This window comes from Fictibacillus macauensis ZFHKF-1 (assembly GCF_000269865.1).
Lineage (GTDB): Bacteria > Bacillota > Bacilli > Bacillales > Fictibacillaceae > Fictibacillus_C > Fictibacillus_C macauensis.
The window spans coordinates 1-230,686 of sequence record NZ_AKKV01000020.1 but is presented as its reverse complement, the minus strand read 5'-3'; the positions used below and the strand labels follow the sequence as shown (position 1 = coordinate 230,686).

Annotated in this window: 235 protein-coding genes, 1 other RNA gene, 2 pseudogenes and 1 riboswitch (1 of these 239 cut by a window edge); of the genes and pseudogenes, 54 read left to right on the top strand and 184 right to left on the bottom strand. The window is 40.9% G+C overall.

The features are described 5' to 3' along the window. From A374_RS04140 to A374_RS19440, 5 genes are all read left to right on the top strand, one after another. Nucleotides 1–279, top strand: partial view of a TetR/AcrR family transcriptional regulator gene (locus A374_RS04140; protein ID WP_007200931.1) — the final stretch only. The gene continues 288 nt to the left of window position 1, outside the view; the window shows 279 of its 567 coding nt (coding positions 289–567); its start codon lies beyond the left edge, outside the window; it ends in the stop codon at nucleotides 277–279. An 82-nt stretch (nucleotides 280–361) separates the two neighbouring features. Further along, nucleotides 362–1,147 (top strand): enoyl-CoA hydratase, encoded by a 786-nt coding sequence (locus A374_RS04135; RefSeq protein ID WP_007200930.1) that lies wholly within the window; start codon nucleotides 362–364, stop codon nucleotides 1,145–1,147. A gap of 29 nt (nucleotides 1,148–1,176) precedes the next feature. Beyond that, nucleotides 1,177–1,596, top strand: coding sequence for an acyl-CoA thioesterase (locus tag A374_RS04130; protein ID WP_007200929.1), 420 nt, complete (start codon nucleotides 1,177–1,179; stop codon nucleotides 1,594–1,596). A gap of 32 nt (nucleotides 1,597–1,628) precedes the next feature. Beyond that, on the top strand, nucleotides 1,629–2,366 hold the full coding sequence (locus tag A374_RS04125; RefSeq protein WP_050979712.1) for an enoyl-CoA hydratase/isomerase family protein: 738 nt from the start codon (nucleotides 1,629–1,631) through the stop codon (nucleotides 2,364–2,366). 168 nt (nucleotides 2,367–2,534) lie between these two features. Then, complete coding sequence (locus A374_RS19440) at nucleotides 2,535–4,112, top strand: S8 family serine peptidase (RefSeq protein ID WP_007200927.1); 1,578 nt, start codon at nucleotides 2,535–2,537, stop codon at nucleotides 4,110–4,112. A 26-nt stretch (nucleotides 4,113–4,138) separates the two neighbouring features. Here the strand turns inward: A374_RS19440 and A374_RS04115 are convergent, their stop codons facing one another. Continuing rightward, complete coding sequence (locus A374_RS04115) at nucleotides 4,139–5,275, bottom strand: NAD(P)/FAD-dependent oxidoreductase (protein WP_007200926.1); 1,137 nt, start codon at nucleotides 5,273–5,275, stop codon at nucleotides 4,139–4,141. A gap of 127 nt (nucleotides 5,276–5,402) precedes the next feature. Between A374_RS04115 and A374_RS04110 the strand changes: the two genes are divergently transcribed. Further along, nucleotides 5,403–6,122, top strand: coding sequence for a YebC/PmpR family DNA-binding transcriptional regulator (locus A374_RS04110; protein ID WP_007200925.1), 720 nt, complete (start codon nucleotides 5,403–5,405; stop codon nucleotides 6,120–6,122). Nucleotides 6,123–6,157: 35 nt separating this feature from the next. On the opposite strand, the gene A374_RS04105 is transcribed toward A374_RS04110, so the two are convergent. Further along, nucleotides 6,158–6,670: a DoxX family protein gene (locus tag A374_RS04105; RefSeq protein ID WP_007200924.1), complete on the bottom strand. Its 513-nt coding sequence runs from the start codon at nucleotides 6,668–6,670 to the stop codon at nucleotides 6,158–6,160. Nucleotides 6,671–6,875: 205 nt separating this feature from the next. Here A374_RS04105 and A374_RS04100 point away from each other — a divergent pair, with 205 nt between their 5' ends. Further along, on the top strand, nucleotides 6,876–7,709 hold the full coding sequence (locus A374_RS04100; RefSeq protein WP_007200923.1) for an STAS domain-containing protein: 834 nt from the start codon (nucleotides 6,876–6,878) through the stop codon (nucleotides 7,707–7,709). A gap of 8 nt (nucleotides 7,710–7,717) precedes the next feature. Here A374_RS04100 and A374_RS04095 read toward each other — a convergent pair whose 3' ends face one another. Continuing rightward, the gene (locus tag A374_RS04095) at nucleotides 7,718–7,993 is read right to left on the bottom strand and encodes an HNH endonuclease (RefSeq protein ID WP_007200922.1); all 276 of its coding nucleotides are present in this window, start codon (nucleotides 7,991–7,993) and stop codon (nucleotides 7,718–7,720) included. A gap of 170 nt (nucleotides 7,994–8,163) precedes the next feature. On the opposite strand from A374_RS04095, the gene A374_RS04090 reads away from it, so the two are divergent. The 15 genes from A374_RS04090 to A374_RS04020 all read left to right on the top strand — a co-directional run bounded on the left by A374_RS04090 (nucleotide 8,164) and on the right by A374_RS04020 (nucleotide 20,847). Then, nucleotides 8,164–9,300: a stage II sporulation protein P gene (locus A374_RS04090; RefSeq protein WP_007200921.1), complete on the top strand. Its 1,137-nt coding sequence runs from the start codon at nucleotides 8,164–8,166 to the stop codon at nucleotides 9,298–9,300. 349 nt (nucleotides 9,301–9,649) lie between these two features. Next, nucleotides 9,650–10,075, top strand: a complete 426-nt coding sequence (locus A374_RS04085; RefSeq protein WP_007200920.1) for a GNAT family N-acetyltransferase — start codon at nucleotides 9,650–9,652, stop codon at nucleotides 10,073–10,075. A gap of 262 nt (nucleotides 10,076–10,337) precedes the next feature. After that, entirely contained in the window at nucleotides 10,338–10,637 is a 300-nt protein-coding gene (locus tag A374_RS04080; protein ID WP_007200919.1) for a hypothetical protein, read from the top strand. 305 nt (nucleotides 10,638–10,942) lie between these two features. Beyond that, the gene (locus A374_RS04075) at nucleotides 10,943–12,427 is read left to right on the top strand and encodes a class I adenylate-forming enzyme family protein (RefSeq protein WP_007200918.1); all 1,485 of its coding nucleotides are present in this window, start codon (nucleotides 10,943–10,945) and stop codon (nucleotides 12,425–12,427) included. An 80-nt stretch (nucleotides 12,428–12,507) separates the two neighbouring features. Further along, nucleotides 12,508–12,846, top strand: a complete 339-nt coding sequence (locus tag A374_RS04070) for a DUF1801 domain-containing protein (RefSeq protein ID WP_007200917.1) — start codon at nucleotides 12,508–12,510, stop codon at nucleotides 12,844–12,846. A 124-nt stretch (nucleotides 12,847–12,970) separates the two neighbouring features. Beyond that, nucleotides 12,971–13,837 (top strand): alpha/beta fold hydrolase, encoded by an 867-nt coding sequence (locus tag A374_RS04065; protein WP_007200916.1) that lies wholly within the window; start codon nucleotides 12,971–12,973, stop codon nucleotides 13,835–13,837. Next, the gene (locus tag A374_RS04060) at nucleotides 13,837–15,234 is read left to right on the top strand and encodes a bifunctional metallophosphatase/5'-nucleotidase (RefSeq protein WP_007200915.1); all 1,398 of its coding nucleotides are present in this window, start codon (nucleotides 13,837–13,839) and stop codon (nucleotides 15,232–15,234) included. The genes A374_RS04065 and A374_RS04060 overlap by 1 nt, the downstream gene beginning before the upstream one ends. Before the next feature lie 375 nt (nucleotides 15,235–15,609). Continuing rightward, the gene (locus A374_RS04055; RefSeq protein ID WP_007200914.1) at nucleotides 15,610–16,164 is read left to right on the top strand and encodes a DUF3841 domain-containing protein; all 555 of its coding nucleotides are present in this window, start codon (nucleotides 15,610–15,612) and stop codon (nucleotides 16,162–16,164) included. Between the two features lie 204 nt (nucleotides 16,165–16,368). Further along, nucleotides 16,369–16,629 carry a metal-sensitive transcriptional regulator gene (locus A374_RS04050; RefSeq protein ID WP_007200913.1) on the top strand — a complete coding sequence of 87 codons (261 nt, stop codon included), beginning with the start codon at nucleotides 16,369–16,371 and terminating at the stop codon, nucleotides 16,627–16,629. Nucleotides 16,630–16,753: 124 nt separating this feature from the next. After that, nucleotides 16,754–17,233 (top strand): DsrE/DsrF/DrsH-like family protein, encoded by a 480-nt coding sequence (locus A374_RS04045; protein WP_007200912.1) that lies wholly within the window; start codon nucleotides 16,754–16,756, stop codon nucleotides 17,231–17,233. Between the two features lie 18 nt (nucleotides 17,234–17,251). Then, nucleotides 17,252–17,635, top strand: a complete 384-nt coding sequence (locus A374_RS04040) for a rhodanese-like domain-containing protein (protein ID WP_007200911.1) — start codon at nucleotides 17,252–17,254, stop codon at nucleotides 17,633–17,635. A 178-nt stretch (nucleotides 17,636–17,813) separates the two neighbouring features. Further along, nucleotides 17,814–18,383, top strand: a complete 570-nt coding sequence (locus A374_RS04035) for a sulfurtransferase TusA family protein (RefSeq protein WP_007200910.1) — start codon at nucleotides 17,814–17,816, stop codon at nucleotides 18,381–18,383. A gap of 244 nt (nucleotides 18,384–18,627) precedes the next feature. Then, nucleotides 18,628–19,755, top strand: a complete 1,128-nt coding sequence (locus A374_RS04030; protein ID WP_007200909.1) for an MBL fold metallo-hydrolase — start codon at nucleotides 18,628–18,630, stop codon at nucleotides 19,753–19,755. Between the two features lie 35 nt (nucleotides 19,756–19,790). Continuing rightward, nucleotides 19,791–20,018, top strand: coding sequence for a sulfurtransferase TusA family protein (locus A374_RS04025; protein ID WP_007200908.1), 228 nt, complete (start codon nucleotides 19,791–19,793; stop codon nucleotides 20,016–20,018). A 64-nt stretch (nucleotides 20,019–20,082) separates the two neighbouring features. Beyond that, complete coding sequence (locus tag A374_RS04020) at nucleotides 20,083–20,847, top strand: sulfite exporter TauE/SafE family protein (RefSeq protein ID WP_007200907.1); 765 nt, start codon at nucleotides 20,083–20,085, stop codon at nucleotides 20,845–20,847. A gap of 221 nt (nucleotides 20,848–21,068) precedes the next feature. Here A374_RS04020 and A374_RS04015 read toward each other — a convergent pair whose 3' ends face one another. The 3 genes from A374_RS04015 to A374_RS04005 form a co-directional block, all read right to left on the bottom strand. Next, nucleotides 21,069–21,839 (bottom strand): YwqG family protein, encoded by a 771-nt coding sequence (locus A374_RS04015; RefSeq protein ID WP_007200906.1) that lies wholly within the window; start codon nucleotides 21,837–21,839, stop codon nucleotides 21,069–21,071. Between the two features lie 126 nt (nucleotides 21,840–21,965). Beyond that, on the bottom strand, nucleotides 21,966–22,646 hold the full coding sequence (locus tag A374_RS04010) for an NUDIX hydrolase (protein ID WP_007200905.1): 681 nt from the start codon (nucleotides 22,644–22,646) through the stop codon (nucleotides 21,966–21,968). Nucleotides 22,647–23,176: 530 nt separating this feature from the next. Next, nucleotides 23,177–24,244, bottom strand: a complete 1,068-nt coding sequence (locus tag A374_RS04005; protein WP_007200904.1) for an undecaprenyldiphospho-muramoylpentapeptide beta-N-acetylglucosaminyltransferase — start codon at nucleotides 24,242–24,244, stop codon at nucleotides 23,177–23,179. 192 nt (nucleotides 24,245–24,436) lie between these two features. Here A374_RS04005 and ppsA point away from each other — a divergent pair, with 192 nt between their 5' ends. Then, entirely contained in the window at nucleotides 24,437–27,052 is a 2,616-nt protein-coding gene (gene ppsA / locus A374_RS04000; protein ID WP_007200903.1) for a phosphoenolpyruvate synthase, read from the top strand. Between the two features lie 170 nt (nucleotides 27,053–27,222). Here the strand turns inward: ppsA and A374_RS03995 are convergent, their stop codons facing one another. After that, complete coding sequence (locus A374_RS03995; protein ID WP_007200902.1) at nucleotides 27,223–27,939, bottom strand: class I SAM-dependent methyltransferase; 717 nt, start codon at nucleotides 27,937–27,939, stop codon at nucleotides 27,223–27,225. A 422-nt stretch (nucleotides 27,940–28,361) separates the two neighbouring features. Beyond that, complete coding sequence (locus tag A374_RS03990; protein WP_007200901.1) at nucleotides 28,362–28,817, bottom strand: VOC family protein; 456 nt, start codon at nucleotides 28,815–28,817, stop codon at nucleotides 28,362–28,364. Nucleotides 28,818–29,286: 469 nt separating this feature from the next. Here A374_RS03990 and A374_RS03985 point away from each other — a divergent pair, with 469 nt between their 5' ends. Both A374_RS03985 and A374_RS03980 read left to right on the top strand, forming a co-directional pair. Then, complete coding sequence (locus A374_RS03985) at nucleotides 29,287–29,583, top strand: hypothetical protein (protein WP_007200900.1); 297 nt, start codon at nucleotides 29,287–29,289, stop codon at nucleotides 29,581–29,583. Between the two features lie 460 nt (nucleotides 29,584–30,043). Then, entirely contained in the window at nucleotides 30,044–30,505 is a 462-nt protein-coding gene (locus A374_RS03980; RefSeq protein WP_007200899.1) for a transposase, read from the top strand. 892 nt (nucleotides 30,506–31,397) lie between these two features. On the opposite strand, the gene A374_RS03970 is transcribed toward A374_RS03980, so the two are convergent. Then, on the bottom strand, nucleotides 31,398–32,492 hold the full coding sequence (locus A374_RS03970; protein ID WP_007200898.1) for a tyrosine-type recombinase/integrase: 1,095 nt from the start codon (nucleotides 32,490–32,492) through the stop codon (nucleotides 31,398–31,400). A gap of 117 nt (nucleotides 32,493–32,609) precedes the next feature. After that, nucleotides 32,610–32,879: a transporter substrate-binding domain-containing protein gene (locus A374_RS03965; RefSeq protein WP_007200897.1), complete on the bottom strand. Its 270-nt coding sequence runs from the start codon at nucleotides 32,877–32,879 to the stop codon at nucleotides 32,610–32,612. Between the two features lie 411 nt (nucleotides 32,880–33,290). Between A374_RS03965 and A374_RS03960 the strand changes: the two genes are divergently transcribed. From A374_RS03960 to A374_RS03940, 4 genes are all read left to right on the top strand, one after another. Beyond that, nucleotides 33,291–33,788, top strand: coding sequence for a C39 family peptidase (locus A374_RS03960; protein WP_007200896.1), 498 nt, complete (start codon nucleotides 33,291–33,293; stop codon nucleotides 33,786–33,788). Nucleotides 33,789–33,805: 17 nt separating this feature from the next. Then, complete coding sequence (locus A374_RS03955) at nucleotides 33,806–34,591, top strand: hypothetical protein (RefSeq protein WP_007200895.1); 786 nt, start codon at nucleotides 33,806–33,808, stop codon at nucleotides 34,589–34,591. 1,066 nt (nucleotides 34,592–35,657) lie between these two features. Continuing rightward, nucleotides 35,658–35,993: a PadR family transcriptional regulator gene (locus A374_RS03945; RefSeq protein ID WP_007200893.1), complete on the top strand. Its 336-nt coding sequence runs from the start codon at nucleotides 35,658–35,660 to the stop codon at nucleotides 35,991–35,993. Next, nucleotides 35,993–36,721, top strand: a complete 729-nt coding sequence (locus A374_RS03940) for a DUF2812 domain-containing protein (protein ID WP_007200892.1) — start codon at nucleotides 35,993–35,995, stop codon at nucleotides 36,719–36,721. The genes A374_RS03945 and A374_RS03940 overlap by 1 nt, the downstream gene beginning before the upstream one ends. A 124-nt stretch (nucleotides 36,722–36,845) precedes the next feature. On the opposite strand, the pseudogene A374_RS21075 reads toward A374_RS03940, so the two are convergent. The 3 genes and pseudogenes from A374_RS21075 to A374_RS03930 form a co-directional block, all read right to left on the bottom strand. Then, nucleotides 36,846–37,417, bottom strand: a pseudogene (locus A374_RS21075) (DJ-1/PfpI family protein); the annotation flags it as partial. Then, nucleotides 37,415–38,061, bottom strand: a pseudogene (locus A374_RS21070) (helix-turn-helix transcriptional regulator); the annotation flags it as partial. The pseudogenes A374_RS21075 and A374_RS21070, both read right to left, overlap by 3 nt. A 117-nt stretch (nucleotides 38,062–38,178) precedes the next feature. After that, nucleotides 38,179–39,078 (bottom strand): winged helix-turn-helix domain-containing protein, encoded by a 900-nt coding sequence (locus A374_RS03930; protein ID WP_007200889.1) that lies wholly within the window; start codon nucleotides 39,076–39,078, stop codon nucleotides 38,179–38,181. A 156-nt stretch (nucleotides 39,079–39,234) separates the two neighbouring features. On the opposite strand from A374_RS03930, the gene A374_RS03925 reads away from it, so the two are divergent. Together A374_RS03925 and A374_RS03920 are read left to right on the top strand one after the other, a co-directional pair. Continuing rightward, nucleotides 39,235–40,731 (top strand): M3 family metallopeptidase, encoded by a 1,497-nt coding sequence (locus tag A374_RS03925; protein WP_007200888.1) that lies wholly within the window; start codon nucleotides 39,235–39,237, stop codon nucleotides 40,729–40,731. 119 nt (nucleotides 40,732–40,850) lie between these two features. After that, nucleotides 40,851–41,291, top strand: a complete 441-nt coding sequence (locus A374_RS03920; protein WP_007200887.1) for an ASCH domain-containing protein — start codon at nucleotides 40,851–40,853, stop codon at nucleotides 41,289–41,291. Nucleotides 41,292–41,395: 104 nt separating this feature from the next. Here the strand turns inward: A374_RS03920 and A374_RS03915 are convergent, their stop codons facing one another. From A374_RS03915 to A374_RS03905, 3 genes are all read right to left on the bottom strand, one after another. Then, complete coding sequence (locus A374_RS03915; protein ID WP_007200886.1) at nucleotides 41,396–42,145, bottom strand: hypothetical protein; 750 nt, start codon at nucleotides 42,143–42,145, stop codon at nucleotides 41,396–41,398. 1 nt (nucleotide 42,146) lies between these two features. After that, nucleotides 42,147–42,476: a PadR family transcriptional regulator gene (locus A374_RS03910; RefSeq protein WP_007200885.1), complete on the bottom strand. Its 330-nt coding sequence runs from the start codon at nucleotides 42,474–42,476 to the stop codon at nucleotides 42,147–42,149. A 307-nt stretch (nucleotides 42,477–42,783) separates the two neighbouring features. Next, entirely contained in the window at nucleotides 42,784–43,017 is a 234-nt protein-coding gene (locus A374_RS03905) for a hypothetical protein (RefSeq protein WP_007200884.1), read from the bottom strand. Nucleotides 43,018–43,198: 181 nt separating this feature from the next. Between A374_RS03905 and A374_RS03900 the strand changes: the two genes are divergently transcribed. Beyond that, complete coding sequence (locus A374_RS03900; protein WP_007200883.1) at nucleotides 43,199–43,633, top strand: GNAT family N-acetyltransferase; 435 nt, start codon at nucleotides 43,199–43,201, stop codon at nucleotides 43,631–43,633. Nucleotides 43,634–43,748: 115 nt separating this feature from the next. After that, nucleotides 43,749–43,967, top strand: a complete 219-nt coding sequence (locus tag A374_RS03895) for a DUF6366 family protein (RefSeq protein ID WP_040340315.1) — start codon at nucleotides 43,749–43,751, stop codon at nucleotides 43,965–43,967. Between the two features lie 90 nt (nucleotides 43,968–44,057). Here A374_RS03895 and A374_RS03890 read toward each other — a convergent pair whose 3' ends face one another. The 9 genes from A374_RS03890 to A374_RS03850 all read right to left on the bottom strand — a co-directional run bounded on the left by A374_RS03890 (nucleotide 44,058) and on the right by A374_RS03850 (nucleotide 53,983). Next, nucleotides 44,058–45,104: a serine hydrolase domain-containing protein gene (locus A374_RS03890; protein WP_007200881.1), complete on the bottom strand. Its 1,047-nt coding sequence runs from the start codon at nucleotides 45,102–45,104 to the stop codon at nucleotides 44,058–44,060. Continuing rightward, complete coding sequence (locus tag A374_RS03885; protein WP_007200880.1) at nucleotides 45,097–45,663, bottom strand: MarR family winged helix-turn-helix transcriptional regulator; 567 nt, start codon at nucleotides 45,661–45,663, stop codon at nucleotides 45,097–45,099. The genes A374_RS03890 and A374_RS03885 overlap by 8 nt, the downstream gene beginning before the upstream one ends. 259 nt (nucleotides 45,664–45,922) lie before the next feature. After that, entirely contained in the window at nucleotides 45,923–47,038 is a 1,116-nt protein-coding gene (locus tag A374_RS03880; protein WP_007200879.1) for a hypothetical protein, read from the bottom strand. A 193-nt stretch (nucleotides 47,039–47,231) separates the two neighbouring features. Next, nucleotides 47,232–47,756: a DUF3841 domain-containing protein gene (locus A374_RS03875; RefSeq protein ID WP_007200878.1), complete on the bottom strand. Its 525-nt coding sequence runs from the start codon at nucleotides 47,754–47,756 to the stop codon at nucleotides 47,232–47,234. 661 nt (nucleotides 47,757–48,417) lie between these two features. Beyond that, a complete protein-coding gene (locus A374_RS03870) occupies nucleotides 48,418–49,017 on the bottom strand; it encodes a TasA family protein (RefSeq protein WP_007200877.1) in 600 nt (199 codons plus the stop codon). Between the two features lie 69 nt (nucleotides 49,018–49,086). Next, a complete protein-coding gene (locus A374_RS03865; RefSeq protein WP_007200876.1) occupies nucleotides 49,087–50,736 on the bottom strand; it encodes a M4 family metallopeptidase in 1,650 nt (549 codons plus the stop codon). 370 nt (nucleotides 50,737–51,106) lie between these two features. After that, nucleotides 51,107–52,153: a polysaccharide pyruvyl transferase family protein gene (locus tag A374_RS03860; RefSeq protein ID WP_007200875.1), complete on the bottom strand. Its 1,047-nt coding sequence runs from the start codon at nucleotides 52,151–52,153 to the stop codon at nucleotides 51,107–51,109. A 10-nt stretch (nucleotides 52,154–52,163) separates the two neighbouring features. Next, complete coding sequence (locus A374_RS03855; protein WP_007200874.1) at nucleotides 52,164–53,285, bottom strand: glycosyltransferase; 1,122 nt, start codon at nucleotides 53,283–53,285, stop codon at nucleotides 52,164–52,166. Then, on the bottom strand, nucleotides 53,285–53,983 hold the full coding sequence (locus tag A374_RS03850) for a glycosyltransferase family 2 protein (protein WP_007200873.1): 699 nt from the start codon (nucleotides 53,981–53,983) through the stop codon (nucleotides 53,285–53,287). Before A374_RS03850 ends, A374_RS03855 begins: the two co-directional genes overlap by 1 nt. A gap of 193 nt (nucleotides 53,984–54,176) precedes the next feature. On the opposite strand from A374_RS03850, the gene A374_RS03845 reads away from it, so the two are divergent. Both A374_RS03845 and A374_RS03840 read left to right on the top strand, forming a co-directional pair. Next, entirely contained in the window at nucleotides 54,177–54,428 is a 252-nt protein-coding gene (locus tag A374_RS03845) for a hypothetical protein (protein ID WP_007200872.1), read from the top strand. Beyond that, nucleotides 54,428–54,640 carry a hypothetical protein gene (locus A374_RS03840; RefSeq protein WP_007200871.1) on the top strand — a complete coding sequence of 71 codons (213 nt, stop codon included), beginning with the start codon at nucleotides 54,428–54,430 and terminating at the stop codon, nucleotides 54,638–54,640. Before A374_RS03845 ends, A374_RS03840 begins: the two co-directional genes overlap by 1 nt. Before the next feature lie 49 nt (nucleotides 54,641–54,689). Here the strand turns inward: A374_RS03840 and A374_RS03835 are convergent, their stop codons facing one another. Both A374_RS03835 and A374_RS03830 read right to left on the bottom strand, forming a co-directional pair. Next, nucleotides 54,690–55,289 carry a TasA family protein gene (locus tag A374_RS03835; RefSeq protein WP_007200870.1) on the bottom strand — a complete coding sequence of 200 codons (600 nt, stop codon included), beginning with the start codon at nucleotides 55,287–55,289 and terminating at the stop codon, nucleotides 54,690–54,692. A 76-nt stretch (nucleotides 55,290–55,365) separates the two neighbouring features. Further along, nucleotides 55,366–57,027 carry a M4 family metallopeptidase gene (locus A374_RS03830; RefSeq protein WP_007200869.1) on the bottom strand — a complete coding sequence of 554 codons (1,662 nt, stop codon included), beginning with the start codon at nucleotides 57,025–57,027 and terminating at the stop codon, nucleotides 55,366–55,368. A gap of 450 nt (nucleotides 57,028–57,477) precedes the next feature. Between A374_RS03830 and A374_RS03825 the strand changes: the two genes are divergently transcribed. From A374_RS03825 to A374_RS03815, 3 genes are all read left to right on the top strand, one after another. Then, complete coding sequence (locus tag A374_RS03825) at nucleotides 57,478–57,873, top strand: hypothetical protein (protein ID WP_007200868.1); 396 nt, start codon at nucleotides 57,478–57,480, stop codon at nucleotides 57,871–57,873. 97 nt (nucleotides 57,874–57,970) lie between these two features. Further along, complete coding sequence (locus tag A374_RS03820) at nucleotides 57,971–58,414, top strand: hypothetical protein (protein ID WP_238535147.1); 444 nt, start codon at nucleotides 57,971–57,973, stop codon at nucleotides 58,412–58,414. Nucleotides 58,415–58,647: 233 nt separating this feature from the next. After that, nucleotides 58,648–59,856, top strand: coding sequence for an MFS transporter (locus tag A374_RS03815; RefSeq protein ID WP_156793124.1), 1,209 nt, complete (start codon nucleotides 58,648–58,650; stop codon nucleotides 59,854–59,856). Between the two features lie 68 nt (nucleotides 59,857–59,924). Here the strand turns inward: A374_RS03815 and A374_RS03810 are convergent, their stop codons facing one another. The 11 genes from A374_RS03810 to A374_RS03760 form a co-directional block, all read right to left on the bottom strand. Then, nucleotides 59,925–61,148 (bottom strand): MFS transporter, encoded by a 1,224-nt coding sequence (locus tag A374_RS03810; RefSeq protein ID WP_007200865.1) that lies wholly within the window; start codon nucleotides 61,146–61,148, stop codon nucleotides 59,925–59,927. A gap of 615 nt (nucleotides 61,149–61,763) precedes the next feature. Further along, nucleotides 61,764–63,017, bottom strand: coding sequence for a M20 family metallo-hydrolase (locus A374_RS03805; protein ID WP_040340312.1), 1,254 nt, complete (start codon nucleotides 63,015–63,017; stop codon nucleotides 61,764–61,766). Between the two features lie 77 nt (nucleotides 63,018–63,094). Continuing rightward, nucleotides 63,095–63,313: a hypothetical protein gene (locus tag A374_RS03800; RefSeq protein WP_007200863.1), complete on the bottom strand. Its 219-nt coding sequence runs from the start codon at nucleotides 63,311–63,313 to the stop codon at nucleotides 63,095–63,097. 18 nt (nucleotides 63,314–63,331) lie between these two features. Beyond that, complete coding sequence (hydA, locus tag A374_RS03795; protein ID WP_007200862.1) at nucleotides 63,332–64,747, bottom strand: dihydropyrimidinase; 1,416 nt, start codon at nucleotides 64,745–64,747, stop codon at nucleotides 63,332–63,334. 14 nt (nucleotides 64,748–64,761) lie between these two features. After that, complete coding sequence (gene preA / locus A374_RS03790; protein WP_007200861.1) at nucleotides 64,762–66,030, bottom strand: NAD-dependent dihydropyrimidine dehydrogenase subunit PreA; 1,269 nt, start codon at nucleotides 66,028–66,030, stop codon at nucleotides 64,762–64,764. 19 nt (nucleotides 66,031–66,049) lie between these two features. Further along, on the bottom strand, nucleotides 66,050–67,417 hold the full coding sequence (locus A374_RS03785) for an NAD(P)-dependent oxidoreductase (RefSeq protein ID WP_007200860.1): 1,368 nt from the start codon (nucleotides 67,415–67,417) through the stop codon (nucleotides 66,050–66,052). Nucleotides 67,418–67,719: 302 nt separating this feature from the next. Continuing rightward, entirely contained in the window at nucleotides 67,720–68,610 is an 891-nt protein-coding gene (locus A374_RS03780; protein WP_007200859.1) for a nitrilase-related carbon-nitrogen hydrolase, read from the bottom strand. 175 nt (nucleotides 68,611–68,785) lie between these two features. Beyond that, entirely contained in the window at nucleotides 68,786–70,129 is a 1,344-nt protein-coding gene (locus tag A374_RS03775) for an aspartate aminotransferase family protein (protein ID WP_007200858.1), read from the bottom strand. A gap of 17 nt (nucleotides 70,130–70,146) precedes the next feature. After that, nucleotides 70,147–71,607 (bottom strand): CoA-acylating methylmalonate-semialdehyde dehydrogenase, encoded by a 1,461-nt coding sequence (locus tag A374_RS03770; RefSeq protein ID WP_007200857.1) that lies wholly within the window; start codon nucleotides 71,605–71,607, stop codon nucleotides 70,147–70,149. A 139-nt stretch (nucleotides 71,608–71,746) separates the two neighbouring features. Further along, the gene (locus A374_RS03765; RefSeq protein WP_007200856.1) at nucleotides 71,747–73,237 is read right to left on the bottom strand and encodes a PucR family transcriptional regulator; all 1,491 of its coding nucleotides are present in this window, start codon (nucleotides 73,235–73,237) and stop codon (nucleotides 71,747–71,749) included. 108 nt (nucleotides 73,238–73,345) lie between these two features. After that, a complete protein-coding gene (locus A374_RS03760) occupies nucleotides 73,346–73,654 on the bottom strand; it encodes a DUF4870 domain-containing protein (protein WP_007200855.1) in 309 nt (102 codons plus the stop codon). Nucleotides 73,655–74,193: 539 nt separating this feature from the next. Between A374_RS03760 and A374_RS03750 the strand changes: the two genes are divergently transcribed. After that, on the top strand, nucleotides 74,194–76,242 hold the full coding sequence (locus A374_RS03750; protein WP_007200853.1) for a molybdopterin-dependent oxidoreductase: 2,049 nt from the start codon (nucleotides 74,194–74,196) through the stop codon (nucleotides 76,240–76,242). 417 nt (nucleotides 76,243–76,659) lie between these two features. Here A374_RS03750 and splB read toward each other — a convergent pair whose 3' ends face one another. The 15 genes from splB to A374_RS03675 form a co-directional block, all read right to left on the bottom strand. Then, nucleotides 76,660–77,685 carry a spore photoproduct lyase gene (gene splB / locus A374_RS03745; RefSeq protein ID WP_007200852.1) on the bottom strand — a complete coding sequence of 342 codons (1,026 nt, stop codon included), beginning with the start codon at nucleotides 77,683–77,685 and terminating at the stop codon, nucleotides 76,660–76,662. Next, entirely contained in the window at nucleotides 77,682–77,921 is a 240-nt protein-coding gene (locus A374_RS03740) for a transcriptional regulator SplA domain-containing protein (RefSeq protein WP_007200851.1), read from the bottom strand. Before A374_RS03740 ends, splB begins: the two co-directional genes overlap by 4 nt. 110 nt (nucleotides 77,922–78,031) lie before the next feature. Beyond that, nucleotides 78,032–78,532, bottom strand: coding sequence for a metal-dependent hydrolase (locus A374_RS03735; protein ID WP_007200850.1), 501 nt, complete (start codon nucleotides 78,530–78,532; stop codon nucleotides 78,032–78,034). Nucleotides 78,533–78,577: 45 nt separating this feature from the next. Continuing rightward, entirely contained in the window at nucleotides 78,578–81,010 is a 2,433-nt protein-coding gene (gene parC, locus A374_RS03730) for a DNA topoisomerase IV subunit A (protein WP_007200849.1), read from the bottom strand. Between the two features lie 3 nt (nucleotides 81,011–81,013). After that, entirely contained in the window at nucleotides 81,014–82,993 is a 1,980-nt protein-coding gene (parE, locus tag A374_RS03725; protein WP_040340294.1) for a DNA topoisomerase IV subunit B, read from the bottom strand. 177 nt (nucleotides 82,994–83,170) lie between these two features. Continuing rightward, the gene (locus A374_RS03720; protein ID WP_007200847.1) at nucleotides 83,171–83,587 is read right to left on the bottom strand and encodes a CoA-binding protein; all 417 of its coding nucleotides are present in this window, start codon (nucleotides 83,585–83,587) and stop codon (nucleotides 83,171–83,173) included. A gap of 127 nt (nucleotides 83,588–83,714) precedes the next feature. Continuing rightward, nucleotides 83,715–85,232 carry a carboxypeptidase M32 gene (locus A374_RS03715; RefSeq protein WP_007200846.1) on the bottom strand — a complete coding sequence of 506 codons (1,518 nt, stop codon included), beginning with the start codon at nucleotides 85,230–85,232 and terminating at the stop codon, nucleotides 83,715–83,717. Between the two features lie 149 nt (nucleotides 85,233–85,381). Then, nucleotides 85,382–85,588, bottom strand: coding sequence for a hypothetical protein (locus tag A374_RS03710; RefSeq protein ID WP_007200845.1), 207 nt, complete (start codon nucleotides 85,586–85,588; stop codon nucleotides 85,382–85,384). Nucleotides 85,589–85,747: 159 nt separating this feature from the next. Further along, a complete protein-coding gene (locus A374_RS03705) occupies nucleotides 85,748–86,887 on the bottom strand; it encodes a THUMP domain-containing class I SAM-dependent RNA methyltransferase (protein ID WP_007200844.1) in 1,140 nt (379 codons plus the stop codon). Nucleotides 86,888–86,973: 86 nt separating this feature from the next. After that, an RNA gene (gene rnpB / locus A374_RS19815) (RNase P RNA component class B) lies at nucleotides 86,974–87,365 on the bottom strand. Between the two features lie 82 nt (nucleotides 87,366–87,447). After that, entirely contained in the window at nucleotides 87,448–87,759 is a 312-nt protein-coding gene (gene gpsB / locus A374_RS03695) for a cell division regulator GpsB (protein WP_007200842.1), read from the bottom strand. Nucleotides 87,760–87,851: 92 nt separating this feature from the next. Further along, complete coding sequence (locus A374_RS03690) at nucleotides 87,852–88,424, bottom strand: SLOG family protein (RefSeq protein WP_007200841.1); 573 nt, start codon at nucleotides 88,422–88,424, stop codon at nucleotides 87,852–87,854. Between the two features lie 471 nt (nucleotides 88,425–88,895). Next, nucleotides 88,896–90,152 (bottom strand): ribonuclease H-like domain-containing protein, encoded by a 1,257-nt coding sequence (locus tag A374_RS03685; RefSeq protein WP_007200840.1) that lies wholly within the window; start codon nucleotides 90,150–90,152, stop codon nucleotides 88,896–88,898. A 19-nt stretch (nucleotides 90,153–90,171) separates the two neighbouring features. Further along, nucleotides 90,172–92,421 (bottom strand): DEAD/DEAH box helicase, encoded by a 2,250-nt coding sequence (locus tag A374_RS03680; RefSeq protein WP_007200839.1) that lies wholly within the window; start codon nucleotides 92,419–92,421, stop codon nucleotides 90,172–90,174. Between the two features lie 106 nt (nucleotides 92,422–92,527). Beyond that, a complete protein-coding gene (locus tag A374_RS03675) occupies nucleotides 92,528–94,567 on the bottom strand; it encodes a thioredoxin domain-containing protein (RefSeq protein WP_007200838.1) in 2,040 nt (679 codons plus the stop codon). A 179-nt stretch (nucleotides 94,568–94,746) separates the two neighbouring features. Between A374_RS03675 and A374_RS03670 the strand changes: the two genes are divergently transcribed. After that, nucleotides 94,747–95,802 (top strand): glycosyltransferase family 2 protein, encoded by a 1,056-nt coding sequence (locus tag A374_RS03670; protein ID WP_007200837.1) that lies wholly within the window; start codon nucleotides 94,747–94,749, stop codon nucleotides 95,800–95,802. 68 nt (nucleotides 95,803–95,870) lie between these two features. Here A374_RS03670 and A374_RS03665 read toward each other — a convergent pair whose 3' ends face one another. From A374_RS03665 to A374_RS03655, 3 genes are all read right to left on the bottom strand, one after another. Continuing rightward, a complete protein-coding gene (locus A374_RS03665; protein ID WP_007200836.1) occupies nucleotides 95,871–98,198 on the bottom strand; it encodes an ABC transporter permease in 2,328 nt (775 codons plus the stop codon). A gap of 4 nt (nucleotides 98,199–98,202) precedes the next feature. Then, nucleotides 98,203–98,907, bottom strand: coding sequence for an ABC transporter ATP-binding protein (locus A374_RS03660; RefSeq protein WP_007200835.1), 705 nt, complete (start codon nucleotides 98,905–98,907; stop codon nucleotides 98,203–98,205). A gap of 138 nt (nucleotides 98,908–99,045) precedes the next feature. Continuing rightward, a complete protein-coding gene (locus A374_RS03655; protein ID WP_007200834.1) occupies nucleotides 99,046–99,642 on the bottom strand; it encodes a DUF6143 family protein in 597 nt (198 codons plus the stop codon). Nucleotides 99,643–100,026: 384 nt separating this feature from the next. On the opposite strand from A374_RS03655, the gene A374_RS03650 reads away from it, so the two are divergent. Continuing rightward, nucleotides 100,027–101,424 carry a peptide MFS transporter gene (locus A374_RS03650; RefSeq protein WP_007200833.1) on the top strand — a complete coding sequence of 466 codons (1,398 nt, stop codon included), beginning with the start codon at nucleotides 100,027–100,029 and terminating at the stop codon, nucleotides 101,422–101,424. Between the two features lie 31 nt (nucleotides 101,425–101,455). On the opposite strand, the gene A374_RS03645 is transcribed toward A374_RS03650, so the two are convergent. The 6 genes from A374_RS03645 to A374_RS03620 all read right to left on the bottom strand — a co-directional run bounded on the left by A374_RS03645 (nucleotide 101,456) and on the right by A374_RS03620 (nucleotide 105,480). Next, a complete protein-coding gene (locus tag A374_RS03645) occupies nucleotides 101,456–101,653 on the bottom strand; it encodes a hypothetical protein (RefSeq protein WP_007200832.1) in 198 nt (65 codons plus the stop codon). Nucleotides 101,654–101,729: 76 nt separating this feature from the next. Next, nucleotides 101,730–102,647: an oxygen-dependent tRNA uridine(34) hydroxylase TrhO gene (gene trhO, locus A374_RS03640; protein ID WP_007200831.1), complete on the bottom strand. Its 918-nt coding sequence runs from the start codon at nucleotides 102,645–102,647 to the stop codon at nucleotides 101,730–101,732. A gap of 31 nt (nucleotides 102,648–102,678) precedes the next feature. Continuing rightward, nucleotides 102,679–103,887, bottom strand: a complete 1,209-nt coding sequence (locus tag A374_RS03635; protein ID WP_007200830.1) for a DEAD/DEAH box helicase — start codon at nucleotides 103,885–103,887, stop codon at nucleotides 102,679–102,681. 7 nt (nucleotides 103,888–103,894) lie between these two features. Then, nucleotides 103,895–104,416, bottom strand: a complete 522-nt coding sequence (locus A374_RS03630; protein ID WP_007200829.1) for a hypothetical protein — start codon at nucleotides 104,414–104,416, stop codon at nucleotides 103,895–103,897. Between the two features lie 116 nt (nucleotides 104,417–104,532). Then, complete coding sequence (locus A374_RS03625; RefSeq protein ID WP_007200828.1) at nucleotides 104,533–104,901, bottom strand: YppE family protein; 369 nt, start codon at nucleotides 104,899–104,901, stop codon at nucleotides 104,533–104,535. A 57-nt stretch (nucleotides 104,902–104,958) separates the two neighbouring features. Further along, nucleotides 104,959–105,480, bottom strand: a complete 522-nt coding sequence (locus A374_RS03620; protein WP_007200827.1) for a MerR family transcriptional regulator — start codon at nucleotides 105,478–105,480, stop codon at nucleotides 104,959–104,961. A gap of 189 nt (nucleotides 105,481–105,669) precedes the next feature. Here A374_RS03620 and A374_RS21255 point away from each other — a divergent pair, with 189 nt between their 5' ends. After that, entirely contained in the window at nucleotides 105,670–105,798 is a 129-nt protein-coding gene (locus tag A374_RS21255) for a hypothetical protein (RefSeq protein WP_274517043.1), read from the top strand. A gap of 64 nt (nucleotides 105,799–105,862) precedes the next feature. Here A374_RS21255 and A374_RS03615 read toward each other — a convergent pair whose 3' ends face one another. Continuing rightward, nucleotides 105,863–106,810, bottom strand: a complete 948-nt coding sequence (locus tag A374_RS03615) for a DUF2515 family protein (RefSeq protein WP_007200826.1) — start codon at nucleotides 106,808–106,810, stop codon at nucleotides 105,863–105,865. Nucleotides 106,811–106,916: 106 nt separating this feature from the next. Between A374_RS03615 and A374_RS03610 the strand changes: the two genes are divergently transcribed. The 3 genes from A374_RS03610 to A374_RS03600 all read left to right on the top strand — a co-directional run bounded on the left by A374_RS03610 (nucleotide 106,917) and on the right by A374_RS03600 (nucleotide 110,478). Further along, nucleotides 106,917–107,162, top strand: coding sequence for a glutaredoxin family protein (locus A374_RS03610; protein ID WP_007200825.1), 246 nt, complete (start codon nucleotides 106,917–106,919; stop codon nucleotides 107,160–107,162). A gap of 83 nt (nucleotides 107,163–107,245) precedes the next feature. Continuing rightward, nucleotides 107,246–107,854, top strand: a complete 609-nt coding sequence (gene recU / locus A374_RS03605) for a Holliday junction resolvase RecU (RefSeq protein ID WP_007200824.1) — start codon at nucleotides 107,246–107,248, stop codon at nucleotides 107,852–107,854. A gap of 95 nt (nucleotides 107,855–107,949) precedes the next feature. Next, nucleotides 107,950–110,478, top strand: a complete 2,529-nt coding sequence (locus A374_RS03600) for a transglycosylase domain-containing protein (protein WP_007200823.1) — start codon at nucleotides 107,950–107,952, stop codon at nucleotides 110,476–110,478. 66 nt (nucleotides 110,479–110,544) lie between these two features. Here A374_RS03600 and A374_RS03595 read toward each other — a convergent pair whose 3' ends face one another. The 18 genes from A374_RS03595 to A374_RS03515 form a co-directional block, all read right to left on the bottom strand. Then, nucleotides 110,545–111,030, bottom strand: a complete 486-nt coding sequence (locus A374_RS03595; RefSeq protein WP_007200822.1) for a YpoC family protein — start codon at nucleotides 111,028–111,030, stop codon at nucleotides 110,545–110,547. Next, nucleotides 111,017–111,691 (bottom strand): endonuclease III, encoded by a 675-nt coding sequence (gene nth / locus A374_RS03590; RefSeq protein WP_007200821.1) that lies wholly within the window; start codon nucleotides 111,689–111,691, stop codon nucleotides 111,017–111,019. The genes A374_RS03595 and nth overlap by 14 nt, the downstream gene beginning before the upstream one ends. 23 nt (nucleotides 111,692–111,714) lie before the next feature. After that, nucleotides 111,715–112,428: a DnaD domain-containing protein gene (locus tag A374_RS03585; RefSeq protein WP_007200820.1), complete on the bottom strand. Its 714-nt coding sequence runs from the start codon at nucleotides 112,426–112,428 to the stop codon at nucleotides 111,715–111,717. 112 nt (nucleotides 112,429–112,540) lie between these two features. Then, a complete protein-coding gene (gene asnS, locus A374_RS03580) occupies nucleotides 112,541–113,833 on the bottom strand; it encodes an asparagine--tRNA ligase (RefSeq protein WP_007200819.1) in 1,293 nt (430 codons plus the stop codon). A gap of 54 nt (nucleotides 113,834–113,887) precedes the next feature. Further along, nucleotides 113,888–115,072, bottom strand: coding sequence for a pyridoxal phosphate-dependent aminotransferase (locus A374_RS03575; protein ID WP_007200818.1), 1,185 nt, complete (start codon nucleotides 115,070–115,072; stop codon nucleotides 113,888–113,890). 16 nt (nucleotides 115,073–115,088) lie between these two features. Then, entirely contained in the window at nucleotides 115,089–115,571 is a 483-nt protein-coding gene (locus A374_RS03570) for a cell wall elongation regulator TseB-like domain-containing protein (RefSeq protein WP_007200817.1), read from the bottom strand. 11 nt (nucleotides 115,572–115,582) lie between these two features. After that, nucleotides 115,583–115,753 carry a YpmA family protein gene (locus A374_RS19810; protein ID WP_007200816.1) on the bottom strand — a complete coding sequence of 57 codons (171 nt, stop codon included), beginning with the start codon at nucleotides 115,751–115,753 and terminating at the stop codon, nucleotides 115,583–115,585. A gap of 114 nt (nucleotides 115,754–115,867) precedes the next feature. After that, nucleotides 115,868–118,678 carry an ATP-dependent DNA helicase DinG gene (gene dinG, locus A374_RS03565; RefSeq protein WP_007200815.1) on the bottom strand — a complete coding sequence of 937 codons (2,811 nt, stop codon included), beginning with the start codon at nucleotides 118,676–118,678 and terminating at the stop codon, nucleotides 115,868–115,870. 70 nt (nucleotides 118,679–118,748) lie between these two features. Next, nucleotides 118,749–119,132 carry an aspartate 1-decarboxylase gene (gene panD / locus A374_RS03560; protein WP_007200814.1) on the bottom strand — a complete coding sequence of 128 codons (384 nt, stop codon included), beginning with the start codon at nucleotides 119,130–119,132 and terminating at the stop codon, nucleotides 118,749–118,751. After that, nucleotides 119,125–120,000 (bottom strand): pantoate--beta-alanine ligase, encoded by an 876-nt coding sequence (gene panC / locus A374_RS03555; protein WP_007200813.1) that lies wholly within the window; start codon nucleotides 119,998–120,000, stop codon nucleotides 119,125–119,127. Before panC ends, panD begins: the two co-directional genes overlap by 8 nt. A gap of 1 nt (nucleotide 120,001) precedes the next feature. After that, a complete protein-coding gene (gene panB, locus A374_RS03550) occupies nucleotides 120,002–120,838 on the bottom strand; it encodes a 3-methyl-2-oxobutanoate hydroxymethyltransferase (RefSeq protein WP_007200812.1) in 837 nt (278 codons plus the stop codon). Nucleotides 120,839–121,007: 169 nt separating this feature from the next. Further along, entirely contained in the window at nucleotides 121,008–122,009 is a 1,002-nt protein-coding gene (locus tag A374_RS03545) for a biotin--[acetyl-CoA-carboxylase] ligase (RefSeq protein ID WP_007200811.1), read from the bottom strand. Further along, nucleotides 121,979–123,172: a CCA tRNA nucleotidyltransferase gene (locus A374_RS03540; RefSeq protein WP_007200810.1), complete on the bottom strand. Its 1,194-nt coding sequence runs from the start codon at nucleotides 123,170–123,172 to the stop codon at nucleotides 121,979–121,981. Before A374_RS03540 ends, A374_RS03545 begins: the two co-directional genes overlap by 31 nt. A gap of 3 nt (nucleotides 123,173–123,175) precedes the next feature. Next, nucleotides 123,176–124,303: an N-acetyl-alpha-D-glucosaminyl L-malate synthase BshA gene (gene bshA / locus A374_RS03535; RefSeq protein WP_007200809.1), complete on the bottom strand. Its 1,128-nt coding sequence runs from the start codon at nucleotides 124,301–124,303 to the stop codon at nucleotides 123,176–123,178. Between the two features lie 11 nt (nucleotides 124,304–124,314). Continuing rightward, a complete protein-coding gene (gene bshB1 / locus A374_RS03530) occupies nucleotides 124,315–125,010 on the bottom strand; it encodes a bacillithiol biosynthesis deacetylase BshB1 (protein ID WP_007200808.1) in 696 nt (231 codons plus the stop codon). Beyond that, nucleotides 125,003–125,419: a methylglyoxal synthase gene (locus A374_RS03525; protein WP_007200807.1), complete on the bottom strand. Its 417-nt coding sequence runs from the start codon at nucleotides 125,417–125,419 to the stop codon at nucleotides 125,003–125,005. Before A374_RS03525 ends, bshB1 begins: the two co-directional genes overlap by 8 nt. Nucleotides 125,420–125,432: 13 nt before the next feature. Beyond that, nucleotides 125,433–126,236 carry a 4-hydroxy-tetrahydrodipicolinate reductase gene (gene dapB, locus A374_RS03520; protein ID WP_007200806.1) on the bottom strand — a complete coding sequence of 268 codons (804 nt, stop codon included), beginning with the start codon at nucleotides 126,234–126,236 and terminating at the stop codon, nucleotides 125,433–125,435. Beyond that, entirely contained in the window at nucleotides 126,229–126,573 is a 345-nt protein-coding gene (locus tag A374_RS03515; RefSeq protein WP_007200805.1) for a nucleotide pyrophosphohydrolase, read from the bottom strand. Before A374_RS03515 ends, dapB begins: the two co-directional genes overlap by 8 nt. Nucleotides 126,574–126,713: 140 nt before the next feature. Here A374_RS03515 and A374_RS03510 point away from each other — a divergent pair, with 140 nt between their 5' ends. Then, nucleotides 126,714–127,589: a YitT family protein gene (locus tag A374_RS03510; protein ID WP_007200804.1), complete on the top strand. Its 876-nt coding sequence runs from the start codon at nucleotides 126,714–126,716 to the stop codon at nucleotides 127,587–127,589. A gap of 60 nt (nucleotides 127,590–127,649) precedes the next feature. Here the strand turns inward: A374_RS03510 and A374_RS03505 are convergent, their stop codons facing one another. The 34 genes from A374_RS03505 to A374_RS03340 form a co-directional block, all read right to left on the bottom strand. Beyond that, nucleotides 127,650–128,333 (bottom strand): zinc metallopeptidase, encoded by a 684-nt coding sequence (locus tag A374_RS03505; protein ID WP_007200803.1) that lies wholly within the window; start codon nucleotides 128,331–128,333, stop codon nucleotides 127,650–127,652. Nucleotides 128,334–128,404: 71 nt separating this feature from the next. Further along, nucleotides 128,405–129,196 carry a sporulation protein YpjB gene (locus A374_RS03500; RefSeq protein WP_007200802.1) on the bottom strand — a complete coding sequence of 264 codons (792 nt, stop codon included), beginning with the start codon at nucleotides 129,194–129,196 and terminating at the stop codon, nucleotides 128,405–128,407. Nucleotides 129,197–129,255: 59 nt separating this feature from the next. After that, nucleotides 129,256–129,831 carry a lipoprotein heptaprenylglyceryl N-acetyltransferase LhaT gene (lhaT, locus tag A374_RS03495; protein ID WP_007200801.1) on the bottom strand — a complete coding sequence of 192 codons (576 nt, stop codon included), beginning with the start codon at nucleotides 129,829–129,831 and terminating at the stop codon, nucleotides 129,256–129,258. A gap of 165 nt (nucleotides 129,832–129,996) precedes the next feature. Next, nucleotides 129,997–130,755, bottom strand: coding sequence for a menaquinol-cytochrome c reductase cytochrome b/c subunit (locus A374_RS03490; RefSeq protein WP_007200800.1), 759 nt, complete (start codon nucleotides 130,753–130,755; stop codon nucleotides 129,997–129,999). Nucleotides 130,756–130,827: 72 nt separating this feature from the next. After that, nucleotides 130,828–131,499, bottom strand: coding sequence for a menaquinol-cytochrome c reductase cytochrome b subunit (gene qcrB, locus A374_RS03485; protein ID WP_007200799.1), 672 nt, complete (start codon nucleotides 131,497–131,499; stop codon nucleotides 130,828–130,830). Between the two features lie 3 nt (nucleotides 131,500–131,502). Then, nucleotides 131,503–132,006, bottom strand: a complete 504-nt coding sequence (locus A374_RS03480; RefSeq protein ID WP_040340293.1) for a Rieske (2Fe-2S) protein — start codon at nucleotides 132,004–132,006, stop codon at nucleotides 131,503–131,505. 125 nt (nucleotides 132,007–132,131) lie between these two features. Continuing rightward, nucleotides 132,132–132,599: a YpiF family protein gene (locus A374_RS03475; protein ID WP_007200797.1), complete on the bottom strand. Its 468-nt coding sequence runs from the start codon at nucleotides 132,597–132,599 to the stop codon at nucleotides 132,132–132,134. A 206-nt stretch (nucleotides 132,600–132,805) separates the two neighbouring features. Further along, entirely contained in the window at nucleotides 132,806–133,342 is a 537-nt protein-coding gene (locus tag A374_RS03470) for a ReoY family proteolytic degradation factor (RefSeq protein WP_007200796.1), read from the bottom strand. Nucleotides 133,343–133,451: 109 nt separating this feature from the next. After that, entirely contained in the window at nucleotides 133,452–134,753 is a 1,302-nt protein-coding gene (locus A374_RS03465) for a tetratricopeptide repeat protein (protein WP_486599174.1), read from the bottom strand. A gap of 288 nt (nucleotides 134,754–135,041) precedes the next feature. Further along, nucleotides 135,042–135,374, bottom strand: a complete 333-nt coding sequence (locus A374_RS20955) for a hypothetical protein (RefSeq protein WP_193760831.1) — start codon at nucleotides 135,372–135,374, stop codon at nucleotides 135,042–135,044. 96 nt (nucleotides 135,375–135,470) lie between these two features. Then, complete coding sequence (hisC, locus tag A374_RS03455) at nucleotides 135,471–136,568, bottom strand: histidinol-phosphate transaminase (RefSeq protein ID WP_007200793.1); 1,098 nt, start codon at nucleotides 136,566–136,568, stop codon at nucleotides 135,471–135,473. Between the two features lie 36 nt (nucleotides 136,569–136,604). After that, entirely contained in the window at nucleotides 136,605–137,405 is an 801-nt protein-coding gene (gene trpA, locus A374_RS03450; protein WP_007200792.1) for a tryptophan synthase subunit alpha, read from the bottom strand. Further along, on the bottom strand, nucleotides 137,402–138,601 hold the full coding sequence (trpB, locus tag A374_RS03445) for a tryptophan synthase subunit beta (RefSeq protein ID WP_007200791.1): 1,200 nt from the start codon (nucleotides 138,599–138,601) through the stop codon (nucleotides 137,402–137,404). Before trpB ends, trpA begins: the two co-directional genes overlap by 4 nt. After that, nucleotides 138,582–139,238, bottom strand: a complete 657-nt coding sequence (locus tag A374_RS03440; protein WP_007200790.1) for a phosphoribosylanthranilate isomerase — start codon at nucleotides 139,236–139,238, stop codon at nucleotides 138,582–138,584. Before A374_RS03440 ends, trpB begins: the two co-directional genes overlap by 20 nt. Continuing rightward, nucleotides 139,231–139,986, bottom strand: coding sequence for an indole-3-glycerol phosphate synthase TrpC (trpC, locus tag A374_RS03435; RefSeq protein WP_040340304.1), 756 nt, complete (start codon nucleotides 139,984–139,986; stop codon nucleotides 139,231–139,233). The genes A374_RS03440 and trpC overlap by 8 nt, the downstream gene beginning before the upstream one ends. Next, nucleotides 139,967–141,007: an anthranilate phosphoribosyltransferase gene (trpD, locus tag A374_RS03430; protein ID WP_007200788.1), complete on the bottom strand. Its 1,041-nt coding sequence runs from the start codon at nucleotides 141,005–141,007 to the stop codon at nucleotides 139,967–139,969. Before trpD ends, trpC begins: the two co-directional genes overlap by 20 nt. A 291-nt stretch (nucleotides 141,008–141,298) precedes the next feature. Further along, the gene (locus A374_RS03425; protein ID WP_007200787.1) at nucleotides 141,299–142,072 is read right to left on the bottom strand and encodes a CheR family methyltransferase; all 774 of its coding nucleotides are present in this window, start codon (nucleotides 142,070–142,072) and stop codon (nucleotides 141,299–141,301) included. A 120-nt stretch (nucleotides 142,073–142,192) separates the two neighbouring features. Next, nucleotides 142,193–142,615 (bottom strand): nucleoside-diphosphate kinase, encoded by a 423-nt coding sequence (ndk, locus tag A374_RS03420; protein WP_007200786.1) that lies wholly within the window; start codon nucleotides 142,613–142,615, stop codon nucleotides 142,193–142,195. Nucleotides 142,616–142,720: 105 nt separating this feature from the next. Next, entirely contained in the window at nucleotides 142,721–143,686 is a 966-nt protein-coding gene (hepT, locus tag A374_RS03415) for a heptaprenyl diphosphate synthase component II (protein WP_040340292.1), read from the bottom strand. Between the two features lie 8 nt (nucleotides 143,687–143,694). Next, nucleotides 143,695–144,546 carry a menaquinone biosynthesis protein gene (locus A374_RS03410; protein ID WP_007200784.1) on the bottom strand — a complete coding sequence of 284 codons (852 nt, stop codon included), beginning with the start codon at nucleotides 144,544–144,546 and terminating at the stop codon, nucleotides 143,695–143,697. A 24-nt stretch (nucleotides 144,547–144,570) separates the two neighbouring features. Beyond that, nucleotides 144,571–145,434 (bottom strand): UbiA-like polyprenyltransferase, encoded by an 864-nt coding sequence (locus A374_RS03405; RefSeq protein WP_007200783.1) that lies wholly within the window; start codon nucleotides 145,432–145,434, stop codon nucleotides 144,571–144,573. A 23-nt stretch (nucleotides 145,435–145,457) separates the two neighbouring features. Then, a complete protein-coding gene (locus A374_RS03400) occupies nucleotides 145,458–146,156 on the bottom strand; it encodes a demethylmenaquinone methyltransferase (protein ID WP_007200782.1) in 699 nt (232 codons plus the stop codon). A gap of 3 nt (nucleotides 146,157–146,159) precedes the next feature. Next, nucleotides 146,160–146,870: a heptaprenyl diphosphate synthase component 1 gene (locus A374_RS03395; protein ID WP_083841931.1), complete on the bottom strand. Its 711-nt coding sequence runs from the start codon at nucleotides 146,868–146,870 to the stop codon at nucleotides 146,160–146,162. Between the two features lie 104 nt (nucleotides 146,871–146,974). After that, complete coding sequence (gene mtrB, locus A374_RS03390) at nucleotides 146,975–147,199, bottom strand: trp RNA-binding attenuation protein MtrB (RefSeq protein WP_007200780.1); 225 nt, start codon at nucleotides 147,197–147,199, stop codon at nucleotides 146,975–146,977. 14 nt (nucleotides 147,200–147,213) lie between these two features. Then, the gene (gene folE, locus A374_RS03385; protein WP_007200779.1) at nucleotides 147,214–147,780 is read right to left on the bottom strand and encodes a GTP cyclohydrolase I FolE; all 567 of its coding nucleotides are present in this window, start codon (nucleotides 147,778–147,780) and stop codon (nucleotides 147,214–147,216) included. Between the two features lie 269 nt (nucleotides 147,781–148,049). Further along, nucleotides 148,050–148,322 carry an HU family DNA-binding protein gene (locus A374_RS03380; protein WP_007200778.1) on the bottom strand — a complete coding sequence of 91 codons (273 nt, stop codon included), beginning with the start codon at nucleotides 148,320–148,322 and terminating at the stop codon, nucleotides 148,050–148,052. A 263-nt stretch (nucleotides 148,323–148,585) separates the two neighbouring features. After that, nucleotides 148,586–150,064 carry a stage IV sporulation protein A gene (spoIVA, locus tag A374_RS03375; RefSeq protein WP_007200777.1) on the bottom strand — a complete coding sequence of 493 codons (1,479 nt, stop codon included), beginning with the start codon at nucleotides 150,062–150,064 and terminating at the stop codon, nucleotides 148,586–148,588. Nucleotides 150,065–150,321: 257 nt separating this feature from the next. Further along, nucleotides 150,322–151,047, bottom strand: coding sequence for a hypothetical protein (locus A374_RS03370; RefSeq protein WP_007200776.1), 726 nt, complete (start codon nucleotides 151,045–151,047; stop codon nucleotides 150,322–150,324). Nucleotides 151,048–151,065: 18 nt separating this feature from the next. Continuing rightward, the gene (locus tag A374_RS03365; protein ID WP_007200775.1) at nucleotides 151,066–151,263 is read right to left on the bottom strand and encodes a DUF2768 domain-containing protein; all 198 of its coding nucleotides are present in this window, start codon (nucleotides 151,261–151,263) and stop codon (nucleotides 151,066–151,068) included. A gap of 880 nt (nucleotides 151,264–152,143) precedes the next feature. Beyond that, nucleotides 152,144–152,407 (bottom strand): stage VI sporulation protein F, encoded by a 264-nt coding sequence (locus tag A374_RS03360; protein ID WP_007200774.1) that lies wholly within the window; start codon nucleotides 152,405–152,407, stop codon nucleotides 152,144–152,146. A gap of 87 nt (nucleotides 152,408–152,494) precedes the next feature. Further along, the gene (locus A374_RS03355; RefSeq protein ID WP_007200773.1) at nucleotides 152,495–153,529 is read right to left on the bottom strand and encodes an NAD(P)H-dependent glycerol-3-phosphate dehydrogenase; all 1,035 of its coding nucleotides are present in this window, start codon (nucleotides 153,527–153,529) and stop codon (nucleotides 152,495–152,497) included. Nucleotides 153,530–153,545: 16 nt separating this feature from the next. Then, a complete protein-coding gene (gene plsY, locus A374_RS03350) occupies nucleotides 153,546–154,133 on the bottom strand; it encodes a glycerol-3-phosphate 1-O-acyltransferase PlsY (protein WP_007200772.1) in 588 nt (195 codons plus the stop codon). A 9-nt stretch (nucleotides 154,134–154,142) separates the two neighbouring features. Beyond that, nucleotides 154,143–155,456, bottom strand: coding sequence for a ribosome biogenesis GTPase Der (gene der / locus A374_RS03345; RefSeq protein WP_007200771.1), 1,314 nt, complete (start codon nucleotides 155,454–155,456; stop codon nucleotides 154,143–154,145). Between the two features lie 119 nt (nucleotides 155,457–155,575). Next, nucleotides 155,576–156,190: a YphA family membrane protein gene (locus tag A374_RS03340; protein WP_007200770.1), complete on the bottom strand. Its 615-nt coding sequence runs from the start codon at nucleotides 156,188–156,190 to the stop codon at nucleotides 155,576–155,578. Nucleotides 156,191–156,273: 83 nt separating this feature from the next. Here A374_RS03340 and A374_RS19805 point away from each other — a divergent pair, with 83 nt between their 5' ends. Next, complete coding sequence (locus A374_RS19805) at nucleotides 156,274–156,411, top strand: YpzI family protein (protein ID WP_007200769.1); 138 nt, start codon at nucleotides 156,274–156,276, stop codon at nucleotides 156,409–156,411. Nucleotides 156,412–156,459: 48 nt separating this feature from the next. Here the strand turns inward: A374_RS19805 and rpsA are convergent, their stop codons facing one another. From rpsA to A374_RS03275, 13 genes are all read right to left on the bottom strand, one after another. Next, on the bottom strand, nucleotides 156,460–157,605 hold the full coding sequence (gene rpsA / locus A374_RS03335; protein ID WP_007200768.1) for a 30S ribosomal protein S1: 1,146 nt from the start codon (nucleotides 157,603–157,605) through the stop codon (nucleotides 156,460–156,462). Nucleotides 157,606–157,630: 25 nt separating this feature from the next. Further along, nucleotides 157,631–158,224: a lysophospholipid acyltransferase family protein gene (locus A374_RS03330; RefSeq protein WP_040340291.1), complete on the bottom strand. Its 594-nt coding sequence runs from the start codon at nucleotides 158,222–158,224 to the stop codon at nucleotides 157,631–157,633. A 4-nt stretch (nucleotides 158,225–158,228) separates the two neighbouring features. Beyond that, nucleotides 158,229–158,900: a (d)CMP kinase gene (cmk, locus tag A374_RS03325; protein ID WP_007200766.1), complete on the bottom strand. Its 672-nt coding sequence runs from the start codon at nucleotides 158,898–158,900 to the stop codon at nucleotides 158,229–158,231. A 223-nt stretch (nucleotides 158,901–159,123) separates the two neighbouring features. Then, complete coding sequence (gene ypeB / locus A374_RS03320) at nucleotides 159,124–160,473, bottom strand: germination protein YpeB (protein WP_007200765.1); 1,350 nt, start codon at nucleotides 160,471–160,473, stop codon at nucleotides 159,124–159,126. 12 nt (nucleotides 160,474–160,485) lie between these two features. Next, nucleotides 160,486–161,292, bottom strand: coding sequence for a spore cortex-lytic enzyme (sleB, locus tag A374_RS03315; protein ID WP_007200764.1), 807 nt, complete (start codon nucleotides 161,290–161,292; stop codon nucleotides 160,486–160,488). 136 nt (nucleotides 161,293–161,428) lie between these two features. Next, a complete protein-coding gene (gene prsW / locus A374_RS03310; RefSeq protein WP_007200763.1) occupies nucleotides 161,429–162,106 on the bottom strand; it encodes a glutamic-type intramembrane protease PrsW in 678 nt (225 codons plus the stop codon). A 26-nt stretch (nucleotides 162,107–162,132) separates the two neighbouring features. Beyond that, nucleotides 162,133–163,098: an asparaginase gene (locus A374_RS03305; RefSeq protein ID WP_040340290.1), complete on the bottom strand. Its 966-nt coding sequence runs from the start codon at nucleotides 163,096–163,098 to the stop codon at nucleotides 162,133–162,135. Between the two features lie 107 nt (nucleotides 163,099–163,205). Continuing rightward, nucleotides 163,206–164,174, bottom strand: coding sequence for a YpdA family putative bacillithiol disulfide reductase (locus A374_RS03300; protein WP_007200761.1), 969 nt, complete (start codon nucleotides 164,172–164,174; stop codon nucleotides 163,206–163,208). A 162-nt stretch (nucleotides 164,175–164,336) separates the two neighbouring features. Beyond that, nucleotides 164,337–165,617 (bottom strand): Glu/Leu/Phe/Val family dehydrogenase, encoded by a 1,281-nt coding sequence (locus tag A374_RS03295; protein ID WP_007200760.1) that lies wholly within the window; start codon nucleotides 165,615–165,617, stop codon nucleotides 164,337–164,339. A 187-nt stretch (nucleotides 165,618–165,804) separates the two neighbouring features. Then, nucleotides 165,805–166,725 carry a D-alanine--D-alanine ligase family protein gene (locus A374_RS03290; RefSeq protein WP_007200759.1) on the bottom strand — a complete coding sequence of 307 codons (921 nt, stop codon included), beginning with the start codon at nucleotides 166,723–166,725 and terminating at the stop codon, nucleotides 165,805–165,807. A gap of 159 nt (nucleotides 166,726–166,884) precedes the next feature. Continuing rightward, nucleotides 166,885–167,475, bottom strand: coding sequence for a genetic competence negative regulator (locus A374_RS03285; RefSeq protein WP_007200758.1), 591 nt, complete (start codon nucleotides 167,473–167,475; stop codon nucleotides 166,885–166,887). 89 nt (nucleotides 167,476–167,564) lie between these two features. Further along, nucleotides 167,565–168,485, bottom strand: coding sequence for a MerR family transcriptional regulator (locus A374_RS03280; RefSeq protein ID WP_007200757.1), 921 nt, complete (start codon nucleotides 168,483–168,485; stop codon nucleotides 167,565–167,567). A gap of 173 nt (nucleotides 168,486–168,658) precedes the next feature. Next, the gene (locus A374_RS03275) at nucleotides 168,659–169,291 is read right to left on the bottom strand and encodes a CBS domain-containing protein (protein ID WP_007200756.1); all 633 of its coding nucleotides are present in this window, start codon (nucleotides 169,289–169,291) and stop codon (nucleotides 168,659–168,661) included. A 148-nt stretch (nucleotides 169,292–169,439) separates the two neighbouring features. Here A374_RS03275 and A374_RS03270 point away from each other — a divergent pair, with 148 nt between their 5' ends. After that, nucleotides 169,440–169,658, top strand: coding sequence for a hypothetical protein (locus A374_RS03270; RefSeq protein WP_007200755.1), 219 nt, complete (start codon nucleotides 169,440–169,442; stop codon nucleotides 169,656–169,658). Between the two features lie 2 nt (nucleotides 169,659–169,660). Here A374_RS03270 and A374_RS03265 read toward each other — a convergent pair whose 3' ends face one another. The 5 genes from A374_RS03265 to A374_RS03245 form a co-directional block, all read right to left on the bottom strand. Further along, nucleotides 169,661–170,113: a DUF2663 family protein gene (locus tag A374_RS03265; RefSeq protein WP_007200754.1), complete on the bottom strand. Its 453-nt coding sequence runs from the start codon at nucleotides 170,111–170,113 to the stop codon at nucleotides 169,661–169,663. 122 nt (nucleotides 170,114–170,235) lie between these two features. Continuing rightward, complete coding sequence (locus tag A374_RS03260; RefSeq protein ID WP_007200753.1) at nucleotides 170,236–170,484, bottom strand: hypothetical protein; 249 nt, start codon at nucleotides 170,482–170,484, stop codon at nucleotides 170,236–170,238. A gap of 133 nt (nucleotides 170,485–170,617) precedes the next feature. Beyond that, entirely contained in the window at nucleotides 170,618–171,223 is a 606-nt protein-coding gene (locus A374_RS03255; protein WP_007200752.1) for a CPBP family intramembrane glutamic endopeptidase, read from the bottom strand. Beyond that, complete coding sequence (locus tag A374_RS03250; RefSeq protein ID WP_007200751.1) at nucleotides 171,180–172,727, bottom strand: RecQ family ATP-dependent DNA helicase; 1,548 nt, start codon at nucleotides 172,725–172,727, stop codon at nucleotides 171,180–171,182. The genes A374_RS03255 and A374_RS03250 overlap by 44 nt, the downstream gene beginning before the upstream one ends. 1 nt (nucleotide 172,728) lies before the next feature. Further along, nucleotides 172,729–173,775, bottom strand: coding sequence for a YpbB family protein (locus A374_RS03245; RefSeq protein ID WP_007200750.1), 1,047 nt, complete (start codon nucleotides 173,773–173,775; stop codon nucleotides 172,729–172,731). A gap of 202 nt (nucleotides 173,776–173,977) precedes the next feature. On the opposite strand from A374_RS03245, the gene A374_RS03240 reads away from it, so the two are divergent. Both A374_RS03240 and serA read left to right on the top strand, forming a co-directional pair. After that, on the top strand, nucleotides 173,978–174,226 hold the full coding sequence (locus A374_RS03240) for a ferredoxin (protein WP_007200749.1): 249 nt from the start codon (nucleotides 173,978–173,980) through the stop codon (nucleotides 174,224–174,226). 242 nt (nucleotides 174,227–174,468) lie between these two features. After that, nucleotides 174,469–176,034 (top strand): phosphoglycerate dehydrogenase, encoded by a 1,566-nt coding sequence (serA, locus tag A374_RS03235; protein WP_007200748.1) that lies wholly within the window; start codon nucleotides 174,469–174,471, stop codon nucleotides 176,032–176,034. Between the two features lie 155 nt (nucleotides 176,035–176,189). On the opposite strand, the gene A374_RS03230 is transcribed toward serA, so the two are convergent. From A374_RS03230 to galE, 9 genes are all read right to left on the bottom strand, one after another. Further along, the gene (locus A374_RS03230; protein ID WP_007200747.1) at nucleotides 176,190–176,999 is read right to left on the bottom strand and encodes a histidinol-phosphatase; all 810 of its coding nucleotides are present in this window, start codon (nucleotides 176,997–176,999) and stop codon (nucleotides 176,190–176,192) included. A 14-nt stretch (nucleotides 177,000–177,013) separates the two neighbouring features. Then, on the bottom strand, nucleotides 177,014–177,187 hold the full coding sequence (locus A374_RS20460; RefSeq protein WP_156793121.1) for a hypothetical protein: 174 nt from the start codon (nucleotides 177,185–177,187) through the stop codon (nucleotides 177,014–177,016). 122 nt (nucleotides 177,188–177,309) lie between these two features. Beyond that, on the bottom strand, nucleotides 177,310–179,097 hold the full coding sequence (locus tag A374_RS03225) for an ATP-binding protein (RefSeq protein WP_007200746.1): 1,788 nt from the start codon (nucleotides 179,095–179,097) through the stop codon (nucleotides 177,310–177,312). Next, entirely contained in the window at nucleotides 179,094–179,813 is a 720-nt protein-coding gene (locus A374_RS03220; RefSeq protein WP_007200745.1) for a response regulator transcription factor, read from the bottom strand. Before A374_RS03220 ends, A374_RS03225 begins: the two co-directional genes overlap by 4 nt. Before the next feature lie 114 nt (nucleotides 179,814–179,927). Further along, nucleotides 179,928–181,115, bottom strand: a complete 1,188-nt coding sequence (ccsB, locus tag A374_RS03215) for a c-type cytochrome biogenesis protein CcsB (RefSeq protein ID WP_007200744.1) — start codon at nucleotides 181,113–181,115, stop codon at nucleotides 179,928–179,930. Nucleotides 181,116–181,192: 77 nt separating this feature from the next. Continuing rightward, nucleotides 181,193–182,791, bottom strand: coding sequence for a cytochrome c biogenesis protein ResB (resB, locus tag A374_RS03210; RefSeq protein ID WP_007200743.1), 1,599 nt, complete (start codon nucleotides 182,789–182,791; stop codon nucleotides 181,193–181,195). Between the two features lie 15 nt (nucleotides 182,792–182,806). Further along, on the bottom strand, nucleotides 182,807–183,340 hold the full coding sequence (gene resA, locus A374_RS03205; protein WP_007200742.1) for a thiol-disulfide oxidoreductase ResA: 534 nt from the start codon (nucleotides 183,338–183,340) through the stop codon (nucleotides 182,807–182,809). Nucleotides 183,341–183,394: 54 nt separating this feature from the next. Then, nucleotides 183,395–184,144, bottom strand: coding sequence for a pseudouridine synthase (locus A374_RS03200; RefSeq protein ID WP_007200741.1), 750 nt, complete (start codon nucleotides 184,142–184,144; stop codon nucleotides 183,395–183,397). A 144-nt stretch (nucleotides 184,145–184,288) separates the two neighbouring features. Beyond that, nucleotides 184,289–185,335 (bottom strand): UDP-glucose 4-epimerase GalE, encoded by a 1,047-nt coding sequence (gene galE / locus A374_RS03195; protein WP_007200740.1) that lies wholly within the window; start codon nucleotides 185,333–185,335, stop codon nucleotides 184,289–184,291. A 329-nt stretch (nucleotides 185,336–185,664) separates the two neighbouring features. Here galE and A374_RS03190 point away from each other — a divergent pair, with 329 nt between their 5' ends. Beyond that, entirely contained in the window at nucleotides 185,665–187,704 is a 2,040-nt protein-coding gene (locus A374_RS03190; protein ID WP_007200739.1) for a right-handed parallel beta-helix repeat-containing protein, read from the top strand. Nucleotides 187,705–187,740: 36 nt separating this feature from the next. Here the strand turns inward: A374_RS03190 and A374_RS03185 are convergent, their stop codons facing one another. The 30 genes from A374_RS03185 to A374_RS03040 form a co-directional block, all read right to left on the bottom strand. Then, nucleotides 187,741–188,811: an acyltransferase family protein gene (locus A374_RS03185; RefSeq protein ID WP_007200738.1), complete on the bottom strand. Its 1,071-nt coding sequence runs from the start codon at nucleotides 188,809–188,811 to the stop codon at nucleotides 187,741–187,743. 23 nt (nucleotides 188,812–188,834) lie between these two features. Next, the gene (locus tag A374_RS03180; RefSeq protein WP_007200737.1) at nucleotides 188,835–190,382 is read right to left on the bottom strand and encodes a lipopolysaccharide biosynthesis protein; all 1,548 of its coding nucleotides are present in this window, start codon (nucleotides 190,380–190,382) and stop codon (nucleotides 188,835–188,837) included. Next, nucleotides 190,379–191,524, bottom strand: coding sequence for a glycosyltransferase (locus A374_RS03175; protein ID WP_007200736.1), 1,146 nt, complete (start codon nucleotides 191,522–191,524; stop codon nucleotides 190,379–190,381). Before A374_RS03175 ends, A374_RS03180 begins: the two co-directional genes overlap by 4 nt. Nucleotides 191,525–191,575: 51 nt before the next feature. Beyond that, nucleotides 191,576–192,772, bottom strand: a complete 1,197-nt coding sequence (locus tag A374_RS03170; RefSeq protein ID WP_007200735.1) for a glycosyltransferase — start codon at nucleotides 192,770–192,772, stop codon at nucleotides 191,576–191,578. A gap of 7 nt (nucleotides 192,773–192,779) precedes the next feature. Beyond that, nucleotides 192,780–193,970 (bottom strand): glycosyltransferase, encoded by a 1,191-nt coding sequence (locus A374_RS03165; RefSeq protein WP_007200734.1) that lies wholly within the window; start codon nucleotides 193,968–193,970, stop codon nucleotides 192,780–192,782. A 56-nt stretch (nucleotides 193,971–194,026) separates the two neighbouring features. After that, entirely contained in the window at nucleotides 194,027–195,187 is a 1,161-nt protein-coding gene (locus A374_RS03160) for a DegT/DnrJ/EryC1/StrS family aminotransferase (RefSeq protein ID WP_007200733.1), read from the bottom strand. Nucleotides 195,188–195,190: 3 nt separating this feature from the next. After that, entirely contained in the window at nucleotides 195,191–195,817 is a 627-nt protein-coding gene (locus tag A374_RS03155) for an acetyltransferase (protein ID WP_007200732.1), read from the bottom strand. Then, complete coding sequence (locus A374_RS03150) at nucleotides 195,814–196,431, bottom strand: sugar transferase (RefSeq protein ID WP_007200731.1); 618 nt, start codon at nucleotides 196,429–196,431, stop codon at nucleotides 195,814–195,816. The genes A374_RS03155 and A374_RS03150 overlap by 4 nt, the downstream gene beginning before the upstream one ends. A gap of 151 nt (nucleotides 196,432–196,582) precedes the next feature. Continuing rightward, nucleotides 196,583–197,773 carry a glycosyltransferase gene (locus tag A374_RS03145; RefSeq protein WP_007200730.1) on the bottom strand — a complete coding sequence of 397 codons (1,191 nt, stop codon included), beginning with the start codon at nucleotides 197,771–197,773 and terminating at the stop codon, nucleotides 196,583–196,585. Beyond that, nucleotides 197,770–198,906 carry a glycosyltransferase family 1 protein gene (locus A374_RS03140; protein ID WP_007200729.1) on the bottom strand — a complete coding sequence of 379 codons (1,137 nt, stop codon included), beginning with the start codon at nucleotides 198,904–198,906 and terminating at the stop codon, nucleotides 197,770–197,772. Before A374_RS03140 ends, A374_RS03145 begins: the two co-directional genes overlap by 4 nt. Before the next feature lie 13 nt (nucleotides 198,907–198,919). Continuing rightward, on the bottom strand, nucleotides 198,920–199,990 hold the full coding sequence (locus A374_RS03135) for an EpsG family protein (RefSeq protein ID WP_007200728.1): 1,071 nt from the start codon (nucleotides 199,988–199,990) through the stop codon (nucleotides 198,920–198,922). A gap of 30 nt (nucleotides 199,991–200,020) precedes the next feature. Further along, nucleotides 200,021–200,908, bottom strand: a complete 888-nt coding sequence (locus A374_RS03130; RefSeq protein WP_007200727.1) for a glycosyltransferase family 2 protein — start codon at nucleotides 200,906–200,908, stop codon at nucleotides 200,021–200,023. A 4-nt stretch (nucleotides 200,909–200,912) separates the two neighbouring features. Next, nucleotides 200,913–202,022 carry a glycosyltransferase family 1 protein gene (locus A374_RS03125; RefSeq protein ID WP_007200726.1) on the bottom strand — a complete coding sequence of 370 codons (1,110 nt, stop codon included), beginning with the start codon at nucleotides 202,020–202,022 and terminating at the stop codon, nucleotides 200,913–200,915. Continuing rightward, nucleotides 202,007–203,152, bottom strand: a complete 1,146-nt coding sequence (locus A374_RS03120; RefSeq protein ID WP_007200725.1) for a glycosyltransferase family 4 protein — start codon at nucleotides 203,150–203,152, stop codon at nucleotides 202,007–202,009. Before A374_RS03120 ends, A374_RS03125 begins: the two co-directional genes overlap by 16 nt. Beyond that, nucleotides 203,149–204,036, bottom strand: coding sequence for a UTP--glucose-1-phosphate uridylyltransferase GalU (galU, locus tag A374_RS03115; RefSeq protein WP_007200724.1), 888 nt, complete (start codon nucleotides 204,034–204,036; stop codon nucleotides 203,149–203,151). The genes A374_RS03120 and galU overlap by 4 nt, the downstream gene beginning before the upstream one ends. A 17-nt stretch (nucleotides 204,037–204,053) precedes the next feature. After that, a complete protein-coding gene (locus A374_RS03110) occupies nucleotides 204,054–205,880 on the bottom strand; it encodes a polysaccharide biosynthesis protein (RefSeq protein WP_007200723.1) in 1,827 nt (608 codons plus the stop codon). Between the two features lie 296 nt (nucleotides 205,881–206,176). Further along, nucleotides 206,177–206,827: a CpsD/CapB family tyrosine-protein kinase gene (locus A374_RS03105; protein ID WP_007200722.1), complete on the bottom strand. Its 651-nt coding sequence runs from the start codon at nucleotides 206,825–206,827 to the stop codon at nucleotides 206,177–206,179. A gap of 26 nt (nucleotides 206,828–206,853) precedes the next feature. Further along, nucleotides 206,854–207,489, bottom strand: coding sequence for a YveK family protein (locus A374_RS03100; RefSeq protein ID WP_007200721.1), 636 nt, complete (start codon nucleotides 207,487–207,489; stop codon nucleotides 206,854–206,856). Between the two features lie 191 nt (nucleotides 207,490–207,680). Continuing rightward, on the bottom strand, nucleotides 207,681–209,471 hold the full coding sequence (locus tag A374_RS03095; RefSeq protein ID WP_007200720.1) for an ABC transporter ATP-binding protein: 1,791 nt from the start codon (nucleotides 209,469–209,471) through the stop codon (nucleotides 207,681–207,683). Between the two features lie 13 nt (nucleotides 209,472–209,484). Beyond that, nucleotides 209,485–210,645 (bottom strand): nucleotidyltransferase domain-containing protein, encoded by a 1,161-nt coding sequence (locus A374_RS03090; protein ID WP_007200719.1) that lies wholly within the window; start codon nucleotides 210,643–210,645, stop codon nucleotides 209,485–209,487. Between the two features lie 10 nt (nucleotides 210,646–210,655). Continuing rightward, nucleotides 210,656–211,093, bottom strand: a complete 438-nt coding sequence (locus A374_RS03085; protein ID WP_007200718.1) for a lasso peptide biosynthesis B2 protein — start codon at nucleotides 211,091–211,093, stop codon at nucleotides 210,656–210,658. 17 nt (nucleotides 211,094–211,110) lie between these two features. Further along, the gene (locus tag A374_RS03080) at nucleotides 211,111–211,389 is read right to left on the bottom strand and encodes a lasso peptide biosynthesis PqqD family chaperone (RefSeq protein WP_007200717.1); all 279 of its coding nucleotides are present in this window, start codon (nucleotides 211,387–211,389) and stop codon (nucleotides 211,111–211,113) included. Further along, on the bottom strand, nucleotides 211,386–212,303 hold the full coding sequence (locus tag A374_RS03075; protein WP_007200716.1) for a phosphoenolpyruvate carboxykinase (ATP): 918 nt from the start codon (nucleotides 212,301–212,303) through the stop codon (nucleotides 211,386–211,388). The genes A374_RS03080 and A374_RS03075 overlap by 4 nt, the downstream gene beginning before the upstream one ends. Nucleotides 212,304–212,388: 85 nt before the next feature. After that, complete coding sequence (locus tag A374_RS20455; protein ID WP_007200715.1) at nucleotides 212,389–212,514, bottom strand: paeninodin family lasso peptide; 126 nt, start codon at nucleotides 212,512–212,514, stop codon at nucleotides 212,389–212,391. 14 nt (nucleotides 212,515–212,528) lie between these two features. After that, on the bottom strand, nucleotides 212,529–214,469 hold the full coding sequence (locus A374_RS03065; RefSeq protein WP_007200714.1) for an asparagine synthase-related protein: 1,941 nt from the start codon (nucleotides 214,467–214,469) through the stop codon (nucleotides 212,529–212,531). Nucleotides 214,470–214,825: 356 nt separating this feature from the next. After that, nucleotides 214,826–215,356 carry a spore maturation protein gene (locus tag A374_RS03060; protein ID WP_007200713.1) on the bottom strand — a complete coding sequence of 177 codons (531 nt, stop codon included), beginning with the start codon at nucleotides 215,354–215,356 and terminating at the stop codon, nucleotides 214,826–214,828. Nucleotide 215,357: 1 nt separating this feature from the next. Next, on the bottom strand, nucleotides 215,358–215,951 hold the full coding sequence (locus tag A374_RS03055; protein ID WP_007200712.1) for a nucleoside recognition domain-containing protein: 594 nt from the start codon (nucleotides 215,949–215,951) through the stop codon (nucleotides 215,358–215,360). Further along, on the bottom strand, nucleotides 215,944–217,122 hold the full coding sequence (locus tag A374_RS21250; RefSeq protein WP_007200711.1) for a D-alanyl-D-alanine carboxypeptidase family protein: 1,179 nt from the start codon (nucleotides 217,120–217,122) through the stop codon (nucleotides 215,944–215,946). Before A374_RS21250 ends, A374_RS03055 begins: the two co-directional genes overlap by 8 nt. Before the next feature lie 61 nt (nucleotides 217,123–217,183). Next, nucleotides 217,184–217,738 carry an isoprenylcysteine carboxyl methyltransferase family protein gene (locus tag A374_RS03045; protein WP_007200710.1) on the bottom strand — a complete coding sequence of 185 codons (555 nt, stop codon included), beginning with the start codon at nucleotides 217,736–217,738 and terminating at the stop codon, nucleotides 217,184–217,186. 15 nt (nucleotides 217,739–217,753) lie between these two features. Further along, nucleotides 217,754–218,842 (bottom strand): type III polyketide synthase, encoded by a 1,089-nt coding sequence (locus tag A374_RS03040; RefSeq protein WP_007200709.1) that lies wholly within the window; start codon nucleotides 218,840–218,842, stop codon nucleotides 217,754–217,756. A gap of 115 nt (nucleotides 218,843–218,957) precedes the next feature. On the opposite strand from A374_RS03040, the gene A374_RS03035 reads away from it, so the two are divergent. Both A374_RS03035 and A374_RS03030 read left to right on the top strand, forming a co-directional pair. Continuing rightward, on the top strand, nucleotides 218,958–219,476 hold the full coding sequence (locus A374_RS03035; protein WP_007200708.1) for a hypothetical protein: 519 nt from the start codon (nucleotides 218,958–218,960) through the stop codon (nucleotides 219,474–219,476). A gap of 126 nt (nucleotides 219,477–219,602) precedes the next feature. Next, nucleotides 219,603–220,079 (top strand): DUF6143 family protein, encoded by a 477-nt coding sequence (locus A374_RS03030; RefSeq protein WP_007200707.1) that lies wholly within the window; start codon nucleotides 219,603–219,605, stop codon nucleotides 220,077–220,079. Nucleotides 220,080–220,131: 52 nt separating this feature from the next. Here A374_RS03030 and scpB read toward each other — a convergent pair whose 3' ends face one another. Both scpB and A374_RS03020 read right to left on the bottom strand, forming a co-directional pair. Further along, complete coding sequence (gene scpB / locus A374_RS03025) at nucleotides 220,132–220,716, bottom strand: SMC-Scp complex subunit ScpB (RefSeq protein WP_007200706.1); 585 nt, start codon at nucleotides 220,714–220,716, stop codon at nucleotides 220,132–220,134. A 2-nt stretch (nucleotides 220,717–220,718) separates the two neighbouring features. After that, complete coding sequence (locus A374_RS03020) at nucleotides 220,719–221,465, bottom strand: segregation/condensation protein A (protein WP_007200705.1); 747 nt, start codon at nucleotides 221,463–221,465, stop codon at nucleotides 220,719–220,721. A 93-nt stretch (nucleotides 221,466–221,558) separates the two neighbouring features. Here A374_RS03020 and A374_RS03015 point away from each other — a divergent pair, with 93 nt between their 5' ends. Next, nucleotides 221,559–222,059 (top strand): DUF309 domain-containing protein, encoded by a 501-nt coding sequence (locus tag A374_RS03015; RefSeq protein WP_338009610.1) that lies wholly within the window; start codon nucleotides 221,559–221,561, stop codon nucleotides 222,057–222,059. A 43-nt stretch (nucleotides 222,060–222,102) separates the two neighbouring features. Here A374_RS03015 and A374_RS03010 read toward each other — a convergent pair whose 3' ends face one another. From A374_RS03010 to ltrA, 10 genes are all read right to left on the bottom strand, one after another. Continuing rightward, the gene (locus tag A374_RS03010) at nucleotides 222,103–222,540 is read right to left on the bottom strand and encodes a peptidylprolyl isomerase (protein ID WP_007200703.1); all 438 of its coding nucleotides are present in this window, start codon (nucleotides 222,538–222,540) and stop codon (nucleotides 222,103–222,105) included. Nucleotides 222,541–222,657: 117 nt separating this feature from the next. Beyond that, nucleotides 222,658–223,977: a diaminopimelate decarboxylase gene (gene lysA, locus A374_RS03005; protein WP_007200702.1), complete on the bottom strand. Its 1,320-nt coding sequence runs from the start codon at nucleotides 223,975–223,977 to the stop codon at nucleotides 222,658–222,660. A 117-nt stretch (nucleotides 223,978–224,094) separates the two neighbouring features. After that, a riboswitch (Lysine riboswitch) is annotated at nucleotides 224,095–224,274 on the bottom strand. 65 nt (nucleotides 224,275–224,339) lie between these two features. Then, nucleotides 224,340–225,818 (bottom strand): spore germination protein, encoded by a 1,479-nt coding sequence (locus A374_RS03000; protein WP_007200701.1) that lies wholly within the window; start codon nucleotides 225,816–225,818, stop codon nucleotides 224,340–224,342. Then, nucleotides 225,781–226,374 carry a stage V sporulation protein SpoVABEA gene (gene spoVAEA, locus A374_RS02995; RefSeq protein WP_007200700.1) on the bottom strand — a complete coding sequence of 198 codons (594 nt, stop codon included), beginning with the start codon at nucleotides 226,372–226,374 and terminating at the stop codon, nucleotides 225,781–225,783. The genes A374_RS03000 and spoVAEA overlap by 38 nt, the downstream gene beginning before the upstream one ends. Before the next feature lie 6 nt (nucleotides 226,375–226,380). Next, on the bottom strand, nucleotides 226,381–226,731 hold the full coding sequence (gene spoVAE, locus A374_RS02990; RefSeq protein WP_007200699.1) for a stage V sporulation protein AE: 351 nt from the start codon (nucleotides 226,729–226,731) through the stop codon (nucleotides 226,381–226,383). After that, a complete protein-coding gene (gene spoVAD, locus A374_RS02985; protein WP_007200698.1) occupies nucleotides 226,731–227,750 on the bottom strand; it encodes a stage V sporulation protein AD in 1,020 nt (339 codons plus the stop codon). The genes spoVAE and spoVAD overlap by 1 nt, the downstream gene beginning before the upstream one ends. 14 nt (nucleotides 227,751–227,764) lie before the next feature. Then, complete coding sequence (gene spoVAC / locus A374_RS02980; protein ID WP_007200697.1) at nucleotides 227,765–228,220, bottom strand: stage V sporulation protein AC; 456 nt, start codon at nucleotides 228,218–228,220, stop codon at nucleotides 227,765–227,767. 20 nt (nucleotides 228,221–228,240) lie between these two features. Beyond that, nucleotides 228,241–228,660, bottom strand: coding sequence for a stage V sporulation protein AB (locus tag A374_RS02975; RefSeq protein WP_007200696.1), 420 nt, complete (start codon nucleotides 228,658–228,660; stop codon nucleotides 228,241–228,243). After that, nucleotides 228,653–229,288, bottom strand: coding sequence for a stage V sporulation protein AA (locus A374_RS02970; RefSeq protein ID WP_007200695.1), 636 nt, complete (start codon nucleotides 229,286–229,288; stop codon nucleotides 228,653–228,655). Before A374_RS02970 ends, A374_RS02975 begins: the two co-directional genes overlap by 8 nt. A gap of 171 nt (nucleotides 229,289–229,459) precedes the next feature. Continuing rightward, nucleotides 229,460–230,686, bottom strand: a 1,227-nt coding sequence (gene ltrA / locus A374_RS02965; protein WP_007200694.1) for a group II intron reverse transcriptase/maturase, incomplete at its 5' end; no start/stop codon positions are given.

The following is a 230,686-nucleotide window of genomic DNA, read 5'->3' as shown; positions in this document are numbered from 1 at the left end:
AAGATTTTCTTTCGAGAGCTTAGTCATTTAAATGAAGAACGATTGGCACTCATTCTTCCAAAAAGAGAAGCATTTCGTGAAAACATTGAACAATTGCTTCAGCAAGGAATTGATGCGAAAGAATTTCGCGCGGATTTAGATATTGCCATTGTTACATTCGGTATTTTAGGAATGGGAAATTGGAGTTATCAGTGGTACCGCCCAGATGGTCGTCTTTCACAGCACGAAGTAGCTCATCATTTTGCCAATATGATTTTACATGGAATTTCAAACCACTAGTGTAGCAGATGCTGATCCGTTGATGATGTATGAGAAAGTGCAGCAAACTACAAGTGATGGAATTTGAAAGGGGATCAAGTGAATGGAGAACTTTAACTATTTATCTGTTGAAAAAGAAGGTAACTTAGGGATCATTACCATTGCAAACCCACCATTAAACGTACTAAGTAAGGCTGTATTTCATGAATTAGAAGACGCTTTTAAAGCGCTCGAAAACGATGAGCAAACCATTGCGGTTTTGTTAACAGGTGAAGGTAATAAAGCATTTGTTGCAGGAGCGGATATTAAAGAATTTCCAGAGATGATGGGTAATGTGAATATGAAATCCAACGTGATGGAAATTCACCATATTTTAAATTATATTGATGCTTTTGCGAAACCAACGATTGCTGTTTTAAATGGTATGACCTTTGGTGGCGGTTGTGAGCTGGCATTAACGTGTGATTTGCGCGTTGCAGAAGAGCATAGCATGATTGGTTTACCCGAAATTACGCTAGGTTTATTTCCAGGAGGCGGCGGCACCCAACGTTTACCACGTTTAGTTGGGGAAGCGCGCGCTAAAGAAATCATGTTTACCGGTGAACCAGTGACAGCTGCCGAAGCCTATCGCATCGGATTAGTAAATGCTACCGCCAAAACAGGCGAAGGATTAGCCGCAGCGAAAACCCTTGCTAGTAAAATGACGCGCTATTCTTTGCAATCGCTTACACGTATTAAAAAGGCCGTTGATGAAGGGCTAAATGTTTCTTTACAAGAAGGCATTGCTAAAGAAGCGGACTTGTTTGAAGAAATTTTTCAAACGAATGATATTAAAGAAGGTGTGCAAGCCTTTATTGAAAAAAGAAAGCCGGCGTTTACGCATAAATAAACCACTACAGCGAGAGAGGAAGATTCTTCATGCATGAAGATATGTTACGCGTTCGCTTTAGCGAAACAGATATGCTCGGTCATGTAAACAATACAAGTTACTTTATTTACTTTGAAGAAGCGCGTATTCGTTATATTGAAGCGCTTGGATTTACGGTAGATCCAACAGAATGGAACTTTATTCTTGCGTCTTCAAAGTGCGATTTTTTACAGCAAGCCTATTTTAATGATGCGTTAAAAGTGCGTACGTTTGCTTCGAAGGTGGGGACGAAAAGCATGCAGTTAGAGCATGAGATCTTTTCAGTGGAAAATGAAGCATTAGTGGCGAAAGGCTATTCTGTTCTTGTGTTTTTTGAAGTGAAAAAGCAACAAACAGCTCCGATTCCGGAATCGTTAAAACAAGCATTAGAAGCTGATATGCTGGCTCAAAAAGAGGAGGAAGTCTCGTGACGCATTTATTAAAAGAAACAGTAGGTCCAGTCATGTTCCTTACGCTAAATCGTCCGGAAAGTTTAAATGCGTTTAGTGAAGAAATGGTGTCGCTTCTAAAAGCAGGATTACACGAAGCCGATGCGTCTTCAGAGATTAAAGTGATTGTTCTAAAAGGCGCCGGTCGTTCATTTGGGGCCGGTGGCGATATTAAGAGCATGGCAATGGCGACCCCTGACCATGTTTATGAGCATCTCGGTCATTTCAATGAATGCATTCTTGCCATTAAGGCGATTGAAAAGCCCGTCATCGCTGTTGTTCATGGTTTTGCTGCTGGCGCGGCTTTTAATCTAGCGCTAGCGTGTGATTTCATTTTAGCGAGTGAAACGAGTCAATTTGCACTCAGTTTCTCTCAAGTTGGTTTGATTTCTGATGGTGGCGGTACATATTTCTTACCTAAATTACTAGGACCGCATTTAGCAAAACAGTTTTTATTTAGTGCAGAGCCGATTCCTGCGCAACGCTTGTATGATGCGGGTGTGATTAGCTCCCTTGTACCTCAGGAACAACTAGAAGAAACAGCGACGGCATATGCTATGAAACTCGCTCATGGGCCAACGCTAGCTTACGGAAAAATGAAAAAACTGATCGATGCATCCTATCATACATCGCTTGAAGATGCACTAGAGCAAGAGCGTCTGACGCAAAAGATGATGGCGATGACAAGTGATCATAAGGAAGGCATTACCGCCTTTGCAGAAAAAAGAAAACCAGCATTTGTTGGTAAATAAAATTGAAAGAGCTAGAGCTAAGGGAGGATGTCCTTTAGCTCTTTTTTTATGTAGAAAACGTAAAGCACGTTTAAAAATAAGGTAAAAAATAGAATAAATAGATGATATATCCTGTTTTTGCCTTTATACTAGAATGTAAGACTAATAAGTAGAAAGGTTGTGGTTTCTATGAAAGTAAGCCAACTCGTTATGAGTGTCACCCTTGCTTCAACGTTAGCTGTTGGAGGTCTTTACAGCAGTGAGCACATCGTCCGCGCAGCCGATGCTCCTACTATGAAAGTAACTGCTTCGCTTCAACCTCACCTTTTTAAAAAGGCAACCAAATCGATTGACATGGACCTTGTCGCTGATCGCGAAATTATTGTCAAAGTAAAAAAAGGGAAGCACGTGTCATTCAAGCGATATGGTGTAAAAGAACAAAGCCACTCACCGGAATTAAATAAAATTGGCATTCGCATCGTTCGCGTTTCTAAGCATAAAAATTACGAAAAAACGCTCCGAGCTTTGCAAAAGGATCGTGCTGTTGTGTATGCAGAGCCTAACTATATAAGAAGAGCAAGTGAAGAAACCCAACCGAACGATCCACTCTATAAAGACCAGTATGCTCTTTCACAAATCAAGTGGTCGCCAACGCTCGTCCCGGAGTCAATGAGTCCTGTTACGGTTGCCGTTATTGATTGTGGAGTGGATGGAAGTCATCCAGAACTTGCTGGAAAAGTGCTTGAAGGAAAGGATTTTATCGGGACAAAATTAAGCAATGCCCATGGTACGCGTGTTTCAGGCGTAATCGCAGCTACATATAATAATAAATTAGGAATTAGTGGAATGAATAATAATGTTCGTATTTTACCTGTCCGAATTGGTGAAGCTTATACGTTTGAAACAGCGGAAGTAGCAGCTGGCATTATGTATGCCGCGGATCATGGCGCAAACATTATCAATATGAGTTTTGCCGAACGGAAAATGAACGAAACAGAATACGATGCGATCCTTTATGCGTATCAAAAGGGAATTACGCTTATCGCAGCAAGTGGGAACTACGCAGATCGTCCGGTAGAATATCCGGCCGCTTATCCTGAGGTCATTGCTGTCGCTGCAACGCAGAAGGGCAGCGAGCTGTCTGAGGCGACGACGAAAGGGAAGGAAATCGATTTAGCCGCCCCTGGTAAGAAAATTCTCTTAACAACAATGGGTGGTGGCTATGCAACTTCATCAGGAACTTCCTATTCCTCACCGACCGTTGCTGGTCTTGCGTCCATGCTTCTATCAAAACAACAGCAACTAACGCCTAGTGAAGTAGAATACTTAATGGAAAAAGGTGCTTATACGCCCGCTGCGTATCAAACGAGCACTGGATTAACACCAACGTACGGATATGGCGAAATTAACGTACCTGATACAATGAATGCCCAATTACCATCCCTTTCGGATGATGTCCCTTCGTCTCCGGAGCAAGCCCAAGAATTAACGTTAGGTCGTCCTTTCCGTAATAAATTTGATCTTCCGAATGATCGAGATGTATATCGCTTGGATGTACCGAAACGAAAAACAGTGAAGATTGAAGTGTTTCCAGTCCCAGGAATGGATCCGGTGCTTGAAATAGATGGAATAACCTATCAAGCATCAGGTAGTAATGAAAGCGAAGTCGCAGAGATTTCATTAGAGGCAGGCAAGCATACAATCACCGTCAAAGAAAACAACGGTCATTGGTCAGAGAAAAAATACATGATTGTAGCTAGTAAATAAATAACAAAAGAAGAAGCCTGGCGCTTTTAGGCGCTCGGCTTCTTCTTTTGTGTAATCGCTGGTGTTAACGAATACGGAGAAAGATCAAGATCGGGTGTTTCATCAAGCGCCAGTCGTGCCAGTTGTTCACCAATATAAGGCCCCATCGTAAGGCCAGATGCACCTAAACCGTTCCCAGCAAGCAAGCCCTCAATGCCGTCTACGTTTCCGAACATGGGTAAAAAGCCTGGCATAAATGGTCGAAAGCCTGTGCGACTTTCGATAAAGGTCGCTTGTTCTAATCCAGGAGCAATGGTTAAAGCTTTTGTAAACACTTCATGTAAGCCGCCCACAGTGGTCGCTGTATTGTGTAGGGAAACGTCATTTTCATGTGTGGCTCCCGCTACGAGACGACCGTTTGCAAAAGCAAGCAAATATTGATCCCCTGGGGGCATAATGACTGGCCATTGGTCGGTTGCTTCATCCGTATGAAAATGAGCAATTTGCGCTTTTTGATACGTGACATCAAGGTCTAATCCTAGTGGGGTGAAAAGAGAGCGAGACCACGCACCAGCACATACGATTACAGTCTCTGCTTCTAACGTCGTATGATCTACGGTTACCCCGCGTACGCGCTCGTTTTCAACGATTAAATGAGCTTCACCTTGAATAAAAGTAGCGCCATTTTTTTGAGCAGCTCTCAACAAAGACTGCTGCAGTGCGCGCCCATCTACGCGCGCTGCACCACTCACAAAAACGGCTGGAAGCTCACTCGCTAGCAGTGGAAATTTTACTTGCGCTTCTTGTCCACTTAAGCGGGTAACCTCCCCGATGAGGGGCGCTTCTTCGCGGCGATGGGTTGCCCGTTCGGCGGCAAGATCAGCTTTATTTTCTAGAGGCGATAAATGCAAGGCCCCCACTTGTTCATAACCGGTATCATGCTCGCCGTCCTTTTGTAGCTGGTTCATGAGCGAAGGATAAAAAGCCGCTCCATTGCGAGCAAGCGTATACCATGCTTTGTTACGACGTTGCGACAGCCACGGACAAATAATACCAGCAGCAGCCGCTGTTGCTCCGCCAGGCTTTGTGGCATCAATCACCGTAACGTCTGCTCCTTTTTTGACAAGCTGATAAGCGGTGGAAGCCCCGAGAATCCCTGCACCAATAACAATTACTTTTTTCATAAACGAACCGTCCTTTATTGTATACTTCTATCCCTTAGTATACATGAATTCCTCGCTGTAGAGAAAACAGGTCACTTTATGTATAATAGAATGGAGAAAACGTAGTCGGAAAGAGAGTGAACCATTCATGGGACGTAAGTGGAACAATATTAAAGAGAAAAAAGCTTCAAAAGATGCGAACACGAGTCGCGTCTATGCAAAATTTGGTCGCGAAATTTATGTAGCGGCGAAGCAAGGAGAGCCTGATCCTGAATCAAATCAAGCGTTAAAAGTCGTATTGGAACGTGCTAAAACGTATAGCGTACCAAAACATATTATTGATCGTGCAATCGAGAAAGCAAAAGGCGGTTCAGACGAAACGTACGACGAGCTGCGTTATGAAGGGTTTGGACCAAGTGGTGCGATGATTATTGTTGATGCCTTAACGAATAATGTCAATCGGACGGCGGCAGATGTACGTGCTGCCTTCACAAAAAATGGCGGCAACATGGGCGTTTCAGGCTCGGTTGCGTATATGTTTGATTCGGTAGCTGTATTTGGAATCGAAGGGCGTTCAGAAGATGACGTACTAGAGTTATTAATGGAAGCAGAAGTTGACGTAAAAGACGTACAAGCGGAAGATGAGCAAGTCATTGTTTATGCGGAGCCTGATCAATACCACGCGGTTCAAGAAGCATTTAAACAAGCAGGCATTACGGAATTTACCATAGCGGAGCTAACGATGCTTGCCCAAAATGACGTGCAGTTAGATGCCGATGCGATGGGTACGTTTGAAAAATTAATCGATGCCATTGAAGATGTAGAAGATGTACAGCAAGTGTATCACAATGTAGATATGGGTGAATAAACAAGAGGGTGTCAATGGACACCCTCTTTCTCTATTTATAGCGCTGGATTATTTCGATTCATTGTAGGTTCTTTTGAAGTACGATGCGATATAAGCGGCAGTACCCAGCGGTCTAAGCCGATTCGACTTGCATTAATTCCTGCTGTTAATAGAAACAGAGAGAGAAGGACCATTTGTGGGTTGACACTCGTTGTTCCCGAAAAGAGGTAACTAAAGTTCATCGTTAACGCCATCACAACAGAAAACGATGTGAATAGTCCAAGAATTAAGGCTATCCCAACGAGGAATTCTCCCCACGCAACAAGGAAATTAAAAATAGGAACATGAGGGATAATAACGTTTTCAAGCACTGATCCCCACCATGGTTGAACAGCTGGATGATCACCGGCTGTTTGCTTGAGTGCTCCTTGCAAAAAACCTGTAGCATCAAATGGCCCATTGGCGATTTTTTTCCAGCCAGCCATTAGCCATTGATAACCAATATACAAGCGTATAACTGTGAGTAGGACTGAAGCAACCGAATTTGTTCTTAAGAATTGACGTAACATTGCACTTTCCTCCTAAATTTAGTGATAACGATTATCATTATCGAATAAAAATAGGACTTTATCAATATGCCAAAAGGTGTGTATATAAAAGTATTTTTCATAGGTCGATTGCTTCACATCGTGACAAAGAATGCTAGAAATGTTTGGCGAGGGGATTGTAGACCTGTTATGATAGAGGAAGACTGAGTAGAAATAAGGGGATATTATGGTTACAATCAACGAACAACTCTATCACTATATGCTTCAACATCTCACATGTATTACGGATGAGTGGCTAGCGAAACGAAGACAGGTGGCAGGCTCTATTTATTCGAGTGATGCTCATGTTGATACGGAAGCTTTGTTACGAAAACAAAATCAGATGACAAATGAAACCATTGCAACGCTTTTAATAGAAGATTATGCTATTTTTAAAGAAAAAAAAGACCAGTGGGCCATTGAAGTAGCCCAAAGTCGCATGAATAGCGGCACACCGATTTATGAAGTTTTATATGCTCTTCAAGACGCGCGTGAAGTATTTTGGACATACATAGAGAAGTTTAGTAAAAAAGAACATCAAAAGGTAACGATTGAGCATGTGCTTGAATGGGGACGACTTATTCATAAGGGATTTGATGATCTGTGTGGGGCATTTGCGCAACATTACTATTATATTGTGAAGCAACGGTTAAATGATCAACAACAATTGATTCATGAACTAAGTGCACCGATTATTCCAATCTCGGAAACACGGGCAATTCTTCCATTGATTGGAGATATCGATACCGTTCGTGCGAAAATGATCGTGGAAAACATACCGCATGACTGTATGGAGCTTGGCGTCACCCAGTTATTTATTGATTTATCGGGGGTAGCGATTATTGATACAATGGTCGCTCAACAGCTTTTTCAATTAACGAGTGTCCTTACGTTACTCGGAATTTCTGCTGTCATTACGGGGATTCGTCCTGAAATTGCACAAACATCGGTTCACCTTGGTCTTGATTTTTCGATCGTATCTACGTATAGTACGCTAAAACGAGCGCTCACTGATTTGTAAGAAAGCGCTTAGCGTTTTCTTTTTTTCGTAGCAACAAGTTTCGTTGCGGGTTGCTTTTTAATCCAAGCGAGATAGGCGGCCATCCGTTCATCCTTACGTAACGCTTCAAGTGTGAACAAGGAGTGCTGCAGTTCTTTATTGCTATAAAGCGCATGAATTTGTTTATGGCAAGGAATACATAAATGGGCGGTGTCTAAATGGGCACCGCCCATTTCTTTAGGAATTAAATGATGTACGGTCGTTTGCACAGGTTCACGCAAGCACAATTCACAGCGCTTTTGCATAGGTTACACGTCCTTTCTCTTGTTGGATGTTTATCTATAGAATCTTATCTATAGAATCGCCCAAATGCTAGAAAAACATGCTCTTTTTATTTCTAGTGAATAAACTCTCTCATTTGTGAATAGAGATTAGTAGAGAAGAAACGATACCTCTACAGACAAGGGGAGAGTCTATGAAACCTACTAAGAAGAGTAAAGGGATTCTTACGTTAATTCGTATCGGTTGGTTAGCCGGTTTGCTTTTTTTTGTTGCGATTGTCGTATCAACGGGTGAATTTAAATTTTCTGTTTCCTCTTCACTCGTCAAAAAATGGTTTCAAGATTTTTCAACAGAAGCCATGATTTACAGTATGGGGATGGAAAATCCATATTACACTCAGGTGTTGCCAAAAGAAAGTAAGCCGCCTTCGCTGTCTTCCGTTATGCTACAATTAGCTACCAATTTGCGGACAGGCGATCCACGAAGCTTGCTTGGAACAGAGCTACCGGGCTTCGCCATTTATGATTCTGAAATTTACATTGCCGGAAAAGGGACCAATTATTCCACCTTGCCGATTGATGAAACTTTACCTTTACAAGAAGTGTTAAAACCTAATGAACCAAAAGACCCAGCCAACAATGAACAAGAAGAAAGTAAACCACCGGCAGCTATTAAAACGAAAGGACGCGTTGTTTATATTTATCATTCGCATAGCTTTGAATCCTTTCGTCCTTTGCTGAAAGACGGGAAGTTTACGAGTAGTAATGAGAAAACGAATATTATTGCAGTTGGAGATTATTTAAAAAAAAGTCTAGAAGCGAATGGAATTGGTGTGGAGCATGACGCTTCAAACATTGCAGAAAAGCTTTCCAAACGCGGCTGGTCCACTACAAAATCCTATGCGATGTCACGAGAAGATGTAACAACCGCTATGAAAAACAATGCTTCGCTATCTTACTTAATAGACATGCATCGTGATTCACAGCCACGAACATTAACGACGACTTCGATTCAAAATAAAGAGTACGCTCGTCTCTTTTTCATCGTTGGTCGTGAAAACCCAGATTATGAAAAAAATCTTCAACTTGCTCAAGAGCTGCATAAACGCTTAAATAAAAAATACCCGCATATTAGTCGCGGTGTGCTTATAAAAAATCGCACTCAAGGAAATGGCGTATACAATCAAGACTTATCAGAAAAGGCAATGCTCGTAGAAATGGGCGGAATTGATAATGATGCCGCTGAATTGCACCGCACAGCCGATGCCTTTGCAGAAGTCTTTAGTGGTTATTTTTGGCAAGCAGATAAAGTAAATGGAGAAGTGAAATAGCTAGGAAGGAAGGTGATTGCGGAATCACCTTCCTATCCGGTTTTGCTGTTATCGTCTTTTTTGGATGGAAATGGATTGCTAGCTAGCAGCGGGTTTAGTGCCGGCTGTTTTCTTGCTTTTTTCATACATTACGTATTTTCTAACAGTGGCACATTTTTTATTTGAGAACATATGAATCACTGCGGATTTATTTATAAATAGACGCAACGGATATTCGTTTCCCTTTGCTTGTTAGGCAGTGCGTTTTTTACACACCGTCGTTTTAAGTAAACAAGGATCGAGGCTTCATAAATGTGATAGGATAGCAGAAGGTACTTATTTTTTTTAGGAGAGAGAAAGGCGGGATCCCATGAAAGCAATCTTGGTGGAAACGGCTGAACAACGAGAAGCGGTCTTTGCGATCAGAGAAGCAGTCTTTGTAAAAGAGCAAGGCGTTGCAGCGGATTTAGAGTTTGATGAGTATGAAGAGGTCGCTGAGCACTGGCTCATTACACAAAACGATCAGCCGGTAGGCTGTGGTCGTTTACGTATTGTGAATAATCAAGGTAAATTAGAACGCATTTGTGTACAAAAAGAGGCACGTGGCCAGCATGTTGGTCAGTTTATTGTACGTACATTAGAGCGTTCTGCTCAAGAAAAAGGAGTAGAAAGTGCTTATTTACATGGTCAAACACAAGCGGAAGGATTTTATCATTCGCTTGGTTATGAAACATGCTCAGCTGTTTTTTTAGAAGATGCGATTCCGCATGTGATCATGAAAAAAAAGTTCGTTTAAGTAGTACATAGATACTGATGATTGATCATCCGTATCTATGATGGAAGAGGACTGCAAGGAATAGAGCTTTTGTCAAAGCAAATGCAGAAATAAGATTTTGTTGAAACAGACCAAGTACACTTTTGGTCTGTTTGCTGTTGAAAAAAATTATCGTTTATATAAAACTTTTCTACTTAATATATTCAGAAAATTTTACAAAAGAAAATAAAAACAGTTTGCATCCCGTATAATAAGGAAAACAACGAAGGGAGGAACAGCACGCATGAAGCCGCTAACCATTATATACATGCTCATTATGGGTCCATTAGCTGGTATTTTCGTTGTATGCTCTTATTTATCTTATAGTACAGCTCGCTATCTTGCGATTGATTTTCGGTATAAAGACTATTTGTTTTTTTCCTCACAACCGTATTCGCGTTCTCATTTATCATTTTTTGACTATGTTCTCTATGCGTTTAAAACATCGTATTATCCAGCCGTGGCCTGTCTTTGTTTCCTACTCGTTCTTTTGTTAGGTTACGGTGTTTATCGTCATCTACGGCAGCCTAAAGTCAGTTTTTAACTACAAGCCCTATCGACACGTCGATAGGGTTATTCTTCTGTTATTAATTCCTCATAACAGATCTAGAGAACGAACAAAGCGCTATCCTTTTATACGAGGGCTACGAAGTGTCCTACTACTTGGCATAGCGGTCTTTCGCCTACCACTGTCTCTTCAATTGAGTCTCCAGTATACAATGATTTCGCTGCTAAACGGCGTGAAGAACGCGAAAAACTAGAAAAAAATGTATTTATCGCTAAAGGATTATGCAGTGAAATGTCAAATGTCATGTATGAGGGAAAAATCATTGAGAAGGTGAGGTTCTAATGATGGCAACTCTTCACGGATGGCTTGAACGAAATGCACGTAAATATGTGAACAAGGAAGCACTCGTAACCGATCATGTGCGTGTTTCCTATGAAGAATGGAATCAAACATGCAATCAACTCGCCCATCTTTTGCTAACGTATGGTGTGAGTTATGGCGATCATGTGGGAATCATTGCAGATACGAATGAACATTTTGTTTACGCCTATTTTTCGCTATTAAAAATTGGAGCGGTTGCTGTGCCGATTTCTTGCCACTTAACTACGGAGGAAACAATCTCTCTTCTCGATCAGTTTGATGTTCGCTTTTTATTGTGTGAAGATAGAGTTTATACCTCACTGCAACGTTCTAGTGTTACGTTGCCTGCGACATTCTATTCTATTGAAGATTTGTTATTGCGGGCCCATGTATTTTCAGATGAAAATTTGGAGCTTACGATTTCTAATCAAACGACATGCGCCATAATGGTTACCGAAGATAAAAGTGAATGCCTAAACGGAGTAGTCGTAACACATGAGCAAGTGATGGCGGTTGCCACTAGCTTTGCCTATGAATTTCAGGTTACGTCTGCTGATTCTGTCCTCTCCACGATGCCGCTCTCTCATAGCACCTCCTTGCATTGTTTTTTCTTAGCCGGTTTGTATGCTGGGAGCTCACATCATCTTCATCCTTTTTCACCAGCACGTTTTGTACAGGTCATTCAGGAGGAACAGCCAACGATCACTTACGCAGATCTTAGGTGTTATTCTGAAATGGCCCATCATTACGACGCTGACGCTTTACCGGATCGCTTTCCATCTATTAATATTTTTGCTTATGGTGGAGGAAGGATGACAACGTCCACTTATGAAAAAATAAGGCGCCTATTTCCAGTAGAAAGGCTTTATCACGTATATGGTGTAACGGAAATGGGTGCCAATGGGACGATTTTGCGACCGTATGAACATGCTGAGAAGATGGGAAGTATCGGGAGAGAAGCCGTTATTTCTATGGAAATGACTGTAGTGAATGATGAAGGAAAAGAAACACGAGCTCATGAGTACGGTGAACTTATGTTACGAGGCGATAGTATGAGTACGTATTATAAAGAGATATTCCCATTTTCGTTTGAAAAGCCATGGTTTGCAACCGGAGAAATTGGCTATCGAGACGAAGATGATTATGTTTTTATCGTCGATCGTAAAAAAAACGTGATTACGCTGAATGGAATGGATGTGTACCCACGAGAAATTGAAGAAGTCCTTGCCGCGCATCCTCATATTGTTGCCGCTTCCGTCGTTAGTATTTCTCATAATGAAAAGGACAACAAGCTAAAAGCTGTGCTTGTTACAAAAGAAGGGATCACGGTCACACAACAAGCGATGCAGACATATGTTTCCACCTATTTAGCGCCCCATCAACAGCCTAGCATCTTCCGCTTTGTCGCTGCTTTACCGAGAAATGAGAATGGGGAAGTGTTAAAGGCGTTTGTAAAAGAGCTGTAAGTGATTGCGTCACAAAAAAAGGAATGGTCACAGCAATGGCGAAGAAAGGGATAGAGTCAAAGAAGGAGGCGTATGTACTTATGAGTCAAGAAGTGGCGACATTTATAAAAGATTTAAAGCCAGAATGGAAAGTAGAGCTGTGTCAGAAGTTACGACAAGTTGTCTTTGAAAGCATTCCAGAGGCACAAGAACGCATTCAATATAAAAAGCCTCACTTTTTAAAAAATGGTCAGTATGCGGCGGTCATTTCTCCCTCCAAAGATGCTATTGCTTTTATGATTATGAACGCCAAAGAGCTTGACGTTCCAAAAGAATTCGAAGGACCGGCGGAACGTAAATGGTTAAAAATCCGAGAAGGTGACAAGCCAGATTACGACATGCTTGCTCAACTTCTACGACAAGCAAGTCACAATTTGTAGCACCATCTATTCAGAAGTGTTCGCCTAACGCCAGGCAATGCTTCTTTTTTCTTGATTCACTAGAACTTTCATTACCTTACAAATATTGCTACACTAAGTAGGAATCTATAAATGAGGTGGATGAATGAAGAAGGCATTACTACTAACAAGTGTATCATTACTATCATTAACGAGTTGTTCGGATTCCTCTAAAGACTTATCAAACGTAAAAAATGTTGTAGAACAACGACTGCATACCGAAGATCAAATGATGGAAATTGACGGGCAGAGTATTTATTTTAAAAAAATCGGGCAAAAGAAACCGCCATTGCTCATGATTCATGGGTACGGTGGTTCATCAGATGGGTTTCAGAAAATTTACCCAGGTCTTTCGCAATCTTTTACGATTATCGCGGTTGATGTTTTAGGATTTGGGCGTTCGTCTAAGCCGCTGAATTTTTATTACTCTTTTCCGAATCAAGCCAATTTGTATTATAAATTAATGCGCAAGCTTGGCTACAAACAATTTACTTTATTAGGTCATTCAATGGGCGGAGAAATTGCTTTAAATGCTACCTATTTGTATCCACATGCGATTAAAAAGCTTATTTTAACCGATGCAACAGGGGCAGAATCACTAACGAAAGGAGCAAGTAGTCCAAAGCCGCAATTGGATAGTTCGCTCGCTTCTGTCGGTCGGCCGACACCTTATAAAGAAGAGGCGGTGAAAAATAACAGAAAGGATGAGGCGCATTTAAAAGAGTTACACCAACAGTGGCCAAGACGGTTACGCATTGCAGCGGCTGAAATGAAGACACCAACGCTCATTATATGGGGACGAAAAGATAAAAGCGTGCCTTACCAAGATGGCGAAACGTTTCATGAATTGCTACCGAATAGTACGCTGCGTATTATAGAGAATGGCGAACATGCTCCGTTTCGTCAAGAACCCGAAGAATATTTAGATCAAGTGCAACAATTTTTAAAACTGCCTAAGAAGGAGCGTTCATAATGAAGTGTCGGATTCTACATACAAATGATATTCATAGTAACTTTCAGGCATTTGCGCAAGCAGCGACCGTCATTAAAGAACATCGTAAAGGTGACACTCTCCTTCTCGACGGTGGGGATTTTGCAGACTTTAGAAGCATTGAATTGCAAGGAACAGATGGGTGTGCCGCTGTTGAATTGTTAGATGCTCTAGGCTATGACGCGCTTACGATTGGTAACAATGAATGCTTCGGAAAACTAGATCGTTTACAAAAGATGGCGAATGCAGGAAAGGTTACGTTTTTAAGTAATAATATACACAATTTAGATCATACACCGGTTACAGGGGTCTTGCCAGCGACAATAAGAACAATTAATGGGATTCGTTTTTTACTTACAGGGTCATCGCCCGATCAAGGCCCGTTTAATGAGGGTCTCGGAATTACGATTACCTGTTACAAGGAAGCGCTTAAAAAGGTACTCGCCACGTATCGTGAGTTGTATGATGTCTGTATCGTTTTAAATCATATTGGGACGCAGGCAGATCATGAACTTGCGCGTGAGATTGAAGGCATCGATCTTATCCTCAGTGCCCATGATCACCAATTATATGAGACACCACGTATGGAAAATGGCGTGATGATTCATAGCGCTGGTGCTTTTGGTCAACATGTCGGCCTAATCGACATAGAGGTAACTACTAGCGGTGTCGTTTTGCTTCATAGTGCTACGATCTCAACCGCAACGGCTAAAAAGGATGAACAGATTCTCGCGGTGTTAGCGGCAAATAAGAAGAAAGCAATCACTCGCCTTCAGAAGCCGCTCAGTCAACTAGCGCAGCCACTCTGGCATGATATGATGGAAGAAAATCCGATGACGAATCTACTAGCTGATGGCTTGCGAGATTTATTGAACTGTGAGTTTAGCATCATAGGTAGCGGATTAGTAAATGGCGGCTGTTTTGATACCATAACGATGAAGAAACTAATAGAAATTTGCCCGTCTCCGCTAAATCCAACGCGTGTAACCATTCAAGGAAAACAGTTAAAAGAAGCACTAGCAGCGACACTTGAGCCTACGAAATGTTTACAAGAAGCACGTGCACCGGGCTTTCGCGGTATTTACGCAGGGCGGTTGCATATATCAGGTGGTTGTGTTCGTCATAATGGAACAGAACTCCTTTCCTTTACAATCGGAGGAGAGGAAGTGAAAGACGAGCAGTGGTATGAGGTGGCAACATCAGATCATACCGAGCGTTGTCCGGTCTATACAATGCTCCATCACTACAAAAATCCTACATATTGTGCAGAAGAACTAAAAGACGTATTGCGTATGTATGCAACACAAGAGAAGTGGGTTAAAAAGGCCTATGAGCATCGCTTTGTTTTAAGTGAACAGGAAGTGGTTGCTTCCTCCTAATAGAAAGCGAGACCTAGAGAAATAATCTCCAAGGTCTCGCTTTTTTTAGCGTGCTTTTACATTAACAGGGGATGCGCCCCTGTCTGTACGAATCACAAAGTGAAGCTGGATGACATCTTTTTCCTTTGTATAAGTGACGGTTACTACGTTACTTGGCTTACTAAGTTCTTTTCTCAGAAGTACAGTCGACGTCACCAAGATTTCGATCTGTAAGTGCTTTTGCCTTCAACTCGTTTCTCCTCACATAAAATATAGTGAACAAAAGCCATCAGTAAGTACGTGTGAATTTGGACAGTAGAAATCGTGTCACATGATAAGAAATCGTCATAGTAATAATAACAGCAGTTGTTACTGCTAAAGGGAAGGGGAGAGCGGATGATTGTTTATCATGTGATGTCTTTTTCTATGTATGATAAAATGCGAACGTCAGGAATGTGTACAGGCAATGCCTCATACGTTTATGAACCATATAAAGTGCATTATGAGTGGATGATGAAGCAGTTGCAACTGAATCATCCATCCTATGATGGTGTCACACCACCTATCTGGGTATGGCAACGACAACCGTCACGCAATGAGTTGTTTTTAAAGCCACCAGGTAAGAAATCGGTTATCTTAAAGTTAGAAATTCCTGAAGAACACATCTTATTTTCTTGTTTTGATGCGTGGCATTTTCCTTTAAGTGATGAACCTGTGCTTTTGACACAAGAAGAATATGAAGACTATACTACCAACGAATGGTCCACAGAACAAATTCAAGCAACGTGGCCAAGAATCTTTGATCTTGAAAAGATGACGGATCCTAGTAGAGAGCGTCAATTTCCTAGCGATTGGATTCAAGGGGTCACACCATTTATTACAATGGATATGGTAAAAAAAGTATATCGGTTTATTCCCAAGCAATATCCACGGTATATGAAAAAGAAATAAAGGGTCAAAAGGGCGTTTATTTAATAGACGTTCTTTTGTTTACATAATCTGATTACGTACAACTAAACAAGGGGTTTATACATAGTTTGTTTGATTTGACTCTATACCCTAGGTAGTATAATATACGTAATAAATAGCAATCCTTTTGTTATGTAGTTCACACACATGAGATGTATACGATGTATGAAGGGGAGGATGTCAAAGATGGAATATAATCAACAAACAAAAAACCGTTTACGCCGTATTGAAGGACAAATAAAAGGTGTACTAAGTATGATTGAACAAGATAAGGATTGTAAAGAAGTGGTCATGCAATTGTCTGCTGCTCGAAGTGCTATTGATCGTGTAATGGGTGTCATCGTAAGTGCTAATTTGGAACATTGTGTGCGTGAAAGCATGGCAAATGGGGAAGATACCGAAAAATTAGTGCAAGAAGCAGTCAACTTATTAGTGAAAAGCCGGTAAAAAAATTCCTCACCCAAACAAAAGGGTTGACGGATTTTTTTATTTAACTTATTATACCCTTACCGGTATATGTATCTATTTTTTTAAAATAAAATATACCCCACTGGGTATTAGGAGGGTGAATATGACTACACAAAAATCAACGAATATCATTTTATTTAGCGGAGACTACGATAAGGCAATGGCCGCTTACATTATTGCCAACGGAGCAGCGGCGTATGATCATAAAGTAACGATTTTTCATACGTTTTGGGGGTTAAATGCACTGAGAAAAGACGAACACGTAGCAGTGAAAAAAGGATTCTTAGAGAAAATGTTCAGTAAAATGATGCCTCGCGGTGCTGATCAAATGACATTATCAAAAATGAACATGGCAGGTATGGGTCCTAAAATGATTAAAAAAGTGATGAAGAAACATAATGCGCTAAGTTTGCCACAATTGATTGAAATGGCTCAAGATCAAGAGATTCATCTCGTAGCATGTACGATGACAATGGATTTGCTTGGTTTAAAAAAAGAAGAGCTATTGGACACAGTTGAATTGGCCGGTGTTGCTGCATACCTTGCCGGTGCCGAAGAAGGGAACGTGAATTTATTTATTTGATGAAAGGAGGTGAAGAGGATGATCCCCAATACAATCGTAACGCTCGTAGTAATTGGTGCGCTATTCCTATTTTTATATTTTCGCTTTTTTTCAAGTAAAGGAATTTCTCAGATTTCGACGAGGCAACTTCAATCGATAGTAGAAAGCTCATCTAACCATCAATACATTGATGTTCGTAGTGTAAGTGAATATCAACGAGGACATATTCGGGAGTTTAAAAATCTACCACTTGATACTTTAACAACAAAAATGGCCACCCTTGCTAAAAATCAGCCAATATACGTTCTATGTCAAAGTGGCATGCGCAGTATGAAGGCAAGTCAGCAATTAAAAAAATCCGGTTTCACAACCATTGTGAATGTTAAAGGTGGCATGAATAAGTGGAGAGGATCAACACAATGAGTTGGTATGAAATGAATTCTCCTTTATTTAGTAAGTGATGAAGGGAAGACAAGAAGAGACGCTAAACGCGACTTTGGAGGATGTAGTTAGTTAGCATTTCATGCAAAGATACAGCGAGCCATTGACTCATTTTTTTACAAATCAATATACCCGCCCGGGTATAAAGGAGGAACGATGTATGAAAGCAGATAGTGTAGTAGATGCCAAAGGATTGGCATGTCCGATGCCGATTGTTAAAACAAAAAAGAAAATGAAGGAGGTAGATGAAGGACATATTTTAGAAATTTTAGCTACAGATAAAGGTTCAACCGCTGATTTAAAAGCATGGGCGAAGAGCACAGGTCATGAGTATTTAGGTTTAGAGTCACAAGGGGAAGTTCTTCACCATTTTTTACGAAAAGGTGGTGCGTCTTCTGAACAAAAAGGGCAGCAGATTCCGGTACAACCATTAGAACAGTTTCAACATATGGTGCTAACAAATGCGTTAGACGGCCTTATTCTCGATGTACGAGAAGAGGATGAATATAAAGCGGGACACATTCCAGGCGCCCTTCACATTGCGCTTGATAAGATTGAAAGTCGGGCAGTCGAGCTATCAAAGACTCAACCAATCTATCTTATTTGTCACTCGGGAAGAAGAAGTGAAGTAGCAGGTCAGCAATTGAAGGATCAAGGGTTTACGAAATTATGGAATGTGGTTCCGGGAATGATGCATTATGCCGGTGTCATAGAGAAAAAAGGAGAATAAGTAACGTCCAACGCATCGCAGTAAATAAGAGGGAACTGGACTACATCTGAACCGTAGAATTTTTGAATACGTGAAGTATCTAAAGGAAATAAATGCAATGTGCTTGCTATTGAAAACACCGTGGACTATAGATCATAGCGGACTTACGAAAAAGAATTGGTTTAAAGGAACGAAGCGGTGTATTTCTTGATTGGTAAAGATGTCCATGTTGGTATTGATATAACGAACGAAAGGAATTGAAAAAATGACTGTAAAAGCGCTGGCTTCAGGAGAAGTAACGAAAAAAATACTACATCAAGAAAACGTCTTTGTGCTAGATGTTAGAAACGAACGTGATTTTAAGGATTGGAAAATAGAAGGAGCAAGCATAACCCATCATAATGTTCCTTATTTTGAATTACTTGATGGTGTGGAGGACCTCTTGCCTATTTTGCCAAATGATCAGGAAGTACTTGTTGTATGTGCGAAAGAGGGCTCATCTGTCATGGTAGCTGATATGTTGAGTGAGGCAGGGCGTGATGTTGCTTATTTAAAAGGAGGCATGAAAGCTTGGAGTGAACATTTAGAGCCCGTTAAAATTGGCAATGTGACGGGTGGAGGTGAACTTTATCAATTTGTTCGCATGGGCAAAGGATGTTTATCGTACATGTTACTATCTCAAGGCGAAGCCGCTCTATTTGATGCGACGCGCATAATTGATGTGTATATAGACTTTGCTCAACAAAAAAAGGCAACGATTACGCATGTATTTGATACACATTTACATGCTGATCATATTTCAGGCGGTAGAGCGATTGCTGAGAAAGTAAATGCTACGTATCATTTACCGCCAAAGGATGCAACAGATGTACTCTTTAACTACGAACCATTAGTAGAAGGACAAACGTATACTATTGGTTCAACTACGATTGCAATTCAGCCATTATATTCACCGGGTCATACGCTTGGATCCACTTCTTTTATCATTGAAAACACCTATTTGTTATCAGGTGATATTTTATTTATTGACTCCATTGGCCGTCCGGATTTAGCGGGAAAGGCTGAGGACTGGGTCGGTGATTTGCGAGAGACATTATATGAGCGATATAAAGCGTTAGCACCCTCCCTCATTGTTTTGCCAGCTCATTTTATGATTATGGAAGAAATGAACGAAGATGGTTCCATTCAAAAGCCACTTGGCCAATTATTTAAAGAGAATCACGGACTACAAGTGGAGAATGAATTGACTTTCAGACAAATGGTTACTAACCATTTACCTCCTCAACCAAATGCCTATCAAGACATTCGGGAAACAAATATGGGAAAACAGCAACCTGACGAAGAACAACAACGAACGATGGAAATTGGTCCAAACCGTTGTGCAGTTCGCTAAAAAACGATAACGAGACGAAAAGGAGACATTTGAAAATGAAAGCAGATCTTGTGTTAAATGCAAAAGGACTAGCATGTCCAATGCCGATTGTCAAAACGAAGAAAGCCATTCATACACTTGAACCAGGTCAAGTATTAGAAGTACAAGCAACAGATCAGGGTGCTAAAAATGATCTAACTGCGTGGTGTAAATCGACAGGAAACGAATTAGTTGATTTTACGAACCAAGGTGATGTGCTTGTATTTTGGATTAAAAAAAGCTAAGGACAAAGGGGTATCTTTAAGGGATACCCTTTTCTAATAAATAGAGGGGAGGGAGGGGAATTTCATGGTTATTTTATTGACTCTTTTTATACTAGGTTTTATGGGGTCCTTTTTATCTGGAATGGTTGGAATTGGGGGCTCCGTTATTAGTTATCCTATGCTTTTATATATTCCACCATTATTAGGCGTGGGTGCTCTTACGGCGCACGAAGTAACGGGAGCGGGAGCGGTTCAGGTGCTCTTTGCAACTTTTGGTGGGATGCTAGCCTATCGAAAGAGCGGCTATTTACACAAATCACTAATTGGGTATATGGGATCTTCTATCGTAGTCGGAAGTTTACTTGGTAGTTATAGCTCAAATCAATTTTCAGAGCAAACTCTTACGTTGGTTTATGGCATTCTAGCTCTTATTGCTGTTATGCTCATGTTTACACCAAAAAGAGAGGCGCTAGAAAGTGGAAAGGTCACATTTCACAGGGGTGGGGCTATATTCTTTTCATTTGTGATTGGTTTGGTAGCTGGTGTACTAGGTGCTGGTGGCGCATTTATTCTTGTACCTGTTATGCTCGCTGTATTAAAAATCCCTACAAAAACGACGATTGCAACTTCTTTAGCAATTACTTTTCTTTCATCAATCGGTTCTACTATTGGAAAATTGGTAACGCATCAAGTACCATATATACCGGCGATTGTATTAATGATTGTTAGTCTAATTGCGTCGCCAATTGGAGCTAAAGTAGGCCAACGTTTACAAGCAAAGTGGTTACAGAGGATGTTGGCAACTTTTATAATAATAACGGCTATTAAAATTTGGTGGAGTTTAGTTTGAGGAAGAAAATCGAATGCAGAGGGAAGAGAAGCGCGTTTTCATATCACCTGAATTGAATAAGAAAAAGACGTCCGAATGAATCGGACGTCTCTGCGTAATGCGGCGAGAGACAGCACTCCACATTTGTGCTTTGCCTAAAAGGCGCGTCAATCTCGTCTTATGCATCTAAGCTCATCGCATCCTTACTATACCATGATGCGTTCTATTGGGCAAGCAGATTTTTAATAACAGTCCCAATTGTATAGCACGTTTGTAAAATTAAGTGCTTGCAGGTCGGAGGCGCTTATAAAAAAATTACCAACGCCCATATCGCCCCAGCATATGCCATCAATTGAATCCATCTGAAAGAGCAGGACATCATACGATCCTTCTGGCAAATACGTGCGAGGATCTTCTTGCGTAAAAAAAGCATAACCGCCTATTTTATGGCCGTCATTACCTAGGACGTCCATCATATCCTCTTCTTCGTCATCATTCATTTCTGGTATCAGAGACTGAAAACGATAATCGCCATTAGAGATTGCTTCTTCTTCTACATGAGCAAGAAGGCAATATTCCTTATAAAGAGGGGAGCTATAATCCTCATGTGTCTCATGTATCGTTTGTATGTAAGAAAAATCAGTCACCCGTTTGGAGTCATCCTCAATTATTTCAGGATGATACAGTACACGGAAATTAGCTTGATTGGTAGGTTCTTCGAAGTCTATTCCATAGACTTCATCTGTCATGGATATATAAAATTGCAACATTCCTTGTTGTGGAAAAGGAGTAAGCGGTGGCAATTCGCTAAAGTTAAGTTGTGCAAGTAAATGGAGCGGGTTTCCGCTTGCATCAAGTGGATGGTCTATATTAAGCGGAAGGTAAGGATCTCCTCCGAATTTACTACTGTAAATGGAAGGTTTCTTCTCAGTTACCGTTAAAGAAATATAAGGAACAATTGTTTTTTCAAATGCTGTACGATAGGTTTCAAGCGATGGCGGAATTTCTAACATAAACGTTCACTCCTTTCGTATATTCTTAAGTCTAAGGATATTTTTGTAAAACAACAACGGTCTTTTTCCTTAATTTGTGAAATTTTATTCAATAAAAGATATTTAGTTTACATAATGATATTATGTTTAATTAATAGATGAAAGAGACGTTTTTTTCTTACGTGATTTCTGTAAAAGGAGCGTATGGACCATTCTCATGGACTCATCTTGTGGCACCCATAATGAGCTTGTTCTGTCTACAGGTGACTGCTTCTTTTCAATGAGTGTACAACCATGGTTAAGGGCGTGCGCAATGGTTATGCCTTGCTCAAGATATGGCCATTTTTGAAGCGGGCATTCTAGTAAAGCGTGTACATCATCATTTGGAGAGAGTCGAGGGGCAGACGTTGTAGCTTTGAACATGACATAAAAAGTATAAGGCCCTACGGGTAAGCCGAGTTTATAGGGCGTGTAGGGAGGTGGATTTCTTTTGAACTGGATGAGATAAGGAGAAATGGCGTCCGTACAGTGTATTTTTTTAGAGACATTGTGATCTAAATCATGTAAATACGTTTGTTCAGCGTCCTGCAAGATAAAGGAACATCCAGTTTCCTCTTGCGCTTCGCGAAGCGCGCATGCATGGACGGTTTCAGAAGGTTCTTGACCGCCTCCGATGGCACCAATACGGTAGACAGGGGCATTGGTATGAGGAATATGATCAGTATTAAGGGTTACGGTCAGCGTATTATTTCGTACCAACACAACGCCAGCACAAAACGGTTGGTCCAGCGTTAAGTTATGTACATTACATTCAGTCATATGAAACATAGAAAAATCCCCTTTTTCAAGTAGTTAGTCCTCATCTATCAGTATATTCAATATTTTGTAAAGAAAGGTAGTATAATGAACGAGAATAATCGATGAATAGGTGGCTGCTATGAGCAATGAAAAGGCAACCAAAAGCATAACTCGAAAAATCTGTGATGTTGTAGTTGCGATTTTGTTATCGCTAGCGGTCGTTAGATTTTTCGTCAATTTATTTTCGTAACGTTATGCGCTTTTTCTCGGATCAGGAAAGATTGTCGTGTAAAGTGAACCTTGTAAGAACAGCGGCGGCTGTAGCATCTGGGGGAGATTTTTATGTACGACAGCACTCTTTACAGCACAAGCAGAACTTGTTCATGGCGTGGGGAGTAACGATTTAGACGACGATCACTTTTCTTATTACAGCGGCGCTTGTTTTGCATTCGGTATTCTTTTTATACTTATTGGCGTATTTTTTGAGAAAATCAAACAACGTTTCGGGAAATAAGCGAACAGCATTCAACGCAGACAAAGCGTTGGATGCTGTTCTAACGTTAGGAAATGGCCTGTATTTGCTTTACAAGCTCTGAGAGTGCATCACCTTGATTAGAAGCTTTCAAGCGCTGAATCATCGTGTCACGGCCTTCTTCAAGTTGTTCTAATGCTTGGAGAAGGCTTTTTGCTGTTAGCTGTTCTTCTTCTAACGTATGGGCATAGCCTTTTTTCGTAAAAGCAGCGGCATTTAGCAATTGATCGCCACGACTTTGTTGTTTAGTGAGCGGAATAATGAGCATCGGAATGTGAAGCGCCAAAAATTCAAATAGCGCATTGGAACCACCGCGGGTAATGACTGTATCGGTCGCTGCGAGCAGGTCAGGAAGTTCCTTGTTTACATAATCAAATTGCTGGTAACTAGGTATGTGTTGTAACGTTTCATCAACATTTCCTTTTCCACATAAATGAACGATGTGATAGCGAGCCGTAAGCTCAGGTAACGCTGTTCGGATCGTTTCGTTAATCTTTTGTGCACCTAAGCTTCCACCCATGATCGTTAAGATTGGTTGATCGTTAGTAATTCCAAGAAGTGCTTTACCACGCTTAGCATCTCCAGCAAAGATGGCTTGTCTAATCGGAGAGCCAATTGCCGTCGTTTTATGAGCTGGAAAATGAGATGCCGCTTCCTCAAATGAGGTGAAAATTTTCGTCGCAAACCGCTGAGAAATTTTATTGGCTAAGCCAGGCGTCAAATCACTTTCATGAATGTAAATTGGAATGTTCAAGAGAGAAGCAGCAATGATTACCGGAACCGATACGAAGCCGCCTTTTGAGAATACGAGCTTCGGTTGTAATTTTTTTAGCACTTTACGAGCGTCTGCGATGCCTTTGATGACCTTAAAGGCGTCTTTCACATTTTGAAAATCAAGATACCGTCGAAGCTTCCCGCTGCTAATACCGTAATAAGGAATCTCAAGCGCTGATATGAGGTCTTTTTCAATGCCTTGTTTGGAGCCTATGTAATGAAGATCCCACTCTTCACGGCCGAGTTCATCCATAATCGCGATATTCGGTGTCACATGGCCAGCAGAGCCACCACCTGTAAAAACAATCGTTTGCTTCGTCATCTAATAACCTACCTTATGTATATTCGTTAGAACGAGTTTACCGAAATGAGTGGGGAGGAGGCGTGTAAGTCAGGTGTAAAAATATTTCCCCCTACATTAAGTATACCATACAAAAAATGGCTATTATAGACTGTTTCTTCTTACGTACGACTGCTACAATCAATAGAACATAACTGAAAAGGGGCGATGCGAATGAATGCTTATGTTGTGGATGTAAAAGAAGTAGAAGTAACACACCTTATGCAAGTTGGAGGAAAAGCGCTACGTGTAGGCGAGTTGTCAAAAATGCAAGAAATTCAAGTACCAGAAGGATTTTGCGTGACAACCTTGGCGTATCAAAAAGTCATTGAACAAAACGAAGCAATCTCATCATTAGTACACAAGCTAATGGATCTAACGCTTGAAAATCAGCATTCAATACGTGAGCTCTCTAGGGAAATTCGGCAAAAGATCATGAAAACAACCATCCCATCCCATCTTGTTCATGAAGTTACTACCTACCTTTCCAAGCTGGGTGAGGAACATGCCTATGCAGTACGATCGAGTGCGACAGCTGAAGATTCGCCGCATGCTTCCTTTGCGGGTCAACACGATACTTACTTGAATACGATCGGTAAGGAGTCGATTCTTCACACGATTCGGAAGTGCTGGGCATCTTTATTTACGGAACGTGCGGTCATGTACAGAATAATGAACGAATTTGATCACAATAAAATGTATATCTCCGTTCTTGTGCAAAAGATGATACCCTCAGATGCTTCAGGGATTTTATTTACCGCGGATCCTATGACTGGCAATCGAAAAATCCTCTCGATCGATGCTAGTTTTGGACTTGGAGAGGCACTCGTCTCTGGAATGGTATCGGCTGACGGCTATCAAGTAAAAGATGAGGCGATCATCAACAAGAGAATTGAACCAAAAAAACGCGCGATCTATGGACGTGAAGGAGGTGGAACAGAAACGGTTGAAATAACATCTAATCAACAAATGAAGCAAGCACTTACGGATGAACAAATTTTGCGACTAGCAAAGATCGGAAGGCGAATCGAGGCTCATTTTGGATGCCCTCAAGATATTGAATGGTGTTTGGCAGCGGATACGTTTTATATTGTCCAGAGCCGACCCATCACTACGTTATATCCGACGCCTGAGGCAAATGACCAGGAAAATCACGTGTATGTCTCAGTTGGCCACCAGCAAATGATGACTGACCCTATTAAACCGCTCGGGATTTCCATTTGGACGTTAACAGGGGGGCAACCCATGTTTAAAGTTAGCGGTGGCAGGCTGTTCGTTGATATTACGATGGGACTGAAAACAAGTGCTGGTCGGGAAAATTTATTAGGTGTCTTAGGACATTCCGATCCCTTGATTAAAGATGCGCTTGTTACCATTATAGAGCGAGATTTTATTAAATTAACGCCTGGTAACAAAAGTGCGCCTGGCGCCATTAAAAGTCATAAAGGAATGTCGTCTGCAGCGATTCTTGCCGAAGCAGGGAATGATCCAGACATTGTTGACCACTTGATGAAGAGTAGTGAGACATCGTTAGCTACGTTAAAACAAACGATTCAAGCGAAATCTGGAGTAGATGTCTTTGCCTGTATTTTAGACGATATGCAGCAGCGGCGACAGCGTGCGTCCGATTTGAATCAACTCGGTGTGATTATGGCTCCGATTCATGCCTCGGCATGGATCAATGAGCACATGAATGACTGGTTAGGTGAAAAAAATGTGGCAGACACACTTTCTCTTTCTGTACCTAACAACATTACTTCTGAAATGGGCTTGGAACTATTAGACGTTGCTGATCTCATTCGTCCTTATCCCGACATCGTCCATTTTCTTCAAGAAGTTAAAAAAGATCACTTTTTTGATGAACTTGTTCAATTGCAAGGTGGACGTCAGGTACGAGAGGCTATAGCTGCGTTTCTTGATAAATATGGAATGCGATGTGCTGGAGAAATTGATATAACGAGAACGCGTTGGCACGAAAAGCCAAGTAGTCTCATCCCCATGATCCTCAGTAACATTAAAAACGTTGCGCCTGGAGAACGTAAACGTAAATTTGAAAAAGGGCGAAAGGAAGCTATAGATAAGGAGCGGGAGTTATTAGCCAGATTACACCAATTGCCTGATGGTGAAAAGAAAGCTGCAGAAACAAAACAAATGATTGATCTTCTTCGGAAGTTCATTGGCTTTCGCGAATATCCAAAGTACGATATTGTTAGTCGGTACTTTGTGTATAAAAAGGCATTGCTGAAGGAAGCGGAACAGCTTGTTGAAGCGGGCATCATCCATGAAAAAGAAGATATGTATTATCTCACGTTCCAAGAGCTGCAAGAAGCGGTACGCACCTATCAACTCGATCGCAGCATGATCAACAAACGAAAAGAAGCATATACGATTTATGAAAAACAAGCACCACCACGTATCATCACGTCGGATGGAGAAATCATTTCAGGTCAGTACAATCGAGAAAACGTTCCCGATCACGCCATGGTAGGACTCGCGGTTTCTTCCGGAGTTGTAGAAGGGCGAGCGCGTGTCATTTTGAAGGTAGAGGATGCTCATTTGGAGGAGGGAGATATCCTCGTCACTGCCTTTACTGATCCAAGCTGGACGCCGCTATTTTGTTCCGTTAAAGGCTTAGTTACAGAGGTGGGGGGGCTTATGACTCACGGTGCTGTAATCGCGCGCGAATATGGCTTGCCAGCTGTTGTAGGCGTGGAGGATGCCACCAAACGGATCAAGGACGGACAACGCATTCGCATACACGGAACAGAAGGGTATATCGAAATAGTGTAAGACACGAGCGTACTTTTTTTCAAACAATAGAACTCCCAGAGTGTTCGATCTCTAGTTAGTTGGCAGCGGACCGCAGCGAGGGATCTAAATGCTCGTATTTTCTAAATCGATATGCAATCCATAAAGATGCCTTGGAAATTCCAGGCATCTTTACCTATTAATATTGTAGATTAAAGAGAAACTTTTTTAAATAGCACTGTCCATAAATCAGGATAACCGAACAAGGAGCTCTCCTCGTCTAACACTTCCATCTTTCGCATCTCAACAAGTTGGAAGTCTTTAAATATAGTTTTTAATCGTTCTTCGGTATAACCTAAACCGCCGTTTAAACTTCGTAATCTATATACTTCCCAGTCAGAAATTTCAGAACCGCCCAAGCGACCACCTGCAACAAAGCATATCAGCGAAAAGAAACCATTCGGCTTTATTGCTTTATGTAACAAGTCGATATAACTCATTCTACGATGTGGAGCTATATGATGAAAACAGCCAGAATCGTATACGAGATCATATGAACCTTCTTTAACCTCCATATTAAAGATGTCATTATTAATAAAATGTACATTTAGTTTATTTTCTAATGCTCGTTCTTTGCCCCATTGGATAGCCTCTTGCGACAAGTCTACTGCGTCTACTTCACAACCTTGTCGCGCTAAATATAAAGCATTTCTTCCAGGACCCGAACCTAACTCAAGTACCTTCCCAGGCTTTAGTAAACCCTTTTCAAAATAGTTCACCAAATTTTCATCCGGTAAGTTTAAGAAAAACGGAATTTTCTTTTCGCGATCCGTATAGAATTCATTCCAAAAAGGTGCGGGTTCTCGCAATAACGAGTCTAACATTTTTACTACATCCTCGTTGTTTAAGATAACCTCAGAATTGTTCATGATTTTTTCTCTCCAAACTAAATGATTTTTTAATGCTATCTTATAAATTCTATAAAGTAAGATAAATCTCCTTTTTTGTTATTTTTAACTATGTATTAAAGAGAGTATTAATCATTGTTTTAAGATGTCTGTTGTCCGTTTTTCGTTAAGTTTAGGTGTATAGTAAAGGTAGTGTATTCGTTTGGTTAAAAAATGAAGATTGAGGCATTTAAATACATCATAAGCTTCGTTGCATTCAGGGCTTGCAGAATTCATTTTTTATTAAATTAGTACAAAGAAAAGCAGTGCGAATTCAAAGTCGAATTGCACTGCGATTATAGATGTTTTTATCGTTACGGGTACTTCAAAAGTGAACGGCCTATGAACATACCAAGCTCTTTTTGCTGATATGATTTTGAAGCGCTAGAATGTATGCTGTTCCGCTATTGCTGGCGGATCTCTTCTGCTAAACCGATGAGAAGGCCCTCGACACCACGAATATAGCAAAGGCGATAGGCGTCTTGATACTGAACGACTTCGCCGACAAGCTCTGCACCGTGCTGATCAATGAGTCTCTCTACCATTTCATCAATGCCTTTCACGGCAAACATAACGCGTAAATAACCGAGCGCATTAACGGGCGCATTGCGGTGATCGGAAACAATAGGAGGCGAGATGAATTGTGAAAGTTCAATGCGACTATGACCGTCTGGAGTCACCATCATCGCAATCTCTACCGATTGGTCCCCTAAACCCGTAACACGACCTGCCCATTCACCTTCAACCATCGCCCGTCCTTCTAGCGTTAAACCAATCTCTTGAAAAAAAGAAATGGCATGATCGAGAGAGGCAACAACAATACTGATATTATCCATTCGCAATAATGAAGTGTGTTTCATCGTCTAATCTCCTTCTATGTAAATAGCGTAAGCTTACTACATTCTATTATAAATGAAAAAGACCTTGTAACCTATGAATAGTAAATTTATGAAGCGAAAGAAAAAACGACATAGATGGGTATGATTACATTTAACGTAGGATTCCGTACTTATTAAACTACTTGCGTAGATGATCCTATAGATTCCAGTGTAAAGAAGGTTAGCAATCATCAATATCCTAGAACTATGTTTAGTAACAGGACTAATTCTCACTGAATTGTATTTGAACATCGTGTGTAATCTATGTTTCATTGAAAATCACTGCCCTTACTGTTGGTTCGGTTACAAACATTTACAATGAAAAACACCGTGAATTTGATTCAATGAACAAAGTCAGTTCCTGGTTTATAGTATAAAAAAAGGTGGAAGAAGTAGGTAATATCCTAAAGGTAGTGAGATAGAAAAATCTCTCTAGAAAGAGCGTGATTTTATGAGAAATATAGATGAAGACGACCAGGACGTTTTAAAGAAAAGGGCCTATAAACTTGAAAAAATAAGAATAGTTCTTTTATGTTTTGTTGTTATGGGAATGGCTTTTTTTGGCGGGCCATGGGTTACTGGGACAACCAAGTTTGTTGGAAAAAAAGCCGTAAGTGCGCTACTCGTTTACTTAATGCTTGAAGGGGTTGTGCATCATAAGGTTTATGAAGCTAGAAACCCAAAGAGAAATCTTTATATGGTACTTATTTTTTCATCCTTGCTGCTGAGTGTATCGAGTTTGGACTAAATATAATAAATAGATGGATGGAGAGAAGTGTTTATGAAATATGCGAGAGTATTTATAGCTATCTTCGTGCTCTTAGGCGTCGTTTTTTATGAAAAGGTAACGAGCAATGTTGCGGTGCAACGAGGTATATTGTTCGTGTTACTCTGTCTGTGTTTGATAGCTGTTATAGATGCTTTGTGGAACAGAAAGAAATATATACAAAAAAGCAACCGATCTACATTCTCTGTACAATTGTTTGCTCCTTTGGTGTGTGATTTTTGCATATTTTGTTTAATTTCATTGTCCTATTAGAATTATAAGAATAGAAACTAAGATGTGTAATTTTCTTCACTCTGTCACCCCTGTTGGGTTGAACGGTTACACAAGTGCCTACTTCTTAGTTATACGCTAAAAATGGAAAAGGGAGATTGTTAGCCATTGTTCCAGGACGTGATGAAGATGTGATTTCATCTGCGTTACCATGATCTCAGGGAAGATTTCTCATGTTGTTTCTGGCTTCGCACCGACAATGGCTAAAGCCATTTCAGCTGTTTTTCCACATGTCATTCACATTTTAGATCGTTTTTATTTGATTCAATTTTTCACGAAAGCTCTCCAACGAAGAAGACGCAACTTGGAAAAAGCGAAGAAACAGTATCAAACGCGTCTCATTGATCGATGTTTGGCGCGACAACCAGAGGATTTACGCACAGAGGAACGGGAATGGGGCGTAGAATGGAAACAAGAAGATCCCGCCGTGAAACACATCCATGAAGCCTTAAATCATATGCGTTATGTTTTGAAAGCTACTACTTTAAAACAAGCAGCCCGTCGATTAAAAGAGTGGCTTCAACGGTATCAATTTCATGTGTGTGGAGCCATTGCGAAGATTGCGAAGACGGTCAGATATCGGGAGCAGGAATACCTTCATACAGGGCTATGAATATATTCTTGCCATTACTTGAGGAGTAGAGAGGAAAAAGAGTAGTAATTGGTACAATAATGACTGCAATAATGAACTATTTTGACAGAAAGTACAACTATGAGTTTCTAATTCAAACTACAAAACCCGATATCTATAAACTTGAATTCAGTGGGGAAAAGCTATGCAAAGTTGATAGGTTGTGGGGAGATAATAAATAGCTACTATGGGTAAACCAACCATCTAATACAACCTTAGTTACAAAACCATGGATTTAATAACGAATTTGAAAGCCCTTATTTAATGATTCTGACTTTAAACAATTAGAACATACGATTAATCCCTTATAAAAACTGCACAATGCATTTATGTCATTAATCATATCGAAACATACATAAGGGAAAAGCTCTTATGTTTTTTTCTAGTTAACATAATATATATTCTAGGAAGTTGTGAAATCATTAGAAATACGTCTCAATTGAATAAGAATACTTAGTAATTGAGACAGAAACGAAATTTATAAGAAGGATCACTTAATCATCCTGGATCTTTGAAATTATAATTTTGTTATTGCTGTAACTGATAATATTTGAGTTTTACTTGTCAGTGTTCGTACAAGCATTATGCTAGTTGCATACCGCCATGACAGCCGGAATTCCTTTCTCATATTTTTCGGGTAAAATAAATGGCTATCCAACTGATTTGCTTTGGAAACCAAAGCAGCTTGAACGATTCACTCTATAAAATGAAAGAATTAGCTTCAGGGCAACCATGTGTGGTACGTTGTAGCCGCTACGAACAGTTCAATAAAACGATCATTCTCTTGTTACTCTGTTCTTCCCCGTTCTTAGTAATTTACTTTAGTAAGAAAATAATAAGGAAGAGGTTCTTTATGAACGTCTCTTCCCTATTTTTAAAACATTTTTACTTTGTCTAAATGCTCATCCATTCGATCTTGGTTAATTCGCTCTAAATATATATTTGTAGTGGAAATATCAGCATGCCCTGCCCAATCTTTCACTACAGCAAGTGGCACGTCATTTTCAAGCATAACGGTGACGAATGTATGACGAAACCAGTGAGGACTTATATCGGTCTTTTCCTGGGCCGCTGTTACGACTTGCTTTACGAGCTTATAAAGCGCAGGATAGGTTAACCGCTTTTGTTCTTTATAATGAAACGTATAAAATAAGGGACTGAGATCACGAGGATTTAAAACGGTTGTTTGTGCTGTTATTTCCCGATAACGAAATAATACGTCGGCTGTTTCTTTTTTTAATGGAATGGTTCGAGGTTTTCTTCCTTTTCCTATAACATCCATAAGCAAAGTCCCCCGCCGATTTTTGCGAAAACTTCCCCAGTTGAGCTGCAGAAGTTCACTAGCACGAAGTCCGGTCGTATACAATAAGTAACCAATTAATAAGTTACGTGCTTGCAACTGTTCTTTGTAGCGATCTGTTTTCACGATTTCAGGGAAAAAAGCAAGCAGCCGCTCCGCTTCATCTTGCGGTAATTCTCGACGTTCTTCTCGCATGAACTCGAAGGTATCTTCTTGACTATAGGCGTGCCCTTTACGAGCTGTTGGCTTGTCAATCCATGTTGATAGTAGCACGGTATAAAAATGCGTTTCATAGCCAAAATCTAACAGCCGTCGAAAAAAATCGAGCTTTCGAATGGCTGTTTTTGAAGCGTATTTTTCCGTTACATATCGATTGTAGGCTTTCACCTCTGGAAACCCAATCGTTCGAAAAGAAAGATCATGCTCTAGTAAAAACACGACTAACGTCTTGGCATCTCCCTTATAGGCACGTAATGTATGTGGAGAAAACTGCTTGCCGTCTTTAAAGATCTTTAATGAGAAAAACCAAGTAATGAAATCTTCTTCGCTGCTTTGACTTAAATTGAGATTGCGATGTTCATCTAACACATCTTGCTGCGCTAATGTGTCTTTTAATTGCTGTAAATACGAGCCATCACTTAATGCTTGCATGGTTGCTATAAGATCCATCACTGTTCCTACCTTTCATGCTTCTTTCCACAGTATATCAGTTTATTTTTAAATAATACATGGTAAAGATAACTCTTAACTTTCACGAACGATATAGGTGGTTAAAACCACCTATATTTACTGAAAAAAACTTTTGAATTCTGTTTCTACAAAATCAACATCTTTGTAACCCATTTCTTTTGCAAGAGATTGAATAAGTTCTACATCAAACCCAGTATATTTCCCATCTTTCCCTTTAAATTCAAAAGGATTAAACGTAGCATCCGTTCCCACTTTCAATACCTCATTGACCGCTTCATTCTTAACAGGCGTATCCTCTTTTTTACCACATGCTCCGAGTGTTAGTGCCAATGTTAACACAGTAAGCGAAAGTCCCATCTTTTTCATATATACCTTGCCCCCTATTTGAATTTTATTCTTTTACTCATTTAGTTATTGAGGGCGGAAAAAGAATGACCCTTTTTATTCATTACTAATTATTAATATACGAACGAAAAAGCCCCACTGAACTGTGTTGCAGGGATCGTTTTGCTTGAGACGTTCTACTCGCAATTGAAGTATACATTAAACAATAGTCTTTAAAAACCTAAATACTTTTACCGACAAATTATTTATTTTTAGCACTATTTATCAGAATTATTTTAATATTTAGGAAGAAAGAACTATGTTATTACCTAAATTATTCCTTTAAAATAACTATGAAATGAATATGTAAAAAAAGGATTGGTATTAGCGCTTATTTTCTTTAACCTAATCGTTTTCAGTACAGCTTCGTTAGCTTATGGAGCAGAAAAAAGATTGGATCCAAAAAGATACAGTCAAGAAAAAACCAGCTGGTGTTGGGTAGCAGGAACGCAAATTGTTATTGACTATCTCAAAGATGAATATCATACGCAATGCACCTACTACAAATGGGGCAAAAACAAAAGTTCTTGTAGTGGCAATGAAGGAGGCGATTTCTACAAAGACGTTGCAAATGCATTCATTGGCGCCAAAGTTCAGCGGGGAGTGGTTGTGAGTAGCGGAGCCAGTTTATTAACCATTCGAGAAGAAATTGACAAGAAAAGACCTTTATTGGCAAGAATCGGTTGGAAGTCAAAAGGTAAACTTAATGGCGCAGGACATGCTATTGTTATTCGAGGCTATAATACCGATGGCGACCAAGCTCATTATCTCTGGATAAAAGATGGAGATAACGATACCGATTATACTTCAGAATACGCTACTAAATCGATCAGTTGGCTAAAAAACAACAATCAGTTTTCCTGGACACATACCAGGCTACAAATGGGCTAACATTGAGGAGGAAAACAATGAACTTAAAAAGATTCGCAATGACTACTATGCTCGCAAGCAGTCTTTTTGCAGGTATGAACAGCACATCCGCTTCAGCAGCTGCTCCTGACCTTTCAGTTCCTGTTGAGGCACAAACGTACGCAGATGAGCATTTCAAAGAGGATGTGATGAACCTCATCAAAACTGATGACCCAAGTTTATACCACCTAAAAGATAACGATCATTTGCGATTCAGCAAGCTTTTTCCAGTCTTTCAATTCACATTGAGTCCAAACAATGGCAATGGGTTAGAAAAACTAGACGCATATTATTCCGTCATTTACCAAGACGATCAACCCGCAAACATTATAAGCACATTTCAAAACAAAGAAAAAAAATTTGCTTTGGCTGGAATCGGCGGGGGAAAAGACATAGCTGAAGGTATAGATCAACAATCGGAAGACAAACCATTTATGATTGTTAAAGAATCTACTTCAGATAGTTGGTTTAAACTCAGCGATAATACGCTATATCCCATCGATTCTTCAGCTAAACGAAAAATCAGTTCCAGCATGCCCTTCAAGGATTTCCAACAAAAATTATTCGCTGAAAAAAGCCATACTGTGTCACCTGTTAACGACACTCCAGGAAAAGAATACGCTCATGTTGGAGGAGGCGGTTATAATAATTTAGATGGAAAAAAACAATCTCAAGATAAAGCATTGGACCGTACCATGATCTATAGCATTGGATCCCTTCTAATTGGATTGGCAGGTAGTTCTTATCTCATTTACAGGTCTCGTAAAAAATCACTGAAAAATTAATGTTTCGGGGTAGCATTTTGCTACCCTTTTTTAGTTTTACTTCAAATGATAACGAAACGTTCTCGTTCTTCCCTTATGAAAAAACAGCCTCCTCTCCATACTGGAACGATGCATTTTTCATTTTGCATATAAATTACTTCTGGCATTTCATTTCGGTTATATACATCGTTTTCACTAGTAATAGAGCTGAATTCCGAAGTTGATTCATTTACCAGCCATTCCAAAAGAGGATCATCCCCTCTGCTGGCCACCTTCATCGAACCTTTTTCTTATAAGAAATATCCCCCAAAAAAACTTTTTAAGAAAAGCAATCTATCTCACGCTTTCAATTTTTGCACTTATAAAAAAAGGCTGATTTTCGGATAAAATATACCCTTCTCGTTTTATCCCTTGCAAAACCCTTTACATTCAGATGATTTTTTAAGTAATAGAATATTTTTCAAAATGTGTTTTATAGTAAAGATAATCCCTAATTATCTTTACTTCCTAATTATTAGGAAAAATAATGAGTAGATACTTCTAGTTTTTAGGTGTTTTTAAATTTGCATCGAGATGGGTCGTAATGCGTCTTCTTCTTTCTAATTGCAACAGAGAGCGCGTGAGCGACATCCTTTATTTGTAAAAAACAATAAAGAAGCTGCTTATATTCGTTTGTCAACGATGGCCAAGTTACTCATCTCGTTTTCATTTTATAGAGCGTTGATTATAATACCGGACAATGAGGCAATCACAGCAACAAAAGCGCTCGCTCGTCTGACTCTGCGCTAAACGATTGCTCCAGACTTCCCTTAAGCGATCACAGGCATTCTGTTATTAAGGAAGAAAATGGATTACTTGTAAAACGATCAAGGGTCGTACCTACCCCAGTTTCGTAATGGGGATTTGAATCTCACGATGATCCGCCGACAGGAACACGTATGCCATCGTAATATGTTGTTGTACCATTGTTCCATTATGAATAAATATCACAATACGATATATCTAATTGCGATATATCTCTAGACGTATATATTTCATGGTGGTATAGTGTATTTAGAAGGTTATATCATAATGTGATATATCCTAAATGGATATAGAAGGTGATGAGTTGAAGAAAAATGAGCAATTGACGGATTCAATGTTCTATATTATGGCTGCTTTAACAAAACCAAGACATGGTTACGCTATTATGAACCTAATTGAAGAAACAACAAAAGGGGCAATTACTATAGGCCCTGCTTCAATGTACACGATTATTAAAAAGTTAGTAAAACAAGAGTGGATTTATTTGCATGACGGATCGGATTCAAGACGTAAAACATATTTGCTTACTGAACAGGGCAAAGAAGTATTAAAAGAAGATGTGAAGCTAAGAAAATTGATGCTTCAATTAGCGGAAACTGAATTGAAGGAGATTGAATAATGAAACAAACAAAGTATATTACGTCAGGTGGATTAGCTTTTTCTGAGGATCAGGACATGGAAAAATTACGCCGATTTTCTTTAAAGGGTTGGCATGTCAGTGGCTTTACGTTTTTGGGGTATACCCTTGAAAAAGGAGAAAGCTCAGATTATATCTATAGTGTAGATTATCGTTCATTAAGAGAGAATGAGGAAGATGAATACTTTGACTTTTTTTCATCATCTGGATGGTCGCATATTGCCTCAGAAGCAAACATCCATTTATTTCGAGCGCAGCCTGGTACAAAACCGATCTATACTGACCGTGACACAACAATTGAAAAATATAACGATTCAAGTGATTCTATAAAAAAATTAGCCATTCCGTTTATTCTACTATCAGCACTCGTTTGGGTCTGTGCAATGATAAGCTCTGGTACCCTACAATCAATATTTCTTGGAGTATCTGTTATTTCTAGTGTAATTGCCATCCCAACAGCTTGGACTTTAATCACAACATATCGTAATAAATGGAAGATAGAAGAGCGAAAGGGATTAGTCAATTTAGTGAAAACTATACCATTCCTCCTCTTATTAATTGCGGTTCTTCTGTTGTTATTTGGTGGTGATACAAACACAGATTCTGCAATTAACCTCCTAACATATATGATAGCTGGAGCGATAGCGCTTCCATCTGTTATTTGGGTTATCATGTCTCTTGATCAACAAATGAGGAGAAAAAGAGCTTAGCATTTAGACTTTGTTATGGAGCGAAAAGTCGAATTCCTGTACGCTAAGGAATCGACTTTTTATTTTTTGCAATTTGCTTAGCATGCAAAATTTCTGAAGTGTTGGCTGTCCCCCACCCTATCTGTTAAATTGAGATGTTCCTTTCTTCCTTCAGTGACTCCATCAACTGGAGAAAGTATTCTGGTTGGTGTGTCTTATTGAGGTGATACCATGCATGTAATGTATCTGGTGCAAATACATCAAGTTTTTTAATGACTTCCATTGCAAATCCAGAGGCGCAACCCCTGATGCAGTCACTACATTGTCATCAGCTACAGCAACTTCCAACTGATAGAACGTTTCTCCTTTATAGTTAGGACACATCATTTTGGTGTATGCTAAGTTATTGCTTGTATGCTTTCTCGTATTTAAGCATCCTCTATTGGCAAGAGCGTCCGTTGCACCGCAAATGGCAGCAACGATTGTACCTCTTTGTAATGCTTGTTCTGCTCTTTCTAAGATTGCCTGATGAATTTCTTCGCTCCAAGTAGATCCGCCTGGTAAAATTAAAAGATCTGTATCCTCAAATGTACATTCATCAAGCGAAAGATCTGGTGCGATCCTTAGTCCTCCCATCGTCGTAATGGTTTCTTTAGTAGCTCCTACCGTAATGACGTTTAAAGGTGCTATCCCGTTTTTGAAATATCTTCCTGAACTACTGAAAAAATAGTCATGCGCTGAAAAGTGTTCGGGTCGGTTAAATTTCTTTTGTGATGGCGAGAGATGTTCAATGCGATCGACTCTAAAACTTCGAATCTCCTTCCTAAGATGACAAAATCCAATAACATACCACTTATTCTTCCAATAAATCAACTTGTAGGGATCTATCAATCGATCACTACATTGCTTTTCGTTACTTTTATAATAAAGAATAGTGACTGAGAATCCATCCGCTACGGCCTGTTCTAGCACTTTCAATAACGGTTCAATAGAAAGTGGCCGTACTTGGCTCATGACTTCAAGGCTCGTTACATGATGGTTGATCTTTGTTTCCTGCGCTTGATTGGAGTAGTTACTTAGTTTTGGCAGAGCCCTATGTAGTGCTTCGCCTCCATAATATCCGGCTTCTTCGGCAAAAATAGCTGCGTGAATGAGAGAAGTTTGTTCCTCGTAATTGAAAAAAAGAGGCGCCTCCTTGAAATGATTCAATACAGTATAGCCGCCGTTATGGCCTGCCTCTGCAATGATCGGTACACCGTCCGTGTATTCATCTCTAACTTTTCGGAAATTTGTTGTGCGGTAATTTTGTTACCTGAACGAAGCATCCATAAAATGGCTAGCATATTATCGGTTTTAGGCATGTTCTTCTACCTCTCTATAAAATTCATTTCACTTTTAATGGTGCAATAGTTAACCTAGATTCATCATTCCCTTCATCTTTACGATTCTGCTTTTTAAGAGGCTCCCCCTACTCTCCCCTACTTCTCTACCATTTCCAGCAACGCTTGGTGTAAGTAGTCAATAAATGACACGCGCGTACTGAGTTGAAAGGCATGCTCATCGGTTAAATGCATAGCAAGGAGTCCCGCTGCACGTAACGTCATAATATGATGATGCACGTTTCCTTTTGTTCCACCGATTTCTTGGACAATTTCAGTGAACGTCCGCTTTCGTTTGGCAAGAAGCTGTATGATTTTTAACCGTGTCGGATCACTAAGTACTTTTGTCATTTGGAGGGTCGTCGTCATGGGATCTTTTGATTCAGGTGCTGGGAACCAGACGAATAGCTGGTTTTTAAACGTACTAAATGTATGTAGCGGTCGGAAATGAACAGATGGAATAAGCGTTACGTTTTCAATGGCGTGTTGTTCGATCTGTAGGCCCGTAGCAAAGGTCTCTACTACCTTTGTAGCACACATTGTAGCTTGCGCCTTTTTAACTAGAGTCGCACCGCTACTAATGAGTTGTTGCAGTGCGGTTTGGTGCTGAAAATAACCGTCATACCAAGCGGTTAGTAGCTCTGTATAGTCGTTGCGTAAAGAGGCTAGTTGAAGCAATAGCGGCGCATCTTTTGCTTGAATATGAGGTGCTAATAGCTGGTACATATGGTCAACAGAGACGGTTTGTAACCACTCTAAAAAAGCAGGGATTGTTTTTGTGTTATGGTGCTGAATGAATAAGCAAAGCGCATCTGGGAAGGCGGAGTCTTCAACTTGCTGTACTTTCTCTTGTGTCGCCAGTGGTAGTTGAGCATGTACTTCAGCAAGCCATACCGTCCCTTTTTCTAAATATTTAAGATTGGCTCTTCTTTTATACAGCAAAAAACTCAATAAACATTCATACATCGGATGATCGTCAATATGTAGTGTGTAGTGCAAAGTAACACGTCCTTTTTATTAGTTCTCTCTTTATCATAGCAAATAGAAGGCTTTTCTTTCTATTACCTTATCATCCTATTATTGACAATTCAAGATAGTTCAATGATAATTGAACTAGTGCTAGCGTTCTTGTTACATAGAATAAGGAGTGATTTTATGGAGGTCGTGGACGAAAAGCATGTAAGATGGGACTTGCGCTCGTTATTTCAGAACGAAGGGGAATGGTTAGACGCATTGACGAGAGTAGAAGCGGAAGTCGCTGCGCTAGAAAGGCTTTCGAGCGAGCAGATTCATGAAATTGAGATACTAGCGTATTACTCGTATTGTCAGCATATAGACGGAATAGCACCTAACGAAACCGCTGCCTCGCGCATAGCGCATCTTAAAGCAACTGCTCAATCGAAAACGAACGCTGCTTCAACGTCTTTTATGGGTCGTGATTGGACCCATCGTTATTTAGCGCTTCGTCATGAACTAACGCCAGCGATGGATGGAAATAAGTACTCTTTTGGTGAAATTCATGAGATAGCGATGCGAGGAACGTCTCTTGAAGAACAGCAGCAAGCCTACAAAGCGCTTACCGCTACGCTTCAAGAACAAGCTCATCACTTTGCGACGTTATTGCAAGAGATTTCTTCTGTTCGCTCGGCAGACAATGTGTATAAGCGGACGCTGCAAGGAAATAGAATACGAGAAGAAACGGTACAGACGATGTGGGACGTTGTGGATCGGTATGTACCGAACGTCATGCAGAATATGAAGAAACCGAGTTGGCATACGGTGATGAGTGAACAAGGTCATGAGGAGGAAGGAATGTGTTTACAAGAGGTCCTCTCTTCTCTGCAGACGTTGTTTCGCTCTCTCCACCCTCCGATTGCTATGATGATTGAACAATGCTCCGCTGAACGGTGGTTAGACGCTGCTCCGCTTCCCCATAAAGGGCCAGGAGGTGTTTGTATTCCTTTTCTCGCAGATGAAGCGTTTCGCATTGCGCTACCCTATCGAAAAACGATTGAAAGTTCGCGCATACTCGCTCATGAGCTTGGTCACGCGTGGCATTATTTGCAGCTACCAAAAGATACGTCGTTGTTTTTAGATGATCGATTACCGATGACAATGGCTGAAATGGCCGCTTTATTTTTTGAAGGTATCTGGCTCGATCATGTGCTCATGCAAACAACAAAGGATGATGCGCGTCACGCTCTGTTGGAACAAAAAAAACAGCGTGATATCAATTATTTATGTGATGTTCGAGCGTCCTTTTTATTTGAAGAAGCTTTGTACGAGCACCATGGTCCTCCCCTTTCAACAGAGGAAATGGAAGCATTGTCAATCACCATGCAACAACGTACCTACCGTAACAGCCTCTCTTCGTATCAGCATTATGTGTGGATTAAATACATCCAATTTTATGAGGATGCGGTCCCCTTTTACAATTATCCGTATACAATTGGTTATTTACTCAGTGAGGGATTGCTTGCTTATTACAAAACGAATCAAAAAACGTTTTTCGCTAACTTTAATGCGTTGTTACGTGATACAGGCACAGCCTCATTGGAAGCTTTAATGATGAAACATTTCCACATTGATTTAACCATGCCGACGTTTTGGGAAGAAGCATTGACAAGAATTGTTTCAAGCAGAGAATCGTAGGAGCTTTATTCGTGAGACGACTGCTGGAGATCGTTTCGTTCAGTCGCTCTGCATGACACTCAGAATAATCAGCGTCCCGTTGGATGTAAAAAAGTAAGTACGATAAAGGATGATGATGGATGGATCACATACAACAATTTTGGAAGGATTACTGTAACGTTCATCACATGGAAGGGATTGAATATAAAGAGGCATTTCAATTTGGAGTTGCTCCTGATTGGTTAGCCGATTTAGTCGTTAAAGGAAAGAAGAAAGCGACAACATCAGGTTTTGTGTTTTATGCGTTAGAGAATGAAGCTTTACCTCAAATTGGCGACTATTCTATTGTGTTAAATGGCCAAGATGAACCCGTCGCAATTATTCAAAGTCAATCGGTTGAAGTTATTCCAATGAATGAGGTCACAGAAGAATTTGCTTTAGCAGAAGGCGAAGGCGATTATCAGCATTGGTGGGATTCGCATGAAACGTTCTTTACTCAATTATTGAAAGAATACGAGCGGGAATTCGAACCATCTATGTTGGTTGTATGTGAACGATTTAAAAAAGTATATCCAAAATGAGAAGCTAACGGATTGAATACGCATCTAGGAGCAGTTTGTTGAGCTGCTCCTTCTTTCTATTGGTTCGTGTAAAGCATTCGCTTCTACCTCATCATGAAAAATTGTTATTCGTGTTTTTCCTTTTTCTTTAGCATATAAAACAAAAGGTAGGCGCCTACAACTACAAGCAATAGTAGCGAAATGACCATCAGTGGGTCTTTATTTAAACGTGCTGGCAACACCGCTTCTGTAATAGGAATGATGCTAATCACAAAAGGAATGATGATCGATATCCATGATTTTGAATACAGCGCGGATGCTATAAAAATGATGATACACCCTATTACAATTCCGACATTTTGTAGTGGGGTAGCAACGAAATAAGTAGAATCCGGTTGATGGCGTAACCATATATAAAAAGCAACCCATAAGCTAGTAGTAACGATTTGAGATAAAAAAGTCAGTGTGATGAACCATAAAGAAGATTTGATTACGCCTTTAAAAAAGGCAAACGTAAAAAGTGCTAATGATAGAATGACGAGCAGCGAGCCGAAGATCAATAGATTGTGTGAAAGGGAAAAATGGCCAAGAAGTGCTGCCGGAAAGCTCATATAGGCAATCAATAATAGGACAACAGCCGGAAGAAAGGTGATCATCCCTTTTGTATCGAATGGTAGTTCTTTGCTAATGTGCTGCATATGATGTTTGCGGCTTTTTCCAATGATTTCTTTTACATCATCACCGTTTTGTTCAGCTTGTAACAGATGAGTTTCTAGTTCCTCTACAATACTGTTAATGTCTTGGTCCTTTTTTCCTCGTTGCACTAAGTACAAGCGCAACTCTAGTAAAAATTGGTGTGATTGTTGAGATAACACCTTATACTCCCCCTTCATGTAAGACCTTCTCTACGGATTGTTTTACTTCGCTCCACCGCTTCTTAAACGCCTCTACTTCTCGTTCGCCGGCTCGTGATAACGCATAATATTTGCGTTTTGGTCCGGCTGTGGATGCGCGCAGGGTGCTCGTGACTAATCCTTCCTTTTGCATTCGTAGCAATAAAGGATAAATGGTCCCCTCACTAAAAGATTGAAACCCATACTCTCGTAACTTTTGTGTTAATTCGTAGCCGTAAATTTCACCTTCTCCAATAATAGCGAGTATACAGCCATCTAAAATTCCTTTTAGCATTTGTGTAGCGTCAGCCATGCGATTCGCCTTTCTAGTACCTTTAGTACCTTGTAATACAAGGGTATGGATTAAAAATACCATATAGTACCTTGTAATGCAATATATAGAATAATTGATATTCAAGCTACATCTTTAAGATTTTTGAAATAAGGTGGGATCATAACCGCTACTGCAAAGACTGTTAAGGAAGTACCGATCCTAAGGGATTGAGTGTAAGGCGACTTTTTTTAATAAAAAAGAGGCCCTCCCCTTTTGAGGAAATGCCTCCTATATTACAGAAAACGGAATTAAAGTTGCCTTCTCCCGTAGTAGTGACATAACAAGATTACGATTGTTTCGTGTAAATTACCCAAACGTTATTGGAAAATTCGCCAGCAACAAATGTAATTTCTTGATTATTTTTTTTTACTTTCCAAATAGGACATGTTTTAATGACTCCATACAAAGGATCTTCAACCTGTGCTCGAACACCGGTGTCAATCCATTTTTCTTTTACAATATCAATCTCATGAATGTGAAAAGATTGACCACTCATCGTTCCTGAATAGACCCAACTCATGTTTATTGTCCCCATTTCTATTGTATTTTTAACATGAATGACGTAACCACGTCTCTATTTATATCAACTGTATAATCATATCAATATTTTAGTATATGTAGAATTATTTAACAATGGGTGAAAATAATCATGCTACACTAGAGATAAAGTTTTTAAAAAATTGGAAAGGAGTACAGTGATAATGATTACATGCGCTTCACAGGACGATTTAGAAATCATTGCACAGTATACTGGTCAGGCTATGACGGAAGGAACACTTGGATCGTATGCGGTAGGTAATGAAGCGGCTAATAGTATGATGACCCACGTTTTGAAAAATGATGGAACGCTGTTTGTTGTAAAAGAAGATGACAAGTTAGCTGGCTGGGTTTTATTTGGGACCATAAAAGATTCAATTACAGCAGAGCCACAAGGATTTATTTATGAACTATTCGTTTTTGAGCACAATCGCAAAAAAGGCTATGGAAAAGCATTACTAGTAGCGTGTATGGAAGAATTAAGACATCAAGGACTGCGCGAAGTGAAACTTGCTGTTTATGAAGGAAATTCAGCTCTTGCGCTGTACGAACAGATCGGCTTTACAACGATGAAACGAACGATGAACAGAACGCTCTAGTCTGTTCTTGCCCGTACACATTTTTATGCTGTCGTCTACGTTTTTTATAGCGATCGATGTATGATTTGTTTTTGTGCGTTGTATGATGATAGTAGAAAATGAAATCGTGTATTCGATGCACTCTAAAGAGACGCCTGCAGAACAAAGGGAGCGCCTGAAGCAAGAGGAATTAAAAAACAATCCTATTGGTTCTCTTAATGAGGGCTTGAAACGCGTAGAACATGGTAATCTAGTAGATGTAGTGGGCGGAATCGGTTGGATAGGTATGGCGATCTTGATTTTAGTGGTGGTGATTGGCTATGTGCTTTATCGATTGATTGATCTTTATGTGTAAAAAGTGAGCGATCATCAAGGGAAGGAGCGGAGTTCGTAGAATACGCTCTTCCTCCCTTCTGTTTATTGGCGTTTGGCTAAGATTATGATTTTAGATTTCTTGTTTGCAAGTGCTGACAACATATTGTTGCAAGCTCTCTAATAGTGACATTCCTATTTTTTCATCCTCATTTCTACCTAATCTATAATTGGCTAAAACGACAGAGGCGACTTTCTTTTCTTTATCAATCCCTAAAAAAGAACGAAAGCAGCCGGTGCCACCACCGTGTAGCAATACATGATTGTTACGCTTTAAAAGAAACCATCCAAGACCCATATCATACTTCTTCGTTCCCTCTCCGTGTTTTCTATGACAAAGTGAAAAATAGGGTTGGTCTTCGTAAAAGTTGTTTTGAGCGTATTTCAATAAATCAGCCGCTGTAGAACTTATCGCACCCGCCGGAGCTATAAGGTTTTCTTTATGCCAACTCCAATTGCCGCAGTCTTGATTCTTTTTGTTATAGCCAGGTAAAATATTATGCGATGTACCTAAATAAGTATCGCTTAGTCCAAGTTCGTTTTGAAGAAAGCTGTTCATAAGGTCCCAATATCCGTTTCCTGAGATCTGGCCCAAGGCATAGCCAATGAGGGAAATGCCGAAATTCGAATATTTCCAAGAATCGATCCCCTCTTTCAATTGGTTTTTTTCAATGAGCCTTTTCATTATGGTAGGATCCATATTCAATGGATTCTTCTCGTTCAATTTGTTACCACCGATCAATAAATCAACAATAAGATTCCAATATTCACGTTTAGTAAAGGGAAGTCTTGCTGAATAACCAGAAGAGTGTGTAGCAAGACGAAGAAAAGAAGGATAATGCGCGTCTGCCTCTAGCCCGTTTATGTACTTTTGTATGGAATCATGTATAGACACTTTTTTCTCAAAGACGTATTTCGATAGCAAAGATGTGGTAAACGTTTTTGTAATCGAGCCGATTTCGTACTGAAAATCTTGTGATGAATCAACTTCACCATCTTCATTATAAACTTTAGTAACAGCGGTAGTGTCTGTAATATAGCCTACAGTTAATTTGATATGTTTTTTTCCTGTACAGCTCTTTCTAATTAATCGTAACGTATCTCCGCTTAGTTCAAACATTGTTCTTGTGATCCCTTGCCTCAATTCTTCGTCTTTCAAACTCTTTCATTACGTTTTGTTGTAACGCGTCATGCTCTTCTTGTGTGTTCAAACGTCCTTCCTCTTCAAATCCATCCTGTTTTTCTCCATCAAAACGATACAATTTCTTTAAAAGTTCCCACATCGTTTCTAATTCTTCTGTTGAAAAGGCCTTAAAAAGGTCTTCTAAAAAATAGATTCCTTTTTCAGCGACAACGAGTAGTACCTTTTCTCCTAATTCCGTAATCTTCACATTCATCGCGCGTTTATCTTTTGAACTTGGAACAACCTTAATGTATCCCTTATTTTCTATAATCGTAACAAGCTGTTTTGCGCTCTGTTTTGTTGTTCCTAACTTTCTAGCAATATTATTTAACGTTGTTTCCTCTTCAGGTAAATGAGCGATGGCCACCATGGCCATGTACTGTCTGGATGTTAAAAGCTCCAGATACTTGTCACCTTTGATTTGAATTTTATTGGCTAACGAAAATAAAGTACCATAAGTTTGTTGCATTAAAAACAGTTCTTTATATAGATCCATACTAACCTCCCACATTAGACAATATACTGTCTAGTGTAAAAGTAGCACGGTTCGAAAAAATAGTCAATATACTGTTTATTTTCATTATAGCTCCTAGCAGAAACCTACAATCTCAGTGAATGATTTTGTCAGTGGCTAGGTCATACTGAAAAAAAGGACCTCTCGTTAGAAGGTCCTATTCTAAATTCTAGTGAATTTTAACCAAATATGAAAAAATGATCATTTGTCTACAGGAAGGGTTTCATTTTGGAGGTGAAGATTAGTCATTCACTTGAAAATGTATAAAGGATTGTTCTTCTTTTTGGCGTGGAGTTGGTAAAAGGCGTTGCGCAACCACTTTACCGCTCCGAAGATCGATGATGCCGATGTGACCACCGATGTTCGAGGAGCTTACAATTTGGGAACCAACGTATAAATAATGGCCTTTTCTTTGAAACTCATAAAGTGAAGCGGGATAATGAATGGTGCGTTTCTTCTCAATCGTGCCTTTGGAAGATAGATAGACGAGCTGAAAATGATCGGCTACTTGATCTCTATTCATAACGATTACTACCGAGCCCTTTTCGTATGGGAAGGTTTGAATGACTTCTAATCGCTCATCTTGTAGTGGATTTTTCATCGATTGTACCGTATGTTTTTTTGTATTCACGCGATACCATACTTTTTTTCCGGTAAGTAAAAAGTTCGGTGTCTTAATAGGTACTACAGAAGTAAAATCACCATGTGGCAACGTAAAGGATGTACGAATGTGCTTGCCGTCTTTGGATATTCGATACACATAGCCTTTTTTTACATGCTGCTCGTCTTTCATGTCTAAGCTATTAGTGGCCACCCATAGTTCTTTAGAAGCGGCATCGCGCCAGCCAACTCCAAAGATACCAGTAAGTAGCGGCCCTTTAGCGAGAGTGGTCGGTGTTCCGTAATAGATTCGTGATTGACGAATGTCAGGTTCACGATTGCTTAGCATGAGATCGTTTTGAGACAGGTTCGTTACAAAGTATGGACTCCATTTCCCTTTTAACGGTGTTGCCTTTTGCTGCTGTACATTAAATTGATAGGCGTTTGTGTTCAGCATGCCGAATAAATAGAGCGACTTCTTTTTCTTTACAAGATAACCGCCATCAGTAGGAAGTGAATGCCACTTTTTCCTCTGTGCGTCGTAGAGCGAAGATAACTGATCGGACGTATAATGTGCGATATAAGAACCCGGTAAAACGCCATATTCTTTATTGCGTACTTTCATATGATCGGGTCCATATAAATAGCTTGGTTTTTTTGTAGCAAGTTCAGAAGTAGCTGCGTTCGTGGTAGCTGTAGTACTCCATACGGATAGAACACTGATGGCTGTTAGGATGCTAGTGGCTGTTCGTTTCATATCACGCCTCCTTGTATGTAAGACCGTTTCCTTACACTACTTCAACATAGCATTTCATAATTCCTTTCCACTGCAAAAGAACACTTGTTCGCAAGTGGTAAAAAGCGCCCTTTTTAACGCGTGAGGATGACACACTCTTCTTCTTGAAGCTGTTGATGAGTCACGTGGTTAAAAGGCAAGGTTGGCCCGCTTGTCACTTAGCAATGAATCTTTTTACTTTCTTTACTTGATCCATTGTGATTTTAGGAGTGACACCTTGAACCCAATTATCATCAAAGTTGTGCCACTCCGGGTCTATTGTTTTTAATAGGTCAAAATCAAAAATGCGGGGCCATGTCTCTTGCATATTTGCCCAATTCTCCCTGTCATACTTTTCCCATTCTGCCTCATTCAACGTTACCGGAGAATCATTTAAAATACAGTGCCAAGACTCAAAACAAGACCAAAGGATTTGTTGGTCTGGGATATCAAGCGTCAAAATGACACCTCTTTGCCCCGTAGGCAAAAGACATTCCTCATTGCGATTCACCGTTCGTTTCCAAACCCATACTGGATAAGAGGATCCCTGGTAATCTGGAATTCTATCCATCATCTGAGCTTTCATCCAGTCGTATGGTTTCTTGAAATCTTCGCATACATACTTACTACTTCCTTCATAATAACCTTGGTCTCGCATCAGCCAGTAAATACTTAAAGGCTGTACCGTGTGAACTATCACCGCTTTCACTCCCAAAACATGATGTAGTTTATTCATAAAAAAAGACGTTCATAAATAGCGTCCATTTTATTCTATCAAAAGTCTAAGGGAATGAGATTCATTTTCTGAGAAAGTATATAATATGCCCGGCCACCTTAATGGATCAGTGGTCTAAAGAAATGGATCAGTTTTTAAATGCATAATAAAAACTTACTCTATAGAAGTGTCTACTCTGAGACTTTCCAAAAATTTTTGAACAGGTGGGAGAGAGAAGGTCCATTAATGGAAGTTACTGCTGCTTTTACTGAATAGTTGCTCTCAATCGTTGGTACCAATGTCAGCATAACAACGCAGGGCGCAGAAGGTCTTGTCGTCGCAGTGGAAGATAATGTAATTCAGTTTGTAAGTTTCAATAAGACGAGTCGTTGTTATGTTCGACAATCCAGATGTTCTCTGGGCTATGCTGTCTTTTAAGATAACTTTCGACTTTTTGTGCAATGAACGTAGTAAAACTAGCATCGTAGCCATACTCTTTGCTGTAAATCGCCGTATGTGATTGGATGGTGTAGGTGGCATCTAGTCGTTAAAATTCTTGCGGATCAGCTTTCTCTCCTTAGATGTCGTCTATTGGTTTTTAGACAGAACAACAGCCGGTGAAGGCTTCACCGGCTGTTGGTTATGCTTATTTCTTTTCACCTGCTGTTTGTGTGGCAGTAAAATCCCATTTAAGATTCAGAGAATCACCTTGGAACACGTTTTGATCTTTGCCAGAATCGACAAATTCAAATTCAACGGTTAGCTTGTCCTTACTATTAGGTGCTAACCCTTTCGTACCCCAAGCATCACCATAAATGGATTCAAATTTATCTTTGACCGCATCTGGGCTCATCGCTTTTAAATCTTTGAGCGTTGTTGTCCATACCGGTTTTTCCATTTTATCGGTGTTAAAAAGGAAGTTTACGCGGATGTCACCACCAAGGTCACTACCGTTGTTATCGTTTTTAACATCTTTTACATCATACGATGTTTTAATGCTGACAGATTTGATGGCCAATGTTCCGTTATTCGCTAGTGTAAAGTCACGACGAATGACATCACCTGGTTTTAAATCTTTTAAGTCAACGAGTACACTTGGATTCATAGCTAAATCAAGTGTACCAGAGGCAAAGGTATTTTGTGACGTTTCTGTATCACTAAAATACGCATACGTCCCTGTACCGATTAATGATAAGCCGAGTGCGGCTGAAGCGACTCCAAGACCAATTTTCTTTTTTAAACTCATTTCATCCAGCTCCTTTAGTAGTTTAGGTGGTCATACTGTTCTTAAAAAAGAACAAAAGGGGTAAAAAAATTAGTTGGTAATGCCAACTTGATCATAGGCGGCTGTTATGGCTGTCGTTTCAGCACTGTTAGCACCAAATAGATCGGTTGCTGATTGAATTAAGGCTTTGCGTGCATCTTTGAAATTAGACGATGGCGTTAAATAGGTTGTTAACGCACGGTAGTGAATTTTACCAAGGTTTTTCTTACCGATTTTTTCACCAGCTAAATACGCTGCATGGTTGATGATGGAAGAGTTAATATGAACGCCTCCGTTATCTAATGAAACAGGAAGGTTATAAAACTCATTCATATGTTTTGGATATTTTCCTTGGCCATTTCCATACGCTACATATTTAGAGCCGACTGGATATTTGTCGGGTTGGCTCAAGCTACGGAGAGATGTGCGGCCATCCATAATGGCTTTTGGCGCCATCGCATCTTCTCCCATTTCCCAATCGTCATCATCAATGAGTGCTCCGAAAATATCAGAGAATGCTTCATTTAGGGCACCTGATTGATTACGATACGTAAGATTCGCTGAATTCGTTGTTACGCCATGTGTCATTTCGTGTGCTGCGACATCTAGTGCAGCAGAAAGTGGAATGAACAATTCATTGTCACCATCGCCGTACGTCATCGAGTAGCCATCCCAGAAGGCATTTGCGTAGCTTTCTCCATAGTGAACGGATGAAACGATAGCTCCGCCTTTGCCATCAATGGAGTTTCGATTGAAATTCTTTTTATAAAAATCATAGACTTTTTCGGAGTTATAATGGGCGTCAACGGCTGCTGCATCGACTTTTTGATTAAAGAAGCTTTGTGGTCCTTTATATAAATCGCCTGGTAGATCCCAATCATCCCAGCTGTTGTTCATCGTATACGTTTCAATACTTTTAAGACCAGAGTGAGAAGTATCTTTTAGTGCATACGTTTTGACACCTTTACGGTCCGTTGTATAGGACATATGTAAGTTGTCCCGATCGTCACCCTTTACCCCAATTCCTCTACCCTTTACGTTCACTTCGCCAGCATCCATGATGGCATTGTATTGATCAATCACTTTACCGCTGCCAGCATCGACATAGACAAACCAGTTTCCTGGCTCTTTGCCTTGGAATGTCACATTGACTTTATAGGCTGTATAATGTTGTCCTTCATATGGATAAATGACAAGCTCCGTTTTTGGTGTATACTTTAAACGATCTGGTGCTTTAACGGATTTTAAAGCAATGCTCAGGGCTTTATCTTTTGAGAAAGCGGCAGCTGTTTTCATTGCTTTTACTTCCACTTTTGGATTATGATAACCTGTCACACTCGCCACGCTGCCATCTTTCTTAAAATGGACCGTGATAAGTGCGCCCTCAATTGGTACACCATTTTTCGTTTGTTGTAAGCGAACGTGTGTCATACCGAGAGAATCGGTTTCTTTACTTTGTTGAACAAATTGGTTTTGTGGATCAATCATACCGAATGCCTCTTTATTTGCTTCTAGGTACTGTAAAGCACTGTGCGCATTTTTAGTGGCATACACTTTCGATTGAATTTTCGTTTTAAACAGCGATTGTGCGGATCCGGCCTTTACATGAGTAGAAAGATCAGCAGCGGATGAAGCCGAAGCAAATGAGCTCGTGATGAAAGCGGTTGATAATACCATAGGAATAACCAATTTCTTCTTCAACAAAATTCCTCCTTAAATGTGGTATGTTTCCATTTAATTATAGTCTACTTCACCTACCCATAAAATGGACACTCTGTACCATTTGTCGCAGATGCATGAAAACAATCGCTCATTAAAATCAGAAAATTTCAACAATAAATGACAGCATGGTTCATTATTCGCACGATCTTTAGACCTATGTAAGCAAAAATTCTCCTTTTTTATAGTAGAATTTTCATAGAAAAGGTCTAAAAAGAAAAAAACTTGAAAAAAACAGTCATAGTTCTACAATTTTTGTGTAATTTCTCTGTCGTTTTTTAGAAATTGGTTAGAAAGGTATCGAAAAAACCCGAATAATGGGAACGTTACCATCACTCGGATTTCATGGTGTTTAGTGAAGCGATTGAATCATTTGTTTTAATAAAGGAAGATAGACTTGTTTCTTCTGCTCATAGGTATGCAGAATTTCTGGTGTCTGTTGCTCGATGAGGCGAATGCAATCCATCACATCTATGGAAAAACTCGGAGAACCGGTTGAAACGACATAATTTTGCAAGTCGAGAGAATGAAATAAATCAAATACTTTAAATCGATACCCAAGGGCAACACAAGGAACGCCTGCTGTTAGCGATAAAAGGTTAGCATGAAGCTTGAAATTAATCGTCATTTGAAAGCGGGATAACTGTGTCATGAGTGCTTCTTCGCTATAAAGTGTTTCATCTAAAGTGGCGTTTGCATCATTGATTTTTTGTAACAAGCGTTTACAGGCGGGAATGTCTTCTTTCCAAACGATATAAAATGTCAGTTTGTACCCTTGCTTGAGAAGCTTTTTACATACTTGGAGAAGGGCATTTTCGACATTCTCTTCATGACCGCCATAAAGGCGATTATAGGTTGTTCCCCAATTGATGCCAATGTGCTTTTCTTTTGGTAGGACTTTAGAAGGTGCTGCCATGAGAAGTCCAGGGTCGCCGATGATTGGTAGCGTTTCGTCGATGCCTACCGTTTGGAGTACTTTTTGCGTTAGAGGACCGCGAACGCCAGCATAGTGCGCATGTCCAATGGCTTCTTGCATCAGCTGTGTATCTTTCGCTGAAAAATGCGATGCAATAGACGTAGGCTTTTCTTCTGAAAGTAAAGCGGCGAGCTGTTGTTCTTCGAGCCAGTCAATACCACTTCCCCAGATCATGACTTTCTTTCCCTCACTGTAGGCTTGCTGTAGAATAGCTAAATAGCCAGGTAACACTAAAGAACCTCCACCTAACACGACCGCGTCGTAAGGTAATAAGTTTTTAAAATCGATGCCGGGAGCGGATGGAATAATTTCATAGTGTGCTTCAGGGTGAAGGATGCGATACCAGCGTTTAAATTCATGATACAGCAACTCATCTCCTAAATTACCAAAACCAATCCAACCGACGTATAATAGTTTTTTCATAACAGTCTCCTTACAATGAGCGATATAATTCAAAAAGATTTCCCGCTCGGTGCGTAATATTAAATCGATCCATCATCCATGCTCTTGAATCTTTTCCTGCTTGCAGTAACCGCTCTTGTTGCGATAGGAAGGAACGAAAATCTTTAACGAAAGCAAAGCGACTGCAAGGCTGTCGCGAACCGTGGTCACCAAAATAGCAATGCCACGCATCATCAAATTGAGAGGCTTCAACGATTCCGAAGTAGCCATGACTACCTGAAGCAATGAGTGGTTTACCGCACGCCATCGCTTCAAGGGCAATGCGTCCCGTTCCAACGACGCAGTCCGCTACGGAAAAATACCGCTGCATGTCGTATTGTTCACCGACCAAATGGATAAACGGTGCTTTCGTTGACTGGTGAATCGTTGCAGTGAGCTGAATAAGCTCTTGCATGCGAGGTCCACCGCCAACGACAACGACGTGCAAATGTGGAAAATCAGCTAATTTTATATCTTTAGCAGCCTTTAACATCGTTAAACAAATGGATGCTTTCGTCCAAGCGATGCGGCTGCTATAAAGAAGAACGAGCGCATCGTCAGGAATACCGAGCTCTCTTCGAACATCGGTCGCCTCTTTTGGTGAATATTCATTTGTGTCGACGCCGTTTGCAATGACGGCAGTTGGTGTATCCGTTAGTTCTTGAATAAATTTTTCAATAGGAGGACTTACGCAGATGAGCTTCGTGGCTAGAGGGAGCACGTCCAATAGTTCACCGCGTGCATAATATGTGCCATGAACGGTGAAGACGGTTGGCAGTTTTAAATGTTTTGCAGCACGAAATGCAAGCACGGATGACGGCGTTTGATGACCGTGAACGAGCGTAACCTGCTCTTTCGTCATAATCTCTTTCAGCTGCTGTATTAAAGGTTCTTGCTCTGCTTCTTTATGATGCAATGTATAAGGAAAGTTTACTTCATAAATCGGAAAACCAAGCTTCTGAAAACGCGGAAGCATCACGCCCCCTCTGCTAACAATGACAAAGGAAACGCCTCTTTGTTTTAATTCTTCAACAATACTTAATACGTAGGTTTCTGTTCCACCTACGTCTAATCCATCTAATACCATAAGTACTTTTAAGGTAGAATCTTTCACTAGGCCTGACTTCCTTTTCCAAAAAACTCATTTGAACGTTGCTTCTCGTGTAATCGATAGTAATAAAGTATATCGGTGAGGTTGTCCACTTGATAAGAGGCGTTTAAGCACTTGGCGATAAATTCATAGTCTTCAGCGCCTTTGATCCGACGGGTTGGTCCACCTAATGTATCGAAAGCTTCTCCGCGAAACAAAGCTGTTCCATGGCAAATGCAGTGACCGCCCTCCCAATAGGTTTGGCGAATATCTGCTCCAAACTTCAACCAATGAACGGGTTTCTGTTGATGAAACTGACCGTGGGGAAACGTCATATAATTACTGCCGACTAACATAATGTCGGGGTGTTGACGTAAATAGTGAACTTGCTTTTCCAAGCGCTCTCTGTGAGAAAGATCATCACCGTCTTGAACCGCAATGTATTCTCCTTTTGCTAAGTAATAGCCAATGGTTAAGGCTCCGGAAAAGCCTACATTTCTCGGTAACGTTACGCATTCCACTGGAAAAGTGGGTAAGCGTTTCGTACGCCAATCATCAATTTTTGTTTGGGTATGATCGGTGGAGGCGTCATTAATAACGATCACCTCGAAGTTTTGATACGTTTGCTCGTATAGGCTATCTAAGCAGTCTTCTATATAATGTTCTACATTGTAGCATGTAACAATGACGCTTACGCAGCCTTCTACTCGTGGATACAGCATATTCTTCACCTCGAACATACTATATGTGAAAAACTAGTAAATGGTGAGGTAGATTACGTTAATTTATAAAAATAGTAAAAGCGCATATTTTTTACATGTTTAGGTGATTGGACAAGCAAGCGGGAGCGACGAGGCATAGTGTAGGGAGTACGATTATGTACAACTTTGTTTTATTGGAAGGTGAAGAATCTCATTGGCATCTATTAAAATGTTTTTTTGTCGATTATTTCGTTGTTGCCGCTCAAATGCGATTGATTGGAAAACGGAACTTGCGAATGTAGTGAATGAATCAATTACTGTTGTTACTAGTTTTTCTGGGGTAACTGGGGTTTTAGTGGCTTTGGAGGAAGAATATCTCGTACTGCAGGAAACTGCAACAAGTACCTTGTATGTTCCTTATCAACAAATCGAGCTTGTCTCGGTCTCGAAAGGAGCGACTGCATAATGGCGTATCCTGCAACGTTTCGAGACTTACTTCTTTCCCTTGTAGGAAAGAATGTGACGATTACGACGAATACTTCGTTAGCAGAAGGATTGCTTGTAACTGTAGCGGATGATGTGGTGCAACTTGTTGAAACAGTGGTTGGCTATGAAAATGAAACAAAACGTGTAGTCATCCCGATTGCTTCTATTAATTATATTCGTTCAAAAAACTAAACTCATAGAAAAAGCCGGTGGAATGTTCACCGGCTTTTTGCTCATTTTTTTATTTTTTCTCACCAGCAAGTTGAGTAGCATTGAAGTCCCATTTAAGATTTAAAGAATCACCTTGGAACATGTTTTGGTCTTTGCCGCTATCAACAAATTCAAATTCAACCGTTAATTGATCTTTCGTTCCAGGTGCTAACCCCTTCGTACCCCATGCATCACCATAAATGGATTCGAACTTATTTTTTACTGCTTCTGGGCTCATTGCTTTTAGATCTTTAAGTGTGGTTGTCCAAACAGGCTTTTCCATTTTATCGGTATTAAATAAGAAGTTAACACGAATTTCGCTACCAAGATCATTACCAGCATTATCATTTTTTACATCTTTTACATCGTAAGACGTTTTAATATCAACAGATTTAATAGCAAGCGATCCGTTATTTGCAAGTGTGAAATCGCGACGAATGACATCACCTGGTTTTAAGTCTTTTAAATCAACGAGTACACTCGGGTTCATCGCTAAATCAAGTGTCCCGGATGCAAAGGTATTTTGCGATGTTTCAGTATCGCTAAAGTACGCATATGTACCTCCACCAATAAGTGATAATCCTAATGCAGCAGATGCCACGCCTAGTCCTAGTTTTGCTTTTAAGCTCATTATAGTTCCTCCTTAGAATAGTTGTTATGGAGGGCTCGGTGTTCTTAATGAAGAACACTGAGCCCTAAAAAAAGACTTATTTAATGCCTACTTTGTCATAAGCAGCTGTGATTGCTTTGACTTCAGCGCTATTCGCTTTGTAAAGATCAGTAGCCGATTGAATCAAAGCTTTACGTGCATCGCTAAAGTTAGAGTTTTTAGAGAGATACACTGTTAGTGCACGATAGTGGATTTTTCCTAATTTTTCTCGTCCGATCTGTTCCCCGGCAAGATAGGCTGCATGGTTAATGATGGATGAGTTAATATGAACGCCACCATTATCAAACCAGCTAATCTCTGGAAGATTATAGTATTCACTCATGTGCTTTGGATATTTACCAGAGCCGTTACCAAACGGTGCGAAGAAACCACCGACATCATATTTATCAGGCTGGCTTAAGCTACGTAGAGATGTTTGTCCATCCATAATTGCTTTTGGTGCCATCGCATCTTCGCCCATTTCCCAATCTTTATCATCGATGATCGCACCGAAAATATCGGAAAAGGCTTCATTTAGTGCCCCGGATTGTCCACGATATACAAGATCAGCGGAGTTCGTAGTTACCCCGTGTGTCATTTCATGTGCCGCAACGTCAAGTGCTGCTGATAGTGGAATGAAATCCACGTTATCGCCATCACCGTACGTCATCGAGTAGCCATCCCAGAACGCGTTAGCGTAGTCTTCACCAAAGTGAACAGTCGACATAATTTTGCCGCCTTTTCCATCGATCGAGTTACGGTTATGCGCTGATTTATAATAGTTATACACTTTTTCTGAATTGTAATGAGCATCGACAGCCGCTGCATCAGGTTTTAGTTTGAACCCTAGGCTATCGCCTTTATAAAGCGTACCTGGTAGCGCATTTTCATCCCAGCTATTATTTGCTGTGTACGTTTCAATGCCTTTCATGCCACTATGAGACGTATCTTTTAGTGTATAGGTTCCTTTGCCTGTCGCTGCATCGCCAGTAAATGACATATGTAGCCCTTCACGGAAGTCACCCTTTACACCAATGCCTGTTCCTGTTACTTTTTTATCTTTTACATCCGCGTCCATGATTGCATTGTATTTATCGATAATCTTTCCGCTAGATGCATCCACATAAACATACCAGTTTCCAGGTTTTTTACCGTGGAACGTCATATTTACTTTATACGCTGTATAATAAACGCCTTTATACGGATAAACAACGAGCTCCGTTTTCGGTGCGTATGGAAGCGATGCGGGTGCAGATACTTCTTTCTTCGCTGCTTTTAATGCTTTTTCTTTTGTGAAGGCAGCGGCTGTTTTCATCGTTTTCACTTCAATATTTGGATTATGGTAGCCTGTTACACTCGCTACTTCACCGTCTTTTTTAAAGTGTACAGTAATGATTACGCCCTCGATTGGTACTCCATTTTTTGTTTGTTGAAGTTTCACGTGTGTCATACCTAGTTGGTCGGTTTCTTTTTGAAGTTCTGTAAAATTATTAGCAGGATCGTTCATGCCAAATTTCGCTTTATTGGCTTGAAGGAATTGAAGCGCACTCGCTTTATTCTTAGAAGCATACTCTTTCGATTTTAGATTGGTCATGAACAATGCTTGATCCTTCCCTGCTTTCACGTGTGAAGGTTGATCGGCAGCTGATGCTGCAGATGTAAATGTACTACCTGCAACAGCGGCGGATAAAACCATAGGAATGACTAGTTTCTTTTTCAACAAAACCCCTCCTGTAAATTTTTGTATTTCTACTACAGTATAAAGAATAAGACTTGAGAAATGAATAGATAGAACTAACTAAATGCATAATTGTGTAAATTAATAATTTTTAGAAAATTTAGTCCATTCTTCTTTATTCGACGGTATTCGCTAAGTCTAAAGGACTATAAAGGGATGTAGAAAGAAAAAACAATAGAGAAAAAGCACGTTTTTTATCCTTTTTTATAAGAATATGAAATTAATTTCCATATAAAGAATGTCTCATTCTTTCTTCTTCTCCCTGTACTCTTTTTACAAGAATATGTCATATTCGAAGTCTATAGGTAGTAAGTTTTACTTATTTTATAGTTCAAACTACATAGGTGCCGTTCCCTTACATCTTTATTCGTCATCTTATAATGAGTAATGCACAATCATTTTTTACAAGAAGATGAGGAGACATGTTTTCAAATGGATTCAATACAATCATCACAAGATTATCCTGTTGTTTTAAAGGTAGAGCAAATCGCAAGAAATAAAATACTTGTTACCTATGATCGTCCAACGGATCTTTCATCAGCAACAACGATTACAAATTATTGGATTCGCGGTAATCAAGCTCCAGATAACGCTGCGAGTCTAGGGATGGATCCGGCTTTATCAAGTGACAATTCATTACGACCGGGACAAGCCCGCATTACAGCTGTTGATGCTTCGCAAACCACATATGTCATTACATTTTGGCAACCCATCACAAGAGGTGTTATTTATATCGTATTACCTTGCTTTGTTAGCAAGCTAGGGAGTTCTGGATTTCAAGGAGTGAATTGGGGACCCTATAGTCGCAATGTATGGATTGGTAAATAACGGTTGAAAAATTTGCGCTGAAGAGTACAACTCACCAACGCGCTCTCTTATCATACAATAGCCCGAGACTACCTTTAGGTGAAGATTGGAGAGATGTATGATGAATGAAGTATCTAATGAATATGTTAGTGGACAGCCGTATTCGCACGCTTTTGATGATCGTGACGTCCCCCATCCTGTTATTGTAGAAGTTCGTCAAATTTCACGTAATCAATTGTTGATTGCTTATGATCAGCAGGCAGATTTAGCAACCGCAACAAGAATTCAAAATTATTGGATTCGAAGTAACAAAGGTGTTGGAGATATCGCTAGCTTGAATATGGAAGACGGTTTAAGTATGATGAATTCTCTGCGACCAGGTATGGCTACAATTGAGCCGGTTCGTAATTCGCGTCGCCGTTTTCTCATTACGTTTAAACAACCGGCAATGCGTGGTGTTACGTATATTGTCCTTCCATGTTATGTTGGATTAAGTGGCCAACCACAATTTGGTGGCGCAAACTGGGGTGCCTATAGCCATAATACGTTTGTTGGAATGTAATTTTAATTTTATATATACGGCCTGTTTCCATTTGGCAAACAGGTTTTTTTGTTTTTGGTATCGTACCCTTTCATTTGGATTTTACTTAAGCTTGTAGGGAATGTTTCGGTGATCTTATTCTCTTTTTTTGAAAATTGTTAATGACAAGTGTAAAGACATTTGTTAATATGCATAGTTGGGTCTAGTTTTTTGCTTTATACATAGTAACGGTTGTTCATTAAAGGAGAATATGCATGATGAAACAAGAAAAAATATCACATAAAAAGTTAGTAGGGATAGCGGGACTCGGCTGGATGTTCGATGCGATGGATGTTGGTATGCTGTCCTTTATTATTGCTACCTTGCATCATGAGTGGAATTTATCACCGCAAGAAATGAGTTGGATTGGTAGCGTAAATTCAATTGGAATGGCCATCGGTGCGCTTTTGTTTGGCTTGCTTGCCGATCAAATTGGCCGTAAACACGTGTTTATGCTAACCGTTGTTTTATTTTCACTAGCAAGTGGCTTTTCGGCTCTTTCCACTTCTTTTGCCATATTTTTAGTTTTTCGCTTTTTTATCGGAATGGGGTTGGGCGGAGAGTTGCCTGTAGCTTCGACGCTCGTATCTGAAAGCGTTCCTGTTCACTTACGAGGACGTGTTGTCGTTCTTTTGGAAAGCTTTTGGGCAGCGGGATGGCTACTAGCTGCCTTGTTATCCTATTATGTCATTCCGAGTTATGGTTGGAGAGTTGCTTTACTTATTAGCGCCTTACCGGCTTTTTACGCCATTTATCTTCGAATTAAAATGCCTGATTCACCAAAGTTTACGTCGAAAAAAGAAACAAAGCGTGCTACGGTAATTGAACGAATCACGATGATTTGGTCAAAAAAGTATAGCAAAGCAACGTTAATGTTATGGATCCTATGGTTTACTGTTGTTTTTTCTTATTACGGAATGTTCTTATGGCTTCCTAGTGTCATGATTTTAAAGGGCTTTACGCTCATTAAAAGTTTTGAATACGTGCTTATTATGACGCTAGCACAGCTTCCTGGTTATTTTTCAGCGGCCTTTTTGATTGAACGCTGGGGTCGAAAATGGGTCCTCGTTCTTTATTTAATGGGCACAGCACTTAGTGCGTATTTCTTTGGTGCAGCGGATTCGCTTTGGTATTTGCTTACTGCAGGAATTTTTCTATCATTCTTTAATCTAGGTGCATGGGGTGCGCTTTACGCGTATACACCAGAGCAGTATCCTACCGTTATTCGTGGAACAGGTACTGGAATGGCTGCTGCATTCGGTCGCATCGGCGGCATTCTCGGGCCATTGTTTGTCGGTTACTGTGTAGCTGCTAACTTGACGATTTCTACTATCTTCCTATACTTTACGGCCTCTATTATTCTCGGTGCACTGGCCGTGTTCTTTCTTGGAACAGAAACGAAAAATACAGTAATTGATGAATGATGAAAAGCGAAGTGAGCCTGTTGTGCTCGCTTCGCTTTATTTGGTCTCAAAGGTTCAATCGTCCCCTTTTAAATTTTCCTTAATGGTGAAAAGAAAGCGAGTAAGCCTGCTAGCATAACTGAGCAACCAGCAACAAGATAGGTTGGTAAACTTCCCAAACCCTGAATGGAAAGTCCGCCTATAAAACCAGCAAGGGGAATAGATACGTAAGAAATCGATGTAAGAGAACCCTCCACTCTACCATAGAGATTATTTTCAATACTCTCTTGTTTATATGTATTAAGAATAACACTTAAAGTTGTAATACTCCCTCCCCAAAGACCAAAGCCAATTGCTGTGCTAATCCAATGGGGAAATACTGCAACGAGTAAGGCGCCAACTCCCCCACCTAGGACGGGGAGAAAACTAATAATATAACCTCTTTTGATTTTATTCATCAATGGTTCAACGACTAAGCTACCAAGCATTCCAAAAATACCTATAGAAGCAAATACAACACCTGTGTAAGCTGCCTTGACATGTAAACTATCTCTTAGGTAATAGACTAGCGTAGACATTACTAATGAAATCCCGAAATTAGATAAAATGCTTATACAAGCAATGATACGAAGATCCCATCGCTTCCATACGTATAAAAATCCCTTTTTAATGTCATCCCATATTTTTTCCGCATTTTGTCTTTCATTGCTTAAAGGGATTTGATCAATAAAAAAAAGACAGATAACCATCATCAAGTATGCGATACTATTGATTAGCAAAGAAGTATAAACTCCCACTAGACCGATCAATGCTCCACCTAATAACGGACCAACAGTTCTTGAGAGATTCTCAATCAATTGAATGCGAACATTTGCTTTGGTCAGTATCTCTTTTGGGACAAGTTGTGGGATGATTGCTTGTAAAGGAACATCTATAAAAAAAGATAATGTTGAGGCAAGAAAAGCAACAATAAAAATCATCGGAGTAACTAAAACATCCATCCAATACATAACAGGGATGCTAAGCACAAAAATAATTCTTATGATATCTGCAGTAATCATGAGTTTTCTTCTGTCCAATCGATCGATAAGAACACCACCAAAAGGAAGCAAAAGTACAAATGGTAACATCTCAACTGCAAAGACTGTTCCCATAATCATGGAGGATCCTGACAAGTTGTAAGCAACCCATGGTAAGGCCATGGTATAAATATTCGTACCAATTCTTGAGAATAAAAGTCCCAATACTAGTAGATGGAATTTCATATTGAGATGTAAATTTGCATCTTTTTTTGTTGCAATTATTTCAGGCATTTAAAATCGTCCCTTCTCGTTGTGTCCCCCTCTTAGTATTACTCCCTTCATTTGAATATCTTCGTCTGAACTTTTAATAGGTACAGGCTGTTTTTATTCAAGTTGTACAGACTAAATGGGGGCAATTAATATGAACTGTACTCCGTTAAATGCACTATCATAATCTCTATGTCTTTTTTAAATGGTAGTACAAGGGTCTTCTGTACGGGTAGTACTGGCTCATAATGTAGCTAAAACAGAACAAACAATTGAGCTTGGTATAAAAACTTTCTCCCTTTACTTCATTTGCCACTCCTTACTAATCACTATTTTAGAAGAAGTTTTAGGAAATCTATTTGTAAAAATTATACAATATCAAAAGCATTTATAAAAGTTTGATCCTTTCGATCTGTAGTCTAGTTACAGCATTGAACGAGAGTCTGATTATTTTTTCTTTAAAAGAGCAAAACATTGTAAAATAGAAGGTATTTATCATGTTTTTATGGTAGTTTATTTATTTTTTAAGATTTAAATTTTTGTTCTAAATACGGTACATGAAATTTTTATAGGGTTACAAGCTAATAGGCATAGAAAAAGCGTTTAAGGCTCCTACCCTAAACGCTTTTTTTGTACATCTTACGGACGCTTCACCATTTGCAGCATCGTTTTATACAGCAACTCTGTTCCTAAGGCTAAGTCATGTGTCGTGGCAAATTCTTTCGGATTGTGCGAGATGCCATCCTGACAGCGTACGAAGATCATGCCATAGTCACAAACATAGCTCATCGTTAGTGCGTCATGAAATGGACCACTCATTAATTCAGGTAATGACAGCCCCATCTTTTCACTTTCTTCATGCATGATGCGTTTAATTTCTGGTGAGCAATAGCGCGGTTCACTATTCGTATCTTCGCGAATGTGATAGGTTAACCCGTGCGATCGGCATACTCTCTCCATCTCTTGACGCATTTGTCGTTCATAGCGATCTCTGCGCCGTTGTTCGATGTCTCGTAAGTCGATGGTGAATTCAACCTTTTCTGCAATAATGTTACGTGAATTTGGAAAGACTTTTACATGGCCGACCGTTCCTACGGTTGGTGCTTCGTGTTCTTGTTTGACAATTGTATTTAAGGCGACGATTAGTTCTGAGGCACCAAGCAAGGCATCTCTTCTCATATTCATCGGTACAGAGCCAGCATGGCCTGCAAATCCTTCCAGCGTAACTGTCCACCACAAAGGGCCTGAGATGCCCGACACAATGCCAATTGGTAATTGTTTCGCTTCGAGAACGGGTCCTTGTTCAATGTGAAGCTCTAAAAAGGCGTAAATACTTCCCTCTTTATAGTGCGATTGAGCAAACTGAGCTGGATCACACCCAAATTGGCGGAGCGCTTCTTCACGCGTAACGCCGGCTTCATCCGTTCTCGCTAAATCATCCTCATCCAGCTTACCAATCAATCCTCTTGAGCCAAACAAGCCACGATTAAATCGCCACCCTTCTTCATCACAAAAAGATACGACCTCAATGGAACGGTGCGGTACAATTCCTTGTTCCTTTAAGGTGGCTACCACTTCTATACCCGCAAGAACGCCTGCCGTTCCATCATAACGACCACCGTACGGCTGCGAATCAAGATGGGAGCCAATCATTAGCACGGGTGCTTCGGAATCAGTCCCTTCGTACCGACCAATTAAATTGCCAAAATGATCAATTCTAACCGTCATTCCCGCTTCTTCCATCCAACCTTTGGCCACTAAAAAGGCTTCTTTTTCAAGCGATGATAGGGCGGGACGACATACACCCGTTTCGCCAATTTGACCAATCGCAGCAAGTGTTGCTAAGCGCTCTTCATAGCGACGACTATTAATTGTTAGTTGTTCTACTTTCATAGTAGTGACCGTTGTCTTAACGCTTGTGAACAAGAAAGACAACGTTCCTCCCTTCGCTCTTCATCGTTTGGAATGATTTACTTCGTTACAGAATGAACAAGCAGTGACGAAAAGTATTTACGGGCATCAGCCGTTTCTACTGTGAGTACTTCTTGGATCGGAGTAGCAGTTGGATGCGAAAAAATAACGGTTGCACCCTCTAAACTTTCTGTTACCTCGCATATAACATAGCCTCTGTGCAGCAAAGCATCAATTTTTTCTTTTTCGTTTACGTACAGTTGCCACGATGCAGTCATTCACACATCACTCCTATACTAGTTACTGATTACCGCTTCTTGCCGAAGTGCTTTCTCATTAAAGCGTTTTCGCTTAATATAACGGCCGTTTCCGAGCTTACCAACGAATGTACCATCTTTTATCACATATTCTCCGCGCGATAAAACGGTCATCGGTTCTCCTTGTATTTTCATGCCTTCAAAGGCGTTATAATCTACGGCCATATGATGATGATCTTTTGAAAGAATGCGTTCTTTAGTAGGATCAAAGATAACAAGATCCGCATCACTTCCTACAGCGATGGTTCCTTTTTCAGGATACAATCCAAATAGCTTTGCACTTTGCGTAGAGACGATATCGACAAACTGATTTAAGGTAATGCGCCCTTTGCCTACGCCTTCTGAAAATAAAACAGAAAAGCGATCTTCAATAAAAGGGCCACCGTTTGGTATTTTTGAAAAATCATCTTTACCAAGCGTTTTTTGACCGTCAAAATCAAAGGAGCATTGATCTGATCCGAGTGTTTGCAGCTGACCACTACTGAGTGCATTCCATAAGTACCTTTGATGTGACTTATCCCGTAATGGCGGTGACCAAACATACTTCGCACCTTCAAAATTAGGACGCTCAAGCTCGGTTTCATCGAGCACTAAATATTGAGGACAAGTTTCTCCATACACAGAAACACCTTTGGCCCGTGCTTGTGCGATTTGTTCGGCCGCTTCACGACACGTCACATGCACGACATAGAGTTGTGAATCAGCAAGCTCTGTGAGAAGACAGGCGCGTCCTGTCGCTTCTCCTTCAAGCTCTGAGGGACGCGTTTTGGCATGATGTATGGGAGCTGTTTCGCCTTTTGCTAACGCTTGTTTTGTTAAGTAATCAATTACATCGCCATTTTCAGCATGAACGAGGACAAGCGCGCCTTGCTCTTTGGCCATGACGAGTGTTTTAAACAGCGTTTCATCATCTGCTTGAAGAACATTTTTATAGGCCATAAATACTTTAAAAGAAGTGATTCCTTCCTTTTCAATTACCGTAGGAAGCTCCTTCATTACCTCTTCGGTCATTTCTCCAATCATTAAATGAAACGAATAATCAATGACTGCTTTATCACGTGATTTCTCATGCCATGTTTGAATCGAGTTTTGTAGCGGTACGCCTTTATCTGTTAAACAAAAATCAATAATGGTTGTTGTTCCACCAAAGGCAGCCGCAATTGTTCCTGTTTCAAAATCATCCTTACTGACCGTTCCACCAAATGGCATTTCTAAATGTGTATGAGGATCGACACCTCCTGGGAAAATATAGCACCCTTCAGCATCTAATACTTCTACCCCTTCACTTGGCAAGTGATGACCTATGACTGCAATTTTCCCATCTTCTAACAAGACATCTGCTACATACGTATCGGTAGCCGTTACAATCGTTCCGTTTTTAATGAGCTTTTTCATAGCTTGTTGCCTCCTTATTTTCCTTTATAAGTAGCTAGTACGGTTTGACGTTCATTCCAGGTCATTGGTGGCTGTTCATAGGGAAGCGTAATCATATCAATCGCTCCAGGCTCTGGACAAACAATAGAACAAAGATTACAGCCTACACAATCTTCCTCGCGAACATGTAAAAAGGGAGTGCCATCAAGCGCAATTTTTCGTTCGATGCACTGATGAGATGTATCTTCACACGCGATATGACATTTATTGCAGTGAATGCAAACATCCGTATTAATTGAAGCAACCGTACGATAATTGAGATCTAAATTTCCCCATTCTGAATAGTTGGCAACGCTTTTGCCAATCAACTCGGAAACAGAGGCTAAGCCTTTTTCTTCTAAGTAATTGTTTAAGCCATCAATCATATCTTCTACAATGGAAAAACCGTGATGCATAGCGGCTGTACACACTTGTACGCCCGTTGCACCCATTAGCATAAATTCAACAGCGTCTTGCCACGTGCCTACCCCACCAATCCCAGAGATTGGCACTGCAATGGCAGGGTGGCGTGCACATTCCGCCACCATGTTAAGGGCGATTGGCTTTACAGCAGGACCGCAATAACCACCGTGTGCGCCTTTTCCTGCAACAGAAGGAACCGTTTGCCATGAATCCAAGTCTACGCCCATTAAACTATTAATTGTATTGATCATACTAATTGCATCAGCGCCGCCGTTTACTGCCGCTCTAGCCGTGACTGTAATGTCCGTTATATTGGGCGTCAGTTTTACAATGACTGGCGTCTTCGCCACTTCCTTCGCCCACGTTGTTTGGGCTTGGACTAAATCGGGTTGCTGACCGGATGCAGCGCCCATTCCTCGCTCAGCCATCCCATGAGGACAGCCGAAATTTAGTTCTAGCCCATCAACCCCAACATCTTCCACGCGCTTGACAATTTCATGCCACTTTTCTTGCTTCGGTTCTACCATAAGCGAAGCAATGATCGCATGATGTGGAAAGCGTTTTTTCGTTTCATAGATTTCTTTTAAATTCACGTCTAGCGGTCGATCGGTAATCAATTCAATGTTATTAAAGCCGGCTACTTTTTTTCCTTGAAAACTAATAGCGGCAAAGCGCGCAGACGTATTAATAATCGGTTCACCAAGCGTTTTCCACACCGCTCCTCCCCATCCTGCTTCAAAGGCACGCTGTACTTGATAGCCGGAATTCGTTGGCGGTGCACTTGCTAACCAAAACGGATTGGGTGATGTAATGCCTGCTAGATTCGTACGAAGATCTGCCATCTACTACTCCTCCTTTGCTTTAGTGCGTCGTTACCTGGCGTGATGCGAGTCGTTGGTGAATGCTGTTTGCTACTACTTTTCCTTGTTGTGCAGCGGAAACGACCATCGCTTCTCCTTGGCCATCTCCAAAAATAACATCGCCGCACGCAAACACGTTAGCAACCGATGTTTGCAAGGTATGCTGATCAATTGCGACAACACCATGGTGATGCTCTAAACCGAACGCCTCAATGAGCGCATGATGCCGCGTTTGGCCAATGGCTTTAATCACGATATCAACGTCCATCGTAAATTCAGATCCTGCGACAGCTACTGGTGCTTTTCGTCCTTTTGCGTCTGGCTCGCCGAGCGTCATGCGCACACATTCTAGTTCTTTCACTTCACCTCGCTCATTAGCGATAATTTTTTGGGGTGATGTTAAAAATCGGAATTCTACGCCTTCTTGCTTAGCAAATTCGTATTCAAAATGATACGCTGTCATTTCTTCTACCGTTCGGCGGTAGAGAATTTTCACCGAATCAGCGCCTAGTCGCATCGCACACGTCGCTGCATCAATCGCTGTATTTCCGGCACCAATCACCGCTACTTTTTTACCAACATAAGAAGAAAGGGGCTCTGTTTTCGTCTGTTCCACAAAGCGAATGGCATCATGTACACCAGACAGCGTCTCTCCTTCAATACCAAGCATCGGTACATGTGACATTCCACAAGCAATGACAACGGCATCGTATTGCTTCATTAATTCACTTGCAGCAATATCTTTTCCAACGGCGGTATTGGTTTTAATGGTCACACCTAATGCTTTCACTTGTTGTGCTTCCCATAATGAAACGTAAGGTGGCAAACGGAAGGAGACAATGCCATAGGTGTTTAAGCCGCCTGCCTCGCTTTTTGCTTCATAAATGGTCACTTTATAACCGAAGCGAGCAAGTTCTCTTGCCGCTGACAACCCTGCTGGTCCGCTTCCAACGATGGCAACACTTCGTCCATTAGGTTCACCGGCTTTAAACAGTGGCTCGTTTCTTTTCATCGCCCAATCTGTCGCATAACGCTGTAATTTCCCAATCAAAATCGGCTTAGACGAGTGGTTTAATACGCATGCACCTTCGCATAATTCTTCAGTTGGACATACGCGCGCGCAGCTAGCTCCAATGGGATTGGCCGTCATGATCGTTTTGGCTGCGCCTTTTACATTCGTCGTTGCAATGCTTTTTATAAAAGATGGAATGTTAATACTCGTTGGACATGCTGTAATGCACGGTGCATCATAGCAATATAAACATCGATTGGCTTCGTCGCTTGCCTCTACATCCGTTAACCCGCATTCTACTTCACGAAAATTATCACTCACATTGACAAGCGATCGTAAGTTTTTACTTTTCGTCATGTGCGTACCCTGCTACTAAAACTGGATAGACAATGATCTACTATGAGGGCGGACCTGCTTATGTTCGTTTGCTCTACCATGTATCATCCCGCCTCACACCTCTCGTACCGTTGTAAGCACACAACGTTAACGATGATGGGGAAACAATAGGTTGATTACCGTTTACATGCAACCGAAGAGGATACAGTTTTTACACTCGTAGTAGGTTCTTTGCTATGTGCGCTCGTTTAGTAGCAGATTCACCTCTCTTTCGCTTTAGATTAAATGGTGTGCTCGTTTGTAACGTCGCTTATGGTAATCAATTATGGCAACAGGTGACTCATTTCTTGATACGTTTCTGGGCGGCGATCTCTGAAAAATTGCCACGTATTACGCACCGAACGAATAAGCTCTCGGTCCATAACACCGATTATCACTTCATCTTGATCGCGGCTGCCGACCGCCACCATCTGTCCAAGTGGATTGCATAGGTACGACTGGCCGTAAAATTCACCTAAATCCCAAGGCATTTCTCGACCTACGCGGTTAATCGCCCCCACATAATAGCCGTTTGCAACAGCATGTGCGGGCTGCTCTAGCTTCCACAAATATTCAGAAAGACCCGCCACAGTTGCAGAGGGATTAAATACAATTTCAGCACCATTTAAACCAAGTAACCGTGCGCCTTCTGGAAAATGCCGATCATAACAAATGTAAACACCAACTTTAGCAAAAGCAGTATCAAATACCGGATAGCCTAGATTACCAGGTTTGAAATAATACTTTTCCCAAAAGCCGTTACCGCTCGTGCCCACATCAACTTGTGGAATATGATGCTTACGGTACTTTCCTAAATAGGAGCCATCACAATCAATGACTGCTGCCGTATTGTAATACGTTGCAATTCCTTCTCTTTCATAGATTGGTAAAATAATAACAACACCTAGTTCACGAGCAAGCGCTTGAAAACGAGTCGTTGTTGGACCTTGAGGAATCTCTTCGGCTGCGTCATACCATTTACTATTTTGCTCTGTACAAAAGTAGGGACCATAGAAGATTTCTTGCAGGCAAATAATCTGAGCGCCTCGTTGGGCCGCTTGACGCACGAGCTGTTCATGTTTCGCGATGGCCCGCTCTTTATGAAGAGCGACAGGTTCCTTTCCATCCACATCGTTTGCAGCTTGAATGAGACCGATTGTTACGTTGTTTTCCACGTAGCTCTCTCCTTTATTAATTTGACGTCATAGCGGCTAAAGAAAAAAGAGAATGTGTCAAGTGATGCGTATCGTTCACCGCCTCTTGTAATACATTCTCCATAAAGATTCGTAATCTTTTTCATTATTTAGAATTTTTTATCAATTTTCTGTAAAATTTGTCTTTCTTTGCACGTTACAGCGTCCAAATGGCCTCTTTTAACGTTTTAACAAGATAGAGGGCATCTTCTTCTTGAAGGGTTAGTGGTGGTGCTAACGTTAAAATGTTGTTATGGTGCAGCACCGTATCGCCATTTTTCCCAATTAAAACGCCTCGTTGCTTGCATTGTGCAATGACTTGATTTACGCGTTCTACTGCTAAAGGTTCTTTCGTTTCTTTTGACGCGACAAGTTCAATGCCGATCAACAGACCTTTTCCCCGCACATCGCCGACATTTGCATGCTCTAGTAACCCTTGAAGCTCATGTAAAAGAGAAGCACCGACGGTTTTTGAACGATCACATAATTGCTCATTTTCTAGGATTTCTAGATTTTTTAACGCAACCGCACAGGCTGCTGGATTACCACCAAATGTGTTTACGTGACGAAAATGATCATAGTCTTCTTGGCCTTTAAATGCTTCGTAAACATCGCGGCGTACAGCCGTAGCCGATAGCGGTAAATACGAGCTTGTAATGCCTTTAGCCATCGTAATGATGTCAGGCTTCACCCCATAATGCATAAAGCCAAACCGTTCTCCCGTTCGCCCAAAACCATTGATCACTTCATCGATGATCAGGAGTGCACCGTGTTTTTGACAGCTAGCTTGCACTTTTTGCAAGTAATTTTCTTGAGGAAGCAGTACACCTCCGCCCGTAATAATCGGTTCCATAATGACAGCGGCAATCGTTTCAGGTAGCTCCCACTCCATTACCGCTTCTAAATCGTCCGCACACGCATCGCTATACGATTGAGCCGTATGATAGGCAGGATAACGATAACTATCTGGGGCCTTAACGTGTAAAAAACCCGGAGCTAGCGGCTCATATTTATGTTTTCGCAACGCTTGCCCTGTTGCTGCCAGTGCTCCCATTGAGTTCCCATGATAGCCACGATAGCGAGAAATTATTTTATAACGCGAGGCATTGCCTGTTTGGTGATGATATTGACGACTTATTTTAAAGGCTACTTCATTTGCTTCTGAGCCACTGTTTGAAAAGAAAATAACATAATCGCCGCCCAGCCACTCATTTAACTTCTCAGCGAGTAAAATTGCAGGCTCATGACTTTGTGTTAACGGATAATACGGTAGCGTTTTTAATTGCTCGTAGGCGGCTTGTGCCAATTCCTCACGCCCATAACCGACATTAACGGACCATAATCCCGCCATCGCATCTAAATAACGATTGCCTTCTGTATCAGCAATCCAAGCACCCTTACCAGACTGAACAACCATCGTTTCAGGCTGATAGCGTTTCATCGCATGCCACACGTACAATTCATCTTTTGCTACTGTGCTTTCTGTTGGCTCTGTTTTCAACGAGGTGTCCTCCTTGGTTAATAGCGTGTTGTAATCATTTTCTTTCGCGTATAAAAGTTAATTCCATCGATTCCGTTTGCGTGCAGATCACCGTAAAAGGAGTCTTTCGCACCTGAAAATGGGAAGAAAGCCATCGGTGCAGGTACACCCACATTCACACCTAACATGCCAGGCTCTGCTTCTTCACGAAAGCAGCGAATCGCTTTTGCGTCGTGTGAATAAAGCGTTGCAGAATTACCGAACTTCGAGCCATTAACAATGGCAAGCGCTTGTTGTAAATTCTCAGCACGAAGGATGCTAAGAACAGGAGCAAAAAATTCCTCTTTAGCAATCGTCATTTCTGGTGTTACATGATCAAAAATTGTCGCTCCGAGAAACGTCCCTTTCTCGTGATGGTCCACTTCTTGACGGCCATCTCGTACAAGTGTTGCGCCCTCTTCTTTCGCATCCTGAATCCATTGCATGACCTTCTGTCGATGACTATCACGAATGACTGGCGTAAGAAGCACCTCTTCGTTCATACCATCTCCCATTTTCATTTCATCCGCTTTCGCTTTTAACGCAGATACAAACGTTTCTTGATGACCAACGAGCACGACAGCACTACAAGCCATACAGCGTTGACCCGCACTACCAAATGCCGAGCTTACGATATTTTGGACCGCTTTCTCTAAATCCGCATCAGGCATGACAATATGATGATTTTTCGCACCAGATAGTGCTTGCACGCGCTTGCCTTTCGCTGCGGCTTGTTCGTATACGTATTTGGCAACAGGCTGCGAACCGACAAAGGATACAGCCTTTACATCACGATGCTCTAATAAGCCATTCACCACATCATGCGCACCGTGAACAATGTTAAATACGCCAGCTGGTAAGCCTGCTAACGTTAGCAATTCAGCAAGACGATTGGCTAAGATCGGTGTTCGCTCAGACGGTTTTAATACGAACGTATTTCCGCAAACGAGCGCTAACGGAAACATCCAGCACGGAACCATCATTGGAAAATTAAAAGGCGTAATGCCTGCTACAACTCCAAGCGGGTAGCGAAACATTTCTGAATCCATTTCTTCGGCAATACCTGCTAATGATTGCCCCATCATATGCGTTGGTGCACCGCATGCAAACTCAACACATTCGATGCCACGCAACACTTCTCCGTATGCTTCTTTATAGCTTTTGCCGTTTTCCTTCACGACGAGTTGGGCTAATTCATCATGATGCTCGATCAGTAATTGTTGATAGCGAAAAAAAATGCGTGCTCGTTTCACAACCGGCATTTGCTTCCACGCCATAAAGGCTCCATGTGCTGCTTGAACGGCTTCATCCACCTCTTTTTTTGAAGACATCGGCACAGTTGCTAAGCGTTCTCCCGTTGCTGGGTTCGGTACATCTAACCATTGTTCACTCGTTACATCCATCCACTTTCCATTTACAAAATTTCGTAGAATAAGCGCTTGATTCGTGGCAACTGTCATATGGAAACCTCCTACAATAATGGGTTTTTATTACCTTCCACCTTCATTATAGCGCGTCGCTCTTGTCACTTCATTAGACAGTGTGTAAGCCTTTCACCTTCATTTTTAGACACAGTGACTAACGAGGTATCCCCGATTGCTAAAAATAACGAACGTCTCCTATTGGTGTTGGTTGTTCTACGCTGAAAACGAGCAAAGCAAACTCAATGGCCTGTCGCTTGCCATGCTCCATAAAATCTTCACCAAGTAACTCTTGTAGTTGCTTGAGGCGATGATACAGCGTTTGGCGAACGATAAACAAGCGGTCAGCCGCTTCTTTTTTATTGCCTTGACACTGCAAATACACGGTAAGTGTCTGAAGCAATTGACTTTGATGGAGCTTGTCATGTTCAATGATCGGTTGTAAGTAGTCCAGCATATAACGGTGCAGTTCTTGTTTTTGGGGAATCATAGCAAGTAAACGATGTAAATGAAGATCTTCATAAAAGAACACGTCTTGTGAAATGGGCAAATGCTTCTGAAGTGATTTGGTTAGCTGAGCTGTTTCATAACTTTTTGGAAGAGAGCTGAAGCTGTGACAGATGGCACCAATATAAAACGAAAACGGCGAAAGTTGCTCATTTTTTTGTACTTTAGTAAAACTAGCAAGCAGGCGTTTTTTACAGGTGTCTTTGTCTCGTTGATCGAGAAGAACATATAGAAGCTGCTCGTCCTCTACGTAAGGAAGCAACGTAAAACCGAATGGCTCTACCAAACTGGTAATCATCATTTGGACGTACGTCAAGTCTTGCGGTCGTTCTTGCTGCGTTACCAATACCGCACAGCGCTCTTCGCACAAGGGATGATATGCTGTTTGCAAGTGAGCAGCAATTTCATAAGGTTGCAAATGCCCTTGAAGCCATTGGTGAATCCAGCGATGTTGTTGTGCTTTCTGTCGCTCCATTCCATAGGATGTTCGCATGTAATAATACGAAAGAGCGGTCACACAGCGCTCTACAAATAACAGCTCATGCTCTGATAGCGCTAACTCATCACAAAGATACAGCATAGCAACAGGCTGCTCAAAGACTTCAATTGGAAAGCGTGAAGGTGATGCAATCATAGGTGTAGGCGAAGATTCAATACGAAAGGTTTTTTGCGTTGCGAGCTGAAGATGATGAAGGATCTTAGCAAGAGGGTCTGGATGTAATAACAGTTGATTTAACAGTTGTGTAAACTGCTCCAGCTGTTGAATGTTTTCGTAATGGTGTTGAATTAAATGAGTATGTAAGTCTTGTGTCATATCAATAAAACGAACTTCTTCTCTGCAAATAAGCAGTGGAAAATTATGCTCGTTACAAAGCGTTTGGACGGTCATAGGAATTTCCGGTAATTCTTCGCTTAATTCGACGCAAAGAGCAGCCACTTGTTGCTGTATTAATTGCTTAACAAACGAAACAAAGGAGCGCTCACATTGTGCGATCGCCATGCCAGTCGTTAATACAAGTTCACCACCATTTAGGAAATGGCCAATTTCTTTCTTTTCAATGACATGAGCCCATGAAATCGTTCGCTCTAAGCCCGTTGCACCAGCGAGTACGTCTACAGACTGAAACGGCGTTCGTTGCAATAATGAAGAAACAGTAACCATAAAGCCCCTCCTTACTGACAATGATTACCTTCAGTGTACAACATCGTCGCTACTTCGTAAAAAAATAACACGATAAAAAAAAGCGCTCATGAAGAGCACCTCTTTTACTTACTTAAACCACGATCCAATAATGGGATAAGAAAATGGTTGATCTTGAAGCGCTCTAACAATCCCGATGATTGGGGCAATGAGCGCTACTAAACTAAAAAGAATTAAAAATGGTAAGCCAATTAATACCCATGAGAAGAAGGCTGATATGGCAATAAGAATCCCCATAACAAAATGAAAAATAACCGCTTGAATAGCAAGACTTCTTACCTCATCACTTTTTATAAGCAAAAAAATGATGAGAGGGATAATAATGGGAGCAAACCATGTACTAGCATGAATAAATACTTTTGCACCTTTATGTTCCATGTGTGTATAGCTCCTTTTTCAATGTTCTGCTTTATTATATGTAGGTCGGAGCATCTATTCAATAGACAAACGATATATTTTTCCTAAGACTTAAGACGTAGATTGCTTAAGAGCATTTTCTTTCTAGCCTGTTACTGTGTGATGCTGAGGTTTCAAAAAAAGCAAGGGCTTGTCCGTCATTTTCAAACGTAATCACCTGTCCATTGCCATATAACTTTTCAGCGTACTCTTTATTTGGACACATATTGACGGTTCCTAAATAAAAGGCTGTCGGATAAAGGTTTTTTCGTAGCTTGCTTCCACAATAAGGACAACGAACGAAAAAACGTCGAAAGGTACTAAGAATTGATAGCCAACGCATATATACTCACTCTTTCATTTTATTCTTTATATCGGTTGCTTTTTTGATTTATAAAGCTTTCTTTGTAAAACGTTCGAACAATCTTTTCTTTTTGTGAACTCAGCTTCTCTATAAAAGTTGCTTACAAGACCATTTCCTCGTATTCTTAATCCATAACTAGTGAAAAGGAGGACACGTGATGCGTTCCGCTCTTGAAGAAAAAGATGGTATTTTCCAAGCCGTTTGCCCGCTCGATTGTCCAGATCAATGCGGCTTACTTTTACATAAAGAACAAGGAAAAATCACAAAAATAGCAGGTGATCCCTCTCACCCTGTTACGAAAGGGAATATTTGCAATAAAGTGCGGCATATGGGTGCACGCATTTATGATGAGCAGCGCTTAACCGTACCATTAAAGCGCGTTGGACCAAAAGGAAGTGGTCAATTTACGGAAATTTCATGGGAAGAAGCGATTGATACCATTGCCACTAGGTGGAAAACACTGATTGCAAAGCATGGCCCACAGTCCATCTTACCTTATAGTTTCTATGGTAATATGGGGATTTTAAGCGCAGAGGGTATGGATCGCCGCTTTTTTCATACGCTTGGTGCCACCCAACTTGAGCAAACAATCTGTTCGGTTGCGGGTGGCGTAGGTTATACGTATACGATGGGCGGTGGCTTTGGCATTGATCCTGAAGAAACGATTCATTCAAAATTGTTTATTTTTTGGGGCATTAATGCTGTAAGTACAAATATGCACCAAGTAGCGCTTGCGCAAAAAGCGCGAAAAAATGGAGCGAAAATCATTGTAATTGATGTTCACAAAAATCGAACTGGGGTGCTAGCAGATTGGTTTATTCCCATTCGTCCTGGAACAGATAGCGCGCTTGCCTTAGGAATGATGAACGTTCTCTTTCAAGAAAAACTTGTTGATGAAGCTTTTCTTGCAAAGTATACAACCGGAGCTCCTTTATTGCGTGAGCATGTAGCGCAATATGATCACAACACAGTTGCTACGATTACCGGTATTCCAGCTGATGACATTTTAAAACTAGCGCGTTTGTATGGAACGACATCACCCGCCTTCATTCGCATTGGCAATGGCCCGCAACATCATGATAATGGCGGAATGACCATTCGTACCATTGCATGTCTTCCCGCACTAACCGGTCAATGGCTTTATGAAGGCGGCGGTGCCATCAAAGGAAATTCTGGTTACTTAGCACATAATAAAGCGGCGGTGCAGCGTCCAGATTTACGAACAGAAACGCATGGACAGCGCGTGAATATGAATCAACTCGGGTCTGCACTCTTACAGACAGAGAACAAAATTTCATCTCTTTTTGTCTATAATAGTAATCCTGCTGTCGTCGCACCGGAAGCAAACAAAGTCCAACAAGGGTTAGAACGCGAAGACTTATTTACCGTTGTGCATGATTTATTTTTAACCGAAACGGCACGCTATGCAGATCTTGTGTTGCCGGCCACGTCTTCTTTTGAAAATCTTGATTTCTATACGTCGTATTGGCATCATTTTGTGCAATTACAGGAACCTGTTATTGAACCTTATGGACAAAGTAAATCCAATCCAGCTGTCTTTCGTTTACTCGCACAAGCAATGGGCTTTACAGAAGACGCTTTATACGAATCGGATGAAGCGATGATTGCTCAAGCGCTCCATCATCCTGAAAACCCAGCTCTTGCTCCAGTTACGCTAGAAGCTTTGCAAGAGCAGGCTTTTGTTAAAGCACAAAAACCTCGGTTATTTCCAGGAAAACTTCTCACACCAAGCGGGAAAATCGAGCTGTATTCAGAGACTATGAAGCAAGATGGCTATCCTCCTTTACCGACGTATATCCCTTTAAAAGAAGAGAATGGTAAACACGAGCTATTGTTTATTCCAGGTCCGAATCATAATTATTTAAATTCTACTTTTAATAACAATGCGACTCATCAAACGTTAGAAAAGGAAGCTGTTGTTTACCTTAATAAGACCGATGCAGCAAAGAAAAACATCGTGGATGGTGAAATGATTCGTATTTGGAATGAGCGCGGAGAATGTTATTTAAAAGCAAGCGTTGGTGAACACGTCTTACCTGGTGTAGCGGTTACACAAGGACTTTACCGAGAAGCTCCTGGCACGAAGCAACTTGTCAATGCTTTAACGCCAGACCGCCTCGCAGACATGGGTGGTGGCGCTACGTTTTTCTCGGGAAGAGTGTCTATTGATAAGAAAACTTACTAACGTTTCAGTAGTAGATTGACATGCGTATTATAACGGAATATTCTGATAACAAAGAATGAACAAGGATGGTTTTGTTTGAAACTTCTCTAGTTGTATCATTCTGTTACAAATCTGAAGCAAGCTGCTTCTTTTTATGCAGAGCAGCTGCAATGGAGGTGGCGTGGCAAGCGCCGGATGATTCTCTCATTGCCTTTTCTCTACCAAACAGCGAGATGAGCAGATTCTATGCGCAGGCGGAATCTTTTACGTGGAGAGCGTTGATGCGTATATGATCTTCATCAAAATCTACGCTTTATTAAAGGTTCACTAAGCATTGGACCCTAGTCGCTACGCGGTTTTTACCGATGAATGTGGCAACTACATTCGTATCTTAGATCACACGCAAAGCGGAGAAGAGTAACCCTCTTCCCCGCTTTTTCATGTAAAATATTCGATTGTAGCCTTAGGAAAATGACGCGTAATTTCCTTCGTTAAATGCTCTCTGATTTGTTGTTCTTCGTCTTTAGGATAAATGTATTTCCCAATACCGTAGCGCCCCCACTTGTAGCGGCGTTCTTCTTCGTTCATTTCTAATTTTGTTTTCGGATAATTTTTTTCAATGACGCGCTTTGCTGGTTTTGTGAAGCGATGTTGAATCATCTCGAACGTCACATCGTTACGTAACGAAAGTGGCAAGCTTTGATCGAGCTTTTCAAACAAGTGTGAATAACCTTCTTGCCAGCCTTCATGCAAATAAATAGGCGCAATAATAAAACCAAGTGGATAGCCTGCCTCTGCTACTTTTTTCGCTGCATCAATTCGCTCTTGAAGCGAAGAGGTACCAGGTTCAAAATGCTTGATCACATAATCGGCATTTACACTAAAGCGAAAGCGTGTCCGTCCTTCATGCTTTGCATCTAATAAATGATCCACATGATGAAATTTAGTTACAAAGCGTAGCATTCCATGTGGCGTTTGCCCAAAATATTCTATGGCCCGCTTTAAGCTATGTGTTAGATGATCAATACCGACGATATCGGATGTACACGCCGCTTCAAACCGCGTCATTTGTGGTGCGCGTTCTTTCATATACTGTGCCGCTTGATCTAATATTTCCTCGACATTTACATATGTGCGAATGTAAGGCTTAGAGCCCATCGTCGTTTGTAAATAACAGTAATGACAATGACCCATACAGCCTGTCGCTAACGGTATCGCATATTCCGCCGACGGTTTAGACGTATCAAACTGTAATGTTTTTCGCACACCTACAACAAGCGTTGATTTGGCATTGCGATATTTCTGCAAATCATTATTTCCAGGAATATTGCGCACTTGATTATGCGACGTCGTTTCCCGAATTTCTAACCCCATATCAGTAAATTTCTTCAAAAGTTGCTGCCCAAGGGAATATTCAAGCGCACGAGGTTCAATATAAACGAGTTGTGGCACCCACGGTTTCATGGAGACTCTCCTCCATAGAACGTTTCATAATGTGCAGCCGCTTCTTCATAAGAATGAAAAACAGCATCATCATCAGCAACAAGTTGATAGGTGCCATGTAATAAGATGGCTGTCTCGCCAACTTCGGTTGGATGCGGAACAATTTCCGCTTGTGAAATATTCGCGACACTTGGTGTATGTGGATTGCGATAAATAACATACACGTCATCTCCGGGATTATACCCTCTTTTTGCCATAGGATGCCTCCTGTATGTTTGATTCTCTCTTTACGTATCCTCTCCTTTCTTTCCCGATTTTATGAAATCAAAAAAAACAGCCTAGAACGTCGCAACGTTCTAGGCTTTGCTTATTGAAAAAAATAATGCTTCATAAAAAGAACAAGAGAAGCAGCCATTAACATGGTGGATACAGCACTTTCTGCTTTTGATCCCGTTTTTGTATACAACGGAAAACGAAAGCGAAGTGGCAATGGATAAAGCAACTGAATACCTCGGGCTGTACAGGCATCTAGGAACAGATGACTAACCACACCACTTATAAGGCCATATGAAACGACTTGTTCATAGGAAGCAGGTGCATAACTTGCAAGCCAGTATACACAAAGAATAAATAACCAGCTATGGGTAATCGTTCGATGACCAAACGTTTTACTCACAAGCTTTGATAACACCTTCGTTTTTTTGCCAATCCAAGAACCTGGGTGGCAAAGATCTGGTAGCATACTGCCAAACAATGCTGTGCTATAAAAAACAACTTCACGATCGAGGGGGAGGTTATTTTTTAGAAGAACATAATCTGCAAGAACAGCGGCGGCAAGTCCTCCAACGACGTGTGTATTTCCTTTCATGGTTCACCTTTTTCTCTCTCTCTAGTCTAAACGCTTACCTACGTCTTATTTCTCTTCTTCTAGTTCTATAAAAGGCCTCATAGCTATCACATCTCCGACCTCAGCCTGATCGACTAAAAAAGCACCATTATTGTAGCGATCGGCCCACTTTAATTCCGAAGGATCAATGAGGCCTAAATCGCCTTTTGTACTTTGCCATTCAAAGCGTGTTGTACCATCAATCACTTCAACAGCAACAACGCGATGTGGGTTCTTTTTTAACTCTCGTAGCATGACGAGTCCACGCTTTGCACGTGAAGATGGTTCAAATTCAGTTTGTTTCATTTTTTTTACAGCTCCGCGATGAGTCATTAGTAGAAATGCGGCTTGTTCATTCGCAGGTACGGTTAAGCCACTAACAACATAATCGTCGTCTTTTAAATTAATGCCTTTCACGCCAGCAGCACGCTGACCGACAATGTTCACTTCGGTCTCATTAAAAAGTAAACCGTAACCTTGATTGGTTGCGATAAAGACGTCTTGTTTTCCGTCTGTTCGTTGCACATCAATCACTTCATCATCATTTTTTAGTTTTAGCGCCATGAGCATTTTATTGTAGCGTTGTGCTTTATAATGAAGTAATTCTGTTTTCTTAACTAATCCTTGCTTCGTAAAGAAAATAAGATAACTTTCATCAAATTGCTGAACAGGCACGACTTTTAAAAGTTGCTCATCACGCGCAATGCCTACCATATTCGCTAAATGTTGACCGGCATCTTTCCAGCGTGCTTCGGGCAGTTCGTATACGGGCATGAAAATATAATTGCCTTTATTCGTAAATAACAACACGGTATCCGTCGTATTGAGCGAAGAAGCGAATAAAAGCCGATCGGTATCTTTCATAGTCGGCGCTTCCCCATTAGAAGCTGAATACGAGCGTAAAGAAGAACGTTTTGCATAGCCATCCTTTGTAATGGCTACCATGACATCTTCAGACGGAATCATCGCTTCCATATTAATCTTAATTTCTTCGATTTCATCTTCAATGACTGTTCTTCGGTCATCGTTGTATTTTTTCTTCACTTCAAGTAGCTCTTTTTTGATCACATTCAATAGCTTTGTTTCACTATTTAAAATGCCGCTTAACGTTTCGATTTTTTTCGCTAGTTCATCGGCTTCTTTTTGAAGTGTCGTCACATCTGTATTCGTTAAGCGATACAGTTGTAACGTTACAATGGCTTCTGCTTGTGCATCTGTAAATTGAAACGATTGCATTAAGTTATCTTTCGCATGGCGCTTATCTTTTGAGCCACGAATGATGGCAATCACTTCGTCCAACATAGAAATGGCACGAATTAAACCTTCAACGACATGTTGCCGTTCCTTTGCTTTGTTTAAATCATAACGAGAGCGGTTTGTAACGACTTCACGCTGATGTTCAATATACGAAGCAATAATTTGCTTTAAGCTCATCAACTTTGGCGTTTTGTTATGAATGGCAACCATATTATAGTTAAACGAAATTTGTAAATCCGTATTTTTAAATAAGAACGCTAAAATAGCTGCTGCATTTGCTTCTTTTTTTAATTCGATGACGATGCGCATGCCCGTACGATCGGTTTCATCACGCACTTCAGCAATTCCTTCGACTTTTTTATCTAAGCGCAGCTCGTCCATTCGCTTTACTAAATTGGCTTTATTTACTTCAAACGGGATTTCATCGATCGTAATCTGTTCTCTGCCACCACGTAATTCTTCTATTTTCGTGCGAGCACGAACGACAACGCGACCTTTGCCTGTTTCAAATGCTTTTTTAATCCCGTCTTTTCCTTGTACAATCCCGCCTGTTGGAAAATCCGGTCCTTTCATGACGGTCATAAGCTGTTCGAGTGAAACGTCAGGATTCGCAATTTGCATAATGACCGCATCAATTACTTCTCCTAGATGATGCGGAGGAATGTCTGTTGCATACCCTGCAGAGATTCCTGTTGAACCATTGACGAGTAAATTGGGATAACGAGCGGGCAACACGACAGGTTCTTGCAATGTATCATCAAAGTTCGGTGCAAATTCTACCGTATTTTTCTCAATATCTCGTAATAATTCTGAAGATATGGCGGAAAGACGTGCTTCTGTATACCGCATAGCTGCCGCGGGATCCCCATCGACACTACCATTATTTCCGTGCATACCAATTAAAACTTTACGCACTTTCCAATCTTGACTCATCCGTACCATCGCTTCATAAACCGAAGAATCTCCATGTGGATGATAGTTACCAATCACATTACCGACAGTTTTTGCCGACTTACGATACGGTTTCTCATGCGTATTGCCTTCTTGATACATGGCAAACAAAATACGGCGCTGTACAGGCTTTAAGCCATCTCTTGCATCGGGTAGGGCACGATCTTGAATAATGTATTTACTATATCTTCCGAACCGATCACCGATGACCTCTTCGAGCGGAAGATCTAAATATCTCTCTGTCGCTGACACTTGTTAAACCTCCTCGGCAAATGGCTGATCGGATAGATTTTCATTATCAAGAATGTTTGTTTCTTCATTCAAGCCAAATTGCACGTGTTCTTCAATCCATTTTCTTCGCGGTTCTACTTTATCACCCATTAGCACAGAAATGCGCTTTTCGGCGCGCGCTGCATCATCAATTTTGACACGAATGAGCGTCCGCGTTTCCGGATCCATGGTCGTTTCCCATAACTGATCAGCATTCATTTCGCCAAGTCCCTTGTAGCGCTGAATAATATAGCCTTTACCGACTTTTTTCATGGCTTGTTGCAGCTCACTGTCATCCCATGCATATTCAATGATTTCTTTTTTACCTGTACCTTTGCTTACTTTATACAGGGGTGGAAGCGCAATATACACTTTTCCGCTCTCTAGTAACGGTTTCATGTAACGATAGAAGAACGTTAGGAGCAACACTTGAATGTGTGCACCATCTGTATCGGCATCGGTCATAATCACAATTTTGTCATAGTTTAAGTCTTTAACAGCAAAATCCGAACCAACCCCTGCTCCGAGCGCATGAATGATGGTATTAATCTCTTCGTTTTTAAAAATATCTGCAAGTTTTGCTTTTTCCGTATTAATTACTTTTCCGCGCAAAGGAAGCACCGCTTGAAAACGACGATCGCGTCCTTGCTTCGCAGAACCACCCGCTGAGTCTCCCTCGACGAGATAAAGCTCATTTTTCGCGGGGTTTCGCGACGTTGCTGGCGTTAACTTACCGCTAAGCACCGTATCTTTTCGTTTGTTTTTCTTGCCGTTGCGGGCATCTTCCCGAGCTTTTCTGGCAGCTTCTCGCGCTTGTGCTGCTTTCACGGCTTTTTTGATGAGCATTTCACTTGTTTGTGGATTCTCTTCAAGAAAATAAGATAGGTTGCCTGATACGACACTATCAACGCTAGAACGGGCATCACTGCTTCCGAGCTTGCTTTTTGTTTGTCCTTCAAATTGTAGCTTTTCCTCGGGAATACGGACAGAAACGACTGCCGTTAAACCTTCGCGAATATCAGAACCATCTAAGTTTTTATCTTTTTCTTTTAAGAGTCCAATTTTGCGTGCATAATCGTTTGTGATCCGTGTAATCGCCGTTTTCGCCCCAGATTCATGTGTTCCGCCATCTTTTGTTCGCACATTATTCACAAAGGAAAGCACATTTTCTGAATAGCCATCATTAAATTGAAAGGCGAAATCTACTTCAATTTCATTTTGGGTGCCTTCAAAGCTAACGACCGGATGCAACACATCTTTATCTTCGTTCAAATAGGAAACAAACGCCGTTAATCCACTTTCATATTGATACGTTTCGTGCTGGCCACTGCGTAAATCGCGCAGTTCAATAATCACGCCTTTTAATAAAAACGCCGCTTCTCGAAGACGCTCGCTTAACGTTTCAAAATTAAAGTTCGTTGTACTAAAGATTGTCGCATCAGGCTTAAAATGAATGGTCGTACCCGTTTTTTTCGATGTTCCGATTGCTTCTAATGTGGTTACCGGTTGACCACCTCGTTCAAAGCGTTGCTTATAGATGTGACCATCGCGATGAATGATCACTTCAAGCCATTCAGATAGCGCATTGACAACCGAAGCCCCTACACCGTGAAGGCCTCCTGATGTCTTATAGCCACCTTGACCAAATTTACCACCGGCGTGTAGAACCGTTAAAATAACTTCTGGCGTTGGTTTTCCAAGGCTATGCATACCCGTTGGCATACCGCGCCCCTCATCTTTTACACTTACACTTTGATCTTTATGTATCGTTACTGCAATATGATTGCCGAATCCTCCAAGTGCCTCATCGACAGCATTATCTACGATTTCATATACGAGATGATGCAAGCCACGACTATCTGTGCTACCAATATACATACCAGGGCGCTTACGTACCGCCTCCAAGCCTTCTAGCACCTGAATAGCATCATCATTGTATTCAACTTTCGTTTTTCCTGCCAACATTCTTTCTCCCTTCGCAAAAACTAGTGCGCATTACTTATCATACCAGAACATTTGTTTCTATTCCACTGTACACGTGGAAAAGAGACTGCTCCTTATTGTATCTTTTCTGCTTCCATCGTGCAAAAACCTTTCGCTCTTTCATGAAAAAACCACCCAACCATTGCGGGTGGTTACTGCTTATTTCAACAACCGAGCATACTCAATCTTTAAGCAACGATCCATAATGCAAACAATATCATGGGGTTTTAAAATCTCTGGTACGTCTTCATGATATAAACCTAGTTGCGCCCAAAAGACATCTGCGCCTATTTCAACGGCTTCGGTAGCTACTTGCGGTAAATATTCACTTCGACGAAATACGTTTACAATATCAACATGCCCTGTGATCTCTTTTAGCGAGCGTACTGCTTTTACACCAAGTACTTCATCCGCTTTAGGGTGAACAGGAATGATTTCATAGCCGGCCGCTTGCATGACTTGTGAGACGCCATACACCGGTTTCGTTACATCGTTTCCTAACCCGACAACAGCAATTCTTTTCTTACGCTGTAAAATAGCTTGTATTTCTGAATCACTAGGATTGCGAAAGCTCATTCTTTGACACCCCTTACAATAGGTTTTGTTATATGTATAGACGGAAATCGCTTTTTATAAACGAAAAGCTTCGTATTCTCATGATCATAAAAAGCCAGCACCTTGTGTAAGTGCTGGCTTCTGGCTGTTACTTCACATCATAAATAGCACTATATTTGTTTTCGAAGTATGCGATTAAATGATCTGCATTCAATCCTTCCCCCGTCACATCTTGCAATAGTTCCATTGGCTTCTTCATCATACCATACTGATGAATGTTCTCTTGCAGCCATTTCGTAATAAGCTCAAATTGACCGTTGGCAATTGCTTCGTCTACATTTGGCAAATCACGTTTCATGCTATTTTTCAACTGAGCGGCGTAAATGTAGCCAAGCGCATACGAAGGGAAATATCCGAAGCTTCCTCCTGACCAGTGAACATCTTGGAGAACGCCTTGCGCATCATTTGGTGGTGTAATTCCTAGATATTCTTGCATCTTTTCGTTCCAAACGCGCGGAAGATCTTTCACTTCAATCTCGTCATTGAATAACCCTTTTTCAATTTCGTAACGAACAATAACATGCAGTGGATAGGTTAATTCATCTGCTTCAATACGAATTAATGAAGGTTCTACAACATTGATGGCTTTGTAGAAATCTTCAAGACTCACAGCGTCAAATTGACCTGCACTATACGACTTAAGCGTTTCATAATGGTTTTGCCAAAAACCAAAATGACGACCAATCATATTTTCCCAAAAAAGCGATTGTGATTCGTGAATGCCCATTGACGCGCCCGTGCATAGTGGCGTACCAATTAATTTTGGTGAAATGTTTTGCTCGTACAGCGCATGACCACCTTCATGGATCGTACCAAATACGGCTGTGCGGAAGTCTTGCTCATCATAACGAGTCGTTACACGCACATCACCAGGGCTTAAACCTGTAGCAAACGGATGCACTGTTTCGTCCAAACGTCCTGCCTCAAAGTCATAACCCATTTCTTTTAGCACATGAAGGCTAAAGTCCTTTTGCTGTTCTTTAGGGAACTTCGTAAATAAAAAGTCTTGATTTGGCTGTTGTTTCGTTGTTATTTTTTGTAGCAAAGGAACGATATGATCGCGTAGCTTCTTAAACGTACGATCGAGGATGTCTACCGTCATGCCTGGTTCGTACATATCTAGCAGTGTATTATACTTATTTCCTTCATAGCCCCAATAGCCGATAAAGCGTTTGTTTGTTTCAACAAGTTTTTCTAAATACGGTTGAAACATTGAAAAATCAGATTTTTCACGCGCTTCTTCCCAGATGCTTTCCGCATTGGATTGCAAGATGACATATTCTTTAAATTCAGCAGGTGGAATTTTAGCGTTCCGTTCATATTCTTTTTTTACTTCTTCGAGCGTTTTTTTCGTAATATCCGAAAGTGTTGCGTAGTGAGTAGGCTCACTTAATTCATCAATATATTGCTTCATTTCATCCGAAGTTGACATTGCAAATACGTCAGCAGCTAATGTACCGATTACTTCTGAGCGTTGTGTAGCTCCTTTTTTCGGTGCACCTGTCCGTAAATCCCAATACATCACACCGATCGCTTCATTTAAATGAGCCATTTTTTTCACATAATTTAAAAAATCTTTTTCAACGGATTGCAACGTTTGTGCCATCGTTCTCTCCCCTTCTATGTAACCTACTAGATTTTAACCATACCACGATATGATTCGGTAGAAAACCCTAAACTCCTGCTCCTGCTATTTTTCTCTTTCACAGAAAAAGCCAAACAACCGTCTTATGATTGTTTGACTGCTTTGTAGCATTACTTCGGAGCATCTTTGTCATGAAATAAGGCATCATAACAATACTCTCCTTTTATATCCAATTCAAAGTATAGTGCTTGTTTTAAAATATGATCGGCTTGTCCAAGTGCCTCTGTTAACCCCTCATCATGATTAACGTGTAACTGCTTTAACGATTCAAACGCTGTTTTTAATTGATATAATTGCTGCCATTCATTTTGATTCACTCTTGTTCACCTCGTCTATAGTAGTGCCCGCCTGTTCTTAATTTTAGACGTCTATGGACTATATTCAGTGTGCATGTAATTTATGATGCGCTTGTTAAAAAATACAGAGAAGCACGTTCCTCATTTACGATGATTTCGTAAAGTAGAACGTGCTTTTCTTTATGATTTGCGAGGCGGACGTTTTCCGAAATATTGATAATAGTCACATTTAATATGACCGTTGTATAATTTGCGTTTTTTCGTTGCTTGTCTGCCGTATAATTGTTCAAATTGCTCATTAGAGGTAATAACGTACACAGACCACGTATCGTGAGGACGGAATACTTCGCCCATCGTTTTATACAGCTGCATTACCTCTTCTTTTTCACCGAGACGCTCTCCGTAAGGCGGGTTGCTAATAATACAGCCGTACTCTTTTCTCGTTGTAAAATCATTGATTTGCATTTGTTTAAACGTAATCAAGTCACCAAAGCCTGCTTCAGAAGCATTGTTAATAGATAAATCAATCATCTTATGATCAATATCCGAGCCTTGAATATCTAACTTTTGATCATAATTAGCAAGGTCATGCGCTTCTTCTACGGCGCGATACCATAATTTCTTATCAACAAAGTCCCATTTTTCAGACGCAAATTCACGATTGAGTCCTGGCGCAATGTTTTGGCCAATCATGGCTGCTTCAATCGGAATCGTCCCCGATCCACAAAACGGATCAACAAATGGCTTATCTGGTGTCCAGTTTGTTAGCTTAATAAGCGCTGATGCCATCGTTTCTTTAAGTGGTGCCTCACTATGAAGGGCACGATAACCACGTTTGTGTAAGCCCGTCCCACTCGTATCAAGCGTAAGTGTAACTTTATCTTTTAAGATGGCAACTTCAATTCGGTAAAGTGCTCCGTCTTCTGGAAACCATGTTTCACGGTTATACGCGGTTTTCATCTGATCAACAACGGCTTTTTTTACGATGGCTTGACAATCGGGTACGCTATAAAGTGTAGACTTCACCGACTTACCGATTACGGGAAATTCGCCATTTTCGGGAATAAAATCAGACCAAGGAAGTGCCTTCGTTTGCTCAAATAGCTCATCAAACGTTTCCGCTTTAAATTCTCCAACGACAAGCTTCACGCGATCTGCCGTTCGTAGCCAAAGATTGGCACGACAAAGCGCACTTTCATCGCCGGAAAAAAAGATCTTTCCATTGTCTACACGCACATCTTCAAACCCTAAGTCTCTTACTTCTTGAGCCACAATGGATTCAAGTCCCATGGCAGCTGTCGCAATATATGTTAAGTTCATTGAAATCTCCTCGTTTTATGTACGATTTTTGCACTGCAAAGAAAAAAGGCCGCTAGGGCCCGTTTCTTTAAGTGTCACCAATAACGTTCTGTAAGCCATGTTCTGTTCCTTCGTACTACAGACGACTGCTAAGTCTCGTACTCCGGTGGTAATCATCTATCTTCAGGTGATTCACCTGATCTTCTTCGCGTTCAGTTCCGCAAAGAAAACTCCCCTACCATAATTTGGGTTTCTCGCTCGTGGGGTTTACCGCGTTCCACTCTTTTCGTTTCCGAAAAGACTACGTCACTGTGGCACATTAAAGGTAGTGTCACCATATCTTGCGACTTAGGTGAGTTCCCTGCCGTTAATCCAGTCGAAACCAGAATACCCTGGCTTATCTTTTCGCCAGGCACGAACACTACGGGCGTCGCAGCCCGTGCGAGCATGGACTTTCCTCAACGATTTTCAAAAGAAATCGCCGCGATTACCCGAACGTTATTAGTATTAAATTGTCTCAAAGCAAGATTCAGTATACCAAGAACTTCTGCAAAAATCAATGAGAAAAATAGTGCGCTTCTTTAATCGTATAATTTGCTTCCAAATACGTGCTTCTCTAAATTCGATAAACGCTGCAGGATATCAGAGTTTACATTCATGGTTGAAGCTGGGGGAACGCGTCGCGTTTGCTCGGACGTATTTTGCATTTCTTTGCGAAGGCGATTGTTTTCTTGCATTACAGCCTCTAATTCTTTTTGGAAATTCTCATAATCTTTAATGATTAAATCTAAAAACTTATCGACTTCATCTTGATCATAGCCGCGAAAACCTTGTTTAAAATCTTTTTCTAAAACGTCTTTAGCTGTTAAATTCATTTTTTTCTCACTGTTCATAATGGTCACCTCTGTCATTAACTTCATTCAAATTGTGCATGTTGAACCCGTTTTTATTTTTTCAAATGTCTACGAAAAAGTCAATTTCTCTTTCATTGGTCAAAGAAATCACCGCGCATCGCCTGCTCTTCTTCATAGAGAATTTCCAAATCATACGGCGTAATGTATAGTATTTCGTATGAAGCGTCATTTTCCTGCCGAAGCTTTGCATTTTCTAAATAAAAGCGGGGTGATCCTGGCTTATCTTCGTCATATAGCGCTACGATTCCATCTGTTTTTTGCACAAGAAAACGATTTTTCGAGCGCAATTGTCCCGGCGATTCATACGGCTTATGAGAAAGCGATTCGACGAAATCCGCTTGACGAAGTAACTCCTCATATTGTGCTTGTCTTTCTTCTTTCCACTTACTCTGTTGATCCTGAAAAGGGGTTAAAATCGCCAATCTAACGTGGGGATAGTTTTCTCGTAAATGAACGGTCACTTCCCCTGCCCACATCTCGACACCACTTTGGCCACTAATGATCACCCACTCCAAACCCTCTTCTTCAATTAACTGCTGTAAACGGCGCTCTAGCGCTTTTTTTATGTAATAAATACCCTCATGTTTTTCATTATAAATGCCTAACTCATGCGCTTTATAACCCGTGACTAGCACGTTTTTCAAAAGGGCACCTCCTTATGTACAATAAAAGAACCAATCAGATGATTAGTTCTTTTACTTACGTTGCTTGACTTAATTCATTTGAGATAAAAAGCGTTAGTCCTAACACAATAAAAAATGCAAAAACAACCCAAATTCTCACGTTTCCATCTCTCCATCACGACAAATTAATAACATTCTTCACAGCAACCGACACTTCTTACCAGGAACAAAGAACTAGAATGTCAAAATAGCACCATTCCTGCGCTTGCCTGGGCAATAAGCCGTATTTTCCGTGACGATTTCCTTATTATTTTACACAAAATCAAGAGAAATGAAAACAACAACAACCTTAAAAAATTCTGACTTTTTTAGGTAATTTCTTAAAATAGATGAAGAAGTCATTAGAAAAAAGGAGATTAATCCCATCTTCATGCTACGAAAGAACAAGACGACCTCATGTTAGGGCCTTTTTGCAAGCAATGGCGTCAATCTTTATCTCTCTTTAGAAGTAGCGACTTTCTTCTTAAGGCGTTCAATTCGTTTTTCAAAAGCGCTCCGTTCTTGCTCGTCAATGCGACGAACGATTCGGCGTGTGCTTTTATAGATTGCATAGCCTTGTTGTGCATATAGGAGTGCTTTTTCTGGATCTTTTCCGTGATGTTCATACCATTTTGCAACTTCTATAAAAACGTCACTATCGTGTTGTTCTTCTTGACAAAGCTCTTCCCATAGGCGACAGGCTTGCTCGCCTTCTTTTTCTTTTTTTAATAAGGCAGCCAGAGCTTTTGTTACCGTTCGACGAAGAGAATGCTCTTGCGTTAGCAGCGCTTCATAGCGAATGCGGGCCAGATGTGATTCGCCAACAGCTTCAAACCATCTTGCGGCTTCGAATTGTTCTTTTACTGAAAGCGGAATAGCATCTTGTAAAATATAAGAAAGATGAATATAGAGTGTAATCAACGAAAGAACATCCCACTCGTTATGCGTCATCACTCCTTGAATGAGCTCGGGATCTTGTTCTTTTACGTATTGAAAATACAGCATAGGTGCCAAGTAACCAGGAACATCATGCTTTCGTTTAATTTGCAGAATGGCTTCTTCTACAGCTGCGAGCCGAACAGAAGGCAACGTGTCCCTCCAGAGACGACGAGAGCCGTGCAATAAATCAAAATGACCGAATGCGGGGAGGGACGGTACGAACTGCCGTAGTAACGTATGCCTTGTTTTCACTTGTGGCCAGTCAAAGGCTTTTCCATTGTAGGTAACGAGATTTTTTAAGCCTTTTACATGATGAAGAAAATAATGATACATCGCGACCTCTGATCCTGGTCCTTGTAACAAATACTGCCGAACATTTACCTTCTGATCTCTCACTTGACTCGATCCAAGCAAGAAAATAGAATGCCCTGCGCCACTGCTAAGACCGGTCGTTTCGGTATCAAAAAAGAGAAGATCTTCTGCCTCTAGTGCTCCAGAAGAGAGCGGATGTTCACTTCGTAATGTCCGCCAGCCTTCGAGCACAGGTGCTAACTCACTAAAGGTATAACGTCCCCATTTTGTTTGAAGAGGGTACGCAACTTCACGAATAAGGCACGCTTCGTCCTCATACTGATAAGGCGTTGTGTGAAAAGACTTCCACGTTTCTTCGTGCTGACTACCATTCTCTACTTCCTCAGGAATTGGCGGCGAATCGGCTTCTTGTTCTTTAATGAGATGCTTTTTAAATGTATGGAGCTTCGCCTTTAACACGTTCTCTTCCTCCTTTCTTTTACAGGTGCTTTAAAAGGGCAACGCTACGTTTTTTCGCCTCTATGTTCAGCAACTCTGTCCCTATACATGAAGGACAGCCATCTTGACAAGGACAGTTTTCAATAACCATCGCAGCGCGCTCAAGTACCTCATCAAAACGCTTGTACACATCATGCGCTAATCCAATGCCACCAGGATAATGATCATACAAAAAAATTGTTGGCAGCCCTGAATGCGTCGCTTTAATTTGTGAAACCACATGAATATCTCGTACATCGCACATAACATGAACGGGAACAACGTGTTGTAATACGTGCGCAACGCCAAGTAATAATTGTTCAAGTGTTTTCTCAGCAAGTGTAGGATCAACATTTGTTAACGCTAACCAACAGGCATTTGTGTGCAGTTCTTCCTCGGGTAAAGCAATCGGTCCTGAACCGATGTTCTCAAACGTCGACAGCTTTATTTTCTTAAAAATTGAAGGCAAAATATGAATAGCCACATCGCCAAAATGAACGGAGCTGTTCGCACGTTGCGTCGTTTCATCCACTTCTAACACATGTAGTTGTACCGCTAAATTAGCGTCTGTGTAATATTCCACCTCTACTTCTTTTACGTAGGCTTTACAATGATCCCAATCGAGTTTTTCGACTTGATATTGCGTACCTTCATGTAAATATATCGCTTCATCATGCAGCAAGGTCATCGCGCTAAAACGATCCATTTCACCAATAATATGAACATTTGCTTTGTCAGACGTATCTATGATGACAACATTTTCTTGAGAGGCAGAACGCAAGCTAATATTGGCGGCCGGAAACACTTGACTTCCCCAATGATACGTATCTTTATGAACATGAAGAATGCGCTCTTCGCGTAAAAATTCTAAAATATCGTTGACGTCGACGCTACCAAACGTTTCGTCCGCCTTAAATGGTAATTCATACGCGGCGCACTTTAGATGATCAACGAAAATAATGATGTTTTCCGGATTAATTCTTGCAAATTCAGGAGAGCGTTCGAAAAAGTATTCGGGATGTGCAACCACATATTGATCAAGTGGAGTAGACGAGGCAACCATAAGAATTAACGATTCCTCTTGCCGACGACCGGCGCGTCCAGCTTGTTGCCACGTACTGGCTACACTTCCAGGATAACCTGTCATCACACAGACTTGCAGTTGACCGATATCCACCCCTAGTTCTAGCGCGTTCGTACTGACGACACCTTTAATTTCGCCTGCGCGTAGACCACGTTCAATTTCACGACGTTGTTTTGGTAAATAGCCGCCACGATAGCCACGAATGGCTGTTGATTGAATATCGTTTTTCGTGAGCTCTTGCAAATGACTTAGTATCAGTTCCACGCGCACTCGACTACGCGCAAATACAATCGTTTGAATGTCGTTTTTTAGAAACATTTTTGCTAAAGCATTTACTTCAGCCGTTGCGCTTTTGCGAATATTTAAAGGTTGATTCACAACCGGTGGATTGTAAAAAGCAAAATGCTTAACACCACGCGGAGCGCCATTATCATCAATTAATGTCATGCTGTGACCTGTTAATTGTTGCGCAAGCTCTTTTGGATTAGCGATCGTTGCAGACGTACAAATAAACTGTGGTGAACTGCCATAAAATGCACAAATTCGCTTGAGGCGTCTAATCACATTGGCAACATGGCTTCCAAACACGCCTCGATACGTATGTAACTCATCAATGACAACATATTTAAGATTTTCAAATAAGCTAACCCACTTCGTATGATGCGGTAAAATAGCTGAATGCAACATATCTGGATTCGTAATAACAATATGCCCTGCTTGGCGAACGACTTGACGAATGGCCGGTGACGTATCCCCATCATACGTATAACTTTTGATCTCCATCTCCATTTCTGCAATCAACTCATTGATTTCACTTTTTTGGTCTTGCGCTAGCGCTTTCGTTGGAAAAAGATACAGCGCTCGATTTTCTTCTTGTTCTGCAATGGCTTGCAAAACAGGTAAGGTGTAGCACAATGTTTTTCCTGAGGCGGTTGGCGTGACCGCTACGATATGCCGACCGTTCTGTACGCTTTCATACGCAGTATGTTGATGCGAATAGAGCGCATGAATGCCGCGCTTTTTTAATGCCGCTGCAATGCGCGTATCAAGCGTAGCTGGAAATGGTTTTGTTTTTGCTTGTTGCGCTCCGATTTCATGCCAATGAATAATATTTTCATTTGTTTTTAATTGTGGAATCAATTCCGATAATGATTGTTTCTTAAGCATCCCGGTCACCTCTTTTGCTCTAGTGTATCGAATAACTGTTCGTATGGCTAGCATGATGACGTAAAGAAAAGGACGCTTTACGTAAAGGTCCTTTTCACTCACTACACTATTTCATTTCAATAAGTTCCGCAATCGCTTCTTCAATCGCCTCACTTGGTCTTTGACAGTGAAAATTTTCACAAACATAAATCATTGGGTGCTTCTTCGTCCGATCCACGAGCTGAAAACTAGTAAACGCCGCTCGTTCTCGGGGATCTTGTAGAAACCAAACAACGTGAGGAAGAAAGGTTTTCTGTAGCGTTCGTAAAGAGGAAGCAACCTGTTCTTGCTCAGCGACAAGAACGACCTCTGCCGTTTTCATTTGGGTTAACATCCATACTTGCAACAGTTGGGTGTGGCCAGTAGGATAGTGTGATAGATCGGATGAAAAGACGTCAAAAAGGGCTTCAAGCTTCTCATCATACTGTGGATCAGCTGTTAATTTCCCTAATTTCCAGAGCACATACGCTGCCACGCCGTTGCCCGATGGCATGGCGCCATCATACGCCTCTTTACCCGTAACAATTAGTTGTTCTGCATCGTTTCCAGCATAATAAAAACCACCATGAGACTCATCCCAAAACAATGAGAGCATGTCTTGTGTCAACGTTTGTGCCTTGGAAATATAACGATCATCAAAGGTTGCCTCGTACATTTCAAGATACGCCCAGGCTAAAAAGGCATAATCATCAATAAATCCTTTACCTTGCACATCGCCTTCACGATAGCGCACCATGACGCGGTCATGAATGACAAGTTCTTTTTCAATAAAGCTCAGCGCGCTCTTTGCGTGCTCGCGATAGGCGGGCTCATCCCATGCCGCTGCAGCTTTTGCTAAGCCGACGATCATTAATGCATTCCATGACGTAAGGATTTTATCATCTTTATGAGGTGGAATGCGTGTTTCGCGATAGCGATAGAGCGTTTGGCGGGCCTGCTCTACTAACGTGCTTAATTTTTCCTCGGTGATGCCTAATGTTTGCGCAATGCGTTCTTTACGTTGATGAATCAAGTTCGGTACATTGTTTCCTTCAAAATTACCTTCGTCTGTAATATCATACAGCGCACAAAAAGCGGATGCCTGTTCTTGTGGGAGTTGACGTTCGATCTCTGTTTTTGAAAATACGTAATATTTCCCTTCTTCTCCTTCAGAATCGGCATCTTCTGCACAATAAAAACCGCCTTGCTCATCACGCATAACAGTCGTTACATACTGGATAATTTCTGCCGCAATTTGTTGATAACGCGGCTTTTTCGTAACTTGATACGCCTCTACATAGGCAATTAATAACAAGGCATTGTCATAGAGCATTTTTTCAAAGTGCGGCACTAACCACATTTGATCCACCGCATAACGAGAAAATCCATAGCCAATTTGATCATAAATCCCACCATCAGCCATCGCATCTAGTGTTCGTTCAACCATTTGTAACGCTAAATCATTTCCTTGCCACTGACCGTAACGCAATAAATAGGTGAGAATAGTAGGAGCAGGAAATTTAGGAGCTTGCGAGAATCCACCATAGATCGAATCAAACATTTGCCCCAGTTGATTAAAGCACGTATGTAAAATGGTTTCTTGTAAAGCAGTTGGTTCTTGCTTCATTTTTCGTTGTAAGCTTTCGGTTAGACGCTTACTATAGTCGTGAATTTCCTCATGTCGTTCTGTATATTTTTCAGAAAGCTGCGTTATGACACTTTTAAAACCAGGTGATCCATACCGATCTTCTTTTGGAAAATAAACACCGGCATAAAAGGGTCGCTGATCGGCGGTTAAAAAGACATTCAATGGCCAACCACCTTGCCCTGTCAGACCTTGACAAACTGCCATATACACTTGATCTAAGTCTGGTCGTTCTTCACGGTCTACTTTAATCGCAACGAATCGTTCATTTAATAAGGCAGCGACCTCATGATCATCAAAGGATTCTTTTTTCATCACATGACACCAGTGACATGTCGAATAGCCGATCGAAAGAAAGACGGGCTTCTTTTCGCGTCGCGCTTTTTCAAATGCTTCTTCTCCCCACGGATACCAATCGACAGGCTGATGTGCGTGTTGAAGCAAGTAAGGAGACTTTTCATGTATAAGTCGATTCTCGTTCATCGTCGTACCATCCTTTACTCATCATTGTTAGGATCTCTTGTAGTCATCTTATAACAAATAGACTAGAAACTCTAGGACAGTCGTATTCTCTTAAACTTTTTTGTACTTGCCTTGAGTTTTTTACTTTATATTGTGTACTATATTGTAAGATAAGAAGAAAACAACTTAGGAGGATTATTGTGCCAACCGTTAGCATCATTATTCCTGTTTATAACAGTGGGGAAAAGTTACATAAATGCATCCGTTCCCTCCAAAAACAAACGTTTGAAGATATTGAAATCATCCTTATCAATGATGGCTCTACCGATCATAGTTTAGCTATTTGCGAGCGTTACTACACTAGTGACTCTCGTATTACGATTATCTCCACAGAAAACAATGGCAGTATAGCTGCCCGTAACCGTGGAATGGAGGAAGCAACCGCTCCTTATCTCATGTTCGTAGATGCCGATGATTGGGTAAGTCCACACATTGTTCAAACATTGTTAGAGGCGCTTATTAAGAATGAATGTGACCTTTCTGTATGCAATATTTACAAAGTGCTTGGCGGTCATGCCTTGATAAAAAAAGAAAACCCTTCCCTTTATTTTCAAAACGATCGCCTGTATACAGGTGAAGAAGTGAAAAATGAACTAGCAGCCGCGTACTTCCATGGCCACCCTTTTCCATCCGCACTCTATGCGAAGCTATATAAAAAAGAGTTAGTAAAAAATAAGGGAACATATTTACAACGTATTCAATTTCTTGGAGATGACTTGTTTTTTAACTTAGAAATTTTCTTGGAGGCAAAACGCGTAAAGCTCATTAATCAACCGCTGTACTACTATCGAAGTGGGGGGGCTACGAGTAAGTTTATGCCTTCCTTATTTTGGGATTCAGTTAATGGCTATGAAATTCAAAAGGAAGTCATCACGGAGCATTATACGAACAGTAAGGATGAGCACATGGCCGGAATTAGTCTCATGCTTCTCAATACGTTTAAAACGGTATTAATGAATATGATGAAAAACAATGCTACTTCAGAAGAACGTCTTGCTCTCATTGCTGATTATTGTCATCATCCTTCTTTGCGTGAAACGCTAAATCATTCGCGTTCTATTCAATATTTCACAACTGACTATTTACAAAGCATTGCGCAATGTGACACACAAGCGCTTTATGCAATCGGCGAGAACATGCATAAACAGTCTCGCATGAAAGAATGCATGAAACGCATGCTCGCTGCCTTATTGTAAAATGCGAAGAAGCCCACGGTGGAGAGGAACAGGGGTACTGTACCATCGTGGGCTTCTTTGGTATATCCTTATTCTAAACTTTTTAACGATTCAATCATGTTAATTTTTGTCACTTTTCGTCGTAAAAACAAATTAGAAAGAATCGTTAAAACGAACGCTACTACGATAGAAAGAACAATTACCATCAGCGGCAACGTATCTGGAATTTGCTGATGCGGACTTGACAAGGCACCGATAATTTTAGCAAACACATACGAGCTAATCGGCAAGGCAACAACGACAGCAAATAGAGTTAACAAGATATTTTCAAAAAAGATTAACCCATGAATCTTCGCTTTTGGATAGCCTAATACTTTAAGTGTTGCTAGTTCACGGTTTCGTTCATAAATATTAATAGAAGAAATCGTAAAGATGGCGCCAAACGAAAGAACGATTGCGCAAATGATAAACATAATAAATACGAACGTATTTTGCTTCACGATATAGTTCGCTGATTTTTTGGCATCATCTTGCGTCGTAATCTGATCTACGTTTTCATTTCGTTCCAGAGAATGCGTTATTTTTTTCATGTGTGCTGCCTCGGTTTTCAGCAGAAGTGAAGATACGGGAATCTGTAGGCCTACTTTTTTTAAATATGCCGGCGTGCCATAAAAAGATGGGTTACTATACTGTGATGTAATGGCGCTTACTTTCAGGGATAGCGACTTATGAGGAAGATCTTGTGATGTAGGTTGCAAGAAAATGGTGTCCCCTGCTTTAATGTGATAGCGGTCTGCATACGACTTTGGCACAAGTACACCGTCATCATCCAACGAAACGGCTGTATCTTTACTTGAGAAAAAATGAAGCAGCGTGTTGTTTTTCGGTGTAGAAATGAGCGTTGCATTGTGCTTCCCTTGATTGTTTACGAGTTGAACAGGCGTCGTGGCTAGCTCATAGCGAGCGGTTACTCCAGCTGGTAGCTCTCGCGTCGCTGGCACTGCTCCACTTTTGTAGTCAATGCGTAAATCGTAACTTCCGACTTGCTCGGTTTGCTTCGCTACTTTTAATAGCGCTGTTTGGGTACCAAAGGCGGTAATCAACAGTACCGTACTCACAACAACACCGATCGAGCTCGTTAGCGCTTTGCGCTTATTTAAAAAGATATTTCTGAAAATGATTTTATATTGGTACGGCAGAGCTTTCCACATCTTCGGAAAACGTTCTAGCCATAATTGCTTCATCTTTTTCGGCGGCTTCGGTCGCATCGCCATAGCGGCTCGTTCTTTTAAAATGGTGCGACCACTTAAATAACAAGCAACCATTCCAAAAATGCTTGAAATGACGAGTGGCGGAATAAGGCTATAAAAGGAAAGAGAAAACGATAAACCTGGCAATGAATAGGCGCGTGCACTTGATTCTCGTACAAACGGAACAAAGACATAATTGGCCATGATGCACCCTAAAATGGAACCGAGAATACTAACGATGAGCGGATAGCCCATATAATGAAGCATAATGTTGCGATTTTTCACACCTAATGCTTTCATAATACCGACTTGACTGCGCTCAGAATCAATCAAACGTGACATGGATAAAAACAAAATAATCGCTTCTATGAGAAAAAGCACAATCGGAATCACTTTACTCATCATGTTGTTATTATAAATCGTTTCGTAAATTTTCGAATAACTAAACGAACGCTCTTTACTTTCCTGCTTCAGGTAAGATAGTCCTTGCTTTTTAGATTGCGCAGCTATAACTTTACCGATGTTCTCTACATCCGCTTTTTTATGGAGAGAGACGAGCAGCTCATTGTATGTAGTAGATCCCATTACGTCTTTTATGCCGCTTTCCGGAAGATAGGCAAAGCCTTCTGAAACATGATCTTGAATGTCATTTAGTTTAGCATGCTCGACATTTTCTCCAAGACCACTAATGGTCATCACATGCGCTTGATTGCGCACCGTGATCGTTGTTGTTTGTCCGACTTTAAGGTTGTGTTCTTTCGCATAATGCGCATCAAGAAATAGTTCATTAGATGCTGACGGGAGTTGCCCTTTGAGAAGTGTCGGCGTATTTATTGCATTCTTTTTTGGAATTGAATGAAGCGTTACCGTTGTTTTGCCCGTTTGAAACTGTTGTTTTCCTTCAACGGTATACCGGCCTTCTACGCGCTTTACCCCTTCTATGTCTTGAAAACGCTGAACCTCATTTGGTGAAAGTGTTTTATAAGTAACTGTTAAATCGCTTAAATGATGCTTTTGCACGTATGAATCTGTATAGGTACTTAAGTGATCGCTATATGTGACAAGCCCTGCATAAAAAAAGGCACCAACCGCAATGATGAGTACAAAGGCTATGCTTTGTCCAATGGATTGCTTCAAATCTCGAAGTAACTTTAACCATAGCTTCATAGACTCACCATTCAATACTTTCTACACGTTGTTTTTCAGTATTAATGATGACGCTTTCGATTTTCCCGCTTTTTACTTTAATAATTTTATCTGCCATCGGTGCAATCGCGGTATTGTGCGTCACTAAGACGACGCATTTATTCATTTGCGTATTTAAATCTTGAAGAAGTTTCAAGACAGCCTTCCCTGTCTCATAATCAAGTGCGCCCGTTGGTTCATCACATAATAAAAGCAATGGATTTTTGGCAACCGCTCGAGCAATCGCTACACGTTGCTGTTCACCACCAGATAATTGCGAGGGGAAATTTTTGATCCGTTCGGTTAACCCTACCTTGTGCAAAATATCTCTTGCATCCAAGTGATCCTTACATACTTCTGTTGCAAACTCGACATTTTCTAACGCGTTTAAATTGGGAATTAAATTATAAAATTGAAATACAAAGCCAATCTTTTCTCCACGATAGTGCGTTAATTGTTTTTCATTCCATGCTGTAATTTCCTTCCCACCGACAAAAACGTGTCCTCCGGTTGCCGTATCCATTCCACCCAATATATTTAGGATCGTGCTCTTTCCAGCTCCACTAGCTCCTAAGATTACGACAAATTCGCCTTCATTAATTGTAAAATCTACACCAGCTAACGCCTGAATTGGCACCTCCCCCATCTTGTACGTTTTCGTTACTTCTTTAAATTCAATTAACTGTGTCAAGCTTCCACCACTCCTTCATACCACTTTTACGATGATTATTTTTACATTAATTACAAAAAAAAACCACACTTCTTCATTATCAGTGAAGAAAGCATGGTTAGCAATCTTTTTTTACGCATCTATAGGAAGAGAAACGTGTTACTCACACAGCATTTCCCACCAAAAAAAGCTCATCACAGCATAGCCCGTTTCTCGTGGACAAATGCTACTTAGTTCTACAATGTACATTGTACCTGGAGGCAAAAGTACCGATCCCTTTGCGTTATTAATGTTGTTTTCAAACGCTTTTAATGCATCTTCCATAACATTCTTTCCCCCGATAATCCGCAAATTACATCCTGTATAAATTTCTGCACGCCACGTTTTTTTGCCGCAATCAGTATAATTCCCAGGAGCAATATCGGACGAGCGCGTTAATTCCCCTCGCGCCGTTGCACATAAGTAGGTACTAATCCGAACAGGAGAGTTTGAAAAGTTAGCGGTTTTGATTTTATTTAAAATAATCGTAACATCAGACTGTTCAGGATTAACAAGTAGGGCATAAGACTTCGTACCGTTTCCAAACGGCATCTCCTGCCCACGCCCTTTAAAATACTTTCCTGCAAGTGCTTGTTTATAGCCATCGCTAACATCTGCTGTATAGATTGGCCATTCTTGCTTTTTCATAACGCGCTCGGTACGAACTGATTCGATGGGCTCTCTCATTCTTTTATTTCGCTGTCGTTCCTCTTGCAAGGCACTCACATCCTTTTAAACAAATCGATCCATTATGTTTATGTATGCAACCGTCCTAAATATGCATGAAATTTCATGAAAGTGTATGAATAATTAGTATGCGGTCTACTTTTAAAAAAGGACAAAGCGTTCTTCCACGTTTTTTGTTACAGCTAACATGTACATACTTTCTTTTTTTACGTCTTTTGCATCGCCTTTTTACTAGCATAAAGCCCGTCAAAACGAGGACAAAACACACAGAATAAAGAAAGAAAACGCTTTACTAACAAACTATTCTTTATTTTCTTAATACATTTAAAATTTCATTTCCAGTCAATAATCATTGACTGCTAAATATTTTGTAAATTAAAATATTAATAGAACAAACATATTGGGGGCTAAAACATGGAAGCAACAGCAAACATCGACCAAGACGGTCACGTTGCAAAAAAGAAAAAACATCCGCCAGGATTGTATTTGCTGTTTTTCACAGAATTGTGGGAACGTTTCAGTTATTACGGAATGAGAGCGTTGCTCGTACTCTATTTAACAAAATCACTCGTTAGTGGAGGCTTAGCAGTAGAAACAAGTACTGCCTATTGGATCTATTCCATCTTTACAGGTGCTGTTTACTTTACCCCACTGATTGGCGGCTATTTATCAGATCGCTATTTAGGAAGACGCCTGGCGATTACGATGGGTGGAATTACGATTGCACTTGGTAATGTCGCATTATTTTCTTCACAAAGTAAAACAGCGTTCTTTCTTGGCTTAGCACTTCTTATTATAGGTAATGGTTTCTTTAAGCCCAACATTTCAACCCTTGTTGGTGAACTCTATCCAGCAACAGATTCTGCGCGCAAAGATGCTGCCTTTACGATTTTCTATATGGGCATTAACATTGGTGCCTTTTTCTCACCACTTGTCGTTGGTTATTTATCAGATGATTTATTTAAAACAACCGTTAATGGTGTAGAACAATTTGGTTATCGTTATGGCTTTTTAGCATCGGCTATTGGAATGATCATCGGCCAAATTATTTTTAATTTGCTTGCGACGAAATATTTAGGAACACTCGGCACAAAACCTGTAGGAAAACAAGGAGTGTCTCGTGCTGGTGTGCAAGCAAAACAACCGTTATCTCCTGTTGAGAAGAAACGCGTTAGCGTAATTTTCATTCTAACGTTCTTTGTTATTTTCTTTATGGCTGGTTTTGAGCAAGCAGGTAGCTCGCTCACCATTTATGCCGATAAATTTATCGATCGCACGATGTTTGGTTGGACCGTACCAACTGCATGGTTCCAATCACTTAATCCTTTATTTATCGTTATTTTCGCCCCTATTTTATCTCTCGTATGGGTGAAGCTCGCAAAATCAAAACGCGGGGATTTTTCCACACCAACAAAAATGGCATTAGGATTAATTTTACTCGGCTTAGGATTTGCTGTACTTATGCCTGCACTGCTTCAAACAGGAACAGGTGATACGGCTGTTGTAAAGGCAAACATGATCTACATGGTACTTCTTTACTTCTTGCATACGATTGGAGAACTTTGCTTACAACCAATCGGTCTATCCATGGTAAGTAAATTAGCACCTGTAAAATTAGCTTCTCTCATGATGGGTGTATGGCTCGCAGGCTCTGGGGTCGCTAACCTGTTAGGTGGACAACTTGCTTCTACGACAGAATCACTCGGCTACTTTAAAGTATTCATTATTATTGGTAGCATTACACTCGTTCTTGGCCTTATTTTACTTACGCTTTCCAAAAAGCTTGTAAAAATGTCTGACGGTCGCTTATAAAAATAAAAACCTTGAGATTTCATGAGAAGTCTCAAGGTTTTTCTATGTGGTGAGGTGAGGCATTTTGTTGTTGTAGTTTCGCTTCAATCGCTTTTGCTTTTGCCACTTCTTTTACATGATATTTTTTTAGAAATTTAACGGTCAGCCATGCTAATAAGACAAATACAAGAAAAATAAACCCCGCTGGCAATAGCTCTAGCTTATTTTCAGGAAATTGCACATCAATCATACGTACACGCCCTTTCTGCCTTCATTATACACATATTCCTTTTAATTGAAAGCCTTCGAGCAAAAAAAAACAGGACCTACGCAGTAGGCTCTGTTTTTTGTTGTTCTTTTACATAGCGATTGTGCTCATGATGTTTACACGCTGTGCTACAAGCGCGATGATGCGCTTCTTCACAAGCATCACATAGCAGTAAATGCTTATTACATTCGGGATTACCACATTTAACATAGCGTTCTTCTGGCTGGCCACAGTGATAACATGTACCAACTACGGTTTCCGTACCCGTCCGATTGACGGGTACGGAAATACGCTCATCAAAAACATAGCATTTTCCATCCCACCGGTCTCCCTTTACCTCTGGATCATAACCGTATGAAATAATGCCACCCTCAAGCTGAGAGACGTCTTGAAAGCCTTCCTTTACGAGAAAACCAGAAAACTTTTCACAGCGAATCCCACCTGTACAGTACGTTAATACTTTCTTATCTTTATACTGTGAAAAATTCTCTCGAATCCACTCTGGAAGCTCTCGAAACGTTTCAATATCAGGACGAATCGCTCCTTTAAAATGACCGAGATCATATTCGTACGTATTGCGGGCATCTAAAATAACGACATCCTCTTGTAGCATCGCTTCCCGAAAGTCTTTCGGTGATAACCGTTTACCAGTTTGTTCATTCGGGTTCACATCATCTTCAAGACTTAAGTTAACAATCTCTTGTTTATAACGAACTTTCATTTTTTTAAATGCATGTTCTTGTGCTGGTTCACTTTTGAAGACCATATCATGGAAGCGCTCATCACACTGCATGTGCTCTCGGTAAGCTTTCGTTTGTTCTGGTGTACCTGAAACCGTTCCATTTATTCCTTCTTTACCAATTAAAATACGTCCTTTTAAACCAAGCGCTTTACAAAAGGCAAGATGCTCTTGTGTAAATGCTTCTGGTTGGTCAATCGGGACATATTTGTAATAGAGTAACACTTCATAATTCATGATTTTTCACTTCCTATACGTGTCGTTCACATTATCTTTTTTTGTTGTAGCTTTTCTTTTTTAAAGCTTTGGCTTTTCCTTGCTGTGCTGAGCTTGTAGAAGCTGGTTTCTTACTATGTTCTGCTGGTACGAGTGCCGTATGGCGAAGCATTACTTGCTTTGGCTCTACGTGAAGTTTGCGGCTCCACTTCACTAATTGTGCTTCTTCAAAGGCCGTAATAAGAGAAAGAACGGTGCCTTGATTGCCCATGCGGCCTGTTCGTCCACTGCGATGAATAAATTGTTTCTCAGATTCGGCAACGTCAAAATGAATAACGTGCGTTAGTCCGCTAATATCTAAGCCACGCGCTGCTAAGTCTGTAGCGAGAAGAAGTGCGTGATCACTATTGCGGAAGTCGCGCATCACTTTTTGACGTTCTTGTTTTGTTGCTTGTCCTGATAAAACACCGACCGTAATGCCTTGATACGCTAGTTTTGATTCAATTTCTTCTAATTTTAAATGACCACTAAAAAAGATTAAAGCCTTCATTTGTTGATCATGACGAACAATTCGTCGTAGATTTTCGATTTTATCACGACGCTCCGAAACGATATATAAATGCTCTACACTTGTTGGTGTTGCCTCTGTTGTAATGGTAATGATGGCTGGTTCATTGCTTAGCACCAATGCTTTTTCTTTAATAGCTGGAGAGATCGTTGCAGAAATAAAAACAAGCTGCCGATCTTTCATCGTTGCTTTCACAATTGCTTCCACATCATTCATCAATTTCATGTCATAAATAACATCTGCTTCATCGACAACAATCGTTTTCACTTCATGTAACTTTACTTTTTTATTTCTATAGAGTTCCATGATTCGGCTTGGTGTACCGATAATATAGTGCGGTTTTTTCTTCAATTTATCAACTTGACGTTGCGTATTCACGCCACCGATGAGGGTTGTTCCTGTAATGTCACTGCCTTGTGTGTATTCTTGAAATACAGCATGAATTTGCATAACTAATTCTTTTGTCGGCGCAATTACAACAGCTTGAATGGATTTTTCGGCAGCGTTAATGTTTTCAAGAAGCGGTAAGCCGTAAGCAAGCGTTTTTCCAGTACCTGTTGGTGATTGTGCAATAATATCTTTTTTTTCTAACATCGTTGGCATTAATGCCTCTTGAATGGGTGTGTAGTTTTCAAAATTGGCCTTTTCCCAGTTTTTTTGTAGAAAGTGTTGAAACTGTAGTTCCTTTTCCATTGTGTCTCTATACTCCTTTAGTGGCAATCTGTTGATAGGTTAAAAAGAAAGATTCTAAGAGCGCACTAAACGCATCACTTTCTTCTTCATGAAGCTTTTCTTTTAGCATAACCTTCACCTTTAAGTCATACTGCCCGCTAGGAGCACCGTACGTATAAGCAACCGTTTGCGAAATGGACGCCTTATTTTTCCATATAAAAGAAAGTGCTTCTTGAATGTTCGCACATTCAGTCGTTATATTTTCTACGGTTGTATGAAAAATCATGTGAAAGGTACAGCCAATGCCGATGGTCCGATTATCCAATAACTCACCCGCTAAATCTTCAAGCGTTGTCGCTATCACGAGTTCAGCTTTAGTTGTGGTCGTGTCACCATGTAATGCAACTTCCATTACAAATTCACGGCGCAACGTTGCTAAATCAACGAGATCTTTGCGGTTTGTTACGTGTAATTTTTCAGCATAATCATATTCATAAATGAGGCCTTCTACAATTAGTTTTACATTTTCATAGATGGTTGGATCAAACATACGTTTACCTTCCTTGCCGTTTCTTAGCTGTTTTGCAAAACAGAAGCGCCCCTTTTCACCTCATCCGACAAAACGTTCATTTTGTCTAACGACGCATAGGGCGCTATCGCAACGGACTATAGATTCTCTTGATCAAGTCGATCTTTTACAATGTCTAACGTATACTGAATAGAACGCACTAAGCCTGTAAAACGACGCTCTTTCGTATCTTTTTGAAAAGCAAAAACGGCAACAAATTGCAAATTTTCAAAAGCGTCCTCTACTTGTTGCTTATGCAAGTATTTAGGGGCACGTGTTTCAATAAACGTAAACGATTGTTCTTTCCATTCTTCAGCAAGCGGTAAGAGACGATCTGAAAATGGTTTCACCGTTTGATAAAAATCAGCATCATGCTCAGCCTGCTTCGTCGTATTCATATAATAGTGATAAGCTTCTTCATTCAATGAAAGAAGCTGCTCTGTTAAGTCTAGTAACCGATTCTCCATTTTTTTCACTCCTGCTCATCTATCCTACCAAAAGTTGAACAGAAATGCACGCACTCTTTATAAAGAAAACAAGCTCACTAGCCAGTTTTTACGGGGCTTTTTTAACATGGGCTCTACCGTTGCTAGTTCAAGGGTTCTCGTAACGTGTCCTTCCATTTCTTGCATTCGTTCTTCCATCACCGTTAGCTTATTCATCATTTCGTCCATTTCAGTAGAATGCTGCAACACTTGATAAGATAGCACGTCATCTGCTTTTTCCTCGACTTTTTTCTCTAAACGTTCAATTTGCTGAATTAATAGCGCAAAGCGATCTTCTAATGCCGCAATGGACGGTGTACGAGGCTGTTCTTTTTGTTTTTCCTTTTTTCCTTCAACAATGGCAATATCATTCATAAGCAGCCCAGAATCGAGCTGTTGTTTAATTTCTCGTAAGCTTTCGATGTCTTCTTCGGAGAATAGATAATGTCCATGATCATTTTTTTGACACGGTAGATTAAAATGCTTCACCCAGCGTTGAATCGTTGTTGGATTTACACCGAGTTCATCAGACACCGTTTTCGTTTTAAATACCATTTCCATTTCACACAACCTCCCCGTTTTTCTTATAGAGAGAAAATTTCTCCCGTTTCGTTCCAATCCCTGCCGCCTTGACAAAACTAGAAGAGATTCGGCAAAGAAAGTGGTTTTCCTCATCCTCTCTCTTCTTTCGACGGCATCTGAATGAAAACACCTCATTTGTTTCACACTAGAGACAGGAGGTGAAATGAGATGACAGAGCAACAACATTCCGATAGTTTAGAACAAAAGCAAGAAACGTGGAGTAACAGCAAGGAACAAGAACCTCAAGAAGGCTATGGAGATAAAAAACTAGAAGGTCCTAATACACCTTCTACATAAGGAACGCGTAAAAAAACGAGCGAAGATTGTTCATGCGCTCGTTTTTTTTATGGTTAAAAACGCTTCATAGCCACCATTCTTGAAGAAGAATGCCGATTTGTAATTGACACTCTTTATTACGATACCAACGTGTCAAATTTTGTACTTTTGGCATCGATAAAGGTCGAAAATAATGTTCAAGCGATTGTCCCTTACTGTACCAATCACAAAGCGAAGGCCGTTTATGGGCTACAAGTGGAAACTCCTTGCGTAAAAGGGTTCGTTTTCGCTCAGTTGGCAACTGACTAAACTGCTCATAATCAGAGCGGCAGCCTGTATGTGGAACAACATCGCTAAACGCGGAAAATGAAGAAGCATGAGAAGATTGCACTAAAAGAGCAGCTAAATTTCGGCCGAGGTGAATGCGGTTTTTTACTTTTCTAAAGCCATGCACGGAAAACCCATACAATTCTCCTTGCAGCGTAGGAAATAAAACTGAACTGAAATGAAGCCAGTCTTGTAAATGGTAAGGAATGGACTCAAATACTTGTCGTTTATATAAAGGTGATTCAATAACCGGTAGCTGAATGAGATGCTGTTCATTAATGATGAGTGCTGTCCAAAGTCGTTCTTCATCGTGCGTATCCCAAAACCGTTGCCACTCTTGTTGCATGAACAAACTAACATTCAGCGCAGGTAAAAGGTGAAATAAAGGTTCTCCTTTCATTTTACTCACTTCATACAACAAAAGTTGCGGATAGGCATCTGAAAAAATAAGCCAATTTGCGCGTTCATACGTTAAAAACAACTGCTGGCGGTGCGCAGGTGAGATCGCTCGTTGCAACCATGAAGAAGCCAAATCACACATGTTATAGCCTGCATTTCTCGAGACAATGGAAGCTAAATGGGCCCATTTTATTTCAGAATGACGTTTATAAAAACGCTCATAAAATACGGTACGTGAAATATTATCTCGATTGCCACGCTTACATTCTGATTCAATGGCATCGATGAGTTCATCTGTTGTTACCATAACGCTTCGCTCCTTTTTCTTAAGTGTCTACATTTGTTTCTAAAATATTTGTTTGGATTTGAAAAACACGGTAAAATGAAAAAAACGACCGGAGGAATTTTAGCTCATGAAAAACGTCATTATTTACACACAACCAACCTGCCCGCCCTGTTTTGCGGAAAAAGAATGGTTAAAGGCGCAACAAATCACCTTTGAAGAGCGCGACATTCGAAGTAATCCTACTTATATGAACGAAGTTATGGCCTTAGGAGCTTCCCAAACGCCCGTCACTGTTGTTGCCGATGGAGATCAGCAACACATCATTCTCGGCTTCGATGAGGATCAACTAACAGCCGCGCTATGCGACTCTTAACACCAAGCTAAAAAAAAGCTCGCCTTCTAGAGGTGAGCTTTCTTGCATTATCTATTTCATAACAAAGAAAGGATGTGAGGAACGTGACCGCTTTTCAATATCCGAATGGAAAAAAACGACCAATCACGTCGTCTACTGGCTCGCTAGCGCCGAAAAAGGCGTCTATTTCTTATGGCAATCGAGGGATGACACTTGAAGAAGATTTAAATAAGAGCAATGATTATTATTTAAAAAATGATATTGCTATTATCCATAAAAAACCAACACCTGTACAAATCGTTCATGTGGAATATCCAAAACGCTCCGCTGCAGTAATTAAAGAAGCGTATTTTAAATTAGCATCCACGACCGATTATAATGGCATCTATAAAGGAAGGTACATCGATTTTGAAGCAAAGGAAACGAAAAATAAAACCTCCTTTCCACTGCGCAACTTTCATGAGCATCAAATTCATCATATGGATGCCGTTACCGCTCATGGTGGCCTAGCATTTGTCATTCTTCGTTTTTCTACAACAGATGAACATTATTTAGTAGATAGTCAACTCGTATCTACATACTGGAAAGATCAAGAAAATAACAGGAAATCAATCCCAAAAAATAGCATTGAAAAAGAAGGAATACGCATTAAAACTGGCATTTCTCCAAGAATCCATTATTTACAAGCTGTTGATGCGCTCTACTTTTCCTAGCACCGTGCTAAAATGCGTTCATAATTATTCGCCATTTAAGAAATAATCAATACTGTACAAGAAACCGCATGTTACGAAAGGTTGGTACAGAACTTATGGCGAATTATAAATCGCGGCAAGAACGTCGCCAAGCAGAAGGAGATCAACTTCCGAAAAAAAAACGCCCGTTTCGCTTTTTTAAAACGCTACTATCCATACTACTTGTTTGCGTGCTTATTGGAATCATTGGCATTGGCCTCATCATTGTTCGTTCTCCATCTCTCGATCCAGAAAAATTAAAAACGCCCGTTTCTTCACAAATTTTTGATAAAGATGGCAAGCGGGTAACGTCACTTTTTAATGAACAAGATCGAGTGAATGCTAACATAAAAGACGTCCCTCCCGTTGTTAAAAATGCCTTTATTGCTGTCGAGGATGTGCGTTTTTATCGTCATCCAGGCATTGATATTCGGCGCATATTTGGAGCTGCACTTGCCAATGTAACGGGAGGATTTGGATCTGAAGGCGGCAGCACCATTACCCAGCAAGTAGTGAAAAACACGCTGCTATCTGGCAAAAAATCAATTACACGAAAAATTCAAGAAGCGTACTTAGCACTGCGGCTTGAACGAAACTACTCCAAAGATGAGATTTTAGAATTGTATTTAAATCGCATCTATTTTGGCCATCGTGCGTATGGATTGGGAACGGCTGCGAAAACGTATTTTAATACCGATTCTTTGCGTCATTTAAAAGTACATCAAGCGGCTTTGCTGGCAGGACTACCAAAAGCGCCAAGCAGCTATGATCCTCTTCTTCATCCAAAAGCGGCCCAAGAACGCCGAAATGTTGTTTTGCGACAAATGGAAAAATACGGGTTTATCACAAAAGAAGAATCACAAAAAGCGCAAAATACATCAATTAAAGATGGCTTACGAGAAGGAAAATTAAAAGAAACACGCGTTCATGAAGCCTACTTACAGCAAGTGATTAAAGATTTAAAGCAATTACAAGAAACCGCATCGTTTGATCCGTATGCTGACGGTTTAAAAATCTATACAAATATGGATCAACATGCGCAACAAGTCGTTGAAGATGCGTTACAAAATGCGCCTTTTTTACGCAATGAAAATAAAAAATTGCAATCTGGCACAGTGCTCGTTGATACGAAAAGCGGTGGCATTCGAGCCGTCGGATCCGGCCGAGAGAAAAATGTATTGAGTGCCTACTATGCTTCAAGCAATTATCGACAACCAGGGTCTACCATCAAGCCTATTTTAGACTATGGTCCGGCCATTGAACATCTTAAATGGGATACAGCTCATTTATTGAAAGATTCGCCAATTACCGTGAATGGCTCTACCATTCATAATTTTAACAATGAACATTTTGGCGAAGTGACGATGCGCGAAGCTGTTATTAATTCCGAAAACACACCTGCTGTACGTACGTATCTTGAAGTAGGCAACAAGCGAACTGTCGCCTTTGCTCATAATATTGGAATTAATATTAAAGACGCGTCTCCAGCCTATGCGATCGGTGGCTTTCGGCGAGGCATTACACCTCTAGAAATGGCCGGTGCTTATGCAGCGTTTGGTAATAATGGGCGTTATACAAGCCCAACAACCATCGTCAAAGTAGTCACAGCGGATGGAGAGGAAATTAAGCCTCCATCTGTAACAAAAACGGCTATGAAAGACTATACAGCTTATATGATTACCGATATGCTGCGCGATGTAGTGAAATCAGGAACGGGTAGAACGGTTAATATTAGCGGCTTAGATCTAGCGGGGAAAACAGGAACAACGAACTTTTCAGCTGATTTACGCAAAAAGTATAACATTCCAAAAAGCGCCGCCGTTGATGCCTGGATGGCTGGTTACTCTACGTCCTATACAGCTGCTGTGTGGACAGGGTATGATAATTATAAAGATAAAGATGGGGTTCATTATTTAACGAATCAACAACAACAATATAGTAAAAAGTTATTTAAACAAATTATGAGTCAGCTTCATCATGAGGGAACTTCGTTTAAAAAACCTGACTCGGTTACCGAAGTGATTATGGAAAAAGGAACCAATAAAAAAGCAGGTCCTTATACACCTTCTAGTCAACGAAGCAAAGAGTTATTCGTTAAAGGCACTGAGCCTGCAACGGTTTCAGAAACGTATACGAAACCACCAAAAGTAACCGGCTTACGTGCGACGTTTGATGCTGGTAAAAATGAAGTGCGCGTCACATGGGACAAAGTTGCCATGAAAGACACCTCCTATCGCATAACGTATACGGTAGAAGGAGAACCGGGAAATGAAGAGCTCGTAAATGATCCGACGTTTATCCTCTCTTCTCCTGAGCAAGGAAAAACGTATGTATTTTCAGTAACAACGCTCGATGCGTCTGGTCAAGAAAGTGATGCAGCTACTACTAGTATTACTGTGAAACGTCAGGCGTCATCAACACCGCAGCAGTCAGAACCACCTAAACCGACCCAACCCGAGCCTACACCAAATCGTGAACCACCGCAACAGCCAAACGAACCGAACCAAAAGGAACAAAAAAAGAAAAAGAAGAAGCCTAGTGAGGAGCAAATACCCGAAACACCACCTCCCGCTGAAACTCCACCCGCTCCTCCTGAAACACCGTAAACTACAAAAAAGGACCTAATCATCAGCGCATGATTAGGTCCTTTTTTGTAGGCGGGAACCGCAACATTACTGTCTCCGTAATGATGCGTGTTTGCCTTTTAACAGTGCTATTTTTTTTTCTAATTCTAAAAAAAGTTCTCGCAACACAACAAAGGCAATATAGTGATGCGGTTGTGCTAACACAACAGCCATACGTTCTTCTGCATTCATCACGGTAACAGAAAAAGAGGCAAGCTGTTGTTGCCAGGCGCTGTTTGCACTAAGGAGCTCCTGATTGCACCAGTAGAGCATTTGTAGCCATTCACTCATATGATACAGCACGTAAGGCTTTGCTTTGTTGCCTTGTCGCTTTGCAAAAAAAGAAGAGATGAGGTCTTCGGCGTCATGCCATTTTTGGGCCTTTCGTAGCATTACTTCGCGATGCTGTTGAAGCGGTGACGGCCCTACTCCCGCTAAATACGCTCGTTCTTCTTGAAAAGGAACCAGGGCATAATGTTCGGTGAAATGTTCAGGTGCAAAAAGCGGCTCATTTAGAAAATTACGTGGTTGCACGAAGTGGAATCACTCCCGTTGCCTTCATGCGTTTTTTTCCTTCGCGACATAGCGGTAATAATGGGCATTCTGGACATTGTGGTCGTTGTGCTTTGCAGTGATAGCGTCCGAAGAAAATAAAGCGATGATGACTTACCGCCCATTCTTCTTTAGGAATTTTACGCATAAGCGTTTCTTCTACTTGTAACACCGAGTCTTTCCACCGACAAAATCCTAACCGCTTGGAGACACGTTCTACGTGTGTGTCGACAGCAATCGCTGGTATGCCAAACGCCACAGAGACGACGACATTGGCGGTTTTACGGCCAACACCCGGAAGCTTTGTTAGCTCATCGCGGTCTCTAGGTACCTCGCCACCGTAATCAGAGAGCAGAAGTTGACACAGTTTTTGTATGTTTTTCGCTTTGTTACGATACAAACCGATTGACCGAATATCCTCTTGAAGCTCTTCTAGCGATACCATCAGATAATCACTTGGGGTTTTATATTTTGCAAACAAGCCTGGCGTTACTTTATTGACAAGTGCATCTGTACATTGCGCTGATAAGAGCACGGCAATGGTTAATTCAAATGGATTGCTGTGCGTAAGTTCACAATGTGCATCAGGAAACATCTCACCCATCACATCAAGACACGTAGCAATTTGTTGTTTTGTTAACATATCCTGTCGACCCTTTCGCTTCGTTATTGATCCAACCAATTGTACATTGGCGCAGAAATAGGTTGTTGTGGTGGCGCTGAATCGGAACGAACGGCTTTTTTGCCTTGATAATTTCGAAATTTTTCTCCATGTTCACGCGCTTGTTGCGCGGTCGTCACATTGTTTTTTTTCCATTCAAACAGTATGCGATCAATGTAACGAAAGTTCACCTTCCCAGTAATCACTGCTTCTTTTAATGCAGCCGTGATCAGCTCTGGGGAATGATGGTCTTGATCGAGCCAAATCTTTAACGTTTCACATTCCATTGGTGAAAGCGGACGACCAAATTCCCCTTCATAAATGGTATACAAGTTACTTTCTTGTGCAAGTTGCGCTTCTTGTGCGTTGGAAGCCGTTTCTTGCGAAAGATGATCGACGAGCTTTTCCCACAAAGCATTGAGTGAGTAAGCTTCGTAATACATATGGTTCTCTTTTTCCTCATATTGTTGAATTTGTAAGTAGCCGTGTTGAACGAGCTTGCGTAATAATACGATGCATCGACTACTCGATAAACTCATGCGTTCTGCCAACTGCTCTGGCGTTGGAAACGGATTTTTAGACTCTATAAACGTATGAACATGGAGTAGAAGCATGCATTCATCATCTTCTAAGCCAATGTCTCGATAATGTTGAAACAATACGTGGGGAATAGAGATGGTTCCTGCCGATAGCCATTTAAAAAGGATTGCTTTTTCCACGGAATCCCCCCCTTTCATTTTAGTATATCATGTTGTCCTTACTTTACAAATGTGCGCTTTTACTGAGAAAAAAACCTCCAAAAAGGAGGTTTTTTCTCAGTGAAAAGTGAAATCAAGGATATAAACGGTTTAACAAACGTGGGAACGGAATCGTTTCACGAACGTGTTCTGCGCCCGTAATCCAAGCAACCGTTCGCTCAAGACCTAATCCAAAGCCAGAGTGCGGTACACTACCGTATTGACGAAGCTCTAAGTACCAACGATACGCATCATCCGTTAAGCCATGTTCTTCATAGCGGGCTTTCATAAGATCTAGATCATCAATCCGTTGACTTCCGCCAATGATTTCTCCGTAGCCTTCCGGTGCGATTAAGTCGGCACAAAGCACAACATCATCACGCTCTGGGTGTGGTTTCATATAAAAGGCTTTAATTTCTTTCGGATAGTTTGTAATAAAGACCGGTTGCTCGTAGCTTTCAGCAATCGCTGTTTCATGAGGCGCACCGAAATCTTCACCCCACTCAATATCATCAAAGCCTTTTTCTTTTAGAAGCGTAATCGCATCATCGTATGAAATACGTGGGAATGGTGCTTTTACTTTTTCAAGCTTAGACACATCTCGACCAAGAATAGAAAGTTCAAGCTGACAACGCTCTAGTACAGATTGAACAACATGACTTACGAACTGCTCTTGAATTTGCAACGATTCTTCATGCTCGACAAACGCCATTTCTGGTTCAATCATCCAAAACTCAATTAAATGACGACGCGTTTTAGATTTTTCAGCACGGAACGTTGGTCCAAATGAAAATACTTTTCCAAGTGCCATCGCTGCTGCTTCCATATACAGCTGACCACTTTGTGAAAGATACGCATCTTCATCAAAATATTTCGTATGAAACAACGTTGTTGTGCCTTCCGCTGAACTTCCTGTTAAAATCGGTGGATCGACTTTAATAAATTCATTGTTATGGAAAAACTCGTACATAGAATGAATGATCTCATTACGCACTTTCATAATGGCATGTTGACGTTTTGAACGCAACCAAAGATGACGGTGATCCATTAAAAATTCTGTGCCATGCTCTTTTGGTGTAATCGGGTAATCAACCGCTTCATGTAACACGGTAATGTCCGTTACAACAAGCTCTACACCTGTTTGTGAGCGCTCATCGCTTTGTACTTTCCCAGTAACGTACATGCTCGTTTCTTGCGTCATTCCTTTTGCAGTTGTCCATAGGCTTTCTTCTACTTCTGCTTTAACAACAACACCTTGAACGAAGCCTGTTCCATCACGAAGTTGTAAAAAGGCAATCTTTCCGCTTGAGCGTTTGTTGCTTAACCATGCACCGATCGTTACCGTTTCATCGATGTGATTTTTAAGTTGTGATATTGTAGTTTTCACGCTATACCCTCCAGTTATCTATGTAGGAAAAAGGTGTATATACACCTTTTTCGCTTAGTTCATTTTTTGATCCATAAAGCGACGAATACGTTTTAATGCTTCTTGCAACGTTTCCAGTGATGTTGCATAAGAAAGGCGCACGTTTTGTGGTGAACCAAAACCAGAGCCAGGAACGAGTGCTACTTTTTCTTCTTCTAGTAACGCCGCTACCCACTCATCTACTGAAGCAAATCCGGTGAGCGCAACGGCTTCTGTAACGTTTGGAAATAAGTAAAATGCACCTTGTGGTTTTACACACGTAAATCCAGGAATAGTTACGAGCTCCTTATACACTTTCTCTAAACGTTCTCCAAAGGCTTGCCGCATCATGTCTACCGGTTCTTGCGTCCCTTCATAGGCAGCAATGGCAGCATATTGTGATGGCGTTGCAGGATTGGATGTGCTATGGCTGTCTAGGTTCGTCATCGCTTTAATAATTTCAGACTTCCCTGCGGCATACCCAATGCGCCAACCTGTCATACTATGAGACTTTGATACACCATTAATAATGATGGTTTGCTCTTTAAGCGCTGGTGAAAGCTGGGCAATCGATACGTGCTGCGCACCATCATATACTAGTTTTTCATAAATTTCATCCGATACAATTAACACGTTATGTTGTAAGCAAATGTCTCCAAGTTGCTGTAATTCTTCTTTTGCATACAGAGCACCTGTTGGATTACTTGGTGAGTTAATAATGACTGCTTTTGTTTTTTCCGTAATAGCGGCTGAAAGTTGTTCTGGCGTAATTTTAAAACCATTCTCTTCTTTTCCCTCTACATAGCGAGGAACTCCGCCAGCTAACTTAACTTGCTCAGGATAACTTACCCAGTAAGGCGTTGGGATAATCACTTCATCGCCTTCATTTAGCAACACTTGAAATAGCGTATAAAGCGATTGTTTCGCTCCCGTTCCAACTACGATTTCTTGCGGCGTGTACTGCAGTTGTTGGTCGCGTTGAAACTTTTTCACGATGGCCTCTTTTAAGCGTAACATCCCGCCTGAAGCTGTGTATTTCGTATGTCCTTCTTTCATTGAAGAGTAGGCCGCTTCAATAATATGATCCGGCGTATTAAAGTCAGGCTCGCCTGCTCCGAGTCCGATCACATCATGACCTTCTGCTTTTAGCGCATTTGCTTTTGCTGTAATTGCTAACGTGCTTGATGGTGTGAGTGCTTTTACTCGATTTGCCAATTCCATTATAGAAAACCTGCCTTTACATGTCTTGATTCAGTGAATACTTTTTATAACGTTCCCCAGTTTTGAAGTTTGCATAATCAAACGTATAATGCCCTTTACGATCAATATAGACAGCTTCCCAAACGACTTGATCATCTTCAATTCCTGGCTTCAAACTTACCCATTCTTTCGGGCTCTCTTGCTCATTAATTTCTTTACGTCGGTCGTTTTCTGTTACACCGTCGCTCACCTTTACACGTTTAACCTCGTGTTTTGGGCCAACAAACACGAACACACGACCGTCCTTTTCTGTTGTTCCTTCAATGACTACGAATGCTTTGCTGCCATGATAGCTTTCTACGTTGTCCACTGTACGTAACGAATACTGTTCTTTGGCCACTTGCACAGCAGCCGATTCGTTAGACGTTTTGGGGGCGTCAATTTGTCGATACAAATGAACACTATACCAAATGAGGACAATTACAATAACAGCGAGCACGATGAACCACCATTTCTTCATCTTATTGACTCCTACGTTTTGTAGATGGTAAATACCACCATGTTCTCATCCTGTTGATCTAGCGCTAAGCCAAACATTAAGTCTCTTTCTTTTAACGTTTTATTCAGCTCTGTTACCACTTTGTAAAAATCAGGTGAGCGCCTAATTTTCACAGTAGACAGGACCTCAATTTTGCTTTCCAAACAGGTTCCTCCTTAGCTTCTCTAAACCGTAATATGGCCCTTCTTATTCTCGTTTCTTACTATACCAAATCTCTGCCCCCTTTGGACAGAATATTATAAGGAAACCTAAAAAAATTATTTATGAGCAAGCCATGTTTTTAAATCATCCAGAAGGACTGGAAGCTTTTCTTTTTGCAGCGGAACAGCTGGTAGCGATTGAATAAACGCACTGCCATAGCGCGTATCAATAATGCGGCGATCTAGCACAAAAACGACTCCACGGTCACGTTTAGAGCGGACGAGGCGTCCGAACCCTTGCTTAAAGCGTATAATTGCTTGTGGCAACGCTAATTCCATAAAAGGATTACCACCTTCTTGGCGCAGCTTTTCTCCTCTTGCAGCGGTAATGGGTGAGTCTGGTGGTGTGAACGGTAAGCGAACGATGACCAGGCATGACAGATCATCACCAGGAATGTCAATGCCTTCCCAAAAGCTACTCGTTCCAAAAAGGATCGCTTGCTCAAACTTTTTAAAGTTCTTCGTTAAACGCGCACGACTGCCACTATCGACGCCTTGAGCAAACAGGACGAATTCATCATTGCCTGTGCGTTCTTTAAACCGTTGATACGTTTGTCGCAACATATCATTAGACGTAAACAAGACGAGCATTCGCCCCTTCGTTACGTGAGCAATTTGATGAAGCTTTTCAGCAATATCACGAATGAACGCGCCTTGATCGACTTGATTAATAAGCGGAACATCTGTCGGAACCATAAATTTTACTTGTTCCTTATAATTAAACGGTGAAGGAAGCCCAGCCGTAATCGGACCAAAATCCAAAAGCCCTAGGCGCTCCATAACATACTGAAACGAAGATTTGATTGAAAGCGTTGCGGACGTTAAGATGACGCTATTTTTTTTCGCAAAATATTCATCTGCCAATAGATCATGAATGCTAATCGGTTTGCTAAACAAATAGACGGCATTTTTAGCTCCTTTTGCCTCCACTTCAATCCATGTTACTTCATCTTCATGTTCAATGTGTAATAAATAGAACAAGCCTTTGTACTCTTCTTCAAGCTTCGCACGCACGCCTTCAAAATCAGTAACCACACCTTGTTGATACGTGTTCATATGCTCCTCGCGATCTTGAAGCGCTTTTGTTACTTTCTTTAAGAGTGTATTACTATCTTTACTAGCAAACCTGACGCGTTGCCCCATTTCAACAATCGCTTGCCAATGGGTACTTGCTAGATCCGAAGCCTGCGGCCGATAGCTGAGGCGGCCGAAATCATTCATCGTGCCTTTGTTTTTGGCTATCACATACGAGCGTAAACTTCGAAACAAATCATCTATTTCCATTTTGAGCGCTGGCAATTCCTTGCAAAGTTTTTCTAGTAACGGCAGCACTTCTGGTACGTCTACATCTTCTAGTAGTGAATAGAGTTTTTCAAGCAATCCATTTTCAGGATCAAGGCCCAGCCGTTCGAGCAACCGTGCAAATTGAAAATAGTCGGTTTGCACGCCAAAATGATCGCTGACCACTTCTTCAACATGATGAGCCTCATCGATAATAACTTCTTTATAAGCAGGCAGAAGTTGCGCATCATTTTTTACATCGGTAAAAAGTAACGCGTGATTCGTAATCACGATGTCTGACACTTGAGCTTCCCGGCGTTTTCGGTGATAAAAGCAGCGAGAAAACCAAGGACAACGATGATTCAAACAAGAATTGGCATCACTTTTCACTTGATGCCAAAAAATCTTTCCACCAGAAGATAAACTTAACTCTTCCACATCACCTTGCTCCGTTTCTGTTAACCAGATGAGCAATTGTGCTTTCGTAAGATTCGTATCATAATTATCGTCAGAACGATCATCTAAAGATTGTTCAAATTTACGCAAACACAAATAATGATTTCTACCTTTTAGAACCGTAGCGTGAAAATCAAACGGCATCATTTCATGCAATAACGGGATATCGCGCTCTAATAACTGTTGCTGCAATTGAATGGTATGGGTGCTTACAATAATCGGGCGCCCTTCTTTTTTTCCATAAAGAAGCGCTGGAATTAAATAACCAAGCGACTTACCAACACCTGTTCCTGCTTCGATTATCGCATGACGGTGATCATTCATCGCTTCGGATACAAGATCCATCATTTCTTCTTGTGCACTTCGCTTTTCATAATAAGCCATGTTTGTCGCGTACGCTTGAAGGACATCTTGATGAGGCGGAACGGGCTCATCATCTTCTTCTATTCTTTGAAGCGGTTCATAGGCTTTTAACGCCACGTTCCGGTAATAATCAAAGCCACGTTCCTCGTGATGTGTTTTTGCTTTTTCTGCCATAATATCAGATACAATTTCTTCTAAGCTGCTTTGCATTTTTGTTAAAAAGGGTTGCAAGCGTTGTAACGTGACAAGGGGCAAGGTGACAAGCTTTTGTATGAGCGAAATAAGCAAGTGTGCCGTTACCTCGGCATCACTATCGGCTTGATGCGGGTTTTCATGAACAATCCCTAGGTAATCCGCTAATTGGTTTAACTGATAGCCATCTGCTTGAAGAAACAGCAACCGCGCTAGCTCAACCGTATCTAAAAGTGGTCCCTGAAAGGTTGCGTAACCACATCGCTGAAATTCCTCTTGAAGGAAATTCAAGTCAAATAATACGTTATGCGCTACAAAATAAGCGCCCTCTAGCATCGTTAATAGCGTTGGTGCTACTTCTTCAAACAGCGGAGCATCTTGTACCATCGAATCATCTATGCCCGTAAGCTGTTCAATAAATGGTGGAATGGCTACTTCGGGATTAACGAAGGAAGAAAACCGCTGAACAATTTCATGATTTTCTACAACTACTGCACCTATTTGAATGATTCGATCTCCTTTTGCTGGAGCATTTCCTGTCGTTTCTACGTCTATGACTACATAGCGGTTGTTCATTCCTTCTCACCTCTACCTACAAGCTTATATCTAACCGGCCTCAATAGAAAAACCCCTTTTCAAAAAGGGGTTAAAGAATCGTGGATGCCGGTTCATAACCTAAAATTTCTTTAATATGATTGTTTTCATCCATAATGGCTACTTTCGGCTGATGAGTGGCCATTTCTTGTTCTGTCATCATGGCATAAGAAATAACAATGATAACATCACCTTCTTGTACAAGACGAGCAGCCGCACCATTTAAACACATCACACCTGAGCCACGTTCACCAGGAATAATGTATGTTTCAAATCGAGCACCATTATTATTGTTAACAATTTGTACTTTTTCATTAGGAACCATATCAACTGCATCTAAGATCGCTTCATCAATCGTAATGCTTCCTACATAATTTAAATTGGATTCTGTTACAACAGCACGATGGATTTTGCCCTTCATTAACGTTCTAAACATGATGAATGCCCTCTTCTTTCTGATCTTGTCTACTTACAATGAGATTATCAATTAAACGCGCTTTTGAAAATTGCACAGCAATCGCCAAAATAACACGCTCGTCATGATTAATGTTCTGTTCTAGTGATGGATAAGAAAGTATTTCAAAATAATCAAGCGTTCCGCTCGTTTGATTACGAATCTCCGCTTCAACCATCGCTGCAATCGTTTGAACATTCTCGCCCGCTTGTAACCGTGTGGCAGCCTGCGTAAGCGTGGCATAAAGAAGTGACGCTTGGTCGCGTTCTTGCTGTGATAAATACACATTGCGTGAACTTTTTGCTAACCCATCTTGTTCGCGAACTGTTTCACATAAAGCAAGTGTCACTGGAATGTTAAAGTCCTCAATTAATCCTTGAACAACGGCCGCTTGCTGAGCATCTTTACTGCCAAAGTAAACCCTATGAGCACCAACGATATTAAATAACTTGACGAGCACCGTAGCAACACCATCAAAATGACCTACACGTGACTTTCCACATAGAACATCAACCCGCTTATGCACATTGACGGTCACAGAAGAAGCACGCGGATACATTTCTTCGACAGTTGGACAAAACAGAAGATCGACCCCCATGTCTTGCGCTAGCGCGCGATCACGTTGTTCGTCACGTGGATAGCGCTCAAAATCTTCATTTGGGCCAAATTGTAATGGATTAACAAAAATACTAACAACGACAAAATCACATTCTTGTCTCGCTCGTTTCATTAAAGACGCGTGTCCTTCATGTAAAAAGCCCATCGTTGGCACAAAGCCAATGGTTTTTCCTTGGTTACGAGCTTCTTCTGTGCGTTGTTTCACTTCTGCAATTGTAGTAACGATGTTCATGTTATGATTTCCCTCCGTACAAAGCTTCCACTTCTTCATCTTTCATCGTAAAGGAGTGCTCAGATTGAGGGAAATGTGCTGCTTTTACTTCTTCATGAAACTGTTTAAGACCACGTACCATATCGTGACTTACCGTTGCATATTGTTTGACAAATTTAGGCACATGATGAAAACCGTAGCTCAGTAAATCATGATAAACGAGCACTTGTCCGTCTGCTTCTTGGCCAGCACCAATGCCAATAACCGGAATGGTGAGCGCTTCGGTTACAAGTTTCGTCACTTGATGAGGAACGCATTCAAGAACGAGCATACAAGCGCCAGCGGCTTCAATGGCCAATGCATCATCTACGAGCTTTTGTGCTTTAGAAGCATCTCGGCCTTGAACTTTAAAACCACCTAGAACACCGGCACTTTGCGGTGTTAACCCTAGATGACCAACAATCGGTACTCCTGCTTCAACGAGGGCGGCAATTTTTTCAATAACAGCTCCACTTCCCTCAAGTTTTAGCGCATTTGAGCCAGTTTGTTGCATCAGGTGGCGTGCATTTTCCATCGTGCGTTCTAGTGAACTATGATAGCTCATATACGGCATGTCGGTAACGATAAACGTTTCAGGTGCGCCGCGTCGCACGGCTTTACCATGATGAATCATATCCTCAATTGTAACAGGAACGGTTGAGTCATAGCCAAGAACAACCATTCCGAGAGAGTCTCCGACTAGGAGAATATCAATGCCTGCGGCAGCAGAAAGTTGCGCAGACGGAAAATCGTAGGCTGTAACCATAGAAATTGGTTCTTTTTTTTCCTTCATCGCTAAAAAACTATGCGTTGTTTTCATGTTTCTTTTCCTCCTTGTTTGGAGGAACAGAGGTCCTTTCATTGACGTTTCCCTCTGTCCCGGTCCTATTCGGATCTAGGCAGAATGCTGTCCATAATCTGTATTACCCGATTGAAAGTGCAGTTCCATAGGATACCGCCTTTTCTCATCTCTTACTGTACCATATTTTTTACGTTCCCGGAATCTCTATATCTGCAGAATAAATGTGGTGAATTTCTCCAAGATCATCTTCTAACAATAAGACGCCTTCTTCGGTAATGCCTTTGGCAATACCTTCTTTTTGTTCATGAAGGGTGCGAACACGAATTCGCTTTCCAATGCTTTCTGCATAGCCTTCCCACAAGAGCTTAATTAAACCAAAGCCATTTTGTAAATATTCATGATACAAAGTTTCCATTTCTTCCATAATGCACGCCACTAGCTTGGCGCGATTAACGTCTTCATTGCCTTCTATTTTTAACGATGTTGCAATGTCTCGCAAAGACGGATCAAATTCCGTTTCTGCAACATTCACATTAATGCCAATGCCGATAATCACCGCATGAATACGATCCGATTCTGCTTGCAGTTCCGTTAGAATGCCTACTGCTTTTTTTCCGTTCAATAAAATATCATTCGGCCATTTTATCTCTGCTTGCATACCCGTTGTTTTATAGATGGCTTTCGCGACAGAAACGGCGGCTAGTAAGGTTAATTGTGGTGACTTTTGCAACGGAATATCAGGGCGAAGAATTAAACTCATCCAAATACCGCTTCCTTTTGGCGACTGCCATGAGCGTCCAAGTCGACCGCGGCCTCCGGTTTGTTCATCTGCAATCACTAATGTTCCCTCTGGACAATGCTCATACGAGAGCCGCTGCGCAATTTCTTGTGTGCTTTTCACAGATTCTTCATACCGAATATGTTTCGCTAACACCGTACTTTGTAAATGGCGCTTAATTTCGGGTTCTGTTACACGATTTGGCGCATACATAAGCTGATAGCCTTTGCGTTGAACGGCATCAATCACGTAGCCTTCTTTACGAAGTTCAGAAATGTGCTTCCAAATTGCCGTTCGTGAACAGCCAAGCTCATCACTTATTTCTTGACCTGATACAAATGAGCCGCGTTGCTCCATTAATAGCTGCAGCAAGTGCTGTCTCATTGATTTTCCTTCCATTGTTTCACCCATGTTTTTACACGATCCCTTTCATTCACAAGTCTTCCTGCGAGCACTTCTTCCTCAATTTGTGTGAGTAGCGAGTGCAACCATGGTCCAGGCTCTTTCTCGACCCAGGCGGCTACATCCGTTCCATTCAAACAAAGATCTTGGCGAGATTGAATTGGAAGTGCCCCAATGGCTTCTTGAAGTTCCGTTATTCGTTCCTTACTGCGTCGCCCTCGTACTATATTTTGAAGACGCCAGCACGCATGCGCACCGCCTGTTCCTAATTGATAAAGCACCGATGACGTTTGTAACGCTTCACCACTATGTAAAAAAGCAAGCCATTTACTAACTGTCTTTACGACCTGATTCGGTTGTTTCCATGCCTTTAAAAAAGACGTCGCGTCGGTGACACCCATCTCATACAAAAATAATGCCCACTGCTCTTGTAGCGTCTCGGCCTCATGCCATTGAATCGCAAAGGCATCGTCACGTGGTTGTAGCATATGACCCATCGGCAAATCGTGCACAAGATCCTTCGTAAAAAGCCACCGCAACGCTTCACCTGCGCTCTGACCACCTAATAGCTTGATAAACTCTTGTGCTAAGCGTTCCGTACTTACACGTTTCAAAAGCGCCTTTTTTGCGCACAGCGCGTGTTGCGTTTCTTCACAAATAGTAAACCCTAGCACCGCTGAAAATCGGAGCGCGCGCATCATGCGTAAAGGATCTTCTTCAAAACGCGCTTCTGGACTTCCTACTGTGGTAATGATTTTATCGGCAATGTCTTGTTTTCCACCAAAGAAATCATAGAGCTTACCGTGTCGGTCCTTGGCCATCGCATTCATTGTGAAATCTCGACGTGACAAGTCTTCTTCTAACGTTGCAATAAACGTAACCGATGAAGGACGGCGCTGATCAAGATAAGGTCCTTCTTGCCGAAATGTCGTCACTTCATAAGATTGCTTGCGATGACGAACGATCACCGTTCCATGTGCAAGACCAACAGGAATGGTTTGCAAAAAGAGAGCGCGCACCGCATCTGGCAATGCCGAAGTGGCAAGATCGTAATCAGCGACCTCTTTTTGAAGAACCTCATCACGCACACAGCCTCCGACCATGTACGCCTCGTAGCCTGCTTCTTCAAGCGCCATCATCACTTCAATCGCACCTTGTTTTTGGAGATTCATATGCTACCCTTTCATTACGTCATAATAGAGGTTCTCATACTCTTGAACAATTTTTGAAGAATGAAAATGTTGCTTAACATGCTCAATCCCATTTCTACTAAAGGTTGCGTGCTTCTTTTCATCCATAAGAATGGAGAGCGAACGCGCCGCAATTTCATCAATATTGCCTACTTCACAAATATAGCCTGTTTCTCCATGCAAAATAACTTCTGGAATTCCACCGATATTCGTCCCAACAACCGGCACGCCACACGCCATGGCTTCTAATAAGACAAGACCAAAGCTTTCTTTTTCTGATAGCAGCAATTTAAGATCACTCATTGAAAATAATTCTGCCACATTTTCTTGTTTCCCGAGAAACAAAACATCGTCTTCAATTCCTAAATCTTGAACGAGCTTACACGCCACCGTAAATTCTGGGCCATTCCCGATCAATAGCAGTTTTGCTTTAATGCTTTTGGACATTTGATGAAAAGACTTAATAACATCTTGTACGCGTTTTACGCCGCGAAAATTCGAAATATGAATGACCACTTTTTCATCAGGAGAAATGCCATACGCTTCACGAAGCTGCTCTGTTTTCCGTTTGTAATACTCGCGTTCATCGACAAAATTATGAATAGGTACGATGTTTTTTTGAATGCCTAATAACCGTTGTGTATCTTCTTTTAAACTATGGGAAACGGTCGTTACCGCATCAGACTGCTCAATGCCAAACTTTATCATTTCCTTTAGCGATGGATCGTAGCCTAGCACCGTAATATCCGTACCATGAAGCGTTGTAACAATCTTCAACGAATCACCGACCATTTGCTTTGCTAAATACGCACACACGGCATGCGGGATGGCGTAATGAGCATGAATAATATCCAGTTTTTCTCGTTTCGCCACTTCCGCCATTTTACTCGCTAGTGCAAGGTCATAGGGCGGATACTTAAAAACAGAATAGTTATTTACCTCGACTTCATGATAAAAGATATTAGGATACACTTTCCCTAAGCGAAACGGTAAACTCGATGTAATAAAATGAATTTCATGGCCTTTTTCTGCCAGCAGTTTACCTAACTCTGTTGCCACGACGCCCGAACCGCCGACCGTAGGATAACAAGTAATTCCAATTTTTAACTTCATAACTGTTCTCCTTACATCTCTTGAACTAGTAGCGGTTTTTTTGTATAAAAACCTTCCGCAAAGGTGACGCCAACTTCTTGTCCGAATATTTTCTCACGTGCACTAACACCCTCAATATAGCCATTAACGAGCGGTGTATCAAAACTATGCTCACCTTTTGTAAATTGACTACGATAACATTGGAGCGCCTCAATTTTCCGATCATAAACAGCGGAAACGTCCACGCAAAATGACGGCTTATGAAAGCCATTAATATAATAATAATAAATGTGGCCGACGCGGTGAGGTGCGTGCCCTTTAGGATCCAAAACGTTTTTAACACCTGCTGAAAAAGCAGCTTCTTCGACGAGTTTGGCGGCATTGCCATGGTCAGGATGCCGATCTTCCCAATAAGGAATAAAAAGACAATCTGGTTTCACTTCACGAATCAGCGAGACAATTTGCATAATCGCTTCTTGGTTCATATACAAGCCGCGATCAGGTAAGCCTATTGTAAATCGACGCTCTACACCAAGCACCTTGGCTGCTTGACGCGCTTCTTCTTTTCGTAAAGTGACGGTTCCGTTGGACGATAACTCAGCTTCAGTTAAATCACAAATGGTGACGTGTCCGCCTTTTGCCGTATGAAGCGCGATGCTACCAGCCATTCCTATTTCAACATCGTCTGCATGCGCTCCAATCGCAAGCCAGCTTTTATAATCATTCATGACGGTCTTCTCTTTCTTTAATAATTTTTCGCCAATCCAAATCGCCACGCTCTAGCGCACGAATAAAAAGTTCACCAGCTGCTACATTGGTAGCCACAGGTATTTGGTACACATCGCATAAGCGAATGAGCGCAGAAATATCCGGTTCATGAGGCTGCGGTGTTAGCGGATCACGAAAAAACAATACGAGATCCATCGCATTTTGAGCAATTAAAGAACCAATCTGTTGATCGCCACCTAGAGGACCCGATTGAAAACGAGTGACGTTTAAATTGGTCGCTGCCATCACCTTTTTTCCCGTTGTTCCTGTAGCAAACAGTTCATGTTTTTCTAAAATTCCTTCATACGCCATAGAGAAGTGCACCATTTCTTGCTTTTTATTATCATGAGCAATGAGGGCAATACGCATAGGCTACCACCTTCTATTCTATAATATTTTCTAACCCATAGACGAGATGATCAAGTTTCATCACAGTTTCAATACATAGCTTCACACCAGGCATAAAGGACGTACGATTCATCGAATCATGCTTAATGGATAGAAGTTGTCCTTCCCCGCCAAGCAATACTTCTTGATGCGCGACAAGACCTGGTAAACGCACACTATGAATGCGAATGCCTTCCATTTCTGCACCGCGCGCACCTGGTAAATCTTCACGTTCGTCTTGATGACCTTGTTTTTTCGGTGAGCGTACTTCGGTAATTAATTGAGCGGTTTTTAAAGCGGTCCCTGATGGTGCATCTAGTTTTTGATCATGATGCTTTTCGATAATTTCAACATCTGGTAAATATTTTGCCGCCATTTGTGCAAATTTCATCATTAAGACAGCACCCACTGCAAAGTTCGGAGCAATAATAGCGCCACATTCCTTGTCTGCTGCAAGCGCTGTAACGCGTGCTAAATCTTCCTTTGAAAATCCCGTAGTGCCAATGACTGGTCGTACACCATGGTTTAGTGCCTTTTCCAAATGTACCTTGCCAACATCAGGCTTCGTTAAATCAACGAGCACATCAGGCTTCGTTTCTAAAAAACAACGCTCTGCTTCGCCATAAACAGGAAGATCCATAGCGGGCATTCCTTCCATGTCACGTAATAGCTTTCCATCATGTTTATGATCAATAACGCCTACTAATTGAAAGTGTGGTGTGTTCGTTACCATCGAAACGGCTTCTCTTCCCATTTTACCCCGAGGTCCGGCAATAACGACAGAAATGGTTTTATTCATGTGTGCTCTCTCCTTCATCGATTCTTGTCCAACGATCGCGATCTCTCGTTGCGAATTTTTCCATAACCGTGTTAAATGACTGCTCTAAGTCAATGTTAAGGGAATTCGCAAAACAAATCGTTACAAACAATAAATCCCCAAGCTCTTCTTCAATTTTTTGCTCTTTTTCACTATTTTTCTTTGGCTTTTCGCCGTACGTGTGATTCACCTCACGCGCTAATTCACCAAGCTCTTCTGTTAAGCGAGCGGTCATCGCTAGTGGGCTAAAGTATCCTTCTTTAAACTGCCCTATGTATGCGTCTACTTCTTGTTGCATCATGTCCATTGTTTTTTTCATAGAAATCACCTCTATCTTCAATCCTATCGTTTATGTTAGCGAAGAATACGGGTTTTGACAAATTTCAAGAGCGATTGAACACAGCGCCATTTTCCTTTATAATGAAAACGGCAATTAGCGCAATTTCAGGAGGCATACACATGAATTTTCCCATCCGTTTGAAAAATGTTTTGTTTATTTTAGTAGGATCTGCCATTTTCTCATTTGGTATTGTTCATTTTAATATGGCCAATAATTTAGCAGAAGGTGGATTTACCGGAATTACACTCGTTCTTTATTTCTTATTTCATATCGACCCTTCCTATACAAACTTAGCGTTAAACATTCCGCTTTTCTTTATTGGATGGAAGTTACTCGGCAAAACTTCTTTTGTTTATACCTTGTTTGGGACAGTTGGCGTTTCCTTATTTTTATTTATTTTTCAACGCTACTCCTCGCTTCATATAATGTTGAAGCAAGATATGATTATTGCCGGTCTTTTTGCTGGTGTATTTATCGGCATTGGTTTAGGGATTATTTTTCGCTTCGGTGGTACAACGGGCGGTGTGGATATTATTGCACGGCTTGGATCGAAGTATTTCGGTTGGAGTATGGGGAAAACGATGTTTTTATTTGATGCCTGCGTCATTATTATTTCCTTCCTCGTTTACCTTGACTATAAAGAGGCGATGTATACGCTCGTTTGTGTGTTTGTCGGTGCTCGCGTGATTGACTTTATGCAAGAAGGCGCCTATGCAGGAAAAGCAGCGATGATTATATCTGAGAAAAATGCAGAAATCGCTGCACTCATTATGGAAGAAATGGATCGTGGAGCAACGCTTTTAAATGCGAAAGGAAGTTTTACAGGCATGCAAAAAGAAGTGCTCTATTGTGTTTTTGCACGCAATGAAATTGTTCGCTTAAAACAAGTCATTGAGCGCGTCGATCCACATGCGTTTGTTACCGTCAATGATGTACATGAAGTACTAGGAGAAGGCTTTACACTAGATAGTGATAAAAACCCTATTGGTATATAAAAAGAAGCGCCGTTGTTAACATAACAACGGCGCTTTTTCTTATGAATCTAACACGTTTTCTTAATCGTCACTTCCGCTTAATCCGATGTAGCTTAATACGAAACGAAGAAGCTCTAAAACAGCAACTAATGCGGCTGCAACATACGTTAGTGCGGCAGCATTTAATACTTTACGCGCACGTCCTTCTTCTTCTCCAGATCCAATTAACCCATTGCCCACCATTTGTTTCATGGCACGGCTACTTGCATTAAACTCAACAGGAAGTGTAACAAGTTGGAATAAAACAGCTGCGCCCATAAAAATAATTCCTACAAGTAAAAGCTTTGCAGAGGCTAGCAACATCCCTGCTAGGATGAGCAAATACGAAAAGTTAGAGCCAATATTCGCAACCGGTACGAGTGCGTGGCGAATACGTAACGGGCTATAGTTCTGCGCATCTTGAATCGCATGCCCGACTTCATGGGCTGCAACAGCAGATCCAGCGATGGAGTGACCATAATAGTTATCTTCTGATAAACGAACGACTTTATCACGAGGATCATAGTGGTCACTTAAATGGCCTTCTACAGGTTCAATCGCTACGTCATAGAGCCCGTTACGATCGAGTATTTCACGCGCTACTTCTGCACCGGTTTTGCCAGTAGAATTAGCAACCTCTGAATACTTGGAGTACGTGCGTTTGACACGCATTTGGGCCCAGATAGGGATAATCAATAGAACGGCGAAATAAATAAGAAATGTCATGTTGTGCATTCCTCCGATAATGTAATACCATTATTGTAATAATCGACGCAAATTCTGTCAATCCCGACGCTTTATCGTTTATCGGTCTCTTTCAATTTTGTTTTTTCTCCTCGGTATTTTCTCCAACCTACATAAAATAATGTAGCCGAAATAATGCCACCGATTGAGGTAATTAACCAGAATAGACTCGGTTCAGATGCTTCTTTTTCATCCGTAAAGACGCTTTCAAGTGTTGCCGTAGCCGTAGCTAACCGCTCTTGATCGGCTTTCGTTTGGAAACTATGACTACGCATTTTTTCAATAAAAGCGACCTGGTCATCAACGGCAGCAAACGTTTCCTCTGCTATATCAACCGAAAGCGCAGGACGAACAATATAATAGTTGCTTAAAAATTCATTCGTTGCTTCTTGCACCTCAGTAGAATGCCCTTGTTTCGCCGTTAACTGCATGCGTTTTAATGGATTGACCACTTTATATTCCATCTGTTTCCAGAGCGGTTGTTGATCGGAGACAATTGCATCAAGCAGGAGGCGTACGCCTGTTAATCGCTCCACTTTTTCTTCTTGAGTCCCTTCGATTTTACCAAGCGTTGCTAGCGTCGTTTCCATCGTTGAATCTACCAAGCGCTGCTGTGCACGTGCTAACTTTGCTTGCTCCTCAGATTTCCCAAATTGCGTTAACAAGTAGGAAAGGACCTCACTTGCTTCCTTGTATCGTTCTTCCTTTGCGAGCTCTAGCGCTTGATCGGAAAGCTGAGCCGCCTTTTCAAGCGTCGATCCCGTATTCTCAACCGCTTTGGCAGATAATGAGCCTCCAAATAGAAAGAGCACGCAACAAACGACAGCTAATAGAATTCGCTTCATACAAGTCCCTCCTATGCAGTATACATTCAATGTATGCACAAGAGGACAAGAGTAGACCTTTAAGCCGCCTTCTTCCTCGTTAAATATCCGACAAGCCATACAGAGAGTATGCTCAGCCAAAAGGTAGCATACGCAATTTCTTTCGTATACGCCCATAGCAGATCATAGCGAGGCATCATCCCAAATACATAATCAATGATTTCGTTATGAAGTAACACAACCGCCGCAATCATTAGATGATGCCGTTTGATTCGATAAAACGGTGTATATAACAATCCTTCAATCGCCATGCCTAAGTGAGAAAAAATAAGCATATAACCCGCCGCATTTAATCCTGTACCGACTAGTCCACCAGCAATATTCATGCCAACAGCCCAGATGCCGTACTTAAATAAGCTCACTGCAGCCAACGCTTCAAACAAAGGAAAGTTGCGATTCATAAGAAAGCCAATTAGTACGATAACGAAAAACAAGCTTGCTGTCGGGCTATCTGGAACAAACAGTATAAACTGAAGAGGCGTTTCGGCTAATTGATCTTTATACCAATAATATCCATAAGCAGTCCCTAACACATTAATCAGCAGAAGAAGAACGAGAAAACTTTTTTGTCGCAGTATGGTCTGAATATACATCATGTTAATCTACTACTACTCAAGGGTAGCAGTTTCACCTCTTTTTCACTCATATTATTGTATCCACTTTGTTAGTATAACAGCATGCGCATTGCCTAATGTAACTACGTGAAAAATTCTATCTTTCATATAAAAAAAGCCGACTATGAAAGCCAGCTTTTCCAAGTGTTATTTTTTTTGCTTTGAAATAAACGTTGCTAGTTTCTTCAAATCAGCATCGTTACCTTTAAACGCATTGGCAGGCATAGCACCTCGCCCTTTTCGCGCAATTTTCATTATTTCTTCTGGTTTTAAGCCCGTACCAATGAGCGATGGGCCTGATCCTCCCGATAGCTCTGATCCGTGACACCCTATGCAAGATTGGCCTTTAAAAATTTCATAGCCAGGATCTTTTTTATCAACTTTTGATGTAATGATTTTCCCTTGTTGAGCCGCTTTATTCCAATCATGCGTCACGACAGATTCCCACGTAAGATACGTAATGGAAATAAGCGCTAGAAGCATTAAGCCTGTGGCAACAGGACGACGAGATGGACGACGTTCTGGACTGCGATCTAGCCACGGCGCTAACAATAGAGCGCCAAAAGCAAGGCCTGGAATTACAATCGTTCCAATTAAAACATAATCCCCTGCTGCATATTTATATTTTAAAAGCTGATACAAAAATAAAAAATACCAGTCAGGAAGTGGAATGTAGCCAGCGTCCGTTGGATCGGCTTTTCTTTCTAACGGAGATTCATGAGATACCGTTAAAATAAGATAACCAATTAAGAAAACTGCGCCTACCATCCATTCTTTCAAAAGGAAGTTTGGCCAAAACGCTTCCGTTTTTCCCGGATATTCCGAATAATCTTTCGGAACGTTCGGCTTGCGCTCAGCTGGAACACGGGAGTCTCCAACAAACTTCATACCTTTGCCTCGATGCATCTTTCTCCCTCCCTTTTTCATTCATGTATTTTTACATAGTAGCTTGGTAAAAATAAGTGCATGCACCGCGGTTTACAGCGGTCCGGAAATCCCTTGCTTACGAATCATAATAAAGTGAGCTCCCATCAGTGCAAGCAAGGCAGCTGGTAGGAAGAAGACGTGAATGGCGAAGAAACGCGTTAACGTTTGAGCCCCAATAATCTCTCCACTTGATAAGAACGTTTTTGCAATCGGACCAATTACCGGGATGGTTTCAGCAATTTGAATCCCTACTTTAGTCGCAAACACGGCTTTCATATCCCAAGGCAATAAATAACCAGTAAAGCCAAGTCCCAGCATAACGCCAAAAATTAACACACCAACGACCCAGTTTAGCTCACGAGGCTTCTTGTAGGCACCTTGGAAGAAAACACGTAACGTATGTAAGAACATCATAACAATAACCAAACTAGCTCCCCAGTGGTGCATTCCCCTAACAATGACGCCAAATGCTACTTGGTTTTGTAAATAATAAACCGATTCCCAAGCGTTGACGATATCTGGTGCATAATACATCGCTAAAAACATACCTGATAAAATTTGAATAACGGTAATAAAGAAAGTTAATCCTCCAAAACAATACACAAAGGCTGAAAAATGATGCGCAGGGTTCACGTGCTCCGGCACTTCATGATCCGCTACATCTCGCCAGAGCGGCGTAATATCTAAACGCTCATCAACCCAATCATACACTTTTTGAAGCATTCATTACGCCCCCTTTCGTGGTTTCGCTTTTCCTAAATAAAGCTTTCCATCTTTCACTTTGCTTTCATATACGTCAAGAGGTGCTAAAGGTGGTGTGCCTTTAACGTTCGTACCATCTTTCGTATACCGTCCGCCATGGCATGGACAATAGAACTGGTTTGGGTGACCTGGATCTGTATTCCAGTCAATGGTACAGCCTAAATGCTTACAAACTGGTGATAAGGCGTTAATTTCGCCTTTGCCATTTTTGTACACCCATGCTGAAAGCGTCACTTCTGATTCATACCAGCCGTCTTTTTGTTTAATCTTGAAGTTAAATCGTTTCGGCTCATCGCCAATTTTCGCCACTTCTGTAACCGCTACCATATCTTGATTCGCCTCTTTTGCGAGAACGGGATCAATCGCGAAACGGACCATTGGCATTAACACCCCTGCAGCCATGAACCCGCCTACCCCTGTTAAGGTATAGTTCAAAAACTGGCGTCTAGAAATATCTTCCTTAGACATTTATTTCCCCCCCTTGCTGTAGATGACGTCCAAACCGGACTAACAAGTTTACACATATTACTAGGACACTAACATGATAGCCTAAGTTGTCTTTTACTGTCAATATGAACATGATTCTCCAATTTTTACAGAGGGGCTTTGCTCCATTCGTTCACAATGACTTGAAACAGTTGTTTCGCTTGCTCTTTTACAATTTCTTCTTGATATTCTGCGCTCATCGTTTCTATTGGAATGGCCGGCACCCATAACAGGGGATCTTCCAACAAGTGCTCATCCTTTTTCCATCGTACATCACTCGTCACATAAAATAAGTGGGTAAATCCCGCTTCCTTTACATGCTTTCGCCAGGCTTGTAACCGTAAATGAAGGCTTTCTTCTGATTCAAAAGGCCCATACACAAATTCTGGTACTAAAAACAGCCGTCCATGCAATTGCCGTTCCATTTCTTCGACTATTAAACGAGCATATTGACTCATCATCGCTGCTGTTTTCATATCTGTTCCAAAAGACATAGGAATAAGCGGAACAACAACTGTATCCACATATTCTTGTGATTGGTGATAAATAGCTACGTCTTGTGATTTCCACTTCATGTTGAATACTCCTTTTTTTGGGATGTATTCATCTTATCATAAAGCGGCGCTAGCGCGCGTAAAAAAGAAAAATTTAGAGAAGCTTCCCTAAGAAGAAACTGGATACCATAAAAGTTCGGTTTATGGCCCCCTATTCCCTTCTCTTTTTTAAATTTTTTATAACAAAAAAGCCTTATTCATCCAAAGACGAATAAGGCTTTTTCATTTTATAATTTTCGTAACTCTTCTGTAAGAAATTGAAAGGTTTCCTCATCTTTTTGATCTAAGGCTTGATCAATTCCTACAAGTATTTTCTGTTTCTTAAATTGCGTCACAGATTGATCTAAAATTAATTCAGCCCATAACCCGTATTTTCGATCGGTAACCATATTTTCAGGTAAATGCGGGTTCTCTTCTAAGACCGAAGCATACTCTGGTGTTAATCTGGCAGAATTAAAATTTAATTCAATAAAAATGTCCTCTTCTTGATTTAAACGGATATCATGAAATGATTTTTCTGCATCGGTCGTTAAAACATTTTGCTTATAGAAGCGAAATGGGACGCCATCGGTGCATTGTGCGGACATAATGATGGCTTTCGGGCAATATTCAGCCTTCTCTACAAAGTGAACCTTTTCCATGAGCGTGTCATCGCTAACTAAATAATTTAGCAACCAGACGCATTCCCGTTTTTTTAACTGATAATGATTTAAAAACCATTTAATGAAATCCTTTTTTTCCAGGACAGAAACGGTGCTGCTCATTGTGATCCCCCCATCATTCCTAACCAAAGGATATTACTGTAGTATATTCTTCTTGGTGAACTTAAATCCTTCTTTAAAAAAGATATTTCAGTAATACAATCCTCGTCTATTAAGACTGTAAACGATCAATCGTCTCTTCTAAATGATGCAACATTGGGTTAATGGAAAGCGCCTCTTTAAATAAAGCAAGCGCTTTTTCTGGTTCGCCTTCTTCTATTAAAAATTCGCCATACTCTTCTAAAAATACTTCACTCTCTTTAAACTCTGGATACGCTTGTTCATAATGCGTGCGAGCTTGTTCAAATTCTTCCCTTTCGTTATAGGCAAAGGCGAGATCCCATATCATTTCAGGCGTAGCATCGCCTTGTTCTACAATGTGGGTTAACAAGTCCACGATGTCGTCGAATCGCTCTTCTTTGCGCAGCATGGATGAGAAGTGAAGAACGGCTTCAGCATTTGAAGGGTTAATCGCAATGACTTCTCGAGCATAGCGCTCCCCTTCTTCACGATTGCCTTGTTGATACAACAAGCGTGCCGCCTTTCCCTTTAGCTCTTCATTAAAATCATCTTTTACTAAGCCCTCTTTTACAGTAGCTAGCGCCTCATCTAGCGCGCCTTCTTCTTCATACGCGTTAGCAAGTAACGGATAAAGCGTTGTATAATCAGGATCCAAACTTTTTAGTTCTGTAAAGGCAGAAATGGCAATTTTGTATTCTTTTGTTTTCATTGCCGTTAATCCATAACCGAAGTAACTGTGCAATTCCTTTTTCTTTTTCAAGCCTTTTTGATAGTACAGAAGGGCTTCTTCAAACTGTCCTCCTCGGCTTAACGCTTCTGCTAAGCGAAGGTGAAGCTCTCCTTCTGGTAGTTGATCAGCAATGCTCTCAGCTTCTTTTAAAAACACAGCGCTTTTAATAAAGTCCCCACGTTCAAGATAAAGTTCTCCTAATGCATAAGCTAATACCGGTTCATTTGGAGAAGCACTACGCGCCTTTAACAGCTTTTGCTCCGCTACTTCATGAAGACCTTGCATAAAGTACAAATCTGCTTGTAGCAATAAGGATTGTGTATAAGCGTCATCAAAACGAGAAATGCTTCCGAGAATTTCTAATGCCTCATCTTCTTGTTCTAACTCAATGAGTAATTCTGCAGCGAAGATGGAAAGCTCTCCTTCTTCCGGGTAAAGAGATCGTAAGCGCTGTACAACATTCATCGCTTCTTCTAGGTGACCAAGATTTTCATAAAGCTTTGCAATATCATACAGTGTTTGGTGATCGGCATCTTTTTTTAACGTTTGTATCAGTGCCATTCCTTCTTCAACATGACCCATTTCTATGAGCGATACAGCTTCTTGCAATTTTTCCACGTTTTCTTCTCCCTTGTTATACAATTCTTTGCTTTTATTATACATGAGAGAAAAGGGGCCACTCAATGAATATGTTTCTAACACTATCAACACACAAAAAAGCCCTGACTTTAGAAAGCGCTGTCAGGGAAAATAATATGGATAGGAGTGGAGAGAAACCATATTAGTTATATTATACCAACGATTCATTAAAATGCAATGGTATTTTTTCGAAAATTTCGAATTTATCGCAATCATTACACTATTTCATGAGACTTACCTAGATGAGTAGCTTATAAATAGAAACGGACTTGGGACATCATATTTCCCCTATTTTGTGGCGCATTTGCAAGCTTAGCGCTTGATTTGCTCTTTTTTTGATCTCTTGCACATGCTCTGAGAGAGATTTGTCTTGGTTGCGCGCGAGCTGAGGGCTTCTGCGCGCGAATCGAGTGCTCCTGCGCGCGAATCAAGTGCTCCTGCGCGCGAATCAAGTGCTCCTGCGCGCGAATCAAGTGCTCCTGCGCGCGAACTGAGTGCTTCTGCGCGCGAATCGGGTGCTCCTGCGCGCGAACTGAGTGCTTCTGCGCGCGAATCGGGTGCTCCTGCGCGCGAATCAAGTGCTCCTGCGCGCGAACTGAGTGCCCCTGCGCGCGAATCGAATGCCCCTACGTAACCTGAACGCAAGACAAATCTAAAAAAATAGCTTCAGCATCGGTTTTCGATGCTGAAGCCATTTTTATAAAGGTAGGGCTGTTTATGCCCCCTCCTCGTTTTCCCTTCTTATACAGTTGTACGTGAGGCGAGAAATGCCGCTATATGTGTTAAAATTGCTTCATTTTGTTCTGCACTACCAACAGTAATTCGCACCGCATTTGGGTAGCCTAGCGCCGTTCCTGCCCGCACAATATATCCGCGTTCTAATAAATAGTTAAACAGCTCGTCTGAATTTTGTTCTACATCAATAAAGACAAAATTCGCTTGTGAAGGAAAACAATACAAACCATGCGCTTCACAAAAGTCATAATATTGTTGAATACCATCTCTGTTTTTTGTAAAGCACGCTTTAATAAAGTCTTGATCCTGAAGCGCTGCTAATGCTGCTTTTTGCGCAATACGAGACGTATTAAACGGCTCACGCGCAGGCTCGATGCCTGAAATAATCTCCTCTGAAGCAATGCCATATCCGACGCGTAACGCAGCTAATCCATATGCCTTCGAGAACGTTCGTAAAATCACTAAGTTAGGATACTGCTGTAAGTATGGTACCGTTTCTGGGTAATCTTCGGCTTCAACATACTCATAGTACGCTTCGTCACTAACGACGAGCACGTGCTTTGGCACTCGCTTCATAAAAGCAGCAAAAGCAGACTCTGTTATGTGATTGCCTGTTGGATTATTTGGCGAGCATAACCAAACGATTTTCGTTTGCTCATTAATGGCTTGAAGCATGGCCTCTAAATCATGTTCACCGGCAACGAGTGGTACTTCAATAACCTCTGCGCCTTCAATGATGGCATTATGTTTGTATTGAGGAAATGTCGGCGTAGCCATGATTGTATTACTTCCTTCACCAAGGTAACTACGCGATAAAATTTGAACAATTTCATCTGAGCCATTTCCAAAAATAAGCTGATCTTTTGATACGTGAAGAAACTGTGATAGTGCTTCACGTAACTCAGCGCTATAGCCATCCGGATAAAGCGCTAACTGATTCACTTCAGATAAAATCGCATCTTTAACAGTTGCTGAGCAACCATATGGATTTTCGTTTGAAGCGAGTTTTACGATTTTTTCAAGACCAAACTCTCGCTTTACTTCCTCAATCGGCTTCCCTGGTTTGTAAGGAGTTAACTGCCGCAATTGTTTTTTCGCTTCCACTAATAATCCTTCCTTTCAAGTAACGGTAGAGTCTTTTTACGGAACAAGCTGGGCAATATACGTTGAAAATGCTCCAAGCGCTGTATCCCGTGTTTCTTCATTGACAAGATCCGGCCCGAGCTCTTCAATTTTCTTCACAATGGCACTACCAACGATAAATCCGTCACATTGAGATTCAAAAGCTTGCATTTGCGTCTTATGAGATAAGCCGAAACCAATTAAAACAGGTATGCTTGTTGCAGCCTTTGCTTTCTCAAGAAATGACATAACGTCGGTTGAAAAAGAAGAACGCGTTCCTGTAACACCAAGAGAAGAAATACAATACAAAAAGCCGTGAGCTTGAGCACCAATGTGCGCCAATCGTTCTGGCGAAGTTGTTGGTGCTACTAAGGAAATTAAACTAAGATCATGCTCCTCGCAGCCTTTTCGTAACGATTCACTTTCTTCAAAAGGTAAGTCAGGTACAAGTAGTCCATCGATCCCATTACGAAGCGCCTGTTCATAAAAAGTCTGTTCTCCCAATTGTAACAAAAGATTGTAATAAGTAAAGATAATGACTGGGATCGTAAGTCCCTTCTCTCTCATTGTACCAACAAGCGTCATCGCCTTTTCTAGCGTCATGCCTTGTTGTAAAGCTCGCAATGATGCGCGTTGAATGACAGGACCATCTGCTAATGGATCGGAATACGGAATGCCAAGTTCAAGAGCACTAGCACCATTCGCCTCTAGCGTTAAGGCGAGTTCAACGGTGCTATCTGGTGACGGATCTCCTGCTGTAATAAATGGGACAAATACATGCTTTTCTTTTTGTTGAAAATGGTTCATTCGTTCAGTCATTGCAAGTCCTCCTTCACTTGTTCAAACAACGTATGCACGTCTTTATCACCACGACCAGATAAGCAAATGACAATGTCTTGCTCGGTCGTCATACGTTTCGCTTCTTTCATTGCTTGAGCAACGGCATGTGCGCTTTCTAACGCGCATAAGATGCCTTCCTCTATGCATAGCAGATGGAGGGCTTCGAGCGCTTCTGCATCGGTCACACCTTCATACGTTACGCGTTTACTTTCATGTAAATAAGCATGCTCTGGCCCTACCCCAGGATAATCTAATCCGGCCGATATAGAATAGGGCTCTTGAATTTGTCCATCTTCTGATTGCAATAAGGCGGTAAGAGAGCCATGAATGACACCTGGTGTTCCTTGAGCCATCGTTGCGGCATGTAAGCCTGTCTCAATCCCTTTACCTGATGCTTCCACACCGATAAGTTCCACATCTTCTTGTAAGAAAGGAGCAAACATACCGATAGCATTACTGCCGCCTCCTACACAGGCAATGATTTTATCAGGTAGTGTTTTGTTCGTAATGCTCGTAAATTGTTCTTTCGTTTCTAAACCAATTACCGATTGGAAATATTTTACCATTTGTGGGTAAGGATGAGGACCTACCGCAGATCCAATCATGTAAAACGTATCTTTTACCGCTGCCACCCATTGACGAATTGCTTCGTTGGTGGCATCTTTTAAGGTTCGCGTACCACTTGTTACAGGAACCACTTCAGCACCGAGTAACTTCATACGAAAAACATTTAACGATTGACGACGAATATCTTCTTCGCCCATATACACCGTACATTGTAAACCGTAGCGTGCAGCAGCTGTTGCGGCGGCTACGCCGTGCTGACCTGCTCCTGTTTCTGCAATAATTTTTTCTTTACCCATTCGTTTCGCAAGGAGCGCTTGGCCTATTGCATTGTTAATTTTATGAGCGCCTGTATGATTTAAATCTTCACGCTTTAAGTAAATCTTCGCACCTCCAAGTGCTTCTGTTAACTTATGAGCATACGTCAATGGCGTCGGGCGCCCAGAATAGTGCATAAGCTCTTTGTTTACTTCATGTAAAAATGCCTCATCTTGAAGCGCATCTTGAAATCCTTTTTCTAAATCTTCTAGCGCAAACATAATTGTTTCCGGGACATATTTCCCACCAAATTTACCGTATCTTCCTCTATGATCAGGAAAGGTCGTTTTCATCATTTTCTATCATCCTCTCAAGCTGTTGGATTGCTTCTTTTTCTTTTTTGCCCTCACGTTCAATGCCGCTTGCGACATCGATGTGGCTTACGCCATAAGCACGTAGTTTTCCGACGTTTTGTGGTGTAATACCACCGGCAATAAAGCAAGGTACTTGTTGGTGCTTTGCTTCTTCTAAATAAGCTGGAATTGTATTCCAATCAAATGAAACACCCGTTCCTCCATAAGCGCCCTCTACGCGGGCATCAATGACAAAAGCATCGGCACACTGTCTAAACTGTTTCATCGTCGCAATGCCCTGTTCATCATGACGAATCGCTTTCCATATCTTTTTATTCACCCTTTTTTTGAGCAACAACACTTGCTCTGGTGATTCATCTCCATGACATTGAATAATATCAAGTGGTACAAAGGATAGGACGTGCGCTATATCATCTTCTGAAGCATTGACAAATACGCCAGCTAGCATCGTACCTTCATGTGGAACGTCTGCTACCCACTGAGCTACTTGTTGCGGTGAAACACGCCGTTTGCTTGGCGCAAATATAAACCCAGCAACCGTTGCTTGACTGTTTGCGACAAGCGCAAGATCTTCTTTGCTTTGACAGCCGCAATATTTTAAAACAACGTCAGACATATAATTGCGCAATCCCCTCTTCTGGTGTTGCTGCCCGCATTAACGTCTCACCAATTAAGACCGCATGAACACCATGCTCTCGTAAATAGCGTAAATCTTCAGGGGTAGCAATTCCGCTTTCACTTACCGTTAAGATGGAGGTTGGTATGTGCTGGATGATCTCACCTGTGTGGGCTACATCAGTATGAAATGAATGCAAATCACGATTGTTAATTCCGATTAACGTTGGCGTGAATTCTTTTAACACCTGCTCAACTTCTTGTACAGAATGGACTTCTACTAAACAATCAAGACCGTATGCATGGGCTTCGTTATATAATTCATGTAGTTTTTGTGGTTCAAGTGCTGCAGCAATTAAGAGAATCGCATCTGCACCAATATGCGCACTTTCAGCAATTTGGACCTCATCAATAATAAAGTCTTTACGCAGTACCGGTAAGGATACCATCTGTTTAACCGCAACAAGATCGGCTCTATGACCTTGGAAAAAGGATTCATCAGTGAGAACAGAAATTGCTGAAGCTCCTGCTTGTTCATAAGCAGCCGCTATTTCGGTTGGAACAAAGTGCTCTTTAATTAAGCCTTTAGACGGTGATGCTTTCTTTACTTCTGCTATGAGGGCAGGATGATGACTGCCTGCTGCAATCGCCTCATATAGTGAGACTTTTTTATTTTGTTTTCCGTGAAATGAAGCTCGATCAAGCTTCTTTACTTCTTCTTTTTTCACGTCAAGAATTTGCTGCAAAATCATAATATCCGCTCCCTTTTTCTTGCATTTGTGCTAAATGATGTGCTGCTTGTTGAGAGGATATAACCTCGCGCGCATACTGAATGCCTTCTGCAATCGTCTCTGTTACACCGGCTACATAAAAGGCGGCACCACTATTGTAACTAACGATGTCGATCGCCGAAGCCGGCGCTACATTGTGCAAAACATCGTATACAAGACCAGCACTTGCTTCTTTTGATGAGATTAAAATATCTTGTTTATGTCCGCGCGTTAAGCCAACTTCTTCAGGTGTTTTACTAAAGGTAGTAATGGTTCCATCCTGAACGTCAAAGAAGTGTGTACGAGCAAAGACAGAGCATTCATCGAGCCCATCTTCACCCGTCACAATAAGCGCTCGTTTCTTTCCAATCTGAGATAGTGTTTCTGCCATTTTTCTTGCTGCATCTAAATTGTAGGCCCCAATTAATTGGTGCGTTGGTAAGGTTGGGTTAATTAAGGGACCTAGCACGTTAAAAACGGTCCGAAACGGTAAAGAAGCTCGTGTGGCAGCCGCATGACGCAGCGCCGGATGATGATTTGGTGCGTAAAGAAACGCCAATGAATGCTGCGCTAACTGACGTTTAATGTCCGCCTCTGTAACGCTCGCCGAGATGCCAAGAGCATGTAACACATCTGAGCTTCCACTTGTTGATGTAACGGCACGATTTCCATGTTTCGTAACCTGTAAGCCTGTAGAGGCTAAAACAAAGGAAGAGGCCGTGGAAATATTAAAAGTCGATGCACCATCACCACCCGTACCGCACGTATCCAACAAGGGTACTGTAGGAATTGAGATAGGGTTCGTTTGGGCCATAATAGCCGAAACGAAACCGACCATTTCTTCCACTGTTTCACCACGCTTATGAAGCATCGTTAGCAACAATGCGAGCTCTTCCTTTGGTACGTTACCTGATAATACGAGCGTCATGAGTTCATACGCTTCTTGTTTTGTAAAAGGGTCTTTTTGACGTGCTTTTTGGAGAAATTCTTTTGTAATCATACACTTTCGCCTCCTAATCGAAATGGTTCGATGGAAGGGAAACAAGTTCACCTCCCAACCGGAGAGCGAACGAGGACTAAGATGATGCGAGGAATATAAAAAACCCATGCACAAATAAGCACGGGTTGGATGATTTTATGTAGGACTCACCCTCTGCTCAACTCTGCTCAACTTATCTCATTCAACTCAGCTCAAAAACTCTCTCAACTTTTCTCTCAACTCAACTATCACGATTTTTTCTCTTACTAAATCGTTACAATACAAGTTAAAGCAATCACATCATTTTGTCAACTAAAGACGTTTTTCTTTTTCATAAAGAAAAGGCAAAAACGAAGAAAGGCGATAGTGACTCGGCTTAAAAATTTGTTCGGTACTGCCAACAAAAAAGTAGCCTCCTTCGTGTAAAGACTCCGAAAAACGCTGGTAAAGCTGCTCTTTTGCTTGCTCCGTAAAATAGATCATAACATTTCGACAGACAATGATATCAAAAAAACGGGGAAAAGGATCGTAAAGTAAATTATGTTGTTGAAATGTCACGTTCTTCCGTAAAGCATCCGTGGGCACAATGCCTTCTCGTGTTTTTGCAAAATAGCGGTTGCGAAACGGTAGCGGTATATCATGTATCGCTTCTTCCGCATACACACCTCTACGCGCTTTTTCTAGAACAGCCGTATCAAGATCTGTAGCAAGAATGGTTGCTTGTAAGGAAAAATGATGAACAATGGCACTTAACGTATAGGCTTCTTCACCGGTGGAACAAGCCGCGCTCCAAATCGTAATGAGACGTTTTTTTTGCTGAAGCTTCGGAATCACTTCTTTCATAAAAACATCCCATCGCTCAGGATTGCGAAAAAACGACGACACATTGATCGTCATACGATCTAAACACTCTTCTAGAAGTTGCTTGTTACTCGGTAACGCTTGACATAGAGCGAAAAAATCCATGTTCTTTTTCTCGCAAAAGGATGCGAGCCTTCTTTTCATCTGCGCTTCTTTATACAGCGATAAATCAATTTTTGTTAAGCTTTTAATCGTTTTCATTAATGCTTCATACTCTTCATTCATGGCGCTCACCTTTTTTCGTTATACGCAGTATATCGGCTAGCACACCGCATTTCTTAAATACAAAAAAGACAGCTCCTTACCATAATGGAAGGAGCTGTCTTAATAGCGCTTTCAAAGCAATTATTTAGAAACAAGTTCTGCTTCTTCGCTGAAAAATAAACCGATTTCACGGAGAGCGCTTTCAGGAGAGTCTGAACCATGAATAATGTTATTGCTCATTTGTGTTGCATAATCACCGCGAATAGTTCCTGGTGCTGCGTCTGCTGGGTTTGTTTTCCCCATCATGTTACGTGCGACAGAAATTACATTTTCGCCTTCCCATACCATAGCAAATACAGGACCTGAAGTAATAAAGTCAACCAGCTCGCCAAAAAACGGGCGCTCTTTATGCTCACCATAATGATTTTCTGCTAAATCACGAGAAATTGTCATTAGTTTTGCCCCAACGAGCTGGAAGCCTTTCTTTTCAAAACGCGTTACGATTTCACCAATCAATTTGCGTTCTACACCGTCAGGTTTCACCATAAGAAATGTTTTTTCCATTTTCGTTCTCTCCTATCCTCTATGTACCTAATATAATGTGACCTCTATGTAGGTTAAGTGGTCCATAGAAAATAGTATCAAATAATGGTGAATTTAGCAATGTGTTTAAAATTTGCGTCTTCCGATGTACTTCGCAATTTTGATCATGCTATTTTTTGTTTGTCCTGCTGGAAATTGCTGAGCGATCGATAACGCACCTGCTAAATAGGCTTGCGACGCTTTTGAAGCACGCTTAATGCTGCCACTTTTTTTAATAATTGCTAAAATGCGTTGTAGCTCTTCTTCGCTTGGCGAAGCGTAATACGCCTTGATTTGTTCTTTTAACGTTGGAACCATTTCCATCGCATAAAACACAGGGAGCGTAATATTTCCTTGACGCAAATCACCGCCAGCTGGCTTACCAAGTTCTTTTTCTGTTCCGGTAAAATCTAAAATATCATCAATAATCTGATACGACATCCCCACATTATAGCCGAAGCGATACAGCTTTTGCTGAAGAGGGATTGCTGTGTTGGAAGAAATGGCACCAAGCTGACAGCTTACCGCAATTAACAGCGCGGTTTTTCGTTTGATTCTTCGTAAATATTGACGAATGTTTTGCTCTAAATCAAACTGCTCTTTAATTTGCTGAATTTCTCCTAAGCACATTTCTTTCATAGAATATGACAGAACTTGATGAGCAGCGATTTGATGAACATTGGTCATTAATTCAATGGCCTTAGCAAATAAAAAGTCTCCCGTATACATCGCTACTTTATTATCGTATTGTGCCTTCACTGTTTGTGAACCTCTTCGCAGCTCGGCATTGTCAATGACATCATCATGAACGAGTGATGCCATATGAATCGTTTCCAGCGCAGCTGCTACGCGACGTGCATTAGCGAAATCATAGTCTCCAAAACGTGCCGATAGCAAAACAAACACAGGACGAATCCGCTTGCCTCCTGCTTTTAGAAGCTGACTGCTCGCTTGCTCTAAAATAGGATGATCAGCACAGATGACCCGCTCTAGTTCTTGCTCAATTTGTTGCAAATCATTTTTTACATGAGAATAAAGTTCTGTCAATTTCATAGTTTCACCTAAATGCCTTGTAAGGAGTATTTGAAAATCGTAAATGTCGGAACATGATCAATCAGACCATGCTTATGCGCAAGTGTAAAATAGTGCTGTAATCCTTTAAGGTGCTCTTCTGTTAAATCGTAGTTAATGCCATGAAAATAATTGGACCAAAAAAACGGGTCTCCGCCATGACTTTTTACGACTTCTGCAATCATTTCACGGTAATGATCCTCTGCGGTACGACGTTTACTTGCTGTCATTTGTGTTAGTAACGATTGCAGTTGCGTCATTTCCCGTTGAATACAATCGTTCCGTACTGCCATGACCGCATACGTCATCGGCAAGTTGGTAAAGGAATACCAAAGCTCTCCTAAATCATACACATACAATGATTCCGCCGCTTTGTCCCAGCGGGCTTTAATCGCATCTTCACCAATTAATAAACACGCACTATGATGTTCCATCATCGTAGCAAAATCTGGTGTTACGGTTTCATAATGAGGTTGAACACGATAGTATTCTTGAAGAATAATTTTTAATAAAGCCACTGAAGTAGCAGAGCTTGAAGTAAGCGCAATCGACGCTCCATCAAGTTCGGTTATTTCTTTTTTTGAAAACAGTAGAATGGAGCCTACCTTTCCGAATGTCGACACAGACAATTGAGGAAATAAGCTATAACGTTCACTATTTTCTCCGAATGAAAAGGAGGAGATGCCTCCTAAATCCACTTCTCCTCGTTCCATTTTTCGATTTAATTCAGCCGGAATTTGTGGAAAAAAACGAACACCCGTTTTTTCCATTTCCTCCTTATTAATATGAAAAAACAATGGAAGAATATTTGTGTATTGAATTTCGCCTACAGTTAGCGCCATCACTCTTCCCACCTTTCATACGTTTTACAATAAGAGGTCACCTAATGAAAACACGAACATGACCACACTTAAAATACCATTCATCGTAAAGAAGGCCACATTTAATTTCGATAGATCATTTGCTGATACGAGCGAATGCTCATAAATCATAATCGCTCCCGAAATCAAAACGCCTACAAAGTAAATCCACCCAAATGAAGCAAGTACGCCGAGCGCAATAAAGCCAAGGAAACTTACCACATGAAATCCTCGCGCAATCATGAGCGCTTTGCCTACGCCAAAATAGGACGGAATTGAATATAACCCTTTGCCACGATCATAGTCAGCATCTTGGGTTGCATAAATCACATCAAACCCTGCTGTCCAAAATAAGACCGCTACATACAAAAGAAACGCTTCCCATGACAACGTGCCTGTCGCACCAACCCAGCCACCGAGTGGCGCAAGTGCAATAGTAATCCCTAACACCACGTGACATAAGTACGTAAAGCGTTTTGTATACGAATAAATCACTAAAAAGAAAACAGCAATCGGTAATAAATACATCGATAGCGGATTTAGTTTCCAAGCACTGAATAATAAAAGCGCAAAAGAACCAACAATAAATAAAATGGCTTCACTGCTACTAATTAATTTCGCTGGAATCGCTCTCGTGGCTGTCCGCGGGTTTTCTTTATCAATTCTAGCATCAATGACGCGATTTAGCGTCATCGCTGCACTTCTTGCACCGACCATTGCCAACGTAATCCACACCCATTCCATGATCGTTGGAAACGAGTGCTCCTCTACAACATTCCCCAGAATTGCCCCTAAAAAGGCAAAAGGTAGGGCGAACAACGTATGTTCGAACTTTATCATTTCAAGAATGATCCCTAATTTCTTAAACACGCTCGCTCTCTCTTTCTTTGCTTCTATTTTTGTTTATAGCCTATATGCAGGGCGGCCGCCCCAAACGAATAGGGCTTGACCATTACATTGTGTAAGCCCGCTTCTTCAAATAAGCGTTTTAACTGTTCACGATTTAAGAATTCTCCAGCCGATTCTTGTAACCATGAATATTCAGAATAACTTTTTGCCAGTACTTTCCCGAGCATTGGCATGATATAAGAAAAATACACGTTAAAAAAGGGTTTCACCACAGTGGAAGGCTGTGACGTTTCTAAACAAACGACCATTCCTCCTGGCTTCACCACACGTTGCATTTCTCTCACAACTTGCAAGTAATCCGGTACATTACGCAAGCCAAAACCAATCGTTACATAATCAAACGTATCATCAGGAAATGGGAGTTCCATCGCATTTCCATGACGCAATTCTACTTGTTTTAAGTGCTGTACTTTCTTTTCACCGACAGCTAACATGTTTTTGCTAAAATCGAGCCCTGTCACATGACCTGTTTCGCCAACAGCTTCTGCCAGTGCAATCGTCCAATCTGCTGTGCCGCAGCACACATCAAGAGCACGACTGCCTTTTGCTACATTCATTCGCTTCATCGTATCGTTGCGCCAAATGGTATGTTGCTTGAAGCTAATGACATTATTCATAAAATCATATTGATCTGAAATCTTCTCAAAAACGGAATGGACGCGCTGTTCTTTTCTTTGTTCCATTGCTTATCCTTCCTCCCGAAGTAAATGGTGGGATGCTTCTGACAGTGCCCTCATTCTCGTTTCGGTAACAGCCTTATGAGCTTGCGGCTGGGAAAGATCCGCCACAAGCGACTGTAGTCTTAACGCTTCATTCTTTAATGAATCAAAAAAGGGTGAAAAAGGAGAATCAGGGCATTGTGAAACAGCCGTTATCAATAAATAATCTTCAATAAAAGGTATGTATTCCTTTTTTCCTACATAAAGGGCCACTTGGCGTAAGAGCGCTGATTCTATATTCTTTACAATTGCCGCTTGATTGCTCGCTTCTTCTGAGGCATAAAAAAGCGACATTTTTTGTTCATTTACGTCTTGAATACCGATGGAAAGTGAGCGGATCAGAGGGATATCTTCACAGTGGGAAAGCATGTAATAATATAGAGAGCTATAATAATCACCTGCTAGAACTGTTAGCTGTCTTTCCTTTATTTGATGACTTGTTATGTGCAGGATTGTTTCGTGCGTATCCAATGCCTGCTGAACAAGCATGATCGCTGCATAATTCTCTTGAAGTTTTTCATCTGACAAGTCCGCTTCTTTTAACAAGCAATACGCCAATATGCCTTTATCTTGGTTAAGAATTGGATTGGTTACGTACTCTTTTAAAAAAGAATGCTTCATCGTTTGTTTTACATATTCATTCAATTGATCGACTTTCTCGCTGATCCTCATGTTCATGCCCCCACATCCTACCTATGCCGACTAGCTTGTTCTCTTTGTATTATATCATACAGCGCCTGGAACCATGCTTAGCCATAAAGAAAACTTGGCTGAAGCCAAGCTTAACCTTCCGTGTCTACTTCTCCATGTCGCGTATAAATAACAGCTTTTCCGCGAACCTTTACAGCGGATGTATGCTCTGTAAATTGCGCGAGCATCACTTCGCCTTTATCTAGCTTTTCTGAATGATGAAAACGTGTTTCGTTTCCTCGCGTTAGTCCGATGACATTTACGCCATTCTCTTTTGCTTTAATGACAAAAAACTCATTGCTCTCATTTTCTTTCATACAGCTCTCCCCTTTTAGCTACGAATGAGTCCTAATACTTCTGAACGTGCAGCAGCATCGTTAGCAAACACACCACGAACAGCTGACGTTACTGTTTTTGAGCCTGGTTTCTTCACACCGCGCATCGTCATACACATATGCTCTGCTTCTACAACAACGATTACACCATGCGGATCAAGCGTTTCAACGAGTGAATTGGCTACATGAGAAGTAATGCGTTCTTGCAGTTGCGGACGACGTGTAACGGCTTCAACAGCACGCGCTAGTTTACTAAGTCCTGTTACTTTTCCTCCACGAGGAATATAACCGATATGAGCGACACCAAAGAACGGTACAAGATGATGCTCACACATTGAGTAAAACGGGATATCTTTAACGAGCACAAGCTCCTCATGATCTTCTCCAAAAATCGTCGCAAAATGGTCTTTCGGATCTTGATTTAGCCCTTGAAATACTTCTTCGTACATTTTGGCAACACGTTTCGGTGTATCGAGTAGTCCTTCTCTCGTCGGATCTTCTCCGATAGCTTCTAAAATCATAGTTACTGCTTGTTGAATTTTGTCCTTGTCGAATTCTTTCATTACACTATCCTCCAATTGATGAAACACGCTTTTCTAAAGATGATTCTAGCATATGTAACAGGCAATGGCAAAACCGTACGCACCAATTACATACTACTTTTGTTCGAATGAAGAGCCTTTTGAATGGGAAGCTTCTTTATTCAGCAGTATGACCAAAAAAGGTTCGTCTTAGAATGGTTGCATCAGATTTTAAGAAAAAACAAGATTCTAGAGATTTCATAAAAAAAGAACCGCTGCAATAGCGGTTCTTACTGGCCCTATGTATAAGCTTATTTCAGCGCATCCTTAAGGGCTTTTCCTGGTTTGAAAGCTGGTACTTTACTCGCTGCGATTTCGATTTCTTGTCCTGTTTGTGGGTTGCGGCCTTTACGTGCTGCACGCTCACGAACTTCAAAGTTACCAAAACCAATCAATTGTACTTTACCACCTTCTTTAAGCGTTCCAGAGATTGCTTCAAATACTGCATCAACAGCTTTTGTTGCATCCTTTTTAGAAAGTTGAGTTTGCTCAGATACGGCGTTTACTAGATCCGTCTTGTTCATGTCTTTCACCTCCTCTCAAAGAACACGATATATAATCAAACATACAGTATTTACCTAAAGACGTGCTTAACAAGCCTTATATTAAACGATAGTTCTCAATAATTCAATATTTTTTCATGAAAAAGAGCGAAATGACGCACGATGTTTGACGATTTTTTGCTCGTTTGTCCTTTTCATGTCAGCTTTTCTCTCACATGATCGTTTACCTCACACCTATCCCTTTTTTTTAAAAGGCAAAAAAAAAGCTCCAATTTGGAGCTTTTTTATAAAATAATCGCAATAAGACCGCCAGAGCCTTCGTTAATAATGCGTTCCAATGTTTCCTTTAATTTATAGCGCGCATTTTCCGGCATTAAAGAAATTTTTCCTTGAATTCCTTCTCTTACAATCGAATTAAGTGAGCGACCAAAAATATCTGAATTCCAAATAGATAGCGGATCTTCTTCAAAGTCTTGCATGAGGTAACGAACGAGCTCTTCACTTTGCTTCTCTGTGCCAATAATCGGCGCAAACTCGGATTCAACGTCCACTTTTATCATATGAATAGACGGGGCAACCGCCTTAAGTCTCACTCCAAAACGCGAGCCTTGGCGGATAATTTCCGGCTCATCTAAGCTCATATCCGATAAAGCAGGAGCAGCAATGCCATAGCCTGTTTGTTTTACCATGCGAAGCGCATCGGCTACTTGATCATATTCTTGTTTAGCATAAGCAAACTCTTGCATCAATTGCAACAAATGATCTTTCCCACGAATTTCGACGCCAACCACTTCTTTAAGAATTTGATCATAGAGATCATCTGGTGCAAAAAGATCGATTTCCGCAATCCCTTGCCCCATTTCAATGCCCGCTAGCCGCGCATCGTCAATGAACTCAAAATCGCTAAAGCTTCCTACGACGCGATTCACATCACGGAGACGTTTAATATCTTTCACCGTTTCGCGAACGGCTTCTTCATAGCTTTCGCGCAGCCAATGCTCGTCACGCAACACCATTACCCAGCTTGGTAAGTTTACATTCACTTCAAGCACTGGGAATTCAAATAATACTTCGCGCAGTACATTGTTAATATCTTGTTCTGTCATGCTTTCTACACTCATTGCGATGACAGGAATGTCATATTTCTCACATAACTCTTTTCGCAGCTGTTCTGTATCAGGATGATGCGGATGCACCGAATTAACGACTAAAACGAATGGCTTTCCAACCTCTTTTAACTCCTCAATCACTCGTTCTTCTGATTCAATATAATCATAGCGTGGAATCTCACCAATCGATCCATCTGTCGTTACGACTACACCAAGTGTGGAATGTTCTTGAATTACTTTGCGCGTCCCAATCTCCGCGGCTTCATGAAAAGGAATTGGTTCATCATACCATGGCGTATGAATCATGCGTGGTCCATTTTCATCTTCATAGCCTTTTGCACTTGGCACAGCATAACCGACGCTGTCCACGAGACGAATGTTCACATCTAATCCTTCATCTACATGAATGCTCACCGCGTTATTTGGTACGAATTTCGGCTCTGTTGTCATAATGGTCTTACCCGCTGCGCTTTGTGGCAGTTCATCTTGGGCGCGTTGGCGATCGCTTTCACTTTGAATGTTAGGCAAAACGACCAATTCCATAAAGCGCTTAATAAATGTGGATTTACCTGTTCGTACAGCACCTACAATTCCTAAGTAAATATCTCCACCTGTTCGTTCTGCAATATCTTTGAAAATATCAATCTTTTCCATTCCTTTCCCTCCCGATCCAAATAAGTTCCGGTTGCTAGTCTTGGACACTACATACATATGATGTTGTCCTAAAAATATGCTAAGGAATGCGAATTTTTCAAGAAAATAACGGGTGGCTTTCCTTTCTAAAATAGACCGGGAGGCAACACAACGTTTTGTGTACTCCGTAACAAAAGGATGCTTCACCACCTGCCATACATTGAAAAACTCTCCTCCTTTTCTATGAATGTATTAGAAAAGTGGAGAGTTCATGCCAACTATTTACGAGGCTTTTGTTGCAAAAATACAGGTTCTCCTTTTTGTACACCATAAGGTACCGACCGTGCAGGAACGAAAAAGGAATGTTTAACGAGCAGTGCGCGGATATCACGCCCCGCTTTGACGCCTTTTTTCTCTTTTTTCAACGCGCTATAAAGATCCATCGAATAATCGATAAATACGTGCAACTGATCATCAATAATAAAAGGTAAATTTCTTTGTGTGTAAGGGCTTACAACATAAGGCTCTTCCTTATAACCCATTTTCTTATAATCAAGCGTATAGCGCCCTGTTGCTAAAATTTTCTTAAACGGTGGATATTTATGATCTTGCATATATTGTTTTAACCGTTCTTGGAGCGTTTGCGCACGATTTACAGCAATAAGATCTATCAGCTTTACCGTCGGTTTTGTTTCCGGGTTGACTAATACGTATTGAAATGTGCCACCTTTTTCAAACGAATTCCCCGGCGGTTCACTCATGTATTTCGGTGCGAGCTTACTAAAATCAAGCGGATATTTTTCATACACATCAACGGTCATATCTTTATTTTTAATAGGCAGGACCGACTGATCTTTTTGAAAAGCTTGCACAGCCTCTTGCACACTACGCATTTGATCCTTGTACGGCACTTTATTTTCGGCCCGTTCCTGATCAGGATATAAACACCCTGACAAGCTACATAATAAGCATACTCCGACTACCATTAAGAGTATTTTTTTCATGATGAATGATCTCCTTCGTTACTTCGTTGGTCCACTTAATACGACTAAAACAATGAGAAAACCAGCTAATATCATACAAGCATAGGCTACAACTGAAATTATGTACTTAAGAACGCCTCTAAGCTTCGTACGACTAAGCAGGATCGTTGTTACAGCAACAAACATCAATCCGATGGCAATAAGCGCCACCCACATTTTTGCTAAACCATTTTCCATTTCACACTGCGCTTTTTAATATAGCAGGACCTTGTCCATGTCTATATTGTGTTCATCTAAAAAACAGCAGCTTTTCCTCTCCTTTTCGCTTACACTAACACCGTGTATTCGTTTGATGAATCGTTCGATCCTAAGCAGGTAACATCTCTGTAATAAACTTTCATACACTTAACCGGAAAAACAAGCCATTTTGGTCAGCGCCTCGTCTTCTATTTCGTGTAGGGTATGCGCATTCACATTCATATAACGCTAACGTTACACTCATTGTAAAAGAGCATAGGCACGTAACGTTGAAGCAGTGTTACGATTCCCCTCGATTACCGGGATCATTTAGTGCTCAATAAAAAAAGGGTTCCTTGTTTACCCATCCTTCTTTTGTATGTCCGTCAGGAAATTGCTTTTCTCTTTGTACTTGAATTTTCATATGTAAAATAAGCATGCTTTAGCTTTGCTTTTCCCCTTTTTACAAACAGCGCTTTTCAATTAGCCATCCCGCCTTGAATGGAAAGTATGTTCCCGCGTTATGAGTGCTCTCTCTGATCATACCTACTTGCACGGTCCATCCGCCAAAATTATAGCATAAAAAATGGCATACATTCTAGAAAAATCAAAAGGTACCATTGCTTACAGAATCATTCTCCGTCAAAATGACTCCCAAATACAGCAAAGAAATACAGCAAGTCTCGTTGTATTAATGGCATTTTTTAGGTCATACGTTCTAGAAAATAAAGCAAAATTGCATGCGCGATTCCTTTTGTAAGCACCCTTTATGCCCGCTTTTTGCTAAAAAAAAGACCTTATTATCCGAAATCGGAGAATAAGATCTTTTGTCGTTCATCATGAGTAAACTACTTAGCAAGATTGCCTAATTTTTGTATTATCATTGTTTGTTATCAAACATTTTAGAAAGTGTCGAGAAGTTTAACGGCACATTATTGTTAATAACTGCATTGACAATCTGGTTTTCCTTTTGTTTAGAAACAGGAACACCAGCTAAGGAGGCTACTTGGGCAATCAAACGACGCAGCGTTCGTTCATCTCTTAAATTTTCATTGCTCACCGTCTGCGCCAATTTAAAGATATCTTCTTTTTTCACATTCGTTGATTTTTCGACTTTATCGAAAAATTGATTGTTTCGGTCCATTGTTTTCGTCCTCCTTCAACAACCGTTTCCCCATTATCGTATGCATAAGAACGATAACCGTGATTAATTGAAGGAAGAAAAAATAACTTATTGAAGTTCGCTTAAGAGTGAAGAAACGTCTTCTACTTCATGCGTACGACTGCGCTTCATCAGTTCATCGACCGCTTCTTTCGCGTCTTTACCAGCAAATAAAACATCGTGAAGGACACTCGTAATCGGCATTTCTACTTCTTCTTTTTTCGCAAGCTCATAAGCAGCTTTCGTCGTGCGCACGCCTTCTACAACCATGCCCATTTGATCTAACACCGCTTGCAGCGCCTTACCCTTACCGAGCATATTACCAGCTCTCCAGTTACGGCTATGCACGCTTGTACACGTAACAATTAAATCTCCAATACCCGTTAAACCGGCGAACGTTAAAGGATTGGCACCCATTTTCGTTCCTAGCCGTGCAATTTCAGCAAGGCCACGGGTAATTAACGCCGCTTTCGCGTTGTCGCCATAACCAAGACCGTCTGACATCCCTGCGCCAAGTGCAATTATATTTTTTAATGCGCCACCAAGTTCAACCCCAACAATATCGGGATTTGTATAAACACGGAACGCTTGATTGATAAATAAATCTTGCACAAATTCAGCTTCTTCAATGTTTTCTGAAGAAACCGTAACCGTTGTTGGTTGTCGAAGGGAGACTTCCTCTGCATGACTCGGTCCTGACAAAACAACGATAGATTTACGCAGTGAAGCTGGAATCTCCTCGGCAATAATTTCTGAAATACGTTTATATGTACCAGGCTCAATTCCTTTAGAGGCATGCACAATGGTAACGGCTTCTGATAAATGCGGACGGAGTTCTGCAAGCACTTCGCGCATTGCCTTTGTCGGGGCAACAAGCAGTAGTGTACTAACGCCATCTACGGCTTCTTGTAATGACGTATAGCCTACCATTTGTGTTGGTAATGCTACACCTGGTAAATATTTTTCATTCGTATGAAGCGCGTTGATTTCATTGATTTGATCTTGTCTTCTTCCCCATAAACGCACATGGTGACCGTTATCCGCTAAAACAAGAGCTAGCGCGGTTCCCCAGCTACCAGCACCGATTACTGCTACCTTTTCCATGTTTGATCACTCCTACTTATTGACCTAATTTTCGTTCATTGCCTTTCACGAGGCGTACAATGTTCGTTTTATGTCGCCAAATGGATAATAAACCAATGAGAAGTGCGCCAATAGCAGCACTTTGTGGAATGCTATGCATCATTAGCATAAGAAGAGGCGCAACGATCATAAAGACCATCGAACCAAGTGAAACGTAGCGTGTGATGGCGATAATTACAATCACAAGCAACGCGGCGAAAAGCGCTGGGTAAAACGACATTACGAAGAAAACACCCATCGTTGTCGCTACCCCTTTACCGCCTTTAAAACCATAATAGAGAGGCCAATTGTGCCCTATAATAGCACATGCCCCAGCTATGACACCTAACCATGGTGTTTGAAAATACACGACAGCCACCCAAACAGGTAGCATCCCTTTCAGCGCGTCTAGCAGTAAAACGAGCAGAGCCGGACCAACACCAATGGCTCGTAACGTGTTCGTTGCCCCGGCATTTCCGCTACCGAGCGTGCGAATATCTTCTTTGGCAAGCCATTTTGTAAACAAATAACTGAAACTGATCGAACCGAGCAAATAGCTAACGATTCCGAACAATAGCAGCTTCATAAAAATCACCTATTCGTTTTTCTTACGAGCTACAATGCGAATGGGAGTTCCAATAAAGCCAAACGTTTCTCTTACTTTATTTTCTAAGAAACGGCGATACGAGAAGTGCAACAATTCTGGATCATTTACAAAAATTGCGATAGTTGGTGGCTTAATGGCCACTTGTGTTGCATAGTTAATTTTCAATCGTTTCCCGTTATCTGTTGGCGTTGGATTCATAGCAACGGCGTCCATAATCACATCATTAAGCACGTTAGTTTGAACACGTAGCGCATGATTTTCCGCAACTTGATTAATCACCGGGAATAGCGAATGCAACCGTTGTTTCGTTAATGCTGATACAAAGACAATGGGTGCATAGCTTAAATAAAGGAAATGATCACGAATTTTTTGTTCAAATTCGCGCATCGTTTTATCATTTTTTTCAATGGCATCCCATTTGTTAACGATAATAACGACAGCTTTTCCAGCTTCATGAGCAAATCCTGCTACTTTCTTATCTTGCTCAATAATGCCTTCTTCTGCGTTTAAAACCATACAAACAACGTCGGAGCGTTCAATCGCCTTTAAGGCGCGCAGCACGCTATACTTTTCTGTCGTTTCATAAACTTTTCCACGCTTACGCATCCCAGCAGTATCAATGATCGTATACTTCTGACCTTCACGTGTAAACGTAGAGTCGATTGCATCACGCGTCGTCCCAGCAATATCACTTACAATGACGCGCTCTTTATTTAAAATGGCATTCACAAGTGAAGATTTCCCTACATTCGGTCGACCGATTAAAGAAAAATGAATAGAGTCATCTTCTATTTCATCTTCCGGTTGTACTGGGAAATGAGCCATCACAGCATCCAATAAATCACCAAGCCCAATGCCGTGTGCGCCAGAGATCGGATAAGGCTCGCCCATTCCTAATGAATAGAAGTCATACACCAATTCTTTACGCTCAGGATTATCGATTTTATTAACGCCGAGAACAACGGGTTTATGTGAACGATAAAGCATCTTAGCCACTTCTTCATCCGCAGCCGTGACTCCTTCTTTACCATCTGCTAAAAATACGATAACATCCGCTTCGTCAATCGCAATTTCCGCTTGTTGTCGCATCAATTGAAGCAATGGCTCGTCACCGATTTCAATACCACCCGTATCAATAATATTAAATTCACGGTTCAGCCACTCAGCTGAACTATAAATACGATCTCTAGTTACACCAGGCATGTCTTCTACAATCGACACCCGATCTCCAACAATTCGATTAAATATTGTGGATTTTCCCACATTTGGTCTTCCGACAATAGCCAGTACTGGCTTTTGCATGTCGCCACATCCTTTTACATAATTCTACCAAAAAGAAAACCCTTCCTATTTGAAGGGCGGTAAGTTACAGCTTATTTATTTTAGCAGATAAAAGAATAACTCACAACCGCCCAATGCCCTTATACTTTCGCTCTTGCCGCTTTTTTGGCATTCTTTAAGCGCCATGTTTCGCGATAGAAGAGACTGCTCAATCGACTTGCTTCCTGCCAACTAAAGAGCGCAAGAATCGCTAGTGCTCCTTGATCCCAGTAGGAAAGCAACCCAAGTTCAATGAAATGCGTAAGCTTTGCAATCGTCACTTGAAACAAAAGCTCCCCTACTAGCATGCCACTTAAGACACTATACACCCGGACTGCTGCATCGTTTGTAAATAGTAACGAAAGCACAACAACGAAAAGAGGAATTCCCCATTTTAAGCCGTACTGTAGCCATACCGGATCATACATTGCAAGAAGTGAGAGACCTGCATACGCACAAGCGATAGCACATGTTGTGAACACAAAATAAAGCATGCGCCAAAAAGAAGTGCGCGGTAAAAAATAAAAACTACTTAAAAACAGCACTATATAGGAAACGTGAACTGAAAAAAAAGAAAGTTGCAACTGCCACTCTTCCGCAATGATCACCCCTAAAAGCAAACAAGCAAAAAACGTCCGATTTCTCTGTTTTTTCATTAAAAATGTCGTATAAATAAAGCCGGCCCAGCTAATCCAATAAAAAAGAACTCCGTCCACCTCTTGTCACCTCCTCTTTTCCATTATGACCAGTGGAATAATTACTAAACACGTTGTCATACTAAAAAAAAGGAGTGATACATGTGGGCAAAGATCGCCAAGAAAAAAAATTAAAAGCCTCTCGTCGAGTAGAGTCTGATCGCGACCAAAGTTTAAAATATGATGGTGCAACGTCTTTAGAAGGGCCAGAACAAGCTAAAAAACGGAATCATCAAGCATAAACGCTATACAAAAACGACCGAAAACTTCATTCGGTCGTTACCTATGTCTTATTTACGCTGTAAGTTTTTAAGCTGCTCGCCTAGCATATCTCCTAAAGAAAAGCCTTTTTCTTCTTTTGGAAAGTTTTCTTTAATGTCTGCAGCATTCTCTGCTTCTTCTACTGCTTTCATGCTAAGTGACATGCGCTTGTCTGCAACCGTAAGCTCCAAAATTTTAACCGTTACAGTTTCACCAACGCTTACAACTTCACTTGGCTTTCCAATATGACGACTGCTCATCTCGGAAATGTGGACAAGCCCTTCGACATTGGGTGCTACTTCAACAAACGCACCAAACGTTGTCAAACGTTTAACAGTACCTGTTACGATTGCACCAGATGCGATTGTTGCCGGCAACGATGCCCATGGGCCCGGTTGCACATCTTTAATCGAAAGCGACACACGATCATTATCACGATCCACCGATAATACTTTTACCGCTACTTCTTGACCTTCTTCAACCACTTCACTCGGATGCTCTACACGCTGATAAGAAAGCTGCGAAATATGAACAAGCCCATCTATTCCGCCAAGATCGACAAACGCGCCAAAATTCGTCATGCGGCGAACCGTCCCTGTTATCACTTGACCCGGTTCTAATGCGCTTAAACGATTTTGCTTCTTAGCCGCCTCTTCTTCTTCTAAGACGATGCGATGCGAAAGAATCACGCGGTTTTTTTCTTGATCAAGTTCTACTACTTTTACCGTTAATGTTTTGTTTTTAAATGAAGAAAAATCATCAATAAAGGCTGTGTCTACCATGGAGGCTGGAATAAATCCTCTTACGCCAACATCGGCTACTAATCCACCTTTAACAACGTCTAACACTGTAACAGAAAAGACTTCTTGCGATTCCAATTTCGCGTGCAGTTCACTCCATGACGAGACAGAATCTACTGCTTTTTTTGAAACGGTCAGCTGCTCGTCACTCATCGCTAGAACTTTCACCGTCACACGGTCACCTACTTGCAAAACATCGCTAACATGGTCCACAGCTACATTCGATACTTCATTAATCGGAAGGATCGCATCTTGCTTATACTTAACGTCTAAAATGGCTAGCTTATCTTCAATCTTTAAGACCGTACCTTCTGTGATTTCACCAATCACTAGTACCTTTGCTTCTTCTAAGCTTGTATTCATCTCTTCCGTCATCCTATAATTCCTCCTTCAATTTCCATTACAGGTTACGCGATGTTTCATTCGTAATAAGCTGTCCTATCGTTTCCATTATAAGGTTTGTCGCTTCTTTTGCGGAAGCTTTTTGTGTTCGTAATGTGGAAAAATCAATCGGGGGACCAAAGATGACCGTTATTTTTTTACGAAACTTGTACGAACCGATAATGGCGCAAGGAACAACATAAGCTTCCGACTTTAGCGCAAAAAAACCTGCGCCCGCTAATCCTTCACTTAATTCTCCCGTCTTGCTACGCGTTCCCTCGGGAAACAACCCGAGCACATGACCGTCTTTAAGAACCGACAACCCACTCCGTAACGCTTGCTTATCACTCGATCCCCGTTTCACCGGAAACGCCTTAACCTTTGGTAAAATACGCTTTAACAGAGGGACATTAAACAATTCTGCTTTCGCCATAAAATGAACGTCACGTGGCGAACAAACACCAACGAGAGGGGGATCAAAATTATGTATATGATTTGAGCACAGCAGCATCCCACCCGAAGAAGGGACATGTTCTAGCCCCTTCACTTCCACTCTAAAAAGACCTTTCAGTAGCGTACTACATACTGCCTTCCCGAATGTATACAGGTTCACCTTATCAAGCCCTTTCAGTGACCATACGTAGAATAGCTTCGACGACTTCATCAATAGACATTGATGTTGTGTCTAGTTCTAACGCATCATCCGCTTTTTTTAATGGAGCGAACTCCCGTTCAGAATCTCGCTTATCTCGTAAGCTAATCTCTTCTTTTAATTTCTCAAAATCTGTTTCAAAGCCCTTTGCCATATTTTCATCATAGCGTCGTTTCGCACGTTCTTCTACGGAAGCGATTAAAAAGACTTTTAATTCCGCTTCTGGCATCACATGTGTACCGATATCTCTTCCATCCATCACAACGCCACCTGCAGCAGCCAGTTGTTGTTGACGATCTACCATTTCTTCGCGAACGGTTTGTGGCGTCGCTACAAATGACACGTTATTCGTTACTGCACTGCTACGGATTTCCGCTGAAACATTTTGGCCATCAAGAATAACATCTTGTCCGTGCGGCGTAATTTGCAAGGCAATTTTCGTTTCTCTAAGCAGAGCAGCAAGCGCTACTTCATCATGCAAATTCACGTCCTGTTGGAGCGCTTTATACGTTAACGCGCGATACATAGCTCCCGTATCTATATACACGTAAGAAAGCTTATCTGCTACAATCTTGGCAACCGTACTTTTCCCGGCACCAGCTGGTCCATCAATGGCAATTCTTAATTTCTTTTCCATGTTTCCTCCTGCACTACTACTGTCGTATAGTCATTGATCAACGGCAAAAAATACAGGGGAAATCCTGCTTCAATGCAACGTTCATCGGTGTTATATTCGTCCTTAACTATATCATAAACAGAAAAAACGGTCTATTGCTCATCTCCCATTACTACGGGGCAGTAAAGCGATAAAAAGGCTTAAGAAAACTCGCCCGAAAGAGCGAGTTTTCTTCACAATCGTATTAAAGCGCTTCGTAATTCGGTTCGCTTTCTTTCAGTTTTTTAACGAGTTCTTCACTTCCATCTTCCGTTGACAGATAAATAACATACGTTTCTTGACCAAGTGTCCCGATGAATTCATAGCAGGATACTTCTTGTTTAATATCATTGATCACAATCGCACGGTGTGTTTCTTTAACATGAAATTTCTTACTTAATTTTTTGCGTGCTTGCGCTTCGCTTATTTTTTCTTTCGGTATGTTCCGATGATGGTGGGCTACTAAAAAGTCGGTTCCTTGATAGCCCATAATATCGCCGTTATCAAGCGCTACTTTCACCGTCACATGTTCCGGATAAATGCGCACGCCTTTTTGTTGACCAACAAATGTAAAAACAGCAATATTATCATACTGTTGCGATGAGACAGGAAGTAGCTTCTGCTTCATATGTTTCTTTAAGAACTGGGCCGCTTCTTTTTCAGCATCATTAAGGCTTAATTTTGCTTTAGCAACACTTCTGTCTTGGAGAACCCAAAGGGGATAGCCTCCTTTTTTCGTAACATCCATATAGGTCGTTGCTTTCGTATCTGGGTTGTAGATCGTTAACGAGTAGGCTTTATAAACGGAGCCTTTACCTGATGCCTTCACCGAGATTTTCACGTTTTTTTTCAATTGAAAAAAAGTAACGGCTCGCGCAATCGCCTCTTGCTTAGAAATCTCTTTGCCTTTTAAATGACGAAAGCTTCGTTTACTTGCGTTATTAATACTCGTTACTTCTGGTCCGAAATCCGTATCGGAATAGCCCTCTGATGACTTATCAACCGTTTTGAAGCCATCTATAATCGTATTGTCAGATGGTTGATCTTTTTTCGCTAATGCTACTTGCACGTCACTCCACTTTAACTTTTTTTTCGCTGCGATTGCTTCGGTACGACGAAGTTCATTTTGAATGTTCTCAGCATTATGATAGAGCTTCGATAACGTTTGATGCTCTTTACTCGTTAATGGTTTCTTTTCAAGATCGCGAACGGAAACGCGATAGGAAAATTCCCCTATATCATTTAAGAAGGCTTCCGTCTTATTAAAAGGCAGTAACGCTAACGGCAGCTGACCGACATTATTATGCGCTTCTGACGTTAATCGCCAAACGTGGACGAGCGCAGGTGATAATTGTTTCTTAGAATTCATCGCTAACGTTTCACCAATTTTATCGTGCAAAGCATCCATGTTGTAGTTTAGTTCATGAAACGCGCGTTGATAATTATTTTCCGATTGAATTGCAATCGCTTTTTTCTCTTGATGCTCATTATAGGCAAAGTACCCTAATCCGAGCGTTGTAATGGCTAAAATTACGATGGTAACCGTGCGAATCAAGAGAATCGCCTCCTATTTAGTATAAATATGCTTTCCTATTTTCTTAATTTGGGGCCGGGTCCAAATCCAACTAGAGGTCGCGGTATCGGGGTTAAAGTAATACAGCGCTTCTCCGGTAGGATCCCAGCCATTTAAGGCATCCATGACCGCTTTTTTTGCAGTATTATTTGGCGTTAAATAAATTTGGCCATCTGAAACAGCAGTAAAAGCACCAGGCTCGAAAATAACACCCGACACTGTGTTTGGAAACTCGGCACTTTTGACGCGATTAATGATGACCGCCGCTACGCCTACTTGACCGATATAAGGCTCTCCGCGTGCCTCACCATAAACAGCGTTGGCCATTAAGTTAAGATCATTTTGTGAAAAACCATCTGGAATATTTTTGGACGGTACAGGTTTTTTTCCTGCAGATGCTTGTTTTTTTGCTGGTGTAGCTTGATTTTGCTTCGTATTATTCGTATACGTTCGTCCTTGACGAAGCTGCTTCATAACGTGCGCTTTATTATAGTTTGTTTGCCGAATGAGACGTGCTTTCGTTGTTTTACCGGCTAGTCCGTCGACTTTCATGCCATTTTTTTGTTGGAAATTTCGTAATGCCCAATACGTTTTCCAGCTAAAGACGCCCGTAATGGCTCCTTTAAAATAACCGTTATATTGAAGGCGGGCTTGTAGTTCAATCACATCATCTCCGGTCGCCCCGCGTTGAATCACTTGATTTGAAAATGCGTGTGCTTGTGTTTCTGTAAAAGCTTGCATTCCTATGATGATAATGAGCGCTAAAAGCATGGAGCAGAACCAATGCCTTCTTCTTTTCATAGATACATCCTCCTAAAATCATGCTAGTAACATAGTTGGTAAAGTTATGTTTTGTTAGAAAATCTTCTTTTATACGAAGGCAACTCTTTCCTTACATAAAAAAACCGAACCAACATTTGTTAGTTCGGTTGCATCACTATGAGCTTATTTTTTCTTGTTGAGCAAGCCAGACACGCTTACTCGCATTGGCTTTCTTCACTTTTCGTAAACCATTCCACCATAAAAACAACATGAAAGGAAGCATCACGAACAACCATTCATGGGTAAAAGTTGCCAAAATCCAATTGTACACACTATGAAGGATAACGGGAATGAGCAGTGATAATAGCAAAAACAATTTGTTGTGATTTCTTGAAAACTTTGCTTTCCCAACATAGTAACCACTTATAACGGCAAATAACGCATGACCTGACACTGGAAGAATGCTGCGCAAAAACGCTTCATGGACGCCATGCACGTATAAATACACGATATTTTCAAGCGATGCAAAGCCAAGCGACAAAGCCACACTATAGACGATGCCATCATAGGGTTCATTAAATTCTGCATGCTTATAAATGAGCAGAAGCACCATGCACCACTTTAACCCTTCCTCAACAACTGGAGAAACGAAAAAAGCGTTCAACACATGTGCTGATGAAAATTCTTCTGCCATACCGAAGTCTACTAACATTGCTGGAAACACGAGAACCATGCCGACGACAAACAGCCGCATTACAACCGATAATGGCTCTGTTTCATATTGATCCTTAAGATAAAAAAAACAAAGCAAGGCAAGTGCTGGCGCCATTCCTGCCGCAATAATTCCTAGCATCGTTGGCCTCATTTCTGTTAAAAATTTTAAAAACGGGAAGCGATGTTCTCCGCTTCTCCAGATGCTAATAGCACAGCTAAGCGAATGCGTGCTTTCTTGCTATCAAAATCTTTTCCTAATACGACACCTTGACTTACAAGATCATACGTACTTCCTAAATAGTCGTAAGTTGGATATACTTGACCTTCTTCTGAGGAAGTTGTAATTACGACTTTTACGCCTTGGGCAATGGCTTGTTCGACGCTTGCCATCATCAGTGGCGCCACTTGGCCACGTCCGGCACCTTCTAGTACAATGCCTTTTACACCACTTGCAACCGCAGCATCGATAAATTTGCCTGTAGCGCCTAAATAACATTTAATAATATCCACTTCCGGAAGATCGGCCTGCAAGGTAAAGCTTTCACGCTGAATCGGTTTTTGATACGCCACGACCTTATCGTTATCAATAATGCCTAAATAACCGAAACCAAACGAATTAAAGCCTTGTAAATTTGAGGCATGCACTTTTTTTACATAACGTGCTGAAAAGATCCGTTCGTTAAAGACAACAACCGTTCCGCTGCCTTGTAACTGTTCTTCACACGCGGTATAGATGGCATGACGAATGTTACTATAAGAATCACTGCCAATTTCACCTGGTGAGCGTTGTGAGCCTGTAACAACAACCGTTCGTGCATCACTCACCGTTAAATCTAAATAATACGCCGTTTCTTCAATACTATCTGTTCCATGTGTCACGACGACTCCATCAAACGAGTCATCTTCATAGAGCTTTTCAATCGTTGTTTTTAAGACGTGTAAATGATCAAATGTCATATGCATACTAGGCACTTGAAATAATGAAAGAATGTCAACCTCAATATCATTTGGGAGAGCAATCATTTCAGCAAGTTCTTCTCCTGTTAAAGCTCCAGATGAGAGCAAGCCCGTTGTTTCATTTGGTTTACTCGCAATGGTTCCACCTGTTGTGATTAGCGCTACTTTTTTCAATACACTCACCTCTGTTTCATCATACCATACTATCCTCTCACATGAGCGCAACAAAACGCTCATTTTCGCCTGCTAGAACCAGCTAAAAGGCAGAAATGAGCGTTGTGTTAGGTCGTTAATTTTTGTGCAATGCGTTCACCATGAAATCTTCCATTTTCAATAAAAATTTCATTCGCATTATTACCGGCTGCTATGACGCCACAAATAAAGATATTTTCAATATTCGTTTCCATCGTTTCAGGATTATGTTCTGGTCGCCCCGTTTTCCGATCAATGTGAATACCCATCTGTTGCAAAAAGCTGTGATCTGGGTGATAGCCTGTCATCGCAAAAACAAACTGCGCAGGAATCGTGTGCATGCTGCCATGCTGTTCATACTGCAAATCCTCCAAGCCGATTTCCGTCACATTTGCCTCAAAATGCATCGCAATATTTCCTGCTTTTACGTGAGAAACAAATTCGGGCAATACCCACGGTTTAACACTTGGTGAATAATCGGATCCTCGATATAGAACGGTCACACGAGCACCTGCTTTCTGTAGCTCAAGTGCGGTATCAATGGATGAATTTTTCCCACCGATTACGACAACGTCTTTATCGTAGTACGGATGACCTTCTTTAAAATAGTGAAACACATGACTTTGTGCTTCTCCTGGGATATCCATATAGTTCGGATGGTCATAATAGCCCGTTGCCACAATAACGGCTTTCGCCTCATAGGAACGAGAATTGCCTTTTTCAGTTACAGACGTTATGTGGAAAATGTTCTGATCATCTTTCCTTACTTCTTCCACCTTTTCAAACGTATGAAGATTGAGCGCTTTGCGCTTTGCCACTTCTCGATAATACGTCAATGCGTGAATGCGACGTGGCTTGCGTTCTTCGTTCACAAATGGCATGTTTCCTATTTCCAACTTTTCACTCGTACTAAAGAACGTTTGATGGGTTGGATACCGATATATGGAATCTACAATATTCCCTTTTTCAATGACAACGTAGGACAGTCCGCGCTCTTTCACTGCGATCGCTGCGGCTAAACCACATGGACCTCCGCCTATAATACAAACATCATACATACCTATCCATCTCCTGCTTCTTGCTTGTTTCCTTCTTACCGTTCGTTTCTTCTTACATACTTATGCATTTTCACTGTTTTTTCTACTGCTTCTACTGTTAAAAGGCATGAAAAAATCCCCTATCCATGATGATAGGGGATTTCCACTTATTTTGCAAAATATTTAAATCCAGCCTCTAAAGCGTGACGCTTCCGCCATTTTGCGAACACCAACCATGTAGGCAGCGAGACGCATATTTACTTTTCTGTTCGTTGATGTTGTGTAAACGTTGTTAAAAGATTTCACCATAACAGTTTCAAGCTTTTGTTCCACTTCTTCTTCTGTCCAGTAATACCCTTGGTTATTTTGAACCCATTCGAAGTAGGAAACGGTTACACCACCAGCGCTCGCTAACACGTCTGGTACGAGCAAAATGCCGCGCTCTGTTAGAATTTTTGTTCCTTCAAGTGTTGTCGGACCATTTGCTGCTTCAACAACAATCGATGCTTTAATATTGTGAGCATTTTCTGCTGTAATTTGATTTTCAATCGCAGCTGGTACAAGAATGTCACAATCAAGCTCTAACAATTCTTTATTAGAAATCGTATCTTTAAATAATTTCGTAACCGTTCCGAAACTATCACGACGATCCAATAAGTAATCAATATCTAATCCTTCTGGATCATGAAGCGCACCATATGCATCAGAAATACCGATGACTTTAGCACCAGAATCATGCATAAATTTCGCTAAGAAGCTACCTGCGTTTCCGAATCCTTGAATGACAACACGTGCTCCTTCTATAGAGAAGCCTCGCTTAGCTGCCGCTTCACGAATACAGATGGTAACACCTTTTGCTGTCGCTGTTTCACGTCCGTGTGAGCCACCAAGTACAAGTGGTTTTCCTGTAATAAAACCAGGAGAATCAAACTCGCGAATGCGACTATACTCGTCCATCATCCAGGCCATAATTTGTGAGTTTGTAAATACATCTGGAGCTGGAATATCTTTTGTTGGTCCTACGAGCTGAGAAATGGCACGAACGTAGCCACGACTTAACCGTTCTAACTCTCGAAACGACATGTTGCGCGGGTCACAAATAATTCCGCCTTTTCCGCCGCCGTAAGGTAAGTCAACAATGCCAGCTTTTAGACTCATCCAAATAGAAAGTGCTTTCACTTCTGTTTCTGTTACATTTGGATGAAAACGTACGCCACCTTTTGTTGGTCCTACAGAATCGTTATGTTGCGAACGATAACCTGTAAAGATTTTCGTAGACCCATCATCCATTTTCACTGGAATACGTACGGTTAGCATGCGAATTGGTTCTTTTAAAAGTTCATACACTTCTTCAGGATAGCCTAATTTATCAAGCGCTTCACCAATTACGGATTGCGTAGCGGTTAGCACGTTGTTATTTTCGTGGTTATCTGATTTGTGATCTGCTGCATTTGGGGCAGTCATTGTTTTACCTCCCATTGATTGTCACCTCTAAAGTTTAGTCCATCTTCAGTGACAGTATACACCTTTGTTCCTTCTATGAGAAGGAATTTTTCTCAAAGCTTCGCAAAAAAGTAAGCGCTTACGGTGAAGATACGCCTAGAATAAAGGTTGGATAGCCCCCCTTCATTAGTGCAGGGAGGCTCCTTTATTATTTATTCAGTGATAAGGTAATAAGTTCTTCCATCATGTCAGGATAGGACAGCCCGATTTCTCTTGCTGCGTCTGGAAATAAGCTTGTTGGTGTCATCCCTGGCAATGTATTTACTTCAAGAATAACAGGTGCACTTCCATCAGGAGGCACAATAAAGTCAACACGTGAATAAACTTCACAGCCGAGCGCTTCGTGCGCTTGAACTGCTTGCTTTTGTAAAAGAGCAGTTGTTGCTTCATCAAGGCGTGCGGGAACAAAATGTTCAGAGCCACCTGCTGCATATTTTGATTCATAATCGTAGTATGTGTTTTTTGGAACAATTTCAACAACAGGAAGAGCACGAACCGCGCCTTTTCCGCCCATAACGGCAACGGTAACTTCCGTTCCAGCTATAAATTCTTCGACTAATACTGTCGTATCATGCTTAAAAGCTGTCTCAATTCCAGCTTTTAAGTCTGCTAGCGATTGTGCAATCGTCAGACCAATCGTGGAACCTTCATGATTCGGCTTCACAACAGCTGGGAACCCGAATTCTAATGTCTCCACTTGTGCTTCTTTATACAATTTACGATCAAGAACAAGCTCTTTCGCCGTGCGAATGCCAGCTCCTTGGAAAAATTGTTTTGAGCGAGCTTTATCCATAGCAAGTGCGGATGCCATAACACCAGATCCAACATAGGGAAGCTTCAGCATATCTAGCACGCTTTGCAAGCGTCCGTCTTCTCCATATTTACCATGAAGACCGAGTACAACCATGTCTACGTCTAGTGCAATGATTTCTTGTAGGCGATCAGGATGAAAATCAACACCGACTACTTCATGGCCTTTTTCTTGTAGCGCTGTCATCATTTGTTTACCTGTTGATAATGATACTTCGCGCTCAGCGGATACCCCACCATACAATACTGCAATTTTCATTTTTTTACTCCACTCCTACATGAAAATATTCCCTTTTTGTGCTTCTCTTCTCTAAGGAAATCTTATCTATCATACCATGTATTAACGGGCTGTGTAACGCTCAACTTTAAATCTCTTTGTTCTACGCGACATAAAAAAACTCCCAGCATCACTGAGAGTTTAGTTAAAATGTTTATTAACCATCGAGATAGCATCCGCATTCATCAGTTCTTTTCCATACTCCATTACGCGATAACTTGTTATGGTGGAAGAACTACCGAATTCAGCAAGCAAAGCGATCAATGTATCTAGTTCGAGGTGATGAAAGTCTTGTTCATCAAACTTTAAATAAAAACGATTTTCAAACGAATAGAGAATTCCGCCAGCAATCGCTAGTGGCTGTAGACGTTTCGCTAAAGAAATTACATCTTCAAACGATGAAAATTCATAGAAAATTTCGTCACTCTCATCCATCGTTACTTGCATTTCGATATAATCTTCATCATAATCGTCTTCTAATTCATATTCGTTGTGTCCTTTTGTCACAATGACCACCATTCCTTGGGCCGGTAAAGCAAAAACTTCGACGGCAATGGGACCATCTGCTTTAAAGCCGACTTCATCGTCTGCTTCTGTCATCATGTCCCGGAATAGCTGATGAACTTTAGGAATATCCTGCCATATTTCATCCTTGGATATGCCGCGTTCTTTTAAGTCATCAAACGTTAGGAAGATTTTGATTTTATTATAAGTTAATCGCTCTACCCGCATTTCTAGTCCCCCTTACGATCGATTCCGCTTCTCTTACTACACTATATGACTCTTAAGAAAGTTGGTGATAATGAGTTAAGAAGCGGTCGTTAGTTTTCTTTCAACGATTGGTGAATCCAATCTTCCCACTCAGATTTTGTATTCCCTATTATCATGTCTTTAAATTTATTTTTTATATCATTGGATAAATATTCAATTCCAGGACCACCAACCCCAATTTGAAGCGCTGGATAGTGTGCCTTCGTTTGTGCTAACCATTGTGTCGTTTGGAGCGCGTACTCGCCCATCGTGCATGATACGAATACCCATTTCGCCTCTACCTCCTCTACTACAATAGGAAGATCTTCTGGCGGGATGCCTTCTCCAAGATATATAACGGGAAAGCCTCGCTGACGAAGAAATAAAGTAAAAATAAGCAGCCCAAGTTCATGCGTTTCTTGCAAGCCACAGACAGCTATTACTTTAGGTAAATAACGATCAACCGGTAAATGGTACATGACGTTTCCGATTTTTGCTTTTAAGAACGAGCTTGCGTAATGTTCATGAGCAACGGTAATCTCGCGTCGTTCCCATAGATGACCGATTTGTACGAGCAACGAACCGAGGACATCAATCGCTACTTTCTCAATGGAAAACAAACTAAAAGCGCGGTCAAGTACTTCCTTTGCTTGATTTTCGTCAAATGCTAACAACGCCCGTAAGAGCTCGTCCGCTAATTGTTTAGCATAATCTTGATGTTGTTTGGAATCCGTCGTTACTTCTTCTTTAAAGCTATGCTCTTTATGTTCTAACAAATCGACAGCTTGACTAATGGTAAACCCTTGCTCCACTTTGTTCATAAGCCATTTGATGATATAGATATGTTCATCTGTGTAAAGCCGGTGTCCTGCCTCATTTCGTTTCGGTTCAATGATGGCGTATCTTCGTTCCCAAGCTCGTAACGTTCCCGCTTGAATGCCTAGCATTTTTGACACGGCTTTAATATTGTATTTTCCTTGTTGTAAAGCCATTTCCTATATCCTCCAATAGCTGATTGTTCTCTTTAAGTATAGCCCAGAGGCTAGAATCTGTAAATTATGGTACTTTTCGAAACGGTAGACCTATGGAGGAGGTATTTCATGTTAAACGTTATTTTAACTGATTTTTTAGAAAAAGGACAGCCCTAACCTCTAGGGCTTGCCCTTTACTCTTCATGAATGCTAATAATTCGAAAGCCAGACTGCTTTAATTTTTCAATAAAACGATCAAATCTTGGTGTCTTTTCTACCTTCATAACCATCCGCCTTACAAGCTGATCGCTTTCATCAAAGGTTGTTAATGAAATAATATTTTCATGAAATTGTTTCGTTATTTCAGAGAGGCGGGCAATTCTACCCTCTGATTCTTGAGAAGCAAATGAAATGCGAACGCCTCGCTTTTTCATCCCAAAGGCGCTTTGAAATTGTTCGAGAACATCATAGCGCGTAACGATGCCTAATAATTTTTGATGTTTATCTGCAACCGCAACAATTGGCGTATCCTTGACCATTAATAACGTTCGTTCGAACACTTCATCTTCATGAATCCACTGATTTTTAAACGCTGCGATCTCAAGTGCTTTCGTTTTTTCTAAAAAAATAGCGCGCGTAAGATCACTTTTGTAGTATGCCTCATACAATGAATGACGGGTGATCATTCCTTTGAAACATTCATCCTGAATTACAGGAATGGCATCAAGGTCATACCGTTCCATCAGTTGCAAGGCTACAGCAGCCTTTTCATGCGCCGAAATCGCATGGGTTTTGCGCAGTGGAATCATATGACTTTTAACGAACATACCTTGCTTCACGCTCCTTATTTCATGTGCTATCGTAACTTTAAAGTTATAAGAATATTTAAAAAATTTATTGTAAATGTGTAAAAGATGCCTTATCATTACATGTATGAACTGATTTTGAATTGTTAAAGAAAGGAAGCGGTTTCCTATGACTTTAATGAAAATGAAAACAAAATCACTCGTGATGGATCAAGATTTTGCCTACAACGAAAAATTGGGGCTACCTGTAGAAGTGTACTGTCCCCAAGCTCACCAAACGATTGCATTTGGCCGAATCCAGGCACGAGATGATCGCTATATTGTCATCAATTCTGAAAAACATGCGCTTGATGATTACTTTTTCTTCGGTTGTCCTTGCGTTCACTAGTGCTATTTGTAATATAAATTAATGTTATGTGCCTCACTCATGTACGTTAGCACTTGATGTTTATAATTCTGCCGATCCGGTTGCGGCCACAACTCTTCACCGCGATCAATCATTTCTTTGCGCAAATTCTCAAATTCTTCACATGCTTTTTCATGTTGTTTGTTCAATCGTTTCCACTGAAGGCTTGCCAGAACAAAGTAGAGAGCCATAAACCATATTAAACGATCGCTCGCAATGGACATTACAGCTGTCCGAACACCCTCTGCCTCATTCCATTTAAAACCAAACACGTAAATAAACGCTAACGCGCCCATTAGTGAGCTATACACTCCCCACCATTTCATTTGTTTATCCGCATGATCCTTCTTTTCTTTTTTCTCAATGAGTGTTGTTAAAACAACTTTACAAAGATCCGAAATGTAAGGCTCGACCTTCCAGTAGTTGATGGCATTCATGTGTGCTCCCTCCTGCTAAAAAGCTATGCAGTGATGAAACAATTCATTCCGATTGCTTGTATTTCAGAAAACAATCGTAAAAAAACTGCCAGCAATTTAGGGCCGGCAGTTTTTTTACATTCTTATGACTCAATATGAACAGAGTGACTATCCCCATCCTCTGGAAGCGGTTTTGTTAGCTGTGGTAACCATAACTTCAAGGTGAAGGCAGCGATAATCAGTAATAAGAATAAACCAAGCAACCATTGGCTCAAGGAGGCTTTTCGTTTTTTAGGAGCGCCTTCTGTAGCTTCTTGGTTGCTTTTGTTTGCTGAGCGTTTTTTTCGACTGTGATACTCTTTCCGTGATGGAAGAGACTGATCGTTACTCACTGCGTCCTCCGTTGCCTAAACGATGCGTGCAGTTGCTAGTAGGCTTATCTCGCTGGATCCATGCCTAAAGCGGCAAACATGTTGACAACGTTCCTCCCCTCTTACCTATAAAGATTTATAGTTTGGTAACGTGTTACTCCCTTTTAGATCTTGTAACCATTTCCTTGATGGCGCGTGAAGATCCTCGTTTTGCTAGAAGCGCTCCGAGTAAAAAATCAATGAGAAAGTGAGCGCTCATGGGCGCTACTAAATTATCTGTACTTTCATATAAATAGCCTAGAAGGTAGCTTAATAGAACCGCTACACTAAATAGGACTGGTTTTTTCAGATAGCGAATATGTAGCAACGCAAAACAAATACTCGTTATATGTAAACCAAGCAGGTTTTGTAAGGCGCCTCGAAATAGCCATTCCTCACAAATGGCGATGACAAGCGTCAGCAACGCAATGTTTGGTAGTGATAATGATGAAAAAATCCGTTCATTAATACCCCCATCATCTACATATGAAAGAGGCAGCCATTTGTAAAGAAGCAAATTGAATAGAACGGTACCAATCGCTAGTCCCAAACCATATAATTCTGCTTTCGTATTCCACGTTACGTGTGACCATGGAAAAGAAGTGAAGAACATCAGTATACTTCCGGCGACTAAAAATAATAGTTGTGATAAATAGATATTAAGATATAATTCGGTATCACTTAATTGTTGAATCAATGCCGCTTGGTTTTTCTTGCTCATGTGAATCATCACTTTCCTGGTTAAAAATGAAACGAAGCTCACTTCGCCATGATGTTTGCAGTGGAGGTCGCAATTCTCTCTTTTGTTGTTCTAGAAAATGAACATCATGTCCACAGCAATAACTGCAACAATAAGGAGGTCGACCTACTTTTTGAAAGTCCTCATCAAAATATGTGATAATATACTCCCTTTTACAAAAAGAGCCTTGCGTCCATTGTATCATGTTCTGTAACATTTTTCGCTTTAGAGCTTTTCGGTACTCCATCCGCTCTATAATTTTCTCAATGGCTTTAGGTAGCTCTTGATTGGGAAGTGAATTAAAATACCCTTCACTCTCAAGTTGATAGAGCGTAAAATTAAGAGCTGATTCTCCCATCCCTAACGCAAAAAGACGAGAGGATGCGCTCTCACGATTCAAGCCTTCCATACGCGTGACTTGCTGAAGCTGCTGTTCGGTAGGAAATTCTTGTTGAATGAGGCGAGACGGTAGCTCTTCATCTGTTGGACTATACAACAAAATAGCCACACTTTGTGCCCCGTTTCTGCCAGCCCGTCCTACTTCTTGAACGTAAGACTCCATATCAGACGGAAGCTGGAAATGAATAACCCACGTAATATCTCCTTTATTAATGCCCATTCCAAAAGCATTTGTACTACAGATGCAGTCTAATTCATTTCGCAAAAACTGTTTTTGAATAAGCTGTCGATCAGTGGCCTCCATGCCGCCATGATAAGCGGCTACACGCTCGTGGCCGTCTTCTCTTAATGCTTGAGCTAAACGTTCCGCCCATTGTCGTGTAGCGGCATAAATAATGCCTTGTCCAGGTAGTTCTTTTAGTAATGATTGCAAGCGCGTCAGCTTATCTGCCTCGGTAGCAAACGTTTCGGTGACCAATTTAATATTAGGACGATCAACAGACGCAAGATGAGCTTCATAATCTTGCAAATGCAATTGCTGCACAATATCTTCTTGTACGATGTTCGTTGCCGTTGCTGTCAATGCAAGACACGGTGGGCGGCCTATTTTCTCTCTAACACTTCCTAACCGTAAATAGCTCGTGCGAAATTCATGACCCCATTGTGAAATACAATGAGCCTCGTCAACAACAAATAGCGATATGGTGCATCGTTTTAACTGCTGTACCACATAGGCATTTTGCAACAATTCGGGAGATATAAAGATAAAGCGGTACGATGACAGATTCGCTAAAACGTGGCGTCGTTCCTCCATCGATAAAAAGCTATTTAAAGCGACTGCCCGTTTTTCACCAGCAGCCTTTAACTGCTGCACTTGATCATCCATGAGCGAAAGCAGCGGCGAGACAATTAAGACAGGCGTGTTCCAAACATAGCCCGGCAATTGATAACATAATGATTTTCCACTGCCGGTTGGCATAAGCGCGAGTACATCTTTTCCTTGCAATACCGCTTCAATGACCGGTCGTTGTCCGTCGCGAAATGTTGGAAAGCCGAAGCGTTTATGGAGAATTTCTGTTAAATGCATCTTATTCACTTCCTTTTTTCCCAAGAACCAGTCGGATTTTAAAGTAGGATACATCTTGCAGTGCCTCTTTTAATGTTTTTAACTTTTTCGTTTTTAACGTCGTAAAGGCTGTTTGGATCGCTTGTTGCTCGTCTTTAGAAACAAAGGCATCAATAGAAAACGTAGGCACATGAATAGCCGCTTCTACTAGGTGATCTTCTAACGTGCTCCTTTTAATGTTGCGCCGACGAAGGATTTCTTGCGGCGTCATTCCCTGCTGCAGCAATTCATACGTTTTAGTAGCTGACTGCGTTAACGGTACGCTCTCTACCCCTATACTTGCCGCAGCCAACGTATGAAGCATCGGATAGAGCGTTGGTTGTTGAAGCGCTTCTTGTAAAAAATGATGAAGAACCGCTCGAAACCGCAAGGACACTTCTTCTTTTGATAGCGCTATCTGATCTGCTAGTTGCTCAATCGTTAGCCCTGTTCGGGTACGATGCGACATTCGCAGCACAAACAGCGTGGCGCTTTTCTCGTCTAGTTGATTGAGGAGAGTTAGCCATTCTTGATAGTGCTGATCTGCACTTGCTTGGCGCTCAGAACGCTTTGGCATGCAGCGCTTCACAATACGCTGTACATGAAAATCGTTACAAATTGGTAAAAAACGGGTGTCGTTGTGAAGTACGTGCGCTAAGGACTGTACGTAAAGCGATACTACATTAAAAAAAAGCGTCTCTGCTTTGCGATACTTTAAACTGTTGATCGTTAGAAGATACGGATGCTTCTTTTGCCATGTCTGAAGGGCTTGCGTCCCGAGTGAAGTCATACAATAGGTTTCTGCCGAGAGCGAGCGCACCCAACCATTTGCTTGAAGCTGTTTCACTTCTGTTTCTAACGTGGCTCGGTCCAGTGCCGGAAGCGCTGAAAATAAAAAAGAGGCATGGAATAACGTGCCATCGGTTAACGTCTGCGATGTTTTTTTGCCATTTAATAAATGAAGCACACCGGATAAGCTTCGTTCCCCATTTAGCTTTCCAATCGCAAAAAGAATTAGAAATTGTTGCATTATTTCTCCTCTCTTTCTCTCATTCCCTTCTATTTGTAAACGTTTCCGGTAAGAAAACTGCACATAACGGGATTTTTCTATTGAAAAGAGGGCTCACATTCACTTACAATATGAATAGCACGCATTAGTTACAAAGATTAACGAAATTGAAATGTATACGTGTTCGATTGTATCATTCTTACTATGATTAGGAGGTTATCACATGCCAAAGTACACAATTGTAGACAAAGACACTTGCATTGCTTGCGGAGCTTGTGGAGCAGCTGCGCCAGATATTTATGATTATGATGATGAAGGAATTGCCTTCGTTACACTTGATGAGAACCAAGGAATTGTTGAGATTCCTGATGTTCTTCTTGACGATATGCAAGATGCGTTCGAAGGTTGTCCTACTGATTCTATTAAAGTAGCTGACGAGCCATTTGAAGGCGACGCTTTAAAATTCGAATAGTTCTTTAGAAACCCTTCTCACATGTAGAGGGGTTTTTTCTATATCTCCATTTCATTAAAAATCAAATGATAACCATTGTCAATTAAATTTTATAGGAAGCGCCTTCATCATTGCTCTGCCTGACTTTTTGAAGGCTAGGCAGCCCGTTCTAGCCTCATCGTACAAAAAGATCTCTTTGAACTCTACGCTTTACTATGGTAAATTATCATAATATCTATCAATGAATTAGGAGTGAACAAAACATGTTTCAAGTTTTAGCAACAGATTCGATCGCAAAAGAAGGCCTTACGGTGTTAGAGAATGACTCCAATGTGTCAGTCATTTACGGATCCGTTGATGAAGCACCGACAACGATCGATGCCCTGATCGTCCGAAGTGCAACACAAGTGACGGCGGAGTTGCTAGCACAATTTCCCTCTTTAAAAATTGTCGCACGTGCTGGGGTAGGGACAGACAATATCGATATTGACGCGGCATCAAAACGCGGCGTGCTTGTTATTAACGCGCCAGATGGAAATACAATTTCGACAGCCGAGCATACATTCGCTATGATGATGTCATTATTGCGTCGTATACCACAAGCAAATCATTCCATCCTAGAAGGAAAATGGAATCGCTCTTCCTTTAAAGGTTCCGAGCTATTAGGTAAGGTTGTCGGAATCATTGGATTAGGACGCATTGGTACCGAGCTTGCAAAACGATTGAAGGCCTTTCAAACGGACGTTATCGTCTTTGATCCCTTTTTAACAGAAGAACGTGCCAAATCGTTACACGTTCAATCCGTGTCGCTTGACGCATTGTTAACAACAAGCGATATTATTACGGTGCATACACCGTTAACAAAAGAAACAAAAAACTTACTTTCTAAAGAAAACTTAGCGAAAACGAAAAAAGGGGTTTATTTCATTAATTGTGCGCGAGGCGGCATTTATGATGAAGAGGCGCTGTATGATTGCCTAAAAAGCGGTCATGCTGCTGGCTGTGCGCTTGATGTATTTATTGAAGAGCCGGCTACAAATAATAAGCTCGTACATTTGCCGAACGTTGTAGCGACTCCACATATTGCTGCTTCTACAACAGAAGCTCAATTAAATGTAGCTGTTGGCGTGGCGCAAGAAATTCACGGCTTTTTCAACGGCAAAACCGTTAAAAATGCCATCAATCTTCCGTCAGTACCTGGTGAGGAATTACAAAAAATTATGCCGTTTCATGAGCTTGCAAAGCTTTCTGGTCAGATTTTAAGTCAAGTCTTTACGTCAGGTGTGAAAGAAATTCGCTTGTCATTCTCAGGGACGATCACTGATCATGATACAGGGCTTGTCACGCGCGGTTTATTATCTGGATTTCTCATGCAACGCGTCGATCGTTATGTGAATGATATTAATGCGCCATTGATCGCAAAAGAACAAGGGTTTACCATTAGTGAAACGTCGCGTTCTGAAACGTACGGCTATGAAAATTGCTTACAAGTAGAAGTCATTGGAGAACATGATTCCTTTAGCTTGCAATCTACGTATATCCCGGGCTATGGTCCAAGGATTGTAAATATGAATGGCTATGTTACCGACTTTATGCCTGAGGGAGCCATGATTTACATTGAGCATGTTGATAAACCAGGGGTAATCGGCAATGTTGGTAAACTGCTTGGCGATTTAGACATTAATATCGCTTCCATGCAAGTCGGTCGTAAAAAAGCGGGTGGCGAAGCAATTATGCTCCTAACCTTTGATCATGAACTAACAAAAGAAACTGAAATGAAAATTAGGCAGTTAAAAGACGTCGTATCAGCAAAATCTCTTGCACTATAACGTACGACACTGCAAAAAGGATGGCAAAACACATCGCTGTGTTTTGCCATCCTTTTTTGACTTACTGATCAAGCGTTAAAAGAAATCTGCTACAGGTTACTATGATGTATACTCCTTTTTATAGGTACGACCGATTACAACGCGTTAAGCAATGTTTAAAAGTAGATTTCTTTGCGGTTGCCTTGCTCAAACGTCATGACCGTGGAATAGCCAACTTCTTTTGCTAAAGCAATGGCTTGATCATAGGCAAACCCAACATGCGCTGGTTCATGTGCGTCAGATGAAAAAACAATAGGAATGCCTTTTTTATAACACATTTCAAGAAGAACAGGCTCAGGATACATACGGCCAACCGGCTTTCTTAAACCAGCTGTTGAAATTTCCACACACGTTTTCGATTGACTAAGAGCATCTGTTGCTCGTTCATATTGTTCTAGCAAAAATGCCTCATCTTTCGGTATGTAGTTGAAAATTTTCACAAGATCGATATGACCCATAATGTCAAATAAGTTTGATTGCGCAAGCGTAACCACTTGATCATAATACGTTGTATAAATTTCATGAAGATCGCGACGATCCCACTCTTTGCGATATTCGGCAAGATCAATGCCAAAATCGCCATTCCAATGAACGGAGCCAATCACATAATCAAACGGATAGCGCGAAATAAAATCCGCCATTTCTTGATGCTTGCCTGGCGTATAGTCCATTTCAATCGACATTTTTACATCCATGCCTTTTTGATGCGCTTGTTGGAACAAGGCTACATAATCGTCCATATCATAATAGCGACGCTCTTCCATCCATGGCTTCGATACGATGTCTTTCGTTTGATAAAAATGATACGCGTGCTCGGAAATGCCAAAGTGCTTAATGTTTTTTTGCGCTGCCTGCTTTGTAAATTGTTCTAAATAGTCAAGGGTTAATGTCCCCTTTTCTAAATGATTATGGTAATCTGTCGGCATAAGGAAGCCTCCTTTTACTTTTCATAAAAATCCTTATCCCCTTTTGTACCATGAAATAACGATTGCTTCAAGTTCTTTCCCTCGCCTCGCCCATCGCGGGCTTTGCCAACTGTGCCTCCGATAAAAAGAATAAACAAACAGGCAGTGATCGCAATCACCACGAGAAAACGTCTACAATAATCAAGCATTGGCGCCTCCTAAAAAGAAAAAATCACCGTATTACTGTATGTGACCTAACGAAAAAAAGAACAAGAAAAAACCTTGTTCTTTTGCTCGTTTCATGAGAAACAAGAAAAATCGGGAACATCTTCTATTGTTCTACAGCGAATGGCAAAGAAATTGAGAATGTTGTCCCCTCTCCCCATTTGCTTTGCACCGAAATTTTCCCATGATGGTTATCAACAATGTTTTTTGCAATGGCCAAGCCAAGACCCGTTCCACCTTTTTTTCCTCGTGTTCGTGCTTTATCTGCTTTATAAAAACGCTCAAAAACAAACGGTAAATCTTCTTCGGCAATGCCAGAGCCATTATCGGCCACTTGAATAGATAACGTCGCTTCTTTTCGTTGCACGGAGATGGTTACTGTTCCCCCTTCAGACGTATGGCGTATGGCATTATCAATTAAATTCGTAAGCACTTGCTCCATGCGATCAGGATCGAAGGATGCTTCTGAATCATGGATGCCATTCATCTGCAACGTAACCTCAATGTTTCGTTCTTTTGCTAAACCGTTAAATTTCCGCACAACACGCTCAAAATATGACGGAAGATGCACCGTTACCGGGTGTAGTTTCATTTGACCTGCTTCAAGTCGTGCTAAATCTAGCAACTCACTAACGAGACGACCCATGCGCAGCGACTCATCGTGAATGATTTTAACAATTTCTTTTTCTTCTTCACGCGAACCTGCTACATCATCAACAATGGCTTCACTATATCCTTGTAGCATGGCAATGGGCGTGCGCAGCTCATGAGAAACGTTGGCGATAAAGTCTTTGCGCAATTTATCCGCTTTACGTTCTTCGGTCATATCGCGAAGAACAGCTACTGCACCGCGGACGTACGATTGATTGTACAGTGGGGTCATCACAATCACCCACGTTCGCCCTTGAAAGTTCATTTCAATGAACTGATTGTTTTCATGCATGACCACATCTTGAAACAGCTCTTGCAATGCTTCAGGTAGAGCGTCTTCTTTAAAGCCCATACCTTCGCGATAAGCGTGTAAAAAAGCTTGCGCAGGCGGATTAGAGACGAGCATTTTCATACGTCGATCAAACGTAATGACGCCATCTGCCATCGAGCTTAAAATGCCGGAAAGCTGTTCTTTTTCTTGGTTTAGGGCATTAATATTGTTTTTTAACTGTCGTCCCATTCGGTTAAATGCCATCGCTAACTCGCCAATTTCATCATGCGTAAGCATCGGCACTTTCATATCAAATTCACCACGCGCCATATGAGCTGCTGCTTCTCGCATTTTTCGCAGCGGAGCGGTAATCCGTGACGACAGAAAAAACGCAAAAATAGTCGTTAAAATAATGGCGATGCCCGCTGATAAAAAGATCAATCGCTTCGTATAATTCGTGTTTTCAGCAATGTTTTCAAGAGATTGATAAATGTAAACCGCACCTTTTTTGCCATTTTCCATGTGAAAAGGCAAACCGACAATTAATAGCCGATGGTGAATTTCTTTGCCGTTCATTGTAACAGGGAAATCGCCTTCTTCAACGCCTTTTTGCCCTTTTTTATAAACGTTTGCTAGCGTCTTATTTTGAAAAAATACGCTAACCGGTATATCCGGACCTCCTCCTTTTTTCGGAGAAGGCGCATAATACTCTTTTTTATCCATAATCACCATGGCATTTAATGAGTAAGCATCAACAAGTTCCGAAGAGATGCGAATCGCTTCTTCGCGACTTTCATAATGTTCAACGAGCTCCGTCATTTTCTGTGCGAGCTTCGTTAAGCGATCTTCAGCCTGTTCATCGTAATACTTTCCGACGAATTGCGTTAGTAGAATCGTAAGCGTAAATAAAACGACAGACACGAGCAAAATAATCGTTAACCAAAGCTTTCCGACTACACTTCGCCAAATCATTCTTCTTCAGAAGCCTCAAACTTATAACCGACTCCCCAAACCGTTGCAATCATAGCAGCGGCCTCAGCAGACACTTTATTAAGCTTTTCACGCAGCCGCTTTACATGCGTATCGACCGTTCGTAAATCGCCAAAAAACTCATAGTTCCACACATCTTTTAATAATTGCTCACGCGCATATACTTTGTCTGGCGTCTTAGCAAGATAATAGAGCAATTCATATTCTTTTGGCGTTAAGTTTACTTCTTTTCCACCTGCTAATACGCGATGGGCATCGTGATCAATGGTTAAGTGAGGAAAAACAATAATGTTTTTCGCCACAGATTCTGTTTCTAAAAACTTCGTAACGGATGATCGGCGCAGCAAGGCTTTTACGCGCAACACGACTTCACGTGGGCTAAAAGGCTTCACAATATAATCGTCTACACCTACTTCAAACCCTTGAATACGATTCATTTCTTCACCCTTGGCTGTTAGCATAATAACAGGCGTTGCCTTGCGCTGGCGAAGCTTTTCACACACTTCCATCCCATCCATACCAGGCATCATCACATCGAGTAAAATCAAATCATACGTTAAGGTTAACGAGCGATCAAGCGCTTCCTCGCCATTTTCTGCTTCATCTACTTCATAATTTTCTTTCTCTAAATACATCTTTAATAGTTTGCGAATGCGTTCCTCATCGTCGACAACGAGAATTTTTGCTTCTTTATCCATGAGATGTTCCTCCATTTCCTTTTGACGCTCTTCTTCTATCATACATGAACACGGTATCTAGTACAAAACCCTTCACGCTGTCTTTTTGACAAGGTCGTGAAGGGTTTATTTTACTTATGCGTAGGAATGTAAACCAGCTACGACTAAATTAACGGCTACTAAGTTAAACATAATAATTACGAAGCCAATCACACATAGCCAAGCTGATTTTTCACCATGCCAACCGCGCGACAAGCGAAAATGTAAATAGGCTGCATAAAATAAAAAGGTAATCAGGGCCCATACTTCCTTTGGATCCCATCCCCAGTAACGGGTCCAGGCTGCTTGTGCCCAAATCATAGCAAAGACGAGGGCACCAAGCGTAAAGACTGGAAAACCAATAGCAACGGAGCGATAACTAATTTCATCTATAAAGTCAGGATTTAAATTCATAAGCCTTGGACGGATGGCCGCAGCAATTCGCTTTCGTAAAATGAGACGGATGAGACCGTATAGTACGCCGCCAGCGAGCAAGGACCAGACAAATGTATTAAGCTTTTTCGGTGCATTTTTCCCATTAATCCATGAGGGTGCATCAACTAGCGGTCCAAAGTGATCATCCAGCTGCTCACCGTTATGAGGACCAATAAGCGCAGGCATTGTATACACATTTTCAAGCTTTTCGCCTTTCGTCCCTTTCCATGAAAACGTTGTTTCATAGTGAAAAGCAGCTGAGCCAGCACTAATGATGATAAAGCCAAGTACGCATAATAATAAGTAGATAATCGATTCTATTAACTTCGTTTTTTTCGATGATAGCTGTTGATCAACGACCCGAATTAAGTAAATAAAACCAGCGATAAACGAGATGGAGAGAATCCCTTCTCCAAGTGCAGCCGTCGTCACATGGATCTTTAACCAGTCGCTTTTTAAAGCCGGAATAAGCGGTGCAATATCACGTGGAAACATGCTGCCATAGGCAATAATTAAAAGGGCAATCGGCATCGCAAATACGCCTAGTGCATTGGCACGGTAAATGCCATATAACACAATAAACGCAAACACCATCATCATGCCAAAGAATGTTACAAATTCAAAGAGATTACTAACCGGGGCATGCCCACTTGCCACCCAACGGGTTATAAAATAACCGAGCTGCGTTATAAAACCGATGATGGAGAGACCATAGCCAATTCTGCCCCAACGCTTCGTATATGCGGCCTGTTTATTTTTTTTATCCGATAAAGAGAGTGCGAAAACGAGCGTGGCGATTAAATAGATAATAAAGGCGATATAAAGTAACGTACTACTTAGTTGTGCCATAATGAATTGCTGCAGTCGCAAGAAACGTTCTTCGTGCTCTGCAGCCTATTCACCTCTCCTTCTTTAGAGTAGATGGATTACGATTGATCCTGAAGAACAGGCATACCCGTTTCTTCGGAAATCCCTTGAAGCTCACGTTTCATCCCGAACCAATTTTTGTTCGTATGTGCCGCAATCAACCAGCGATCGCCTTCTTTTTTTAACCAAACGCGACGATGGTTCCAATACAAACCTTGTACGACCCCGATCATAAAGATAAGACCTCCAATGACAATGATCGGTAACGTTCGATCTTTTTTCACTGTTAACCCAGATACGTTTTTCATTTTTACACCAGACAAAGAAATTCGATATTTATTTTGACCAAGCTCAAAATTCTTTTGAATACCGAGCACGGCTCGTTCGCCTTTAGGAACGTCTGGTGCGATAATTTTCAATAACATAAGTGGATTTTCAGGATTATTATCTTTGGAACCGAGTTCTTTATTATTTTCGACCTTTACATTTTTATAATAGTTTTTCAGTGTAATGTCATAGCCTTTTTTCAAGTGATACGTTGCTTTTGGATTTGCTAGATTAACGGTAAATTCCCCAATTGTTTCATCGGTTTTTTTCCGTTTTAGTTTAAAAGAGAACGCATCTAATTGACTTGGCTTAAAATCGACTTGATAGAGTGAGAACGAATCAAATTCGAGCGGATCATTTACGCGAAGCTTGTAATCTTTCACTTTCGTAAGCTCTGGTTTAGCTCCTGGTAAAAAGTCTTTCTTTGTCTTATAAAGCGTCACATTGCTTTGATAATTACTAGGAATATCTGCACTCGATTTTTTTAAGGCTTCGGCAAACTTCGGATCGTTTTCTTTATACGTATCCATAATAAAACGATTGTTTTTTAAGTAGTACTGGCCATCTTCTGTTTTCGTTCCAGGTATGGCAAGCGTTTCTCCCTCTTTGATCCAAAGAGGCTGATCTAAATACATGTCTGGAAAAAAGCGCAGCATCGCTCCAATTAAAAAGAGAATAAGACCTGTATGATTGACATAAGGTCCCCAGCGAGAGAAGCGATTTTTCTCAGCTAGCCAATTGCCGTTTTCTTCTTTTACTTTATATCTTCGTTTCTTTAAGCTTGTCTTGAGCTGCTCAAGTGCAAGTGGTTGTGTGACTTCAATATACAAGCGCTGCCGATTCATAAAGCTATTATGACGCGTTACACGTTGATGCTTTAAGGCTCGATAAAGTGGAAATCCGCGGTCAATGGAAACGATGACTAAGGAAATTCCGAGAGCAGCCAGCAACAGCATAAACCACCATGAGCCATACAAATTCTCAAAGCCTAAGAGATAAAAGATTTTTCCTAACGTTCCATATTCTTCTTCATAATAGGTAGATGGGTCCGCTGTTGGCGGTATGTACATTTGTTGGGGAAAGATCGTTCCAATCGCTGCAGCAACCAGGATGAGAACGATAATCCATATGCCCACTTTAACGGATGAAAAGAAATTCCAAATTTTATCAATACTATGTTTTTTATACGTTTGCGAACGAACAGCGCCGCCTTCATAGCGCATATTGATGAGTTTTGTTGAATCTACATTTTGCAAAGGTTTCCCACATGCTTCACAAATTTCAGTTCCGAACGGATTCACATGGCCACATTCGCACGTAATCTTCTCCAATTTTTAAAACCCCCGTTACGGCTTGATGCGTTTCATATACTCTTCTATTTTTTCCTTGGATAATGAGTCACTTGTTTTTTCGATAATTTTTCCGTCTGCATTAATTAGCAAGGTCGTCGGAATTGGACCAATGCCATATAAGCGTGTCACATCTTTGGAATCGTCCATTAAAATAGGAAATGATAAATGTAAGCGCTTTTTAAAATCAGAAACAGAAATAGACGCCTCACCTACATCCACGGCAAGAATTTCAATTCCTTTGTCACGATATTGTTTATAAAGCTCTTCCATGTAGGGCATCTCCCGCTTACATGGATCACACCACGTTCCCCAGAAATTTAAAAACACGCCTTTTTTGCCTTTAAAGTCTGAGAGCTTCACTTTTTCGCCGTTCAATGTTGTCAGCTCAAAATTTGGCGCTTGATCTCCTACTTGTACATTTCCGCTCGTATCTTTAAATACGGTATTATAGAGCGTATAACCGACCGCTAGCGCAATGACAAGAAGAAGAACAGAACGGAGCACCAATCTTTTTTGTTTCTTTTTCAAAAGCTACGTCCCTCCATTCCGTATCCTTCCAATTCTACTATACCGTTTCCTGTTTTATCTATGTCCCCTATTTTTTGACGGTTGTGTGACAGCTTTTACACGTAACTGTTTCACTTCATGAGGTGTGAGCTCGCGAAATTCGCCAGGATTCAATCCTTTTACATCTAGGAATGAATAACGCTCACGCTTAAGTTTCATCACAGGGTGACCGATTGCTTCGAACATGCGACGGACTTGACGATTGCGTCCTTCATGAATAATAAGCTCAATAATCGCTGTTTGTTTTTTACGATCGCCTGAAATAAACTTCACACGTGCTGGTGCTGTTTTTCCATCTTCAAGTACAATCCCATGTTCAAGTTTCTTTAACGCTTCTCGCGTTGGAATACCTTTTACTTTGGCAATGTACGTTTTATCGACTTTATATTTTGGGTGCATCAGTTCATTGGCAAACATTCCATCATTCGTCATAATCAGTACACCAGATGTATCATAATCTAATCGTCCAACAGGAAAAACCCGTTGTTCTATAAGGTCTGTAAAGTAATCGGTTACTACTTTTCTTCCTTTATCATCTGATACAGCGGTAATGACACCGCTTGGCTTGTACAATAAGAAGTATACGGGCTGTTCGCGCTCAATTTGCACGCCATTGACTTCAATGCGATCTCTGCCGCCTACTTTCGTTCCTAGTTCAGTGACAACAGTTCCGTTGACCTTCACTTGTCCTTGCTGAATTAACTCCTCTGCTTTACGCCGAGAAGTGATGCCGCTTTGGGCTATCACTTTTTGTAATCGTTCCATGACTTCACCTCATGTAACATGATACTCTGTCGGCTTTCAATTCACAAGGTGTTTTGGGATATCTTTAGCTGAAATGTCCTATGGAACGTAAGAAATCAGCAAAAAACGCGTGTCCCCTCTTTTTAAAGTGGACACGCGTCTTGATTACTGTGTTTGAAACGCCTTATTTTGTTTTGGCTTTTCTTCATAACCATTTGGATTTTGCGACTGCCATTTCCACGTATCGCGACACATGTCATCTAATGTATGCACCGCTTGCCAGTCGAGATGTTGCTTTGCTTTTTGCACATCAGCATAGCACACTTCAATATCACCTGCGCGACGAGGCACAATCTCGTAAGCAAGCGACGTATCGGCAGCCCGTTCGAACGCTTGGACCATTTCAAGCACACTATAACCGACACCTGCACCAAGATTAAATGCTTCGACACCCTCATGATCACGGATATAAGAAAGCGCCTTTAAATGGCCACGTGCTAAATCTGTCACGTGAATATAATCACGCACACCAGTACCATCTTTTGTAGCATAATCCCCACCAAATACTTTTAGTTGCTGAAGTTTACCAATTGCCACTTGTGAAATGTACGGCACAAGGTTATTAGGAATGCCATTTGGATCTTCCCCGATCATGCCACTTTCATGAGCACCAACCGGATTAAAATAACGTAGCAATGCAACGCTCCAACGTTTCTCTGCATTCCCTACATCTCGAAAAATCTCTTCAATCATGAGTTTCGTACGTCCATACGGATTCGTCGCTTGTAAAGACGCCTCTTCGGTAATAGGCATTACCTCTTGATGACCATAAACGGTTGCTGACGAGCTAAACACGAGCTTAAAGACATTAAACCTCGCCATCACTTGGCAAAGCAGTACCGTACTTGCCACATTGTTTTGATAATAAGCAAGCGGCTTCTCCACAGACTCCCCAACTGCCTTTGATCCCGCAAAATGAATAACTGCATCAATACTCTGCTCACTAAAAATGCTTTGCAGCAACGCCTCATCCAATAAATCACCTTCATAAAACGTAAGCGATTGCCCCGTAATTTTCTCTACCCGAGCAATCGCCTCATATTTACTGTTGCTTAAATTATCAAGTACAATGACCGAATATCCTGCCTGCAGTAGCTCCACACATGTATGCGAACCAATATAGCCTGCTCCACCTGTTACGAGTATGTTCATTTTTTATATCTCCTTTACTTTTTACAATGATCCTTTATGTAGTACATCTATTAGATTGAAAATGATACCTTAGTAAACTAGACCGATTTTTTCCGTTAAACACATGATAACTTCCTCATGTATTGAGAGTACACACAGTCAATAAAAAGGCTTATTTCGCCCTCTCTATTATCTTATTTTTTACATATACTAGATTTAGAAGGAAGCGCGTATACGTTCATTCAAATTTTACCGTTTCCTTCTTTTAAATGCAATAAATGTTAGAAATAGATAGGGGTGTCATCTATGATGACAATAACAATAATGATTTCCAAAGAGCTAGTCTCTTTATGAGTAGTTATCTATTAGAATTAAAACGTTGGAATGTTAAAAATGATGGAAGTGATGCTGTTAATACTTCCAAAGGCATAAACGCCGCTTTCTTATGGGCATCAAAACAAAATTATACAGAACTTGTTTTGCCTAAAGGAACGTATCTAATTGATGAAACCAATCCACTCATACCGCAAAGCTTTATGACCTTCAATTTAGGTGGCGCAACGCTACGCATTCGTGATAACAGCTTGCCGAGTTATGCCATCATTTCTCTAAAAGCTAATCAAATCAATGTTCGTATTACGAATGGTAAATTAGAAGGCGATCGGTATACTCATAATTATGGAAGTGGTGGCACACATGAGTTTGGTATGGGTATTGAATTAAAAAACAAACTACAAATGATTGAAATCGATCATCTAGAAATTTGTAACACAACCGGAGACGCTATTATTGCGCTCACTTCTTATGGTGGTATTAACGATACGATTCAAACATTCATAAAAAATGTAGAACCTGGGTCAGTAAATGTTTCAAATGGAACGCTTGAAGCTAACATGGGGCGTATTCGTACAAAAGAAGCCATTCCCATCGTTCCTGATATGATTGCTGTCGGTTTTTTTGGTTTGTTTGGCGACAGTTATGGTGGTGTAGGTTCAGAAATAACAACGGATATGTACGATGTTATTTTCTATACTAGTAATGCCTCATTTCTTAGTGCCGTGACAAACGTACACTTTTTTGATACCGTTACCCTTCCAACAGGGGCAAGCTTCGCTCGTGTAGTTCTTCATCAAGCAACTCTTCCTTCGCCTTCGGGAAATACGCTTACGATTCGAACTCCCGAATTTTCTTCGCATTGTTCCGTTGAGTTATGTCACATTCATCATTGTCGGCGTCAAGGTGTTTCCATATGCGGAGCCAGATACTTTACTGTACGAAATTGTCATATCCATCATATTTCAGGTACTGCACCAGAAGCTGCCATTGACGTAGAAGATGGTTATGATATCAACCAATTTATTTATATTGATCAAAATAACGTGTATAACAACAATTATAGTTTTGTCGCTGTTGCTGGACGTCACCTCTCTTTAACGAATAACCGCTTTGTAGGTGGAGTGTTTACCATCAATAGTGAAGTGGATCAAGCCTGTGTTACGAACAATTACTTCATTAATACAAGTACCCTGCTATCAGGTGAATGTCAGTTTTCCACTAATCATCTAGATAACTGTCGTGTGCAATTAATGGATACGAAACCTGCTTCTATTAACCACTGTCGTTTTTATAATTCACCGATTAATTTTAATAAAACAAAAGCCTATTCTTCTCAACTAACAAGCAGTACCTTTCTTTTTGATGCAGAATTTTCCAATGTAACTCCAAATCTAGGATCGCCTCTTATTTTTAGCATTGAACCGCAAATAATTGCAGATTGTACATTCGAAGGAAACGGTATTGAAGCCTTTACAGCTGCTCCTCCAGCTGCCCATGATTGGCAGCTTACTAATGTGTCTTTTATTAATATTAAACATCGTGAAGGACGGCTTACCGGCTTACCGGCTGGAACGTATAACGGCTGTCGCTTCGTTAATTGTGGTACGTTAACCTATGGTACCAATCCTGCTTCCCGTCTAATATTCAACAATTGTTTCTTTCAATGGAGTGGTTATGATTTATTTTATTTAGATGCTCCAATTGCCTTATTACGACTAGCTCATTGTTTATTTGTCAGTAATACCGCCAGTAAAGCACTAACTAGTCAAGTGATTGGTGGGAGAATGGAGATTACAAACAATGAATTTATTTACACACTAACAAATGGCACAACGCCAATTCTCGATTTATGGGCCCAGTTTTCAGCAACTCAAGTCGTTATTACAAACAATACTTTCACGAGCAATCTACCGATTACTGCTATTCTTGCTACTTTAATTTCACCAACAACTCCATTGATTTTTAAAGACAATATTCTAAACAAAACGGTTAGCAAACTTGCCTCACAACATGTAAAAATGAACAATATCGTTGATCAAGTGTTACTACCATAAAAAAAACAAAAGCTCATGAATTCATGAGCTTTTGTTTTATTGTTGAACAGCTTTCGTTACAGACTGTTTCTGTTGCGTTACAAATCGTTGAATGGGTGTAACAATCCATTTCACTGCATATGAACATGCTAGGCTTAACAACACTAACCAAGCTAAAATAAGAACTGGATATTTTGGTGCAAAAACGAGTTCTGTAAAAAAAGATCCGTATAAAAACATATGCACAAGCCATATATTCGTTGAATGATCACCTAAATAGTGGAAGGCTCGTTGAATAAAGGCTGGCTTTTTTATAAAACTGAAGCAACAAATAAAAACAATGGCAATAAACGGTGCAATAAATAACGATTCAATAAACGCATGAAGGACAATTAAGCCTACGATGGCACACCCCGCAAGTGCATTTTTAAAGGGTAGCTTCATAGCCCAGCTTACGAACCGAGAATAGTACTTTTCTTTATAAAAAAGTGCACCAACTAAAAATGGTAACAATGACGTTCCATAAAGAACAATGGCATTTGTAACAATCCAAACCCATTCATTATCTAAAATAACCACTTGTTTAATTCGTTGTATATAGCTAACGATATACACTAACAATAGAACACTTATAACGGTTCGAGGTGAGGTTCGTTGCACCCAGCGAAATAAGAAAGAGGCTGTCAGTACGAGTAAAACGTATGTTTGTAAAAACCACCATGCGCCATTGTAACTATTTGATAATAAGGACGCATTTAGGAGAAACGCTTTAAAGCCGCCTTCTGTAAGCGTTGGATTGTTCATAACATAACCTAGCACAATAAACAGCAATAAGATTACCCAAAAGTTAATAAGCAACTTTAATATACGTTGAAACATCGGTTTTCCTTGCAATTTCTTTTCATTCGATTGATAGCTAGCATATAAACCATAACCACTTGCAAAACAGAAAATAGGTACGCACACATCACCAAATAATCCTAAATAATAGACGAGAGGCACATGATGAATCGTTGGAAATACATCGTAAAGACCACTCACTTCTTTTCGACAAAATAAATGGAGACTAAGCATGCCGAGTATAGCCGCACCTTTTAACATGGCAACTTCTTTTTTTGTTAATTCCATTTTGCACCTCTTTTCAAAGACGTTTATACTGCTTGCTTGTTTTTCATAAAACGACGCGTTCCTTTTATTTTGGAAAGAGCAATCGTTTTAATCATTGTAAAATCAGCGCTTCGATAAAAGAGCGCGACATACAATGCGTTCGGTAATAGCAAACTAAGAATCGCCTTGTACATAATCATCATAAATGTCGAACCCTCGCCTAGCCATAATCCCGACAGATGAACACCATAACAACACAATACCGTTAATGCCGTATACAAACCATATCGATAATAGTAAGAAATGACAGGCTTCTTAAATAAATGTTTGTATACGATAATCGGCTGTGTAAAAAATACTGTTGCTAGATTACTAAGGAGCGTTCCTAAAAAAATACCAGCCAATCCTAAATAATGAACAAAGATTAAAGCACTTCCTAAGTTAATAACACCTTCAATAATAGGTGCATAACGATCTTGAGCAAACAACCCCGCTTTGTTTTTAAACGTTGATATAGAGTTGCGTAGACCTGTAAGGTAGAAGTTGACTAAAACAAGGATAAATGTAATATTAGCGAGAAGTAATCCCCGTCCTAACCACCAATTGATAAAGGGTTCTAACACGTTGTATAAAAAAACAACCGCTATCGAGTAAATCCAAAAGTTTACAAAATATGAAACTTTAAATATAGCATAATTTTTCTCGACTGATTCGGTTGCAATTAAATTGCCGACACTATTACTAATTCCTCCGAGAACAGGTAACAATAAAGCTTCTAATTGTTGAATAATCATCGTATAGTTTGAATACAAACCAACTGTTGCTACATTAATAAAAATGGAAATTAAAATATTGGTTGTACCAAACACAAGAAAACCGCCAATATTATGTAAAAACATCGCTTTTACATTTGTTTTTAAATTTTCTTTTGTTTCGTGATCCACTTTGTATTTCTTTTTTGTTTTTATATACGGATAGCGCTTGTTTACAATACGGCCGTTATACATGTTTTGAAGAACATAAAGCACAAACTCAATTGCTAAATATAGTATAAAGTTTTTTGTAAGCACTAAAACAACAATCTTACTAACATTAGTAATTACTTGAAATAATAAGTTGGCCAGTGCGAGAACATACCCTCGTTGATCTGCGTTGATCAGTGACCACTTATGTGCATTTAAATAAGACACGATGTTTTTTGCTACAAACAAAGAATAAATAATCCACAGAAAAGCGATAGAATCGGAGCCTTTCATAATATAACCGAGAAATGGATATAAAGCTGCACTAATAATTAGAACAATTGCCGCTAAACCGCTGTATGCTTTCTTATACAATTGAACGAGGGCAATAATCTTAGGTTCGTTTTGTTCCGCTAGTGGTTTGTATAAATTATAGACAATGCTAATCCCGATTCCACTTTCCACTAAAGCCATTACCGAAAGTACATTCGTTAATAAACCGTTGATTCCTAAATATTCAATGCCTAAACTGTCTAAAAATACTTTTCGTGAAACAAAGCCTAGTACGACTAAAACGATTTGTGATAATAGACTAACACCAATATTTCGTAAAGAGAGATTTGTTCTCATACATGCGTTCCTCTTTTATTATTTAAGTGTTTCATATCCACTTGCTGATCTGTAAGAATTGCTTTTATCTCCTCATACATTGCTGTCTCATCAAATGGTAGAATTGTAGCGTAAGGTTCATGTTCTAATTGCTCTCTTGCTCCACTAAAATCGGTCGTAACAATTGTTTTATGCAAACAGCGAGCCTCTGCTAACGTTAAGCAGTAGCCTTCATGACGAGAAGTTTGAACGTACAAATCACTTTGTGCTATGTAAGGATAGGGATTTTTTTTAGCGCCTACTAAAATAAAGTCGTCTTCCAAAGAATGCTCCTTAATTTGTTGTTCGTACAACGCACGCGCATCGCCTTCCCCTACACAATACCAACGCACCTTATAGCCAGCTGTTTTCAGTCGTTTTAATACCGAAATGCCCAAATCTTGTCCTTTTTCATATGACAACCGACCAACTGTAACAATTTTAAAGCCCTCGAACTCATAATCAAACGTAATCACTTCTTGTGCTTGTCGTATAATTTCATCTTTTGCAATATGGTTTAACTTCACTTCTGTTTTCCCAACTGTACTCGGTACTTTTTGTTCTAGTTGCATCTTAGCTTCCTTTGAAACAATATAAATTCGTTGAAACTGTTGATACAGCTTTTCATATAATTGCTCATTAATTGCATGCTTTTGAACATCGAAATGAACCCAAGCAATCTTATGTTGTGCCTTCATACGATGACCAACATAGAAGTCTAATAGATCAGTGGGCCCTTGGTAAGAAATGGCGATATCATACGAGTCTTTAACGTATGGTACTTTTTTCATGACCTGTTTATAAAATGCATAGCGATCATTCTTATACTTGGACCATAAATACGTAGCTACAAATTCAATGGCAGCAACGATCTTCCCTTTTTTCAAATACCGTTTCAATGATACTTGCGGTGGATCTGTAATTACTGGTTTTATTGTTGAATACCAGTCAGTTTCTACTACTTTCACCCAAGAAGGCAACTCACCTAGCAATTCACCTTGTTTTTCTAGCATCATAATGGTTACGTCATAATCTTGTGGCGATAGCGTCGACAGTAAAGAAAGCAAAGACTTTTCAACGCCGCCTATTCTCATACTTGAAATCATAAAAACGACTCGTTTCACCGACGCACACCTTTCTTTTTTCCTGACCTTTAAGAACGACTGTTTCACCGCTTACATGAGATTCAATAATTGATGCACAGTTTGTGACTCTGCTTTATTTTCAGCTTCGTTCATTAATTCGTTACGAAAGCTAGCCCAGCGTTCAGGATGATCTAAAAGTTTTTTCAACCCTTCGTAAAGTCCCTCTTCTGTAGGTGGCACAATGATTCCTGTCTGTTCATGCCTAATTTGTTCGCTTGCTCCCGTAAAATCTGTTGTGACGATCGGCACGTGAAAACATTTTGCCTCTGAGAGTGTAATGCAATAACCTTCATGTCGCGAAGGTTGTACATACACGTCACAAGCTTTCATATAAGGGTAAGGATTCGTCGTTGCCCCTACTAGGTGAAATGATTCTTCCAATTTAGCTTCACGAATCAGTTGCTCGTAGGTTGCTCGTGCATTGCCTTCTCCTATACAGTACCAGCGAATCGGATAGCCTTCTTTTCGTAGTTTTGCGGTTACAGAGATCGCCATATCTTGTCCTTTTTCTAAGCTTAAGCGCCCCACTGTTACAAGTGTGATCCCTTGAAAATGATCGACAAACACAGACTCCTCCTCACTTGCTTTTAAGAGAGCCGCTTTAGAGATCATATTTGTAAAAACATCGGTACGTTCCTTCACTTGCGGCAATACTCGATTTAATTTGGCTTTCCCTTCTTGTGAAACGATAAATATTTTTTGAAAGAACGGATACCATCTTTTCGCAAAAGAGGGGTTGAATCCGATTTTAGAAATGTCAAAATGAATCCACTGAACCTTGACCTTGGCTTTAACGTGGTTAGCAATATAGTAGGTGATCAATTCCATCGGACCAGCATACGCTACAGCTAAATCATATTCTTCTTGTTCCTTTGGATGGCGTCGCAATAAATGCTTATAAAATAAACTCCGTTCTTTTCTCCACTTACTTATTAGCGCATACATCGCTGTAATACATGCTTGTTTGTATTGCCGTTGTCTCCATTCATTTTTCATATTCGTGATTGGAGCCTCATGCAGGGCTGCAGCTATTTCTTCATAATGATCAACGGTTTTCACTGTAACATGAGCAGGTAAATCAGCTAAAAAACCGCCCTTTTTCTCTAATAGAAGTAATGTAATATCATACGAGTCTTGAGGGATTGCTTCTAATAACGAAAGCAATGCTTTTTCTGTTCCACCAATGTTCATTGTAATCGCCATAAATACTATCTTTTTTTTCTTCATGATGACCTCATTTAATTAATTGATACACTTTCGATAGTTCTTCTATATTCCCTTTTTTCTCGCCTTGTAGGTAGGCTATTATATGTTGGCGAAGCAAGTGATCATCCAGCAATCGCATGATTCCATCGAAAACACCGTCTGCATGCATAGAAACGACAAGACCATTTTTTTCGTGAACCATTTGATTAAACACCGCATCAAATTCCGTCGTCACGACCGGTACATTTAGCATTCGCGCCTCTGCAATGGCGAGACCAAATCCTTCTGAACGAGAGGTTTGAACATAAATATCAGCTTCTTTTATAAATCCATATGGATTGACGTCAACACCAAGTAAAATGAAATGATTCTCTAATTGATAAGCTTGTATTTTCGCCTCAAGTTCAGCTTGTAATGGTCCTTTTCCTAAGGCATACCATCGAAAGTTTACTCCTTGATCTTTCAATCGCTTTGCAACGTCTAAGGCGATATCATATCCTTTACTTTCCGTCAATCGGCCGATTGTAAGCAAACGAATTCCTGTAAAATGATCCTCATAGCCTTGACCGACCTCAGACATTCTTTGTATTAATTCCGGATTATTTATATCGTAAATGACGGTCGTTTTTTCATGAAACATTGGAAACGTTTCATGAAAAATCGCTTGTGCTGAGTCTGATACACATACAATATTTTGAAAGGTTTCATAATAAGGTTCCTGAAAACGCTGATCTACATCTTTTAAATAATAACTAGCATTCACCCAAGCTAGCTTTTTCTTAGCTTTCACTTTATCTGCCACATAAAATGTTGGAATCCCTTGTGCATAACTTATGGCCACATCATACATTTTAGGGTTTTCTTCTATGGAAGATGCCGCACTACTCCAGAAAAGACGAGCCTGCTCAGAACTTGTATATGCTTGTTTACGTATAGAAATGGAGTATTTTAAACGAGCCATTAAATGGTTTAACTTACCCTGTGTTATTCCTTGTTTCACTGCCTCTTTTAACGATAGCTTCGCAAAAGTCATATAAGGCAGCTCCGGCAGGATTGTAACGGAATCAGGAACCATTGATTCCAGAGGCGTACCATGTGCAAAAAGCATAAGATCAACATCATATTTTGTGTAATCTAGTAATGAGAGTAGTGATACTAAGCTTTTTTCTGCACCGGCAATTTCTAGAGAATCAATAACAAATAATAATTGTGGTTTCATGATTACTCTTCATCCTATCTATGCAATTTTTCTTCTGAGATGGTCATTTTATCTATTTACTTTACAACAACGTTCTGTAAAAAAACTTCTTCCATACTAGCAATCACATACGACTGTTCACATTCACTCAAACTAGAACCAGATGGTAAACAAATTCCTGTTTTAAAGAGCTGTTCGCTTACACTGCACGAAGAATCATGCGCATAAAATTCACATGAAGCAAACAATGGTTGTAAATGTAGTGGTTTCCAGACGCGTCTCGCTTCAATATTTTTGCTCTCTAAGCTAGCAATCATCTCGATAACGTTTTCTTCACTTTTTAGCGTTGCAGTGGTTAACCACCGATTGCTACTAGTATTAGGAAGTTCAGGCATAAATGTTATCAATGTCTGTTCTGCAAAAGCTTCTTTATACGTTTGGAAGATTTCTCGTCTTTTCATTACCCGTTGCTCTAATACTGCTAATTGGGCTCGTCCGACACCCGCTAGTAGATTACTCATTCGATAATTATGGCCCATCGTACTATGCTGATAGTAAGGTGCCACATCTCGTGCTTGTGTAGCTAAAAATTTTGCTTGCTCTAGCGCCTCAAGGTTATTGGAAACAAGCATTCCTCCGCCAGATGTGGTAATAATCTTATTACCGTTAAATGAATAAACACCAAAGTCACCCATGGTTCCACTTTTCTTTCCTTTATAGGTCGATCCCAATGACTCTGCTGCATCTTCAATGACAGGAACGTTATAAAAGTTACAAATGGCTACTAATTCATCCATTTTTGCACTTTGACCGTACAAATGAACAATAATAACGGCCTTTGGTAATTTCATTTGTTGTTTAGCTTCTGCAAATGCGCGTTGCAAAGCATCAGGAGACATATTCCATGTTTCTGGTTCAGAATCAATAAATACCGGTGTTGCTCCTTCATACAAAATGGGATTTGCACTTGCCACAAACGTTAAGCTTGAACAAAATACGATATCGCCCGCGGTTACACCGAGTAAGCGTAAGGCTAAATGAATAGCAGCTGTGCCAGAACTTACAGCACTAGCTCCTTTACTTCCTATATAAGAAGCCATTTCTTGTTCAAACGCATCAACATTTGGACCGAGTGGAGCTATCCAATTTGATTCAAAAGCTTCATTAATATACTGTTGTTCTTTTCCGCTCATATGGGGCGGAGATAAAAAAATACGTTCTTTCGTCGCTGAGTTCATGCGCTATTCCTCCATGTTATCTAGTAATCTCGCTGGAACACCTACCGCTGTACATAAAGAAGGAAGATTATGAATAACGGTGGCTCCTGCTCCAATAATGCTCCAAGCACCAATATGTATACCGGGAATAACAATCGCCCCCGCGCCAATGTGAACACCCTCTTCAATAGAAACCGTACCTGTTAGGGTTGCTTGCGGAGAAATATGGGCATAATTAGCAATCACATTGTCATGTTCAATGACGGCTGCTGTATTGATGATCGTATGAGCACCAATGATGGCATCAGCTTGAATAACAACGCTCGCCATGATGACCGTTCCGTAACCAATTTTGGCTGAAGGACTTATAATAGCGGTTGGATGTATAATCGTTGCAAAGCGATTTTCTTTCATCTTTAAATCTATATAAATCCGTTTTCGGATCTGATTGTCACCAACCGCAATTACGAATTTCACATCTTCTGTAAAAGAGCTAGCTGCGGTCATAGGACCGTAAAAGACCCCATCCTGCCATGATGCAGTCGGATATTTTTGATCTAAATAGCCTACAATTTCCAAAGACGGTTGTAAGTCAATCATATCTTTTATGACTTTACTATGACCGCCTTTTCCAATGAGTATAATTTTCATAAAAGCGACCGGTCCTTTGTTAATGGTTCATTGCCTTTAAACGGTTCCATCGTAACATGATTCGCATGGCTAATACCTTCTGGTTTCATGATTTTACGAGCAGTTAGCCATAAAATTTTTAAATCAAGCCGGAGTGATTGATGCCTAACATACCATACATCATAAGCGAATTTTTCTTCCCATGTAATTGCATTTCTTCCATTCACTTGTGCCCAACCTGTAATACCAGGTTTCACCAAATGTCGTTTAGCCTGCTCTTCATTGTATAAAGGTAAATAATCCATTAATAAAGGGCGCGGTCCAACAAGACTTAATTCACCTTTTAAAATATTAAAAAGCTGCGGTAGCTCGTCTAGACTCCATTTGCGTACCCACTGCCCAAATTTAGTGAGGCGTTCATGATCCGCAAGCAGTTGTCCATTAGCATCTCGCTGATCAGTCATCGTTCGAAATTTATAAATATAGAATGGTTTACCAGCCAGTCCAGGTCTTTCTTGTTTGAATAGAACAGGTGTGCCTAACTTGGTTCGAATTAAGATCGTCATAAGAAGGAAAACACCTGAAAATAACGTAATAAAACAAAGCGCAATAATAAAATCAAACATACGTTTCAATAGTAGGCTCTCCTTTCTTTTCAATACCTTTTTAGGAATTGAAATACTTTTTTAAATCACTTTGAGACAATGATGAACAGTTTTTAAGACTCTTATGATCTTTTGGGACATTTCTGTAATTTATTATGTTCATTTCGCTTTCCACGTCCAGTTAAGAAGAGATCAGTTCATATAACTTCTCTACTTCATTACTATTTCCGTAGTTTCGTTGTTTTGTCGTCTCAATGAATTGCCTCACTCTTTTTTGATCGTGTAGCAACGTGGAAATGCCCTTTGCTATTCCTTCTGGTCCCATTTCCGTAATAAAGCCATCCACATTATGTTCCAATTGACTAGCCGCGGTAGGAAAGTTCGTAATGACGACCGGTTTATGTAATATTTGTGCTTCACGTACGGTCACTGCTTTACCTTCATAACGCGATGGCTGTACATACAGATCGCACCCTTTTATATAAGGATAGGGATTGCTTTTTTTTCCCGCTAAAAAGAAGTGATTTTCAAGTCGTAATTCTGAAATTAATGACTGTAATTCTTGCTCTTGGGGACCATACCCCACGACATGCCAATGTATGTTATGTCCTTGATCCACTAAAATTCGGCAGGCACGTATGGCTTCGTCAATTCCCTTAGCATAGGAAAAACGCCCAACGGTTACTAGCGTTGTCGCAGATTTTGAAAAAGCAGGTACTATCTCATCTGCTTGTTCTCTTATAAAAGTGGGCGAGAGTATATTTTCAATCACGTTCATTTTGTTTTGTAAATTCGGAAACTTTTGAAGAAAGGATGTCTCACAGCTCTCGGATACAGCAGCAATGGCATCCATATGTTTCCACATTTTTTCTTCTTTTTTTGTTAAAAGTGTAATATTGCTATAGTCCGTATGAATCCAACCGATTTTTTTCTTAGCCTTTACTTTATGAGCAACAAAATGATGTGGCCATAGGAAACTAATCGCTGCATCATACTCTTTTTCAAGTGACGGAAGCAAGGGAAGGGTCCATTCCCAGCCAAACTGAATAATAGAATAACCAGGTTCTGAACTTTTCACCCATTTACCATGCAGTTCTCCAGCATATTTTGCAGCCAGCCGTGCGGCGGCAATTCCTGCTTGCTTGGTTGCCGCTATTTCTTTAACTGATTGTCTGAAGGTTGCATATTCTTTTCTTTCAGGAAGCAAGGTCGGCCCTTCTGGAAATAAGGACATAAATTCGCCTTCATGCTTAAACAACATAACGTCCACATCATAACGAGTGTAATCAATGCTATTTAATAAGCCTATTAAACTTCGCTCTACCCCACCAATCGCTAAATCAAAGGATGCAATTAAAAGTTGCTGTTTCATTTCTTTGCCTCACTTATTCCGTACAACTTTACCCATTCTTGTACATTTTCTTGAATATTAAATCCGCGATCTGTAATTGCATCGACAACCGTACATTCCGTCGGGCGGTGCTTACGCATTGCAGAGCGAATATGCTCAACCCACGTTGTAACCGGTGCTTGCAAACTTTCATATTGAGTTAATCCAATACCCATATCGGTCGACTGTGGTACTGTATCTGCAAGGACACATGGCGTCCCTGCCCGCTGTGCTTCAATAGCTACAATCCCAAAGCCTTCAAAAAGCGAGGGAAATAGAAATACATCTAGCGCCTTCATAATGGTTGCTATATCTTCTCTTACACCTAAGAAACGCACATGGTCACTCAAGCCAGCTTGTCTGGCCTCTTCTTCAATTTCTTCGCGTAAGGGACCATCTCCGACAAACACACACATCACATTCGGGTCTTGGTGGATCAGTATTTTTAGAATAGGGAGAAGGAAACGTTGATTTTTTGAGGCTGAAAAACGGCCCACATGACCAATCAGCCGTGTGTGTGTTGGTAGCGCAAGCTCGGTATATAGGGCTTCCTTTGCAGCTTCTCGATCAACACGTGTGGTTACAACATCCAGTCCATTATTTAAGATTGTAACTGCTTTATTCGGAAACAAAAAAGCACCTGCTTCTGAACTACAACTACAGTTTTGTGTAGCTCCCCACGAAATCAAGGTTCGTAACCCCTGCAAAATCACCCGTTGTTTTAACCCATCACCATTAGGCCAACTCGTACTATGAGAGTGACTAATACGGCGTGGAATATTTGCAAGTCGAGCGGCCGCTAGCGGAAATCCACTTTGATAATCTGTATGGGCGTGAACAGCACTATACGCGTTCGTTTTCATAAGTGCCTTCAGATTTTTTACATAGGTCACCGGCCCCACACTACCTAAGCTTTTCATGGGGTAAATGTTGCCACCAAGTGCCTTAATTTCCGCATCAAAATCTCCACTACCCTCACCATGTGTTACAAAATCAAATTGGATATGAGAACGGTTAATCGTACGATAAACGTTCATTAATAAAGTTTCAGCGCCCCCACGATCCATTTGACTAACTACATGTAAAACGCGCTTCGGTTGCTTCCATTCATTCATTGGTTTCACTGCCTTAAAAATAGTCACTTAAATATACAATATTCAAGCTTATCACACTTTCAAAATAATAATATACGAGATAACAAATGAGAATTCCGTAATAAAAGAGCTTCTGATCTTTTTTTCGAAATAAAACGATAATCCAAGAAATTAACACAATCTGATACAGGTTAAAGTAAATTGAAAATCTGGCGAATATCCAGTTTTTAGACGAAATTACCATAAACACAAAGCCGACAATGGACATATTCACGAAATAATCACTTTTAGGGAAAACTTCTTTTAAGCGATGCCGGCCTAAATAGGCAATGAGTAATGGAATTCCATTGACGGCAATTCGAATTTTACTTGCACCGCCCTCTTGAAACGTTTGATAATGACCGTATTGAGTATCTTGAATACTAGAAAACAACACGGCAGAAAACTGATCGAACGCAATAACAATTAATACGGAAAAGCCTAGCAGAACAAACGTTGCCTTTGACCACGGTTTCGTACGCACTAGAAAATAAATCGGCAACAAGATCAGCGCACTTTCATGAAAATACGAAGCAATGATAATGACAAGTGCATATTTAATAAATTTGCCATCAATGAGAAATCTTGTTCCTAAAAAAATAATAGCCGCCGCTAAACATTGACGCATACCATTCATGGAAATGAGAAACATCCCACCCGTAATGTAAACAAATAAGCTTAGTTCAAACATTTTTGAATAACGGTATAGAACGACGACAATGAGCGCATTTGTCACTAAAGCAGTCACAAAAATTAATAACTGCGGATCATCAGAAAAAGATTTTAAAATCCGTTGATAAATGCCAAATCCAATATCTTTTTGACTAAAAATATAGTCCCATGTAAAATTGTTCGTTTCATAAATATGTTTATAAAAAAATGTATCGCCAATATTGGAACGTAACCCTGCAACTAGCACTAATGAGAAAGTTGCAAGCAACGCTAAAAATTTATTCGGCCGACTCCACGTTACACTTGCTGTTTGTGACAAAGGTTCTCTAGCGAAGTACCTTGCCGACAGCGCTAACGTAAACACAAACGCAAGGTTCATCCAAAGTACATTCATCTATTTAATTCCTCTCAATCATAAAATATCCTATGCCTGTAAGCTTGTCTTACGTTTTATATACCGTGTTAACAGAAATCCAAATGGCCATGCAAGCACCGTTAATCCTTTAGCTGGTGATTCTTTTAAAAAGTGACGATTTTTACTTAATAAGCTACTAGATACATAATGAATGGCTTGGCGAAACTTAAAAGAAACACCTGCTTGTGGCAATGTCATCAATGCTTTTCGGTAAAAAGCAAATCCTTTTGGATTCTTCTTATATTGTGACAGCATGTTATTTGACGAGCCATCAGGAAGATACTCTACTACGCATAATACTTCATTTAAGAGAAGCAATTCGTACGACTGATCAAGCATAAAATATTTATACGCTAGACCGACATAGCGCTCTTCTTCAAATAAAGGGTAAGGATACTTTTTTGTTAGCTCTGTTCGATACACGAGTTTCTTATCACCGCTTACTCCATGACGATGATATAAGTCAAAAAGCGTTGACGTTTGCTGCTGTTTTGGCAGTTCTGAACCGATGATCCGCCCGTCTGTGAAAGCATCTAAACCAACTAACCCACAAACCTTCTCGTTTCCATGTTGTTTCCAAAAACGTACAATTTTTTCGACAGCATCGTCCGGCATAAAATCATCCGAATCAATGCAAACATTTAATTCTGTCTCAATGTGTGCATAAGCCGTATTATGTGCCCCATGCATGCCCTGGTTTTCTTGCCACATATATTTAATATCGATTACCTTTTCATTCATCCATGAAGCAACGAGCTGTTTCGTTGTATCAGTAGAACCATCATCAATAATTAACCACGTAAAATCTTGACTGCTTTGGCGTTTCAAGCTTTCGTAGCAGTGATGAAGACAATACGCGCGATTATACGATGGTGTAAACACCGTTAACGTTTTCATGGTGTTACCCCCTTAATGCTAAATACATTTGTTCTGCCCACTGAGCTGTTTCAGTTACATCATAGCCTGTATTACGCAACAAGGCTTGGCCCGGTATGCGACGTTGTGTTTGTTCTGAAATAACTTCCAATTGCTCTACCCACACGTCTGTGTGATGAATTGGTAGTTGCGTAACAAGGCCTAATCCTAAATCCACTTCTTTTGTAATCGTATCCGAAATGAGACAAGGAAGAGCTGCTCCTTGCGCTTCAACTAAAGTTACAGGTAAACCTTCGTGAAGCGATGGAAATGCAAACACATCAAATGCTTGCACTAAATTTTCAATATCACTTCGTATTCCTAAAAATTTCACATGTGAAATAATATTTAACTCTTGCGCTTTCTTTTTTAGATCCTCTCGTAACGGCCCATCACCTGCCAACAACAAATAGGCATTTTCATGTTTTTTTGTATAATCAGCAAAAATATCCAGTAAAAAGGAGTGATTTTTTTGGTGAGCAAAACGCCCCACATGACCGATTACGAATGCCGATTCATGAATTTGCAATTCAGTACGAATAGCTTGGCGCCTTATTGCTGAAAATGAAAATTTCTTGCTATCAATGCCATTTTTTAAAATGGTCGCTTGAGGTTGTTGTCTTTTAAATAACCACTGAGCAGCAAGCTCCGAGCAAGCCAGTAGTGTGGTTGCGCTTCCTTTAATATGCGTCCCTGCCCACCACTTATACGCTTTAGCTAAGGCATTCCCTTCACTCTGTGTATTGTGGCTATGCGCAATACGATGCGCAATATTATGTTTTTTTGCAGCACTAAGTACAAAACCGGTCATCTTATCCATGTGTGAATGTACGACTTTATAATAATGATGCTTTTTAAAAAATAAATCTAATGCCTTTTTGTATTGAAAGTGGCCCACATCCGAAATGTAAGGAATGCGATGTATTCGACCTCCAAGTTGTTGAATTTCCGCATCAAACATACCTGGTCGGCTCGTCAAAAAATCAAATTGTACGAGAGAGCGATCGACATTTCGATATAAATTCATAATCATCGTTTCTGCGCCGCCCCTATTCATATTAACGACTACATGAAGAATTCTTATTGGACCACCCATGATTTACTCCTCTTCTCTTCCTTCAATGATTGATAAATCTCTTGTTTTTCAATAAGTACATTTTGCAATGAGAAGGTGTCAATCATTCGTTGTCTTCCTTTGTTACCAAGTTTTCTATGAAGCACTGTATCTTGTACGAGTTGCTCAATATAGTGGGCATAGTGAGAAGGATCATTGTTCGGTACTAACCAACCAGTTTCACCAGGTATAATTAAATCACGATGACCACGATTATCATTCGCTATTACTGGCAATCCACATGCCATTGCTTCCATCACATTAACCGGCAAACCCTCTCGTAAGCTCGATGCTAACGCTAGGTCGCTAATTTGTAAGTATTGCTGAATGTTAGTTTGATAGCCTAAAAAATCAATCATATGACCTACTCCAAGCGATTGTGCAAGTTCTTTACATTCCTGCAGCTTTGGTCCCTCTCCTGCTAAAAGTAATTTTAGATGAGGTAATTTCGTCTGTAATTGAGAGATTACTTTAACAAGTGTCGCTTGACTTTTGTTACTATTAAATTCTGCCGCATAAAACATTAAAAAATCATGATCACCATAGCCTAATTTCCTTTTTTTATCTACTTTTCGAGAGCTCACTATCGGCTGAAATTGTTCGGTGTCAACACCGACCCCATGAATGTAACCAATTGTTTCAGCTCGAAAATGATTCTCTTTAGCACGCGTATAATCTTCTTTATTTATGGTGATTAAATAATCAGTATACCTAGAAAGGTATTTTTCAATTGGATAATATACAACCCAATTGACAAGGGAAGCTCCTTTATAAAAGTGAAAACCGTGCGCTGTATAAAGAACGTTCGTACGGGAATGACGCGCTGCAAAACGCGCGATAACTCCCCCCATTGGAGTATGGCAATCAATGACATCAAAGTCATAGGTTTCAACTAAATTCTTCAGTTCATAATAGGCCCGAACATTAGCAAATGTAAAAGGAGATCGAGTGATCGATATTTGATGGTGCTGACCATCAAATGAAAAATCACCAGCCTCTCCTGTTGCTGTATGGACTTCCCAACCATTATTTTGTAACCACTTCATGAACGGTATGTGAAATTTACGAATGTGCACGTCTACCGTTGCACAAAAAAGTACTTTCTTTGTCATTGACTTCTTTCCAATCCTTTATGTTGTTTCAAAAGCATAGTCATATAAGGTACTAATTCTGCCTTTAACTCAGGGCGCTTTAGCGCAAACTCAATGGTCGTCTTAATAAAGCCTAATTTTTCACCGACATCGTAACGAACACCCTCAAATTCATATGCATAAACAGCTTCTGCCTGACGTAATGTAGCGATGGCATCTGTTAATTGTATTTCCCCACCTGCCCCTGGCGCTTGTTCATATAAAATATCAAAAATCGGCGGTGTTAAAATGTAGCGTCCCATAATTGCTAACGTAGATGGAGCATGTTCTCTAGCTGGCTTTTCTATGAGTTCATTCACTTTATATAGTTGATCACCAATCGGTAATCCGCCTACAATACCATATCGTGAGACGTCATTTTCAGGGACGCACTGAACGCCAAGAACAGAAGCTTGCGTTGTCTCGAATTGCTCGATCATTTGTCTCAAACAAGGAACTTCCGCCTCAACAACGTCATCTCCTAATAAAACAGCAAAAGGCTCATCACCGATAAATTTACGTGCACACCAAATGGCATGACCAAGTCCTCTAGGCTCTTTTTGGCGTATATAATGAATATCTACTGATGCTGACTTTTGTACTTCTTTTAGTAACTCCCATTTCTCTTTTTCATATAAATTTTGCTCTAATTCAAAAGAATGATCGAAGTGATCCTCTATTGCTCGTTTTCCTTTACCAGTAACAATAATAATGTCTTCGATGCCAGATGCCACAGCTTCTTCCACAATATATTGAATGGTCGGTTTATCTACGATTGGAAGCATTTCCTTAGGCATCGCTTTTGTCGCAGGTAAAAACCGAGTCCCTAACCCTGCTGCTGGTATAATCGCTTTTTTTACTTTCATAACATACACCCCTATGCTTAAACAGTAGCAAAATCCGATTGAGGAACTGAAGAAGGATTTGTATAGTGTAATAGTTTCATTCTCAGTTCTTCTTTCGATATACTCGGTAAGTTTTCTATTAGTTGCTCTATATCTTGTAGGTAAAGGGATGCGCTTTTCTTTCCTACATAAATTTTCGGATAAATTTGTTCCTCATGCACTTCATCATTTTTCAATAGTTCCTCAAACAGCTTTTCGCCCGGTCGAATGCCTGTATACTCGATGCCAATGTCTTCAACAGAATTCCCTGATAGTTTAATCACATTTTGTGCTAAATCCGTAATTTTAACCGGCTCACCCATATCAAGAACGAAAATTTCGCCGCCTTGAGCGAGGGCACCTGCTTGAACAACGAGACGAGATGCCTCAGGAATTGTCATAAAGTAGCGAACCATTTCGGGATGTGTAACCGTCACCGGTCCACCTTTTTCAATCTGTTTTTTAAACAGTGGTATCACACTGCCACGGCTGCCTAGTACATTACCAAATCGTACGGCTACGAATCTTGTTTCACTCTTACTATCCATATTCTGAACAATCATTTCAGCGAGCCGTTTCGTTGCGCCCATCACGCTCGTTGGGTTTACAGCCTTATCCGACGAAATCATGACAAACGTTTTTACGCGATGCCAACTTGCAGCTTCGGCGATGTTTCGTGTCCCAATGACATTATTTTTTACAGCTTCCTCTGGATTTCTTTCCATTAACGGCACGTGTTTATGTGCGGCTGCATGATAAATAACATCTGGTTGATGCTTACCAACGACATCAAGCATCTTTTGTTGATCTTGAAGATCTGCAATTTCTGTAACAATTTCGATGGCTTGTGATTGGATTTTTTCTTTCAATTCCATTTCAATGCTATAAATACTGTTTTCTCCATGACCGAGTAATACGAGTTTACGCGGATTAAATAGGGTGATTTGGCGACAAATTTCCGAACCAATCGATCCGCCCGCTCCTGTTACAAGCACTACTTTTCCGCTCACATATTCCGAAATACCTTCCATATCTAAATGGACGGGCTTTCGACCGAGTAAATCTTCTACCTTAATATCACGAAATTGATTAACAGACACTTTCCCGCTCATTAAATCTTCAAGCTTGGGGATAATTTGTGTTTTTGCTTTTGTTTTTGCACATTCATTAAAAACGACATTCAGTTCTTTTCGTTTTAACGAAGGAATAGCGATAATAATATGAGCAGCTCCGTAAATGCTTGTCACTTGTTCAATCGCATTAACACCACCAGCAACTGGAATTCCTAATATATCAAGTCCTTGCTTTCGTTTATCATCATCGATAAAAGCAACTGGAAGCATATCTGCTCCTTTATTTCTTAACAATTGTCGCGCAACCATCGTACCTGCTGCTCCAGCACCAATAATAATCGTCTTTGTTTTGTCTGTTTTTTTAACAATATATGTATCACGGTATACACGCCAACAAAAACGAGAACCACCAATCGCTAAAATGTGAATCAGCCACGTTACGACTAATAAGCGAAAATGAATATCACGTAAGACAACCTGCTGAACAACGGCCGCTCCAATTATAGACAGTGTTACCGATTTTAAGATTACGACTAATTCGCCAACACTCGCATATTCCCACGCTTTTTTATACAACTTAAAAATAATAGAAAAAATATGATGACTAACAACAATTGTGATTGAACTGATGACAATCGGCATTGTAATCACATGAATATCAGCGTCTACAAGAAAACGACTGAAATAAATCGCTGTTAACACAATGAAAGAATCAACAATTAAAAACAAAGAAAGCCTTTGTCGATACGTCAACGCTCTTCTCACTCCTTTCCGTGCTTCTTATGAGCACTCAAAAGACTTTAACTATGAGCTCTTCCTATGAAAAGCTCATACTTAAAGCCTCTTAAGAAAAAGCAAGCACCTTCAGGATCTCTGTCCCGAAGATGCTAATTATAGGGCATCTAACCCAACCTCACACCATACTCTCGACGACAAACGTCTAAGGCCTTCTTCGCCCACAGCATAGCCGAGTGCCTCCATTGATAAAAGGAAGGAGACATCCCTTTTTTACACGTTCGTACTTAATAAAGAACATTATTCTAAAAAAATTATTGGCTAATAATGGCTCCAACAATCGTCGTGTCAGCCATTTCTAGTATTTGTTTTGTCTCAACAATACTTTCACGCGTTGTCGCTCCGTTACTAATAACAAGAATGGCACCGTCACTATGTTGAGCAATCATTTTTGCATCAGCAACTTTAACAGGTGAAGGTGTATCTACTAAAATGACATCATATGCCTTACGCACATCTGCCATAAACGCTTGCATATGTTCAGATCCTAATAGTTCTACAGGGTTTCCAGCTGAAGCTCCACTCGTTACAATATGAAGGTTTTCTACCATAGTCTTTTGAATAACGTCAGCGAGGGAAACATTTTTTCTTAATACTTCTGACATTCCTTTTTTATTATCAAGATTAAATAATGTGTGCAATGAGGAATGTCGTAGGTTTGCATCAATAAGCAATACACGTTCGTTTTGGCGTGCAATTGATACAGCTAAGTTAGCTGCAGTTCCTGACGTTCCTTCTTGATCGCCAGGGGATGTAATTAAAAAGACTTGATCGCCTACATCTTTTAAAAAATGAATACTTGTTCGAATGGCACGATATTGTTCAAAAAGATCTGAGTCTGGTTGAGACAATGCAAGAAGTTCTTTTTGACTGCTCGTGCCGTTTTTATTTTTATTAGAAAGCAATTCTCTCACTCCTTGAATCTTTTAATCTATTTCTGCTTAAACTTCGCAACTTTCCCTAATACAGGAATTCCAAGATCCTCAATTTCTTTTTTCGAACGCACCGTTCCATCTAGTGATTCAAAAAAGAGTCCTATTAGAATTCCGACTGCTAGTCCCCCAAATAACCCAAAATACATATTGCGTTTAAAATTATCATTGATCGGTGCGAAATTTACTTTTGCACTTGATAATAAACGTACGTCCTTAAACTTGTATAGGTTTGGCACTTGTTTTTTAAATACTTTCGCTGTTGTGTTTGCAATTTTCGCAGCTCGTTCTGCATTAGCATCCGTTGCTGTAATACTTACAACTTGTGATTCATTAATGCTTTGAACGACGATTTGACCAGCCAATGCCTCTGGTGTCGTTTTTAGACCCGCTTTTTTAACCACTTTGGTCATTACCGCTGGATCACGAATAATAACTTGTAGCGTCTTCATTCTTTCAGGATCAGCGCCAATAATAATGCGTGCTGATGATTGATACAACGGAGACATCGTAAACTTCGAATACAAAAACGTCCCTAGTAAAAATAACGCTAGGACGGAGACAATGATTACGTAACGCCGTTTCAATACATTAAACCATTCTCTTACATTAATCTCTTTACCTGTTTCCGGCATTATTACCACCTCGCTTGATTTTTGGTTTTGCACGTTATATTCAATATAAAGAACAACAACCATTAAAAAACAGGTACTTATGACACATTTCTACCTTATTCTAGTTCTTTATAATGAACAAGTCAATAAAGCTTTAAGTTTTTTTATCATTAACCCTCACAAATATTCATAATACGTCGAAACTTATTAGATTACTTTGGAGTAGATACTTGCTTTTGCAATAGTTCATGAAACATTCCTGTTTCATCCTGGGCTAATTGTGCATACTTTCCGTTTTGTACAATGCAACCTCGTTCCACAACAATAACTTGATCTGCATGCGTAATCGTCGATAAACGATGGGCAATGACAACAATGGTCATTGAGCCTTTCATTCTTTCAATAGCCTCTTGAATTTTCGCCTCGTTATTAGAATCCAGTGCACTAGTTGCTTCATCCAAAATAAGCAAGGATGGCTTTTTCAGAATAGCACGTGCCAACACGAGCCGCTGTCTCTCTCCTCCTGATAACTTCATCCCTCGATCACCAATCATCGTATCAAGTCCGTCTGGAGAGTTCGCAACAAAAGATGCACATTCTGCAATTTCAAGCGCTTCCCACAACTCTTCTTCCGTCGCGTCTTGCTTTACAATTTTCAAATTATCGCGGATGCTTTCATTAAATAAAAATGGATCTTGGGGAACATAGCTAACGGAGTGCCGTAAATCATACAAAATACCACTTTCTAGGTCACGACCATCCACAAGTACGTGGCCACTTTCCGGTCGATGCAAGCCCGTGAACAAATCAATAAGCGTACTTTTTCCTGCACCAGAAGGACCTACAATCGCTGTCATTTGATTCGCAGGAATCGTAACATTAATATGTCGCAAAGCATATGTTTCCTTTTCGGACAGATAGCGAAAAGATACATCGCTACACGTAATACCTTCTTCAATTGCCAATCGCTTGTTTTCTTGACTATCTTGTTTCTCACTGGCCTCTTCACACTCTAATTCAAGCTGACGAATGAATTGAAAGGCAGGCGCATAGGATGCAAGCTGCTGAATATTAGATTGAATTCCTGTAAAACGGGGCCACAGTCGGGAGAAAATAACAACAACAAGCAATAACTGTGTCGTTTGCCCGTGAAACAATTGGAGTGATAAAAAGATAAAAAGAGCAATGAACACCGTTGAAGATACAGTATAAAAAAACTGCGAATTTGATCTTATTTTTGTATACTCCACTTGTTCTTCAACCATTCGCTCATTTATTTCACGAAGCCAGCGAAGACGATCTTTTTCCAAATGATTCACTTTTATATCTTTCATACCACTTAATTGATCCGTTATTCCCGCTAAGTAATCTTGAGCAATCCGTGAGGATCTTGCACCAAGCGCCTTCGATTTTTTTATAAATTTGCGAGAAAATACAGCAAGAACCGCACCTGAACATAAGACGAATACTGTAATCGTTGGTGCAATCACAAACGCTAATACAATTTGAATTAGCGTAAAGATAACTGCTGTTAATAATTGCATGACTAGACCAACCCCAGCGTTCACCCTCGCTAATTCAACCGTGAGCGCATTTGTTAAGTCTGATTTTCGTTTACTAATGAAAAAACGCCAGCTTGCATGAAGAAGCAAATCATATAAAGACGTTCGTAATTTTTGTATGTATCGATGCTGAAATTTTACCGTGAATACGTTTAACGTTCTCTGTAACACACCTTGCATAACAGCTACGAAAATAAACACACAAAGCGCAATGACTAAAATAACAGTCGGCGATAGACGCTTTAACATCGTAAAACCATCTAACGAAACGAAACGGTACGTAGGGTTATCAATAATACCACTGATTGATAAGATCGGAATCAACAAAAATAAACCAATACCTTCAAGAAAACTAACAACAATCATTCCAAATAAATTTAAATACCATACCTTACCACTAAATTGATATAAACCCTTCATATAATGCATGATTTCTTTCATGATTTCATCTCTCCTAGGAGATCACTTTTCTCCACAAAAATAAGAACGGGCGCAACGGAAAATACAAGAAATGCAGCTGTTTTGGAAGAGGTAACGTTTCTACATCCGTATAAAATGGGTGAACGACGCTTACTACGTACAACAACCGTTGTTCTCGATTCATTATTTGTCGCAAATATACTTTATGATAGGAAGCAATGTCTTCCGGAACGGGCTCTTGATGTAAATTCACACGTCGTTCTAAGTAAAACACCGTTGCTTGTGCAAGAAAAAAAGCACGCTTGCTCTGACAGAGCTGTTTTAATGGTGAAGGAAGTGGCGTGTTGAATATTTTTTCACATAATAATAACGCTTGTCCTGCCAAATCTTCAAAACTGTACTTTTTTAATAAAGCCGTCGCCTCATCCCATTGAAACCCTTGTCTAACGAGACGATCGATATCGTGTAACCAACGAAGGCGTGACCAGCCGTGTCTTGCTCCGTGCGTAATAAGAAATAAAAATAAATCTTCACGACTCAATACATGTAATTCTCCAGATGAGTTGGATAACGTTCGTTTGCGCTGCCATAACGCTTCAAAAGTCGGTTCCTTCCCTGGACCTGGGTTTAATCGCCAATGCACCTCTACCTTCACTTGGCGGTCAGGATGTAAATACGTAAAATGATGGTGTCGCCACTTCCAATCATTCAAGACGGATTGGATATATTCATCTTTTACATAGCCTTGTTCTTCCAATAAATGTTCCACCTTGACTAAATCTCGCAGTGAAACCATAACATCTAAATCTGATGAGGAGCGCAGTGACATATCGCCATATAAATCTATTCCTAAAACAGGCCCCTTTAACGAAAGCACACGAATGTTGTGCTCGTCAAAAAGCGCCTGTATACGACTCATTTCTGCACTTAAAGCAAGCATACGAAATACATTTTTTTGATAATGCTTATTTAATGTGGCCTGTATTTCGTCTGGAATCCCTTTGAATTGAATCGCTCGAAGTTGACTATATACGACCGGAAATAAACGATGATGAAGCGTCATCGTTAACCACAGCTTCCAATCTTCAATTGAATGAAGCACCTCTCCAACCTGACAACGATCATCAAGTACTTGTGTTATACTGAACACTTCTTTTGGCACTTGTGAAACATCGAGCCTTTCGATTTGAATCATAACTTCTCCTCTATCTTTCGTTTGCAAATTTGGAGACGACCGTAAATTTCTTCATCTCGTCGCCACCGGTAAGAATAAAGTTTCCACTGCGTAACCAAGCATGCGCAATAAGCTGACCATCCTCATCTTTCGCAGTCCCTAAATATAGGGTACTTTCAATTCCTCTTCGTTTTAACATTTTTGTACCAGCGATTGCTCGAACGAGACACTTCGTATTCCACGGTGCCCATCTATTAACGATATGAAGGCTTGAGGCAATCGTTTCAAGTGTTGGAATAATCGTTGCAGTAGGCTGACCGAGCATCGTTTCACGTGATTGTGTACCAAGTGATGGTGCTACTTTTGCAAAAGGACGGAGTAATAACAAGCGCGACCACCCAACATAAAATAACGTTTCAACTAAAATCCACACATGCCTTTTATTTAATGCTGCTACTTTCTTTCTCATAGCCATAATCTCCTGCGTTATAACACACGGATTAAGTTTTCATTTTGCAAGTTAGTAATGAAAGCAAGAACTTCTTGCTCACATACAGAACGCTCTACCGCATATTCTTCCATGACTTCTGTAATGATTTGTTCAATACTTTTCGGTTCACTCATTAATTCCCAAAGAAGACCGCCCGTTTCTCCTAAATTATAATACTTGCCTTTTTCAATGCTTAACAATACTTTTTCGCCTGCCATGTCACTTACTGCATAGCCTGCTTCTTGCATCACTTTTACATCTATTGCTAGTGTCATAATGTCACTTCCTCTTTTTTTACTAGTGTCTCTACAAGTACCGAAACCATTTCGTATGCTGTAAACCGGCCTTTCGTTCGATAGATTCGATAACAATCAAGATTATGGGTTAACGCAGTTGCCGTTGATAAATGCCATTGAATAAGATCCATTTTTCCTAACAATGACTGACGAAACGTATGGCGATAGATCATTTGTAGTTTTTCAAGCTTTGAAACGTCCTCCATCACAACGCCCTCATCATCCATTTGAAACAACTCAATAATGCCGCCTAGCGGAAGTGGTTCATTATAAAAAGCATGTCCTAACGGTACTGCAAATTTATTTTCTCTCTCAAATAACGGGTCATACGAAGCTTCCATGCCAAGTTGTGTTAAGCTTTCTTTCCACAATTTTTGTTGTGGATAAGAAGGAAGTACATACGGCACCTGCCCGTGATACATCGTAATTGGAACGATGTCATCACTTAGCAAGGGATAACCTTTCGAAATAAAAGCACTCGCTAGCGTTGATTTACCAGCACCTGAATGTCCAACAAAAACATACGCTTTTCCATCAATTGCTATGGCACTTCCGTGTAGCGATAACGTTTGCCGTTGCATGAGAATTACGCCCATACACGTGCCTAACACATATAACCGCATTTTATCTTCCATATACTGTTGCACAGGGGAAATCTCAATTCTTTCTCCCTTTTCAATGCGAAAAATCGCCGTATCAGGTACATTAAACATCACTGTTTGTCCTTTTACCGCAAACTTGCCCGGTTGTCCTTCAATCTTGTCCCAAGCACTTTGTAAATCTGTAAACGTAACGTTTACATCCACTTCAGTAGCATCAGACAATTTCTGTAGTTCTTGCAGTTCTAGATCACTTTCTATCGTTAAACCAAATGCATAATAACTCTTTGTCACCTTCGTCACTCCGAATTGTTTAAGGTTTTTGTAAAAAAGCCCTCATACTATAACAGTATAAGGGCTTTTTCCATCCAACATGTTCTTAGCTGTAGTGTACCGTTTCGTCTTCATCCGGTTGCACTGCGTCAGCGATTCTGAGACCAGGTCCAGCCATTGTCATGTTTACATCAAGTACTTCTAATACTGGTGTGTTCCACTCTTTTTTCATACTGTCACCCCCTTTCAAGCCATTTTTTTCAAGAAACGATGTACGATGATAAAGCGCATAACTAAAGGAAAATCAAAATTGAAAATATATTCACCCTTTGGTCCTTCACTTATCGTCTCTAGCGCACCTTTGACTGTTTCATAATCAAAAAATGCTTTTGTTGCCGGATCTTCAAGCAGCATTCTTGCTTCCTGAATAAAAGCTTGCCAGTCACCCGCTTTTACCATCCGATGAATGCCATCCGTTCCTTGAACGCCCCGCTTTGTCATATTTAAGCGAATGTCATCCGGCAAATATCCCTTCATCGCTCGACGTATGAGCGCACGATTGTATCCATCTTTTACGAATTGATCTTCCGGCACAGAATAACAAAATTTCACTACTCGTAAATCATTCGTCGGATCCCGATCAACTAAACCGTATCGCAGCGATAACTTCGCTCCATACGTCCCAGTTGTATTCCAATAAAACAGCTTTTCAAATTGATGTTTTCTCACTTCATAAGGCGTGCGAATGATTGTCCCAGTAGGATCTACATCGTGCGCTGTTAGTTTCTCAAGGACGTTCATCTCTTCTGCAAAATGTGGTGCGATTAGCTGCGGAAGTGATTGCACCGCATTCGGGTGCATAAAGCTATTTAATTTCGGAAACACCTTCGAGCGAACACGCTTGAAAATTTTCTTTTTGGGTGCACCAACGAGGTTACTATGTGCGTTTAATTCTTTATTTAGCGTTAAAAAGCGAAAGTTGCGCACTAAGCTTCCATAGTAATCTAGCAGCGGTCCCCATGAAACGGTCCAATTGCCACGCTGTCCGTTTAATAAAACCCCTATGCCTTCTGCTGCTGCTTGCTCATAGATCCCTTTTAGCCAAAAGCCATTTTCAAAAAACTTAAACGGCATTTCCATGACGTCAAGCCAATCATCGATATCATTGTACGGATTTCTTTCTGGGTACGAGCAATAGCGATCATCAATATTACCAGCATGAGCAACGGTTGATTGAATGAAAGGTCGTTCATCAGCTACACGGCTAACGTGTGTCCAATCTTGAAAATCATCCACCGGAACATAGCTATATGTATGAAGCACTTTATTTTCTTTACGCAATTCATGCGCTGCCAATGAGGCGACCGATCCTGAATCCAAGCCACCACTTAAATGCGCGCCCACTTTTTTTCGTGTCCGCATACGTGATGTAACGGCTTTTTGAAAGACATCAAGAAAGGCTTCTTCATATGCTTCATCAGAAGATAAACGCAACGCTTCTTTTTCTATAACACAATATTGACGAAGCTTTACGTTGCCGTTCTTCACAACGATACTATGAGAAGGCGGCAGTTGAAAGACATCGGAATAGGGAGTCGAACGTCCATCTACCGCATCAAATTTCCACGGATTCCCAAGAAATTCAGCAAGCCACGGCTCGTGCAATTTGGAAGGAACAAGCTCACTTTCAATAAGCGGCTTGATGACCGTACAAAAGGCAAACCACGCATTCGTGACCGAATAATACAGCGTACGTGCACCTGAAAAGTCGCGGGCGCCAAATAATTGTTGCTCTCGTTCATCCCAGATCATGAAAGCAAAGTCGCCGACTAAATAGTTCGGGCAGTCCTCTCCCCACTTTTTATACGCAGAAAGAATTAACTGACTATCTGTCATGTGTCGTTGTTCTTGAATAGGCACTTGTAGTGAAGCGAACAATTCATCGCGATTATCAATAATTGCATCTGCCGTAATGACGACATTTCGCTCACGCTCCCAGTAGGGCAGCTCTTCTCCAACCGCTTCTTCTGTTAACCATTGTAAATGACAGCCGAAAAACCAATTTTCACTTTGTTTGCTTTGCACGTGATCCGCCGGATACCGTTGCAACGATTTCATTAGGCGTTGTCCGTATTCTATATGAATGGGCGCTCCATCTAATCGAAGCATTCCAGCGATTGCACTCATGTCTCTCCAACACTCTTTCGTTTGTTCTCTATTAAGAACCATTATGTAAAAAAAAGATGGCTACTAACCTCAAAATTAAAAATCTATATTCGTAGCTTCTGCAATTTTTATGTCCGTTCGTTTTAAAGAACATTTAAGTTAACTTAAAATTACCACCTAAGGAATCTGTTGTCAACCTCATTCTTAAAAATTTTCAAGATTAATATTTTTATTATTTAATTATAATGGTCATTTTCTCTTGCATGACGCACCTTTTCGCTCATCTACATTTTTTCTAACATGAGGGCTCATATACATTTCTCTTATTTCGTATAAAAAAAAGACGCATTAGCGCCCTAACATCTTCCTCTCTTTTCTTAGGAAAAAAACACAGTTACCGCAAAAATGGAAGCTAAAAAGCCAACAAGGTCTGCTAACAGTCCTACTTTTAGGGCATAGCCCATTTTTCGAATACCAACAGCTCCGAAGTAAACCGTTAACACGTAAAACGTCGTATCTGTACTACCTTGAATGGTAGAAGCAAGTCGACCAATAAAGGAATCCGGTCCATAAGATGCAATAAGATCAGACGTCATGCCTAAGGCACCACTCCCAGAAATGGTTCGCATTAAGCCAAGGGGAACGACCTCGGCAGGAATGTGAAACCATTCAAAGACCGGTTTACCCACACTAATGATCGCATCCATTGCGCCCGAAGCCCGAAACACAGAAATAGCGACAAGCATACCTACTAAGTAAGGAATCATGGAAACAGCGAGCGAAAACCCCTCTTTTCCTCCTTCTACAAACGATTCATAGGTCGGGACTTTTTTCACAGTACCATAGACTAGGATTCCGCCAATTAGTAATGGAATAAACCAAACGGAAAACGTGTTCATGATGGTCACATTATCGCCTCTCCCTTCGTTTTGAGCGATAATAAAAGTAGCGGTCAATGCTGAGCGCAAAGACGGTAGAGATCGCCGTTGCCAATAATGTTGTTCCTACAATATCTGTCGGTGTGGCTGATCCATAATTCATTCGAATGGCAATAATGGTCGTTGGAATTAACGTAATGCTTGACGTATTAATGGCAAGCAAGGTAATCATTGAGCGCGATGCCTCATTTTTACCACCATTTAATTGTTTTAATTGCTCCATCGCCTTAATGCCCATAGGTGTTGCTGCATTACCGAGACCAAATAAATTAGCGACCATATTTGATAAAATATAACCGAGCGCAGGGTGATTGTTTGGAACATCAGGAAACAGGCGCTTGACGAGCGGCCGAAATAACGCAGCAAGCTTTTCTAACAGTCCGCCCTTTTCGGCAATTTTCATTAATCCTAACCAAAATACAAGTACGCTCACGAGTCCAAGTGATAAAGTTACCGCTTCTTGTGTACTTTTAAAAAGCGATGCATTCACTTCATCCATTCGTCCATTGAGCATAGCAGTAATAAAACCGATGACGAGCATCCCCATCCAAATGTAATTAACCATGACGATCACCAGCGTCAAATGGACGTAATAAAAAGAAAGAAACGGCGGTATCTTTTACACTTTGCCAAAAGCTTGTTTCTTTTTTCAGCTTATGCGGCTTATTTTTTTCATAATAAAGCGGCAACGTACCTACGACCACATCCGCTACAAAAATCTTTAATGTGCCAATAGGCGTATGCGCATCGGCTTTGGAAATCGACTCTTTTGAAGCGTTCGGCACCACCACTTCTGTACGCACAGAACTTTCTTCCTCTTTTAAAAGCGGATAAGAAAACGTACGATTCGTTCTCAAATGATCGCGATACGCTTCCTCTGTGACGTTTGCAACGAATCCTTTTTCGGCAAGCGTCTTCACATGAAAGTTAGCAAATCCCCAGTTAAACATCGCCATATGATCGTCCCAATCATTTGGATCATTGATAGTAACAGCAATGAGCGACATTCCATCCTTGCGCGCAGTTGATACAAGTGTTCGCTTCGCCAGCTTCGTATACCCTGTTTTTCCACCTGTTGCGTACGGATACATTTTTAACATTTTATTTTTATTGTTCCAAACACGATCCCACTTTTCACTTTCTTGAGAAGAACGATACACTTTCGTACCCGAAATGGTCCGAAACTCCGAATTTTGCATGGCATAGCGCGTAAGCAGCGCCATATCATAGGCAGAAGAATAATGCCCGTCTGTATCATCTAAACCGTGCGGATTTTGGAATTGCGTATGCTTCATGCCAATTTCACGCGCTTTTTCATTCATCATGTGCGTAAAGCCTTCAAGACTTCCTCCTACATATTCAGCAATTGCCACTGCGGCATCATTGCCAGAACGCAACATTAAGCCATACACAAGATCTCGTAACGGCAAGCGCTCGTCAGCGCGTAAATATAGTGAGGAGCCTTCCACACCAGCGGCTTTAGAACTAATTTTCACACTCTTTCCTAACTTATTCGATTCAATTGCTAGGATGGCTGTCATAATTTTGGTGATGCTTGCAATTCTCATCGAAGCATGTTCGCTTCTTCCATATAACACACGGCCGCTCGCTTCTTCCATAACGATTGCGGCTCGTGCCGATCCAGCAGGCGCCCCCGCCCATACGGTTGCTGGTCCAACCGACCAATATAAAAAGACAAGAAGAAGTGGCACTATCCATTTCATACGCTTTTGCATATCGCATCCGTCCCTTACTCGTTTGTACAAGTCTATGCATGTTCGGAACGGTTATGATTAGTTATGTTTTCACTTTTGGAACAAATCGTTTCTTTTCCTGAAAGCACACGGTATAATCAGTTGCTTGCTGCAAAGCTTTCTCTTCCATTGGGATACGAATAAAAAGAATGATCATATTTAACACTGAAAAAACAAGGGCAGTAACATACGCCCCAAAAATGAGCGGAATACAGACAATTTCAAGAGAAACAATCACATAGTTCGGATGCCGCAACCAGCGATACGGCCCTTTTTCGATCACATGAGCACCTGGCAGAATCATAATTTTCGTATTCCAATAGACACCTAGGGAAGAAATGCACCAAATGCGACCTGCTTGCAATGTGAAAAAGAGTCCTAGCAACACCCATGTCCATTGAGGAGGTTTGGCACCATAGCCGACCACTTCAAGAATCAACGATCCTAAAAAACAACTATGAAGCAAGACCATATAGCGATAGTGACCCCTACCTACTTCATAGCCACCTGAACGCAGCATCTTTTTTTCATTGCGTTTGGCAACGAGAAGCTCAATCAGGCGCTCAGCCAGGATGATGCTAAAAATTAGAACAAACATCGTTTTCTCTCCTTTTCATGCCCATTCTACCAACACTAATTCAGCAGAAAAACCTGGACCTAATGCCATCATAATGCCCTTGTCACCTTGCTTTTGTGCTTGATTTACGACGCGCTGAAGGACATACAGAATCGTTGCCGATGACATATTACCGTTCGTTCGTAACACATCTTGGGCACTTTGCAACTGTGTGGAAGTAAGCCCGAGTGCCGCTTCATAAGCCGTAAGCACTTTTTGACCACCAGGATGGGCAATCCAATGGTCAATCTCCGAAAATCGTATGGTGCGCTTTTCTAAAAATTCCGCTACTGTCGGTTGGAGCCACTGACTTACAATGGTTGGAATGTCGCGTGAAAAAACAACATACAGTCCCTCATTTTTTACGTCCCAGCCCATGACATCCTCTGAGTGGGGCATGAGTGTTGTTTGAACGTCTTTAATGACTGGAACACTTTTGCTCGTCCGCTCTTTTAACAGCGCAGAAGCATCTCCACACAATAAGACACATGCTACGCCATCGCCAAATAACGAAGTACCGATAAAGTTACTTTTACTCCCATCCTCTTGTTGAAACGTTAGACTACAAAACTCAACCGCTACAACGAGCACATTTGCCCGAGGAAATGCTTTGCAATAATCGTATGCACGGCTGAGCCCAGACGCACCACCTGCACAGCCAAGCCCCCAAATGGGAATGCGTTTCGTATGAGGAGAAAAGGAACGTTCATTCATCCAGCGTGCTTCAATGCTTGGAGCTGATATACCCGTACTTGAAATAAAAAACAAGGCATCAATTTCATCATACGAAACAGCACGTTGCAAAAAAGGCGATGAAGCTAAACAGCGATCCATTGCTTCACAGCCAAATTTAACAGCATTTTGAATATAGCAATCATTCTTTTCTTGAAATGAACGCACTTCGGTAAACCATTCTAGTGGAGAAACTAAATAACGCGTTTGAATGCCCCCATTTTCAAAGACAGGAAGCAGGCGATCAATATCTTTAAAATGAGAGGAAAATTGGTGTTTGGCAAATGTCATAACTTCTTCTTGCGTTACTTTATACGGTAAATTTACACTTTGCACAGATACGATCGTAGCCACATTACGCACACTCCTTTTTTGTGGTGATAGTGTTCCCCGGAAAAGCAAAAATTACCCACGGAGGTTATAACGACTACCTTACGTTCATAGGTTGAGAACGAAAGGAGAGGATTGAGTGGACATTAAGCAAGAACCAACAGCTGGAATTAATGGGGCATACCGCGGCATGGCATACCCTATTCCTTTTTCTTGTTCAGAAAATGCCGCTTTTATTTTGCGTAATCCCAAAAATTCTAATACCCTCGTAACCCTTCGTCGCATTCGTGTGGCTAATCTATCAAGTACAGGCATCCAAATTATTATTACGTTACTCGGTACGCCTAGCGGTCGTCTATTTCGTAGTGATTATGTAATTGGACCATTGGAAACGCCAAACCGATTAACCAGTACAGGCATTTATTACGGAAACAACATTGAAATTAAAGAAGGTGTTCCCGTTATTACAATCGCCGTTCCGCCGTATTCAACATGGGACACCGTTCCCTTAGGAAAAGCAGTCTTCCCACCAGGTACAAATCATATTGCGACCATTACTCCGATTGAAACTAACGGAACAGGGTGTGTGAATGCCTCTTACGATTGGCAAGAAGAACCCGTCTTAACAACCGATGCCTTTCATACAAACAGAACATGAAGCCAACATGTTCTGTTTTTTCATATCAACAATCCATTTTTCTAGTAATCCTTCACCAAAGTACAACCGTATCATAGTGTAATAGGAGCCTGTTTTAACGATTACTACTTACAAAAGGAGCTCCCTATGCAAACTTTACGTGGGTATTTTGGTGGAAGAGGCGTTCCCATTCCTTTTTCTTGTGAGGAAAACGCTGTTTTTTCTTTCCAAAATCCAATCGACTCAAACGTGAACCTCGTCATCACGCGCACGCGCGTTGCCAATCTTTCGAATGCTGGAATCAACGTTTATTTTTATATCGACACACCGTTATATGGCAAACTATACAAAAGTCCCTATACGCGTAATTTAATTACAACCAATACACCTGATGCTCGTCTTCCTGTCATTGGCGATATTTATTATGGCACTAACATTAAAGCATCTGGATTGTCTCATTTAGAGCAGGCGATCCCACCTTATACGACATTAGAAGGAAACCCAAATTTCCCGTTAATTGTCGGTCCCGGAATGAATCAAGTTATTAGTGTAACGCCCATTTACAAAGGTGATACCGGTATGGTGAACTTTAGTTTAGACTGGCGCGAACAATCGATTAAATAAAGCGTAAAAAAAGAGCCACCCTTTTTTAAAAAAAGTTGGCTCTTTTTCGCTATTATTCATAGGTTTCTTGAAACTTGGCAAAAAACAAATCCGCTTCTTCTTCCATCGCTTGTTCTTCAATGCCTTCTGGAAGCGGGGGTAGCTCATCAATCGAGGTGAGTCCGAAATGCTCAAGAAATGATTTTGTCGTTCCATAAAGAATGGGACGCCCAGTACCTTCAGCTCGCCCTTTTTCTACAATCAATCCTTTTGATGCTAATGTTTGGAGGGGCTTTTCTGTTTTAACACCACGTACTTCTTCAATTTCACTGCGGGTGATCGGCTGTTTATAGGCAATAATCGCTAGCGTTTCAAGCGCTGCTTGGGACAAGCCCGTATGTGCTGGTGCTGAAACGAGCCGTTCATAATACAGCGCATGCTCTGCCTTTGTAACAAACTGATACGTACCTGCGATTTCAATAATCTCCATCCCTCGGGAGCTCTTGCTATAATCAGCGCGCAGTTCCTTCATAACCTGGCGCACCGTTTCTTTGTCGATTTGCAATACGTCGGCTAATTGTTTTTCATCAATACCTTCTTCTCCTGTTACAAACAATAAACCTTCCATAATCGCTTTTTGTTCCGCTTGCTCTTTCACTGTTAAGTCCCCTTTGACGCCGAGATAAAAATTTCACTAAAATTACTCGTTTGCTCACATAGAATATCTTGTGTTTTCATGAGCTCTAAGACAGCTAAAAATGTAACAACTAGTTGTTCGCGCTCTTCACTACGGAAAAAATCCGAAAAGCGCTTGACCGTTCCAAAAGCAAGCTCCTTCATGATTTCTTTCATGCGATCTTCAATCGGGATACTCTGCCGCTTCACGGTAGCTTGTTGAGGTTGGCGAATTTTTTTCTGCGCAAAAATCTTTTGCATTGCCGCTAGCATATCATAAATGGTAACATCGGCTACGGGATTTGTTTCTTCCGCTTCCCGTTCAAATGCCGTTAAATCAGCAGGCTCTCTGGTAAATACTTGACTGCGCTCACGTTCTTTTTCTTTTAAATCAAGCGCCGCCTGCTTAAATTTACGATATTCAATTAAACGGCGAACAAGTTCTTCACGCGGATCGCCCTCATCTTCTAGATTCTCTAACTCATCCATCATCTCTAACTCTTGTTTTGGTAAAAGCATTTTGCTTTTAATGGCCAAAAGCGTAGCAGCCATTACTAAATACTCACTTGCCACATCAAGCTCTAACTCTTGCATTGTATGTATATAATTCATATACTGCTCAGTAATTGGTGCGACCGGAATGTCATAAATATCAATTTCATAGGAAGTGATTAAGTGAAGCAATAAATCGAGCGGTCCTTCAAAAGCATCCACTTTCACATTATATTTCATCATCGATTGTGTCCTTTATTTTTTAAATTCTACTGTCCTAAAAATTATATCATAAATTTCCGGATTGCTTTACAATTAACGAGAAGGAGGCGCATGATGTATCCGCAAGCTTATCTTGATTATTTAACCCATTTTGCTAGTCGTGATTATTTTGAATGTCATGAAGTATTAGAAGAACATTGGAAAAGCGAGGGCATGGAGAACGACCTTTGGGTTGGACTCATTCAGCTTGCTGTCGGACTATACCATGAACGACGCGGCAACCATAAAGGAGCACGACGCATGTTAACTAGCGCCCTAAAAAAGCTAGAACAGCATCAATCATCCTTACAATCACTCGGCATTGATCGCCCTCGTCTTCTTTCACTACTTAAAAAAAGAGTGTCCACGTACAACGAAGATCAACTCTTTATTGACTTTGACTTACCATTAGAAGATCAAATTTTACGCACGCATTATGAAAGCAGCCTACAACCTAGCAATCTAAACGATGACAGCCTCATTCATAAGCATTCACTTCGCGATCGTAGTGACGTCATTCAAGAACGTCTGTTACAACAAAAGATTCGCCAACAAGCACGCACGCTTGACTAAAAAAAAAGCGGTCCGGACGATGCTCGTCCGAACCGCTTTTCCTTTAACCTTCTACGCGAATTTTTTCCATGCCTTGACCTTGACGCATGTTAAGCGCGTGCTCAAGACCGCTTGTTACTTTACCAAATACTGTATGAACACCATTTAAATGTGGTTGTGGCTCATGCACGATGAAAAATTGGCTTGACCCTGTATCTTTTCCTGCATGTGCCATTGATAATGAACCTGCAACATGCGTATGTGGATTACCAGCTGTTTCACATTTAATCGTCGTGCCGCTTCCGCCTGTACCGTTCCCGATTGGGCAACCGCCTTGAGAAACGAAGCCAGGAATAACGCGGTGGAACGTTAAACCATCATAAAAACCTTCGTTCGCCAATTTTTCGAAGTTTGCTACTGTTCCCGGTGCTTCTGCTGGATACAATTCAAACTCCATTTTTTCGCCATTTGTTAAATGTATGTAACCTTTTTTTGTTGTCATTTGAGTAATCTCTCCTTTATTAACGTTTCCCTCTTATAGTACCACATTTCTTTCAAAAGAAAAAATACAAACGCACGCGCATTGCTTACGTGCGTTTTAGAATGATGGTTAACAGGTTCACACGGGCGCTCCTTGTTGCAATGGCACATCAAGCGCCATGACATCTTCATAGCGCTCTCGACGAATGACAAGTTGTTCGTGTCCATTCTCTACAAAAACAACGGCCGGTCTTGGCAAACGATTGTAATTATTAGCCATTGCATAGCCATACGCTCCGGTACAAAAGACGGCTAAAAAGTCTTCATCTGTTACGGCTGGTAACGGCAAATCCCAAATAAGCATGTCACCAGACTCACAACACTTCCCTGCAATCGCAACCTTTTCTGTTCCTTGTTCGGTAGCTCGGTTAGCAATCATCGCTTCATACTGTGCCGAATAAAGAGCTGGCCGAATGTTATCGCTCATTCCTCCATCTACTGCTACATAATGACGCACGCCAGGAATGGCTTTTTGAGAACCGATCGCATAAATGGTCGTGCCTGCATCACCAACAATGGCACGTCCTGGCTCGATCCACACTTCAGGAAGGGGCAGCTCATAGTGCGCACAGCAGCGCTTTACTTCGTCCATCATAGCGGAAATATACACTTCAGGCTCAAGAGGCTCATCTTCCTCCGTATAGCGAATCCCAAATCCTCCACCTAAATTTAAAACGGTTGGTATAAATTCATACCGTTGCTGCCAGGTCGCCATTGCCTCGTATAGCTTTTGAATGGTGACAACAAAGCCATCACATTCGAAAATTTGTGAACCGATATGAACGTGAATGCCTAATACGGTTAGGTGCTGCATCGTAAGCGCAGTTACGAGCGCGGTTTCAGCTTGCCCATTTTGTAAATCAAAACCGAACTTAGAATCTTCTTGCCCCGTTAAAATGTAATCGTGCGTGTGCGCTTCCACACCTGGCGTCATGCGCAATAATATGTTCGGCTTTTTTTGTTGTTGGGCGGCCATCACATTAAGAAGTTGCAGTTCATAATCATTATCAACGACAAAGCAGCCCACATTTTCTCGGAGCGCATACGCTATTTCTTCTTTGCTTTTATTATTGCCATGGAAGTGAATGCGTTCAGGTGGAAACCCTGCCGCCAGAGCCGTATAAAGCTCGCCACCTGATACAACATCTAAGCTCATCTCTTCTTCTTTCATCACTTGCACTTGTGCCAAACAGGAAAAAGCTTTGCTCGCATAGGCTACTTGAGCGGTCACGCCATGTTGACGAAATGCCTCTTTAAATGCGCGTGCGCGTTTGCGAATTAGAGCCACATCATAAATATAAAGCGGGGTGCCATATGTTCGGGCTAATGAGATCGTATCCACACCCCCAATTGTTAAATGATTTTGTTCATTAATGTTACTCGTACCGTGTAAAAACATGATACCCTCTCCTTTTTCTGTGTACTCTTAGAGGTTCTCTTTTTACTTCCGGTGGAAAAACAAAAGACAGCTATGTATAGGTACATAGCTGTCTTAGCTTACATCCGTACCCCCATTTGCCGGAATAGTGCTCCACTGCTTAAAGCAGTGACAGTCCGTTATTTATTCAACAACGACCCAGCATGAGCAAATAATAGGTATTTGTTCACACTTCGGCAAATCGGCCTTTCCGTTTCTATCATCGTGCCTACTCACTCCATGAAACGTACTTTTCCTTTTTGCGCCTCTACCCCATCGTTAAATGAGGCATATAAAATTGTTATGTTTGACTCTATCATAAGTGCTGACCGTGTGCAAGGTTTTTATTTACTTTGTTTATTGGCATCTTGCGGATGCACAATGCTTGGTCGTGCGCTTGATAAAGGAACAGCAAGCCGTACCATGATTTGCATAAAAGCTTTCCCGTTAAATGGCATAAACGGCCATAAGTAAGGTGTATTAAGGTTTTGCATAAAACATAAATATAATAAAATCGCCGTTGCACCAAATACAAAGCCCGGCACATGAAAAATGGCGGTAAGGACGAGCACGAGTAGCCGCAATAATTTATTGGCGACGCTTAATTCATAACTTGGGGTAGAAAAACCACCAATCGCTGCCACCGATACGTATAGGATTACTTCTGGCACAAATAGGCCAACATCAATCGCAATTTGCCCAATTAATACAGCAGCGATTAAGCCCATCGCGGTCGACAGCGGACTGGGGGTATGAATAGCGGCAACCCGCAAAATTTCAATTCCAATTTCGGCAAAGATAATTTGAAGAAACAGCGGAATATGCGTTGTTTTATGAGGACCGATAAACTGAATATCATGCGGCAATAGTCCTTTTTGTGTCGCATATAAATACCAAAGTGGCACGAGTAGTAAGGATGCGATAATCCCCGCAAATCGGACCCAGCGAATAAACGCACCGACAACCGGCGTTTGCCGATATTCTTCGGCATGCTGCACGTGGTGAAAATACGTTGTTGGCGTAATGATTACGGACGGACTCGTATCCGTAATAATTAATACATGCCCTTCCATAATGTGTTGTGCCGCTACATCAGGTCTTTCTGTATACCGAACGAGCGGAAAGGGATTCCAGCCTTGCTTAACGATAAATTCCTCAATCGTTTTATCTGCCATTGGAATACCGTCAATATCAATGGCTTGTAACTCTTTTTTAATTAATTCAACAAGCCCTGGATCGGCAATGTCTTTAATGTACGTAATACACACATCGGTTTTTGATCGTTTTCCGACTTGCATGATTTCATGACGCAGGCGCTCATCACGAATTCGGCGGCGTGTTAGAGCCGTATTCATAATGATGTTTTCGGTATAACCATCACGAGAGCCTCGAACAACTTTTTCAATATCAGGCTCTTCTGGATTGCGTCCTGGGTAGCTCCGCACGTCAACGATAAAGGCTTCTGCTTCTCCTTCGACAAAGACGGCAATTAAACCAGATAACATCCGATCAATCGCAATTTCTAAATTATCTGTCACATCTACTTGCTGATGAGATAAATGATTATGCACAATTTCTTTCACATTAGAAGGCGCGCGATGACCGTGATCCATGTCCATTAATTCGCGCATAATTTCAATAATGAATAGCGTATCACATAACCCAGAGCAATAATAAATTTGGATTTCTTTCTTGAGCACACTCAATTTGCGCACGCCCACATCAAAGCTTTCGCCAATGCCAATGCGATGCTTTAATTGTTCTTCTACTTCTTTTATGTTTGTGCTAATACTCGTTTTTTGTCGTTCCTTCGAGTTTTGCATGATACCCACTCCTTTCTAAAATAAGCTGCACAGCGCGTGTCGTTATAGGCGCTCCTTTTTCAATCGCATCAAATCCTGACATCTTCCCGATATCCCCAATACCAATAACAACTGGTACATTCAGCTCATCTAGGACATACACCGTATCACCATTGATGCGGCCCACTTCTAAGTCAGGCAGGCCGCTTTTATCAATTCCGACTTCTGTTAATACGCCATAACGATCAATACTAAAGTGTACTTTTGTCCATTCACAACATTTTGTTTTAGAGGCGACCGCAATCGCTCCAATGACATCTATGTTAGGATGGCTACACACGTCGCGCATCGCCTTTTCTCCAGGGCCTTCGCCGCGAAAGCCACAATCATCGAACATAACGAGCACAGGATCATGCGGTGTTTGCATGATTAAGGACGCTAACGCCTTGCCACTAATGGCGGTTGGATTACCCCATGATTGCGAAATACAGCGTCCACCAATTTTTCGAGCAACATGTTCAACGGCTTTCTTTGCATATAAATCACCATCCGTTACTAGAATGACACGCTTTTTCATCGTAGGTCACCCCTTTGGTTTAAATACAAGCGCAATAATAAAGCCGAATAAGATTGCCGATGAAATGCCGGATGATGTAAGTTCAAAAATACCCATTGCAATACCGATAAACCCATGGTCTTCGGCGGAAGCCATGGCTCCGTGCAACAAGCTATGCCCAAAGCTCGTAATGGGAACTGTCGCCCCCGCCCCAGCAAATTCAATGAGTTGATCGTACAAACCAAACGCATCAAATAAAGCACCAAGAACGACAAAGCTCGTAGTAACGTGGGCAGGCGTTCGTTTGAATACATCCATTAAGAGTTGCCCAATGACGCAGATGCCACCACCAACGACAAATGCCCATACATAATCCATTAAGTACTCACTCCTTTTACGCGTTCTAACGTAACCGCATGAGCAATCGTTGGAATCGATTCTTTTTGCTGCATCATCGTTGGGTTGAGTAAAGCACCTGTGGCTGCAACAAGAATGCGTGACAATCGTCCTTCTATGAGTTCCTTTAACAGATGACCGTACGTAACAACGGCCGAACAACCACACCCACTTCCACCGGCAAACACTTCTTGATCGGGACGATAGATCATAAGACCACAATCTCGATGATTTTTTGAAATATCAATGCCTTGTTCGTGCAACAACATTTTAACAATCGGTGAACCAACACCTGATAAGTCACCGGTTACGATTAAATCATAATCAGCGGGTGTTGTTTGCGTCGCTTGTAAATGCGTAGCAATCGTATCAGCGGCAGCCGGAGCCATTGCTGAACCCATATCAAATGGATTTTTAATGCCAAGATCAATTACTTTGCCAATTGTAGCCGCCCCCACTCGAACGCTAGAAGGTTGATGACTGACTAAAGCAGCTCCCGCACCTGTTACAGTAAACGTCGCACTATCCGGCTTTTGACCTCCATATTCCGTCGGGTAGCGAAATTGACGCTCCGCTGTCGCATTGTGACTGCTACAGGCTGCAATCACACGATGTGCGTACCCACCATCCACAAGGGCAGCGCCGATTGCTAGCGATTCCATTGATGTGGAACAGGCTCCAAATACGCCTAGAAAAGGAATTTGATTTTGTCGAGCCACATAATTAGCGGTAACCACTTGATTTAATAAGTCGCCAGCCAGAAAAAAGTTAATATCTTCATTTTTTAGCTTTGCTTTCATTAAGCAACTACCAATTGCATCTTCCATTAAGCGACGCTCAGCAAGCTCCCAATTTTTTTCATTGCAATGTAGCTCACTATAGCGCTTATCAAATAATGCGCCTAACGGTCCTTCACTTTCCATCGGACCAACGGCTGTGCCCGCAGCATTCACAAACACATCTTGTGCAAATTGCCACGTTTGTCTGCCTAGTAACTTCATATCCATCGATCCTTTTACAATAAGATTTTAAATGCATAACGAATCATTCCAAATACATAGGCAGCTACGGCTCCAAACACAATGACCGCACCAGCAATTTTAAATAAGTTGGTTGCCACCCCAAGCACAATGCCCTCACTTCGATGTTCAAGCGCAGCACTCGTTACGGCATTTGCAAACCCTGTCACCGGAACAGCAGAACCTGCACCAGCAAACTGGCCAATTTTATCATAAACACCGATTCCCGTTAATAACGCGGCAATTAAAATTAACGTCGCCGAAGTTGGATTTCCTACGTTTTCGGTCGTAAAGTTGAAATAGGTCATATAAAACTTTTGCAGCGCTTCTCCAATGACACATATAAAGCCACCTACCACAAAAGCTTTTAAACAATTAATAAAATAAGGTGGCTTCGGCTGCAGTGGTTTTATTTTCTCTGCATACGCCTGTTGCTGTTCTTTCGTTGCCACAATTCATCTCATCCTTTCTTTTATAGCTTGACGTAAATGATCCAATGAAATAAGGAACCTGCCACTTTACCAAGGACAATGGCCATCAAAATAACAAGTAGCTTATCTCGGAACCCAATTCGTTTTGCTAAAATCGGCAAAACGTTCAGTACTTCAGTCAATGCTGCTGCTAACATGCCAATAAAAACACCCGAGAATAGTCCAATGACGATCGTTAAATAAGGAGACAACTGAAAAGTCGTGCTGCGTAAATTCACCCATCCGCCAAGCACCGCTCCTAAAATGACACTCCACTCATAAGAGCGAATAAAGCGATACGTTTTTGAAAGCTGCATGACGCGCGGTACAATGCCAAGAACGGTTAGAAAAGCGACAAAGCCAGAGCCGACTGCTATTCCTCCCGCAAAGCCTACAAAAATGAGCAGCAGTACATTAATCATCGCTCACCTTTTGCTTTTGCTTTTGCTCACTTTCTTTATTTTCATGAATGATGACATACTGATCGAGATCTTGCTGATACTTAAACATCTCAACCTCTAGTGGGCTTGGCTCTTCATTTAACCGCTTTTTAAACACGTGGTTAAAAAACAAAACCATGCCAAGACCAAGTCCAATGGAATATGGAATTTGCAGCATCAGCGGTTGTTGCCGAAATTCTCCTGTAATGAGCTGATAAATTTTTTGATGAACGACTTGCATGCTCACGTCTTCATGAAAATTCATAATGGCTACAGCAGCACCTATAAATAACAGCAGCCATACGAGAATAAAAAATAGTGTGTTTAACTTTTTGGGCTCATACATAATTTCTAAAATGGATTGTGCCGGCCCAATTGTTTGTACCTCACAACCGGGCAGTATATCTTGAATCCGTTTTACGACCGTCATAATATCAATGACGATCAGATGCTTATCTTCAGGTTTTACGACATGAATGACCGCCTTTTGTAGTGCTTTTACTGTTTTAGCGGGTCCTGCTAGTTGTGCAATTTCTTCTAAACGTACCCCTTGGTGAAGAACGACCCGAACTTTTTGCCTCATCCTTATGTAAACAGACGATCGTTCCATACGCTCACCTCCAACAGTCATTTACACTTAGTATGCATTTGGTAAAGTTGTCTCATTCTTTCACTTTTAACAAACCAACAATTCCCAGTTAATAAAATCGAGTAGGAGGGGGTAATTAACCCCCGACCTCTCACACCACCGTACGTACCGTTCGGTATACGGCGGTTTCAATCAAGTCAAACGTACCGTTCGATATCTTGCAAGCAAACTTTTAAGACCTTGATTACCCCAATAGTGGTTATCAAGCGTTCTACCCAGAATGGGGCTGTTAGCTATACGCCAGTAGCCCAATCTTGAGTTTGCCCACTCCCATGCTTGGTTAGATTTAATCCCTAACTTCGTTAGGTTTCTATGTTTGGTTTTAATTTTCTTCCACTCTTTCCATCGAATCATCCGTAATCTTCTTCGAATCCACCCATCTAGTTTGTCTAGAACAGAGGGCGTATCGGCTAGTTGATAGTACCCTAGCCAACCCACCAGGAAACGATTTAGCTTCGCTAACCGGTCCGTCATACTGATTGACCATTTCCTCGACGTTATTTCTCGTATTCTCTGCTTGAAGCGCTGAATACTTGATGTAGCGATTCGGATTTTTGGTTTCCCTTGATGGTTCGTGAATGAAAAACCTAGAAACTTACGTTTCCATGGGCGGTCTACTGCACTTTTCTCTTGATTCACTTTTAGTTTGAGTTTGTTTTCAATAAACGTTGTCATGCTTTTCATGATTCGTTCCCCGGCTCTCTTGGAGCGCACATAAATGTTACAATCATCCGCGTAACGGACAAACCGTAAACCTCTTTTCTCCAGTTCTTTGTCCAGTTCATCGAGGACGATGTTGGATAACAGAGGGCTGAGAGGACCTCCTTGTGGAGTACCTTCTGTGTTTGGGCTGACAAGCCCTTCCTCCATGACACCTGCTTGTAAGTACCTTCGTATTAATTGAAGGACTCTCGCGTCTTTTACTCGTTTGCTTAGCGTTCTCATGAGTCGGTCGTGGTTCACTTTGTCGAAGAATTTCTCCAAATCAATGTCCACGACCCATCTGTATCCTTCTTGGACATAGTGTTGGGCTTGTCGAACGGCATCATGACCCCGTTTATTCGGTCTAAATCCATAACTTTGTGAAGAAAACGAGGCATCGAATTCCTCGTTAAGTACGTGTGCAATAGCCTGTTGAATGAAACGGTCTTTCGCTGTTGGGATCCCTAACTTCCTGATCCCGCCGTTCGGTTTCGGGATTTCGACTCGACGCACAGGTTGGGGAAAATAGGCACCCTTCATCAATTCCGTTTGTAAAGTAGGCCAGTGTTCCATGAGATGATGTCGTAGGTTTTGTACGTTCATTCCATCTACACCATGGCTCCCTTTATTTCTTTCCACTCTACGGAGTGCATTCGT

What these genes read in the sequence shown, in the direction of transcription:
- A374_RS03995 (WP_007200902.1), bottom strand. Translation starts at nt 27,939, where the DNA reads ATGAACAATTCTGAGGTTATCTTAAACAACGAGGATGTAGTAAAAATG.
- A374_RS03500 (WP_007200802.1), bottom strand. Translation starts at nt 129,196, where the DNA reads ATGAAGCGAATTCTATTAGCTGTCGTTTGTTGCGTGCTCTTTCTATTT.
- A374_RS03125 (WP_007200726.1), bottom strand. Translation starts at nt 202,022, where the DNA reads ATGGGTGGTCCAATAAGAATTCTTCATGTAGTCGTTAATATGAATAGG.
- A374_RS03220 (WP_007200745.1), bottom strand. Translation starts at nt 179,813, where the DNA reads ATGGATAAAGAAGCAAAAATTCTCGTTGTCGACGATGAGGAACGCATT.
- gpsB (WP_007200842.1), bottom strand. Translation starts at nt 87,759, where the DNA reads ATGAACAGTGAGAAAAAAATGAATTTAACAGCTAAAGACGTTTTAGAA.
- spoVAE (WP_007200699.1), bottom strand. Translation starts at nt 226,731, where the DNA reads ATGGATTATGTATGGGCATTTGTCGTTGGTGGTGGCATCTGCGTCATT.
- rpsA (WP_007200768.1), bottom strand. Translation starts at nt 157,605, where the DNA reads ATGACGGAAGAGATGAATACAAGCTTAGAAGAAGCAAAGGTACTAGTG.
- A374_RS03275 (WP_007200756.1), bottom strand. Translation starts at nt 169,291, where the DNA reads ATGTTCGTTAAAAGTCATATGATTCCACTGCGCAAAACCCATGCGATT.
- A374_RS04100 (WP_007200923.1), top strand. Translation starts at nt 6,876, where the DNA reads ATGGTTACAATCAACGAACAACTCTATCACTATATGCTTCAACATCTC.
- A374_RS03985 (WP_007200900.1), top strand. Translation starts at nt 29,287, where the DNA reads ATGAGAAATATAGATGAAGACGACCAGGACGTTTTAAAGAAAAGGGCC.
- A374_RS03360 (WP_007200774.1), bottom strand. Translation starts at nt 152,407, where the DNA reads ATGGACCGAAACAATCAATTTTTCGATAAAGTCGAAAAATCAACGAAT.
- bshB1 (WP_007200808.1), bottom strand. Translation starts at nt 125,010, where the DNA reads ATGAATGATTATAAAAGCTGGCTTGCGATTGGAGCGCATGCAGACGAT.
- A374_RS04135 (WP_007200930.1), top strand. Translation starts at nt 362, where the DNA reads ATGGAGAACTTTAACTATTTATCTGTTGAAAAAGAAGGTAACTTAGGG.
- A374_RS03480 (WP_040340293.1), bottom strand. Translation starts at nt 132,006, where the DNA reads ATGTCTAAGGAAGATATTTCTAGACGCCAGTTTTTGAACTATACCTTA.
- A374_RS03610 (WP_007200825.1), top strand. Translation starts at nt 106,917, where the DNA reads ATGAAAAACGTCATTATTTACACACAACCAACCTGCCCGCCCTGTTTT.
- A374_RS03295 (WP_007200760.1), bottom strand. Translation starts at nt 165,617, where the DNA reads ATGACTGCCCCAAATGCAGCAGATCACAAATCAGATAACCACGAAAAT.
- A374_RS04045 (WP_007200912.1), top strand. Translation starts at nt 16,754, where the DNA reads ATGACTACACAAAAATCAACGAATATCATTTTATTTAGCGGAGACTAC.
- qcrB (WP_007200799.1), bottom strand. Translation starts at nt 131,499, where the DNA reads ATGCTTCAAAAAGTGTATGATTGGGTTGATGAGCGTTTAGATATTACG.
- A374_RS04015 (WP_007200906.1), bottom strand. Translation starts at nt 21,839, where the DNA reads ATGTTAGAAATTCCGCCATCGCTTGAAACCTATCGTACAGCATTTGAA.
- A374_RS03750 (WP_007200853.1), top strand. Translation starts at nt 74,194, where the DNA reads ATGCGTTCCGCTCTTGAAGAAAAAGATGGTATTTTCCAAGCCGTTTGC.
- galU (WP_007200724.1), bottom strand. Translation starts at nt 204,036, where the DNA reads ATGAAAGTAAAAAAAGCGATTATACCAGCAGCAGGGTTAGGGACTCGG.
- A374_RS03355 (WP_007200773.1), bottom strand. Translation starts at nt 153,529, where the DNA reads ATGGAAAAGGTAGCAGTAATCGGTGCTGGTAGCTGGGGAACCGCGCTA.
- A374_RS03145 (WP_007200730.1), bottom strand. Translation starts at nt 197,773, where the DNA reads ATGAAACAGCAACTTTTAATTGCATCCTTTGATTTAGCGATTGGTGGG.
- A374_RS03465 (WP_486599174.1), bottom strand. Translation starts at nt 134,753, where the DNA reads ATGTATAATAAAAGCAAAGAATTGTATAACAAGGGAGAAGAAAACGTG.
- A374_RS03680 (WP_007200839.1), bottom strand. Translation starts at nt 92,421, where the DNA reads ATGCTTAAGAAACAATCATTATCGGAATTGATTCCACAATTAAAAACA.
- A374_RS03840 (WP_007200871.1), top strand. Translation starts at nt 54,428, where the DNA reads ATGGCGTATCCTGCAACGTTTCGAGACTTACTTCTTTCCCTTGTAGGA.
- A374_RS03910 (WP_007200885.1), bottom strand. Translation starts at nt 42,476, where the DNA reads ATGGCTGACGCTACACAAATGCTAAAAGGAATTTTAGATGGCTGTATA.
- A374_RS04105 (WP_007200924.1), bottom strand. Translation starts at nt 6,670, where the DNA reads ATGTTACGTCAATTCTTAAGAACAAATTCGGTTGCTTCAGTCCTACTC.
- panB (WP_007200812.1), bottom strand. Translation starts at nt 120,838, where the DNA reads ATGAAAACAACGCATAGTTTTTTAGCGATGAAGGAAAAAAAAGAACCA.
- A374_RS03600 (WP_007200823.1), top strand. Translation starts at nt 107,950, where the DNA reads ATGGCGAATTATAAATCGCGGCAAGAACGTCGCCAAGCAGAAGGAGAT.
- dinG (WP_007200815.1), bottom strand. Translation starts at nt 118,678, where the DNA reads ATGAACAACCGCTATGTAGTCATAGACGTAGAAACGACAGGAAATGCT.
- A374_RS03970 (WP_007200898.1), bottom strand. Translation starts at nt 32,492, where the DNA reads ATGGATCTTATAGCAACCATGCAAGCATTAAGTGATGGCTCGTATTTA.
- A374_RS03160 (WP_007200733.1), bottom strand. Translation starts at nt 195,187, where the DNA reads ATGAACTCAGCGACGAAAGAACGTATTTTTTTATCTCCGCCCCATATG.
- A374_RS03575 (WP_007200818.1), bottom strand. Translation starts at nt 115,072, where the DNA reads ATGGAATTGGCAAATCGAGTAAAAGCACTCACACCATCAAGCACGTTA.
- A374_RS02970 (WP_007200695.1), bottom strand. Translation starts at nt 229,288, where the DNA reads ATGGAACGATCGTCTGTTTACATAAGGATGAGGCAAAAAGTTCGGGTC.
- A374_RS03370 (WP_007200776.1), bottom strand. Translation starts at nt 151,047, where the DNA reads ATGAAAAAAATACTCTTAATGGTAGTCGGAGTATGCTTATTATGTAGC.
- A374_RS03410 (WP_007200784.1), bottom strand. Translation starts at nt 144,546, where the DNA reads ATGGCGCTAACTGTAGGCGAAATTCAATACACAAATATTCTTCCATTG.
- A374_RS21250 (WP_007200711.1), bottom strand. Translation starts at nt 217,122, where the DNA reads ATGCAAAAGCGTATGAAATGGATAGTGCCACTTCTTCTTGTCTTTTTA.
- folE (WP_007200779.1), bottom strand. Translation starts at nt 147,780, where the DNA reads ATGAAAGAATTCGACAAGGACAAAATTCAACAAGCAGTAACTATGATT.
- A374_RS03540 (WP_007200810.1), bottom strand. Translation starts at nt 123,172, where the DNA reads ATGAATCTCCAAAAACAAGGTGCGATTGAAGTGATGATGGCGCTTGAA.
- A374_RS03290 (WP_007200759.1), bottom strand. Translation starts at nt 166,725, where the DNA reads ATGAAAATTGCAGTATTGTATGGTGGGGTATCCGCTGAGCGCGAAGTA.
- A374_RS03715 (WP_007200846.1), bottom strand. Translation starts at nt 85,232, where the DNA reads ATGGCACAAACGTTGCAATCCGTTGAAAAAGATTTTTTAAATTATGTG.
- A374_RS03475 (WP_007200797.1), bottom strand. Translation starts at nt 132,599, where the DNA reads ATGAAGTGGAAATCACAAGACGTAGCTATTTATCACCAATCACAAGAA.
- ppsA (WP_007200903.1), top strand. Translation starts at nt 24,437, where the DNA reads ATGAATGCTTATGTTGTGGATGTAAAAGAAGTAGAAGTAACACACCTT.
- A374_RS03000 (WP_007200701.1), bottom strand. Translation starts at nt 225,818, where the DNA reads ATGCAAAACTCGAAGGAACGACAAAAAACGAGTATTAGCACAAACATA.
- spoVAD (WP_007200698.1), bottom strand. Translation starts at nt 227,750, where the DNA reads ATGAAGTTACTAGGCAGACAAACGTGGCAATTTGCACAAGATGTGTTT.
- A374_RS03230 (WP_007200747.1), bottom strand. Translation starts at nt 176,999, where the DNA reads ATGCCGACAGATTACCATAATCATTTAGAAAAGGGGACATTAACCCTT.
- A374_RS03470 (WP_007200796.1), bottom strand. Translation starts at nt 133,342, where the DNA reads ATGAGCAGCACCGTTTCTGTCCTGGAAAAAAAGGATTTCATTAAATGG.
- spoIVA (WP_007200777.1), bottom strand. Translation starts at nt 150,064, where the DNA reads ATGGAAAAGATTGATATTTTCAAAGATATTGCAGAACGAACAGGTGGA.
- der (WP_007200771.1), bottom strand. Translation starts at nt 155,456, where the DNA reads ATGCAAAAGCCAGTACTGGCTATTGTCGGAAGACCAAATGTGGGAAAA.
- galE (WP_007200740.1), bottom strand. Translation starts at nt 185,335, where the DNA reads ATGAACATACTCGTAACAGGTGGAGCAGGCTATATTGGTTCGCATACA.
- A374_RS04110 (WP_007200925.1), top strand. Translation starts at nt 5,403, where the DNA reads ATGGGACGTAAGTGGAACAATATTAAAGAGAAAAAAGCTTCAAAAGAT.
- A374_RS03090 (WP_007200719.1), bottom strand. Translation starts at nt 210,645, where the DNA reads ATGATTCAAATCGAAAGGCTCGATGTTTCACAAGTGCCAAAAGAAGTG.
- A374_RS04010 (WP_007200905.1), bottom strand. Translation starts at nt 22,646, where the DNA reads ATGTTTCATATGACTGAATGTAATGTACATAACTTAACGCTGGACCAA.
- lhaT (WP_007200801.1), bottom strand. Translation starts at nt 129,831, where the DNA reads ATGATGTATATTCAGACCATACTGCGACAAAAAAGTTTTCTCGTTCTT.
- A374_RS03900 (WP_007200883.1), top strand. Translation starts at nt 43,199, where the DNA reads ATGATTACATGCGCTTCACAGGACGATTTAGAAATCATTGCACAGTAT.
- A374_RS03815 (WP_156793124.1), top strand. Translation starts at nt 58,648, where the DNA reads ATGATGAAACAAGAAAAAATATCACATAAAAAGTTAGTAGGGATAGCG.
- A374_RS03665 (WP_007200836.1), bottom strand. Translation starts at nt 98,198, where the DNA reads ATGAAGCTATGGTTAAAGTTACTTCGAGATTTGAAGCAATCCATTGGA.
- A374_RS03870 (WP_007200877.1), bottom strand. Translation starts at nt 49,017, where the DNA reads ATGAGTTTAAAAAAGAAAATTGGTCTTGGAGTCGCTTCAGCCGCACTC.
- A374_RS03895 (WP_040340315.1), top strand. Translation starts at nt 43,749, where the DNA reads ATGCACTCTAAAGAGACGCCTGCAGAACAAAGGGAGCGCCTGAAGCAA.
- trhO (WP_007200831.1), bottom strand. Translation starts at nt 102,647, where the DNA reads ATGAATTATGAAGTGTTACTCTATTACAAATATGTCCCGATTGACCAA.
- A374_RS03760 (WP_007200855.1), bottom strand. Translation starts at nt 73,654, where the DNA reads ATGGAACATAAAGGTGCAAAAGTATTTATTCATGCTAGTACATGGTTT.
- A374_RS03085 (WP_007200718.1), bottom strand. Translation starts at nt 211,093, where the DNA reads ATGAGAAAGAAAGTAGCAGCATTAAATAAAAGGCATGTGTGGATTTTA.
- A374_RS03925 (WP_007200888.1), top strand. Translation starts at nt 39,235, where the DNA reads ATGGAGGTCGTGGACGAAAAGCATGTAAGATGGGACTTGCGCTCGTTA.
- A374_RS03440 (WP_007200790.1), bottom strand. Translation starts at nt 139,238, where the DNA reads ATGTCTGACGTTGTTTTAAAATATTGCGGCTGTCAAAGCAAAGAAGAT.
- A374_RS03945 (WP_007200893.1), top strand. Translation starts at nt 35,658, where the DNA reads ATGGATATAGAAGGTGATGAGTTGAAGAAAAATGAGCAATTGACGGAT.
- ccsB (WP_007200744.1), bottom strand. Translation starts at nt 181,115, where the DNA reads ATGGCACAACTAAGTAGTACGTTACTTTATATCGCCTTTATTATCTAT.
- A374_RS04005 (WP_007200904.1), bottom strand. Translation starts at nt 24,244, where the DNA reads ATGACGAAGCAAACGATTGTTTTTACAGGTGGTGGCTCTGCTGGCCAT.
- parE (WP_040340294.1), bottom strand. Translation starts at nt 82,993, where the DNA reads ATGTTGGCAGGAAAAACGAAAGTTGAATACAATGATGATGCTATTCAG.
- trpB (WP_007200791.1), bottom strand. Translation starts at nt 138,601, where the DNA reads ATGAAAACGACCTTTCCTGATCATAGAGGAAGATACGGTAAATTTGGT.
- A374_RS03180 (WP_007200737.1), bottom strand. Translation starts at nt 190,382, where the DNA reads ATGAGAACAAATCTCTCTTTACGAAATATTGGTGTTAGTCTATTATCA.
- A374_RS03765 (WP_007200856.1), bottom strand. Translation starts at nt 73,237, where the DNA reads ATGGTTACTGTTTCTTCATTATTGCAACGAACGCCGTTTCAGTCTGTA.
- nth (WP_007200821.1), bottom strand. Translation starts at nt 111,691, where the DNA reads ATGTTAACAAAACAACAAATTGCTACGTGTCTTGATGTGATGGGTGAG.
- A374_RS19440 (WP_007200927.1), top strand. Translation starts at nt 2,535, where the DNA reads ATGAAAGTAAGCCAACTCGTTATGAGTGTCACCCTTGCTTCAACGTTA.
- A374_RS03630 (WP_007200829.1), bottom strand. Translation starts at nt 104,416, where the DNA reads ATGTTTGATCCAACCATCTATGAAAATGTAAAACTAATTGTAGAAGGC.
- A374_RS03095 (WP_007200720.1), bottom strand. Translation starts at nt 209,471, where the DNA reads ATGAAAGAAATCATGCATTATATGAAGGGTTTATATCAATTTAGTGGT.
- A374_RS04050 (WP_007200913.1), top strand. Translation starts at nt 16,369, where the DNA reads ATGGAATATAATCAACAAACAAAAAACCGTTTACGCCGTATTGAAGGA.
- A374_RS04090 (WP_007200921.1), top strand. Translation starts at nt 8,164, where the DNA reads ATGAAACCTACTAAGAAGAGTAAAGGGATTCTTACGTTAATTCGTATC.
- A374_RS04130 (WP_007200929.1), top strand. Translation starts at nt 1,177, where the DNA reads ATGCATGAAGATATGTTACGCGTTCGCTTTAGCGAAACAGATATGCTC.
- A374_RS03120 (WP_007200725.1), bottom strand. Translation starts at nt 203,152, where the DNA reads ATGACAAAGAAAGTACTTTTTTGTGCAACGGTAGACGTGCACATTCGT.
- A374_RS04025 (WP_007200908.1), top strand. Translation starts at nt 19,791, where the DNA reads ATGAAAGCAGATCTTGTGTTAAATGCAAAAGGACTAGCATGTCCAATG.
- A374_RS04070 (WP_007200917.1), top strand. Translation starts at nt 12,508, where the DNA reads ATGAGTCAAGAAGTGGCGACATTTATAAAAGATTTAAAGCCAGAATGG.
- A374_RS03270 (WP_007200755.1), top strand. Translation starts at nt 169,440, where the DNA reads ATGACTTTAATGAAAATGAAAACAAAATCACTCGTGATGGATCAAGAT.
- A374_RS03525 (WP_007200807.1), bottom strand. Translation starts at nt 125,419, where the DNA reads ATGCGTATTGCCCTCATTGCTCATGATAATAAAAAGCAAGAAATGGTG.
- A374_RS03820 (WP_238535147.1), top strand. Translation starts at nt 57,971, where the DNA reads ATGATGAATGAAGTATCTAATGAATATGTTAGTGGACAGCCGTATTCG.
- A374_RS03135 (WP_007200728.1), bottom strand. Translation starts at nt 199,990, where the DNA reads ATGAATGTACTTTGGATGAACCTTGCGTTTGTGTTTACGTTAGCGCTG.
- A374_RS02975 (WP_007200696.1), bottom strand. Translation starts at nt 228,660, where the DNA reads ATGATTAATGTACTGCTGCTCATTTTTGTAGGCTTTGCGGGAGGAATA.
- A374_RS03490 (WP_007200800.1), bottom strand. Translation starts at nt 130,755, where the DNA reads ATGCATCGAGGCAAAGGTATGAAGTTTGTTGGAGACTCCCGTGTTCCA.
- A374_RS03245 (WP_007200750.1), bottom strand. Translation starts at nt 173,775, where the DNA reads ATGCAACAATTTCTAATTCTTTTTGCGATTGGAAAGCTAAATGGGGAA.
- panD (WP_007200814.1), bottom strand. Translation starts at nt 119,132, where the DNA reads ATGTTTAGAACGTTAATGAAGGGCAAAATCCATCGTGCTGTTGTAACA.
- A374_RS04035 (WP_007200910.1), top strand. Translation starts at nt 17,814, where the DNA reads ATGAAAGCAGATAGTGTAGTAGATGCCAAAGGATTGGCATGTCCGATG.
- sleB (WP_007200764.1), bottom strand. Translation starts at nt 161,292, where the DNA reads ATGAAAAGAAGAAGGCATTGGTTCTGCTCCATGCTTTTAGCGCTCATT.
- A374_RS04080 (WP_007200919.1), top strand. Translation starts at nt 10,338, where the DNA reads ATGAAGCCGCTAACCATTATATACATGCTCATTATGGGTCCATTAGCT.
- A374_RS04040 (WP_007200911.1), top strand. Translation starts at nt 17,252, where the DNA reads ATGATCCCCAATACAATCGTAACGCTCGTAGTAATTGGTGCGCTATTC.
- A374_RS04125 (WP_050979712.1), top strand. Translation starts at nt 1,629, where the DNA reads ATGTTCCTTACGCTAAATCGTCCGGAAAGTTTAAATGCGTTTAGTGAA.
- A374_RS03860 (WP_007200875.1), bottom strand. Translation starts at nt 52,153, where the DNA reads ATGAAAAAACTATTATACGTCGGTTGGATTGGTTTTGGTAATTTAGGA.
- A374_RS03250 (WP_007200751.1), bottom strand. Translation starts at nt 172,727, where the DNA reads ATGCATTTAACAGAAATTCTCCATAAACGCTTCGGCTTTCCAACATTT.
- A374_RS03615 (WP_007200826.1), bottom strand. Translation starts at nt 106,810, where the DNA reads ATGGTAACAACAGATGAACTCATCGATGCCATTGAATCAGAATGTAAG.
- A374_RS03940 (WP_007200892.1), top strand. Translation starts at nt 35,993, where the DNA reads ATGAAACAAACAAAGTATATTACGTCAGGTGGATTAGCTTTTTCTGAG.
- A374_RS03890 (WP_007200881.1), bottom strand. Translation starts at nt 45,104, where the DNA reads ATGTTTGAACTAAGCGGAGATACGTTACGATTAATTAGAAAGAGCTGT.
- A374_RS03030 (WP_007200707.1), top strand. Translation starts at nt 219,603, where the DNA reads ATGCAAACTTTACGTGGGTATTTTGGTGGAAGAGGCGTTCCCATTCCT.
- hepT (WP_040340292.1), bottom strand. Translation starts at nt 143,686, where the DNA reads ATGAAATTGACAGAACTTTATTCTCATGTAAAAAATGATTTGCAACAA.
- A374_RS04020 (WP_007200907.1), top strand. Translation starts at nt 20,083, where the DNA reads ATGGTTATTTTATTGACTCTTTTTATACTAGGTTTTATGGGGTCCTTT.
- spoVAEA (WP_007200700.1), bottom strand. Translation starts at nt 226,374, where the DNA reads ATGAAAAAGCGTGTCATTCTAGTAACGGATGGTGATTTATATGCAAAG.
- A374_RS03170 (WP_007200735.1), bottom strand. Translation starts at nt 192,772, where the DNA reads ATGAAGAAAAAAAAGATAGTATTTATGGCGATTACAATGAACATTGGT.
- A374_RS03155 (WP_007200732.1), bottom strand. Translation starts at nt 195,817, where the DNA reads ATGAAAATTATACTCATTGGAAAAGGCGGTCATAGTAAAGTCATAAAA.
- A374_RS03705 (WP_007200844.1), bottom strand. Translation starts at nt 86,887, where the DNA reads ATGAACTTAACATATATTGCGACAGCTGCCATGGGACTTGAATCCATT.
- A374_RS03505 (WP_007200803.1), bottom strand. Translation starts at nt 128,333, where the DNA reads ATGACATTTCTTATTTATTTCGCCGTTCTATTGATTATCCCTATCTGG.
- cmk (WP_007200766.1), bottom strand. Translation starts at nt 158,900, where the DNA reads ATGGAAAAGAAATTAAGAATTGCCATTGATGGACCAGCTGGTGCCGGG.
- A374_RS03015 (WP_338009610.1), top strand. Translation starts at nt 221,559, where the DNA reads ATGATGTATCCGCAAGCTTATCTTGATTATTTAACCCATTTTGCTAGT.
- A374_RS03010 (WP_007200703.1), bottom strand. Translation starts at nt 222,540, where the DNA reads ATGACAACAAAAAAAGGTTACATACATTTAACAAATGGCGAAAAAATG.
- A374_RS03955 (WP_007200895.1), top strand. Translation starts at nt 33,806, where the DNA reads ATGAACTTAAAAAGATTCGCAATGACTACTATGCTCGCAAGCAGTCTT.
- dapB (WP_007200806.1), bottom strand. Translation starts at nt 126,236, where the DNA reads ATGAATAAAACCATTTCTGTCGTTATTGCCGGACCTCGGGGTAAAATG.
- A374_RS03675 (WP_007200838.1), bottom strand. Translation starts at nt 94,567, where the DNA reads ATGAACGAGAATCGACTTATACATGAAAAGTCTCCTTACTTGCTTCAA.
- A374_RS20455 (WP_007200715.1), bottom strand. Translation starts at nt 212,514, where the DNA reads ATGAAAAAAGAGTGGAACACACCAGTATTAGAAGTACTTGATGTAAAC.
- A374_RS04030 (WP_007200909.1), top strand. Translation starts at nt 18,628, where the DNA reads ATGACTGTAAAAGCGCTGGCTTCAGGAGAAGTAACGAAAAAAATACTA.
- A374_RS03835 (WP_007200870.1), bottom strand. Translation starts at nt 55,289, where the DNA reads ATGAGCTTAAAAGCAAAACTAGGACTAGGCGTGGCATCTGCTGCATTA.
- A374_RS03065 (WP_007200714.1), bottom strand. Translation starts at nt 214,469, where the DNA reads ATGAGTGCAATCGCTGGAATGCTTCGATTAGATGGAGCGCCCATTCAT.
- A374_RS03980 (WP_007200899.1), top strand. Translation starts at nt 30,044, where the DNA reads ATGATCTCAGGGAAGATTTCTCATGTTGTTTCTGGCTTCGCACCGACA.
- mtrB (WP_007200780.1), bottom strand. Translation starts at nt 147,199, where the DNA reads ATGAAAGAAAATGAGAGCAATGAGTTTTTTGTCATTAAAGCAAAAGAG.
- A374_RS03515 (WP_007200805.1), bottom strand. Translation starts at nt 126,573, where the DNA reads ATGAAAAAAACAATGGACATGATGCAACAAGAAGTAGACGCATACATA.
- A374_RS21255 (WP_274517043.1), top strand. Translation starts at nt 105,670, where the DNA reads ATGACAGAGCAACAACATTCCGATAGTTTAGAACAAAAGCAAGAAACG.
- A374_RS20460 (WP_156793121.1), bottom strand. Translation starts at nt 177,187, where the DNA reads ATGCTTGATTATTGTAGACGTTTTCTCGTGGTGATTGCGATCACTGCC.
- A374_RS03255 (WP_007200752.1), bottom strand. Translation starts at nt 171,223, where the DNA reads ATGAGCAAGAAAAACCAAGCGGCATTGATTCAACAATTAAGTGATACC.
- A374_RS04065 (WP_007200916.1), top strand. Translation starts at nt 12,971, where the DNA reads ATGAAGAAGGCATTACTACTAACAAGTGTATCATTACTATCATTAACG.
- A374_RS04085 (WP_007200920.1), top strand. Translation starts at nt 9,650, where the DNA reads ATGAAAGCAATCTTGGTGGAAACGGCTGAACAACGAGAAGCGGTCTTT.
- trpA (WP_007200792.1), bottom strand. Translation starts at nt 137,405, where the DNA reads ATGACTGAACGAATGAACCATTTTCAACAAAAAGAAAAGCATGTATTT.
- A374_RS03200 (WP_007200741.1), bottom strand. Translation starts at nt 184,144, where the DNA reads ATGGAACGATTACAAAAAGTGATAGCCCAAAGCGGCATCACTTCTCGG.
- preA (WP_007200861.1), bottom strand. Translation starts at nt 66,030, where the DNA reads ATGGCAGATCTTCGTACGAATCTAGCAGGCATTACATCACCCAATCCG.
- A374_RS03140 (WP_007200729.1), bottom strand. Translation starts at nt 198,906, where the DNA reads ATGAATGAATGGAAGCAACCGAAGCGCGTTTTACATGTAGTTAGTCAA.
- lysA (WP_007200702.1), bottom strand. Translation starts at nt 223,977, where the DNA reads ATGTTTTTACACGGTACGAGTAACATTAATGAACAAAATCATTTAACA.
- A374_RS03190 (WP_007200739.1), top strand. Translation starts at nt 185,665, where the DNA reads ATGAGTAGTTATCTATTAGAATTAAAACGTTGGAATGTTAAAAATGAT.
- A374_RS03905 (WP_007200884.1), bottom strand. Translation starts at nt 43,017, where the DNA reads ATGAGTTGGGTCTATTCAGGAACGATGAGTGGTCAATCTTTTCACATT.
- A374_RS03300 (WP_007200761.1), bottom strand. Translation starts at nt 164,174, where the DNA reads ATGTATGATGTTTGTATTATAGGCGGAGGTCCATGTGGTTTAGCCGCA.
- A374_RS03380 (WP_007200778.1), bottom strand. Translation starts at nt 148,322, where the DNA reads ATGAACAAGACGGATCTAGTAAACGCCGTATCTGAGCAAACTCAACTT.
- A374_RS03920 (WP_007200887.1), top strand. Translation starts at nt 40,851, where the DNA reads ATGGATCACATACAACAATTTTGGAAGGATTACTGTAACGTTCATCAC.
- A374_RS03770 (WP_007200857.1), bottom strand. Translation starts at nt 71,607, where the DNA reads ATGACAGTTGCCACGAATCAAGCGCTTATTCTACGAAATTTTGTAAAT.
- A374_RS03645 (WP_007200832.1), bottom strand. Translation starts at nt 101,653, where the DNA reads ATGATTGATGTGCAATTTCCTGAAAATAAGCTAGAGCTATTGCCAGCG.
- A374_RS03825 (WP_007200868.1), top strand. Translation starts at nt 57,478, where the DNA reads ATGGATTCAATACAATCATCACAAGATTATCCTGTTGTTTTAAAGGTA.
- A374_RS03185 (WP_007200738.1), bottom strand. Translation starts at nt 188,811, where the DNA reads ATGGAATTAACAAAAAAAGAAGTTGCCATGTTAAAAGGTGCGGCTATA.
- A374_RS03395 (WP_083841931.1), bottom strand. Translation starts at nt 146,870, where the DNA reads ATGAACATGAGGATCAGCGAGAAAGTCGATCAATTGAATGAATATGTA.
- A374_RS03880 (WP_007200879.1), bottom strand. Translation starts at nt 47,038, where the DNA reads ATGAAACGAACAGCCACTAGCATCCTAACAGCCATCAGTGTTCTATCC.
- A374_RS03785 (WP_007200860.1), bottom strand. Translation starts at nt 67,417, where the DNA reads ATGACGAAAAGTAAAAACTTACGATCGCTTGTCAATGTGAGTGATAAT.
- hydA (WP_007200862.1), bottom strand. Translation starts at nt 64,747, where the DNA reads ATGAAAAAGCTCATTAAAAACGGAACGATTGTAACGGCTACCGATACG.
- trpD (WP_007200788.1), bottom strand. Translation starts at nt 141,007, where the DNA reads ATGATTACAAAAGAATTTCTCCAAAAAGCACGTCAAAAAGACCCTTTT.
- A374_RS03100 (WP_007200721.1), bottom strand. Translation starts at nt 207,489, where the DNA reads ATGCCGGAAACAGGTAAAGAGATTAATGTAAGAGAATGGTTTAATGTA.
- A374_RS04115 (WP_007200926.1), bottom strand. Translation starts at nt 5,275, where the DNA reads ATGAAAAAAGTAATTGTTATTGGTGCAGGGATTCTCGGGGCTTCCACC.
- A374_RS03510 (WP_007200804.1), top strand. Translation starts at nt 126,714, where the DNA reads ATGAATTTTCCCATCCGTTTGAAAAATGTTTTGTTTATTTTAGTAGGA.
- splB (WP_007200852.1), bottom strand. Translation starts at nt 77,685, where the DNA reads ATGAAACCGTGGGTGCCACAACTCGTTTATATTGAACCTCGTGCGCTT.
- A374_RS03165 (WP_007200734.1), bottom strand. Translation starts at nt 193,970, where the DNA reads ATGAAACCACAATTATTATTTGTTATTGATTCTCTAGAAATTGCCGGT.
- A374_RS03045 (WP_007200710.1), bottom strand. Translation starts at nt 217,738, where the DNA reads ATGTTTGTTCTAATTTTTAGCATCATCCTGGCTGAGCGCCTGATTGAG.
- A374_RS03720 (WP_007200847.1), bottom strand. Translation starts at nt 83,587, where the DNA reads ATGAGCTTTCGCAATCCTAGTGATTCAGAAATACAAGCTATTTTACAG.
- A374_RS03080 (WP_007200717.1), bottom strand. Translation starts at nt 211,389, where the DNA reads ATGACACTAGCAATAGATGTAAAAGTGATGCAAGAAGCAGGCTATGCA.
- A374_RS03740 (WP_007200851.1), bottom strand. Translation starts at nt 77,921, where the DNA reads ATGGCAAAAAGAGGGTATAATCCCGGAGATGACGTGTATGTTATTTAT.
- A374_RS03965 (WP_007200897.1), bottom strand. Translation starts at nt 32,879, where the DNA reads ATGAAAAAGATGGGACTTTCGCTTACTGTGTTAACATTGGCACTAACA.
- A374_RS03130 (WP_007200727.1), bottom strand. Translation starts at nt 200,908, where the DNA reads ATGAAAACGTTAACGGTGTTTACACCATCGTATAATCGCGCGTATTGT.
- A374_RS03810 (WP_007200865.1), bottom strand. Translation starts at nt 61,148, where the DNA reads ATGCCTGAAATAATTGCAACAAAAAAAGATGCAAATTTACATCTCAAT.
- prsW (WP_007200763.1), bottom strand. Translation starts at nt 162,106, where the DNA reads ATGCTAGGAATTATTGCGGCAGGAATGGCGCCAGCACTTGCCTTGCTT.
- A374_RS03055 (WP_007200712.1), bottom strand. Translation starts at nt 215,951, where the DNA reads ATGGTTAATTACATTTGGATGGGGATGCTCGTCATCGGTTTTATTACT.
- A374_RS03425 (WP_007200787.1), bottom strand. Translation starts at nt 142,072, where the DNA reads ATGAATGAAGAGTATGAAGCATTAATGAAAACGATTAAAAGCTTAACA.
- A374_RS03240 (WP_007200749.1), top strand. Translation starts at nt 173,978, where the DNA reads ATGCCAAAGTACACAATTGTAGACAAAGACACTTGCATTGCTTGCGGA.
- bshA (WP_007200809.1), bottom strand. Translation starts at nt 124,303, where the DNA reads ATGAAGTTAAAAATTGGAATTACTTGTTATCCTACGGTCGGCGGTTCG.
- A374_RS03225 (WP_007200746.1), bottom strand. Translation starts at nt 179,097, where the DNA reads ATGATTTGGCGAAGTGTAGTCGGAAAGCTTTGGTTAACGATTATTTTG.
- ndk (WP_007200786.1), bottom strand. Translation starts at nt 142,615, where the DNA reads ATGGAAAAAACATTTCTTATGGTGAAACCTGACGGTGTAGAACGCAAA.
- A374_RS03570 (WP_007200817.1), bottom strand. Translation starts at nt 115,571, where the DNA reads ATGAAGAAATGGTGGTTCATCGTGCTCGCTGTTATTGTAATTGTCCTC.
- panC (WP_007200813.1), bottom strand. Translation starts at nt 120,000, where the DNA reads ATGAACATCGTTACTACAATTGCAGAAGTGAAACAACGCACAGAAGAA.
- A374_RS03545 (WP_007200811.1), bottom strand. Translation starts at nt 122,009, where the DNA reads ATGGGTGAAACAATGGAAGGAAAATCAATGAGACAGCACTTGCTGCAG.
- A374_RS03365 (WP_007200775.1), bottom strand. Translation starts at nt 151,263, where the DNA reads ATGGAAAATGGTTTAGCAAAAATGTGGGTGGCGCTTATTGCCATCGGA.
- A374_RS03265 (WP_007200754.1), bottom strand. Translation starts at nt 170,113, where the DNA reads ATGAATGCCATCAACTACTGGAAGGTCGAGCCTTACATTTCGGATCTT.
- serA (WP_007200748.1), top strand. Translation starts at nt 174,469, where the DNA reads ATGTTTCAAGTTTTAGCAACAGATTCGATCGCAAAAGAAGGCCTTACG.
- A374_RS03020 (WP_007200705.1), bottom strand. Translation starts at nt 221,465, where the DNA reads ATGAAATATAATGTGAAAGTGGATGCTTTTGAAGGACCGCTCGATTTA.
- plsY (WP_007200772.1), bottom strand. Translation starts at nt 154,133, where the DNA reads ATGAAGCTGCTATTGTTCGGAATCGTTAGCTATTTGCTCGGTTCGATC.
- A374_RS03990 (WP_007200901.1), bottom strand. Translation starts at nt 28,817, where the DNA reads ATGAAACACACTTCATTATTGCGAATGGATAATATCAGTATTGTTGTT.
- A374_RS03285 (WP_007200758.1), bottom strand. Translation starts at nt 167,475, where the DNA reads ATGCGGGTAGAGCGATTAACTTATAATAAAATCAAAATCTTCCTAACG.
- A374_RS03620 (WP_007200827.1), bottom strand. Translation starts at nt 105,480, where the DNA reads ATGGAAATGGTATTTAAAACGAAAACGGTGTCTGATGAACTCGGTGTA.
- A374_RS04060 (WP_007200915.1), top strand. Translation starts at nt 13,837, where the DNA reads ATGAAGTGTCGGATTCTACATACAAATGATATTCATAGTAACTTTCAG.
- A374_RS03635 (WP_007200830.1), bottom strand. Translation starts at nt 103,887, where the DNA reads ATGGAAAAGGAACTACAGTTTCAACACTTTCTACAAAAAAACTGGGAA.
- A374_RS03800 (WP_007200863.1), bottom strand. Translation starts at nt 63,313, where the DNA reads ATGACTGCATCGTGGCAACTGTACGTAAACGAAAAAGAAAAAATTGAT.
- A374_RS04075 (WP_007200918.1), top strand. Translation starts at nt 10,943, where the DNA reads ATGATGGCAACTCTTCACGGATGGCTTGAACGAAATGCACGTAAATAT.
- A374_RS03885 (WP_007200880.1), bottom strand. Translation starts at nt 45,663, where the DNA reads ATGGATCTATATAAAGAACTGTTTTTAATGCAACAAACTTATGGTACT.
- A374_RS03625 (WP_007200828.1), bottom strand. Translation starts at nt 104,901, where the DNA reads ATGGAGAATCGGTTACTAGACTTAACAGAGCAGCTTCTTTCATTGAAT.
- A374_RS03735 (WP_007200850.1), bottom strand. Translation starts at nt 78,532, where the DNA reads ATGAAAGGAAATACACACGTCGTTGGAGGACTTGCCGCCGCTGTTCTT.
- A374_RS03280 (WP_007200757.1), bottom strand. Translation starts at nt 168,485, where the DNA reads ATGGCTTTACAACAAGGAAAATACAATATTAAAGCCGTGTCAAAAATG.
- A374_RS04095 (WP_007200922.1), bottom strand. Translation starts at nt 7,993, where the DNA reads ATGCAAAAGCGCTGTGAATTGTGCTTGCGTGAACCTGTGCAAACGACC.
- A374_RS03850 (WP_007200873.1), bottom strand. Translation starts at nt 53,983, where the DNA reads ATGCTGTATCCACGAGTAGAAGGCTGCGTAAGCGTCATTGTTACATGC.
- A374_RS04055 (WP_007200914.1), top strand. Translation starts at nt 15,610, where the DNA reads ATGATTGTTTATCATGTGATGTCTTTTTCTATGTATGATAAAATGCGA.
- A374_RS03650 (WP_007200833.1), top strand. Translation starts at nt 100,027, where the DNA reads ATGGAAGCAACAGCAAACATCGACCAAGACGGTCACGTTGCAAAAAAG.
- A374_RS03805 (WP_040340312.1), bottom strand. Translation starts at nt 63,017, where the DNA reads ATGAAAGTAGAACAACTAACAATTAATAGTCGTCGCTATGAAGAGCGC.
- A374_RS03400 (WP_007200782.1), bottom strand. Translation starts at nt 146,156, where the DNA reads ATGGAACAAAGAAAAGAACAGCGCGTCCATTCCGTTTTTGAGAAGATT.